217 protein-coding genes, 1 other RNA gene, 3 pseudogenes and 1 riboswitch (2 of these 222 only partly in view) are annotated in these 223668 nt (G+C 65.2%); of the genes and pseudogenes, 98 read left to right on the top strand and 123 right to left on the bottom strand.

What is annotated here, in order from left to right; genetic code table 11:
- On the top strand, positions 1-315 hold the final stretch of the coding sequence (locus tag C5L14_RS05660) for a fatty acid desaturase (RefSeq protein WP_245196827.1). Its footprint begins 528 nt before the window's first position; only the last 315 of its 843 coding nucleotides appear in the window; the start codon falls outside the window, past its left edge; its stop codon occupies positions 313-315.
- Positions 316-572: 257 nt separating this feature from the next.
- Here C5L14_RS05660 and C5L14_RS05665 read toward each other — a convergent pair whose 3' ends face one another.
- Positions 573-1154: an AprI/Inh family metalloprotease inhibitor gene (locus C5L14_RS05665; protein WP_105861059.1), complete on the bottom strand. Its 582-nt coding sequence runs from the start codon at positions 1152-1154 to the stop codon at positions 573-575.
- A 260-nt stretch (positions 1155-1414) separates the two neighbouring features.
- Between C5L14_RS05665 and C5L14_RS05670 the strand changes: the two genes are divergently transcribed.
- The gene (locus C5L14_RS05670) at positions 1415-1633 is read left to right on the top strand and encodes a hypothetical protein (protein ID WP_105861060.1); all 219 of its coding nucleotides are present in this window, start codon (positions 1415-1417) and stop codon (positions 1631-1633) included.
- A gap of 109 nt (positions 1634-1742) precedes the next feature.
- Here C5L14_RS05670 and C5L14_RS05675 read toward each other — a convergent pair whose 3' ends face one another.
- From C5L14_RS05675 to sdhC, 4 genes are all read right to left on the bottom strand, one after another.
- On the bottom strand, positions 1743-2522 hold the full coding sequence (locus tag C5L14_RS05675; RefSeq protein WP_105861061.1) for a succinate dehydrogenase iron-sulfur subunit: 780 nt from the start codon (positions 2520-2522) through the stop codon (positions 1743-1745).
- Positions 2523-2611: 89 nt separating this feature from the next.
- Positions 2612-4438: a succinate dehydrogenase flavoprotein subunit gene (sdhA, locus tag C5L14_RS05680; RefSeq protein WP_105861062.1), complete on the bottom strand. Its 1827-nt coding sequence runs from the start codon at positions 4436-4438 to the stop codon at positions 2612-2614.
- A gap of 21 nt (positions 4439-4459) precedes the next feature.
- The gene (gene sdhD / locus C5L14_RS05685) at positions 4460-4846 is read right to left on the bottom strand and encodes a succinate dehydrogenase, hydrophobic membrane anchor protein (RefSeq protein ID WP_105861063.1); all 387 of its coding nucleotides are present in this window, start codon (positions 4844-4846) and stop codon (positions 4460-4462) included.
- A gap of 9 nt (positions 4847-4855) precedes the next feature.
- On the bottom strand, positions 4856-5287 hold the full coding sequence (gene sdhC / locus C5L14_RS05690) for a succinate dehydrogenase, cytochrome b556 subunit (protein WP_105861064.1): 432 nt from the start codon (positions 5285-5287) through the stop codon (positions 4856-4858).
- A 217-nt stretch (positions 5288-5504) separates the two neighbouring features.
- On the opposite strand from sdhC, the gene C5L14_RS05695 reads away from it, so the two are divergent.
- Entirely contained in the window at positions 5505-5876 is a 372-nt protein-coding gene (locus tag C5L14_RS05695; protein ID WP_105861065.1) for a YkvA family protein, read from the top strand.
- Positions 5877-6128: 252 nt separating this feature from the next.
- On the opposite strand, the gene modC is transcribed toward C5L14_RS05695, so the two are convergent.
- Both modC and C5L14_RS05705 read right to left on the bottom strand, forming a co-directional pair.
- Positions 6129-7217 (bottom strand): molybdenum ABC transporter ATP-binding protein, encoded by a 1089-nt coding sequence (gene modC / locus C5L14_RS05700; protein ID WP_105861066.1) that lies wholly within the window; start codon positions 7215-7217, stop codon positions 6129-6131.
- On the bottom strand, positions 7214-7669 hold the full coding sequence (locus tag C5L14_RS05705; protein ID WP_281062559.1) for a thiol-disulfide oxidoreductase DCC family protein: 456 nt from the start codon (positions 7667-7669) through the stop codon (positions 7214-7216). The genes modC and C5L14_RS05705 overlap by 4 nt, the downstream gene beginning before the upstream one ends.
- 114 nt (positions 7670-7783) lie before the next feature.
- Here C5L14_RS05705 and C5L14_RS05710 point away from each other — a divergent pair, with 114 nt between their 5' ends.
- Positions 7784-8959, top strand: coding sequence for an NAD(P)/FAD-dependent oxidoreductase (locus C5L14_RS05710; RefSeq protein ID WP_105861067.1), 1176 nt, complete (start codon positions 7784-7786; stop codon positions 8957-8959).
- Positions 8960-9163: 204 nt separating this feature from the next.
- Here C5L14_RS05710 and C5L14_RS05715 read toward each other — a convergent pair whose 3' ends face one another.
- Positions 9164-9670 (bottom strand): disulfide bond formation protein B, encoded by a 507-nt coding sequence (locus tag C5L14_RS05715; RefSeq protein WP_105861068.1) that lies wholly within the window; start codon positions 9668-9670, stop codon positions 9164-9166.
- Positions 9661-10269, bottom strand: a complete 609-nt coding sequence (locus C5L14_RS05720; protein ID WP_105861069.1) for a YqaA family protein — start codon at positions 10267-10269, stop codon at positions 9661-9663. The genes C5L14_RS05715 and C5L14_RS05720 overlap by 10 nt, the downstream gene beginning before the upstream one ends.
- 429 nt (positions 10270-10698) lie before the next feature.
- Here C5L14_RS05720 and C5L14_RS05725 point away from each other — a divergent pair, with 429 nt between their 5' ends.
- The 4 genes from C5L14_RS05725 to C5L14_RS05740 all read left to right on the top strand — a co-directional run bounded on the left by C5L14_RS05725 (position 10699) and on the right by C5L14_RS05740 (position 15354).
- Positions 10699-12111, top strand: coding sequence for a murein hydrolase activator EnvC family protein (locus C5L14_RS05725; protein ID WP_105861070.1), 1413 nt, complete (start codon positions 10699-10701; stop codon positions 12109-12111).
- Positions 12108-13442 carry a S41 family peptidase gene (locus C5L14_RS05730; RefSeq protein ID WP_181161036.1) on the top strand — a complete coding sequence of 445 codons (1335 nt, stop codon included), beginning with the start codon at positions 12108-12110 and terminating at the stop codon, positions 13440-13442. The genes C5L14_RS05725 and C5L14_RS05730 overlap by 4 nt, the downstream gene beginning before the upstream one ends.
- Positions 13443-13674: 232 nt before the next feature.
- Entirely contained in the window at positions 13675-14667 is a 993-nt protein-coding gene (gene bmt, locus C5L14_RS05735; RefSeq protein ID WP_105861071.1) for a betaine--homocysteine S-methyltransferase, read from the top strand.
- Between the two features lie 192 nt (positions 14668-14859).
- The gene (locus C5L14_RS05740; RefSeq protein WP_105861072.1) at positions 14860-15354 is read left to right on the top strand and encodes a hypothetical protein; all 495 of its coding nucleotides are present in this window, start codon (positions 14860-14862) and stop codon (positions 15352-15354) included.
- Between the two features lie 52 nt (positions 15355-15406).
- On the opposite strand, the gene C5L14_RS05745 is transcribed toward C5L14_RS05740, so the two are convergent.
- From C5L14_RS05745 to argH, 5 genes are all read right to left on the bottom strand, one after another.
- The gene (locus tag C5L14_RS05745) at positions 15407-15868 is read right to left on the bottom strand and encodes a hypothetical protein (RefSeq protein ID WP_105861073.1); all 462 of its coding nucleotides are present in this window, start codon (positions 15866-15868) and stop codon (positions 15407-15409) included.
- 22 nt (positions 15869-15890) lie between these two features.
- Positions 15891-16358 (bottom strand): hypothetical protein, encoded by a 468-nt coding sequence (locus C5L14_RS05750; protein WP_146126842.1) that lies wholly within the window; start codon positions 16356-16358, stop codon positions 15891-15893.
- A 260-nt stretch (positions 16359-16618) separates the two neighbouring features.
- A complete protein-coding gene (lysA, locus tag C5L14_RS05755) occupies positions 16619-17884 on the bottom strand; it encodes a diaminopimelate decarboxylase (protein ID WP_105861075.1) in 1266 nt (421 codons plus the stop codon).
- Positions 17885-17902: 18 nt separating this feature from the next.
- The gene (lptM, locus tag C5L14_RS05760) at positions 17903-18106 is read right to left on the bottom strand and encodes an LPS translocon maturation chaperone LptM (protein WP_105861076.1); all 204 of its coding nucleotides are present in this window, start codon (positions 18104-18106) and stop codon (positions 17903-17905) included.
- A gap of 97 nt (positions 18107-18203) precedes the next feature.
- Positions 18204-19586: an argininosuccinate lyase gene (argH, locus tag C5L14_RS05765; RefSeq protein WP_105861077.1), complete on the bottom strand. Its 1383-nt coding sequence runs from the start codon at positions 19584-19586 to the stop codon at positions 18204-18206.
- A 15-nt stretch (positions 19587-19601) separates the two neighbouring features.
- Here argH and tlpA point away from each other — a divergent pair, with 15 nt between their 5' ends.
- On the top strand, positions 19602-20279 hold the full coding sequence (gene tlpA, locus C5L14_RS05770) for a thiol:disulfide interchange protein TlpA (protein ID WP_181161037.1): 678 nt from the start codon (positions 19602-19604) through the stop codon (positions 20277-20279).
- A 41-nt stretch (positions 20280-20320) separates the two neighbouring features.
- Here the strand turns inward: tlpA and rlmH are convergent, their stop codons facing one another.
- From rlmH to leuC, 4 genes are all read right to left on the bottom strand, one after another.
- Complete coding sequence (gene rlmH / locus C5L14_RS05775; protein ID WP_105861078.1) at positions 20321-20800, bottom strand: 23S rRNA (pseudouridine(1915)-N(3))-methyltransferase RlmH; 480 nt, start codon at positions 20798-20800, stop codon at positions 20321-20323.
- A gap of 5 nt (positions 20801-20805) precedes the next feature.
- Positions 20806-21210: a ribosome silencing factor gene (gene rsfS, locus C5L14_RS05780; protein ID WP_105861339.1), complete on the bottom strand. Its 405-nt coding sequence runs from the start codon at positions 21208-21210 to the stop codon at positions 20806-20808.
- A gap of 146 nt (positions 21211-21356) precedes the next feature.
- Complete coding sequence (locus C5L14_RS05785; RefSeq protein WP_105861079.1) at positions 21357-21989, bottom strand: nicotinate-nucleotide adenylyltransferase; 633 nt, start codon at positions 21987-21989, stop codon at positions 21357-21359.
- Between the two features lie 85 nt (positions 21990-22074).
- Complete coding sequence (leuC, locus tag C5L14_RS05790; RefSeq protein WP_105861080.1) at positions 22075-23496, bottom strand: 3-isopropylmalate dehydratase large subunit; 1422 nt, start codon at positions 23494-23496, stop codon at positions 22075-22077.
- A gap of 118 nt (positions 23497-23614) precedes the next feature.
- On the opposite strand from leuC, the gene C5L14_RS05795 reads away from it, so the two are divergent.
- The gene (locus C5L14_RS05795) at positions 23615-24172 is read left to right on the top strand and encodes a Uma2 family endonuclease (protein WP_181161038.1); all 558 of its coding nucleotides are present in this window, start codon (positions 23615-23617) and stop codon (positions 24170-24172) included.
- Positions 24173-24175: 3 nt separating this feature from the next.
- On the opposite strand, the gene C5L14_RS05800 is transcribed toward C5L14_RS05795, so the two are convergent.
- From C5L14_RS05800 to C5L14_RS05830, 7 genes are all read right to left on the bottom strand, one after another.
- Positions 24176-24928, bottom strand: a complete 753-nt coding sequence (locus C5L14_RS05800; protein ID WP_181161039.1) for a phosphodiester glycosidase family protein — start codon at positions 24926-24928, stop codon at positions 24176-24178.
- Positions 24929-25054: 126 nt separating this feature from the next.
- Positions 25055-25696, bottom strand: a complete 642-nt coding sequence (locus C5L14_RS05805; protein ID WP_105861082.1) for a LysE family translocator — start codon at positions 25694-25696, stop codon at positions 25055-25057.
- A gap of 99 nt (positions 25697-25795) precedes the next feature.
- The gene (locus C5L14_RS05810; RefSeq protein ID WP_146126843.1) at positions 25796-28006 is read right to left on the bottom strand and encodes a mechanosensitive ion channel family protein; all 2211 of its coding nucleotides are present in this window, start codon (positions 28004-28006) and stop codon (positions 25796-25798) included.
- Between the two features lie 215 nt (positions 28007-28221).
- The gene (locus C5L14_RS05815) at positions 28222-28950 is read right to left on the bottom strand and encodes an FkbM family methyltransferase (protein WP_181161040.1); all 729 of its coding nucleotides are present in this window, start codon (positions 28948-28950) and stop codon (positions 28222-28224) included.
- Entirely contained in the window at positions 28947-30050 is a 1104-nt protein-coding gene (locus C5L14_RS05820) for a radical SAM protein (protein ID WP_210203208.1), read from the bottom strand. The genes C5L14_RS05815 and C5L14_RS05820 overlap by 4 nt, the downstream gene beginning before the upstream one ends.
- A 174-nt stretch (positions 30051-30224) precedes the next feature.
- A complete protein-coding gene (locus C5L14_RS05825; RefSeq protein ID WP_105861085.1) occupies positions 30225-31892 on the bottom strand; it encodes an adenylate/guanylate cyclase domain-containing protein in 1668 nt (555 codons plus the stop codon).
- 357 nt (positions 31893-32249) lie between these two features.
- Entirely contained in the window at positions 32250-32702 is a 453-nt protein-coding gene (locus tag C5L14_RS05830; RefSeq protein WP_105861086.1) for a winged helix-turn-helix transcriptional regulator, read from the bottom strand.
- A gap of 70 nt (positions 32703-32772) precedes the next feature.
- Here C5L14_RS05830 and C5L14_RS05835 point away from each other — a divergent pair, with 70 nt between their 5' ends.
- Positions 32773-33726: an aromatic alcohol reductase gene (locus C5L14_RS05835; protein WP_105861087.1), complete on the top strand. Its 954-nt coding sequence runs from the start codon at positions 32773-32775 to the stop codon at positions 33724-33726.
- A gap of 245 nt (positions 33727-33971) precedes the next feature.
- Here the strand turns inward: C5L14_RS05835 and C5L14_RS05840 are convergent, their stop codons facing one another.
- Positions 33972-34349, bottom strand: coding sequence for a cyclic nucleotide-binding domain-containing protein (locus C5L14_RS05840; protein WP_146126844.1), 378 nt, complete (start codon positions 34347-34349; stop codon positions 33972-33974).
- A gap of 247 nt (positions 34350-34596) precedes the next feature.
- Positions 34597-37281 carry an ABC transporter transmembrane domain-containing protein gene (locus C5L14_RS05845; protein ID WP_105861089.1) on the bottom strand — a complete coding sequence of 895 codons (2685 nt, stop codon included), beginning with the start codon at positions 37279-37281 and terminating at the stop codon, positions 34597-34599.
- 425 nt (positions 37282-37706) lie between these two features.
- On the opposite strand from C5L14_RS05845, the gene C5L14_RS05850 reads away from it, so the two are divergent.
- The 3 genes from C5L14_RS05850 (at position 37707) to C5L14_RS05860 (ending at position 40864) form a co-directional block, all read left to right on the top strand.
- The gene (locus C5L14_RS05850; protein WP_105861090.1) at positions 37707-38915 is read left to right on the top strand and encodes a glycosyltransferase family protein; all 1209 of its coding nucleotides are present in this window, start codon (positions 37707-37709) and stop codon (positions 38913-38915) included.
- A gap of 171 nt (positions 38916-39086) precedes the next feature.
- On the top strand, positions 39087-40385 hold the full coding sequence (locus tag C5L14_RS05855; RefSeq protein WP_105861091.1) for a glycosyltransferase family 4 protein: 1299 nt from the start codon (positions 39087-39089) through the stop codon (positions 40383-40385).
- Positions 40382-40864 (top strand): class I SAM-dependent methyltransferase, encoded by a 483-nt coding sequence (locus C5L14_RS05860; RefSeq protein ID WP_105861092.1) that lies wholly within the window; start codon positions 40382-40384, stop codon positions 40862-40864. The genes C5L14_RS05855 and C5L14_RS05860 overlap by 4 nt, the downstream gene beginning before the upstream one ends.
- Positions 40865-41167: 303 nt before the next feature.
- Here C5L14_RS05860 and C5L14_RS05865 read toward each other — a convergent pair whose 3' ends face one another.
- The 19 genes and pseudogenes from C5L14_RS05865 to C5L14_RS05955 form a co-directional block, all read right to left on the bottom strand.
- Complete coding sequence (locus C5L14_RS05865) at positions 41168-41788, bottom strand: class I SAM-dependent methyltransferase (RefSeq protein WP_105861093.1); 621 nt, start codon at positions 41786-41788, stop codon at positions 41168-41170.
- A complete protein-coding gene (locus C5L14_RS05870; RefSeq protein ID WP_105861094.1) occupies positions 41758-42726 on the bottom strand; it encodes an SDR family oxidoreductase in 969 nt (322 codons plus the stop codon). The genes C5L14_RS05865 and C5L14_RS05870 overlap by 31 nt, the downstream gene beginning before the upstream one ends.
- A 5-nt stretch (positions 42727-42731) precedes the next feature.
- A complete protein-coding gene (locus C5L14_RS05875) occupies positions 42732-43592 on the bottom strand; it encodes an oxidoreductase (protein ID WP_105861095.1) in 861 nt (286 codons plus the stop codon).
- An 81-nt stretch (positions 43593-43673) separates the two neighbouring features.
- Positions 43674-44243, bottom strand: a complete 570-nt coding sequence (locus C5L14_RS05880; RefSeq protein ID WP_105861096.1) for a TetR/AcrR family transcriptional regulator — start codon at positions 44241-44243, stop codon at positions 43674-43676.
- Between the two features lie 245 nt (positions 44244-44488).
- Positions 44489-45826 (bottom strand): nucleotide sugar dehydrogenase, encoded by a 1338-nt coding sequence (locus tag C5L14_RS05885; RefSeq protein WP_428832602.1) that lies wholly within the window; start codon positions 45824-45826, stop codon positions 44489-44491.
- Positions 45827-46008: 182 nt separating this feature from the next.
- Complete coding sequence (locus C5L14_RS05890) at positions 46009-47337, bottom strand: peptidoglycan-binding domain-containing protein (RefSeq protein ID WP_105861098.1); 1329 nt, start codon at positions 47335-47337, stop codon at positions 46009-46011.
- Between the two features lie 36 nt (positions 47338-47373).
- Positions 47374-47759: pseudogene (locus tag C5L14_RS05895) on the bottom strand (hypothetical protein); the annotation flags it as partial.
- Between the two features lie 101 nt (positions 47760-47860).
- The gene (locus C5L14_RS05900) at positions 47861-48274 is read right to left on the bottom strand and encodes an MAPEG family protein (protein WP_105861099.1); all 414 of its coding nucleotides are present in this window, start codon (positions 48272-48274) and stop codon (positions 47861-47863) included.
- An 86-nt stretch (positions 48275-48360) separates the two neighbouring features.
- Complete coding sequence (locus C5L14_RS05905) at positions 48361-48846, bottom strand: SRPBCC family protein (RefSeq protein WP_105861100.1); 486 nt, start codon at positions 48844-48846, stop codon at positions 48361-48363.
- On the bottom strand, positions 48846-49160 hold the full coding sequence (locus C5L14_RS05910) for an ArsR/SmtB family transcription factor (RefSeq protein ID WP_105861101.1): 315 nt from the start codon (positions 49158-49160) through the stop codon (positions 48846-48848). The genes C5L14_RS05905 and C5L14_RS05910 overlap by 1 nt, the downstream gene beginning before the upstream one ends.
- 99 nt (positions 49161-49259) lie before the next feature.
- Complete coding sequence (locus C5L14_RS05915) at positions 49260-50426, bottom strand: ABC transporter permease (RefSeq protein ID WP_105861102.1); 1167 nt, start codon at positions 50424-50426, stop codon at positions 49260-49262.
- Between the two features lie 8 nt (positions 50427-50434).
- Complete coding sequence (locus C5L14_RS05920; protein ID WP_068291068.1) at positions 50435-51454, bottom strand: ABC transporter permease; 1020 nt, start codon at positions 51452-51454, stop codon at positions 50435-50437.
- Positions 51451-53388 (bottom strand): ABC transporter substrate-binding protein, encoded by a 1938-nt coding sequence (locus tag C5L14_RS05925; RefSeq protein WP_105861103.1) that lies wholly within the window; start codon positions 53386-53388, stop codon positions 51451-51453. The genes C5L14_RS05920 and C5L14_RS05925 overlap by 4 nt, the downstream gene beginning before the upstream one ends.
- Positions 53385-55289, bottom strand: coding sequence for an ABC transporter ATP-binding protein (locus C5L14_RS05930; protein ID WP_181161041.1), 1905 nt, complete (start codon positions 55287-55289; stop codon positions 53385-53387). Before C5L14_RS05930 ends, C5L14_RS05925 begins: the two co-directional genes overlap by 4 nt.
- A gap of 119 nt (positions 55290-55408) precedes the next feature.
- Positions 55409-57271 carry a glycosyltransferase gene (locus C5L14_RS05935; RefSeq protein ID WP_105861104.1) on the bottom strand — a complete coding sequence of 621 codons (1863 nt, stop codon included), beginning with the start codon at positions 57269-57271 and terminating at the stop codon, positions 55409-55411.
- Positions 57268-58383 (bottom strand): glycosyltransferase family 4 protein, encoded by a 1116-nt coding sequence (locus tag C5L14_RS05940; protein WP_105861105.1) that lies wholly within the window; start codon positions 58381-58383, stop codon positions 57268-57270. Before C5L14_RS05940 ends, C5L14_RS05935 begins: the two co-directional genes overlap by 4 nt.
- A gap of 133 nt (positions 58384-58516) precedes the next feature.
- Positions 58517-59101 (bottom strand): type II toxin-antitoxin system VapC family toxin, encoded by a 585-nt coding sequence (locus tag C5L14_RS05945; protein ID WP_210203209.1) that lies wholly within the window; start codon positions 59099-59101, stop codon positions 58517-58519.
- The gene (locus C5L14_RS05950; RefSeq protein WP_105861106.1) at positions 59091-59375 is read right to left on the bottom strand and encodes a hypothetical protein; all 285 of its coding nucleotides are present in this window, start codon (positions 59373-59375) and stop codon (positions 59091-59093) included. Before C5L14_RS05950 ends, C5L14_RS05945 begins: the two co-directional genes overlap by 11 nt.
- Positions 59376-59437: 62 nt before the next feature.
- On the bottom strand, positions 59438-61516 hold the full coding sequence (locus C5L14_RS05955) for a bifunctional rhamnulose-1-phosphate aldolase/short-chain dehydrogenase (RefSeq protein ID WP_245443265.1): 2079 nt from the start codon (positions 61514-61516) through the stop codon (positions 59438-59440).
- Between the two features lie 168 nt (positions 61517-61684).
- On the opposite strand from C5L14_RS05955, the gene C5L14_RS05960 reads away from it, so the two are divergent.
- Positions 61685-62467 carry a DeoR/GlpR family DNA-binding transcription regulator gene (locus C5L14_RS05960; protein WP_105861108.1) on the top strand — a complete coding sequence of 261 codons (783 nt, stop codon included), beginning with the start codon at positions 61685-61687 and terminating at the stop codon, positions 62465-62467.
- A gap of 12 nt (positions 62468-62479) precedes the next feature.
- Here C5L14_RS05960 and C5L14_RS05965 read toward each other — a convergent pair whose 3' ends face one another.
- Positions 62480-63139, bottom strand: a complete 660-nt coding sequence (locus C5L14_RS05965) for an ArsR/SmtB family transcription factor (protein WP_105861109.1) — start codon at positions 63137-63139, stop codon at positions 62480-62482.
- 93 nt (positions 63140-63232) lie between these two features.
- Between C5L14_RS05965 and C5L14_RS05970 the strand changes: the two genes are divergently transcribed.
- A complete protein-coding gene (locus C5L14_RS05970) occupies positions 63233-64432 on the top strand; it encodes an MFS transporter (RefSeq protein WP_245443267.1) in 1200 nt (399 codons plus the stop codon).
- Between the two features lie 314 nt (positions 64433-64746).
- Here the strand turns inward: C5L14_RS05970 and C5L14_RS05975 are convergent, their stop codons facing one another.
- Together C5L14_RS05975 and C5L14_RS05980 are read right to left on the bottom strand one after the other, a co-directional pair.
- Positions 64747-66084 carry an MFS transporter gene (locus C5L14_RS05975; protein ID WP_105861111.1) on the bottom strand — a complete coding sequence of 446 codons (1338 nt, stop codon included), beginning with the start codon at positions 66082-66084 and terminating at the stop codon, positions 64747-64749.
- Positions 66085-66176: 92 nt separating this feature from the next.
- Positions 66177-67097: a phytanoyl-CoA dioxygenase family protein gene (locus C5L14_RS05980; protein ID WP_105861112.1), complete on the bottom strand. Its 921-nt coding sequence runs from the start codon at positions 67095-67097 to the stop codon at positions 66177-66179.
- A gap of 237 nt (positions 67098-67334) precedes the next feature.
- Between C5L14_RS05980 and C5L14_RS05985 the strand changes: the two genes are divergently transcribed.
- The 4 genes from C5L14_RS05985 (at position 67335) to C5L14_RS06000 (ending at position 73020) form a co-directional block, all read left to right on the top strand.
- The gene (locus tag C5L14_RS05985) at positions 67335-68318 is read left to right on the top strand and encodes a LacI family DNA-binding transcriptional regulator (RefSeq protein WP_181161042.1); all 984 of its coding nucleotides are present in this window, start codon (positions 67335-67337) and stop codon (positions 68316-68318) included.
- Positions 68319-68669: 351 nt separating this feature from the next.
- Positions 68670-70286, top strand: a complete 1617-nt coding sequence (locus tag C5L14_RS05990) for an FGGY-family carbohydrate kinase (protein WP_105861114.1) — start codon at positions 68670-68672, stop codon at positions 70284-70286.
- Between the two features lie 173 nt (positions 70287-70459).
- Positions 70460-71524: a substrate-binding domain-containing protein gene (locus tag C5L14_RS05995; RefSeq protein WP_181161043.1), complete on the top strand. Its 1065-nt coding sequence runs from the start codon at positions 70460-70462 to the stop codon at positions 71522-71524.
- 125 nt (positions 71525-71649) lie between these two features.
- Positions 71650-73020 carry an FGGY-family carbohydrate kinase gene (locus tag C5L14_RS06000; protein WP_105861116.1) on the top strand — a complete coding sequence of 457 codons (1371 nt, stop codon included), beginning with the start codon at positions 71650-71652 and terminating at the stop codon, positions 73018-73020.
- A gap of 30 nt (positions 73021-73050) precedes the next feature.
- Here the strand turns inward: C5L14_RS06000 and C5L14_RS06005 are convergent, their stop codons facing one another.
- A complete protein-coding gene (locus C5L14_RS06005) occupies positions 73051-73626 on the bottom strand; it encodes a tyrosine phosphatase family protein (RefSeq protein WP_105861117.1) in 576 nt (191 codons plus the stop codon).
- 62 nt (positions 73627-73688) lie between these two features.
- The gene (locus C5L14_RS06010) at positions 73689-74318 is read right to left on the bottom strand and encodes a LysE family translocator (protein ID WP_105861118.1); all 630 of its coding nucleotides are present in this window, start codon (positions 74316-74318) and stop codon (positions 73689-73691) included.
- 312 nt (positions 74319-74630) lie between these two features.
- Between C5L14_RS06010 and rhaS the strand changes: the two genes are divergently transcribed.
- The 9 genes from rhaS to C5L14_RS06055 all read left to right on the top strand — a co-directional run bounded on the left by rhaS (position 74631) and on the right by C5L14_RS06055 (position 87892).
- Complete coding sequence (gene rhaS, locus C5L14_RS06015; RefSeq protein ID WP_428832608.1) at positions 74631-75623, top strand: rhamnose ABC transporter substrate-binding protein; 993 nt, start codon at positions 74631-74633, stop codon at positions 75621-75623.
- Between the two features lie 237 nt (positions 75624-75860).
- Complete coding sequence (locus C5L14_RS06020; protein ID WP_105861120.1) at positions 75861-77357, top strand: sugar ABC transporter ATP-binding protein; 1497 nt, start codon at positions 75861-75863, stop codon at positions 77355-77357.
- Complete coding sequence (locus C5L14_RS06025) at positions 77354-78361, top strand: ABC transporter permease (RefSeq protein ID WP_105861121.1); 1008 nt, start codon at positions 77354-77356, stop codon at positions 78359-78361. The genes C5L14_RS06020 and C5L14_RS06025 overlap by 4 nt, the downstream gene beginning before the upstream one ends.
- Positions 78361-79362 (top strand): ABC transporter permease, encoded by a 1002-nt coding sequence (locus C5L14_RS06030; protein ID WP_105861122.1) that lies wholly within the window; start codon positions 78361-78363, stop codon positions 79360-79362. Before C5L14_RS06025 ends, C5L14_RS06030 begins: the two co-directional genes overlap by 1 nt.
- Positions 79363-79444: 82 nt before the next feature.
- The gene (locus tag C5L14_RS06035; RefSeq protein WP_105861123.1) at positions 79445-79693 is read left to right on the top strand and encodes a type II toxin-antitoxin system VapB family antitoxin; all 249 of its coding nucleotides are present in this window, start codon (positions 79445-79447) and stop codon (positions 79691-79693) included.
- Entirely contained in the window at positions 79690-80076 is a 387-nt protein-coding gene (locus tag C5L14_RS06040; protein ID WP_105861124.1) for a type II toxin-antitoxin system VapC family toxin, read from the top strand. Before C5L14_RS06035 ends, C5L14_RS06040 begins: the two co-directional genes overlap by 4 nt.
- 479 nt (positions 80077-80555) lie before the next feature.
- Positions 80556-85316, top strand: a complete 4761-nt coding sequence (gltB, locus tag C5L14_RS06045) for a glutamate synthase large subunit (RefSeq protein WP_105861125.1) — start codon at positions 80556-80558, stop codon at positions 85314-85316.
- Positions 85317-85536: 220 nt separating this feature from the next.
- Complete coding sequence (locus tag C5L14_RS06050; RefSeq protein WP_105861126.1) at positions 85537-86961, top strand: glutamate synthase subunit beta; 1425 nt, start codon at positions 85537-85539, stop codon at positions 86959-86961.
- A 298-nt stretch (positions 86962-87259) separates the two neighbouring features.
- Positions 87260-87892: a LysE family translocator gene (locus C5L14_RS06055; protein WP_105861127.1), complete on the top strand. Its 633-nt coding sequence runs from the start codon at positions 87260-87262 to the stop codon at positions 87890-87892.
- Between the two features lie 17 nt (positions 87893-87909).
- On the opposite strand, the gene C5L14_RS06060 is transcribed toward C5L14_RS06055, so the two are convergent.
- Positions 87910-89049 (bottom strand): SGNH/GDSL hydrolase family protein, encoded by a 1140-nt coding sequence (locus C5L14_RS06060; RefSeq protein WP_105861128.1) that lies wholly within the window; start codon positions 89047-89049, stop codon positions 87910-87912.
- A 128-nt stretch (positions 89050-89177) separates the two neighbouring features.
- Entirely contained in the window at positions 89178-90368 is a 1191-nt protein-coding gene (locus C5L14_RS06065; RefSeq protein WP_181161045.1) for a lytic murein transglycosylase, read from the bottom strand.
- A 301-nt stretch (positions 90369-90669) separates the two neighbouring features.
- Here C5L14_RS06065 and C5L14_RS06070 point away from each other — a divergent pair, with 301 nt between their 5' ends.
- From C5L14_RS06070 to ccmB, 3 genes are all read left to right on the top strand, one after another.
- Positions 90670-91638: a KpsF/GutQ family sugar-phosphate isomerase gene (locus tag C5L14_RS06070; protein WP_105861130.1), complete on the top strand. Its 969-nt coding sequence runs from the start codon at positions 90670-90672 to the stop codon at positions 91636-91638.
- Positions 91639-91652: 14 nt separating this feature from the next.
- Entirely contained in the window at positions 91653-92255 is a 603-nt protein-coding gene (ccmA, locus tag C5L14_RS06075; RefSeq protein WP_105861344.1) for a heme ABC exporter ATP-binding protein CcmA, read from the top strand.
- Between the two features lie 97 nt (positions 92256-92352).
- Positions 92353-93021, top strand: a complete 669-nt coding sequence (gene ccmB / locus C5L14_RS06080; protein ID WP_105861131.1) for a heme exporter protein CcmB — start codon at positions 92353-92355, stop codon at positions 93019-93021.
- 42 nt (positions 93022-93063) lie between these two features.
- Here ccmB and C5L14_RS06085 read toward each other — a convergent pair whose 3' ends face one another.
- Positions 93064-93969: a LysR family transcriptional regulator gene (locus C5L14_RS06085; protein WP_105861132.1), complete on the bottom strand. Its 906-nt coding sequence runs from the start codon at positions 93967-93969 to the stop codon at positions 93064-93066.
- 123 nt (positions 93970-94092) lie between these two features.
- Between C5L14_RS06085 and C5L14_RS06090 the strand changes: the two genes are divergently transcribed.
- The 7 genes from C5L14_RS06090 to C5L14_RS06120 all read left to right on the top strand — a co-directional run bounded on the left by C5L14_RS06090 (position 94093) and on the right by C5L14_RS06120 (position 98154).
- Positions 94093-94866, top strand: a complete 774-nt coding sequence (locus C5L14_RS06090; protein WP_105861133.1) for an SDR family oxidoreductase — start codon at positions 94093-94095, stop codon at positions 94864-94866.
- A gap of 126 nt (positions 94867-94992) precedes the next feature.
- Complete coding sequence (locus tag C5L14_RS06095; RefSeq protein ID WP_105861134.1) at positions 94993-95751, top strand: heme ABC transporter permease; 759 nt, start codon at positions 94993-94995, stop codon at positions 95749-95751.
- Between the two features lies 1 nt (position 95752).
- Positions 95753-95956, top strand: coding sequence for a heme exporter protein CcmD (ccmD, locus tag C5L14_RS06100; protein WP_245443271.1), 204 nt, complete (start codon positions 95753-95755; stop codon positions 95954-95956).
- Complete coding sequence (locus C5L14_RS06105; protein WP_105861135.1) at positions 95953-96546, top strand: DsbE family thiol:disulfide interchange protein; 594 nt, start codon at positions 95953-95955, stop codon at positions 96544-96546. The genes ccmD and C5L14_RS06105 overlap by 4 nt, the downstream gene beginning before the upstream one ends.
- Before the next feature lie 20 nt (positions 96547-96566).
- On the top strand, positions 96567-97070 hold the full coding sequence (locus tag C5L14_RS06110) for an RNA pyrophosphohydrolase (protein WP_105861136.1): 504 nt from the start codon (positions 96567-96569) through the stop codon (positions 97068-97070).
- Entirely contained in the window at positions 97070-97567 is a 498-nt protein-coding gene (locus tag C5L14_RS06115; RefSeq protein ID WP_105861137.1) for an RNA pyrophosphohydrolase, read from the top strand. The genes C5L14_RS06110 and C5L14_RS06115 overlap by 1 nt, the downstream gene beginning before the upstream one ends.
- Before the next feature lie 176 nt (positions 97568-97743).
- On the top strand, positions 97744-98154 hold the full coding sequence (locus tag C5L14_RS06120; protein ID WP_181161046.1) for an acyl-CoA thioesterase: 411 nt from the start codon (positions 97744-97746) through the stop codon (positions 98152-98154).
- A gap of 107 nt (positions 98155-98261) precedes the next feature.
- Here the strand turns inward: C5L14_RS06120 and yddG are convergent, their stop codons facing one another.
- The gene (gene yddG / locus C5L14_RS06125; RefSeq protein ID WP_105861138.1) at positions 98262-99152 is read right to left on the bottom strand and encodes an aromatic amino acid exporter YddG; all 891 of its coding nucleotides are present in this window, start codon (positions 99150-99152) and stop codon (positions 98262-98264) included.
- A 349-nt stretch (positions 99153-99501) separates the two neighbouring features.
- Positions 99502-99936 (bottom strand): group III truncated hemoglobin, encoded by a 435-nt coding sequence (locus C5L14_RS06130; RefSeq protein WP_245196835.1) that lies wholly within the window; start codon positions 99934-99936, stop codon positions 99502-99504.
- A gap of 135 nt (positions 99937-100071) precedes the next feature.
- On the opposite strand from C5L14_RS06130, the gene C5L14_RS06135 reads away from it, so the two are divergent.
- The 3 genes from C5L14_RS06135 (at position 100072) to C5L14_RS06145 (ending at position 104202) form a co-directional block, all read left to right on the top strand.
- Complete coding sequence (locus tag C5L14_RS06135; protein ID WP_105861139.1) at positions 100072-101388, top strand: S41 family peptidase; 1317 nt, start codon at positions 100072-100074, stop codon at positions 101386-101388.
- 93 nt (positions 101389-101481) lie between these two features.
- Positions 101482-103299, top strand: a complete 1818-nt coding sequence (locus tag C5L14_RS06140; protein ID WP_146126846.1) for a GSCFA domain-containing protein — start codon at positions 101482-101484, stop codon at positions 103297-103299.
- 30 nt (positions 103300-103329) lie between these two features.
- A complete protein-coding gene (locus C5L14_RS06145; RefSeq protein ID WP_105861141.1) occupies positions 103330-104202 on the top strand; it encodes a phytanoyl-CoA dioxygenase family protein in 873 nt (290 codons plus the stop codon).
- Between the two features lie 12 nt (positions 104203-104214).
- On the opposite strand, the gene C5L14_RS06150 is transcribed toward C5L14_RS06145, so the two are convergent.
- A complete protein-coding gene (locus C5L14_RS06150; protein WP_105861142.1) occupies positions 104215-104565 on the bottom strand; it encodes a GFA family protein in 351 nt (116 codons plus the stop codon).
- A 207-nt stretch (positions 104566-104772) separates the two neighbouring features.
- Between C5L14_RS06150 and C5L14_RS06155 the strand changes: the two genes are divergently transcribed.
- Positions 104773-106092, top strand: coding sequence for an LLM class flavin-dependent oxidoreductase (locus C5L14_RS06155; RefSeq protein ID WP_105861143.1), 1320 nt, complete (start codon positions 104773-104775; stop codon positions 106090-106092).
- 161 nt (positions 106093-106253) lie between these two features.
- On the opposite strand, the gene C5L14_RS06160 is transcribed toward C5L14_RS06155, so the two are convergent.
- The 10 genes from C5L14_RS06160 to C5L14_RS06205 all read right to left on the bottom strand — a co-directional run bounded on the left by C5L14_RS06160 (position 106254) and on the right by C5L14_RS06205 (position 117785).
- Positions 106254-107081, bottom strand: a complete 828-nt coding sequence (locus tag C5L14_RS06160) for an aldo/keto reductase (protein WP_105861144.1) — start codon at positions 107079-107081, stop codon at positions 106254-106256.
- Between the two features lie 128 nt (positions 107082-107209).
- Positions 107210-108190, bottom strand: a complete 981-nt coding sequence (locus C5L14_RS06165) for an aldo/keto reductase (RefSeq protein WP_105861145.1) — start codon at positions 108188-108190, stop codon at positions 107210-107212.
- 276 nt (positions 108191-108466) lie between these two features.
- On the bottom strand, positions 108467-109546 hold the full coding sequence (locus C5L14_RS06170; RefSeq protein ID WP_105861146.1) for a hypothetical protein: 1080 nt from the start codon (positions 109544-109546) through the stop codon (positions 108467-108469).
- An 11-nt stretch (positions 109547-109557) separates the two neighbouring features.
- Complete coding sequence (locus C5L14_RS06175; RefSeq protein WP_105861147.1) at positions 109558-112026, bottom strand: caspase family protein; 2469 nt, start codon at positions 112024-112026, stop codon at positions 109558-109560.
- Between the two features lie 4 nt (positions 112027-112030).
- Positions 112031-113149 carry a patatin-like phospholipase family protein gene (locus C5L14_RS06180; protein ID WP_105861148.1) on the bottom strand — a complete coding sequence of 373 codons (1119 nt, stop codon included), beginning with the start codon at positions 113147-113149 and terminating at the stop codon, positions 112031-112033.
- Positions 113150-113236: 87 nt separating this feature from the next.
- Entirely contained in the window at positions 113237-114184 is a 948-nt protein-coding gene (locus tag C5L14_RS06185) for an ROK family protein (RefSeq protein WP_105861149.1), read from the bottom strand.
- A 2-nt stretch (positions 114185-114186) separates the two neighbouring features.
- Positions 114187-114891 carry a ribulose-phosphate 3-epimerase gene (locus C5L14_RS06190; RefSeq protein WP_105861150.1) on the bottom strand — a complete coding sequence of 235 codons (705 nt, stop codon included), beginning with the start codon at positions 114889-114891 and terminating at the stop codon, positions 114187-114189.
- Positions 114888-115694 (bottom strand): alpha/beta fold hydrolase, encoded by an 807-nt coding sequence (locus C5L14_RS06195; protein WP_105861151.1) that lies wholly within the window; start codon positions 115692-115694, stop codon positions 114888-114890. The genes C5L14_RS06190 and C5L14_RS06195 overlap by 4 nt, the downstream gene beginning before the upstream one ends.
- Before the next feature lie 181 nt (positions 115695-115875).
- On the bottom strand, positions 115876-116709 hold the full coding sequence (locus tag C5L14_RS06200; protein ID WP_105861152.1) for a sugar phosphate isomerase/epimerase family protein: 834 nt from the start codon (positions 116707-116709) through the stop codon (positions 115876-115878).
- Entirely contained in the window at positions 116709-117785 is a 1077-nt protein-coding gene (locus C5L14_RS06205; RefSeq protein ID WP_105861153.1) for a Gfo/Idh/MocA family protein, read from the bottom strand. The genes C5L14_RS06200 and C5L14_RS06205 overlap by 1 nt, the downstream gene beginning before the upstream one ends.
- A 360-nt stretch (positions 117786-118145) precedes the next feature.
- Here C5L14_RS06205 and C5L14_RS06210 point away from each other — a divergent pair, with 360 nt between their 5' ends.
- Positions 118146-119318, top strand: a complete 1173-nt coding sequence (locus C5L14_RS06210) for an ROK family transcriptional regulator (protein ID WP_105861154.1) — start codon at positions 118146-118148, stop codon at positions 119316-119318.
- 110 nt (positions 119319-119428) lie between these two features.
- Here C5L14_RS06210 and crcB read toward each other — a convergent pair whose 3' ends face one another.
- The 4 genes from crcB to C5L14_RS06225 all read right to left on the bottom strand — a co-directional run bounded on the left by crcB (position 119429) and on the right by C5L14_RS06225 (position 123050).
- Complete coding sequence (gene crcB, locus C5L14_RS06215) at positions 119429-119866, bottom strand: fluoride efflux transporter CrcB (protein WP_105861155.1); 438 nt, start codon at positions 119864-119866, stop codon at positions 119429-119431.
- Positions 119867-120156: 290 nt separating this feature from the next.
- Complete coding sequence (locus C5L14_RS30800; protein ID WP_281062560.1) at positions 120157-120279, bottom strand: hypothetical protein; 123 nt, start codon at positions 120277-120279, stop codon at positions 120157-120159.
- A gap of 74 nt (positions 120280-120353) precedes the next feature.
- Positions 120354-120413, bottom strand: a riboswitch (Fluoride riboswitch).
- A 29-nt stretch (positions 120414-120442) separates the two neighbouring features.
- A complete protein-coding gene (locus C5L14_RS06220) occupies positions 120443-122032 on the bottom strand; it encodes an ABC-F family ATP-binding cassette domain-containing protein (protein ID WP_105861156.1) in 1590 nt (529 codons plus the stop codon).
- Positions 122033-122126: 94 nt separating this feature from the next.
- On the bottom strand, positions 122127-123050 hold the full coding sequence (locus C5L14_RS06225) for a LysR family transcriptional regulator (RefSeq protein WP_105861157.1): 924 nt from the start codon (positions 123048-123050) through the stop codon (positions 122127-122129).
- Positions 123051-123184: 134 nt separating this feature from the next.
- Between C5L14_RS06225 and C5L14_RS06230 the strand changes: the two genes are divergently transcribed.
- Both C5L14_RS06230 and C5L14_RS06235 read left to right on the top strand, forming a co-directional pair.
- Positions 123185-123796 (top strand): glutathione S-transferase family protein, encoded by a 612-nt coding sequence (locus C5L14_RS06230; RefSeq protein ID WP_105861158.1) that lies wholly within the window; start codon positions 123185-123187, stop codon positions 123794-123796.
- 123 nt (positions 123797-123919) lie between these two features.
- The gene (locus tag C5L14_RS06235) at positions 123920-124927 is read left to right on the top strand and encodes a pyridoxamine 5'-phosphate oxidase family protein (protein ID WP_105861159.1); all 1008 of its coding nucleotides are present in this window, start codon (positions 123920-123922) and stop codon (positions 124925-124927) included.
- On the opposite strand, the gene C5L14_RS06240 is transcribed toward C5L14_RS06235, so the two are convergent.
- Complete coding sequence (locus tag C5L14_RS06240) at positions 124914-125981, bottom strand: YeiH family protein (protein ID WP_105861160.1); 1068 nt, start codon at positions 125979-125981, stop codon at positions 124914-124916. The genes C5L14_RS06235 and C5L14_RS06240 overlap by 14 nt on opposite strands.
- Positions 125982-126081: 100 nt before the next feature.
- On the opposite strand from C5L14_RS06240, the gene C5L14_RS06245 reads away from it, so the two are divergent.
- A complete protein-coding gene (locus C5L14_RS06245) occupies positions 126082-126969 on the top strand; it encodes a LysR family transcriptional regulator (protein WP_105861161.1) in 888 nt (295 codons plus the stop codon).
- A gap of 9 nt (positions 126970-126978) precedes the next feature.
- On the opposite strand, the gene C5L14_RS06250 is transcribed toward C5L14_RS06245, so the two are convergent.
- Positions 126979-127902 (bottom strand): DMT family transporter, encoded by a 924-nt coding sequence (locus C5L14_RS06250; RefSeq protein ID WP_181161047.1) that lies wholly within the window; start codon positions 127900-127902, stop codon positions 126979-126981.
- A gap of 69 nt (positions 127903-127971) precedes the next feature.
- Between C5L14_RS06250 and C5L14_RS06255 the strand changes: the two genes are divergently transcribed.
- Together C5L14_RS06255 and C5L14_RS06260 are read left to right on the top strand one after the other, a co-directional pair.
- Entirely contained in the window at positions 127972-128856 is an 885-nt protein-coding gene (locus tag C5L14_RS06255; protein ID WP_146126849.1) for a LysR family transcriptional regulator, read from the top strand.
- 106 nt (positions 128857-128962) lie between these two features.
- A complete protein-coding gene (locus C5L14_RS06260) occupies positions 128963-129388 on the top strand; it encodes a cupin domain-containing protein (protein ID WP_105861163.1) in 426 nt (141 codons plus the stop codon).
- 7 nt (positions 129389-129395) lie between these two features.
- On the opposite strand, the gene C5L14_RS06265 is transcribed toward C5L14_RS06260, so the two are convergent.
- The gene (locus C5L14_RS06265) at positions 129396-130265 is read right to left on the bottom strand and encodes a LysR family transcriptional regulator (RefSeq protein WP_105861164.1); all 870 of its coding nucleotides are present in this window, start codon (positions 130263-130265) and stop codon (positions 129396-129398) included.
- Between the two features lie 279 nt (positions 130266-130544).
- On the opposite strand from C5L14_RS06265, the gene C5L14_RS06270 reads away from it, so the two are divergent.
- From C5L14_RS06270 to C5L14_RS06305, 8 genes are all read left to right on the top strand, one after another.
- On the top strand, positions 130545-131276 hold the full coding sequence (locus C5L14_RS06270; protein WP_245196838.1) for a transglycosylase domain-containing protein: 732 nt from the start codon (positions 130545-130547) through the stop codon (positions 131274-131276).
- A gap of 257 nt (positions 131277-131533) precedes the next feature.
- Positions 131534-131719 carry a 50S ribosomal protein L32 gene (gene rpmF, locus C5L14_RS06275; protein ID WP_068294749.1) on the top strand — a complete coding sequence of 62 codons (186 nt, stop codon included), beginning with the start codon at positions 131534-131536 and terminating at the stop codon, positions 131717-131719.
- 445 nt (positions 131720-132164) lie between these two features.
- Positions 132165-132725: a F0F1 ATP synthase subunit delta gene (locus C5L14_RS06280; protein WP_105861349.1), complete on the top strand. Its 561-nt coding sequence runs from the start codon at positions 132165-132167 to the stop codon at positions 132723-132725.
- Positions 132725-134251 carry a F0F1 ATP synthase subunit alpha gene (atpA, locus tag C5L14_RS06285; protein ID WP_105861166.1) on the top strand — a complete coding sequence of 509 codons (1527 nt, stop codon included), beginning with the start codon at positions 132725-132727 and terminating at the stop codon, positions 134249-134251. Before C5L14_RS06280 ends, atpA begins: the two co-directional genes overlap by 1 nt.
- A gap of 115 nt (positions 134252-134366) precedes the next feature.
- Positions 134367-135242, top strand: coding sequence for a F0F1 ATP synthase subunit gamma (locus tag C5L14_RS06290; RefSeq protein WP_105861167.1), 876 nt, complete (start codon positions 134367-134369; stop codon positions 135240-135242).
- Between the two features lie 39 nt (positions 135243-135281).
- Complete coding sequence (locus C5L14_RS06295; protein WP_068294760.1) at positions 135282-135686, top strand: organic hydroperoxide resistance protein; 405 nt, start codon at positions 135282-135284, stop codon at positions 135684-135686.
- 37 nt (positions 135687-135723) lie between these two features.
- Positions 135724-137154, top strand: a complete 1431-nt coding sequence (gene atpD, locus C5L14_RS06300) for a F0F1 ATP synthase subunit beta (protein ID WP_105861168.1) — start codon at positions 135724-135726, stop codon at positions 137152-137154.
- Positions 137155-137364: 210 nt separating this feature from the next.
- The gene (locus tag C5L14_RS06305) at positions 137365-137766 is read left to right on the top strand and encodes a F0F1 ATP synthase subunit epsilon (RefSeq protein ID WP_105861169.1); all 402 of its coding nucleotides are present in this window, start codon (positions 137365-137367) and stop codon (positions 137764-137766) included.
- Between the two features lie 248 nt (positions 137767-138014).
- Here C5L14_RS06305 and C5L14_RS06310 read toward each other — a convergent pair whose 3' ends face one another.
- Positions 138015-138227 carry a hypothetical protein gene (locus C5L14_RS06310; protein WP_105861170.1) on the bottom strand — a complete coding sequence of 71 codons (213 nt, stop codon included), beginning with the start codon at positions 138225-138227 and terminating at the stop codon, positions 138015-138017.
- 157 nt (positions 138228-138384) lie between these two features.
- On the opposite strand from C5L14_RS06310, the gene betI reads away from it, so the two are divergent.
- From betI to betA, 3 genes are all read left to right on the top strand, one after another.
- Positions 138385-139017, top strand: coding sequence for a choline-binding transcriptional repressor BetI (gene betI, locus C5L14_RS06315; RefSeq protein WP_105861171.1), 633 nt, complete (start codon positions 138385-138387; stop codon positions 139015-139017).
- Between the two features lie 116 nt (positions 139018-139133).
- On the top strand, positions 139134-140597 hold the full coding sequence (betB, locus tag C5L14_RS06320) for a betaine-aldehyde dehydrogenase (protein ID WP_105861172.1): 1464 nt from the start codon (positions 139134-139136) through the stop codon (positions 140595-140597).
- A 136-nt stretch (positions 140598-140733) separates the two neighbouring features.
- Positions 140734-142392, top strand: coding sequence for a choline dehydrogenase (gene betA, locus C5L14_RS06325; protein ID WP_105861173.1), 1659 nt, complete (start codon positions 140734-140736; stop codon positions 142390-142392).
- Positions 142393-142613: 221 nt separating this feature from the next.
- On the opposite strand, the gene C5L14_RS06335 is transcribed toward betA, so the two are convergent.
- The 3 genes and pseudogenes from C5L14_RS06335 to C5L14_RS30895 all read right to left on the bottom strand — a co-directional run.
- On the bottom strand, positions 142614-143621 hold the full coding sequence (locus C5L14_RS06335) for a Tim44 domain-containing protein (RefSeq protein WP_105861175.1): 1008 nt from the start codon (positions 143619-143621) through the stop codon (positions 142614-142616).
- Positions 143622-143810: 189 nt separating this feature from the next.
- Positions 143811-144066, bottom strand: a pseudogene (locus C5L14_RS06340) (type II toxin-antitoxin system VapC family toxin); the annotation flags it as partial.
- 179 nt (positions 144067-144245) lie between these two features.
- Positions 144246-144314 (bottom strand): annotated as a pseudogene (locus C5L14_RS30895) (prevent-host-death protein); the annotation flags it as partial.
- A 248-nt stretch (positions 144315-144562) separates the two neighbouring features.
- Here C5L14_RS30895 and obgE point away from each other — a divergent pair.
- Positions 144563-145612 carry a GTPase ObgE gene (gene obgE, locus C5L14_RS06350; RefSeq protein ID WP_105861176.1) on the top strand — a complete coding sequence of 350 codons (1050 nt, stop codon included), beginning with the start codon at positions 144563-144565 and terminating at the stop codon, positions 145610-145612.
- A gap of 74 nt (positions 145613-145686) precedes the next feature.
- Complete coding sequence (locus C5L14_RS06355; protein ID WP_105861177.1) at positions 145687-146160, top strand: hypothetical protein; 474 nt, start codon at positions 145687-145689, stop codon at positions 146158-146160.
- Between the two features lie 221 nt (positions 146161-146381).
- Here the strand turns inward: C5L14_RS06355 and C5L14_RS06360 are convergent, their stop codons facing one another.
- Positions 146382-146843, bottom strand: a complete 462-nt coding sequence (locus tag C5L14_RS06360) for an Hsp20 family protein (RefSeq protein WP_105861178.1) — start codon at positions 146841-146843, stop codon at positions 146382-146384.
- A 209-nt stretch (positions 146844-147052) separates the two neighbouring features.
- Between C5L14_RS06360 and C5L14_RS06365 the strand changes: the two genes are divergently transcribed.
- A complete protein-coding gene (locus tag C5L14_RS06365; protein WP_105861179.1) occupies positions 147053-147310 on the top strand; it encodes a DUF1272 domain-containing protein in 258 nt (85 codons plus the stop codon).
- Positions 147311-147413: 103 nt separating this feature from the next.
- On the top strand, positions 147414-148034 hold the full coding sequence (locus tag C5L14_RS06370; RefSeq protein WP_105861180.1) for an urease accessory protein UreE: 621 nt from the start codon (positions 147414-147416) through the stop codon (positions 148032-148034).
- Positions 148035-148159: 125 nt separating this feature from the next.
- Here the strand turns inward: C5L14_RS06370 and C5L14_RS06375 are convergent, their stop codons facing one another.
- The 9 genes from C5L14_RS06375 to C5L14_RS06415 form a co-directional block, all read right to left on the bottom strand.
- On the bottom strand, positions 148160-148450 hold the full coding sequence (locus C5L14_RS06375) for a GCG_CRPN prefix-to-repeats domain-containing protein (protein ID WP_105861181.1): 291 nt from the start codon (positions 148448-148450) through the stop codon (positions 148160-148162).
- A gap of 83 nt (positions 148451-148533) precedes the next feature.
- A complete protein-coding gene (locus C5L14_RS06380) occupies positions 148534-148986 on the bottom strand; it encodes a periplasmic heavy metal sensor (RefSeq protein WP_105861182.1) in 453 nt (150 codons plus the stop codon).
- A 2-nt stretch (positions 148987-148988) separates the two neighbouring features.
- The gene (locus C5L14_RS06385) at positions 148989-149432 is read right to left on the bottom strand and encodes a hypothetical protein (protein WP_105861183.1); all 444 of its coding nucleotides are present in this window, start codon (positions 149430-149432) and stop codon (positions 148989-148991) included.
- On the bottom strand, positions 149425-149781 hold the full coding sequence (locus C5L14_RS06390) for a hypothetical protein (protein ID WP_146126851.1): 357 nt from the start codon (positions 149779-149781) through the stop codon (positions 149425-149427). Before C5L14_RS06390 ends, C5L14_RS06385 begins: the two co-directional genes overlap by 8 nt.
- Positions 149771-150316 (bottom strand): RNA polymerase sigma factor, encoded by a 546-nt coding sequence (locus tag C5L14_RS06395; protein WP_105861350.1) that lies wholly within the window; start codon positions 150314-150316, stop codon positions 149771-149773. Before C5L14_RS06395 ends, C5L14_RS06390 begins: the two co-directional genes overlap by 11 nt.
- A 44-nt stretch (positions 150317-150360) precedes the next feature.
- Positions 150361-150819, bottom strand: a complete 459-nt coding sequence (locus C5L14_RS06400) for an EF-hand domain-containing protein (protein ID WP_105861185.1) — start codon at positions 150817-150819, stop codon at positions 150361-150363.
- 259 nt (positions 150820-151078) lie between these two features.
- Positions 151079-151405 carry a hypothetical protein gene (locus tag C5L14_RS06405; protein WP_105861186.1) on the bottom strand — a complete coding sequence of 109 codons (327 nt, stop codon included), beginning with the start codon at positions 151403-151405 and terminating at the stop codon, positions 151079-151081.
- Between the two features lie 80 nt (positions 151406-151485).
- The gene (locus C5L14_RS06410; protein WP_105861187.1) at positions 151486-152232 is read right to left on the bottom strand and encodes a lysophospholipid acyltransferase family protein; all 747 of its coding nucleotides are present in this window, start codon (positions 152230-152232) and stop codon (positions 151486-151488) included.
- 227 nt (positions 152233-152459) lie between these two features.
- Positions 152460-153890, bottom strand: a complete 1431-nt coding sequence (locus tag C5L14_RS06415; RefSeq protein WP_105861188.1) for an MFS transporter — start codon at positions 153888-153890, stop codon at positions 152460-152462.
- A gap of 103 nt (positions 153891-153993) precedes the next feature.
- On the opposite strand from C5L14_RS06415, the gene C5L14_RS06420 reads away from it, so the two are divergent.
- Positions 153994-154602, top strand: a complete 609-nt coding sequence (locus tag C5L14_RS06420; RefSeq protein ID WP_105861189.1) for a TetR/AcrR family transcriptional regulator — start codon at positions 153994-153996, stop codon at positions 154600-154602.
- A 316-nt stretch (positions 154603-154918) separates the two neighbouring features.
- On the opposite strand, the gene C5L14_RS06425 is transcribed toward C5L14_RS06420, so the two are convergent.
- The 3 genes from C5L14_RS06425 to ftsE are packed head-to-tail and all read right to left on the bottom strand — an operon-like array spanning position 154919 to position 157374.
- Positions 154919-155749: a YdcF family protein gene (locus C5L14_RS06425; protein ID WP_105861190.1), complete on the bottom strand. Its 831-nt coding sequence runs from the start codon at positions 155747-155749 to the stop codon at positions 154919-154921.
- Positions 155750-155758: 9 nt separating this feature from the next.
- Positions 155759-156709, bottom strand: a complete 951-nt coding sequence (locus C5L14_RS06430; RefSeq protein ID WP_105861191.1) for a cell division protein FtsX — start codon at positions 156707-156709, stop codon at positions 155759-155761.
- A complete protein-coding gene (gene ftsE / locus C5L14_RS06435) occupies positions 156700-157374 on the bottom strand; it encodes a cell division ATP-binding protein FtsE (RefSeq protein WP_068299045.1) in 675 nt (224 codons plus the stop codon). Before ftsE ends, C5L14_RS06430 begins: the two co-directional genes overlap by 10 nt.
- 260 nt (positions 157375-157634) lie before the next feature.
- Here ftsE and hpt point away from each other — a divergent pair, with 260 nt between their 5' ends.
- The 3 genes from hpt (at position 157635) to C5L14_RS29930 (ending at position 159278) form a co-directional block, all read left to right on the top strand.
- The gene (gene hpt, locus C5L14_RS06440) at positions 157635-158165 is read left to right on the top strand and encodes a hypoxanthine phosphoribosyltransferase (protein ID WP_105861192.1); all 531 of its coding nucleotides are present in this window, start codon (positions 157635-157637) and stop codon (positions 158163-158165) included.
- A 166-nt stretch (positions 158166-158331) separates the two neighbouring features.
- Entirely contained in the window at positions 158332-158835 is a 504-nt protein-coding gene (locus C5L14_RS06445; protein WP_105861193.1) for a hypothetical protein, read from the top strand.
- A gap of 161 nt (positions 158836-158996) precedes the next feature.
- Positions 158997-159278: a hypothetical protein gene (locus C5L14_RS29930; protein ID WP_146126852.1), complete on the top strand. Its 282-nt coding sequence runs from the start codon at positions 158997-158999 to the stop codon at positions 159276-159278.
- 227 nt (positions 159279-159505) lie between these two features.
- Here the strand turns inward: C5L14_RS29930 and C5L14_RS06450 are convergent, their stop codons facing one another.
- Positions 159506-161212, bottom strand: coding sequence for a formate--tetrahydrofolate ligase (locus tag C5L14_RS06450; RefSeq protein WP_105861194.1), 1707 nt, complete (start codon positions 161210-161212; stop codon positions 159506-159508).
- A gap of 499 nt (positions 161213-161711) precedes the next feature.
- Here C5L14_RS06450 and C5L14_RS06455 point away from each other — a divergent pair, with 499 nt between their 5' ends.
- Positions 161712-163628 carry a potassium transporter Kup gene (locus tag C5L14_RS06455; protein WP_245196840.1) on the top strand — a complete coding sequence of 639 codons (1917 nt, stop codon included), beginning with the start codon at positions 161712-161714 and terminating at the stop codon, positions 163626-163628.
- A gap of 92 nt (positions 163629-163720) precedes the next feature.
- On the opposite strand, the gene C5L14_RS29935 is transcribed toward C5L14_RS06455, so the two are convergent.
- Positions 163721-163954 (bottom strand): hypothetical protein, encoded by a 234-nt coding sequence (locus C5L14_RS29935; RefSeq protein WP_146126853.1) that lies wholly within the window; start codon positions 163952-163954, stop codon positions 163721-163723.
- Positions 163955-164111: 157 nt separating this feature from the next.
- On the opposite strand from C5L14_RS29935, the gene C5L14_RS06460 reads away from it, so the two are divergent.
- The gene (locus tag C5L14_RS06460; RefSeq protein ID WP_105861196.1) at positions 164112-166028 is read left to right on the top strand and encodes a potassium transporter Kup; all 1917 of its coding nucleotides are present in this window, start codon (positions 164112-164114) and stop codon (positions 166026-166028) included.
- A 68-nt stretch (positions 166029-166096) separates the two neighbouring features.
- Here C5L14_RS06460 and sugE read toward each other — a convergent pair whose 3' ends face one another.
- From sugE to C5L14_RS30805, 3 genes are all read right to left on the bottom strand, one after another.
- On the bottom strand, positions 166097-166417 hold the full coding sequence (gene sugE, locus C5L14_RS06465; RefSeq protein WP_105861197.1) for a quaternary ammonium compound efflux SMR transporter SugE: 321 nt from the start codon (positions 166415-166417) through the stop codon (positions 166097-166099).
- A 172-nt stretch (positions 166418-166589) separates the two neighbouring features.
- Positions 166590-167594, bottom strand: coding sequence for a patatin-like phospholipase family protein (locus C5L14_RS06470; protein WP_105861198.1), 1005 nt, complete (start codon positions 167592-167594; stop codon positions 166590-166592).
- Complete coding sequence (locus tag C5L14_RS30805; protein WP_281062561.1) at positions 167591-167713, bottom strand: hypothetical protein; 123 nt, start codon at positions 167711-167713, stop codon at positions 167591-167593. Before C5L14_RS30805 ends, C5L14_RS06470 begins: the two co-directional genes overlap by 4 nt.
- A 434-nt stretch (positions 167714-168147) precedes the next feature.
- Between C5L14_RS30805 and C5L14_RS06475 the strand changes: the two genes are divergently transcribed.
- From C5L14_RS06475 to C5L14_RS06500, 6 genes are all read left to right on the top strand, one after another.
- The gene (locus C5L14_RS06475) at positions 168148-169098 is read left to right on the top strand and encodes a choline ABC transporter substrate-binding protein (RefSeq protein WP_105861199.1); all 951 of its coding nucleotides are present in this window, start codon (positions 168148-168150) and stop codon (positions 169096-169098) included.
- A gap of 234 nt (positions 169099-169332) precedes the next feature.
- Positions 169333-170163: a choline ABC transporter permease subunit gene (gene choW, locus C5L14_RS06480; RefSeq protein ID WP_342588397.1), complete on the top strand. Its 831-nt coding sequence runs from the start codon at positions 169333-169335 to the stop codon at positions 170161-170163.
- Positions 170163-171356, top strand: a complete 1194-nt coding sequence (gene choV, locus C5L14_RS06485) for a choline ABC transporter ATP-binding protein (protein WP_105861201.1) — start codon at positions 170163-170165, stop codon at positions 171354-171356. The genes choW and choV overlap by 1 nt, the downstream gene beginning before the upstream one ends.
- Positions 171357-171550: 194 nt before the next feature.
- Positions 171551-172870, top strand: a complete 1320-nt coding sequence (locus tag C5L14_RS06490; protein WP_181161048.1) for a D-alanyl-D-alanine carboxypeptidase family protein — start codon at positions 171551-171553, stop codon at positions 172868-172870.
- 278 nt (positions 172871-173148) lie between these two features.
- Positions 173149-174039, top strand: coding sequence for a DMT family transporter (locus C5L14_RS06495; RefSeq protein WP_105861203.1), 891 nt, complete (start codon positions 173149-173151; stop codon positions 174037-174039).
- Complete coding sequence (locus tag C5L14_RS06500; RefSeq protein ID WP_105861204.1) at positions 174036-175049, top strand: CobW family GTP-binding protein; 1014 nt, start codon at positions 174036-174038, stop codon at positions 175047-175049. Before C5L14_RS06495 ends, C5L14_RS06500 begins: the two co-directional genes overlap by 4 nt.
- A gap of 24 nt (positions 175050-175073) precedes the next feature.
- On the opposite strand, the gene C5L14_RS06505 is transcribed toward C5L14_RS06500, so the two are convergent.
- Positions 175074-176117, bottom strand: a complete 1044-nt coding sequence (locus C5L14_RS06505) for a LacI family DNA-binding transcriptional regulator (RefSeq protein ID WP_105861351.1) — start codon at positions 176115-176117, stop codon at positions 175074-175076.
- A 201-nt stretch (positions 176118-176318) separates the two neighbouring features.
- Between C5L14_RS06505 and C5L14_RS06510 the strand changes: the two genes are divergently transcribed.
- From C5L14_RS06510 to C5L14_RS06530, 5 genes are all read left to right on the top strand, one after another.
- Positions 176319-177338, top strand: coding sequence for an ABC transporter substrate-binding protein (locus C5L14_RS06510; protein WP_105861205.1), 1020 nt, complete (start codon positions 176319-176321; stop codon positions 177336-177338).
- A 229-nt stretch (positions 177339-177567) separates the two neighbouring features.
- The gene (locus C5L14_RS06515; protein WP_105861206.1) at positions 177568-179796 is read left to right on the top strand and encodes an ABC transporter permease; all 2229 of its coding nucleotides are present in this window, start codon (positions 177568-177570) and stop codon (positions 179794-179796) included.
- Positions 179793-180857, top strand: coding sequence for an ABC transporter ATP-binding protein (locus C5L14_RS06520; protein WP_105861207.1), 1065 nt, complete (start codon positions 179793-179795; stop codon positions 180855-180857). The genes C5L14_RS06515 and C5L14_RS06520 overlap by 4 nt, the downstream gene beginning before the upstream one ends.
- A gap of 140 nt (positions 180858-180997) precedes the next feature.
- The gene (locus tag C5L14_RS06525; protein ID WP_105861208.1) at positions 180998-181813 is read left to right on the top strand and encodes an inositol monophosphatase family protein; all 816 of its coding nucleotides are present in this window, start codon (positions 180998-181000) and stop codon (positions 181811-181813) included.
- Positions 181814-181955: 142 nt separating this feature from the next.
- On the top strand, positions 181956-182336 hold the full coding sequence (locus tag C5L14_RS06530) for a VOC family protein (RefSeq protein WP_105861209.1): 381 nt from the start codon (positions 181956-181958) through the stop codon (positions 182334-182336).
- A gap of 218 nt (positions 182337-182554) precedes the next feature.
- Here C5L14_RS06530 and C5L14_RS06535 read toward each other — a convergent pair whose 3' ends face one another.
- From C5L14_RS06535 to recR, 4 genes are all read right to left on the bottom strand, one after another.
- Entirely contained in the window at positions 182555-183607 is a 1053-nt protein-coding gene (locus C5L14_RS06535; RefSeq protein ID WP_105861210.1) for a methylenetetrahydrofolate reductase, read from the bottom strand.
- The gene (locus tag C5L14_RS06540) at positions 183604-184227 is read right to left on the bottom strand and encodes a methylenetetrahydrofolate reductase C-terminal domain-containing protein (RefSeq protein ID WP_105861211.1); all 624 of its coding nucleotides are present in this window, start codon (positions 184225-184227) and stop codon (positions 183604-183606) included. Before C5L14_RS06540 ends, C5L14_RS06535 begins: the two co-directional genes overlap by 4 nt.
- Positions 184228-184253: 26 nt before the next feature.
- Entirely contained in the window at positions 184254-184556 is a 303-nt protein-coding gene (locus C5L14_RS06545; protein ID WP_068283113.1) for a virulence factor, read from the bottom strand.
- Between the two features lie 158 nt (positions 184557-184714).
- Complete coding sequence (gene recR, locus C5L14_RS06550) at positions 184715-185317, bottom strand: recombination mediator RecR (protein ID WP_105861212.1); 603 nt, start codon at positions 185315-185317, stop codon at positions 184715-184717.
- Positions 185318-185595: 278 nt separating this feature from the next.
- Between recR and C5L14_RS06555 the strand changes: the two genes are divergently transcribed.
- Entirely contained in the window at positions 185596-186681 is a 1086-nt protein-coding gene (locus C5L14_RS06555) for an HPP family protein (RefSeq protein WP_105861213.1), read from the top strand.
- A 62-nt stretch (positions 186682-186743) separates the two neighbouring features.
- On the opposite strand, the gene C5L14_RS06560 is transcribed toward C5L14_RS06555, so the two are convergent.
- From C5L14_RS06560 to C5L14_RS06575, 4 genes are all read right to left on the bottom strand, one after another.
- Positions 186744-188546: an NAD(P)/FAD-dependent oxidoreductase gene (locus C5L14_RS06560; RefSeq protein ID WP_105861214.1), complete on the bottom strand. Its 1803-nt coding sequence runs from the start codon at positions 188544-188546 to the stop codon at positions 186744-186746.
- A 109-nt stretch (positions 188547-188655) separates the two neighbouring features.
- Positions 188656-189729: a 2,3-butanediol dehydrogenase gene (locus C5L14_RS06565; protein ID WP_105861215.1), complete on the bottom strand. Its 1074-nt coding sequence runs from the start codon at positions 189727-189729 to the stop codon at positions 188656-188658.
- Between the two features lie 162 nt (positions 189730-189891).
- Positions 189892-191787 (bottom strand): sigma-54-dependent Fis family transcriptional regulator, encoded by a 1896-nt coding sequence (locus C5L14_RS06570; RefSeq protein WP_105861216.1) that lies wholly within the window; start codon positions 191785-191787, stop codon positions 189892-189894.
- Between the two features lie 198 nt (positions 191788-191985).
- The gene (locus tag C5L14_RS06575) at positions 191986-193398 is read right to left on the bottom strand and encodes a PLP-dependent aminotransferase family protein (protein ID WP_105861217.1); all 1413 of its coding nucleotides are present in this window, start codon (positions 193396-193398) and stop codon (positions 191986-191988) included.
- 97 nt (positions 193399-193495) lie between these two features.
- Here C5L14_RS06575 and C5L14_RS06580 point away from each other — a divergent pair, with 97 nt between their 5' ends.
- The 3 genes from C5L14_RS06580 to C5L14_RS06590 are packed head-to-tail and all read left to right on the top strand — an operon-like array spanning position 193496 to position 194620.
- Positions 193496-193924 (top strand): cupin domain-containing protein, encoded by a 429-nt coding sequence (locus C5L14_RS06580; protein WP_105861352.1) that lies wholly within the window; start codon positions 193496-193498, stop codon positions 193922-193924.
- 1 nt (position 193925) lies between these two features.
- Positions 193926-194381: a carboxymuconolactone decarboxylase family protein gene (locus C5L14_RS06585; RefSeq protein WP_105861218.1), complete on the top strand. Its 456-nt coding sequence runs from the start codon at positions 193926-193928 to the stop codon at positions 194379-194381.
- Between the two features lie 35 nt (positions 194382-194416).
- Positions 194417-194620, top strand: a complete 204-nt coding sequence (locus tag C5L14_RS06590; protein ID WP_105861219.1) for a hypothetical protein — start codon at positions 194417-194419, stop codon at positions 194618-194620.
- Positions 194621-194728: 108 nt separating this feature from the next.
- Here the strand turns inward: C5L14_RS06590 and C5L14_RS06595 are convergent, their stop codons facing one another.
- From C5L14_RS06595 to ffs, 4 genes are all read right to left on the bottom strand, one after another.
- Positions 194729-195157, bottom strand: a complete 429-nt coding sequence (locus C5L14_RS06595) for a hypothetical protein (RefSeq protein ID WP_105861220.1) — start codon at positions 195155-195157, stop codon at positions 194729-194731.
- Between the two features lie 10 nt (positions 195158-195167).
- Positions 195168-195491, bottom strand: a complete 324-nt coding sequence (locus C5L14_RS06600) for a YbaB/EbfC family nucleoid-associated protein (protein WP_105861221.1) — start codon at positions 195489-195491, stop codon at positions 195168-195170.
- A 20-nt stretch (positions 195492-195511) separates the two neighbouring features.
- The gene (locus C5L14_RS06605; RefSeq protein WP_105861222.1) at positions 195512-197299 is read right to left on the bottom strand and encodes a DNA polymerase III subunit gamma/tau; all 1788 of its coding nucleotides are present in this window, start codon (positions 197297-197299) and stop codon (positions 195512-195514) included.
- Between the two features lie 54 nt (positions 197300-197353).
- Positions 197354-197451: signal recognition particle sRNA small type (ffs, locus tag C5L14_RS06610), an RNA gene on the bottom strand.
- A 469-nt stretch (positions 197452-197920) separates the two neighbouring features.
- On the opposite strand from ffs, the gene C5L14_RS06615 reads away from it, so the two are divergent.
- The 4 genes from C5L14_RS06615 to C5L14_RS06630 all read left to right on the top strand — a co-directional run bounded on the left by C5L14_RS06615 (position 197921) and on the right by C5L14_RS06630 (position 201619).
- Positions 197921-198961 (top strand): DUF4167 domain-containing protein, encoded by a 1041-nt coding sequence (locus tag C5L14_RS06615; protein WP_181161049.1) that lies wholly within the window; start codon positions 197921-197923, stop codon positions 198959-198961.
- A 294-nt stretch (positions 198962-199255) separates the two neighbouring features.
- Positions 199256-199744 (top strand): TerB family tellurite resistance protein, encoded by a 489-nt coding sequence (locus tag C5L14_RS06620; RefSeq protein ID WP_105861224.1) that lies wholly within the window; start codon positions 199256-199258, stop codon positions 199742-199744.
- Positions 199741-200529: an SDR family NAD(P)-dependent oxidoreductase gene (locus C5L14_RS06625; RefSeq protein ID WP_105861225.1), complete on the top strand. Its 789-nt coding sequence runs from the start codon at positions 199741-199743 to the stop codon at positions 200527-200529. Before C5L14_RS06620 ends, C5L14_RS06625 begins: the two co-directional genes overlap by 4 nt.
- Before the next feature lie 136 nt (positions 200530-200665).
- A complete protein-coding gene (locus C5L14_RS06630; protein WP_105861353.1) occupies positions 200666-201619 on the top strand; it encodes an acetyl-CoA carboxylase carboxyltransferase subunit alpha in 954 nt (317 codons plus the stop codon).
- A 122-nt stretch (positions 201620-201741) separates the two neighbouring features.
- Here the strand turns inward: C5L14_RS06630 and C5L14_RS06635 are convergent, their stop codons facing one another.
- From C5L14_RS06635 to C5L14_RS06650, 4 genes are all read right to left on the bottom strand, one after another.
- Entirely contained in the window at positions 201742-203049 is a 1308-nt protein-coding gene (locus C5L14_RS06635; protein WP_105861226.1) for an FtsX-like permease family protein, read from the bottom strand.
- Positions 203046-203735, bottom strand: coding sequence for an ABC transporter ATP-binding protein (locus C5L14_RS06640; RefSeq protein WP_105861227.1), 690 nt, complete (start codon positions 203733-203735; stop codon positions 203046-203048). The genes C5L14_RS06635 and C5L14_RS06640 overlap by 4 nt, the downstream gene beginning before the upstream one ends.
- A gap of 4 nt (positions 203736-203739) precedes the next feature.
- Complete coding sequence (locus C5L14_RS06645; RefSeq protein WP_105861228.1) at positions 203740-204198, bottom strand: hypothetical protein; 459 nt, start codon at positions 204196-204198, stop codon at positions 203740-203742.
- A 251-nt stretch (positions 204199-204449) separates the two neighbouring features.
- Positions 204450-206222: an alkaline phosphatase gene (locus tag C5L14_RS06650; RefSeq protein WP_105861229.1), complete on the bottom strand. Its 1773-nt coding sequence runs from the start codon at positions 206220-206222 to the stop codon at positions 204450-204452.
- A 505-nt stretch (positions 206223-206727) separates the two neighbouring features.
- Between C5L14_RS06650 and C5L14_RS06655 the strand changes: the two genes are divergently transcribed.
- Together C5L14_RS06655 and C5L14_RS06660 are read left to right on the top strand one after the other, a co-directional pair.
- The gene (locus tag C5L14_RS06655) at positions 206728-208272 is read left to right on the top strand and encodes a L,D-transpeptidase family protein (protein ID WP_105861230.1); all 1545 of its coding nucleotides are present in this window, start codon (positions 206728-206730) and stop codon (positions 208270-208272) included.
- Between the two features lie 223 nt (positions 208273-208495).
- Positions 208496-209245, top strand: a complete 750-nt coding sequence (locus C5L14_RS06660) for a methyltransferase domain-containing protein (protein WP_105861231.1) — start codon at positions 208496-208498, stop codon at positions 209243-209245.
- Between the two features lie 247 nt (positions 209246-209492).
- Here the strand turns inward: C5L14_RS06660 and metW are convergent, their stop codons facing one another.
- Together metW and metX are read right to left on the bottom strand one after the other, a co-directional pair.
- Positions 209493-210128: a methionine biosynthesis protein MetW gene (gene metW / locus C5L14_RS06665; protein WP_105861354.1), complete on the bottom strand. Its 636-nt coding sequence runs from the start codon at positions 210126-210128 to the stop codon at positions 209493-209495.
- A 29-nt stretch (positions 210129-210157) separates the two neighbouring features.
- A complete protein-coding gene (gene metX, locus C5L14_RS06670; RefSeq protein ID WP_105861232.1) occupies positions 210158-211345 on the bottom strand; it encodes a homoserine O-acetyltransferase MetX in 1188 nt (395 codons plus the stop codon).
- Positions 211346-211576: 231 nt separating this feature from the next.
- Between metX and C5L14_RS06675 the strand changes: the two genes are divergently transcribed.
- Positions 211577-212557, top strand: a complete 981-nt coding sequence (locus tag C5L14_RS06675; protein WP_105861233.1) for an SPFH domain-containing protein — start codon at positions 211577-211579, stop codon at positions 212555-212557.
- A gap of 14 nt (positions 212558-212571) precedes the next feature.
- Positions 212572-213027 carry an NfeD family protein gene (locus C5L14_RS06680; RefSeq protein WP_210203210.1) on the top strand — a complete coding sequence of 152 codons (456 nt, stop codon included), beginning with the start codon at positions 212572-212574 and terminating at the stop codon, positions 213025-213027.
- A gap of 142 nt (positions 213028-213169) precedes the next feature.
- Here C5L14_RS06680 and gluQRS read toward each other — a convergent pair whose 3' ends face one another.
- Positions 213170-214051, bottom strand: coding sequence for a tRNA glutamyl-Q(34) synthetase GluQRS (gluQRS, locus tag C5L14_RS06685; RefSeq protein WP_245443273.1), 882 nt, complete (start codon positions 214049-214051; stop codon positions 213170-213172).
- Between the two features lie 22 nt (positions 214052-214073).
- Between gluQRS and C5L14_RS06690 the strand changes: the two genes are divergently transcribed.
- The 3 genes from C5L14_RS06690 (at position 214074) to C5L14_RS06700 (ending at position 216819) form a co-directional block, all read left to right on the top strand.
- The gene (locus tag C5L14_RS06690) at positions 214074-214718 is read left to right on the top strand and encodes a DNA-3-methyladenine glycosylase family protein (RefSeq protein WP_105861235.1); all 645 of its coding nucleotides are present in this window, start codon (positions 214074-214076) and stop codon (positions 214716-214718) included.
- Positions 214719-214785: 67 nt separating this feature from the next.
- A complete protein-coding gene (locus C5L14_RS06695) occupies positions 214786-215457 on the top strand; it encodes an alpha/beta hydrolase (RefSeq protein WP_105861236.1) in 672 nt (223 codons plus the stop codon).
- Between the two features lie 234 nt (positions 215458-215691).
- Entirely contained in the window at positions 215692-216819 is a 1128-nt protein-coding gene (locus tag C5L14_RS06700; RefSeq protein ID WP_181161050.1) for an extracellular solute-binding protein, read from the top strand.
- Between the two features lie 36 nt (positions 216820-216855).
- Here C5L14_RS06700 and C5L14_RS06705 read toward each other — a convergent pair whose 3' ends face one another.
- From C5L14_RS06705 to C5L14_RS06720, 4 genes are all read right to left on the bottom strand, one after another.
- Entirely contained in the window at positions 216856-217161 is a 306-nt protein-coding gene (locus tag C5L14_RS06705) for a 4a-hydroxytetrahydrobiopterin dehydratase (RefSeq protein ID WP_105861238.1), read from the bottom strand.
- A 68-nt stretch (positions 217162-217229) separates the two neighbouring features.
- The gene (gene thpR, locus C5L14_RS06710) at positions 217230-217787 is read right to left on the bottom strand and encodes an RNA 2',3'-cyclic phosphodiesterase (protein WP_105861239.1); all 558 of its coding nucleotides are present in this window, start codon (positions 217785-217787) and stop codon (positions 217230-217232) included.
- Positions 217788-217937: 150 nt separating this feature from the next.
- Positions 217938-218984 carry an aldo/keto reductase gene (locus tag C5L14_RS06715; protein ID WP_105861240.1) on the bottom strand — a complete coding sequence of 349 codons (1047 nt, stop codon included), beginning with the start codon at positions 218982-218984 and terminating at the stop codon, positions 217938-217940.
- A 76-nt stretch (positions 218985-219060) separates the two neighbouring features.
- Positions 219061-219834, bottom strand: coding sequence for an AraC family transcriptional regulator (locus C5L14_RS06720; protein ID WP_105861241.1), 774 nt, complete (start codon positions 219832-219834; stop codon positions 219061-219063).
- Positions 219835-219923: 89 nt separating this feature from the next.
- On the opposite strand from C5L14_RS06720, the gene C5L14_RS06725 reads away from it, so the two are divergent.
- A complete protein-coding gene (locus C5L14_RS06725; RefSeq protein ID WP_105861242.1) occupies positions 219924-220856 on the top strand; it encodes a DMT family transporter in 933 nt (310 codons plus the stop codon).
- Between the two features lie 14 nt (positions 220857-220870).
- Here the strand turns inward: C5L14_RS06725 and C5L14_RS06730 are convergent, their stop codons facing one another.
- From C5L14_RS06730 to C5L14_RS06740, 3 genes are all read right to left on the bottom strand, one after another.
- Positions 220871-221155 (bottom strand): type II toxin-antitoxin system RelE/ParE family toxin, encoded by a 285-nt coding sequence (locus C5L14_RS06730; protein ID WP_105861243.1) that lies wholly within the window; start codon positions 221153-221155, stop codon positions 220871-220873.
- The gene (locus tag C5L14_RS06735) at positions 221155-221601 is read right to left on the bottom strand and encodes a hypothetical protein (protein WP_245197321.1); all 447 of its coding nucleotides are present in this window, start codon (positions 221599-221601) and stop codon (positions 221155-221157) included. The genes C5L14_RS06730 and C5L14_RS06735 overlap by 1 nt, the downstream gene beginning before the upstream one ends.
- Before the next feature lie 204 nt (positions 221602-221805).
- A complete protein-coding gene (locus C5L14_RS06740; RefSeq protein WP_105861244.1) occupies positions 221806-223107 on the bottom strand; it encodes a nicotinate phosphoribosyltransferase in 1302 nt (433 codons plus the stop codon).
- Between the two features lie 333 nt (positions 223108-223440).
- On the opposite strand from C5L14_RS06740, the gene C5L14_RS06745 reads away from it, so the two are divergent.
- Positions 223441-223668, top strand: partial view of an aspartate aminotransferase family protein gene (locus C5L14_RS06745; protein ID WP_105861245.1) — the start only. 1113 nt of this gene lie beyond the right edge of the window; the window shows 228 of its 1341 coding nt (coding positions 1-228); the start codon lies at positions 223441-223443; its stop codon lies beyond the right edge, outside the window.

Here is a 223668-nt window from a genome sequence, read left to right on the forward strand (position 1 = left end):
CTGATGCTGGTGCGCTCCTTTGCCGAGCACCGCGCCGAGAACGAGGTGGAGGAGCGTACGGCCATCGTCGAGAACGCACCGATCTTCGGGCTTCTCTTCCTCTACAACAATCTGCATGTCGTGCATCACGACAACCCGATGATGCCCTGGTACGAGATCCCGGCCTGGTACCGCGCCAATCGCGAGCGGGTGATTCGCGAAAATGGCGGTCTGGTCTATGACGGCTATTGGGACGTGGCCCGGCGCTATTTCATCACCGAGCACGACACGCTGATCCACCCCTATGGGCGGGCGCCGCTGGCGCGCGAAGGATAGATAGACGGAAACGGCGCCGGTCCTGGCTCGCAATGCCCCGCCGGAGCCGCGCGGCCCTCACCGCGGCTCTCCCCGTAAGAACGACGCGAAGAGGCACAGGCGTTGTAGTTGATGCACGGTCCGTTCATCTCGCCCAACGGGTGGGCGAGATGGAAGGCTTTCGGCACGAAGCGGCGCCGGCGTAGCGCAACCGCTCATGCACCGGCCGAACGCGCCAAGCGACCTCTCCCGTCAACGGCAATCACCGTCCAGCGGACCTATCGGGTCATCCGGATCTTGGCGCCCGACAGCGTGGCCGCGCCTTCATAGGCGCCGTCGCCCGTCGGGAACAGGCGCACGGCCGTACGGCCGCCCGGCTCGAGCAGGTCGATCTCCTGGCCGCGCTGCTGCCACGCATTGACCTTTGCGAGCGAGCCGGCCTGGCAGCCCGAGGGGGAGGCGCGGTAGACGTCGAGCAGGGCCTGGCGCGTCAGCGAGATGTTGCAGCTGCCGCGGGCGGCGTCGGAAATCTTCCAGCTTCCGGCAATGCCGCCGGTGGAAGGCGGGCGTGGCGTGGCCGGCAGGGCCGCGACCTGGTTGCCGGGCGGCGCGAGCGAGCTGGAAGGCGCAGCGGCGGTTCCGCCGGGCGTAGCCTCGCTGCCGGCAGGCGGCAGGGGCTGGGAGGTCACGTCCTCCGTCGGCGCCGCCATCAGCGGCTCCGGCGCCGGCACGGGCCGGCCGGCATCCGGCGGAGGACGGCGGGAACTGCCGAAATCGAAGGCGTCGCCAAGACGAGTCGATGACGCGCACGACGCCAGCAGCAGGGCACAGGGTAGAATTGCCAGCGCGGAAAATCTCATCGGTCCATCCGGTCCCAGTCAGAGTTGCTCGGTACTGCCAATATCAGATCGAGGCAGGCGGCGACAGCAAGAAGCGCGATGCCGCGGGCGATATCGGGCGAACGATCCCGCATACCGTAGGGTAAATCGGATTGCGAGAACGCACTCCCGTGTTGAGCTGGTTCTGTGTCGATTCTTTGATAGGCCCGATGATCTTAAGGCTTGCTTAAATCAATTCCGCCAAGGTGTGGCCTGAACGTCACACGTCCCGGAGAGAACCCATGGCTGCCCCAAGCGCCGTTGCAGTGCTGGTTGCCCTGTCGACGATGACGTCAGCAGCCGCTCCGATCGGCCGCGTCGACAGCAATCTCGAACTGCCCAAGCTCACGCTTCACGCACCCGCCACCGTTCCGGCCGCGGCCTCGCCCCGGCTCGATCGCAACGAACTCGGCAAGCAGCCGCCGGTGGAAGACGTCGATGTCACCGGCCCGGTGCGGTGAGAGCGTTCGGCGGTCGGACCGGATAAGGCCCCTTCTCCCCGTGCGAGGTCGCTAACGCCTTTGGTGGCTTAAGGCCCCGGCAGGGAGATGAGGGGTGGTGGCTCCGCCTCTAGACCTGCCTTGCCACCATCATCTTCTTGATTTCGGCGATCGCCTTGGCCGGGTTCAGGCCCTTCGGGCAGGTCTGGGCGCAGTTCATGATGGTATGGCAGCGGTAGAGCTTGAAGGGGTCCTCCAGCTCGTCCAGGCGCTCGCCGGTGCGCTCATCGCGGCTGTCGATCAGCCAGCGATAAGCCTGCAGCAGCGCGGCGGGGCCGAGATAGCGGTCGCCGTTCCACCAATAGCTCGGGCAGGAGGTGGAGCAGCAGGCGCACAGGATGCATTCGTAAAGCCCGTCCAGCTTCTCACGGTCGCCATGGCTCTGGCGCCATTCCTTCTCGGGCTTGGGCGTATCAGTCTTCAGCCAGGGCTCGATCGAGGCATGCTGGGCGTAGAAGCGCGTGAGGTCGGGCACCAGGTCCTTCACCACCGGCATATGCGGCAGCGGATAGATCTTGATCACGCCCTTGATGTCGCTCATCGCCTTGGTGCAGGCCAGCGTGTTGGCGCCGTCGATGTTCATGGCGCAGGAGCCGCAGATACCTTCGCGGCAGGAGCGGCGGAAGGTCAGCGTCGGATCGATGGTGTTCTTGATCCAGATGATGGCGTCCAGCACCATCGGGCCGCAATCGTCGAGATCGACGAAATAGGTGTCGGTGCGCGGGTTGGTCTCGCCGTCCGGATCGTAGCGGTAGATCTTGAACTCGCGCAGATTCTTCTGGTTCTCCGGCTTCGGCCAGACCTTGCCGCTGACGATGCGGGAGTTCTTGGGAAGTGTGAGCTGAACCATTTTCGGGTCTCTCATGGGCTGCGGCAAGGCGCCCGGATAAGTCGATGGATGTCAGGCTTGCGACAGCTCGCTTCAGCGAGCTGCCTTTCTCAATAAACGCGCGCCTTCGGCTCGATATACTGGACGTCGTTCGACATGGTGTAGGTGTGCACCGGCCGGTAATCGATCGTGACGGACTTCTTCTCCGTGTCGGCCCAGGCCAGCGTGTGCTTCATCCAGTTCTGGTCGTCGCGGTTGGGGAAATCCTCATGGGCGTGGGCGCCGCGGCTTTCCTTGCGGTTTTCGGCGCCATCCATGGTGACCACGGCCTGGCCGATCAGATTATCGAATTCCAGCGTCTCGATCAGGTCCGAGTTCCAGATCAGCGAGCGATCGGTGACGCGCACATCGTCGGCGCTCTGCCAGACCTTGTGGATCTTCTCCTTGCCTTCGGCGAGCGAGGCGCTGGTGCGGTAGACGGCGCAGTCGCTCTGCATCACACGCTGCATGGACAGGCGCAGCTCGGCCGTCGGGGTCGAACCCTTGGCGTAGCGCAGGCGATCGAGGCGGGAGAGGGCCCGCTCAGCCGAGTCGGCCGGCAAATCGGCATGCTTCTCCCCCGGCTTGAGCATTTCGGCGCAGCGCAGACCCGCCGCGCGGCCGAAGACCACGAGATCGATCAGCGAATTGGAGCCGAGGCGGTTGGCGCCATGCACGGACACGCACGCCGCCTCGCCCAGGGCCATCAGGCCGGGGACGATCGCGTCGGGATCGTTGCCCTTCTTGGTCAGCACCTCGCCGTGATAATTGGTGGGGATGCCGCCCATGTTGTAGTGCACCGTCGGCAGCACCGGGATCGGTTCCTTGGTGAGGTCGACGCCGGCGAAGATGCGGGCCGATTCCGAGATGCCCGGCAGGCGCTCGGCCAGGATCTTCGGGTCGAGATGGTCGAGGTGCAGGAAGATGTGGTCCTTGCGCTTGCCGACGCCGCGGCCTTCGCGGATTTCCATGGTCATGGCGCGCGAGACCATGTCGCGCGGGGCGAGGTCCTTCACCGAGGGAGCATAGCGCTCCATGAAGCGCTCGCCTTCCGAATTGGTGAGATAGCCGCCCTCGCCGCGGGCGCCCTCGGTGATCAGGCAGCCGGCGCCATAGATGCCGGTGGGATGGAACTGCACGAATTCCATGTCCTGCAGCGGCAGGCCAGCCCTGAGCACCATGGCATTGCCGTCGCCCGTGCAGGTATGGGCCGAGGTTGCGGTGAAATAGGCACGGCCATAGCCGCCGGTCGCCAGGATGGTCCGGTGGGCGCGGAAGCGATGGATGGTGCCGTCGTCCATCTTCAGCGCCACGATGCCGCGGCAGCGGCCTTCCTCGTCCATGATCAGGTCGAGGGCGAAATATTCGACGAAGAACTCGGCCTGGTGCTTGAGCGCCGCACCATAGAGCGTGTGCAGCATGGCGTGGCCGGTGCGGTCGGCGGCCGCGCAGGTGCGCTGGGCGATGCCCTTGCCGAAATCGGTGGTCATGCCGCCGAAGGGGCGCTGGTAGATGCGGCCGTCCTCGGTGCGCGAGAAGGGCACGCCCCAATGTTCGAGCTCGTAGACGGCGGCCGGCGCGTTGCGCACCAGATATTCGATGGCATCCTGGTCGCCCAGCCAGTCCGATCCCTTGACGGTGTCGTACATGTGGAAACGCCAGTCGTCGCGGCCCATATTGCCGAGCGAGGCGGCGATGCCGCCCTGGGCGGCCACCGTGTGGGAGCGGGTGGGGAAAACCTTGGTGATGCAGGCTGTGCGCAGTCCGGCCTCGGAACAGCCGACCACGGCGCGCAGGCCCGCACCGCCGGCTCCGACCACCACGACGTCATAGGTGTGGTCGGTGATGGGATAGGCGGTGCCCAGGGCGGAGGGTTGGTTAACGGTGCCTTCGGCCATAAATTATACCCCGAAACTGGGTTACATCCCGAAATTCAATTTCAGCAGAGCGTAGAGGCAGGCAGCCCCCAACAGGAGCGAGAAGAAGGTGTTGGCGAGAACGGCCAGGATCTTCAGGCTTTCCGTCTCCACATAATCCTCGATGATCACCTGCATGCCGACCCGCATGTGTACGATGCCGGCGACGATAAAGAGGAACAGCAGGATGGCGACGAGCGGCGAGGAGAGGGTGGCGATCGCCGTGGCCTGGCTGGCGCCGGCCAGGCAGATCACCGTCAGCACGAACGCGATGGTGAGCGGCACCATGGCCGCGCCGGTGAGGCGCTGCAGCCAGAAATGATGGGTCCCGGACTTGGCCGAACCGAGGCCGCGCACGCGGCCGAGAGGGGTTTTTAGGCTCTTGCTCATGTCGGGTCCTCAGTTGGCGCCGCTGAAGGCCAGCAGGCCGACGATCCAGATCAGCACGGTTGTTACCACCGACCCGATGATGTTGGCCCAGGCATAGGTGTTGCGCTCGCCCGGCCCCAGGCCGTGACCGAAGTCCCAGATGAAGTGGCGGATGCCGCCGAGCATGTGATGCATCAGCGCCCAGGTATAGCCGAACAGGATCAGGAGGCCGAGCGGGCTGCCGAGGAACCATTGTACCCAGGCGAAGGCCGAAGGGCTGGTCGCCGCGGCCAGAAGCCACCAGGCGAGCAGCAATGTGCCGACATAGAGAGCCCCGCCGGTCACGCGGTGCAGGATCGACATCGTCATGGTGATGGGCCAGCGATAGATCTGCAGATGCGGCGACAAGGGACGCGAATCAGCCAGGCCAGATTTGCCGGCGGACGCGTTTGGATCGGCCATCGGAAGGACCTCCAGTTTCGACCCGTTATAATCTTGCTGCGATGCGATATCCTGTCGGCGGGCTCAGTGCAATGGATTAGAACGCGAATCCGGAGATCCTGGCGGATTTTGGGCGCAGACCAGCCATGCAGAATGAAATATTTTAGTGACGCAAGGGCATGCAATGCTTGAAACCGCCACAGGCAGGGCCACATGCTCTCGCGTTGAGGAGGGTACCATGGTCACACAGTCCCGCATGTATGACGATGCCGGTCGCCGTTTCGAGCGGCGCAAGGAGCAGCTCAAGGCCGATTTCCTGCCCAAGCTGAAGCTGGCGCTCGCCCATGTTCCCTTCGCTTCCGATCTGCTGGCCGCCTATTACGCGGTGCTCGACCGCGACACGCCCTTCAAGGTGCGGGCGACGCTGGCGGGGGCGCTCGCCTATTTCGTGCTGCCCTTCGACGTCGTTCCCGACTTCGTCGCCGGGCTCGGCTTCACCGACGATGCCGCCATTCTCTATGCCGCCATCCGCATGGTATCCGGCGCCATCCAGCCACGCCATCACGACGCGGCCCGCCGCTGGCTCGATGAGGTGAAGGGGAAGCGCTAGAGCGTTTTGCGATTTGGCGGTCACGCCAAGAATCGCAAAGACGTGTCCAATCAAAGACTTAGAGCGCTGCCGTCTAAACGTGCTTTGCTCTGGGGCAGGCTGCACCCCTCATCCCCCTGCCGGGACCTTCTCCCGCAAGGGGAGAAGGGAATAATTTGTCGAGCGTTCGGAATCCCTCAATCGACCCAATTTCAGCACCTTCTCCCCTTGCGGGAGAAGGTCCCGGCAGGGGGATGAGGGGTCGCGGCTATTCTATCGCGCGTCGATCGAAGCCGCCTTGATCATGGCCAGCACGGTGTCGCCCTCGCCTAGGCCCAGTTCATCCACGGCGTTGCGGGTGATGAAGGCTGACAGCATGTCGCCGCCGGTCAGGGTGAGGTCGATCCGGGCGACCGGGCCGTCGTCGGTCACGATCGCCTTCACTCGCGCTCCCAGCATGGTACGGATCGAAACGCTGCCCGGGCGCTTCATGGCGAGCGACACGTCGGAGCCGCGCACCACCACGCGCACCCTGGCGCCGGGCAGGCCGGCGCGGCCGGGAATGCTGATCGGGCCGGCGGGGTGATCCAGGGTCGAGAGGCCGTAATGCTCGTCATAGCCGCGCACCCGCGCCTCCAGCAGCGAGACCGTCTCGAAGCGTTGCCTCGAGAGCGGGCCAAAGAGCGAATCCGGTGCCGGCGCCAGCACTTCCTGCGGCGTGCCGATGCGGCTGACCTTGCCGGCTTCCAGGACCACGACGCGGGCGGCGAGGCGCGCCACCTCCTCCACCGCATGCGAGACATAGAGAATCGGCACCTTCATCTCGTCGCGTACGCGTTCGATCAGCGGCAGGATTTCGAGCTTGCGCGGGGTGTCGAGGGCGGCGAGCGGCTCGTCCATCAACAGGAGGCGCGGCGAGGCCAGCAGGGCGCGGCCGATGGCGATGCGCTGCTTCTCCCCGCCAGACAGCGCGTTCGGACGGCGTCCCAGCAGTTTTTCGATGCCGAGCACGCCGACCACCGCGTCGAAGTCGAGTTTCGGGCTTGAGCTGCGGTTGAAGAAGCGGCCATACAGAAGATTCTGCCGGGCGGTCAGGTGCGGGAAAAGCTGGGCGTCCTGGAAGACGAGGCCGATCCGGCGGCGATGCGGAGCCAGGAAGATGCGCGTGGAGGCCTCGAACAGCGTCTGCCCATCCAGGCGGATGTGGCCGCTGTCGGGCCGGATCAGCCCGGCCATGGCATTGAGCAGCGTGGTCTTGCCCGAACCCGAGCGCCCGAACAAGGCGGTGATGCCACCGTCGGAGGTGAAGGCCGATTCGAGCGTGAAGCCGGCGCGCCGGACGGTGATGTCGGCCTCGATCATGCCGCGCTCGCAAGATCGGGCAGGGTGGCGATGAAGCGCGAGCGAATCTCCGGGGTCGGCATCAGGCAGCTCTCGCGCTTGCCGAACAGGCGATAGCGGTTGCGGGCGATGCAGTCATAGAGGAAGTCCCTGACAGGTCGCGGTATCGCCTTGAGCAGGATCACCCAGCGCCAGCCCGGCAGGCCCCGGCCGATGGCGATGGCGGCGTCCGCCTTGAAATAGGCCATCCCGCCGGAAACGACGGCGACGGCCTCGGGATCGTCGGGCCGGATGCCGAAGCGGCGGGCGAGCATGGCGCCCGCCTCGCTCTGAATGGCGACGAAGCGGAAACGGCCGGCGGCGTCACGGGGAATGACGAAGGCGACCATGCCCGAGCACAGGACGCAGACCCCGTCGAACAGGATTAGCCCATCGGGAAGATCGCCCGCCGGCTGTGGCCGCCATCCGCTCACGAAAATTCTCCCGCGATCTTGCGAGGGCACCCGGGGATATTGCGCATCTCGTGCCTCCGATCATAGAAAGGCTGACCCCCGGGCGCAATCGCCCCTTCTGCCAGCGAGTTTCTCGTGACCCCCTCCTTTTCAGACATCGTCATCGTCGGCGGCGCCGCCATGGGCTCGGCCGCCGCCTATTTCCTCAAGGTCCAGCTCGGCTTTGCCGGCTCTGTCACGGTGATCGAGCGCGATCCCACCTACACCCATTCCTCGACCACCTTGTCGGCCGCCTCGATCCGGCAGCAATTCTCCACGCCCGAGAACATCCGCATGAGCCTGTTCGGACTGGAGATCATGCGCGGCCTCGAGGAGCGTTTCGGGCCGGGCGCCGATATCGGATTCCACGAGGGCGGCTATCTCCTGCTGGCGAGCGAGGGCGGCAAGGCGATCCTGGAGCAGAACTGGCAAGTCCAGAAGGCCGAGGGCACGGCGATCGAACTGCTCGGCCCCGAGGCCCTCAGCCAAGAGTTTCCCTGGCTGAATGTCGAGGGCATCGCCGCCGGTGCCTATGGCCGGCGGGGCGAGGGCTGGTTCGACGCCCATTCGCTGCTCGATCTCTTCCGCAAGGCTGCCCGGGATGCCGGAGCCGTCTATGTGAAGGACGAGGTGGTGGGCATCGATCACCGGGCCGGCAAGATCGAGGCGGTCAGGCTGAAATCGGGCGGGCGCATTGCCTGCGGCGCGCTCGTCAACGCGGCGGGGCCGCAGGGCGGCGACGTTGCCGCCCTCGCCGGCCTCCACCTGCCGGTCGAGCCGCGCAAGCGTTCCGTCTTCGTGGTGCGCTGCCGCACCGAGCTGCCGCGCATGCCGCTGCTGGTCGAACCAGGCGGCATCTACATCCGGCCGGAAGGCGAGGTCTATATCTGCGGCGGCGCCGAGGACGAAAGCGGCGAGAAGCGGGCAGACGGTGATTTCGAGGTCGATTACAACCTGTTCGAGGAGGCGGTCTGGCCGGCGCTCGCGACTCATGTCCCGGCACTGGAGGAGCTCAAGCTCGTGCGCGCCTGGGCCGGGCATTACGAATACAACACGCTCGACCAGAATGCGGTGATCGGCCCCCATCCCTCCATGCCCAACTTCTTCTTTCTCAACGGCTTTTCCGGCCACGGCCTGCAGCAGGCCCCGGCTGCCGGGCGCGCCGTCGCCGAACTGATCACGACGGGCCGCTTCCAGACGCTCGACCTCTCGGTGTTCGATTATCAGCGCGTGATCGAGAACAAGCCGGTGTTCGAGCTGAATGTGATTTGAGGGCGGGGCGATGTGAAGCGCCAACGTTGCGAGCTCTGGCCTGTCTGACCCGAGAGTTGGACACGCGGACTCTTGTCATGCCCGGGCTTGACCCGGGCATCCAGAGGGGCCTCGTCACCACCGGCAGAGGCTGGATTGCCGGGTCGAGCCCGGCAATGACAAAGCTCGAGCCAATCCAAACGCGGATAAGCTCTCGCCGTGTCCTCACCTCGACCTAGCCGCGCTCAAAGCCCCCTTCAGCGTGATCAGCACCATCACGGCCATGACGATGGCGTTCCAGCCGGCCAGCGAGAGGCCGAGGATGCGCAGACTCGGATTGGTGCAGGACACCACGGTGGAGCTGTCGATCGCATCGAAGAGCCCGCCGACATCGGCCGGGTTGGCGCCGATATTGCCGGCGGCGCAATTGGCGGGGCCGAGCCAGTATTCCCACTCCGCGCCCGCCTGGTAGATGCCGAGCCCGCAGCCATAGGCGAACAGGATGGCCAGCAGCAGCAACGCCGCAGCCATGGCCTTCGCCGGCAGCCTGTCGCCGGTGAAAGCAAGAATGAAGGCGATGGGCACGCCGATATAATAGGGCCAGCGCTGCTCGAGGCAGAGCGGACAGGGAGCGTAGCCGAAGCCGTGCTGCAGCACCAGCGCGCTGACGATGACGACCAGGCCGATCAATCCCGCCGCCAACGCGGCGCGGGAGCTCAAATTCATTGGCATGTGGCAGTTCCACTCGACGGCATGAGATGTTCGACGACGAAGAACCCGCCCACCAGCACAACCACGAAGCCGATGGCCACCAGCGTCAGGTTCTTCTCGATGAAGGTTCGGATGCGCTCGCCGAGGAGATTGAGGATCCCCGCCAGGATGAAGAAGCGCGCGCCCCGCGTGAGCAGCGACAGCAGGACGAACCAGAACAGGCTGTAGCCGGCGAAGCCCGAGGTGATGGTGACGATCTTGTAGGGGATCGGCGTCAGGCCTTTGATCAGGATGATCCAGCTGCCATACTGGGCGTAGAGGCAGCGGAACTGCTCGACGCCGTGCTCATAGCCATAGGCCCTGATCAGCCAGGAGCCGACGGTGTCGTAGAGCAGCCAGCCGATCATGTAGCCGAACACGCCGCCGAGTACCGAGGTGGCGGTGCAGACGGCGGCGTAGAACCAGGCCTTCTTCGGTTTGGCGACCGCCATCGGCAACAGCATGACGTCGGGCGGAAACGGGAAGAAGGAGCTTTCGGCAAAGGAAACGATGCCGAGGGCCCAGACGGCCCGGGGACTTTCCGAAATGCGGATCATCCAGTCGTAGAAGCGGCGCAGCATGATCGTCCCTAAAGCGCATTCCAGAAAAGCCGGCAGACTTTTCGATTAAGAAAGCGCGTCAAAACAAGTAGTTTGAACAAAGTTTGATTCGAGGAAATCGCGCTTTGTTCGATGCAGCCGTCGAAGAGGCTGCACGGTTGAATGGCAGGCGCGCATGACGGCAGTGCGATTGCGGCATGTTCGCGGCGGGATGAGGCCCCTTACAGCATTTTCGGTTGAGAAAATGCGTCAAAGCGCCAAATTGGGAAAAAATCGCGATTGGCAGGAGCCGGACGGGCCTCAGCCAACGCGAATCGGGTGAGCAATTTCCGTCGGCTATGGCCGGCGTGCCCCAGAAAAGACGGGATGGCGCGCCACTATCCCTCGACAACAATGAAGAATCGTTAACGATTGAAACTTCGTTAACCATATTGGCCGCATCAATCTGGAATGACCCACGACAGCGCAAACTCGATCATCGGCCCCGTCCTTGCCGGGGCGTTGCTGGCGCTGTGCGTGGCTTGGCCGGCGGCAGGAGCCGAGACGCCGGCCGCGGGCCCGCCCGCCGTCGACGAGGCGGCTGCCAAGCGTCAGGAAACGATGCGTCAGGACCTCGCCCGCATCCAGGGCGAGATCAAGCTGTCCGACGAGACGCTGGCACGCCTGCGCAAGGAGATCCAGGCCATCGGGGCCGACAGCGAGAAGCTGCGCCAGCAACTGGTCGATACCGGCAACCAGACCCATGAGACCGAGGCCAAAGTGCTGGGGGCCGAGGCAAGACTGGCTTCGCTGGACAGCAACGAGGACAATATCCACGTCTCGCTCGACAGCAAGCGCGGCCTGCTGATCGAGGTGCTGGCCTCCCTGCAGCGCATGGGGCGCAACCCGCCGCCGGCTCTGTTGGTCAGCCCCGACGATGCGCTGGAGGCGGTGCGCACGGCGATGCTGCTGGGGGCGGTGCTGCCCGAGATGCGCCAGGAAATGCAGGCGCTGGCGGCCGATCTCAAGGAACTGGCCCGGGTGCGAGGCGAGATCACCGTCGAACGCGACACGCTCAAACAGGCCCTGATCACCCTTGCCGAGCAGCGCACCCGCACCCAGCTCCTGGTCGAGGAGCGCCAGAAGGTGCTGGCGCAGGAGCAGAATACCCTCGCCAGCGAACAGGCCCACGCCACCGCCTTGGCGCAGGAAGCGGCCAATCTGAAGGACCTGATCGCCCGCATGGAACGCGAAGTGGCGCCGGCCAAGCGGGCTGCCGATTCGGCCGATGCGGCGAACGGCCAAGCCCGGCCGTCCCTCGCCGCCTTGCAGGATCCGAGCCGCCTGACGCCCGCCATGCCCTTCGACCAGGCCAAGGGCCTGCTGCGCCTGCCGGTGACCGGCACGATGCTGCGCGGCTTCGGTGCCGACGACGGCAATGGCGGCGCAACCAAGGGCATGACCCTGGCGGCGGCGCCCGGCGCGAGCGTCACCGCGCCCTGCGACGGCTGGGTCGTCTTTGCCGGCAAGTTCCGCTCCTACGGCCAACTCTTGATCATCAATGCCGGTGGCGGGTATCATGTTGTGATGGCCGGCATGGACAAGATCAATGTGGGGCTGGGCCAGTTTGTCTTGACGGGCGAGCCTGTTGCCGCCATGGGTTCAGGTCCGTCTCTGGGATCGGATGCCGGTCCGGGATCACAGGCGGGCTTGGGCAAGACAGATTCGGGCAAGACAGATTCGGGAATGCAGGCGACGGCTGCGGCATTCGGCGGTGCTTCAAGTGCCGGCCAAGCCGCCCTATATATCGAGTTTCGGAAAGACGGTGTTTCCATAGACCCCACCCCGTGGTGGGCCAATCAAGGCGAAAAGGCACGCGGATGATTCGCAAGCTTCCCATTCTGTTCTGCGGCGTGGCCATGGGCGCGATCGCGACGATCGCGGTAACGCAGCCCCACCTGCTGCTGATGGGCGGTGCCAATGCCGCCGTCACCGACACCTACAAGCAGCTCAACCTGTTCGGCGACGTGTTCGAGCGGGTGCGTTCGGACTATGTCGAGCAGCCCGAGGACGGCAAGCTGGTCGAAGCGGCCATCAATGGTATGCTGACCTCGCTCGATCCGCATTCCAGCTACATGGATGCCAAGAGCTTCCAGGACATGCAGGTGCAGACCAAGGGCGAGTTCGGCGGTCTCGGCATCGAGGTGACCCAGGAGGACGGTGCCATCAAGGTGGTCTCGCCGATCGATGACTCGCCGGCTTCCAAGGCGGGCGTCCTCGCGGGCGACCTGATCACCGGCATCGACGGCGAAGCTACTCAGGGCATGACGCTGCAGCAGGCCGTCGACAAGATGCGCGGGCCGGTCAACACCCCGATCACCCTGAAGATCCTGCGCAACAAGGGCGAGCCGATCGACATCAAGGTGGTGCGCGACATCATCAAGGTGCAGTCGGTCAAGGCCAAGAAGATGGGCGATGACATCGGCTATATCCGCATCACCCAGTTCAACGAGCAGACCTTCGATGGCCTGAAGAAGAACATCGACAAGCTGAGCAAGGAAATCGGCCCGGACAAGCTCAAGGGCTACATCATCGACCTCAGGAACAATCCGGGCGGCCTGCTCGATCAGGCGATCCAGGTCTCTGATGCCTTCCTCGAGCGCGGCGAGATCGTGTCCACCCGCGGCCGCCAAGCCGACGACGTGCAGCGCTATTCCGCCCGCGGCGGCGACCTGACCGGCGGCAAGCCGGTGATCGTGCTGGTCAATGGCGGCTCGGCTTCGGCTTCGGAGATCGTCGCGGGCGCCCTGCAGGATCACAAGCGCGCCACCATCCTGGGAACGCGCTCCTTCGGCAAGGGCTCGGTGCAGACCATCATCCCGCTGCAGGGCAATGGCGCGCTGCGCCTGACCACGGCGCGCTACTACACCCCGTCCGGGCGCTCGATCCAGGCCAAGGGCATCGATCCGGAGATCGTGGTGCAGGAGAACGTGCCGGACGATCTCAAGGGCAAGGACCAGACCAAGGGCGAGTCCGGCCTCAAGGGGCATCTGGCCAATCCGGATGCCGACAAGACCGAAGAAGGTGGCTCCTCGGCCTATGTGCCGGCCAACGAGAAGGACGATACCCAGCTCAACAAGGCGATCGACCTGCTGCATGGCGTGCAGAAGAGCGCCTATTTCCCGCCGGATCCGAAGGCCGGCGTGCCGAACTGAGGCCGTCTCGTCCGCTCCATGCTTCTGCAACGCCGGGCTTGTCCCGGCGTTGCTGTTTTCCGGGTGGTGGACGTCTCGTCCGCACTTGGAAACACGGTACCGGCGGAACGGAAGAGCGGACGTCGCCACCTGCAACCATGTCGCCGTGACGTCCGCGCACCCGGAAATTCCCGCTTGAATCGTTTCCGCAAAGGCCTATGTGGAAACATGGTTTCTTCATGAAGGACACGCCATGCGCCTGACCGAACTTCTGGCTCAAAAGCCCGTGCTGCTCGCGGACGGGGCCACCGGGACCAATCTGTTCGAGATGGGCCTGATGTCGGGCGATCCGCCGGAGATGTGGAACCTCGACCATCCCGACCGCATCCACGCGCTGCACCAGTCTTTCGTCGATGCCGGGGCCGACATCATCCTCACCAATTCCTTCGGCGGCAATCGCCGGCGGCTGGCGCTGCACAAGCTCGACGGGCGCGTGAAGGAGCTCAATGCCGCCGCCGCGCGCAACGCCCGTGAGGTCGCCGACGGCGCGGGCCGCCCCGTCGTGGTGGCCGGGTCCGTCGGCCCGACCGGCGATCTCTTCCAGCCGCTCGGCCCGCTGACCGAGGACGAGGCCGTGGAGATCTTCGTCGAGCAGATCGAAGGGCTCAAGGAAGGCGGCGTCGATGTGATCTGGATCGAGACGATGTCGGCTGCCGAGGAAATGCGCGCCGCCGCCAAGGCAGCGGTCAAGGCCGGCATGCCCTATACGGTGACGGCGAGCTTCGACACGGCCGGCAAGACCATGATGGGCATCCCGCCTTCGGCCATGCCGGAGGTTGCCGACGGCGTCGATCCCCATCCCGTTGCGGTGGGCGCCAATTGCGGCGTCGGCGCTTCGGACCTGCTGGTCTCCGTGCTGTCGATGACCGAGGCCAATCCCGGAGCGGTCGTGATCGCCAAGGCCAATGCCGGCATTCCGCAGTTCCATGGCGACCATATCCACTATTCCGGCACGCCGGAGCTGATGGCGAACTATGCGCGCCTTGCCATCGACGCGGGTGCCCGCATCATCGGCGGCTGCTGCGGCACCTCGCCGGCCCATCTTGCCGCCATGCGCCAGGCCATCGACGGCCATGTCCGCGCCGAGCGCCCCGATACCGCCAAGGTGATCGCGGAAATCGGCCCCTTGGTCGCCCCGCCCAAGGCCGGCGGCGGCGAAGAGGCGCGGCGCCGGCGCCGGCATTGAGAGCTGACCCTTGTCACGCCCGGGCCTGACCCGGGCGACGGCATAGGGGCGCGCTGCCGGTGCGTTCCTTGCAGAACAGCTCTCCGGGCGGCGGCAGCCTAGAGAATGACCGGTGACGCGCCGAACGCCTCAAAGCGTTTGCCCCGAGGGGTTCGGCACATCGCCGGTGTTTTCATAGACAGGGAGAGGCCGATGCGCCGCCTGATCGGTTCCTGGGCCATGCTCGTCCCGCTTATGGGCCTGGCTGTTCTCACCGGCCCGGCGGCCGCGCGGGACTGGAGCGACTATGCCAATGCGCGTTTCGGCTACCGCATCTGCTACCCCGCCGATCTCATGACGGCGCAGCCCGAGGCCGACAATGGCGACGGGCGCGTCTTCTCGGCCCCTTCCGGCGCCAGCCTGCGGGTCTGGGGTTCCTACAATGCTGCGGAAGAAGACATCGATGCGATCGTCGCCGGTGTCGCCGATGACGGCAAGATCACCTATCGCAGCGCCACCAAGGATTGGGTGGTGGTCTCCGGCCGGAAGGGCGGTGAGACCTTCTATGCCAAGCTCTTGCTGGAGAAGGACGCCAAAGGCACGATCGAGACCATCCGCGCCTTCCGCCTGACCTATCCGGCCAAGGAAGCGGCAATCTATGACGCCGTAGCCGCCAGACTGGCCAAGTGCTTCGCAGTCGCCCGTTGAGCGCCGCGCAGGCGCGGATCAAAAGAGCGGCGCTGCGCTACAAAAGCACGTCCTATCGGCCACAGGCCTTGGCCAGCGCGGCGGCGCCCTTGGCGATGCCGGCCAGCTTGATCCTCTCGCTCTGGCCGCTGAAGGCGATCTTGAGGGTGCGGCCCTTGCCGAGGACGACGGTCCAATCCGGGTCGAAGGCAGTCTTGGCTTCCAAGGTGAGCCCGCTCAGCTCGTCATCGACCGCCTGCATGGGCACATCGACCTGTCCGCCGTCGGAACTGAAACTGACCACGCCGCTCCAGCCTTTGCGGATCTTGTCGGCGCCAGGCCGATAGGTGATCGAGAAGGCCTTGCCCTCGGGTTCACAAAAAAGGCCGAGCGGCTGGTCGTCTGTGTCGGGCACTTCATAGGCCAGCACTACCGATTCCGGCGACTGGCGCAGCTGCCAGCTATAGGCGTCCGCCAGGGCAGGGCCGGCTAGGGCCAGGGAGGCGAGCAGGGACAGAACGAGGCGGGCTGGCATAATGTCTCCAACGGTCGGAATGTCAGGATTTGCAAACTGATTTGAGGTCCGCGAGGCCCGACTCTATGCCGGCGAGCGGGATTTGCTGCTTGCGCCCCTTGGCGGCGATGGTGAGCTGGCTCCCGGCCGAGAGCAGGGAGATGAGTGCCGGGGTGAGCGTGGTTTCGGCCGAGAGGCCGAGATCATTGCCTGTCTGGCTGGAGCCGGCGGTCATCGGCCAGGATAGAGTCCCTGCTTCGGAAGACAGCGTCATCTTTGTCTTCTCCTTGTCCCGAAACCGCTTGGCGCTGACGTAATAGGCGATGGAGAACTGCTTGCCATGCTCGTTGCAATAGAAGCCGAGAAGCTCTTCGCCGCCGCCGGGTGTGTCATAGATCAGCGTCACCGAACCGCTTTCAGGAAATTGGCGGACCTGCCACTGTCCCTCGGCGGCCCGCGCCGGCCCGACGCACAGCAATACGCCGAGCAAGGCCGCGCTTATGCCTCTCATCTGCCCCATGCCTGCACCCCCCGCTAAAGCACCTTCCCGAAAAGCCGCTCGGCTATTCGACCAGAAAACGCATCAAAACAATGAGTTGGAGAGAAACCGCAATTCGAAGGCATCGCGTTTCATTCTAGCGCAAAGCGCGTTTAGACGGAAACGCGGCATTGCTCTAACTCTTTGATTAGACGCGTCTTTACGATTCCTGGCGATTCCGCCAAATCGCAAAACGCTTTAGCGCGGCGCCGCGAACCCGCCTGTTCCACCGGTTACAGCCAGTCCGGCACCTTGTCGAGCCCGAGCAGTTCGTCATAGCTCGGGCGGGGCCGGATCACCGCGAACTTGTCGCCGTCCACCAGCACCTCCGGGATGAGGGGGCGGGTGTTGTAGGTGCCTGACTGCACGGCGCCGTAAGCGCCCGCGGACATCACCGCCACCAGGTCGCCGCGCTCCACCACCGGGATGTCGCGGTCGAGGGCGAGATAGTCGCCGGTCTCGCAGACCGGGCCGACCACGTCGGCCGTCACCATGGCGCCGCCGAGGGGGCGTTCCTTGATCGGCCAGATCGCATGATAGGCTTCATAGAGCGTCGGGCGGATCAGGTCGTTCATGCCGGCGTCGACGATGACGAAGGTCTTGCCCTCGCCTTCCTTCACGAAGGCGACCTCGCTCACCAGGATGCCGGCATTGCCGGCAACCAGGCGCCCGGGCTCGAACACCAAAGTGGCGCCGAGATCCTTGGCATAGCGCTTGACCACCGCGGCATAGTCGTCTGGGTGGGGCGGCGGCTCGTTGTCGTCGCGATAGGGAATGCCTAGGCCGCCTCCGAAATCGATATGGTCGATGACATGGCCGTCGGCCCTGAGGTCCCTGACCAGGCCGACCAGGCGCTCGATCGAGGCGTCATAGGGTTCCAGTGCAGTGATCTGGCTGCCGATATGCATGTCGACGCCGGTGACCAGAATACCCGGCAGCTTGGCCGCGCGGTCATAGATGGCTCGGGCCTGGGCGATCGGGATGCCGAACTTGTTCTCGGACTTGCCGGTGGAGATCTTCTTGTGGGTCTTGGCATCGACGTCCGGATTGATGCGCAGCGACACCCGGGCTGTCCGGCCCTTGGCGCTGGCGCGCTGCGACAAGAGCTCCAGTTCCGGCTCGGACTCGACGTTGAAGCACAGGATGTCCTCGTCGAGCGCATAGTCGATCTCGCGCACGAGCTTGCCGACGCCCGAGAACATGATCTTGCTGGCGGGCACGCCGGCGGCGCGCGCGCGCCGCAGCTCACCTTCCGAGACCACGTCCATGCCGGCACCGAGCTTGGCGAGCAGACGCAGCACGGCGAGATTGGAATTGGCCTTCACCGCAAAGCAGACCAGCGAGGGCACGTCGGCGAAAGCGCCGGCGAACACCTTGTAGTGCCGGCGCAGCGTAGCGGCCGAATAACAGTAGAAGGGCGTGCCGACGGCGGCAGCGATCGCCGGCAGGGCGACATCTTCGGCGTGAAGCACGCCGTCGCGATAGGTAAAGTAATGCATGGTCAGGCCGGTTCGAAATCAGTTCAACAGGAAGTCCATCGGCAGCTTGCGGTCCGGTTTCACATAGCCCGGATCCTTTTTCTTGCTGTAGCCATTGCCATCGCCATCCGTGACATGCTGCTCGGGCGGTGGCTCGAGCTTGCCCTTGCGGCCGCAACCGGCGAGGCCGAGGGTCGTGACCAGCGTCAAAGCAAGCGCGATGCGGAACGCATTACCAGCCATGGGGAACTCCAGTGTTTGACGCTGTGTAGCACGAATTTCGATTTGGGAACGCGAACATCTCGGCACCATGCGGGCTTGTTGAGAGGCAGCGCTCCGACTACTTCGCCAACGCCTTCAGCCACTTCCTGGCCTGGGCCTTGACGTTGGCCGGCGCCGTCCCGCCATAGGAGGTGCGGCTGCGGACCGACTTCTCCACGCCGAGCACGGCGAACAGGCCCTGATGGATGCGCGGCTCCACCGCCTGCATTTCGGCCAGCGACAGCTTCTCCAGCGGCAGCTTGGCATCGGCGGCGATGCCGACCAGGCGGCCGGTGACGTGATGGGCCTCGCGGAAAGGCAGGTTGAGTTCGCGCACCAGCCAGTCGGCGAGGTCGGTGGCCGTGGCATAGCCCGAGCCCGCGGCAGCCTTCATGCGCTTGAGATCGGGCACCATGTCCCTGACCATGCCGGCCATCGCCGCCGTGCACAGCGACAGGGTCTGCAGCGCGTCGAAGGCCGGCTCCTTGTCCTCCTGCATGTCCTTGCCATAGGCGAGCGGCAGGCCCTTCATCATGGTGATGAGGCCGACCAGCGCCCCGACGACCCGGCCGGCCTTGCCGCGAACCAGCTCGGCCGCGTCGGGATTGCGCTTCTGCGGCATGATGGACGAGCCGGTGGTGAACTTGTCCGACAGCGCCACGAAGGCGAATTGCGGCGTTGTCCAGATCACGATCTCCTCGGCGAAGCGGGAGAGATGCATGGCGGTGATCGAGGCGGCGGCGAGCGCCTCCAGCACGAAGTCGCGATCGGAGACCGAATCGAGCGAATTGGCGGTGGGGCGGTCGAAGCCGAGTGCCTTTGCCGTGGCATGGCGGTCGATCGGGAAGGAGGTGCCGGCGAGCGCCGCAGCGCCGAGCGGGCATTCGTTGAGGCGTCTGCGCGCATCGGCGAAGCGGCCGCGGTCGCGGCCGAGCATCTCGACATAGGCGAGCAGATGATGGCCGAAAGTGACCGGCTGGGCCGATTGCAGATGGGTGAAGCCCGGCATCACCGCGCCGGAAAAGGCGAGTGCCCTTTCGGCGAGCGCTGTCATCAGGTCCTTCAGCTGGGCGTCGAGATCGTCGATGGTGTCGCGCACCCACAGCTTGAAATCGGTGGCGACCTGGTCGTTGCGCGAGCGGGCGGTATGCAGGCGCCCGGCTGCCGGCCCGGCGATGGCCGCAAGCCGCGACTCGACATTCATATGGATGTCTTCGAGCGCGCGCGAAAAAGTGAACGATCCGCTCTCGATTTCGCCGCGGACCACCTCTAGACCGTCCGCGATGGCCTTGGCATCGGCGGCGGCGACGATCCCCTGCTTCTCCAGCATGGCAAGATGCGCCAGAGAGCCGCGGATGTCCTGGGCCCACAGGCGCTTGTCAAAGTCGATCGAGGCGTTGATCTCTTCCATGATCGCGTCCGGTCCCGACTGGAACCGGCCGCCCCACATTTTGTTGCTCATCCGGATAGGCTTTCAGTGAACGAGAATAGTCGGCAGGAACATTCGCAGGCTCAGCCACCACAAGGATCGAACCGGCGCTGGCTGATCGGCGCGGCAATCCTGGCGGGAGCCGTGGTGGGTGTCGGCGCGGTATACGGGACAAAGGGCGGCTCGGGCAATCAGGAAAGCGCGTCCTGCCCTGCTTCCGCGGCGATTGCCGCCCGCGTCGACCCGCTGGCCAAGGGGGAGGTGGCGGCCCTCGCCGTTTCCAAAGTGCCGCAGCCGCTGGTGCCGATCAGCTTCCAGAAGGCGGATGGCAGCAAAACGACCCTGGCCGATTTCAAGGGCAAGACCGTGCTGCTCAATTTGTGGGCGACCTGGTGCGTGCCCTGCCGCAAAGAAATGCCGGCCCTCAACCAGCTGCAGGCCGATCTGGGTGGCAAGGATTTCGAGGTGGTGGCCGTCAATATCGACACGCAGGGCCCCGAGCGGGTCGACGCCTTCCTGAACGAGACCAAGATCGACAAGCTGCACCGTTACGCCGATCCCTCGACCGGCATCCTGCAGAGCCTGCGCAACGAAGGTCTCGGCCAGGGCCTGCCGACTTCGGTGCTGATCGACAAGCAGGGCTGCCGCATCGGCGCCATGGCGGGCCCGGCCGAATGGGCCAGCGAGGATGCCAAGGCGCTGATCAAGGCGGCCATCGGGTCGTAGGGAACCTCAAATCCTGCTTTTCTTGCGAAACGCCCTGGTCTTCACACCCGGTGGTAGGGGTGGCCGGCGATGATGGTGGCGGCGCGATAGAGCTGCTCGGCCAGAAGGATGCGCACGATCTGGTGCGGCCAGGTCATCTTGCCGAAGGACAGCGAGAGGATCGCGCGCGACCGGACCGCGTCGCCATGGCCATCGGCGCCGCCGATCAGGAAGGCCAGTGATTGGGTTCCATTATCGCGCCAGCCGGCGATTTTTGCGGCGAAGGCCTCGCTGCCGGGCGAGTTGCCGATTTCGTCCAGGGCAATGATGGCGGCCTGGCCGGCGGCAGCGAGCAGCTTGTCGGCCTCTTCAGCCTTGCGGTCCTCAGGCCGCCGGGCGCGGCTTTCGTCGATTTCCACGATGTCGAGCGGGCCGAGGGCGAGGCTGCGGCCGCTCGCATTCAGCCGCTCGGCGTAGCGGGCCACGAGATCGCGTTCCGGGCCGGCTTTGAGCCGGCCGACGGCGCAGATCATCAGGCGCATTCAGATCAGCTCGGAAGCAGTTCGTTCGGGCGGCCCGAAGACCACATCTTCTCAAGATTGTAGAAGGCGCGAACCTCGGGGCGGAACACGTGCACAATGACATCCCCGGTGTCGATCAGCACCCAGTCGCAGACCGGGACGCCTTCGATGCGGGGATTGCCGTGTCCGTTTTCCTTGAGATCCTTGGCGATGCGATCGCTGATCGCGGCGACATGCCGGGCCACCCGGCCTGTCGCGATGATCATGACGTCGGCGATTGCACTCTTGCCGCGCAGATCGATCTCCACAATCTCCTCGGCCTTCATGTCGTCGAGGCCATTGAGGATCAGGCGAACCGTAGCTTCAACGTCCGGGCGGATCGCTCGGCTCACGGGATGAAGCGGAATCACGTCCGCTTCGCGTCTCACCAACGTGGTCAGGGGCACACCCTCTTGCTCATTGATTCGCGGACCTCCGCGAATTCCACTCGCTCCACAATATTAGCAAGCCATCGCGTCGATTCAATGACGTCGATGGAATTAAGCCTGCGCCGACATGGTTAATAAGCGGTTAATTTTTACCTTATGGGCAAGCCGCGGCCGCTGGCCCGCAACGCCGTGGAGGAATTGGCGTCGAGCGGCGCGTGCAGGAAGGTCCAGGCGGGAGGGCGGCGATATTTCAGCGTCGCGGCCTGGTGCTCGGGAACGCGATAGGCGGCAAGCACGCGAGCGGCCTTGGCGAGCGGGCCCTTGGTGGTGGCGCCGGGGCGGGCCACCACGGCGATGGCCACCCGCGAGGCGATGGCCTGCCATTGCTGCCAGCGGTGGAAGCCGGCGAGATTGTCGGCCCCCATGATCCAGACGAAGGTCACGCCCGGGCAGCGGCGCTGCAGCCAGGCGATGGTGTCGTAGGTATAGCGGGTGTGGATGTCGGCCTCGATGCCGGTCACCTCGATGCGGGGGTGGCCGGCGAGCCGGCGGGCGGCCGCTACCCTGAGCTCGAGCGAGGGAAGGGCGCGGTTGTCCTTGAGGGGATTGCCCGGTGTCACCAGCCACCAGACCCGGTCCAGTCCAAGCCGCGTCAACGCCACCAGGCTGGCGTGGCGATGGCCCTCATGGGGCGGGTTGAAGCTGCCGCCGAACAGCCCGATGGTCATGCCCGGGGCAAAGGCCGGCAGGCGGCGGGCATCGGCGGGCGAGAGTTCGGGCATGGGGACTTGTTCGTGCACGGTCGCGCCGCCCCTCACCCTTACTCTCTTCCCGCAGATGAGAAAAGCGCCCGAGGGCGCTGCCCTCTTAGGCGTTGGCCGCGATCTTTTCCCATTCGCGGATATCGACGAAATGGCCGGCGATAGCGGCAGCGGCGGCCATTTGCGGCGAGACCAGATGGGTCCGTCCCTTATAGCCTTGGCGACCCTCGAAATTGCGGTTCGAGGTCGAGGCGCAGCGCTCGCCCGGCTTGAGTTTGTCGGCGTTCATGGCCAGACACATCGAGCAGCCCGGCTCGCGCCAGTCGAAGCCGGCGGCCCGGAAGATCTTGTCGAGGCCCTCGGCCTCGGCCTGCATCTTGACCAGGCCCGAACCCGGCACGATCATGGCGTTGACGTTGGCGTTCACATGATGGCCGGCGACGACCTTGGCGACGGCCCTGAGATCCTCGATACGGCCATTGGTGCAGGAGCCGATGAAGACGCGATCGAGCTTGAGGTCCTGGATCCGTTCGCCACCCTGCAGGCCCATATAGGCCAAGGCGCGCTCGATGGCGGACTTCTTGTGCTCGTTGGGCGCATCCTCGGGGCGCGGCACGAAACCGGTGATCGAAGCGACATCCTCGGGGCTGGTGCCCCAGGTGACGATCGGCGGCAGCGCGGCGGCGTCGAGCTTCACCTCGCGGTCGAAATGCGCGCCTTCCTCGGTATACAGCGTGTTCCAATAGGCCAAAGCCCGGTCCCAGGCCCCGCCCTTGGGCGCCTTGGGGCGATCCTTCAGATAGGCGTAGGTCTTCTCGTCGGGCGCGATCAGGCCGGCGCGGGCGCCGCCCTCGATCGACATGTTGCAGATGGTCATGCGGCCCTCCATCGAGAGGGCGCGGACGGCTTCGCCGGCATATTCCAGCACATGGCCGGTTCCACCCGCGGTGCCGATCTCGCCGATGATGGCCAGGATGATATCCTTGGCGGTCACGCCCTCCGGCAACACGCCGTCGACGGTGACGCGCATGTTCTTCGCTTTCTTCTGGATCAGCGTCTGCGTGGCGAGCACATGCTCGACCTCGGACGTGCCGATGCCATGGGCGAGGGCGCCGAAGGCGCCATGCGTGGAGGTGTGGCTGTCACCGCACACGATGGTCGTGCCGGGCAAGGTGAAGCCCTGCTCGGGGCCGACGATGTGGACGATACCCTGACGCTTGTCGAGTTCGGAATAGTATTCGACGCCGAAATCCTTGGCGTTCTGGGCGAGCGTCGAGACCTGCATGGCGCTTTCGGGATCGTCGATGCCCTTGGAGCGGTCGGAGGTCGGCACATTGTGGTCGACCACGGCCAGAGTGCGCTGGGGCGAATGGACCCGGCGACCCGAAACGCGCAGGCCCTCGAAAGCCTGCGGGCTCGTCACTTCATGCACCAGGTGGCGGTCGATATAGAGCAGGCTCGTCCCGTCGGCGGAAGTTTCGACGACGTGGTCGTCCCAGATCTTGTCATAGAGCGTGCGGGGAGCCATTGGCTTTTCCTAGAATGTCGATTTGACGGCTGATGTAGTCAAAAATGCCCGCCTGGAAAAGAGTGTAAAAACTAACAGCCTCGTGTGGTAGGTTGCGCTTCCCTCGATGAGGTTGCAAATGGCTGAAGTGCGGCACCAGCCGATGTCGCTGGATGAGTTCCTTGCCTGGGAAAACGAGCAGGAACTGCGCTACGAACTCGTAGACGGCCAGGCCGTGATGATGACCGGCGGCACGGTGGCGCATGATTATGTGCGTTCGAGAATCGCACTCGCTCTCGGTAACCAGTTGCAGGGTAAGCCTTGTCGCCTCGCGCTCGATGTCAAGATCGCCTGCCCAAACGGCAATGTTCGCTATCCGGATGTGGCAGTGCATTGCGGCCCCTATCGTCCGAGGGACCTGCTCGCAAGCGAACCTCGCATTGTCATCGAAGTTCTTTCGGATTCGACCAAAGCCACGGACTTCCTCATCAAGTTGCGGGACTATCAATCAGTGCCGGATATCGCCGCCTATTTGATATTCTGGCAGGACGAGGCTCGCGTGTTGGTGCATCGCCGTAACGAGCAGGCTTGGCAGCCTGGGGAGGAGCTCGTCGGCGCCGGCGCAATCGTAGGGTTGCCGGAGATCGGTGCGGAATTATCGCTGGCCGAGATCTATCGCGAGATCGTTCCCGAATAAACGCTACGGCCCTTCCGTCACACCCACCATCGGCCCCAGCGTGGTCCAGCCGCCGATGGCCGGCATGGGGGGCGCGTAGAGGGTGGAGATCGAACCGTCGAGGAAGAGAGCGTTCTGAGTGCCCAGGTGATCCCGGAACAGTTCGGCGAAATCGTGGAAACTGACCGGCTCGGCCGAAATGGCGAAGATCACGATCTTGCCATCGCGCACGCCCACGCCATTGCGGATCTTCTCCGACGGCCCGTCCGGCTGGATCTTGGGATGGATCTGGCCGTCGATCACCAGCATCGGTCCCGATTGCGTGGCGAAGCGGGCATTGATGCGGGCTTTCAGAAAACGGCTCGTTTCCATCACGCCGGCCTTGCCGTCGCCGAAATAAAATACGCCGTTCGGCTTGAGGTGAAAATTGCCGAAGCCGTTGCGCGTGTTGGCATTGTGAAGGATGCGGCCATTCTCGACATAGAGGCCGACCGGGCCGAGCGCCTTGTCATACATGCCGGCATTCATGGCGAAGATCAGCTTCTTGCCTTGGGCGCCCAGTTCCTGGGCAAGCCGGCTGGGGCTGCCGAGCGGCGTACCGTCGGCGCCGCGCCAATAGAGGGCGAGGCTGTCGTTCGACAGATCGAAGCGGCACACGATGTAGCTGCGCCCCTTCGAGGTCGTGTCCTCGCAGGCAGCCTCGGCCGCGACGGCCGATCCGATCAGGGCGGCGATAATTGCCAGGCCCAGCAGGGTCCGGCGCAGAAACGACGGCAAGCAACAACTCCCCAGAGCAAAGCGCGTCTTCAACGGAAACGATTTTACTCCAACTCTCTGATTCACTGCGATTTCGAGACTTGAACCGATTCGGTCAAATCCGAAACCGCTTCAGGCGAAGCCCCTTCAGCGGGTCTGCGTGGTCAGAATCTTGAAGGCGAAAAGCCCGAAGACACCGGCGAAGGTGAAATCGATGCCGCGCAAGACCCGCGGGCGAGCCTTCAGCCACGACACCACTTTCTCAGCCCCGAGAATCAATAGAAACGCAAACGGCAGATTGATGGCAATGAAATAGAGTCCCAGAAAGAAAAGTTTTTGGGAGGCATGCGGGTCGGCGGCGTCGACGAATTGCGGCAGGAAGGTGAGGAAGAACAGGACCACCTTGGGATTGGTGAGGTTGATGCCGAGGCCGACCATGAAAGTGGGCCAGAAACCCGCCTCCGACCTGGCCTCGTCGCGCAGGTTCAGGGCCGAGCCCGAACGGATGGCGCCATAGGCGAGCCAGAGCAGATAAAGCGCGCCGACGATCTTCAATGCGGTGAAGGCGGTGGCCGAGGCCGCCAGCACGGCCGACAGGCCGACCGCGGCGAAGAAGGTGTGGAACAGGCAGCCCGCCTGCGTGCCCAGCATGGCAGCGGTGCCGCCGCGCCGGCCGCCCGAGATGGTCTTGGCCAGCCACAGGCTCATGTCGGGGCCGGGCGTGATGAACAGGAATACGCAGGCTGCCGAATAGAGGGCGAGTGTATGGAGGTCGGGTAGAAAGGTCATCGCGACTCCGCCGGCACGTGCTGGGTCTGTGTCTGCTACACCGAGATCGGTGTTTGGGGAAGGGTTCGGCGGCAACGTCACCCCTCTGTCCCAACGGGCCTATCCGGTCGCGGCGGGAGGCAGGGTCAGGGCCGCATTGGCGGCGACGGCGGCACCGAGGCCGGCGCGCCCCTCGCCGTCGAGCGTGCGCACCGCCACGGTGCCGGTGGAGAACTCGATGCCCTGTTCGGGGAGGATGCGGACCAGGCGCTTGAGCGCCTCGCGCTGGATGAAGGTCGGCTTGTTCGGCTTGACCGTGAATTTGAAGCGGACGACGATGGCGTTGTCGGTGATGTCGAACACGCCCTGCATCTTCAGCGGGGTGAGGAATTCCTCCTTCATCTCGGGGTCCTCGAGCATCTCCTGGCCGATCTTCTTGACGGCCTTGCGCAGCTTTTCCAGATCGGTCTCGCGCGCGAAGCGCAGCGTGAATTTGATGGTCGCCCAGTCGCGGCTGTAATTGGTGACCTGACCGAGCTGGCCGTAGGGGATGGTGTGCACCGGTCCATTCTGATGGCGCAGGCGCAGCGAGCGCAGGGTGAAGCCCTCGACTGTGCCCTTGGCCTTGCCGACATCGATATATTCGCCGACCCGGAAGGCATCGTCGATGAGGAAGAAGACGCCCGACACCACGTCCTTCACCAGGGTCTGCGACCCGAAGGAGATGGCGAGACCGAAGATCGAGGCGCCGGCGATCAGCGGCGTCACGTTGACACCGAGCTGAGACAGGACGGTCAGCACGGCCAGGATGGAGATGGCGATGGCCAGTCCGATGCGGAAGACCGGCATCATGGTGGCGATGCGCGAGGCGGTGGAAACCGGTGCTTCGTCCTCGTTCTCGCCGGTACCCGGCAGGGAGGGACCGCTGCGGCCTGCGGAATAGCGGTCGGTGACGTAGCGCACCAGCTCCCAGGCGCAATAGGCGGCGAAAGCCGTCAGCCCCGCGGAGAAGAGGTTGCGCGCCACCGTGTTGAAATCATCACCCGCCATGACGCCGCTGACGTCGACGGCCCAGGTCCGGCCCAGAGCTCCGATCGCCAGGATCAGGACACCGAAGCGGGCGCAGCGCGCCAGCGCTTCGGCGCCCCTGGGGTGAATCAGATGGACGCCGTCGGACTGGTGCTGGAGCATGATGCGGATGCGGTGCACCAGGGATTCGATGACCAGCAGGGCGACCAGGATCGCCAGCGTCAGCATCAGGGCGCCGGAGATGCGCGTCTGGCCGGCCACGGCCGCATAGATGTCGGCGGTGACGAACAGCGCGAACAGCAGCATGGCGCCTAGAAGCCAGTGTTTGGCGATCGCGGTCTTGACCGGGCTGGCATGGGCGGGATTGGCGACGCCGATGAACCAGCGGCCGATCGGACCGTTCAGGCGGATGCAGACGGCCGTCATGCCCAGCATCATGATCACGGCACCGTAGAGCTGGGCGGTTCCGACGGCCAGAGGCGGGGATTGCAGCGCGCGCAGCACATCGGCCAGCACAGCGTTGAACAAGAGCAGCAGGATCGCGAAGGAGGCGCCGCGATAGATGGCCCGCGCATCGGCATCCCCGAGATCGGGCAGACGGGCCTCGGGCAGGCGGGGCTGCAGGGTGAAACGGAACACCGCCTGGAGCAGGCGCCAGATCAGCATGGTCTTGAGCATGGCGATGGAGAAGCGGGTCTGCGGCAGATCACCCATGAAGCGGGCGGCCTCGCTGGCATTGCCGACGATCCACAGCGCGATCAGGGGTGGCAGTTCCAGGGCTCCGAGACCGAGCAGGGCCCGGATGCCATGCAGCCCGTGCATCCGGGTCACCAGGCGTCGCCGCAGAGGCGCAAGCAGCCACCGGACCACCCATTCTGCCGCGAGGGCCGCAGCCAGCGCGCCGATCAGCAGCAGGAAATAGCGGCCGAGGCCCCTGCCATTGTTGAAATCGGCATCGAGCCTGGCGGCCAGCTTGCCGAATTCGGCCCACAGAGCCGGCAAGCCGGTGACGAGGCTGCCGACATGCATGAACATTTCGGTCTGCTGGGCACTCGCCATCTGCATGCCGCTGCTGTCGGGGCTGGGCGGTGCGGGTTGGGCGCCCTGGGCACCCTGCGCCTGCAGCTTTTTCATGACGGACTGGCTGATGGCTTCCACCATCGTGTCCATCTGCTGCTGGCTCATGGCGGCAGGGGGCGGGGCAGCCGCGGGCGGCGTAGGCGTTCCCTGTGCCCGGCAAGGCGAACTGGCCAGGGCGAAAACCAGGAAGAGCCAACGCAAGGCGCCAGGCAGTCTCAACACGAACGCCCCCCAAGCGTTCTGCGATTTGCCGGTTGCGGCGAGAATCGCAAGGACGCATCGAAACAAAGAGTGAGGGCAAAGGGCATTCGGTCATGAACACGCTTTGCGCCAATTGCCGCCGGGCTGGCGCGCATGGGTCTGCGTTCCTCGCCGAAGGCCAGCCAATTCACGACACAGCCAGGAGGGCCGGTCAATGGCTCTGTGTCGGCAAATCGCTATTTTCGCGTGGCCAGCACGGTTGAATTCGCCTGCCGGGATATTGGCTGTTCCTCGCAATCCAGGTTGCGCAGCGTGTAGTCGGCAAGCGCCGACCGGGCCGTCGCCGTCAGGGCTTCGATCTCCGCCGCCGAGCGGCCGGCCTTGGCGAGCAGGCGGGGGTGGAAGGCGATCAGCGCCGCTGCGGTGCGCGGGCCGAGGAGAGGGGCCAGGTGCGGCAGGAGCTGATACTCGGCCCCTTCCACGTCCATCTTGAATACGATGCGTCCGGCGTCCCCCGCCATCGCGGCGATCTCGGCCGGCAGGATGGCCTGCGCCTCCCACAACGCGACGCCGCTGTCGGCGGCCAGGATGCTGCCCATGCTGTCGCCGGGCTTCTTGGGCGAGCCCAGCCTGACACGCCCCGGGGTCGGCGACACCGCGGCATGGTGAAGGCGGATGCGTGGTGCCAGGGCCGGATTGGCGGCGACATTGGCACTGATGAGCTCGAAGGCGCGCGGATCGGGTTCGAAGGCGAGAACCTCGGCGCCGAGGGCGGCTGCCGTCAGGGTGATCGGTCCGATCCAGCCGCCGATATCGATGAACAGCGTGCCGGGACCGGCGAGGGCATGCACGCTCGCCAGCGTCTCCGGCTCCCAGGCGCCGCTCTCCGCCTTGTCCCAGAAACCGTCCTTGTCGTCGGCGACGGCAAAGCTCGCGCCGGCGACATTGCGCACCCGGGCGTTCACGCCGCTTTGCTTTGCAGTTCGGCGGCCCTCTGCCGACGCAATTTGTTGAGCTTGATCTTGAAGCCCATATTGTCGGCATTGGAGTAGGAACAGCTCTGGCAGATGTCGAACTGCTTGGTGTAGCCGTGGCGCCGGGCCTTGGCGGCCTCGTCCGACAGATAGGCTTGCTTGAAGCCGACCTTGTCGACATTGGGCAGCTTGATCATGCGGTCATAGTCGATGCAGCACAGGCCCAGGTCCCCCTCCCAGAAGACCACGGTCTGGTAGAGCGGCACGTCGCAGAGCAGGCTGATCTTCTCGTTCTGATGGCGCTGAAGATCGTGATTCTTCGGCACGAGGTGACCATATTTCGTCTGCTGGTCGTCGTCGGTATAGGAGCCGAGGCTGAAGGTCTTGAAGCGCACCTGGTCGAAGCCGATATCGTCGGCCCATTCGACCATCGCGTCGATCTGCTTTTCCGAATAGGAGGTCAGCAGGGTCTGCAGCACGGTCACCGTCTTGGTGTTGCCGAGGCGCTGCTTGATCGCGAGGAAGTTCTCGATATTGGCCTTCACCTGTTCGAATTTCGAACCGACGCGATAGGATTCCTGCGCCTCGGCGTCGAAGCCGTCGATGCACAGATTGATGCGGCCGAGCCCGGCCTGGAGCATCTTCTCGATCAGTTCGGACGAGAGCTTGGTGGCGTTGGTCGAGACGAAGGTGTCGTGCCCGCGCTCATTGGCGTAGGCGATCATCTCGGGCAGCGCCTTGTTCATGGTCGGCTCGCCGGAGAAGTTGAAATACATCGCCGGCTTTTGCTTCTCGTCGACGAAATCGTCGACGATCTGCCGGAAGATTTCCATTTTCATCAGGCCGCGCGGACGGGTCATGGCGAAGGTGACCGGGCAGACGGGACAGCGCAGATTGCACGAATTGGTGACGTCGACGACGATGATCGTCGGCAATTTCTTGAAATATCGAAGCGGAATGCGGCTGGCGGCGTAGGTGAACGCCTTGCGCGCCAAGGGCGATTTCTGGATCTGGTCCGTCACCTTGTCGCGCACGCGGTGCAGCAGTTTGGGGGCGGCGGATTTGGTTCCAATCGCAGTCAGGTCAAGCACGGTCTTCTCCTGTCGGCGCACCGGGTCAAGGCCGGTGGCTTGAGCCCGTGTGTAGCGCAGATTTGGCGGGAGTGCGACAGGCGGCGCTCAAATTCGAGTGATGGCCGACCCGGCAGAAGGCGCCGTGCCGGACGGCTCCGGAGACCCGTCTCCCATGGCGTCTGCAGTCCCGCCTCACTCCGCCGGCACGGGAGTCTCCTCCAGGGTGTAGAGCGTGATCGGCTTGTCGCGGCCGACGATGTGCAGATGCTTGCCGTTCTGGCGCCGCAGCGACATGCCCGAACGCTGCATCGCCTCTTCCGAGATCAGGCAGTCGGTGAGGTAATCCTTGGTGGCGGCCTCCAGCCGGCCGGCGATGGTGACGGTGTCGCCCAGCGCGACGAGGCGCATGCCGCGTTCGCTGTCGCCGACACGGGCGATGATGGCGGGGCCGGAATGAATGCCAATGCCCACCCTGAGGGGGATCGAGAGCGCCGCGCCGAATTCGGTATTGAGTCCTTCCACGCTCTTAAGCATGCCCCTGGCGGCCCGGATGGCATCGGCGGCGCCGCGGGAGGGCTCGTCGCCCAGGCCGAAAATCGCGATCAGCCCATCAGCCGCGAAAGCGTCGACCCGCCCGCCATGCGCCTCGGCGGCCTGGGTCATTTCCTGCACGAAGCGGTTCATCAACAACACGATGTCGTAGGGAATCTGCAGCCTCGTCATCGCGTTGAAGGCGCGGATGTCGACGAAGAGCGCCGTGATCTCGCGTTCGGCGCCCCAGCGATAGAGATCGTCGCCGCTGCGCCCGCGCATGCCCGTCGGCACGATCGGCAGCAGGATCTGCACGGAGATGTCGTGATCGGGACGAAGCTGGCAGGCGAGGCGGACATTGGCGGGCGCCGAGATTCGCTCCAGCATGGTGCGCTCGGCCTTGCTCGGGGAGGGCAGCGCGCTCGCATCCGAAGTGACGGCCACCCGGCAGGTCGAGCAGCGCCCGCGCCCCCCGCACTGGGCGGGGTGGGGGATGGCGTTGGCGCGGCTGGCTTCGAGCACGGTGGTGCCGCGCGGGATCTTGAAGGTGCCGTGGCCGACATAGCGGATGGCGACGGTTCCGGAACGCAGCCGCAGCAACACCCTGAGAATCATCACCAGCGCCACGAAGGCGATGACGGCGGCCAGGCCGAGCAGCAGCCATTGGCCGGCGACGAGCAGGGCCATGGTGTGGTCGGCCGCGATGGGCGAAGGCGTGCGTCCGGCCGCCTCGAGCTCGCGGCTGGCGGAGAAGAAGCCCGCCAGAGCGAGCGTAGGCAGCATGCCCGTCCCCAGAACCAGCAAATCGCGCCAGCGTGCATAGAAGGAGCGGCTGCGCAGCACCTGTCCGATGCCGATGCAGCCATGCGTCCAGGCACAGAGCAGCAGCAGGATCTGCTTGGCCGGCCCGCCCTGCCAGATCCGCGCGAGCACCTCGCCATAGCTTTCGCTGTAGCCGTAGAGCGAGGTGATGCGGGTGCCCATTACATGGGAGATCAGGAAATAGGGAATGGCCAGGCCGAGCGCGATCTGCACCAGCTCCTCAAGCGGCATGCGCGAAATGCGCCGGGTGGTCAGGCGCTTGAGCGCGAGTGTCGCATGGGTGAGCAGCGCTCCGTAGAGGAGCGCGGTGCCGCCATAGGATTGCCAGGCCCAGATGCGCCAGCGCTGCACGGCCTCCATGGTCGCCACGCCGAACACGCCGAGGGCGTGGTTGAGCAGATGGGTGGTCACGAAGGCGAACAGCACGACGCCGGCCCATAGCCGCAATTCGCGCTCCCGCGGCAATCGCCATTCGATTTGCCCGGGTGCGCTCTCGGTGTCGCTCATGCGGTCGAACTCGTGAAGATGGGTGCCGGGATGCGGCGTTTATCAAATCGGGAGCCCATGCGGGCTTTGCAGCAAAGCCCGTTTTAGCGAAAACACAGCTTTACTCTAGCTCTTTGTTTCGACGCGACTTCGTCCCATATTTCTGCCGGCCCTCGACGTCTGGGCAGAAGGGCAACGTCGAAAACACCAACGGGCGGATTCGGCGCATTCTGCCCTTCGACACCGACATCTCAGCGCTCTGCAAGCGTCAGCTGCAGAGCAGGCAGATCGGCTCAACGACACGCCCCGCAAGTGCCTCGACTGTCGTATCCCGCGCGAGGTCTTGGGCAGGAAGCTCGCCGCCGCGGACCCCTTGGATCAAGGCCGATCGGCCGAACAATGACCGGAAGTGTGGTTTGTATCAAATGCCTCCCTTGCCGCCCGGAAGCTGTCCGCATTTTCGACGATCCAGGTCCATAGAGGAACCATCCGGACAAGTAGCTCCAAGCCGGAGTCGGACAGCCGATACTCGACGTGAGGGGGCACCTCCTCGAAGTCATGGCGGATCACCAATCCGTCACGCTCCAATAGGCGAAGGGTGCGCGTCAGCATCCGCTGGGTAATACCGTGCATGCGCCGGCCGATCTCCGCATGACGTAGCTGGCCGTACACGCCGAGGGCGTGGATGACACCGAGCGACCAGCGATTGCCAGCATGAGCCAGCACCTCTCGCCGCAACCCGTCGTCGTCGTCCCGAAGACCGTCGCAGACCGTCTGGGAGTATCTGAGAACGTCGTCCCGGTTTAGCGATCTGCCCCCAGTATCACGCATGTGCCTTCTTTCGCGCCTGTCTATGGATTGCCAGATCAGGGCGGCAACCAATCTTGAATAGGTCAGAACTATGAACGATGTAGTCTCCGCAGTGAAGTCACGGAACATTCTCGTGCTGGGTGCCGGCGAACTTGGCATGCCGGTACTGCGCAACCTGGCGCGTCGTGCAAAGAACGTGGAGGGAGCCCGGATTAGCGTGCTGTTACGCGCCAGCGCCGTCGCGTCCGACGAGCCGACCAAGAGGCGCGATATCAGCGAGATCCGCGACCTCGGGATAGAGATCGTCGTAGGCGATCTAGTGAAGAGCTCGGTCGACGAGCTTGCGTCGGTTTTCCAGCAATATGACACCGTGATCGGATGCACCGGCTATGCCGCCGGGATCGACACGCCTATGAAACTGGCCGAGGCCGCGTTGCGGTCCGGTGTTCCACGCTATTTTCCGTGGCAGTTCGGCGTCGATTTCGAAGCGATCGGTCGTGGCGGACCGCAGGATATCTTCGACGCGCAGCTCGACGTACGCGAACTGCTGCGCTCACAGAGCAAGACTGAGTGGGTCATCATTTCGACCGGCATGTTCATGAGCTATTTATTCGAACCGGAGTTCGGCGTTGTCGATCTGAACAACAGCGCGGTTCATGCCCTTGGCAGCCTCGACACTGCCGTGACGCTGACGACGCCGGATGACATCGGGGTGTTAACCGCCGAGATTGTGTTCTTTGAACCGACCATCCGAAATGAGATCGTATTTCTGGCGGGTGATACCATTACCTACGGTGAAGTCGCAGACAAGCTGGAAGCCGCCCTTGGTCGTCCCTTCAGCAGATCGGAATGGACCGAACCTTTCCTGATGGAAGAGCTGGCACGCGCCCCCCAGAACATGATGCGCAAGTATCGTGCAGCGTTTGCCCAAGGGCGCGGAGTCGCTTGGGACAAGGCCGGGACGTTCAATCAGAGGAATGCCATCCCCGTCACCGATGTGACGGCGTGGATCGGCGCAAACCTCACCTCCTCCCGCAGCAATTAGCCGCTTAGCGAGAGGATCGGTACAGACCGGGTAGCCTCGGCCATTTTGCGAATGGCGGTTATCCGGTCTGCAAATCAACCGAAGGGATGACGAAAGCGGGGCGTAAGCCGATCGCCGGACTTCCTTGTGAGTGCGGCCTCGGACGCAGTACCCGATAGCCCGAGCCGTCTTGATTGGGCGGTATGACCAAGCCCGTTGCTCGCGCAGCGGGTCCGGGGCGCGAGCCGGCAGCTGTGCGAACGACCTCAATGCGTCAGGATGTTCGCGTCCTGCGTCGCGATCTGCATGACGCGGCGCGCCAGTTCCTTGGCGATCGACATCGAGAATTGCGGATTATCCTGCATCATGCGCAGCAGGCAGTCCTTGTTGATGCGCATCACCGAAATGTCGGTATGCGCCCGCGCCGAGGTGAAGCGGCGTGCATCGCAAAGCACCGCCACTTCGCCGATCATGGCGCCCGGCCCTTCGGTGCCGATGGAAATGAGATTCTCGCCGTTCTGGCCAAGAAGTTCGACGTCGCCCTTGAGGATGACGTAGGCGGCATCGGGAATCTCCCCGACCTTGAAGAGATAGTCGCCCTTCTCGAAGGTCAACTGCTCGCTCATGCAGGCAAGCAGCCGCATCTTGCACGGATCTATGCCCGTGAAGATCGGCGCGTTCCTAATGGTTTTGACTTCCAGATCGAGATCCAAGGTCCCTCTCCCCGCTCAACCCTGGAGCAAAGCGCGTCCAGGTGTGAACGCCCGTTTGCTCTAGCTCCTTGTTCCGACGCGTCTTTGCGATTCGAGGTGACTCCCTCATATCGCAAAACGCTTTAGCAACCCCTCGTTGAGCAATCGAGGCAAAATCCAGATGCAATCCAAGCATCATTTAGGCGCTCTGCGCAAGAGTAACAATATCGCGAGTGACGATTCTTGGTCCCTCGAATTCGATGACCCGGTCGAATCCCTCGGCCTGGGTGCTGCTCGCCAGAGTTGCAATCAGGGTGCGGCCCTGCATGGCGTTGCGCACGCCGTGCAGAAGTTCCTCGGCTTCGGAACTGGAAAAAGCCAGAAGCGCATTCTCCATCACCAGAATCTGGGGATTGGCGACCAGCGCCCTGGCGATGGCGATGCGGGCGCGCTGGGCCGGCTGCAGCTGCCAGCCATTCTTGCCGACTTCGAAATTCAGCCCGAGGGCGAAGATGTCCTTGTCGAGGCCGAGTTCCTCGACGACGCTGCGCGCCAGCGCATAGACGCGTTCCGGGGCGTTGGCGATGCCGTAGCTGATGCGTCCAAACAGGATGTTGTCGCCCACCGGCGCCGCGCGCATGTAGCGGGCGGGATCGTAGAACTCGATCTCGTCGCTGTAATGCGAGGGCAGATGGTTCCGAAAGCTGTGGCGCGCCCTGAGCACCCGTGCCGTGAAGGCCTCGGTCACCAGGCCCAGGCGATGGCGCGGCTCGATATAGGCAAGGCCCGCGCCGAGCAGCCGCGTGCGGGCCGAGGACGAGAGCGCCCGCGTGGTGCCGCGCGCATGCACGGAATCGACGATTTCCTGGAAGCGCGGCAGGTCTTCGGGGCGAATCGCCGAATAGCGCTCGAACACGGGATGTTCGGGCGGCAGGCCGGCGAAGGTCTCCACCGCCATCTCCGCCACGCGCAGGCCGAAATCGATCAGGGGCTCCAGCAGGGCTTCGGCCTCGAGGATGGAGCGCATGAAACTGTCGCGCTGCAGGCTGTCCATATGCAGTCTCTTGCCCTTTGGCACGCCGAAGAGCAGGTTTTCGCCGACCGATGCGCCGGCATTGTAGAGCTGCGGGTCGAAGGGATCGACCAGGTGGGACATGCCCTTGTTCGCCAGGCGCTCGCGGACGACCTGGCGTGCCCGCACGAAGCGCTCGAGGAAGGCGTCGCTATGGCTGTCGTCGAAGCGGCCGCGCACGCCGAAGCGGTTGATGTCCGCGAAGGCGCCGGCAGCGTCGAGCGCCCTGCGAATCGCCTCGTCGACCTCCTGAGGCCCGGCTACGCCGAGCGCCTGGTAGTCCGTCCAGTCGGCATCGGCGGAGACCAGCGGATTGCCGGAGCGCCGCGCTTCCAGGAAGGCCTTGTACTGCGCATTGTCGGACACCAGCACCGAGATGTCGCCGAGGGAGGGCGGGCGGCGCTGGGCGGCGAACAGGATGTTGTCGCGGATGGAGCCGGGCGAGAGCAGGGGATCGGGGCCGACGAAGGACAGGATCTGGCTGAGTTCGAGGTCGGAGAAGGAGGAAATCTCGGCTTCGCCGATCTTCACGCTGCCCTGGAAGGCCAGGAACTGGCGCCCGAGAATGCGGGCCAGGATGTCGCGGCCGGCTCCTGCCGGTCCGACCAGTGCGATATGGCTCGGCCGTTCCAAGGTGAGGGAGAGCCGGTCGAGCAGCGAGACGCCGCGGGCATCCTGCACGCTCACCGAGGTGAGCTGGATCGGCGTATCGGCGGGCGGAATCGCCGCGGTCTTGCCGTTGGCGGGCGGCAGCAGGCGCTCCGGTGAGAATTGCGCCGAGACCTGCTCATATTTGACCTGCACGTCCTGGCGCTGCTGGTCCCAGGTGATGAGGTCGTTGATGGGCGCCGGGAGGTCCTTGTAGGCGTTGATCACGGCGACCAGGGAACCGATGCTCACGGTACCGATCAAGGCGAAATAGCCGCCCGCGGCATAGAAGATGAAGGGCGTGAGCTGGGCCAGGAGATTGTTGAGGAACTTGACCGCGAATTTGCGGCGGAACAGGTCGGCGCGGATCCTGTAGAGGCCACCGAGCCGGTCGCCGATCTCGGCCTCGACATAGCGTGTTGCGCCGAAAGTGTGCAGGGCGGGTGCCGTCTCGATCGCCTCGCCGATTCGCCCCGCGAGCTGGCGTGACGCCAACTGGCGTTCGCGGCCAAGGCGGATCTGTTCGCGCCGCAGGATCGGGATGATGATCGCCTGGGCCAGCACCACCACGAGGGCGGCCAGGCCCAGGCTCGGGCTCTGCATCATGATGAAGAGCAGGGCGGTGCCGGCCTGCGTGACCAGGAAGATCGGCTGGATGAAGGCGTCGCCGATGAAGCCGCCGATCGGATCGACCTCGTCCTTGATCATCCCCGCCACCTCGGCCGGCTTCAGCGGCGCGATGTCCTCGGGCCGGAAGCGCATCAGGATCGAGAACAGATCGAAGCGCAGCCGCCGCAGCATGCGCTCGCCCAATATGCCCTTGCGGATGTTGATGACATATTTGAAGGCGCCGTTGATCAGCACCAGCACCAGGAACCACAGGCTGAGGGCGAACAGGAAGGGGACCCGCGTAAGCTCGATGCCCTCGTAGATGCGCCAGGTGGCGCCGCCGAGGAAATCAGGCAGGGAGAGCGACATCTCGAACAGGCGCGCCGTCTGCTTGCCGCCCTCGAAGGCGCCGCCCTGGATCGCCTGGTTGACGATGTGCTTGGGGACTTCCAGCGATATCCAATAGAAGGGCAGCGACGCAAGAATCACCAGCAGCAGAAAGATCTGCTCGCCTCGCGAATGCCGCCAGACATATCGAAAAAGGCTAGGGTCCAACGGGTGACACCTGTTTCCAGTGTCGTGCAGTTAAGAGCTTGCAGGCCGTCCGTCAACGAGGCGAGCGGCCGGATCGACAAAAGCCTGTCACGAAATCGTGCCTAGAATCAATGTCCACGCCGCGATAGAGCAGCGTGAAAATGACGTGGCTTGTCGGCATTGCGGCGCGGCTTCGGCGGCGCTAGGAAAGCCGTCATCGCCCGTTGTCGCTGTGGCACGGTATGTTTATGATGAACCCAGAGTGGTATCGGCCTCCGGCTGCTACGCTTGGTTTCGGCCGCCAGTCGGCCGCATCGATCAGAACTGAATTCGGTATTCATGCGTAGAGCATCCAGCACAGGCTCGGGGGGCTAGTCGTCATGTTGCATCAGCCCGGGCCGGGACTATCCCGACGCGCGCAACGCAGCTCCGGCGGCCCGCGCGTGATGATCTACAGCCATGATACGTTCGGCCTCGGCCATCTCAGGCGTTCGCGCGCCATTGCCAACCGCCTGGTCGAACGCCATCCGGACGCCTCGATCATCATCATCTCCGGCTCGCCGGTGATCGGCAGCTTCGAATTCGGCGATGGGGTCGATTACGTGCGCGTGCCGGGCGTGGTCAAACATGCCGACGGCAACTACACCACCCTCAGCCTCAATCTCACGCTCGACGAAGCGGTGGCGATGCGCGAGGGCATCATCCTGCAGACGGCGCGCACACTGAAGCCGGATCTGGTGATCGTCGACAAGGAGCCAACGGGTTTCCGCGGCGAGTTGCTGCCGGCGCTCGAGGAACTGCGCCGGGCCGGGGCGCGCATCGTGCTCGGTGTGCGCGACGTGATGGACGAACCCTCGGTGCTGGCGCCCGAATGGGAGCGCAAGGGCGCCGTCGACGCGCTCGTGCGCTATTACGACGACATCTGGGTTTACGGCCTGAGCGAGATCTACGAGCCGCTGGCCGGGCTCGATTTGCCCGACCATGTCCGCCGGCGCATCGTCTATACCGGCTTCCTGCGCCGCGAACTGCCGCCCCAGCCGCAATTGATCCGCTATCCCAAGCTGACCAAAGGGCCCTTCGTGCTGGTCACCACCGGAGGCGGCGGCGACGGGCATGAACTGGTCGACTGGGTGCTCTCCGCCTATGAGCGCGACCCCGGCATCCCGACGCCGGCCCTGCTGGTGTTCGGGCCTTTCGTCGCACGCGACCGGCGCGGCCCCTTTATGGAGCGCATCGCCCGGCTGCCGCATGTGGACGCCATCACCTTCGACGCCAAGATCGAGCATCTGATGGTGAAGGCACAGGGCATCGTCTCCATGGGCGGCTACAACACTTTCTGCGAGATCCTTTCGCTCGACAAACGGGCGCTGATCGTGCCGCGCACCACGCCCCGGCGCGAGCAGTCGATCCGGGCCGAGCACGCCACCCGCCTCGGGCTGGTCTCCATGCTCGACGGCAACAACCTCAATCCCGGCGCCCGCCGCGATCCGCTGGAGATGGCGCAGGCGATCCGCAACCTGCCCAACCAGCCCCTGCCGTCCAAGGCCTTCCTGCCCCATCTGCTCGACGGCCTCGATCGTATCGAGCAATTGGCTACGCCCTGGTTCGAGGCCAAGCTGGGCGCGGTTCCACTGGGGCGCGTTGCCGGGAGCTGACCTTTCTCCGGGTGCGCGGGCATCACAGCAACATGCTTGCATGTTGCGATGCCCGTTCTCTTGGATGCTCGGCTTTTGCAGGATAGGGAGAACGGGCAGGATGCCCGCGCACCCGGAAAATCCCTTCGACACGGGTTGTCCCCCGACCCAGCTTCTCTCCAACGGATCTTGATGCCTTCCACCCGATCTCCCATCGCCATCGTCGTCAAGGGCTATCCCCGCCTGTCCGAGACCTTTATCGCCCAGGAGATCCTGGCGCTGGAACAGGCGGGCTTTGCCTTCGAGATCTGGTCGCTGCGCCAGCCGACGGACGGGGCCGTGCACATGCTGAACCGGCAGATCGAGGCGCGGCCAGTCTATCTGCCCGAATATCTGCATCAGGCCCCGCTGCGGGTGCTGGCGGGGGCGCTCAGCGCCTGCAGGCGCCCCGGGCTGTTCAAGCTGATCAGACTGTTCCTGCGCGATCTCCGGCGCGATTTCAGCGCCAGCCGCGGCCGTCGCTTCGGCCAGGCCCTGGTGATGGCGCGTGAGCTCGATCCGGCCATTCGTCACATCCATGTGCATTTCCTGCATACGCCGGCCTCGGTGGCACGCTATGCCGCCTTGCTCACAGGGCGGACCTTCAGCTTCTCCGCGCACGCCAAGGACATCTGGACCACCACCGATTGGGAGAAGCGCGAAAAGATCGCCGACAGCCAATGGGGGGTCACCTGCACGCGCGGCGGGGTCGAGGCCCTGCAGCGCCTGGCGCCGGCGGATGATCCCGATCGGGTCAGCCTCGTTTACCACGGCCTCGATCTCGGCCGCTTTCCCGCGCCGCCGGCTGAACGGCCGTGGCGCGACGGCAGCACCGCCGAAGCGCCGGTCGAATTCGTCACCGTGGGGCGCGCCGTGGCCAAGAAGGGCTTCGACGATCTGCTCACGGCCCTGGCGCAGCTGCCCCCGAGCCTCTCCTGGCGCCTCACCCATATCGGCGGGGGCGAGTTGCGCAAGGCGCTGCAGGCCCACGCCGAGCGACTGGGCCTGGCCGATCGCATCGCCTGGCGGGGGGCGCTGGCCCAAGGCGAGGTGATCGAAGCGCTGCGCGCGGCCGACCTGTTCGTGCTGCCCTGCAAGGAAGGCGAAGGCGGCGACCGTGACGGGCTGCCCAATGTGATCATGGAAGCGTCGACGCAGGCCCTGCCCATCCTTTCCACGCGCTTTGCCGGCGTGCCGGAATTCGTGCGCGAAGGCGAGGAGGGGCTGCTGGTGCCGCCGAGCGATCCGGCGGCCCTTGCCGGAGGGCTGTGGACCCTGGCCACGGATCCCGCCTTGCGCCAGCGCCTGGGAGCGGGCGCCTATCGGCGGGTGCGCGAAGCCTTCTCCTTCGAGGCCGGCATTGCTGTGCTGGCCGGCAAGTTCGATGCGGTGCTGGCCGGACCACACGCGGCCGCCGAGCCGGCACCGGCGCTGGCGGGGCAGGGTTCGTGAGCCGTCTCGACAGCTTCATCCGCCGGGTCAGCGCCCAACGCGACGTGCTCGACCATGTCTGCAGCCTGATCGCCGGCTTGCCCGGCCCGGTGCTCGAACTGGGGCTCGGCAATGGGCGGACCTTCGATCATTTGCGCGAGAGGCTGCCGGGCCGCCGCATCGTCGCCTTCGACCGGGCTCTCGGGGCGCATAAGAGCTCGATCCCTCCTGAGGAAGACCTCGTGCTCGGCGAAATCCGGGAAACCGCCGCCCGCTTTGCCGGCATCGGCGCCGCGCTGGTGCATGCCGACATCGAGACCAATTATGCGGAAGTCGATGCGGAGACGATGCTCTGGCTGCCGTCGCTGGCGGCCGACCTGCTGCAGCCCGGCGGCATCGTCGCCAGCGGGCTTCCCTTGCAGCATTCCGCGCTCCGGCATCTCGACCTGCCGCCTGGCGTGCCCGCCGGGCGCTATTTTCTCTATCGGCGCTTGGCCTAGAGCAAAACGCGTTCAAGCGTGAACGCTTATTTGCTCTAACTCATTGTTCTGACGCGTCTTTGCGATTCTAGGTGACCCCGTCTAATCGCAAAACACTCCAGGACGATAGTCGATCACGTCGGGTCGAATATCGTCCGCGATTTCAAAAGGACGCTATGGCCCGTTGAGCGCGCCAGGCAAACAAACTCTTCTCGACGATCCGGTCTAAACACTTCGCCGGCGGCCTGCGGACAGCGGTGATCCCGGGCGGGACCGGCCGCCGGCCGCCGATATTTCGTCAGTCGGCTTTCTCGCAACGCGGCATCAGCCGCTCTGGCGGACCCGGCTGATCCGGTAGACCGCGGCGGGCGGCAGGTTCCAGAAAGTGCCGCCGATGCGCGCCGCCTGGAGGCCGAGGCTGGAGAGAATGGCGCGGGGGACCGGGCAGCGCGGCCCATAGGTGAACTGGTAGAAGGCGCCGTCCGGGCGCAGATAGTGGAAGGCGCCCGCCACGATGTCGGCGACCTTGTCCGGCGGCATCGACAGCAGCGGCAGGCCGCTGACCACGGCTCCGACGGGGCTGCCCTCATAGAGCCCGTGCCGGGCGAGACGGGCGGCATCCATCGACAGGATGCGGGCCCGCGGGAAGCGGCTTTCCAGCATGCGGGCAAAGTCGGCGCTGAACTCGATCAAGGTCAGGTCGCTTTCGGCGATGCCGCGCGCCAGCAGGGCCCGGGTGAAGACGCCGGTGCCGGGTCCGAGTTCCAGCACGGGACCGAGTGCCGGCGAGATCTCGCGAGTCATCACCCGGGCGAGCGCGCCGCTGGAGGGCGCCACCGCGGCCACGCGCAGCGGGTTGGTCACCCAGGCCCGGAAGAAGCGGGAGAAATCGGCACAGGACGTGCCGGGATCGGTCAAACGAAGCTCGGCTGATGGTTCGGCCATGTCACACCTGTCAGTTCTTCGGAGATGCCCCAGAGGCGGGCTGCGAGGGCGGGATCGCGGGCCTTGTCGCCGACCCTGGCGTCCCCGACCGGCCCCTTGAGTTCGAACATGGCCTGCGGCCCGTAATAGCCCGATGGCCTGGCCTCGGGCGATGTCGCTGCGAACAGGGTCGGCAATGCGCCGTCGGCGGCCGATTGAGACATCAGCGGCTGCATGAGCCGGGTCAGCCACGCCATGGGATGGGGACGGCTGCGACCGAGGCGCGGACCGCTGGTCTGCAGGCTGGTAACGGCATAGCCGGGATGGGCGGCATTGCTCGTGAGGCCCCAGCCGAAGGCACTGCTGCGCCGCTGCAGTTCGAAGGCGAAGAGGAGCATGGCGAGCTTGGACTGGGCGTAGGCCTGCCAGGGCTTGTAGCTCCCGCGCCATTGCAGGTCGTCGAAATGGATATCCGCCAGCAGCCGGTGGGCGCCGCTGCTGAGATTGACGACGCGGGAGGCTTTGCCCCGGCGCAGCAGGGACAGCAGCTGACCGGTGAGGGCGAAATGGCCGAGATAATTGGTGCCGAACTGCAGCTCGAAACCGTCGCGCGTTTCGTGACGGACGGGCGGCGTCATCACGCCCGCATTGTTGACAAGGAGATCCAGCGCCTCCTGTTCGTCGCCGAGGCGGGCCGCAAAGGCCGCGACCGCGCCAAGATCCGCCAGATCGAGATCCGCATAGCGGATAGTCGCGGCGGGGCACTGGGCGCGGATGCGTGCGAGCGCCTGCTGTCCCTTGGCCGGATTGCGCCCGGTCAACAGGACATCGGCGCCCGCCCTCGCCAGCGCCAGGGCCGTCTCATAGCCCAGACCGCCGGCCGCGCCGGTGATCAGGACACGCCGCCCCCGCTGGGGCGGCATGTCGCGAGTGGTCCAGGGTCTATCGGCACCGCTCATGATGGCTAGGCCCTCAGCAAGGCCGGGAGTTCGGCGCCGTCGAAATCGGTGGAGGCGCTGACCTCGGCCCATTCGGCCGCCGCCTTCTGCCTGGCCGCCTCCGCCTGGCGGAAGACGTGAAGGGCATCGCTGCCGAGGAGCAGGTGGGCCGGCAGCGTCTCACGGGTGGAGAGATCAACCACAAGCCGGGCGATCTTTTCGGGGTCGCCGACTTCGTTGCCGACATAGGCCTTCATGCGGTTGAGGACCGCGCCGACGCTGGGTTCGTAGTCGGGCAGGATGTCGCTGGCGGCGTCACGGGCGGTGTAGCCCCAATCCGTGCGCATGCCGCCGGGCTCGAGGGCGATGACCTTGACGCCGAAGGGCGCGACTTCCTGGGCCAGCACCTCGGTGAAGCCGCCCACCGCCCATTTGGCGGCCTGATAGGCGCTGAGGCCGGGCGTGGCGACGCGCCCGCCGACGGAGGAAATGTTGATGATGTGGCCGGACCGCTGGCTGCGCATCACCGGCAAGGCCGCCCGGATCAAATTGACCACGCCGAAGAAATTGGTCTCGACCTGGGCGCGGAAATCCTCCTCCTCGGTCTGCTCGAAAGGACTGAGATGGCCGAAGCCGGCATTGTTGACGAGCACGTCGAGGCGGCCATAGGCGGCGACGGCAACGTCGACGGCACGCCGGGCCATGGCCGGATTGGTAACGTCGAGCGCCGGATTGAGCAGGCTGTCGCCGTAACGCTGCTTGAGGTCGGCAAGGCGTTCCGGATCGCGCGCCGTCGCCACCACCTTGTTGCCGGCGGCGAGCGCCGCCTCGAGAATCGAACGTCCCAGCCCGCGGCCGGCACCCGTGATCAGCCAGATCTTAGACATGGTTCACTTCCCATTTTGGTGAATAAAGAGTGTGCGCTCACTCATCTAACGTGCAAGAGAACTCGGTTTCCCGAGGTGGCGTCAGCTTCCCAGGCCGCCCCAGAAGATCTGGAAGCCGGCCTGCTTGTAGGCATCCCGCCTTTCCGGATCGCGCGCCGTGAATTCCAGGGTCGTCTCTGCGAGCGCCTCGAAGGAGGCGCTCAGGAACGCCATGGGCTGGTCCCGGAGCGGACCCAGCGCGTGGGCCTGTTCGAAAGCGGCACTGACATCACGAAAAGCCGAGCTGCCAGCCTGCCTGGTGGCCGGGGTGATGCGCTCGGAGACGCCGAGCTGGCGCATGGCCTTGCGTTTCACCGGATATTTCGCGCCCCAGTCGATCCAGTGGCTCCAGATGTGCCAGGCGCGCTCCCTGATGCTGGCATCGGGGATGAAGCCCTGCATGATGGCTCCGCCAAGTTCGGTCTTGAGGGTTAGATAAAGCTGGTTGAGCAACTCGTCCTTGTTGGCGAAATATTTGAACAGCGTGCCCTCGGCGATCTCTGCGCCCTGGGCGATCTTCGCCGTCGGCGCGCCGATCCCCATGGCCGCCACCAACCTTGTGGCGGATTCCAGGATCGCCTGACGCTTCGCTTCGCTGAGGGGCCGTGCCACGGTTCAACTTCATTTGAGTGAGTACATGCTCATTTATAGAGATCGCCAGACGCTTCGTCAAGAACCAAGATGGGGCAATCGGATGAACGACGATTTGGTCCACCCGCACGCGGTGCCGCATGCAAGGATGTATCGCTCCCGATGCTATAGCGTTTTGCGATTAGACGGAGTCACCTAGAATCGCAAAGACGCGTCAGAACAATGAGTTAGAGCAAATTAGCGTTCACGCTTGAACGCGCTTTGCTCTAGGCCTTGACCACTTTCGCCATGTCGGCGCCCGCCTTGGCACAGGCATTGCGGGTGTCGACCACCAGCCGGGCCGCATTGGCGACGAGGGCGTAGTCGATGTCGTCATGGTCGGTGGCGATCAGTACGGCGTCGTAGCCGGCGAGCGTTTCAGGCGTGAGGGCCACGGAGCGCCGGCCCGCAAGAGCGGCATGCTCGCGCGTTTTCGGGATCACCTGGGCATGGGGATCGTGGAAGTCGGTCTCGGCGCCGCGTTCCTCGAGAATCTCGATCAGCTTGAACGAGGCGCTCTCCCTGGTGTCGTCGACATTCTTCTTGTAGGCGATGCCGATCAGCAGGATGCGGGCACCGTTGAGCCCGCGCCTGAAGCGCTTGTCGAGGGCCTCGGCCAGCCGGTCGACGACATGGCGCGGCATGGCGGCGTTGATCTGCCCGGCCAGCTCGATGAAGCGCGTGGCGATGTCGAACTCCCGCGCCTTCCAGGTCAGGTAGAAGGGGTCGATCGGAATGCAGTGCCCACCGAGCCCGGGGCCGGGATAGAAGGGCATGTAGCCGAAGGGCTTGGTCCTGGCGGCCTCGATGATCTCCCAGACGTCGAGGCCCATGGCGTCGTAGATCACCTTCAATTCGTTGACGAGGGCGATGTTCACCGAGCGGAAGATGTTCTCGGTGAGCTTGACCGCCTCCGCCGCCGCAGGGGAGGAGACCGGCACGGTGGCGCTGACGAAGGCGTCATAGAGGGTTTTTGCCAGGGCGAGCGCGTCGGCGCCGTCGCCGCCCACCACCTTGGGAATGTTCTGGGTGCCATAGACGGGATTGCCCGGATCCTCGCGCTCGGGCGAGAAGGCGAGGAAGAAGTCCCGGCCCGAGACGAGGCCGTCGGCCTCCAGCACCGGCTTCATCAGTTCCTCGGTGGTGCCGGGCCAGGTCGAGGATTCCAGGATGACGAGCTGACCGCGCCGGAGCCTGGCCGCGATCGAGGCGGTCGAGTTGGCGACATAGGACATGTCGGGCTCGCGCTGGCGCGTCAGTGGCGTCGGCACGCAGATCAGGATGGCGTCCGGCTCGTCGAGCCGGACGAAATCGGCGGTGGCCGAGAACAGGCCCATGGCGATGGCTTCGCGGATCGGCGCGTTGGAGATGTGCTTGATCAGCCCGTCGCCCTGGTTCAGCGCCGCCACCCGCCTGGTATCGATGTCGAAGCCGAGCACCTTGAAGCCCGCGCGCGCGATAGCGATGGCGAGTGGCAGGCCGACATAGCCGAGGCCGATGATGCCGATCACGGCCTGTCTGGCCTGGATGCGGGCGAGGAGGGCGGAGGCGAGCGGAGACTGCATGTCCTGCATATCCGCCAGGGCCGGGCGGAAGGCAAGCGGGCGTTGCGCCTGCGGGAGGTTCGAGCGTCACTGAGGCGGGTTCGACGGCCTCGACGAAAGCGCGGCTCGACATGGCCGATGTGCAGTGCGGATGCATCCGCGTTTCACGCCGACGCTGGCCGCCATGCCGCCGCGCAGAGGTGTTATGGCGCGAGCCGGCTGTTTTTCATGGCGCCATGATATGTGTAGTCCATGATGAGGTGATGGACGTGGCCGGTCGGAGGGGGCACCGCAATTTTGTCCGCGCCCGTTGGTGCGTTGGAGGCGTTCCCATCCCAGCGGGAGGGCGGAAAATGCACCTCGGTGAGCGTGCTCGGCAGACTCTCTTTCTGCGTATGTCTCTTGATCGTCGGGCCGCCCTTTTGGGGCGAGATGTCGGCGTGCGCGCTCCTGATATACGTGCTGTCGAGATCGATGGCCTCGAGATAGCTGCCGTGAGTCGAGATCCGGTTGTAGAAATTGGCATGGTAGGCGATGCCGGAGCTGAAACTGGTCGAGCCGATCTCCACGTGATTCATCGACAGGGGAAGAGCCGGCGCGTCCGCCGGCGGATTGATCACCTTGTCACGGACCACCGTCAGGATTTCATATAGCGTATCGAGCGGCCGGTCCGCGAAGACATCGTTGGCGGCTGTCGGATGGTTCGCGGCCGCGTTGCGCATCATCGCAATGAGCAATGGGAACTTCCGTGCCGCCCCCAATTGCGGGGCCGTTATATTGAGATATCTCTGCGCAAGATCCTTCCAGTCGCTTCCCCAGCTGTCATAATTTCGATCGTCGGCGATGATGTGGGCGACGGGCTTTCCCCCCGGCTTATCCGGATAGACCTGAACCGGTGTGGGGTGGAAGAAGACGTGAAGCTTGTGGGAAACGATGGTGCCATCGGGCACGAAGGCGACGACCCAGAAGATAGCCCCTTTCTTTTCGACCTTGAGACGTGCCGTTTTCCCACTGATCTGGGGCAGATCGATCCATCTGGTTTTGCCACTCCCGAGGAAGGATCCTGGGTCGATGGCTTTCCTGGAGGGCGCCGTTCCCGGCGTAACCGAGCCTTCGACGGTCACATAGATCGAAGGGTCGGTCATCGCGAAATTGAGTATCGGGTGCGGCGGCGGCTCGGGAGGCTCAGGCGGAAACGGAGGGGATGGCGGGACAGGGGCAGGCCCGTTTTCCCTTGCCAACATTTCGCTATCCAGGCTCGCGATGGTCATTTTGCCGACGATATTGTCGGCCTGAGTCTGATAGGCGCGATTGATGATGTTGCGCTTCTGCTTGTAGGACAGCACGGCCGCAGCCGTCGCCGGTCCATAAATCTCGTCCCGCGCCAGCGTGGCGCCGTCGAGCTCGGTCAGGGCTTGCTGGATCTTGCCGACATGGGGGCCGCGGGAGCCGGGCATGATATGCGCGGCATCAAGTTGCGCGGCTGCTTCCAGCTTGGGATCGCCGCGAAAGAGCTTGGATTGCAAGGCCATGGGATCCCGCTCTCATCGCGGCCATAATCACAAATCCTAGCGCATCCATGGCGGCGGAACAATTAGGATCACCGATTCGAAAAGTTTCTCGAGCATCGGTTGCGGGGCGGCCGCGTCCCTGAGGCCGTCGCCGAAGAAATTGAAGGCGAGCACGACCAGCATCGCCGGGATCATCGGGATCAGCAGCCAGGGATAGAGGTTGATGGCGCCCAGATTCTGGGCGGAATTGAGCAGCACGCCCCAGCTCGCCACGGGCGGGCGCAGGCACCCATCATCTCGGCGGCATGCACGAAATCCTCGTTGCGCAGCGATTTCACTTTCGAGCGCACCGCCAGCGACAGGCCCGGCCAGTCGAGCAGGCCGAGGATGTGCCGGAAACCGAGGAACATGGGATTCAGAGCTTCCTCTACCGGGGCGGCAGCCTTTCGATCCGAAAGCCTGCCGCTATCTCACTCCTTCCCGGTCTGGATGCGGCCTGAGACTGTGCGGGACCGGAGGCCAGGAATGGTCCGGCACCGGTTCCTCAGACGATGGCGGCCCATCCAATCACCACGATAAGGATCATGGTAATCGCAGCGCCTGAGACATAGAGAACGGTTCGCACGCTGCCGCCTTTTGCCGCGTTGCCGCCTCGCAGGTAGACTGCAACATGAGCCAGCCGGATCGCTACGTGGAGCCATACCAAAACGGCGAGCAAGGTCGGCCCGACGCCCACCATCATCGCCAGTACGGCCGGCACGACGAAAGGGGCAATCGCCTCGACCGAGTTCAGATGCACACGATCGATGCGGTAGAGCAGGTTCTCGTCATCCGCCGGCAGCACAGGGCCGGAGAGCGCTCCGGCCCTGCCCTTGGAATATCCTGAAGTGACGGCCAAGACGACGGAGACCAGGCAGAGCACGAGCACTCCGATGATGCTGAAGGTGTAGGCTGCCATGTGATCTCCACGGATTAGAGCCATGGTGAGCGCGGGGATGGAGCAGGCAGGCGGCCGAACGATCGCCATCCAACCGGCGGCGGATATCAGGTCTGTGCGGCCACCAATTCTGCGAAGCGACGCAGATAGAGCGGCCAACCCTGGTCGCTGGCAACGGCGTCGCGCTCACCTTCCCAACCCTGGCCATGGCGTTCGAGCTTCCGGTGCTCGAGCTCGACTCGGGTGCGGCTCGCCGTTTCGGCAATGAACTGCACCTCCCATTCGCTGGTCTTTTCCGGATCGGTCTCGATCTGCCATCGCGGGCTGATGTCCCAGCTCAACAGCACCCGATGAGGTGGCTCATAAGCCAGCACGCGTGCCCAGCGGCATTCGCTGCCGTCGATGCCACGGTCATAGATATTGCCGCCGACCCGTGGCTCAAACACGGTTTCGGCGATGTCGATGCCGAGCAGGTTATGCTCACGGGGCTTGAACCTGCCGAATTGCTCGGTGAAGACCTTGAAGGCGCGCTCGATCGGCGCCTCGACCACGATGGATTGCTTCACGGTTGAGGGTGTTACATGAGAGCTCATTACTGTTCCTCTGCCGGTTGCTCGGCGGCAATCTTGTAGGCCGCGAGGGTATCGCTCCAGAAACGGTCGAGCCAGGCGCGCATCTGGCCAAGCCCATGCGGATCGATGTGGTAGACGTTGCTCGCCCCCTTTGGCTCCGAACGCACGAGCCGCGATTCACGCAATACCTTCAGATGCTGCGAGACAGCCGACTGCGAGACGGAAACATGCCGGGTAATCTCGGCAACGGAGCGCGGATGCTCTGCGATCAACTCGAAGATCGTTCGACGGGTCTGGTCGCCCAATGCGGCCAGTTGCACGCTATCAACAGCCATGACTTATGATTAGTATAAACTGATAATAATGTCAAAACGACGCCGCGGGGCTCTCCGTCCCGCATCAGCCTTTCCGATCCTGACTGACCGTTCTCCGGCTCAATGATAGGGATCGGCCGCGTCCCTGAGGCCGTCGCCGAAGAAATTGAAGGCGAGCACGACCAGCATCACCGGGATCATCGGGATCAGCAGCCAGGGATAGAGGTTGATGGCGCCCAGATTCTGGGCGGAGTTGAGCAGCACGCCCCAGCTCACCACGGGCGGGCGCAGGCCGAGCCCGAGGAAGGACAGCGCCGTCTCGCCCAGGATCATCGCCGGGATCGATAGGGTGGCGCTGGCGATCAGATGGCTCATGAAATTGGGCAGGAGGTGGCGGCCGATGATGCGCGCGCGCGAGGCTCCCATCATCTCGGCGGCATGCACGAAATCCTCGTTGCGCAGCGATTTCACCTTCGAGCGCACTGCCAAAGCCAGGCCCGGCCAGTCGAGCAGGCCGAGGATGATGGTGATGCCGAGAAAGACGATCACCGGGCTCCAATTGGCCGGCAGGGCCGCGGACAAAGCGAGCCAAAGCGGCAGTTCGGGCAGCGAGCGCAGCACCTCGATCAGGCGCATCACCAGGGCATCGACGATGCCGCCGACATAGCCGGCGAGGCCCCCCAGCGTCAGGCCGATCGTGAAGGAGACCGCGATGCCGATCAGGCCCACGGTCAGAGAGATGCGGGCGCCGTAAATGATGCGCGAGAGCATGTCCCGGCCAAGCCGGTCCGTCCCGAGCAGGAAGGCGGTGCCGTTTTCAGGCGGGCAGACCAGGTGGAAGTTGCCCTCGAACAGGCCCCACATCTTGTAGCGCTCGCCATGGCAGAAGAAGCGCAGCGGCTGGGGTTTGGTCTTGTCGACCTGATAGATGCCGGGAAATTGCGGGCTTTCGATATCCCGGATGGCGAAGCTCACGGGATAGACGAAGGGGCCGACGAACTGCCCGTCATGGAACAGATGCACGCTCTGCGGCGGCGTATAGAGATAGTCGGCATTGCGCTGGTTCAGGGAATAGGGGGCGATGACTTCCACGAAAGGCAGCGACAGATAGATCAGCGCCAGAAAGATGCCGGCGAATAGGGCCGGCCGATTGCGCCGGAATTTCCACCAGATCAGCGTGGCCGAGGAAGCGCGATAGAACCGCTCCTCCTCGGCCGTCATCTTCTTGGCGACATAGGGGTCGAAGGGAGCGGGATTGACGTAATGGGGCGATCGCAGTTCGGTCATGGATCGTCCTATTTGCCGGTGCCGATACGAATGCGCGGATCGAGCACGGCAAGGGCGAGATCAGCGATGAACATGCCGACCACGGTGAGGAAGGCAACGAAGAGCAGGATGAAGCCGGCCAGATACTGGTCCTGGATGCGCAGGGCCTGCACCAGGATGGGGCCGATCGTCGGCAGGCTCAGCACGATGGAGACGATGGCCGAGCCCGAGACGATGCTGGGCAGGAGATTGCCGATATCGGCCACGAAGGGATTGAGCGCGATGCGGAACGGGTACTTCAGCAGAGCCCGGCCGGGCGGCAGCCCCTTGGCCTTGGCGGTGACCGTATATTGCTTGGCGAGCTCGTCGAGCAGGTTGGCGCGCAGCCGCCTTATCATGCCGGCAGTGCCGGCGAGGCCGATCACCACCACCGGCACGATCATATGGCTGAGGAAGGAGCCAAGCTTGCCGAACGACCAGGGCGCATCGGTATAATCGGGGCCGAACATGCCGCCGATCGAGATGCCGAACCAGCGGTTGAGATAGAACAGCAGCGCGAGGGCGAGCAGGAAACTGGGCGTCGCCAGGCCGATATAACCCAGGAACGTCACCAGATGGGCACCGACGGAATTGCGGCGGGTGGCCGAATAGATGGCGATCGGGATGGCCACCAGGTGGATGAAGACGATCACCGCCAGGTTGAGCAGGACGGTCAGCAGCAGGGCGTCACCCACCACCGCCTTCACCGGCTGCTCATATTCGAACGACCACCCCCAATGGCCCTGCAGCAGGCCGTTGAAGCCGTTGGGCCCGGGCAGCACGCCGAGCCAGGTCGCGTATTGGTGCAGCAATGGCTTGTCGAGGCCGTATTGCACCCGCATCGCCTCCGCTTTGGCGATGCTGGCAGTCTCGCCCTGGGCCCTCAGTTCGTTGATCTTGTTGGTGAGGAAGTCGCCCGGCGGCAGCTTGATCACGATGAAGATCAGGAGCGAGATCAGCAGCAGCGTCACCACCATGGTGGCGAAGCGGCGCAGCACGTAACGCATCATGGCGTATTCCCCGTCACGACGATGTTGTCGTAGTAGAATTCGTCGACGCGGTAGACACCGATCAGCGCGGTCGGTTCCCAGGAAAAGACCGCCTTCTTGGGGATGTTGCGGATGGCCTTGTTGACGATGATGGGCTTGAGTGCGCCCTGCACGGTGCCGATGCTGAACTGCTGGTCGGCATGGAGGGCGAGCATTTCGCGCCAGACGGCTGCCTGGGCGTTGAGCGTGGTGGCATTCATCCACTGCTCCCACAGGGACATCAATTCGATCGCCTCGGGCATATCGGGTTTTTCACCCGCCATGCCGCCGGTTTCGGCATATTGGCCCCATTTGGGCCAGGAGTAATTGTCCTGGCGCAGGGGCGCCAGGCCGTTGGGTGGCATCAACGCGGTCGGAATGGCATTCTCCAGGCCTTCGCTCGCCACCATCAGGGTCATGCCCGAGAAGGAGCGCTTGGCAAGGTCGTTGCTGTCCTCGGCCTTCACCACCACCTTGAGGCCGACATCCTGCCAGAACTCGCTGGTGATCTCGAGCGCGTCGGCGATGTCGCGGGCATTGCCTGCCACCTCGACGATCAGTTCCGCTTCCCGACCGTCGGGCAGCAGGCGGAAGCCGGCCGCGTTACGCTTGTTGAGGCCGGCTTCGTCCAGCAGCTTCTTGGCGAGCGCCGGGTCATAGGTCGCCCAGCGCTTGCGGTCGTCTTCGCTGTAGAGCGCGCTTTCCGGCATCACGGTGTTGTTGCCCTCGATGCCGAGCCGGAACCACAAGGAATTGTTGAGCGTGTGCCGGTCGATGGCCATGGACAGGGCCCGGCGGAAGCGCACGTCCCTGAGCACCGCCCGCCAGACTGCGTCGTTGCAGGTGAGGTTGGGGTAGAGGGCGAAGGCGGAGCCGCGTGCGATCGGCCAGGCCAGCGTGCGATAGGCGTGGCTGGCTTCGCCTTCCTTGAGCGTGGGAATGTCGCTGGTGCTCAACCCCCAGGCCAGCAGGTCCACCTCTCCTGCATTGGCCTTGGCGGCGAACAGACCGGCGGACGAGATCGAGACCACGATGCGGTCGATATAGGGAAGCTGCCGCCCGCGCGGGTCGACCCGGTGGAAATAGGGGTTGCGCTCGAACACATATTGCTGGGCCGGCGGCTTGGTCACCACATGCCAGGGGTCGAGCGTCGGCATATCGGGGTTCGAGTTCGTGTAGGGATCGTCGAGCTTGTTGTAGAGCGCGGCCCAGGAGGTCATCTGCCGGTCTGCGGTCATCTGGGCGAGCTTGTTTGCATCCCCGTACTTCTTGTGGAACTGCTTGAGATAGTGAGCCGGCGAATAGATCCAGTTCGGCGCAGGCGCTGCCAGCGAGGGCAGGAAGGCCGGATTGGGCTTGGACCAACTGTAGCGGATATGGGTGGCGTCGAGTATCTCGACCTTCGGCTTCTCGCCGTCGACCAGCATGAAGGCAGGTGGGCCTGCGGGATTGATCTTGGGGTTGAGGGCGACATCCTCCCAGTAGAAGCGGAAATCCTCGGTGGTGAAGGGGGCACCGTCCGACCAGCGATGGCCCTCGCGCAAGGTGAAGGTGAAGACCTTGTCGTCCTGGCTGTCGACGGCCTGCAGGATGTCCGGCTCGAGGTTGAGATGCTCGTCATAGCCGAGGAGGCGGGTATAGCCGATGACGTTGATGTAGCGCAGGTCCCGGGCCTTGGCGGCCAGGGTGCGGATTTCGCCGCCATAGTCGCCGAGGCTGCGGTTGCGGGCGAGCATGTCGGCCACCAGCGGCACCTTCGGCATGCGGTCGAGCAGCGGCGGCAGGGCGCCGCTGGCGATCTTGGCCACCAGGGAGGGCGGCTCGGCGGGCGCCGGCGGCGGATCCGCGACGGCCGGGCCGGCCAGGAGGAAGGCGAGGCCCAGTGCGGCCGCAAGTCGCTTCAGGACGGTGTTCACGCCGCTTCTCCCCTGCGCTGGTCGGCCGCCGTGGCGCCGAGGCGGACGAAATGGCGGGGCTCGACCTCCACCATGACAGGCGGCGGTGCATTCGGTGCGATGGTGAAGGGAGCGGGCCAGTGCTCGGGCTGGGAGGCGCCGCCGGTCTTCAGCTTGGCGAAGTCGAGCGGGCTGGCGAGGTCGACGTCCGGAATGGCCTGCAGCAGGGCCTTGGTATAGGGGTGCTGGGGCGAACGGAACAGCACCTCGCGCGGGGCCTGCTCCACGATATGGCCGCGGCACATCACGGCGATATCGCGGGCCATGTATTCGACCACGGCCAGGTTGTGGGACACGAAAAGGTAGGAGACGCCGAGTGCCGCCTGCAAATCCTTGAGCAGGTTGAGGATCTGGGCCTGGACCGAGACGTCGAGAGCCGAGGTCGGCTCGTCACACAGGATCACCTTGGGTTCCAGCGCCAGGGCACGGGCTAGGCCGATGCGCTGGCGCTGGCCGCCCGAGAAGGAATGCGGATAGCGGCGCATATATTGCGGCTCCAGCCCGACCAGTTCGAGCAGGGACTTGACCCGTTCATGGCGTTCGTCGGAGGTGCCGATGCCGTGGATCCGCAGGGGTTCCGACAGGATGTCGAACACCGTCATGCGCGGGTTGAGACTGGAGAAGGGATCTTGGAACACGAACTGGACGGAGCGGCGGTAGGCCTTGAGCGCTTCGCCTTCCAGCGTGAACACGTCGCGCGGGCCATCGCCGTCATCGAAGCGAACCTCGCCGCTATCCGGGGCGCTGCCGGGGGCGCGCATGATCATGCGCGACAGGGTGGTCTTGCCCGAGCCGGATTCGCCGACGAGGCCCAGCGTGGTGCCGCGTTCGAGCGAGAGCGAGACGTTGGTCAGCGCCTGGATCGTCTCGCTGCGGCCCGACCACATGCCCGATCGCATCGTGAACGTCTTGGAGACGTTCTCGACCTGAAGCACCGGGCCGCCGCCTGCCGGCGCCGGGGCAGGCGCCGCCGCTCCGCGGGGCGGAACGGCGATTTCCCGCAGGGGCTTCAGTCTTTCGCCCGGCTTCATATTGAAATGGGGCACGGCCCGCATCAAAGCCTTGAGGTAGTCATGCTGCGGGTTCTGGAAGATGGCGTCGCGGCCGCCGAGTTCCATCACCTCGCCGCGATACATCACCACCACCTCGTCCGCCATGTTGGCGACCACGCCGAGATCGTGGGTGATGAAGATCACCGCCATGCTCTGGTTCACGGCGCTCTTGGCGTCCTGGATTTCCTTGATGAGGGCGAGGATCTGCGCCTGCGTGGTGACGTCGAGCGCCGTGGTCGGCTCGTCCGCGACCAGCAAGGCGGGCCGGCAGATCAGGGCCATGGCGATCATGGCGCGCTGGCGCATGCCGCCCGACAGCTCGAAGGGATAGGTGGTGAGCATGCGCTTGGGATTGCGGAAATGGATCTTGGTGAAGAGATCGAGCGCCCGTTCATTCGCCTCGCGCCGGGAACAGCTCGTATGCACCATCAGCGCTTCGGTAACCTGGTCCCCGATGGTGTGCACCGGCGACAGCGAGGTCATCGGCTCCTGGAAGATCATGGCGATGCGCGCACCCCGGATGGCGCGCATTTCAGGCCCGTTCGGACTGAGCTTGACGAGATCCGTCGTCGTGCCGGTGGCAGGGTCTCTGAACAGACAACTGCCGCCCGTGATCCGCGCAGTCTTGGACAGCAGGCCCATGATGGCCTGGGCCGTCACCGACTTGCCGGATCCGGACTCACCAACCACCGCCAGCGTCTGCCCTTCGAAGACGTCGAAAGACACGTTCTTCACCGCGTGAACCAGACCGGTGTCGCCCTGGAAGTCTACGCTGAGATCGCGCACGCTCAGCAACGGCTGGTTGATCATTCCCGCTCCGCAGTCTCTCCGATGCCCGTTTTCCGGTGCTTGTCGGTTGCCAGACTATTCCCACGCGCAATCGCGCGCCACTGCTATCTGGCGTGTGTATCGTTTTTCGATCCAGTGCTTCATGCAAATAACGCGCATGCTGGCATGAAGCGTATATTCGCGTGCTTCTTGAGCCTTTCGAACAATCTATCCAGGAAACTCCAAATCCAGGCGTCGTGTACGAGGTGATGCGTCAGTATGCCCAAGGGTTCGTCATGTTCAAGGGCGCGGATGCATTGTGACAATACCAAAACAGGATCGAGGAGGCCGCCACCTTGTTTCCAGGCGATCGGATCGACGTGAATATTGACGGCGGTAAGATCATGCAGGCGGGCGGCGAGCCGCGGGCCGGCGACGGACAGGCCGCAAAAGCCGAGGGCGGCGAGGCCGCCGATCAGTGCCGGATCGATGCGGTTCCAGGGCGGCACGAGGACGGGCAGGCAGCGCTCCCCGAAGCGGGAGCGTAATGTCGAGAGGCCCCGGCCGAGTTCCGCCAGCATTTCGGCGACGGCACGGTGGCCGAGTTCCTGCTTCTTGGCGCCGGGCGGGGCATGATTGGCATGGGCATAGCCATGCACCAGCACATCGACATGCCGTTCTTCGGCGATCGCCCCGGCGAGGCTGGGTGAGGCGGCGGCCGGAATGACGGCCAGCGACAGCGGCAGGGCGTGCCGATGCGCCAGGGCGAGCAGGCGGTCGAGCGCCGGCGTGGCGGCGACGGCGTCGTCGTCGCGCCACCACAGGCGAATTTCGCGGCGGGCAGCGAGGGCCTCGTCGAGCCGCGTCCAGGCCTGGGTCAGCTCTTCGGCACGCTGCGCCGCCGCCTCCACCGCCCGCACGCTGGCGGCAATGCCGTCGAGGGCAAGGACCGGCGCCTCGCCGGGCGTGCGCGCCAGGGCGGCCTTGACGGCTGCCGCGAGGGCGGGACCGGAGAGATCGGCCTCGCCGACGATGCCGGCGAGGCCGAGAGCATGGAAACACTCGGCGCGCAGGCGCTGTTCGGCCTCCTTGCCCTGCTCGAACGGCACCACCACCGCCGGTACGCCCGCGCGGGCGAGGTCGATCATGGTGTTGTAGCCCGCCTGGCTCACCGAAGCGGCCGCCCCTGCCAGCAGGGCTGGAAAGTCCGGCCTGGCGCGCTCGACGATGACCCGTGGCCCGGCATTGGCCGCCAGTGCCTCGAAATCGGCCTCGGTGACGCCGTGCCCGACCAGCAGGCGCCAGCGCGCGGGCGTGTCGGCAAGCGCCGCGGCTTCGATGGAGGCGCGGTAGAGCGGCAGGCTGGCGGCACTGCCGCCGCCCGAGACCAGGATTTCGCCGGAGGGGACGCCTTTTACGGGTTCGGCCGTGTCGGCGATGTAGCCGGTATAGGTCAGGATGCGCTCCAGCCCCGGGCTGGTGGGCCAGGAAGCCGATAGCGGCGTGACCACGGCATCGCCATGCACCAGCACGCCGTCATAGAAGCGGACGAGGACGGCCTCCGTCTCCTCCACCCGGCTCGGCTTGGCCGGCGGGTTGAGGATGTCGCGGATGGAGGAGAGGATGGCCACCGGTCTGGGCCGATCGCGCGCCGCCTCGAGCAGGGCTCGGAATTCGGCGGCGAGCTGGCGCCGGCCGAAGGGGTAGGTTTCGGTCACGACCACGTCGGGGTCGGCAGAGGCGAGTGCCGCCAGGATCGCCTCGATGCGGGCTTGCCGGACATCATCGCCGATTTCCTTGCCATCCGCGCCGAGCAGGGTGCGGAAATCGACGCCGACGCAATGGACGGGCGGCAATTGCACGAAGGTTGCCCCCTCGACCCGGATCAGGGGAGCAGGCCGGCCGCCGCTGACCAGGGTGACACGATGGCCGGCGGCGACCAGCCCGCGCGCCAGGGCGGCCGCACGGGCGAGATGGCCGACGCCGAGCAGATGAGTAACGAGGATGAGGACCGAGCGGCTCATGCGGCGGGCTTTCCCGGTTGGACAAGCGGCAGCAAGAGCTCGCGCAGGCGGCCGGAGGCGGAGGCGAGCGAGCGCTCCTGCCGGGCAAAGGCGAGGGACTGGCCGGAGAAAAGCTGCCGCAGCGCGGTGTCGCGCATCAGCCTGGCCAAAGCGGCGCTGAAATCGGCGATGTCGCCGGGCTTGGTCAGCAGACCGGTGTGGCCATCGCGAACCACCGAGCCGACGCCGCCGAAAGCGCCGGCGACCGCGGGGCAGCCCTGCAGGGCCGCCTCCAGGAAGACCATGCCGAAGGCTTCGTTGACGGCTGGCCAGGCCAGCAGATCGGCCTGGGCGTAAAGCAAGGCCAGCCTGGCGCGGTCGTCGATGCGGCTATGCAGGGCGACCCGCTCGCCGAAGGGGGCGAACAGCGCCTCGACCTGGGGCCGGGCAGGGCCGTCGCCGACGATGTCGAGATGCCAGGGATGATCGCCGCCGAGCCCGGCAAGGGCTGCCGCCAGGATTTCATAGGACGCCAGCTTGTCGCGCTCGCGCATCATGGCGACGCTGAGAAGGCGGCAGAAGCCGGGCGCGGGCCGGCTGCGCTCCAGCAACGGCCAGCCCGCCGCATCGATGAAGGGGGGCAGGTCGACCAGCGCCTGTCCATCGGGCCTTGCCGCTTCCAGCATGGCGCGGTCATTCGGGTTGAGGATGAGGATGAGGGTGGCTGCGTCGAGCGCGGCCTCCGCCTGGGCATGGCCCCTTGACCAGGCTCCCTGGGCCCGCTTGGGAGCCCGTGATCCCTCCGCGATCACATAGGGGATGCCGAGGGCGCGGGCGATCGCCGGACCGACGAGGTCGGGCGCCTTGTAATAGACGTGGTAGGTGAACCACAGGGCGGGCCGTTCCTGCGGGTGCTCGCGATAGAGGGCAAGCAGGCGGCTCGCTTCCGCCTGTGCCGGCTCCGAAAAATCCCGCCCCCCGGCGGAATCCGCCGTCCTCAGCGTCGAAGCGACATCGGCCTCGAAGCCGGCGCCCTGCAACGCGGCGAGGAAGAGGCGCGCCGTTTCCCGATCGCCCGAGGGTGTCGGGTGGTCAGGGGGCTTGAGCGGGGCGTAAAAGGCGATCCGGGCCATGGGAAGCGGTGAACTGCTTGAGCGCTGCGGGAGGCCGTTCCCGCAGACGGGACAGACCCCTCCGCTTAGCCCGCGAACGTTGGCTACACAATCCCTGCCTTCTCCCATGGGCTAACGCCGGGATTGTTGTTTATCAACGCTTTGGCGTGGTCGCAGTCTTCTCGTAGAAGAGCACCCGGTCGGCTGGCAGGAGCTGATCGAAATAATCGAAATCCCGAATGTTGCTGGTGAGCACAGTCCAGCCATTCTCCATAACCTGCAGATAGAGGCCGGCATCATCGAGGAGAGATTGGTTCACGCGATGGTCTACGTCAGACAGACGGGCCACCAGGCCGGCCAGCATGCCCGCTTCACCGCTTGCTGTATGCGAAGGGGACGAGAGCCGGTGGCCCGGAATATCTTCGATCGTGTGCCGTATTTCGCGCAGAACGTTCTTGGTCGCTGGGTGCTTCGGGTCGAGGCGGTCGAACAGATGCGTCAATTCGGCCAGACAGATCGTGGAGTGATTGATGATTCGCGCGGAAAGCAGATCGTCGACGCTCGCCGGTGTATGCCCTTGCAGTATGTCGATATAGACGCAGCTGTTGATCAGTAATTCGGTGCCGGCCGAAATCGGTGTCATGACGAATGGCAGGTCGGCAGGAGGCCGTTGCCGGATTGTATCGGCGATACGTTGCGGTTTGACGCGTCGAAGCGCGCGCGCCAGTTCAAAATTCAAGATCGATGTCTTTCTCGATCCGACCCTTGCGGCGGACGAGCTTGGTCCCGAAATCATCCTCGAGTGCGACCTTGGCCAAAGCGTATTCCAACAGTTCAGTGTCGGATGCGATCCCCGATTTCTCCTTGGCCGCCGCCACCAGGTTACGCTGCACGCGCCCGCCGATCCGGCCATTTTCGCCGCCAAGCAACCCAAGCCGGCGCGCCGTATCGATCACCGTCTGCCTCCTCGGGTTCTGGGAAGGTGTCGGGCTTTGATGGGGCAATTTCAGCATTGGGGCTCCTCGTTGGACAAAATGGCAATTCTGTCCAACGCATTCAATTGCAGTCTGGCATCTTAGCGCGTGAAGCTCACCACATTGCCGGCATCGACATTGAGGAAGTTGCCGGTGGACTTGGCCGAGAGGTCCGAGGCGAAGAAGTAGACGGCCTCGGCGATGTCCTCGGGATAGACCGAACGCTGCAGCAGGGAACGCTTGCGGTAGAACTCCTCCAGGTCGTCCTCGCCGATCTTGTTGGAGGCGGCGCGCTGCTGGCGCCATTCGCCCTGCCAGATCTTGGAGCCGCGCAGCACGGCGTCGGGATTGACGACGTTGACGCGGATGCCGTGCGGGGCCCCTTCCAGGGCCATGCAGCGGGCGAGATGGATCTCCGCCGCCTTGGCGGTGCAGTAGGCCGAGGCGCCGGCTGAGGCGGAGACGCCGTTCTTGGAGGCGATGAACACCAGGGAACCGCCATTGCCTTCGGTCTTCATCAGGCGATAGCCCTCGCGCGCCACCAGGAAATAGCCGGTGGCGAGGATGGAGATGTTGCGGTTCCACAGTTCCAGTGAAGTGTCCTCGACCGCAGCCGCCGAGGAAATGCCGGCATTGTTGACCACGATGTCGATGCCGCCATAGCTGCGCGCCGTTTCCTCGAAGGCGGCGATCACGCTGGCCTCGTCGGTGACGTCCATCGCGATGCCACGCACCCTGTCCTTGCCGAACAGCTTGCCGAAATCGGCGACGGCCGCGTCGAGCGAGGCCTGGTCGATATCAGCCAGCACGGCATTGGCGCCCTCCTGCATCAGGCGGGCGGCGATCGCCCGGCCGATACCGCCGGCGCCGCCGGTAACCAGGGCGGTGCGGCCAGCGAGGCCCTTGGGCTTGGGCATGCGCTGGAGCTTGGCTTCCTCGAGCAGCCAATATTCGATGTTGAAGGCTTCCTGTTCGGGCAGGCCGACATAGGTGTCGACGCCGCTGGCGCCGCGCATCACATTGATGGCGTTGACGTAGAATTCGGCAGCGATGCGGGCCGTCGCCTTGTCGGCGGCGAAGGAGAGCATGCCCACACCCGGCACCAGATAGATCACGGCATTGGGGTCGCGCATGGCCGGGGAGTCAGGATGCTTGCAACGTTCGTAATAGGCGGCGTAGTCGGCGCGATAGGCCTCGATCAGCGTATCGAGCGAGGCGATGGTGGCCTCGATATCGCCGGCGAAGGGGATCACCAGCGGGCGGATCTTGGTGCGCAGGAAATGGTCGGGGCAGGAGGTGCCGAGCGGCGCGAGCTTGGCGAGCGCGTTCGAATTGACGAATTCCAGCACTTCCGGCGCGTCGGTGAAATGGCCCGACTTGGCCTGGGCCTTGCCGATGCGGCCGCGGATGGCCGGCATCAGGCGGGTGGCGATGGCGGCGCGCTCGGGGCCGGGCAGGGAGGTGACCTTTTCGCCCTCGAAGGCCGGCTTGCTGGCCTTGGATTCCAGCCAGTCCGCGGCCTTCTGGATGATGCGCAAAGTGAGCTGGTAGCAGGCCTTGGCATCGTCATGCCAGGTGAACAGGCCATGGCCGCCGAGCACCACGCCGGTGAGATGGGGGTTCTCCGTGGCCAGCCTGGAGAGCTTCAGGCCGAGGTCGAAGCCTGGGCGCTGCCAGGGCAGGAATCCGATCTCGCCGCCGAAGATGTCCTTTGTCAGCTTCTCGGCGTTCTGCGAGGCGGCAATGGCGATCACGGCGTCGGGATGGACGTGATCGACATGGATCTTCGGCACGAAGGCGTGCAGCGGCGTGTCGATGGAGGCCGCCCGAGGATTGAGGTCGAAGGTGCAGTGCGGCAGATAGCCGACCATCTCGTCCTCGTGCGCGAGGCCGCGATAGAGCCTCTTCAGCGCTTCGAGCTTGTCGAGATAGAGCGTCGAGAAGCCGTCGAGCTTCATCGAACCGATGTCGCCGCCCGAGCCCTTGACCCAGAGCACGGTGACCTCCTGACGCGTCAGCGGATCGGCCGCCTTGACCTTGGCGGAAGTGTTGCCGCCGCCGAAATTGGTGATGCGCAGGTCCGAGCCCAGCAGGTTGGAGCGATAGAGCAGCTTGCCCGGCTCGTCGAGGGAGGCGGCGACCGCGTCGTCCCAGAGATCTGTGAGTCGTGCTGAGGCCATGGCGTGCGTTTCCTGTGTCATTGTTTCCAGACCTTATGAACGCTCTCGCTCATGGTCAATCAATATCGCTCACCACATGCGCATAATTTGTCGTGCAGTGCAGCAAAATGCGCGTTTTGTTGACATGAATGAGCGAATGGGCAAGGCTGTGAGCGAATTGGAGGGGGCATGCACGAACAGGAACGCTGGCAGGCCATCGTCAGGCTTGTACAGGAACGCTCGGTGATCTCGGCGCGCGAGCTTGCGGCCGTCACCAGGGCCTCGCCGGCAACCATCCGCCGCGACCTCACCCATCTTGCCGCACAGGGCATGGTCCGGCGCATGCATGGCGGCGTCCGGGCGCTGGCCTCGCCGGAAGGAAGCACGCTCGAGGCGCGGCGCTTCGGGGTCAGCCAGGCCCTCAATGCCGGGCGCAAGAGAGCGGTCGCCGAGCGGGCGGCGGCGCTGTGCCGCGATGGCGAATCCATCATCATCAACGGCGGATCGACCACCTTCCACATGGTCGAGTTCCTGCGGACCTCGCGCCTGCAGATCCTGACCAATTCCTTCCCGATCGCCGCGGCGCTGATGCAGGACAGCGACAATCGCATCATCCTGCCGGGCGGCGAAATCTATCGCGACCAGAGCCTGATCCTCTCGCCCTTCGACCAGGACTCGATCCAGCACTACACGGCCTCGAAAATGTTCATGAGCGCGGCCTCGATCGGACCGCTCGGCCTGATCGAGAGCGATCCGCTGATCGCGCGGGCGGAAGCCAAGCTGCTCACGCGCGCGGCCGATCTCATCGTCCTGGCGGACTCCTCGAAGTTCGAGCCGCGCGGCTCGATGGCGGTGGCGCCGCTATCGCGTATCCGCCGGCTGATCACCGATGACGGCATTCCACCCGCCGCGCGCGACATGCTGGCGGAGGCCGGCGTCGAGGTCGAGATCGTTGTCGTGGATGAGGGCTGAAGGCGGCGACGGTCAGGCGGTCACATCGACCTGCAATCCGGCTGCCTTCCATTCCGGAAAGCCGTCTTCGAGGCGCCGGATCCGATATCCCTTGGTGCGAAGCAGGGCGACGGCCTCGAAGGACAGGACGCAATAGGGCCCACGACAATAGGCCACGATTTCCTGGTTCGGCGGCAGTTCGGAAAGACGCCGTTCTAGCTCGTCGAAGGGCAGGTTGAGGGCACCCGGCAGATGGCCGAGCGCGAATTCGTCCTCCGGCCGCACGTCGAGAAGGGTTATGCTGCCGTCTTCGAGGCGGTCGAGCAGTTCCTCGCGCGAAACCGGTTCGAGCCGGTCGAGCCGATCGAAATAGTCGGTGACGATCTCGCGCACCTCGGACTGGCTGTGCTCGGCATAGCAGCGCAGGGCCGACAGCAGTTCGAGGATCGGGCCGTCGCCGAGCCGGTAGAGAACCCGGTTGCCGACGCGCCGGGACTGGACGAAGCCTCCCCGGCGCAGGTGCTGGAGATGCTGGGATGCATTGGCGAGGGACAGGCCCGTGAGCTGCGCCAATCGTTCGACCGAGCGTTCGCCCTGGGAGGCATGCTCAAGCAATTCCAGCCGATGCGCATGCCCGAGCACCCGTGCCAGATCTGCAAACTGCTCGAAAAGACGATTCTTTGCACTTGCCATTGACAGAATTCTAACATCAGACAAGAATTCAAGCAATTAGTTGAATAGTTGATTTGTAGCCCGTTCCGATTGCCGATCGAGAGGAACTCGCCCGTGTCGTCCGGCCTCCCCATGCATCGGCAGGTTCTCCTGCTTGCCGCGGCCCAAGCATTGTTTCAGACCGCCTCCGTCCTCGTGATGACGGTCGGAGGCCTTGCCGGCGCGCAGATCGCCACCCGCCCGGAATGGGCGACCATGCCGATTGCGGCCATGTTCCTCGGGACGGCGCTGACGACCTTTCCAGCATCGATGTGGATGACGCGGGTCGGACGGCGGGCCGGCTTTACCGCCGGAGCGCTCCTCGGCGCGGCGGGGGGCCTGGCGGCGGCGGCCGGCCTCTGGCTCGGCATGCTCCCGCTGTTGTCGCTGGGCACTTTCCTCGTTGGCGTCTACCAGGCTTTCGCGCAATTCTACCGTTTCGCGGCCGGCGAGATCGCGGACGAGGCCTTCCGGCCGCGCGCGATCTCGCTGGTGCTCGCCGGCGGCATCGTCGCCGCGCTCGGCGGCCCCACGCTCGGCCGTCTCGGTGCGCCTTTGCTGGAACCGCATTATGTCGGTTCCTTCCTGCTGCTGACGCTGGTCTCCATGGCCGGTGCCGGCGTGCTTCTCGGCCTGCATATCCCCGCTGCGACGGTGGAGGCCGGCAAGACGGCCGCCGGCCGGCCGTGGCGGACCATCGTTTCGCAGCCGGCCTATCTCGTCGCCCTGTTCGGCGCGGCGACCGGCTACGGCATCATGATCCTGGCGATGACGGCGACGCCGCTTGCGATGGTTCATCACCACCATGATCTTTCCGTCGCCGCGATGGTTATTCAGCTTCACGTCCTCGGCATGTTCCTGCCATCCTTCTTCACGGGTTCGCTGATCGCGCGTTTCGGTGTGCTGCGTATCATGCTGGCCGGCGTCGTCCTGCTCGCCGGCCATGTCCTGATGACGTTGAGCGGTGTCTCGTTCGGCTCCTTTGCCTCGGCGCTCGTGCTGCTCGGCATGGGCTGGAACTTTCTCTATATCGGCGGCACGACCCTGCTGACCGCCACCTATACGGTGGCGGAGAAGGGGCGTGCACAGGCAACGAACGACATGACCATCTTCGTCGTGGGGCTCGTCTGTTCCTTCAGCGCCGGAGGCCTGCTGCAGGCTTTCGGCTGGCAGACGCTCAACCTGCTGCTGCTGCCCTGGATGGCGATCGCCGGGCTGGCCATTTTGTGGCTGGGTTGGCGCCGGCGGCGTCTCGAGCCAGCCGCCGCCCCCTGAGATGCGGGCCGAGCGTGGTGGAAAACCCTAGCCGAACCCGGCATTCGATGGGCCTGCCCGGTGAAATTCTTATCAGCCCCGCCCACCAATCGAGGTTGCCAAGCCGGGGGCCCTTTACGCGGAAGGCTCAGGGCAGCAGAATGCCGCGGCATCGGAAAGAAAAGGGGCATGACGGCAATGGCGACCTCAACCGCATGGCCAAGCACCACGTGCAGACGAGGCCTCCTCCGGCGCCCGATCACAACGAGGCCGGCAATGCCGAGTTCGCGCTTGCGAACCCGGACCTTTGTCATTCTTCTCGTTCCTATTCCTCGCTACGCTACTTGCGCCCGCGCCCGCAGAGTTGTGGCGTCGCTCTCGAGTTGGTCGACTGCGATATCGTCGCGATAGGTTTCCGGACCCATCCATACGGCATAGGCCGTGCAGAGGCCGAGGAAGATAGAATAGAGCGCTACCGGCCACGATGAGCCTGAAGCCCACGACACCATCAAGGTCGCCAATGCGGGTGCTGGGCCGCCGGCGAGAAGCGACCCGAGCTCGCGCGCGAAAGCGAAACCCGAGAAGCGGCGCGCCGGCCCGAAAAGTTCGGAGAAATATGCAGCCTGTACGCCGAACATCATACCGACCGCTATCTGCGCCAGCCAGAACGCGGCGATCGAAGCCAGGAACGATTTCGACTCGAGAAGCCAGAAAAACGGGAACGCGATGAGACATCCAAACAACGCGCCGGCGATGTAGACCGGCCGTCGGCCGATGCGATCCGACAGCGCGGCGAAGCCGATCACGCAAGCTATCTGTACGACATAGCTGGTCATCAGCACGAACAATGATTGATCCTTGGGGAACTCGAGCGTGTTCACCGCGTAGCTAAGCCCGAATACCGGGAATAAATAGCCAAAGCCGTTCTCGGCAAGACGCGCGCCGAGAACGACGAAGAAGTTGCGCGGTTGCTTGGTCAGGGACTCGACGATCGGATTTTTCGATTTCTTTTCCGGCTCGGCGGCAATCGTCTCGAACACCGGTGTTTCATCGATACGGTAGCGCACGAACAAACCGAACGCGATGATGACGATGCTGGCCAGGAATGGCAGGCGCCAGCCCCAGTCCATGAATTGCTCTTGCGGCAGTTGCGAGACGAGCCAGAACGCGCTCGATGCCAACATCATTCCGAGGCCGACTCCGGCGGGCGCAAATGAGCACCAAAAGCCGCGCTTGCCGACCGGCGCATACTCGGCGAGCAGGATGACGGCGCCCGTATATTCGGCGCCTGCACCGAAACCCTGCATCAGACGCATGGTGACGAGCAGGATTGGCGCCCAGATGCCGATCTGTTCGTAAGTCGGCAGCAGGCCGATGAGAACTGTGCCGATGCCGACCATCATCAAGGTGATCAGCAGCACCGGTTTTCGGCCGATGCGATCGCCGAGATAGCCGAAGAACAGGCCGCCGAAAGGGCGAGCGATGAAGCCGACGCCGAACGTTGCGAGGGCTATCAGCGTGCCCTTGCCGCCGAAATCGGCAAAAAACAGCTTGCCGAACACCAGTCCGGCGGCCGTCGCATAGATGAAGAAGTCGTACCATTCGAGCGCAGAGCCGACGCAAGACGCGACAATGACCTTGCGCGGATGCATTTCCATCGCAGCTTTTGGCATAGAGGATCCTCCCCGGAGGCATTTGTTTTGTATCGAATGACCGGCGCCTCGTTGGACGCCGGCTGCGCTTTGCGCACTCGCAAGCGGCGCGGCTAGGCCGCGCGCCCGGCCTTCTGATCGGCCTTGGCGAAGGCGCTGACCGCGCCCGCGCTCTTTTGTGTCTTGAAGATCGAGGTCGCATCAGGCGCCGGCGGCAACGGCAGGAGCACCGGCACGTCTTTCAGGCGCGGGCGCATCGTCTGCTCACCGAAGATGATCCGGCTTTGTACAGTGTCATAGACCTGGCGCTGATTCATGTTGAGGAAGGCGCCGGCGCCGCCCGCAAGTGGCCAGGCATCTGCTGCGCACATCTCATAGAAACAAATGAGACGCGCCCGGTTCGACACGTTCGGCGCTGACCCGTGCAATGTGCGGCAATGATGTACTGTCATCGAACCGGCCTTGCCGGTCAGCGTGACGATCTTGTCCTTCTCGAACAGCGGATCACTTGGATCGATCGCGCCGGCGAATACACCGTTGACGAAGTGACTGAGCACCGGGCCCTTGTGTGTGCCTGGTATGACGAGCAGCGGACCGCTTTCCTCCTCGACGTCCTCAAGCATGAGGCCGATCGCGAGCACGTCATCATTGGTGTGCGGATAGAACGCCCAGTCCTGGTGCCATTCGACGGCGGCTCCGCCGCCTGGTGCCTTCGTATTGAGCTTCGAGGTCTGCAAGCGCACGGCTGGGCCGAGAAGGGCTTCCAGCACCGAGCGGAATTTGCTGGATTTCAACACGTCCCAGAACGCCGGCATCTGAATGTGCGGCATCTTGATGCGCGTCAACTTCGGATTGTCTTTCGAGTGTCCTTCGTCGAGGTCGAACACCTCGTCGCTTACGGATACGGCCCGCGATTGATCGATCTTTTCGTAGGTCAACCGTCGCAGTTCTTCGAGCTCCTGACCCGTGACGACATCCTCGACAAGGATGTAGCCGTCGTCGTGATAAGCCTGGATCTGGGCTTCGCTGAGCATTTTTCCTCCTTCAGGCGCGGCGTTTCTTCGTGAACGGGCCAGCATCTGTTTGCGTAAACATGATTGCGCAAACATGTTTGCGATAACATCACCTCGAGTCAAGCGCATTGAGTTGTGCGGAAAAAAATAATACGAGGCGAAGGCGGTCTTTTGCGCGACGATGCGCAGAGCCGGATGGAACGAAAAAAGCGCATGGCAGCCCCCAAATCACAGCCTAAAACGGACCGCAGGCTCCGTATGGACGATGTGGCGGAACGCGCCGGCGTTTCGCAGATGACCGTGTCGCGCGCGCTGCGCACGCCGGAGCTTGTTGCCGTTGCAACGCGGGCCCGCATCGAAGCGGCCATGGCCGAACTGGACTATGTGCCGGACCTGCTGGCCGGCAGTCTTGCTGCACGGCGGAGCGGATTGATCGCCGCGGTGGTCTCGACGTTCGAGAACGCGATCTTCTCACAGACCATTGCCGGGCTCACGCGTTGCGTCGAAGCGGCTGGTTTTTCCATTCTGCTGGGCTCGTCGGACTATTCGGCGACCGACGAGGAGCGTTTGCTGCGTGCGATTCTCGGCCGCCGCCCGGATGGAGTCGTGCTGACCGGCACGCTGCATACGCCCCGCGCACGCCGCCTGCTGAGCATGGCCGGCGTGCCTGTCGTCGAGACCTGGGAACTGCCGGCCGAGCCGGTCGACATGGCCGTCGGCTTCGACAATCCGGCTGCGGGTCGCGCGATGACGATGGCTCTGCATGGCTATGGTTATCGACGCATCGGCTTCATCGGTCCGGGTGACGAGAAGGATCAGCGCGGCCTGCAGCGGCGCGAGGGCTATCGCACGGCGCTGGCGGCTCTGGGCATGGCACCGCGCGAAGTTGCCGTAGCCGCAGTGGTCGCCGGCATGGAAAGCGGCCCGGCACTGCTTGATGAGCTGCTGGCCCGTTTTCCCGATACCGATGCGGTGTTTTGCTCGCTCGATGCCATCGCTGCGGGTGTGCTGCTGGCCGCGCAGCGGCGCGGCATCGCGACACCGCAAGAGCTCGCCGTTGCCGGCTTTGGTGATTTTGCGATCGCCCAGCCTAGCGGCCTCGACCTTACCACTGTGCGCATCGCCGGGCGTGATATTGGAACGCGCGCCGGTGAATTGGTGCTGGCGCGCATACGCAACGAGACGGTTCCGGTGCGGATCGTCGATATCGGTTTTGAAGTGGTACGCCGCAGTTCGGCGTAGAGCCGGCTGCTAAATGCCTGCGGTATGGCCGGGACGCTCTTGGCTGATTCAAAGGCAATCGCCAGCAGCGAGCCATTCGGGACTATGCATTCGCCTGTTTGGTCGTATGCCTGGATCTGAGCCGGCGCCGCCCCCGAATGCGGTGGGGCGTAGTCGCGGCGTGTGAGAAGTTCGGACGGACATGTCTGCATAGCGTTCCGCACCGAAGGCCATTGTGCCGGTGAAATTCCTATCAGCTCTGCCCGCCAATCGAGGTTGCCAAGCTGGGGCACCCCTTTAAGCTAAGGTCTCAGAGCAGCGGAAAGCTGTAGAATATCCGGGAGCGAACCGCGACATGGATGGTCAATAGCGATGGGCGATCAATATTTCATCGGGGTCGACGTGGGTACGGGCTCGGCGCGGGCCGGCGTCTTCGATAGCAAGGGCAAGCTGCTCGGCTCGGCCAAGCAGGCGATCACGATCTGGCACGAGCCGGGCGACATCGTCGAACAATCCTCCGAGAACATCTGGCAGGCGGTCTGCACGGCCGTGAAGGGAGCGCTGGCAGAGGCTGCGGTCGAGCCGGGCGCCATCGCCGGCGTCGGTTTCGATGCGACCTGCTCGCTGGTGGTGGTCGGCAAGCAGGGCGAGCCGCTTTCGGTTGGTCCGTCTGACGATCCCAATCGCAACGTCATCGTGTGGATGGATCATCGCTCGCTCGACCAGACCCGGCGCATCAATGAGACGGGCGAGGAGGTGCTGCGCTATGTCGGCGGCGTGATCTCGCCGGAGATGGAGACGCCCAAGCTGCTCTGGCTGAGGGAGCACAAGCCCGAGATCTTCGCGGCGGCCGGCTATTTCTTCGACCTGCCCGACTATCTGAGCTGGCGCGCCACAGGCTCGCTGTCGCGCTCGGTCTGCACCGTCACCTGCAAATGGACCTATCTCGCGCATGAGAAGCGCTGGGACGCCGGCTATTTCCACAAGGTCGGCCTCGGCGCGCTTGCCGACGAAGGCTTCGCCCGCATCGGCGACACCATCGTGGATGTCGGCACGCCGCTGGGCTCGGGCCTGACGGAGGCGGCCGCCGCCGATCTTGGGCTGGCGGCCGGCATCCCCGTCGGGGCTTCGCTGATCGATGCCCATGCCGGCGGCATCGGCACCGTCGGCGCGGCTGGCAAGGACGGCGAGGGGGCCGACGTGACGGCGCGCCTCGCCTATGTCTTCGGCACCTCGGCCTGCACCATGGCGAGCACGCGCGAGGCCGCTTTCGTGCCAGGCGTGTGGGGTCCCTATTTCTCGGCGATGGTGCCCGGCCTCTGGCTGAACGAGGGCGGGCAATCGGCGGCCGGCGCGGCGCTCGACCATCTCCTCACCCTGCATCCGGCCTATGCCCAGGCCGTGGAACGGGCCGAGACCGCGGGGCGCCCCCTGCTGGCCTGGTTAGAGGCGCAGGCCAATCTCGCCGGCGATGCCACTTTGGCACGCAGCATCCATGTCGTGCCCGAGTTCCTTGGCAATCGCGCGCCCCATGCCGATCCCGATGCCCGGGCCGTGATTGCGGGCCTGGACCTGGAGGACGATCTCGACAGCCTGGTCAGGCTCTATGTCGCCGGTCTGTGCGGCCTGGCCTATGGCGCGCGGCAGATCGTCGAGGCGATGGCGGCCAAGGGCATCGTGCTCCAGCAGATCATCATCTCGGGCGGTGCAGCCCAGAGCCCGCTGGTGCGCCAGATCATCGCCGACGCCACGGGCATCGAGGTGGCGGTCGCGGAGACGCCGGAACCCGTCCTGCTCGGCGCGGCCATGCTCGGCGCCGTGGCCGGCAAGGCCTACCCCGCGCTGGCCGAGGCGATGAGCGGCATGTCCGCGCTCGGCGCCACCTACGCGCCCGGCCAAGGCGAGATCCGCGCCTTCCACGAGAAGAAGTTCAAGGTCTATGAAGTGCTGCAGGCGGCCGGGCGGCAAGCCCGCGAACTGATGGCCTGAGAAGGTCCCGGGGCTGCTCTAACCGACCTCGCGGTAACGCCGTGATTGCAAAGATCATGGCATGTGATGAGATGGGCGCGGCCGTGATTCGGCCGCTCTCGCTGCCGGTCCGGCCGTTCGATCGGGCCTGCGGCGTTCTTGCTTTTCTCGTACCACCCCCGGACGGAGTTCCCATGACCGATACCTTCAGCCGCCGCCAGATCGTCACGCTGCTGGGGGGCCTGGGGTTGGCCGGCATGTCGTCATCGGCCCTTTCGGCGCCCAATCCCAAACCCAAGCCCAAGGCCGATCCGACGCCCGTGCTGCCGGTGACCGAAGGCAGATTGCGGGTCGGGGTGATCGTGCCGGTCAAGGACGATCCCTTCTACAAGGCGTGCGCCGACGGGGCCCAGGAAGCGGCGACGCAGATCGGCAATCTCGACATGGCCGTTGCTGCGCCGGAAAAGCGCCAGGTGCGCGAACAGGCCCTGTTCCTCAACGGTTTCGTGAAGCAGAAGGTCGATGCCATCCTGATCAGCCCCGTCGATGCCGGCCTCCTGGCGCCGCTGTGCAAGCGCGCCATGATCCGGGGCATCAAGGTGGTCTCTTTCGAGCAGGCCCTTCCGGCCAATTCGCGCTCGGCCCATGTCGATCCTGTCGGTAACAAGGGCAAGGCGGAGAGCTTCCTGGCGATGCTGGCCGACGACGTCAAGGATGGCGGCGACATCGCCATCCTGGCCGGTGGGCGCAGCGGCGCGGACGGGCAGGGGCTGGTTTCGGAGACCATGCAGCAATGGCTCAAACCAGGCTATGGCAAGCTCAAGCTCGCCGACACGCTCTATGACAACGACAACGAGAAGGCCGGCTATGCCAGCGCGGATTTCGTGCTGAGGCAGCACCCCAATCTCAAGGGATTGCTGGTCTTCAACCCGGCGGCCCTGGTGGGCGCGGCGCAATGCGTTTCCGACAGAGGCCTCGCCGGCAAGGTCTTCGTAACCGGTTTCGGCCGGCCGGCCGCGCTGAAGGCCGCCATGTCGGCCAAGGCGGTGGAAGGCTTCGCCGCCTCCAATCCGGTGGATATCGGCTATGCCGCCATGCAGATTGCCGCGGCGCTGGCCAGAAACACCATGACCACCGGCACGGGCAGCCTGGTCACCGCCGGCCGCCTCGGCCAGATCGCCCTCGGCGAGAACGGCGTCCTCACCCTGCGTCCTTTCATCGTCGACGCCAGGAATTTCGACAAATATGCCGATCTCTAGAGCAAGCGCGATTCCTTCGAATCGCGCTTTGCTCTAACTCTTTGTTTTGGCGCATTTTCTTAATCGAGAAGTCTGCCGGCTTCTTTGGAAAATGCTTTGGTGAGACGTAATCCTGTGAGCCGACCATGTCCGTCACCGCCGTGCTCGATGTCGGCAAGACCAATGTGAAGCTGGTCCTGTTCGACGGCGCTGCCAGCCTCTGGCAGGCTTCGATGCCGAACCGGACACTGGCCGGCCCGCCCTATCCGCATGCCGATGTCGAGGCGATCTGGCGCTTCCTGATGGAAGGGCTGCGCAAGGCCGGCGCCGAGCATGCCATCGCCGACATCGCCGTCACCACCCATGGCGCCGCCATGGCCCTGATCGGCGATGACGATCTGGCCCTGCCGGTGATGGACTACGAGTTCGAGGGAGTCGGCGAGATCGAGGCCGAGTACGCCCCGTTCCGCCCGCCCTTTGCCGAGACGTTGTCGCCGCCCATGTCGGCGGGACTCAATTCCGGCAAGCAGATCTTCTACCAGCAGTTGCGCCACCCCGAGGAATTCGCCCGCGTCAGGCACATCGTGCCCTATCCGCAATATTTCACCTGGCGCCTCACCGGTATCGCCCGCAACGAGATCACGGGCATCGGCGGCCATTCCGATTTGTGGGCTGTCCGTGAAAAGCGCCTGTCCTCCCTGGTGACCCGGCGTGGTTGGGAGACGCTGTTCCCGCCGCCGATCGCGGCTCACGCCGTGCTGGGCCCGCTGCGGCCCGAGATCCGGGCTGAGACCGGCCTGCCCGACACCGTCAGGGTGCGCGCCGGCATCCATGATTCCAACGGCTCCATCCTGCCTCATCTGATCGCCTTCGAGCCGCCCTTCACGCTGGTTTCCTCCGGCACCTGGGCGGTGATCATGGCGCTCGGCGCCGATCCCGGCCGTCTCGACGCGGCCAGGGACATGCAGGCCTATGCCGATGTCGAGGCCCGGCCGGTGCCGGCGGCCAAATTCATGGGCGGCCGGGAATTTGCGGTGATTCTCGATGGTGCCCCTGCCTCCTGCTCGCTTGCCGACGCTGCGGCCGTGATGGCGGCCGGCGTGTTGGCACTGCCGAGTTTCGTGCCCAATGGCGGGCCTTTTCCGGGATATCCCGGCGCGATCCGCGGCGGGCTGCCATCCGGGGAGGGCATGCGGGCGGCCCTGGCCAGCCTCTATTGCGTGCTTCTGACCGATTATCTCCTCGAGGCGCTTGGCGCCGGCAGCGGACCTTTGCTGATCGAGGGCAGCTTTGCCGCCAACCCGGTCTATTGCAGCCTGCTCGCGGCATTGCGCCCGGGGCAGGCGGTCCTGCCCAGCCTCGACAGCTCCGGTACCGCCTATGGCACGTCGCTTCTCGCGACCTGGCCCGAAATGCCGGCGCGCGAGCCGGCAAGGCCGGCAACGCCCTATGCCGATGCCGAGGCCCTGCTTCGCTACAAAGCCGCCTGGCGCCAGGCGCTGCCGCTGATCGCTTGACAAGGGAGCACGCGGCGCTTCGGGCGAGTGTCAGGCCGCCATCTCGACTTCGCGCGCCCGGCCGAGCCGCACCATCCAGTCGGCCATGTCGGGGCGGTGCTGCTTCTGAAAGGCATAGTGCCGGCGAAGGGCCTGTGTCAGGCGCCCGCCCCGGCCGAGAAGTTCGTCGGCAAAGCCGATCAGCACGGAATTGGGCCAGGCCTGCGGGCGGATCGAACGCAGGCGGGCAAAGATCTCGTCCTCGGACAGGCTCGAATCGGCACGCGCCATCAGCGTCGCCATCGCGGCCGTCGAGCGCGAAACGCCCATATGGCAATGCACCAGCAGGCGTTCCGGCACGAGGATGGCGCCCGCTTCGTCGCGGGCGAAGCGCAGGATTTCGGCCATGTGCTCGCGGGCCGGCATGATCTTGCCGACCATGGGATCGATGATGTCGTCGAACTGCAGGATGGTGCGCTGGTGCACGCCATAGGCTCGGAAGGCACTCAGCTCAGGCCAGTTCGGATCGACGATCGAGAGCACGTGGCTGACGCCGGAGCCGCTGAACTGATCGAGCTCGTCGATGCCGCAGACGGTCCAGGCCGCGAAGGAAGGAAGGGAGGTCATAAGTCCTGGTCGCAATGTCATGGTGCAAAGGCTCCTGCCTCTCAGCCGGCTAGCCGGACTGATCACGATAGGAGGGCCTTGACCGTCGTAGCGAGGAGAAGCGCCGCCATCAAGACATTCAGACAGCGCGATATTTTCGGATTTCGCAACAGGCGGGCAAGCGAGACGCCGATCGTCAGCCAGAGGAGGTGGATGGCGACGATCATCAGCCCCAGCAGCACAACCTTGATGCCGGCGTCGAGAGTGGGATTCTCGCGCAGGATGTTCGTGCTGGCGAAGACGGCCGCGAGCGCGAGATAGGCCTTTGGATTGGCGATCGCCAGCAGAAAGCCGCCCGTGAAAGCGGGCGCCGCAGCTGTCCGTTGTGCCTGCGCGGCAAGGGGCGGCGCCGTGGCGATCCTGTAGGCGAGATAGGCGATATAGGCGCCGGAGGCGACGAGGAGTGCAGGAGCGCCATACGGGATGGAGAGCAGGACGGAGACGACGCCGAAGGCGACGGCGACCAGCACTGCGCCGGTACCGGAAATCAGGCCGCAGACATAGAGCAGCGATCTCCTGAAACCGTAGGCGGCACCGGTGGCGGTTGCGCTGATGGTCGAGGGGCCGGGGCTGCCCATCACGACCAGGGCTGTCAGGACCACCGTCATGATCGAGGGCCAGATATCGGTGCCAGATATGATTTGTGCGGGCATTGCGGGCTTTTCCTGCAGGTGATGCGGTTGCCATGCTATCCGCCGGTCCCCGGCGGGATCTTGAAGGTTTGTGCGCGTGAGGCGACGCCTTGGCCGCCCGGCGGGCCCGGTCCGTCCCAGCGTTAAAATTAATCAGACAAATTGCTGCCGACTCTTGCATTCGCCGGCGAGGCGGGCATGAATGGCGCCTCTGCGTGGGAGAGTCGGTGGCCAGTCCGGCCGTCAAACCGCCTGCGGGCAGACAGACCGGCAAGAGCCGGCTGGCAATGTGGAGGGAACGACATGTTCGACGATCAGTCTCGTCGCAGCGCCTTGAAGATCCTGGGCGGTTCGCTGCTGGCAGGCGCCCTGCCGCTCGGCGCGGTCACGCCGGCTTTCGCCGCCAACAAGCGCATCGCACTGGTGGTCAAGAATCTCGGCAATTCCTATTTCGATGCCTGCCGCGACGGCGCCCAGCAGGCGGCCAAGGAACTCGGCGGCATCGAGATCATCTATACCGCTCCCACCAAAGCGACTGCCGAGGACCAGATCGCGGTGATCGACGCGCTGATCGCCCAGAAGGTCGACGGCATCATCGTCTCCGCCAATGACGCCAACGCCCTGGTGCCCGTCGGCAAGAAGGCGGCCCAGCGCGGCATCAAGGTGATCTCCTTCGACAGCGCCATCGCCAAGGGCGGGCGCATCATGCATCTCAACGCCTCCTCCACCGAGATGATCGGCGCCAAGCAGGTGCAGATGATCTCCAAGACCCTCAAGGGCGAGGGCGAGGTCGCCATCCTCTCCGCCGCCTCCACCATGACGAACCAGAACAGCTGGATCGCCGCGATGAAGAGGGAATGGGAGAAGCCCGAATATGCCAAGCTGAAGCTGGTCGATACCGTCTATGGCGACGACCAGGACGACAAGTCCTATCGCGAGATGCAGGGCCTGGTGAAGACGCATCCCAACCTCAAGGGCGTGATCTCGCCCACCACCATCGGCATCCGCGCCGGTGCCAAGGCGATCATCGACGGCGGCCTCGCCGGCAAGGTCTTCATCACCGGCCTCGGCCTGCCTTCGGAAATGAAGGACGCCGTGCTGAAGGGCGCCTGCGATAGCTTCGCGATCTGGAATCCGGTCGATTACGGCTATTCGGCCACGCAGATCCTGGCCGGCATCATCGGTGGCGAGAGCGGCAAGCCCGGCTCCACCGTGAAGATGGGGCGCATGGGCGAGACCAAGATCGGCGAGGACGGCGAGGCGGTGATGGGCGAGCCCTTCACCTTCGACAAGTCGAACGTCGAGAAATACGCCAAGATCTTCTGAAGATCGGACCCGGGTGAATGGCGCGCGCCCAGCCCGTCTCCCCTTGCGGGTATCGTCCACTCCACTGGAGTGGACTGGGTGCTCCAAAGGGCGGATGAGGGGAGAGATGCAATCTTGCAGAGTCCGCTCTGACACCCCTCATCCGTCATTGCGTTCGCAATGCCACCTTCTCCCGCAAGGGGAGAAGGCCTGTCGCGCCTCATTCGGGATGGCAGCGTTTCCTTGCCGGACTGTTTCATGACCTCCACTCCCCTGCTTTCCCTTTCCGGCGTCTCCAAGCGTTTTCCCGGCGTGAGGGCGCTGCATGACGTCAAGCTCGCCCTCCATCCCGGGGAGGTCACGGCGCTGCTCGGGGAGAACGGTGCCGGCAAGTCCACCATCGTGAAGATCCTCACCGGCATCTACACGCCGGACGAGGGCGAACTACGGGTGGGCGGGCAGGCGGTGCATTTTTCGAGCCCGCGTGACGCCTGGGCGGCCGGCATCACCGCCATCCACCAGGAAACCATCATGTTCGACGAGCTCTCGGTCGCCGAGAACGTCTTCATGGGCCATATGCCGAAGGGGGCCGGCGGGCTGGTGGACTGGAGCAGCGTGCATGCCCGCACGCGCGACCTGCTGAAGCGGCTCGATGCCGACATCGATCCGGGCGAGCCGCTGAAGGCCCTGAGCGTGGCCCAGAAACATCTGGTCGAGATCGCCCGCGCGCTATCCCATGAGGCGCGCATCGTCATCATGGACGAGCCGACGGCGGCGCTCTCGGCCCGCGAGATCGACGATCTCTTCCGCATCATCGACCAGCTCAAGGCCGAGGGACGGGCTATCCTGTTCATCAGCCACAAATTCGAGGAGATCTTCCGCGTCGCCGACCGCTGGCTCTGCCTGCGCGACGGCGAATATGTCGGCGATGGCGCGATCAGCGAGGCGACCCCGGCGCAACTCGTCCGCCTGATGGTCGGCCGTTCGATCGACCAGGTCTTTCCCAAACGCGAGGTGCCGATCGGCGAGGTGGCGCTCGAGGTGAGGGACCTCGCCAATGACAGCGAGTTCGCCGAGATCTCCTTCACGCTGCGTCAGGGCGAGATCCTCGGCCTTTACGGGCTGGTCGGCGCCGGCCGGTCCGAAGCGATGCAGGCGGTGTTCGGGCTTTCCCGGCTCGACAAGGGCGAGATCCTCGTGCGCGGCAAGGCGCTTGCGATCAGAAGCCCCGCCGATGCCATCGCCGCCGGCATCGCCTATGTGCCGGAGGACCGTCAGATCCAGGGCGCGGTGCTGCCCTTCGGCGTGCGCGAGAACACCACATTGGCGAGCCTGATGCGCCATGCCCGCCTCGGCTTCCTCAGCCTGCGCTCGGAGATCGCCGATACGCGCCGGCTCGGTACAAGGCTGGCGGTGAAGGCCGCCTCCTGGGACCAGAAACTGCAGGAACTCTCCGGCGGCAACCAGCAGAAGGTGGTGATCGCCAAATGGCTCGCCACCAATCCCAAGGTCATCATCCTGGACGAGCCGACCAAGGGTATCGACGTCGGCTCCAAGGCCGCCGTGCACGATTTCATGGTGGATCTGGCCGCCGAGGGCCTTGCCGTGGTGCTGATCTCCTCCGAGCTGCCGGAAGTGATGGGCATGTCCGACCGCATCCTGGTGATGCATGAGGGGCGCATCGTGAAGGAATTCGCGCGCGCCGAAATGGACGCCGCCGCCATCGTCACGGCAGCCACGGGAGGGCATGCATGAAAACCTTGTGGCGCCGCTATGCCCGCGAGATCATCCTTGCTCTCATCGTGGCCGGCATGGTCCTCGCCATCGGCATGAGGGCGCCGGTCTTCCTGAGCGCCGACAGCCTGATGGGCGTGCTCAAGGATACCGCCATCCTCGCCATGCTGGCCTTGGCGCAGATGACGGTGATCCTCATTCGCGGCATCGATCTGTCGGTGGCGGCCAATCTCGCGCTCAGCGGCATGGTCGCCGCGCTCTTTTCGATTGCAGCGCCCGATCTGCCGATCGGCCTGGTCATCCTCGTCGCCATCGCCGTCGGCACCTTCTTCGGTTTCCTCAACGGCGTGTTCATCGCCTTGGTCGGCATTCCCTCCATCGTGGTGACGCTCGGCACGCTCGCCATCTATCGCGGCCTCGTCTTCATCGTCTCGGGCGGCAAGTGGATCAGCTCCGACAAGATGACCCCGGCCTTCCTGAACTTTCCGCATGCCACCTTTCTCGGGCTGTCGAGCCTGGTCTGGTTTGCCATCGCGGTGGCGGTGGCGATGGCTCTCTTCCTCGGGCGCACCACCATCGGCCGCGGGCTCTACGCGGTGGGCGGCAACCCGGTGGCGGCGCGCTATTGCGGCATCGATCTCGCCCGCCAGCAATTGCTGGTCTTCACGCTCTCGGGCGCGGTGTCCGGGCTGTGCGGCTATCTATGGGTGGCGCGTTTCGGCATTGCCTATACGGAAATCGCGCTCGGCTATGAGCTCAGCGTGATCGCGGCCTGCGTGATCGGCGGCGTCTCGATCGGCGGCGGCATCGGCTCGGTCAGCGGCGCCTTGCTCGGGGCGCTGTTCCTGGGCGTGGTGGTCAACGCCCTGCCGGTGATCAATGTCTCGCCTTTCTGGCAGATGGCGATCTCCGGCGCAGTGATCCTGGCAGCCGTGGTGGTCAATGCCCGGGCCGAGCGCAAGGGCGGCAAGCTGATCCTGCCCGAGGCGCGCCGGCGCGCCGCCGCCAGAGAAGGGGCCCGGTGATGACGGACACTGCCCGCTATCAGGTGCTCGACCGCGCACCCCGCGCACTGGCGGATCGCCTGCTGCGCTGGGAGACCATTCTCTGCCTGCTGCTGGCGGCGGTGATCGTGGTCAACGCGCTGGGCTCGCCCTATTTCCTCGATCTCTACAATCTCTCCGACATGACCCAGAACTTCTCGGAGAAGGCGATCATCGCCCTCGGCATGGCGCTCCTGATCCTGACCCGGGAGATCGACCTGTCCGTGGCCGCCATCGTGGCGCTGGCTTCGCTCGCCATCGGCTATGGGGCGCAGGCTGGCTACGGGCCGGGCGTGCTGATCGCCATCGGCCTTGGCGTCGGCATCATCTGCGGCGCTTTCAACGGCTGGCTGGTCACCGGCTTCGGCCTGCCTTCGATCGTGGTCACCATCGGCACGATGTCGCTTTATCGCGGCATTGCCCAGGTCGTGCTGGGGGACCAGGCGATCACCACCTATCCGGAGGAATACACCAATCTCGCCCAGCTCTACATCATCCAGGAACCGCCGCTCTATCTCGCCTTCATCCTCTTCCTGGCCCTGGCCGTGCTGTTCACCGTCGTGGTGCATTACACCGTGTGGGGGCGCATGCTCTATGCCATCGGCAACAATCCGGTGGCGGCACGCTTCTCGGGCATCCCGGTCAATCGCATCCGCTTCCTCATCTTCGTGCTGACGGGCCTGCTCGCCGGGCTGGCCTCGGCTTTGCTCACCGCCCGCATCGGCTCGACCCGGCCCAATATCGCGCTGGGCTGGGAGCTCGAAGTGGTGACCATGGTGGTGCTCGGCGGCATCTCGATCGCCGGCGGCTCGGGCACCATGCCGGGCGTGGTGATCGCCGTCTTCGTGCTCGGCCTCACCACCTTCGGCCTGACGCTGATCAATGTTCCCGGCATCGTCATCGCCGTCATTCTCGGCGTCCTGCTGGTGGCGGCGATCGCCCTGCCCATCATCGTGCGGCGAATCCTCGGGCTGCGGGTCTAGCGCCGGGCTTTCGAAGCCGTGTCGGTTGACAGGTGAGGTAGAAAGGTAGAAATTTAGGAATCTTTCTAGAACGGGGGTTGTGATGAGCCTCAACATCAAGGACCCCGAGGCCTATCGGCTGGCGCAGGCCATTTCCCGTGCCACGGGCGAGAACATGACGCGCGTGGTCATCGAGGCCCTGCGCGACAGCCTTGCCAGGATCGAACAGCGCAAGGCCAAGGCAAGCGTCGCCGAGTTGCTGGCCATCGCCGATCGGGCCGCCCTGCATGTGCGGCAACCCTATGCCGATCATGCCGACCTGCTCTACGACGAAAAAGGCCTGCCGAAATGATCCTCGACACCTCGGCCGTCGTCGCCATTCTCTATCGCGAACCGGAAGCGGCGGCCTATGTCCGGCTCATTCACGACGCAGATATCTGCCGCATTAGCGTGGCGAGTTACGTCGAATTGTCGATGATCATCGAAAACCAGCTCGGCTCCGAAGGAATGCGGCAGGCGGAGGCTTTTTTTCGTCGCGCCGGCATCGTCGTCGAACCGGTTACGATCGACCAAGGGGAACTGGCCCGCCAGGCCTTTCTCGACTTCGGCAGGGGTCGTCACAAGGCCGGCCTGAATTTCGGGGACTGCTTTTCCTACGCCTTGGCCAAGGCCATGGGCGAGCCGCTCCTGTTCAAGGGCGATGATTTCAGCCAGACGGATATCGGCATCGCCTGACGGGGCGGTTTGATGTCCTGCCCCGCACGAAACAGTTTCGCATCGCTTGACAAGATCTCGCCATAATGGCGTTTTTTCAGAACTCTCTGTCTTGCTTCGATGTGATCACATTTCGTTTCTTGCTGCCGCGCTGGGGTTGCGCGCAAGAAAAAGTCGCGCTGACGCTTTTATATGCTTGTCCCCAGCTTGGAATTATGCCATGTCAGCCATCCATATTAGGACAGCCATGCTGTCCCATTATGGATGCTGCCGCCTCCCGCGGCAGCCCGCGGACCAGCCGAAGATGGCCCACAGGCCCGGCTTGGCCGTATGGCAAGAACGCCACATTCGCGTTTCAGCGCGAAGCGGTGCACAATTGAGTGACAGCTTTCACAATCCGGCGGCATAGTCGCGGCCCGACCCTTGCATGGGCAGGCGATGAGCGGGCGGGTGTGTGGGTTGACGGCAAACAGGTGATTGAGGCGAAGAGGAAACAGGCGATGAGCGCGATCTTCCAACACGGACAGCAGACGGTTTCGGCAGCGGCGATAGACGCTGCGACGAAAACGAATGCCACCGTGACGAAAGATCCCAAAGCGACGCGTGCGCCCGTCCTGCGCGACCCCGACCTGCCGCAGGCCCAGGGCCTCTATGATCCGGCCAATGAGAAGGATGCCTGCGGCGTCGGCTTCATCGCCGACATGAAGAACCGCAAGAGCCACAAGATCATCAGCCAGGCGCTGCAGATCCTGCACAATCTCGACCATCGCGGCGCTGTCGGCGCCGATCCGAAGGCGGGTGACGGCTGCGGCATGCTGGTGCAGATCCCGCACGATTTCTTCGCCGCCGAATGCGCCAATCTCGGCTTCGAACTGCCGGCGCCCGGCGATTACGCCGTCGGCTTCTTCTTCCTGCCGCGCAACGAGGAAGGCCGCGTGCATGCCATGCGCGTGGTGGAGAAAGTCGTGGCCGAGGAAGGCGAGGTGTTCCTTGGCTGGCGCGCCGTGCCCGTGGACAATTCGGGCCTGGGCGAAAGCGTGCTGCCGACCGAGCCGATCCACATGCAGGCCTTCATCGGCCGCTCGCCCGCCACGCCCGACCAGGACGAGTTCGAGCGCCGTCTCTTCATCATCCGCAAGGTGATCTCCAACGTCATCTACAACGATGTCGAGCGCCGGCCGGTGACGGCGGGTTTCTATCCCGTCTCCGTCTCGAGCCGCACCATCACCTACAAGGGCATGCTGCTCGCCACCCAGCTCGGCGACTATTTCAAGGACCTCACCGACGAGCGCTTCCAGAGCGCCATCGCCCTGGTGCATCAGCGCTTCTCGACCAACACCTTCCCGAGCTGGACGCTGGCCCACCCCTATCGCATGGTCGCGCATAATGGCGAAATCAACACGCTGCGCGGCAATGTGAACTGGATGGCGGCGCGCCAGGCCTCGGTCGACTCCGAGCTGTTCGGCAACGACATCTCCAAGCTGTGGCCGATCTCCTATGAGGGCCAGTCCGACACGGCCTGCTTCGACAACGCGCTCGAATTCCTGGTGCAGGGCGGCTATTCGCTCGCCCATGCCATGATGATGCTGATCCCCGAGGCCTGGGCAGGCAATCCGCTGATGTCCGAGGACCGGCGCGCCTTCTACGAATATCACGCCGCGCTGATGGAGCCCTGGGATGGGCCGGCTGCCGTGGTCTTCACCGATGGCCGCCAGATCGGGGCCACGCTCGACCGCAACGGCCTCAGGCCCGCCCGCTATCTCGTCACCAAGGACGGGCTCGTCGTGCTCGCCTCCGAATTCGGCGTGCTGCCGATCCCCGAGGCCGACATCGTCGAGAAGTGGCGCCTGCAGCCCGGCAAGATGCTGCTGATCGACCTGGAGGAAGGCCGCATCGTCTCCGACGACGAGATGAAGACCTCGCTCGCCACCGCCAATCCCTATCGCGACTGGCTCAAGCGCACCCAGATCGTGCTGGAGGACCTGCGCCCGGTCGAGGCGCGCGCCTCGCGCACCGACGTGTCGCTGCTCGATCGCCAGCAGGTCTTCGGCTACACCCAGGAAGACATCAAGCTCCTGCTGCCGCCGATGGCGACCACCGGCCAGGAGGCCGTGGGCTCGATGGGCACGGATACGCCGATCTCGGCGCTCTCCGACAAGTCCAAGCTGCTCTACACCTATTTCAAGCAGAACTTCGCCCAGGTCACCAACCCGCCGATCGATCCGATCCGCGAGGAACTGGTGATGAGCCTGGTGTCCTTCATCGGCCCGCGTCCGAACATCCTCGACCTCGAAGGCACGTCCCGCAAGAAGCGCCTGGAAGTGCGCCAGCCCATCCTCACCAACGAGGATCTGGAGAAGATCCGCTGCATCGGCCATGTCGAGGAGCGTTTCGACACCAAGACGCTCGACATGACCTATCCGGCCATCCAGGGCGCCGAGGGCATGCGCGGTTCGCTCGAGCGGCTCTGCGAGCGCGCCGAGGCGGCGGTGCATGGCGGCTACAACATCATCATCCTGTCGGACCGCCAGACCGGCCCGGACCGCATTCCGATCCCGGCCCTGCTGGCGACGGCGGCGGTGCATCATCATCTCATCCGCAAGGGGCTGCGCACCGCGGCTGGCCTGGTGGTGGAGACCGGCGAAGCCCGCGAGATCCACCATTTCTGCTGCCTCGCCGGCTATGGCGCCGAGGCGATCAACCCCTATCTCGCCTTCGAGACGCTGGCCACGCTGCACGCCCAGCTCGAATTCCCCGAGGAAGTCGACGAGTACGAGGTGGTCAAGCGCTACATCAAGTCGATCGGCAAGGGCATCCTGAAGGTGATGTCCAAGATGGGCATCTCGACCTACCAGTCCTATTGCGGCGCGCAGATCTTCGACGCGATCGGCCTCAGCTCGGCCTTCGTCGACGAATTCTTCTTCGGCACCGCCACGATGATCGAGGGGGTCGGCCTCGATGAGGTCGCCGCCGAGGCCGTGGCGCGCCACAGGGATGCCTTCTCGGACGCGCCGATCTATCGCAATGCGCTCGATGTCGGCGGTGAATATGCCTACCGCATCCGCGGCGAGGACCATGTCTGGACGCCGGACAGCGTGGCCACGCTGCAGCATGCCGTGCGCGCCAATGCCCAGGACCGGTACCGCGATTTCGCCACTGCCGTGAATCAGCAGAACGGTCAGCTTCAGACCATCCGCGGCCTGTTCCGCATCAAGACGGCAAGCGAACGCGGCATGGCCCCGGTGCCGCTGGCGGAGGTCGAACCCGCCAGCGAACTGGTGAAGCGCTTCGCCACCGGCGCGATGTCCTTCGGCTCGATCTCCCGCGAGGCCCATGAGTCGCTCGCCATCGCCATGAACGCCATCGGCGGAAAGTCCAACACCGGCGAGGGCGGCGAGGAGGCCGAGCGCTTCAAGACCCTGCCGGACGGGCGCTCCAAGCGCTCGGCCATCAAGCAGGTCGCCTCCGGCCGCTTCGGCGTCACCGCCGAATATCTGGTCAATGCCGACATGATGCAGATCAAGGTCGCGCAGGGTGCCAAGCCCGGCGAAGGCGGGCAGCTGCCGGGCCACAAGGTCGATGCCGTCATCGCCAAGGTGCGCCACTCGACCCCCGGCGTCGGCCTGATCTCACCGCCGCCGCATCACGACATCTATTCGATCGAGGACCTGGCGCAGCTGATCTTCGATCTGAAGAACGTCAATCCGGCGGCGGATGTCTCGGTCAAGCTGGTCTCGGAAGTCGGCGTCGGCACCGTTGCCGCTGGCGTCGCCAAGGCGCGCGCCGACCACATCACCATCTCCGGCTTCGAAGGCGGCACCGGCGCTTCGCCGCTGACCTCGATCAAGCATGCCGGCAGCCCCTGGGAGACGGGCCTGGCCGAGACCCAGCAGACGCTGGTGCTCAACCGCCTGCGCTCGCGCGTCAGGCTGCAGGTCGATGGCGGTCTGCGCACGGGCCGCGACGTCGTCATCGGCGCGCTGCTCGGGGCCGACGAATTCGGCTTCTCCACCGCACCGCTGATCGCGGCCGGCTGCATCATGATGCGCAAATGCCACCTCAACACCTGCCCGGTGGGCGTGGCGACGCAGGATCCCGTGCTGCGCAAGCGCTTCAAGGGCACGCCCGAGCACATCATCAACTATTTCTTCTTCGTGGCCGAGGAAGTGCGCGAATTGATGGCCGAGCTCGGCTTCCGCAAGCTCGACGATCTGATCGGCCGCTCCGACCTGCTCGACAAGCAGGACGCGATCGACCACTGGAAGGCCAAGGGGCTCGACTTCACCAAGCTCTTCCACAAGGTGGACGTGCCGGCCAATGTCGGCATCCGCCACGAGGAGAAGCAGAAGCACCCGATCGACAGCGTGCTCGACCGCAGCTTCATCGCCGAGGCGGCGCCGGCGCTCGATTACGGCCGCGAGGTCACCATCGAGGGCAAGATCACCAATGTCGACCGCACGGCCGGCGCCATGCTCTCGGGCGAGGTCGCCTCGCGCTACGGCTATGAAGGCCTGCCCGACGGCACCATCAAGGTGAACCTGACCGGCACGGCCGGCCAGAGCTTCGGTTCCTTCCTGGCGGCCGGCATCGACTTGACACTGGTGGGCCAGGCCAACGATTATGTCGGCAAAGGCCTGTCCGGCGGCCGCATCATCATCAAGCCGAGCGAAGAGACGCAGGCCGTGCCGGAGAAGTCGATCATCGTCGGCAATACCGTGCTCTACGGCGCCATCGCGGGCGAGTGCTATTTTCGTGGCGTGGCGGGCGAGCGTTTCGCGGTGCGCAATTCGGGCGCTGCAGCGGTGGTGGAAGGCACCGGCGACCATGGCTGCGAATACATGACCGGCGGCGTGGTGGTCGTGCTCGGCCAGACGGGCCGTAACTTCGCGGCCGGCATGTCCGGCGGCGTCGCCTATGTCTATGACGAGGACCAGAGCTTCGCCAAACGCTGCAACCTCTCCATGGTCGACCTCGAGCCGGTGGAAGAGGAAGAGGATTTGATGGAGCGCCTGCACCATCATGGCGGCGACCTCGAGTTCAAGGGCCGCATCGACGTATCCGGCGACATGGGCCGCTACGACGAGGAACGCCTGCGCAAGATGATCGAGAACCACCTGCATTACACGGGCTCGACGCTTGCCAAGACCATGCTGGACGATTGGGCCACCTATCGCACCCGCTTCGTCAAGGTGATGCCGGTCGAATATCGCCGCGCCCTGCGCGAGATGGAAAAAGCCCGCACCATGATGGCGGCGGAGTGAGAAAGGGGCGGGGCGCACACTAAGGTTTGCGCCGCCCCTCACCCTTACCCTCTCTCCGCAAGAGCGGGGCGAGGGGTTGGCAAGCGTCGTGCGAGACGATGAACGGGCGGAATGAGACGCCACGCTGAAGTCCCCTCGCCCCGCTCTTGCGGGGAGAGGTAAGGTGAGGGGCAGCGCGACGTTCTCGGCAGGGCTCGATAAAAACATTTTGGGAACTGATATGGGCAAGGCAACAGGATTTCTCGAGATCGATCGGCAGGACCAGAAGTATCTTCCGGCCGCCGACCGCATCCGCCACTACCGCGAATTCACCCTTCCGCTCGACGACAAGGATGTCGGCAAGCAGGCGGCGCGCTGCATGGATTGCGGCGTGCCCTATTGCCACGGCCCGACGGGCTGCCCGGTGAACAACCAGATCCCGGACTGGAACGACCTCGTCTATCACGACGACTGGGAGGAGGCGGCGCGCAACCTGCACACCACCAACAACTTCCCCGAATTCACCGGCCGCATCTGCCCGGCGCCTTGTGAGGAGGCCTGCACGCTCAACCTCGAGGACATGCCGGTCACCATCAAGACCATCGAGCAGTCGATCGCCGACAAGGCCTGGGCCATGGGCTGGATCCAGCCCGAGATCGCCAAGGTGAAGACCGGCAAGAAGGTTGCCGTCGTCGGCTCCGGCCCTGCCGGCCTGGCGGCCGCGCAGCAGCTCGCCCGGGCCGGCCATGACGTGCATGTCTATGAACGCGAGCCCGCCGCCGGCGGCCTGTTGCGCTACGGCATTCCCGACTTCAAGATGGAAAAGCACCACATCGATCGGCGCGTGCGCCAGATGGAGGCCGAGGGCGTCACCTTCCACTATGGCGTCAATATCGGCGTGACCATGAGCTTCGCCGATCTCAAATCCGGCCATGACGCCGTGCTGATGGCAGGCGGCGCCGAGACCCCGCGCGATCCGGCCTTACCGGGCGCCGAGCTCGAGGGCGTGCATTTCGCCATGCCCTATCTGGTGCAGAGCAATCGCCGCGTCGGCGGCGAGGACATTTCCAGGGAAGAACCGCTCCTGACCACCGGCAAGCATGTCGTGGTGATCGGCGGCGGCGACACAGCCTCGGACTGCGTCGGTACCTCCTTCCGCCAGGGCGCCATCTCGGTGACGCAGCTCGACATCCGGCCGCGTCCGCCCGAGAAGGAGGACAAGCTGGCGATCTGGCCCTACTGGCCGACCAAGATGCGCACCTCCTCCTCGCAGGCCGAAGGCGCCGAGCGCGAGTTCCAGGCGGTCACGCTCGGTATCGTCGGCAAGAACGGCCGGGTCACCGGCGTGAAGATCGCCCGCGCCGATGAAAAGCGCCGGCCGATCGAGGGCACGGAGACCGTGCTCAGGGCCGATGCGGTGTTCATCGCCCTCGGCTTCACCGGCCCGGTCAAGGCGGGCATGATCGACCAGTCGGGCGTCGAGCTCGACAAGCGTGGCAATGTCGCGGCTACCGACCGGGATTATCGCACCTCGATGGACAAGGTCTATGCCGCCGGCGACATGCGCCGCGGCCAGTCGCTGGTGGTCTGGGCCATCCGCGAGGGCCGCCAGGCTGCGCGTGCCATCGACGAGGCGCTGATGGGCGCGACGACGCTGCCGCGCTGAGCTGGAGAGGCCGACGACCACTGCTATCAAGGTGTTCGAAGCCATGTTCTGTCGCAGATCGATCCGCGACAGAACATCGTCAAATCCGTCCTCGATGTCCCCGTTTTTCCCGGGAGAGGTACGGTGAGGGGCAGCACAACCCTGCATAATTCGACAAAGTTCAGGCGCCGTGCAAACACGCGCCCTGCTCTCCCATCACCTATTTTGACGTCTTCATTCAAAGTGATGATGAGTGCCGGCGGATGCTTGTAGGGGCGGGAGCAAGGCACGTAGAAAGGGAAAGTCCGAGGTTCCCGCCATGCTCTCCCTCACCACCATTCTCGCCTTCACCGCCATCGCCGTCGGCATGGTGCTGACGCCCGGCCCCAACATGGCCTATCTCGTCTCGCGCTCGATCTGCCAGGGGCGTATCGCCGGGCTGATTTCGCTTGTGGGTGTCGTCACCGGCTTCGTGATCTACATGCTGCTGGCCGCATTCGGCATCACGGCCCTGCTGTTCGCTGTGCCCTACGCCTATGACGCCCTGCGCATTGCCGGCGCGGCCTATCTTGCCTGGATGGCCTGGCAGGCGCTGAAGCCGGGCGGCCGTTCACCCTTCGAGGTTCGTGCGCTCAAGCCGGATTCGGTACGGCGGCTCTACGGCATGGGCCTGTTCACCAGCCTGCTCAATCCCAAGGTCGCGGCCCTCTATCTTTCGCTGCTGCCGCAATTCGTCGATCATTCCGGATTCGTGCTCGGCCAGACCCTGCAGCTCGGCGCCATCCAGATCCTGGTCAGCGCCTTCTTCAATGCCTGCTTCGTCATGATGGCGGGCACGATTTCGGCCTTTCTCGCTGGCCGGCCGCTGTGGACGTCGGTGCAACGCTGGCTGATGGGCACGGTGCTGATGGGCCTCGCGGCTCGCATGGCGCTCGACACCGCGCGGCGGTGAGGGGCAATGCGCTCTCTTCAGGGCATGGCCTGGGCGGGCCAGCGGAAGTCGTCGGCGCGGCCTTCGCGCGGAGGCAGGCTTTCACCCTGTCCCAGCACCTTGGCGACGCTGGGGTCGGCGCCGCCCGGTTTGGGAGTGCCGCCGCCGAGCAACTGGCCGCCGGGCGCGGTTTCATAGGCGTCGAGCGGCAGGACCGGGCCATATTCAGGTTTTTCGGCCGGTGAATCACCGGAAGTTTCGGATGTGGGTTCGGCGACCGGTGCGGTCGCGACCATCGGTGCCGGCGGCGCCTCGCCGAGCAGGCGTCTCAGGTCGCTCTCGAGGAAATGCGCTGCCAGCTTGGCGCCTTCATCGGAGAAATGCACGCCGTCGGCCTTACGCAGGCGCGCCGGCTGGCCATCCAGCCCGGTGCCGCTGGCGGCATAGGATCCGTCCGAATTGACGAAGCCGTCCCAGATGTCGACATAGATGCCGCCCGCTGCGGTGACTTGGCTGCGATAGAGGCTGTTGAAGCGCACCATGGCGGCGCTCAGCGCGTCGCTGCGCATCGGCGGTAGGCCAACCCAGAAGATCTTGACGCCGCGGGCTTTCAGGGGCGCGATCAGCGCATCGATGCGTTTGCGATAGGCGGCCTCCCATTCGTCCGATTCCGGGTCGAGACGGGTGCCGTTCTCCCGGATGGTCTGGCGGTCGTTGGAACCGATCAGGATCACCACGGCATCGATCTGGGCGTTGGCGGCGAGGAGGTCGGCGACGCCCTTGTTCCAGTCGTAGAAATCGTTGCGCACCAGGCCGCTATCGGCCTTGGCATTGCGGACGATGGCGATATCGGGCCGGTCATCCAGGACATCCGTCAGCCCGGCGGCGAGCTGGTCCGCCATGGAATCGCCGATGACATGCACGAAGGAGGAAGGCGGCACGGCCGGTGCCGGCGCGACCTTGGCCGGCTTGGGCATGGCAAAGGGCGAGGCGCGGACCTTGGTGCGGCGGGCTGGGGCCGGCCGAGCATTCTGCTGGCGCACCCTGTTCTGCATTTCCTGATATTGGCGCAGGGCTTCGCCGGGCGTGTCTCCGCCGTCGCGGGCCATGACGTGGCGCTGCGACAGCACGATGGCCGCCAGCACGAACAGAGCGATCAGGAGGAGGCGCTGCTTCAAGGCCGGTCTCCGGTTTCGCGTGGGGGCGGGTCTTCAGAGCCGCCTCTTGTCGCCCACCCGGAGGGCGCCGCGACATCAGGCTGGTCCGGCGACCAGCCCCCCCGCACGGGTGCCCACCCTAACACGCATCAGGGCGTGGCGCTCAATTTCTGCAACACGGCCGGGGTTGGATAGCCGTCTGCCACCAGCCCCGCCTTGGCCTGCCAGGTGCGCAAGGCCGCCCTCGCCGCCGGCCCGATCTTGCCGTCGATCGTCTCGATGGGATAGCCGAGCGCCTTCAGCTTTTTCTGCATCGCCGTGATCTGCGCGCGATTGAGCGTGGTCTCCTGGGCCGGCCAGCGGCCTTGCAGCGAGGCGATGCCGCGGATGCGGTCGGCGAGCAGGCCGACCGACAGCGTGTAGGAATCGGAGATGTTGTAGGTCTTGATCGCCCAATAGTTCTGGAAGGTCAGAAAGGCCGGTCCCTTGGCTCCGGCCGGCAGGAACAGCCAGGCCTTGCCGTCCTCCGGCAGCGGCTTGCCGTCGACCCTGGCGACGCCGAGCTTGGCCCAGGCGGCGACGGGGCCGCCGTCATGGGCATTGATGGCGGTGAAATCGAACCTGGCCGGCAGCTTCACCTCATAGCCCCAGCGCTTGCCGGCATCCCAGTCGTGCAGCTTGAGGTAGTTGGCGATCGAGCCGATCACGTCGGGTTCCTCGTTCCAGATGTCGCGCTTGCCGTCGCCATCCATGTCGACCGCATATTTCAGGAAGCTGGAGGGCATGAACTGCACCTGGCCCAAGGCGCCTGCCCAGGAACCGGTCATGCCGCGCGGCGTGATGTCGTGCTCCTGCAGGATCCTGAGTGCGTCGATCAATTCGTCGCGGAAGAGCTCGGGGCGCTTGGCCGTGCAGCAGGCCAGCGTGGTGAGCGAGCGGATGGTGTCGGAATTGCCCGGCGAGGCGCCGTAATTGCTCTCCAGCGACCAGATGGCGAGAATGACATAGCGATCAACACCGTAGCGTTCCTCGGCCTTGTCGAGCCATGATTTCCAGCGCTGCGCCATCGCCTTGCCCTGGGCGATGCGGTCGGCGCTCAGGCGGCTCTCGACATAGGCGCGGATGGTCTGGTTGAATTCGGGCTGGGTGCCCGCCAGCGAAACGACCTTGGGGTCGACGCCGAGACCGGCAAAGGCGGCATCGAAGGTCTCGCGGGAAATGCCGGCCTTCTCGGCCCGCGGCCATAGCGCGGTGACGAAGTTCAGATAGCTGTCGGCGTGGGCCGGGGAGGCCAGGGCGAGAGAGGCGAGAAGGCCTCCGAGACAGGCGAGGCGTGCCAACCTCGTACCCTCACCCCGATGGGGAGGGGCGAGGCGAAGCCTCGGGTGAATTGACGCTCCGCTTTGTAGAGGTGCCACATGGAGCTTTCTTTCCCTTGCCAGGAAAGCCGCTCCGCCCCCGCCCTTCGGGCTGCCCCTCCTCATCGGAGGGAAGGTAAAGTATCGCGCCATGCTTGCAACGAGGCTTGAAGGCTTGGCTGGCATGGGCGCGTTCCCGAATCCTGATTCTCTTTACCGATTCTGTGATAAACACCGCCGCGAGACAAATCATGACGAGGCAGGTTTGAAGCAAGGTGATGCCATGGTGAAGGCGGCGCAGCAATCGGCCCTGCGCACCATCGCGACTGAAAGGGCCGGTCTCGAAGCGCTGGCAGAGGCGATCGAAGGCGATCTCGGCCCCGTGTTCAGCGCCTGCATCGAACGCTTTTCCCGCCTCAAGGGCCGCGTCATCGTCACCGGCATGGGCAAGTCGGGCCATATCGGCAAGAAGATCGCCGCGACCTTCGCCTCGACCGGCACGCCGGCCTTCTTCGTGCATCCGAGCGAGGCCAGCCATGGCGATCTCGGCATGATCACCGCCGACGACGCCGTCATCGCCCTGTCCTGGTCGGGGGAGACGCGCGAACTCGGCGATATCATCGACTATGCCACCCGCTTCAACGTGCCCCTGGTCGCAGTGACCTCGGTGGCGAACTCCACCCTGGCCAAGGCGGCGGACCTGCCCCTGGTCCTGCCCCAGGCCAAGGAAGCCTGTCCCAACGGCCAGGCGCCGACCACCTCGTCCATGATGATCCTGGCGCTGGGCGATGCCCTGGCCATGGCCATGCTCGAATCGCGTGGTTTCACCGCCGCCGATTTTCGTGTCTTCCATCCCGGCGGCAAGCTCGGCGCCTCGCTCAAATTCGTGCGGGACGTCATGCGCACCGGCGATGCGGTGCCGCTGGTCACCGAGGGCACGCTGATGTCGGAAGCCATTCTGGTGATGTCGAGGAAGGGCGTCGGCAGCGTCGGTGTCCTCGATGCGTCGGGCATGCTGATCGGCATCGCCACGGACGGCGATCTGAGGCGCCATATGAGCGACGACCTGATGACGCGGCGGGTCGACGACATCATGACGCGCACGCCCAAGGTCATCCGTCCCGACGCCCTGGTCAGCGAAGCCATGGAGGTGATGGACACGAGGCGTATCGCCGTGCTGTTCGCCGTGGAAGGCGGTCGGCCCATGGGGGTCGTCCACATGCTCGACCTGTTGAATATCGGCGTCGTGTGAGCAATGCCCCGCCCCTGTGCCTGACGGTCGAGAACCTCGCCTGCGAGCGGGGCGGACGGCTCGTGTTCGAAGCCGTCGGCTTTTCCGCCGGTGCCGGTGACCTCGTGGCGGTGACGGGCCGTAACGGCGCCGGCAAATCCAGCCTGCTCAGGGTGATCGCCGGTCTGGTGCCGCGCCGGGAAGGGGCGATCCGCCTGGATGGCGGCGACGCCGAAAAGAGGCCTGCCGAGCACATGCATTATTGCGGCCACGCCGATGCCTTGAAACCCTCCCTCAGCGTGCGCGAGAATCTGAGCTTCTGGCGTGCCTATTACGGCGATGCCGACCGGTCGATCGAGGATGCGCTCGATCTCTTCGCCATCGAGCACCTCATCGACCTGCCGGCGGCCTATCTGTCGGCCGGCCAGAAGCGACGGCTCAGCCTATGCCGGCTGCTGGTGTCCCGGCGCCCGGTCTGGCTGCTGGACGAGCCGACATCGGCGCTCGATACCGCCACCCAGGCCCGTCTTGCCGAACTGATGGGCGAGCATCTCGCCGGCGGCGGGCTGATCCTGGCCGCCACCCATGGCGACCTCGGCCTGGCACCGAGCCTGGCCCTCACCATCGGTGCGCCATGAGCATCGTCCGAAAAGGGGGCTCCGGTTTTCGGAGGAAGCGATCCGACAACAAAAACTTGAAGCATCGGACTCGATTCCGAAATCTGGTGCGGTGCTCATGAGCGCGCTCGCAGCCCTGTTCATGCGCGAGCTGCGGCTGGCCATCCGGGCGGGCGGTGGCGCGCCGGTCGGCGTCATCTTCTTCCTGGCGGTGGTGACGGTGATTCCCTTCGGCGTCGGCCCGGACCTCAATCTGCTCGCGCGCATCGGCCCGGCCGTACTCTGGCTCGGCGCCCTTCTGGCGACGCTGCTCGGCCTCGACCGCCTGTTCCAGGCCGATCTGGACGACGGCTCGCTCGACCTCATCCACCTTGGCGGCACGCCCCTGGAGCTGGCGGTGGCGGTGAAGGCGCTGGCGCATTGGGTGACCACCGGCCTGCCGCTTGTGATCGCCACGCCGCTGCTCGGTCTGTTCGTCAACCTGCCCGGCAAGGGGCTTGGGGCCGTGACGCTGACGCTGCTGGCGGGCACGCCAGCGCTGACTTTCCTCGGCGCCATCGGCGCGGCGCTGACCGTGGCGCTCCGGCGCGGCGGCATGCTGATCTCCATCCTGATCCTGCCGCTCACCATCCCCGTGCTGATCTTCGGCGTGGCTGCTGCAACAGCCGCGATCACCGGCCCGATGCCCTTCCTGCCGCCCTTCCTGCTACTCTGCGCCATGACGCTGTTTTCCATCGTGCTCGGCACGGTGGCGGCGGCCTGGGCCCTGCGCTTCGGACTGGAGTGAGGTGATCTTCACCCTCCCCCTACAGGGGACGGTGAGGGAGTCCTACCGTATCAGCACCTCGCGCTTGAGCAGGGTTTCGAGCCAGTCCGCGAAGAGCTGCACCCGGCGCGAGAAATGCCGGCGATGCGGGAAGAGCAGCGTCATCGGCATGGGGGCGGCGCGATAATCCGGCATGACTTCGACGAGCTCGCCCGCCGCAATATGGCTCTTTACGTCATAGGCCGGGATCTGGATCAGGCCGAAACCTGCCAGGCAGCAGGCGATATAGGCCTCCGCGCCGTTGACGACCACCCGGCTGCGCACCGGACGCGTCTGAACCCCGGCCTGGCCCACCCATTCCCACGGCTCGACCCGGCCCGTGCTGGGGGAGGCGTAGTTGACGGCCAGATGCCCGTCGAGCTCCTGGGGACTGCGAGGCACGCCGTAACGCGCGAGATAGGCGGGGCTTGCCACGTTGATCAGGGGCAGCTCGCCGATGGCGCGGGCGATCAGCCCCGAATCGCTGAGCGGGCCGACGCGCAGGACGCAGTCGAGGCTGTCCTCGACCAGGTCGGCGGTCCGGTCCGTCACGCCGAGATCGACGTCGATCTCGGGATAGAGGTCGAGAAATTCGGCCAGGGCCGGTGCCACGATCAGCCGGCCGATACGTCCGGGCAGATCGACCCGCAGGCGCCCGGCCGGCCCCGCCGCGGCCTGGCGGAACAGGCTCTCGGTCTCCTCGAAATCACTGAGCAGGCGCAGGCAGCGCTCATAGAGGGCGAGGCCATCCTGGGTGGGGGCGACCTTGCGGGTGGTCCGGTGCAGCAGGCGCGCGCCCATGCGCGTTTCAAGTTCTTTGATGGCTGCAGAAACCGAGGGCCGCGGCATTCCCAGCATGTTGGCGGCACGCGTGAAGCTCGAACTGTCGACGACGCGGACGAAGATACGGAAGAGATCGATGCGGTCCACGGACTAATACCAGATTTGTAAAAGATTCTAACATGTCATGTTCGAATGGGCAGCTTTATATCGAAATCTAAGACGATAAGCTGACTTTCGGTAAAGGCTCACTCATCAATAGGGAGGCCCAGCATGGCCGATCACAGCATCAAGGGAAAAGTGGCGCTGATTGCGGGAGGCGCCAAGAATCTGGGTGGGCTCCTGGCCCGTGATCTGGCGGCGCAGGGCGCCAAGGCGGTCGCCATCCACTACAACAGCGCCGCCACCAAGGCTGCAGCCGACGAAACCGTTGCCGCCATCACTGCGGCCGGTGCCAAGGGCGTCGCCTTTCAGGGCGACCTGACCTCTGCCGGCGCTGTCGAGAAGCTGTTCGCCGATACGGTCGCGGCCGTCGGCCGGCCCGATATCGCCATCAACACCGTCGGCAAGGTGCTCAAGAAGCCTTTCGTCGAGATCACCGAGGCCGAATATGACGAGATGAGCGCGGTCAACTCGAAATCTGCCTTCTTCTTCCTCAAGGAGGCCGGCAGAAACGTCAATGACAATGGCAAGATCTGCACGCTCGTCACCTCGCTGCTCGGCGCCTACACGCCCTTCTATGCCGCCTATGCCGGCACCAAGGCGCCGGTGGAGCATTTCACCCGCGCAGCCTCCAAGGAGTTCGGCGAGCGCGGCATTTCGGTGACCGCCATCGGCCCCGGCCCAATGGATACGCCGTTCTTCTACCCGGCCGAGGGCGCCGATGCCGTCGCCTATCACAAGAGCGCGGCGGCCCTGTCGAAATTTTCCAAGACCGGCCTCACCGACATCGAGGACATCGTGCCCTATATCCGCTTCCTGGTCTCCGACGGCTGGTGGATGACCGGGCAGACCATTCTGGTGAACGGCGGCTACACCACCAAATAGGCATGAGTTTTCCCGGCGCCCGGAGGGATTTCCTCGCTCCATGGGGAAATCCTTCGCGCGCGGCTCTCGGATATTTGTGTTCCCTTCGTCATTGTTTCGCCGCGCGCGCGCAGGTAAAACAGAGGCATGTGGAAATACGCCAATCCCACCCTGTTCATGGGCCTTGCCGGCCGCCTCCTGCCCTGGCTGGCGGGAGCGACGGTGCTGCTGTTCGCCGCCGGTCTCTACGGTGCTGCCGTCGCGCCGGACGACTACCAGCAGGGCGCTACCGTGAAGATCATGTATATCCACGTGCCCTGCGCCTGGCTCGCCATGGCCGGCTGGGGCGCGATGTCGCTGTCGGCGCTGGGCGTGCTGGTCTGGCGCCATCCCCTGGCCGAGGTGGCGATGAAGGCGGCGATGCCGATCGGGGCGGCCTTCACCCTGCTGTGCCTGGTCACCGGCTCGCTCTGGGGCCAGCCGATGTGGGGCACCTGGTGGGTCTGGGATGCGCGCCTGACCTCGGTGCTGGTGCTGTTCCTGATGTATCTGGCACTTGCCGCGCTGTGGCACGCCATCGAGGATCCCGGCAAGGCCGCGCGGATCTCGGCCGTGCTGGTGCTGGTCGGGGCCGTCAACATTCCCATCATCAAGTTTTCGGTCGATTGGTGGAACACCCTGCATCAGGGCGCCTCGGTGTTCCGCATCGGCGGCTCCACCATCTATTCGTGGATGATGCTGTGGCCGCTGCTCGACATGGCGCTGGCCTTCACCCTGCTGTTCGTCACGCTGCATGTGATGGCGATGCGCAACGAGATCCTGCGCCGGCGCATCCGCACCATGCGCCTGATGGCGGCGGCCGGCGTCACGCCGGCCATGACCGCCTCGCTGCCGGCGGAGGCTTGAGATGGTGGTGTTCGGCATGGATCTCGGGCCGCATTGGGCCTTCATCGTCTGGGCCTATGGCCTGGCGGCGGCGGTGATCGCGACGCTGGTCGCCTGGGTGGTGCTGGATCACAAGGCCCAGCTCAAGACCCTGGCCGAGCTGGAAGCGCAGGGCCTGCGCCGCCGTTCGCGCCGGAATACCAATCGAGACGGGCAGACACCATGACCGACAGCCCTGTCTTGCCGCCGGCACCGCGCCGCCGAGCGCTGGTGTTCCTGCCCTTGATCGTCTTCGCGGCGCTTGCCGGCTTGTTCTTCTACCAACTCCGCGCCGGCGGCGACCCCTCGGCGCTGCCCTCCACCCTGATCGGCAAGCCGGCGCCGCAGATGAGCCTGCCGCCGCTCGCCGAACTCGTGCGGGACGGCAAGCCGCTTCCGGGTCTGGCCACCGGGGATCTCAAATCGGGCGGCGTCAGCGTGGTCAACATCTTTGCCTCCTGGTGCGGCCCCTGCCGGGACGAGCATCCGGTGCTGATGAAGCTCGCCGGCCTCGGCAAGGGACGCCTGGTCGCAATCAACTACAAGGACGACCCCGACAACGCCCGCCGCTATCTCGGCACCTTCGGCAATCCCTATGCGGCCGTGGGCGTCGACGTCAACGGCCGTTCCGCCATCGACTGGGGTGTCTATGGCGTGCCGGAGACCTTCGTGGTCAATGGCAGGGGTGAGATCGTCGACAAGATCGTCGGCCCCCTGAGCGAGGACAGCCTGAAGACCAGGCTGCTGCCGGCGATCGAGGCTGCCTCCAAATCCTGATCTCGATATTTGGGCCCGCAATGACCGACCGTTCCAAGCTTCCCTACCGCCCCTGCGCCGGCGCGGCGTTGTTCAATGCGCAAGGCAGGGTCTTCGTCGGGCGGCGCAAGCCGCGTACGGGCGGCGAACCGGGCAGCTTCGAATGGCAGATGCCGCAGGGCGGCATCGACGAGGGCGAGGATCCGCGCGAGGCCGCGATCCGCGAACTCTATGAAGAGACCAATGTTCGCTCGATCACCTTCCTAGCCGAAGCGCCGGACTGGTACTCCTACGACCTGCCGCCCGAGGCGGTCGGCGGTGGTTGGACGGCGCGATATCGTGGCCAGACCCAGAAATGGTTCGCCTTCCGCTTCACCGGTCCGGACAGCGAGATCGACGTGCTGCGGCCGGCCGGCGGCAAGCACAAGGCCGAGTTCGGGGACTGGCGCTGGGAGGACCTTGCCGCGTTGCCGGGCCTGATCGTCCCGTTCAAGCGCGGCGTCTATGCCGAAGTGGTGGCGGCCTTCCGCCATCTGGTGGCGTAATGGCCGAGATCAAACCCTATCGCCCCAATGTCGGCGTCGCCCTGTTCAATGCGGACGGGCTGGTGCTGGTGGGCCGGGCCGAAACCTCCGGACCGGAGCTGATCGTGCCGGGCTTCGAATGGCAATGCCCGCAAGGCGGCATCGACGAGGGCGAGGACATCGTCGCGGCGGCCAAGCGCGAGCTCTGGGAGGAGACCAATGTCCGCAGCGTCTCCGTGCTGGCGGTGACGGAGGAGTGGTGGCCCTACGACTTTCCGCCCTATGACGGGCCGCCGCACAAATTGTCGCCCTTTCGCGGCCAGAAGCAGCGCTGGGCCGCCTTGCGCTTCGAGGGCGATGACGGCGAGATCGATGTCGTGAATTTGCCGACCGGCGAGCCGCAGGAATTCTTCGGCTGGCGCTGGGAAAGGCTGGCCCGGTTGCCGGACCTGGTGACGCCGCACAAGCGCTCGGTTTATCGGCTGATGGCGCAGGCCTTTGCCAGGTTTGGGACCTGACCGCGCAGGCGGAACTTTCGCGCGGCCACCCTGTTCAGCGTAGATCCAATGGATGGATTGGCGTCATGCCATGCTTGTGCCAAGCTGTACTGCTTCAATGGCTGGGCTGAATTGGGGGGCTGCATTTCGGAAGTGGCGTCCCCATATGCCGATTTTGGCGCGGAGGCGCGGAAGCGATGTTTCGGAACGTCATGCCCTATGATTATACCGTCGGTATCGATCGCTCGGATATCGACTTCATGGGCCATGTCAACAATGCCAGCTACCTGAAATGGGTGCAGGCGGCGATTATCAGTCACTGGGAACGCCTGGCGCCCGCCGAGGCGCTGAAGAAGCATGCCTGGGTGGCGCTACGCCACGAGATTACCTATCGCAAGCCGGCCTTCCTCGATGACGACGTGATCGCCACCGTCATTCTGGAGAAGGTGCATGGCGCGAAGGCCTTCTACGGCATCATCATCAAGCGCGGCGAGGAAGTGCTGGCAGAAGTGAAGTCGAGCTGGTGTTGCCTGGATGTGGCCACCAAGCGGCCCAAGCGGCTTTCGAGTGCCATCATCGAGCGTTTCCTCGGACGGCCGGCGAGCTAGAGCGTTTTGCGATTAGACGGAGTCATCTCGAATCGCAAAGACGCGTCGAACCAAAGAGCGAGAGCAAAACAGCGTTTCCGTCTAAACGCGCTTTGCTCTAGAGAACCTCAGGCCTCCACCGCCGGTTTGCGTGGGGGAAAAAGCTGATCGCGCGAGGCGATGAGCGCACCGCCGACGATGAGCAGCACGGCGAGCGCCAGAGCCAGGCTCGGCGAAGCGATGCCGACGGCGACCAGGATCAGTGTCGAAAGCACCGGGGTGGCATAGGAGGCGACGCCGAGCAGGCGGATGTCGCCATGCTTGACCCCGCGATCCCACGCATAGAACGCCAGGCCCACCGGTCCCAGGCCAAGGCCGACGATGGCGAGCCATTCCTTGGCATCGGGCCACACCGTGGTTTCGAACAGGCCATGACAGATCAGGGCCAGGACGCAGGTCACCCCGCAAAACCCGACCACCGCATCCGTCGGCACCGCTTTGAAGCGGCGCGACAGCACCGAATAGCCCGACCAGATGAAGGCGCAGGCAAGCGCCAGGGCGTAGCCGGGCGCATTGGCCATCTCAAAGCCCGACACGCCCTTGGCGAGGGCGAGCGCGAGCACGCCGGCAAAGCCGAGCAGGGCGCCCGCGACGTGATACCAGCGCAGCCTCTCGCCGGGCAGCATGGCGGAGAACAGCACGATCAGGAGCGGCCAGAGATAGGCGATCAGGCTGGCTTCCGCCGGCGGCGCCCGCTTGAGCGCCTCGAAATAGACGGCGTGATAGCCGAACAGGCCGCCGACGCCGAGCGCCCAGACCGGCCAGGGCTGGCGCAGCGCTGCGGTGGCCCCGGGCCGGAACAGCCAGGAGGTCGCGCCCATCAGCGTCGCCACCGCAAAGGTCAGCCCGAGCAGTTCGAAGGATGGGATGCGATAAGTGAGCGCTGTGGTCAGCGCCAGGACGGACCAGAGCAGGATGGCGATCAGGCCGATCAGGGTGGCGAGCAATTTGGCAGGCATGGACGGTTCTTTCGGTTGCGCCTGCTATGCCGCAAAATCGGCATGGGCGCCATCCGGGATTTTTGGTCTGGGTCACGGACCCTGCCATGTTCGCCCGGCCGCTTTTTCCGGGCCCGCCAGGGATGGCCGTAGTGACGCGACCATCCGCAGGGAGCGGTAAAGAAAAAGCGCCCCTACGTCGGCTAATGCGGTTCACTTAAGCAGGAACCGCTCCGAATTTGTCATAGCCGGGCTTGACCCGGCTACCCAGAAGCCGCACGGACGAACCGTCGGGGAGCTGGATTGCCGGGCCAAGCCCGGCAATGACAAAGATCGAGCACCCCGAAACGCTTAGGTGAACTGCATTGCCCTACGCCGGCAGCTTTCTCGCCTGATGCCGCGGCGACCGGATCTCGCCGTGCTGGGTGCCGATCGACATCTCGAAACTGTCGGCGATGCGGCGGGCGCGGTCGATGAAGAGCAGGGCGGCATTGCGCGGCAGCACGTCGAGAGCCGTGCGCTCGAACAGATCGAGCCAGCGCTCGAAATGGCGACCCTCCAGGGGCAGCATCAGATGGGGCCGGAGCGGGCGGCCGTCATAGCGGCCGCTGCGCAGAATGACCGATGACCAGAAGGCGCAGAGCTTGGCGAGGTGGTCGTCCCAGTCGGCGACCTTGGCATTGAAGATCGGCCCGATGAGATCATCCTGACGCACGCGGCCATAGAAGGTGTGAACCAGGCGCTCGATCATCGCCTCGCTGACCTCGGTGCCATTGGGCTCGCTCATATTGATGCTGGCTGCCATGCCCGTCTCTATGGCGGAAAAATCAGGCCGGCACCAATGCATTGGTGTCGCAGCAGCTATTTTTCGACGCTGGTACTGACATTCGGATGGCGCGTCACCATGTAAGTTGAAATCATTGGAAGAGTGGAGGCCGCCATGCGCATGCGTCCACTTGCGATAGCTGTTCTTCTTCTTGGTTTGATTGCAGTTCCGGTCAGGGCTCAACAGCAGCCGGACCCTGAAAATCCGGACAATGATACGCGTGAGCAACTTTACGAGCTTGGCCGCTTCATTGCGATCTATCAGCGCGTGCTCGCCACCTATGTCGAGAAGCCTGCGCCGGATGTGCTGATCCAGGGTGCGATCGGCGGCATGATGTCGAAGCTCGACCCCCATTCGCGCTATGTCGGTCCCAAGGCCATGTCCGACATCCAGCGGGAGCTTGCCGGCAAGCGGGTCGGGCTTGGCCTCGAGGTCGAGGTGCAGGGCGGGCTGGTGAAGGTGGAGCATGTCCTCGAGGCCACTCCCGCCGCCACGGCAGGCCTGAAGGCGGGAGACATCATCCTCAAGCTGGACGGCAACGCCGTACGGGGAGTGAGCCCGGCAGCGATGCTGAAGCGCATGGAAGGGCCGGTGGGCAGTTCCGCCACCCTGATCATCAGGCGGCGCGGCAATGCCGTGCCGCTGTCCTATACGCTGATGCGCGAGATCATCCGGACCGAAAGCGTTCGCTTCGAGGTGATGGGCGAGGATATCGGCTATATCCGCATCGCAGAATTCAACGACCAGACGCCCGACAGCCTCAAGCGGATCGCCCAGCGCCTGCCGACGGCCTTCCGGCCCGGTACCCTGAGGGGCCTCATTCTCGATTTGCGCAACAATCCCGGCGGCTTGCTCGACCCGGCAATCATGGTTTCGGCGGCGTTCATCGGCAAGGGGGTGCTGCTGTCGATCAGGGGGCGCGAGCCCGACCAGTCCAAGGTCTATATCGCCCATGGCGAGGACATCACTGGCGGCGCGCCACTGGTGGTGCTGATCAATGGCGGCACCGCTTCGGCGGCGGAGATCGTCGCCGGCGCCTTGCAGGACTTCAAGCGCGCCACCATCCTGGGCACGCGCTCCTTCGGCAAGGGCTCGATCCAGACGGTCACCCGTTTGCCCGACGAAAGCGCCTTGGTGCTGACCACGGCGCGCTACTATACCCCGCTCGGACGCTCGATCCAGGCGCAGGGCATCGAGCCCGACATCGCCGTGCGGCAGCGGGATCCGACCGGGGCGGGCCTCGGCCATGCCACGCCCGGCGAAGCGGGCCTGACCGGTCATCTCAAGGGTACGGGCGCCAAGGACGAGAGCGGCTCCTCCTTCTATGTGCCGCCGAACCCCGCCGACGACATCCAGCTTCGCATCGCCCTCGATATGCTGCGCAGCACGGAACGCGAGCGCAGCGAATTATGGCGGCCTCCCGGGAACTGAGCGGGGCCGGCTCTGACGGAACGATGGGCCGCCCGGCCTCGGGGGGTGGGCGTTTTGCAGCCATTGGCTGCATTTCTGAAGCGATAGGCGCCGGTGGCGTGCAGGGTCGGATCCGAGGGGCCGGGTGAAAGCAGACACAAAATCGTCACAAAGCTGTCTCTTGACGCCGAACAACATTCCATGGACTCATGGAAGTTGTCGAGTCAGGAGAGAATAATCCAGTTCAACGAAATCATCAGAGGTCCCGTGCCGCTATACAAATCGTCTGCTGTAGATGCAATCAAGCTTCGCAAGGCAAATGAATACAGTTTCTGGGGTTCGAGGAACGCTGCTAATCGGGTGGAGCCGATTGCCAGTCCGCATTTTGATTTTGAATTAGATCTGGAGCCGGGTGACAAGATCTTCACCGTCGGGTCCTGCTTTGCACGCAATGTGGAGGGCCGACTTGCAACCGCAGGTTATCGCCTGCCGATGCGGGATTTGATGGAGGATCGCAGTTTCGCGGGCGTGCATCCGCGCGCACTCAACAATTTCAGTACACCGTCCATCTGGAACGAACTGGGCTGGGCTACCGGGGAATTGCAGTTCGATGCCGACCAGGCCATCGTCGAATATGCCTCCGGCAAATGGCTCGATCTGCACGTCACCCATAACGTACAGCCCGCCCCCCGGGATACGGTGCTGCGCCGGCGTTCGGCCATCACCAAGGCCTATGGCAGCTTCAAGGACTGCAAGCTGATCATCATCACGCTGGGCCTGGTCGAGGTCTGGTACGACAATGTGGCAGGCACCTATCTCAACAGCCTGCCGCCGCCGCCGCTGGTGCGTCGCCACCCCGAGCGTTTCGAACTCCATGTGCTCTCGCATGACGAGACGCTGGACTATTGCGACCGGGCCATCGGCCTGCTGCGCAAATATGGGCGGAAAGATGCGGTCATCCTAATGAGCGTGTCGCCAGTGGCGCTCGGGATCACGCACCGGCCTCAGGATGTGATGGTCGCAAATTGCTACAGCAAATCCGTCCTGCGCACGGTCACCGAGGAGATGGTCTCGCGCTATGACAATGTGCACTACTTTCCCAGTTATGAATCCGTTGTCCAGAGCGACCGGCAAATCGCCTGGATGAACGATTTTACGCATGTCACCGAAACGCTGATCGCCCATAATGTCGATCGCCTGGTCAGTCATTTCGAGGGAAGAGGCTCGGGCGGCGACAGCCTGGAGAGCGTTCATGCCAGTATCGACGCCGGAGGAGCATCGGCCGCGCATTTGCATGCCGTCGAAGCGCGCAAGGGCGATCCGACCTCGGCGGCGCGTTTCTTCGCCGAATTCGGCGCGTGGTCGGAAAAATCGCCGACCTTCGCGACTGAACATATCGAATGGCTGGTCGAGCAGAAGCAGGCCGCCAAGGCTCTGGACGTCGCATCGCTGACGGATGCCCGGTCAGAGCGGATCAAGATGGCGAAGGCGCGTGCCCTGTTGATGCTCAAGCGCAACCGGGAGGCGCTGGATATCCTCTACGATCCGAAGCTGGAGGAGGCGCGATCGAGCCGCTACTGGTCACTTCGGGTCGAGGCGGAAGGGAACAACGGCGATATCGCTGCGCTGGAGACCACGCTCGGCGGCTGGTCTCGCTCCCTGCCCAAGCAGGCCTCGCAGGCACGGATCCATGTGGCGCGGGCCTTGTTGGCGCAATCATCGGTCGGCCGCGCGCTGGAACTGCTCGAGCTTGCGCTGGTCGACAATCCCAAATCGGCGCTCGGCCATATTCTCTGCGCCGAGGCGCATCTGCTGCGTGGCGACCTTGCTGCCGCGAGGCAGAGCTTCGCGCAGGCGGAGCCGGCAACGCCGAGCGAAAACCGCCGCTATAACAAACTGAAGGACAGGATCGGCGAATTGGTTGGAGCGTAGTTGATTTCAAACAGGAGCTTGGGGGCGCCTATGCTAAGCGAAGTTCAGAAGAGCTCATTCGTCGACAAGGGCTATTGCACTGTCCAGATCGATTTGGATGCCAAATGGACGAACTGGGCGATCGACCTGACGTGGAGCCAGATCGACAGCCATTTTGACCGAGACGATCCCAAGACCTGGGTCGGCGAGATCGAGGACGATTGCCGCTCCGCCACGCTCGCCAAACGCCGCGGCCGGCTGAAGTTCAAGGACAATGTGTTCCGGCATCCGGAACTGATCCGGATGATGTATGGCAACGGTCCGGTGATGTCGGCCGTGCGCAGCGTGATCGGCGAACGCTGCGTCGGCCGCCATGCGACGCGCGGCCTTTATCCAATCTTTCCGACCCCGCAATCGAGCGACACGATCAAAGGCGGCATGGATGCGCATCCCTTCCAGGTGAACGCCGTGCTCTATCTCGACGACGTCGCCGAAGACGGCGGCGCCTTCAGCGTCTGGGAAGGGAGCCATTACATCATGGCGAAGGCGTTTGCCGGCCGCGCTTCCTATAAATTGCTCGACAATGTCGAAGCGCTGCGCCTGGAAGCGGAGGCCCGTTGCCGTCACGTGATGCTGCCTGGGCCTCGCGGCACCCTGGTGCTGTGGCACCATCGGCTGCTGCACACGCCCACGACGAACAGGACCGACAAGATCCGTTATGCCTTGCTGGCGGATTACTACCGTGACGACTGGCTCGATCAGGTCGACGAACCCCATACCGATAACTTTTGGGAAGGGTGGCCGCTGTCAGCCACGCCGTCGTCAGGGCATGCCTACGAGCCGGAAGCGCCCGGCCTGACCGCTTCACCGGCAAAAAGGACGCGTCGAAACAAGGAGTTGGAGCAGGCAAGCGTTTCCATCTGAACGCGTTTTGCTCTAAGTGCTCGCGCCATCGTATTTGTGAATCTCGAGCGCATCGAGATCGATGGCCGGCACGCAGCGCAGATTGATCGCCACCATGGCGGCCCCGTCGGGCCGGGTCGCCTTGGCAAAGGCCTGGGTGCCGCAGATCTCGCAGAACTGGTGTTCGATACGGTGCTTGTTGAACTGATAGGTCTTCAGCTTGGCCGGATCGGCGGAGATGGTGACCGCTTCGGCCGGCAGGAACGCCAGGAGCGAGCCCTTGCGGCGGCAATAGGAGCAATTGCAGCTCACCGCGCTGGTCGGCGCATCGGCTTCGGCCGTAAAGGAAACCGCGCCGCAATGACAACTGCCTTCGAAGCTCATCTCCCGTCCTCCCGGAATGGTTGTGTGCAAGGCGCCAAGCATAGTCCGGCGCGAGGGATTCGGGGATCCTGTTCCGGCATCCGGAAGAGAACTTCCTTTTGTTTGCACCGGGCCTTGGCAGACGTAAATACCATACACATTCTATGATCTGAGTGATGTGCTCGACCGGGCTTTCCAACCCGGCCTGCCCTTTCCTGGGAGATCTTCATGGCCCGCCAATTGCGGCTCGGCGCCTTCATGCGCCCGGCGAGCATTCATACCGGAGCGTGGCGCTATCCCGGCGCCTGGCCCGACGCCAATTTCAACTACGCCCATCTGAAACATCTGGCCCAGCGGCTCGAAAGCGCCCGCTTCGATGCCTTCTTCATGGCCGATCATCTCGCCGTGCTCAACATGCCGGTGGAGGCGCTCAAGCGCAGCCATACCGTGACCTCGTTCGAACCTTTCACCCTGCTGTCGGCGCTGTCGGCCGTCACCGAGCATATCGGCCTGGTCGCCACCGCCTCCACCACCTTCGATGCCCCCTACCATGTCGCCCGGCGCTTTGCCTCGCTCGATCATCTCAGCGGCGGCCGGGCGGGCTGGAACATCGTCACCACCTCCAATCCCGATGCTGCCCTGAATTTCGGCCTCGACGACCATGTCGGGCATGACGAGCGCTACCGCCGGGCGCGGGAATTCTACGATGTGGTCACCGGTCTGTGGGACAGCTGGGCCGACGACGCCTTCATTCGCGACGTCGAGAGCGGTCTTTATTTCGATCCGGACAAGCTGCATGTGCTTGCCCACAAGGGCGAGCATCTCTCCGTGCGCGGACCGCTGAACATCGCCCGGCCGGTACAGGGCTGGCCGGTGATCGTGCAGGCCGGTTCCTCGGAGCCGGGCCGCCAGCTCGCGGCCGAGACGGCGGAGGCGGTGTTCACCGCGCCGCCCAACCTGGCCGAAGGGCGCCGCTTCTATGCCGACGTCAAGGGCAGGATGGCGCGGCTCGGCCGCGACAGGGATCATATGAAGATCCTGCCGGCCGCCTTCGTGGTGGTCGGCGACAGCGTGGAGGAAGCCAGGGCCAAGCGCGCCAGGCTCGACAGCCTCGTGCATTACGACAGCGCCGTTGCCTCGCTCTCCATTGCCCTTGGCCACGATGTCTCAGGCTTCGATCCCGACGGCAGGCTGCCGCCTATTCCCGAGACCAATGCCAGCAAGAGCGGCCGCGAACGGGTGCTGCAACTGGCCGAAAGCGAGGGGCTCACGGTGCGCCAGCTCGCCCAGCGCCTCGGCGGTTATGCGGGCCTGGCTTTCGTGGGCACGCCCGCCAGCATCGCCGATGAAATGGCGGAATGGCTGGAAAGCGAGGGCTCGGACGGCTTCAACGTGATGTTCCCCTATCTGCCCGGTGGCCTCGACGACTTCGTCGACAAGGTCGTGCCGGTGCTGCAGGAGCGCGGCCTGTTCCGGCGCGAGTATGAAGGGCGGACCCTGCGCGAGAATCTCGGCCTGCCGCGGCCGGAAAACCGGTTCTTCAAATAGGAGAAAATTTCCTGCCGAGTTGAGGCGGTTGGAGTGTCAGCCTCCGGCTGACATCTTGGAAACGCAGCTCTCGCTGGCAAGCGGAATGTCAGCCAGGAGGCTGACACTCCGCATATCCTGCGCTCTTTCATGCAAACGCAACTGTCGCCCTAAGTTCGACCTCACACCATTGCGAAGCTGTCGGGATCCGGGCCGATCTTGCCCTTGGCATCGTCGAGCTTCTCGATGGCGGCGATGTCCTCCGGCGCCAGCTTGAAATCGAAGACCTGGAAGTTCTCGACGATGCGGGCCGGTGTCACCGATTTGGGAATGACGACATTGCCGATGTCGAGATGCCAGCGAAGGATCACCTGGGCGGCGCTCTTGCCATACTTCTTGGCAATGGCCGTCAGAGCGGGATCGCTGAGCAGCGTGCCCTGGCCGAGCGGGCTCCAGGCTTCCGTGGCGATGCCTTCCTTGGCGTGATAGGCGCGCAGGGCCTTCTGCTGGAAACGCGGATGCAGCTCGATCTGGTTGATCGCGGGAATCACGCCGGTCTCGGCCTTCAGGCGCTCGAGATGGGCAATCTGAAAGTTGGAGACGCCGATGGAGGCGACGCGGCCTTCCTCGCGCAGCTTGATGAGGGCCTTCCAGCTCTCGACATAGAGATCGCGCGAGGGCACCGGCCAGTGGATGAGATAGAGGTCGACCGTCTCCAGGCGCAGCTTCTTCAGGCTCGTATCGAAAGCGCGCAGGGCCTGATCGTAACCCTGGTCGCCATTCCACAGCTTGGTGGTGAGGAAAATATCCTTGACGGGAACGCTGGAGGCGGCGAGCGCATCGCCCACGCCTTCTTCGTTGCCGTAGATGGCGGCGGTGTCGATCGAGCGGTAGCCCGCCTCGATCGCCGCGGTAACCGCCTCCTTCGCGCCGTCATTCGGTACCTGCCAGACGCCGAAGCCGAGCTGCGGAATGTCCTTGCCGTCATTGAAACGGATGGTCGGGCTCATGGGAAACTTTCCTGAAATCGTTGGAAGAACGGGATGCCGGAAAAGCGATGATTCGATCGCTGAACATGCAGTCGCTGGGGCTGCATGGCTCATCTATGGTCTGGTCGGCCAAGCGCAACCCGTCGATCTCACTGAAAACCGGCGATCCCATGCGGGACATAGGAGGCTTCGAGGGTGGCGATCTCCTCGCCCGTCAGTTTCAGGTCTAGCGCCGCGATGGCGTCGGTCAGATGATGTGGCTTGGAGGCTCCGACGATCGGTGCGGTCACGCCGCCCTTTTGCGCCACCCAGGCGAGAGCCACCTGCGCCCGCGGCACGCCGCGCGCCTTGGCGATGGCGGCCACCGCCTCGATGACCTTGCGGTCGGCCTCCTGCGTGGCGTCGTAGAGCGCCGTGCCGACATTGTCGCTTTGCTGGCGCTCGCTGCTCTCGTTCCAGTCGCGCGTCAGCCGGCCGCGCGCGAGCGGACTCCAGGGCAGCACGGCGATGCCCTGGTCGCGGCATAGCGGCAGCATCTCGCGCTCCTCTTCCCGATAGAGCAGGTTGAGGTGGTTCTGCATGCTGACGAATTCGGTCCAGCCATGCAGGCGGGAGGTGTAGAGCGCCTTGGTGAACTGCCAGGCATGCATGGAGGAAGCGCCGATATAGCGGGCCTTGCCGGCCTTCACGACGTCATGCAGAGCTTCCAGCGTTTCCTCGATCGGGGTCGACTCATCCCAGCGGTGGATCTGGTAGAGGTCGACATAGTCGGTGCCGAGGCGCCGGAGGCTGTTGTCGATCTCCGCCAGGATGGCGCGGCGCGACAGGCCGGCGCCGTTGGGGCCGGGACGCTGGCGGAAAAAGACCTTGGTCGCCAGCACGATCTCCTCGCGCCGCGAAAACTCCTTGATGGCCCGGCCGACGATCTCCTCGGAGGTTCCGTCGGAATAGGAATTGGCGGTATCGAGGAAATTGATGCCCGCCTCGATGGCCTGGCGGATCAAAGGGCGGCTCTGCTCCTCGGGCAGGGTCCAGACATGATTGCCGCGGTCGGGCACGCCATAAGTCATGCAGCCAAGGCACAGGCGTGACACTTCGAGGCCCGTCGAGCCGAGCTTGACGTAATCCATGGATGAAACTCCTTACTGAAAGAATGGTTCGGGCGCGTCGTCACCAAAGGACCACGCCAACCGACTAATCCCGCTACTTGATGGGTTCGGTCGATTGTGAATCGGACGAGTGCCGAAGTCCAGCTTCAAGGCGGGGCAGAGTGGCATCCCGGCGTTCACGGAACTGCGAGATATCCGACCGTCCGACGCCGATGACTCAGGCACCATGACAATTGCGGTGATGCCTGGCTCGCAGGGACGCAAATCCAAGGTCTCGCGCCAAATCCGACTGCGGTGCTACAGCTCGAACTCGATGCCTTCCTTCCCCGCTTCGGGAAAGAGGCAATCATAGTGCCAGCGTGTCCTCAAATTCTCGTCGTCCCATTGCTCCGTGCTGGGCTGGCGGAAGTTGAAGATCAGCGTCTTCCGGCGCCCGGGATCGTGCTTGAGGATGCGGGCGATGGTTTCGGCATCCGGGTGACCGTGATGGCTGCCGTCGGTCGAGAAGGCAAAACGGGTGCAGTCGATCAGGCTGAGCACGGCCGGCGAAGTATTGGCCTTGCTGCCGTGATGGGACACCTTCAGGCAGTCGAGCCTCAAGGGATTCTCTGCGCTATGGCCGAGCCGTTCGAGCGCGGCCTCGATGACATCGGCATGGGAATCCGCCGCCATCAGCACGCGTTTCTGGTCGAACTCCGCGATGAAGGCGATGCTGCTGCCGTTGGGCCTGGTGCCGTCGCCGCTGAACTGGCGCGCGGCCAGGGCCTCGACATTGAGGCTGCCGAGAATCTCGCGTCCTTCCGTCTCGGCCAGCTCCACCGGCTCCTTGTCCTCCTTGCGCAGATGAGCCTCGGCGAGCGCCCTCTCCCAGGTGGGCAGCAGCCTGGTGAGTTCCTGGTCCGTCGGGGAAAGCAGAGTGAGTTTCAGGCCGCCGGCGAACGTCAAGGGTGCCGCTGCCTCCGGGCTGCCGGTGGAGACGATGCGGGAGGCGAACTGGCTGTTCCACGGCCAGCCGCTGGCCTTGATGCCCGCCGTCACCTTCTCGGCCTGGTCGACGCCGAGCGTCTCGGCGTCGCGAAGCCGCTCCCTGGCATCGACGAGCTGGGAATAAGCGTTGAACCAGACATTGCGAGCCGTGAAGGGAAGCGCCGGTTCCGCGAAGAGCGGCACGGCGCCTTCGATGTGATCGGCGTCGATATGGCTGATGGCGAAGAGCTCGAAGGTGCCGATCGTCTGCAGCAGCGGCTTCAGCGCCCGGTAATTCTTGGTGCGGCCGAGATCGATGAGGGCGCGGTGGAGGGCGTCTTCCTCACCCCAGCTCAGCATGAGCGCATCGCCCTCGGAGGCCGGATGCATGGCGAGCCTGAAGACCGGCATGGCGTTCTCCTTCAATCGTCGAGGCGGATCACGGTGAAGGCCTGAGCTGAATCGACGCGGTTGGCGAAGGCGCGGGCGGCGCGGCGCGGGGCTTCGAGCGCCTTTTCGTCCGGCAGACTTTCGAGCCCGCGGGCCAGCCAGTCCGCCGACAGCGAATAGAGCGGGGCGCCGCGTGAAAACCCTGCCATGAGATGGGTCTTGGCCTGCTCGAACTGTTCGGCGTTGCGCGCCCGCATCAGGAGGCGGCGGCCGAGAATGATCGGCCCGTCGGGAATGAACGGAAACCAGTCGGCAAGATTGAAGAGCCAGGGGTCCCAGCGCCGTTCGAGGTCGGGCGAGGCGGCCGAGACGGCGATCAGCGCGGCGGCAAGCGCCGCGATCGGATCGGCGAGCTTGTCCTGCATCGCATCGATCACGGATTGCTGGAGCCCGCCGGCCAGGAGCGCGCTGCCGGCGTCGGCATCGCGGGCCGCCAGAAAGCCGATCAGGCCGTTCCAGACGGGATTTTCGGCGATGACGGTGGCTGTGCTTTTCTCGCGTGGCGCCAGCCTGTCGACGAGCACATAGGGGCTCCACCGGCCGGCGATGCTCGGCACCACAGCGAGATCGCGGCGCCGGCCGGTCTCGATCGCTACGAAGACCGGGCGGTCTTGGGCTCCCCTTTCGAACGGCGCGAAGCGGCGCGCCGCGGTATCGGCCAGGCCGAGCCGTACCAACCGCCCATCATCGTTCTCCATCGTTGCGGCGAGGCGCGGATCGGCAAGAGCATGCAGGCCGAGCGCATAATCGGCATGGCCGGCGATGGTGGCGACCACCGGCGTGACCGGGCGAGGGGCGGGCGCGGGAAAGCCGGTCTGCCAATCGGGCGCAGCCGGACGGCCGATATCCGCCGGCAGCCCGTGCCACAGGCTTTCCAGGCCCGGCGCCGGGGCGGGGGGCGGCGGCGCGGCGGGGGGAGAGGGAAGCGGGACGGCACCGGTTGCCGTGGCCGTTCCCAGCCATTCATGCGGCGAGGCCGGCATGGCGAAGCGCACTTCCAGCACGTCGTCCCTGGCCACCGTGACGTTCTGGACCTCGACCCGGCCGTCGGGCGTGCGCAGAGTGACGATATGCTCGCCGGGCCGGACATCCACCGGCGTGGCCCCGCCGATGGCGACGACGAGCCGTTTGGGATTCTTCTTCGGTTCGTCCGCCCGGATGATCTCGGCCACCGCACCGGCGGCGATCGTCACGGGTCCCGACAGGCTGACCAGAAGCTGCGCGGCCGGGCCGACGCCGCGCCCGGGATCGAGCCTGTCCACCACCACCGTGGTCGGCGCGGCATTGCGCCTGACCTCGAGAAAGACGGCGGGCGCCCGCGCCTTGCCTTTGGCCACGCCGATATCCGCGCCGAAACGGCGGACGGAGACGCTGAGGGCGGTATTTTCCGGATAGTTCAGGCGCCGGAACGGCGAGCCGTCGCCAGCGCCCTCGAAGGCTGTCTCTCCCCCCGGTGTGGCGGCGACGGTGAAGTTGCTCTCGGGCCAGTTCTCGGGCTGGTCCAGCGAGATGTAGACCGGGATCTCCTGCCGCTCGCCCGCATAGGTGATCTCGAAGGTTCCGGCATTGCGTCCGCCCGGCGTCTGCGGCTTTTCATCGGGCTGACGGTGCAGTTCGAGCAGCCTGTTGACCTTGTCGACCAACTGGCCCGGTCTTACCGGCCAGCCTTCGTCGGCCGGATCGGCTGCAACCCCGTCGAGGGCGCTCAGCAGCGCGTCGGCAAACAGGGTGGTGGTGTTGACGCGCCCTCCCGCGACTTCCCCGAGCGCGGTGGCGGCGATCACCCATTGCTTGCTGGGTTCGTCATGGCCCCTGTTTTCGCGGGTCAGGGCAATCAGCTTGCTGCCGAACGGCTCGTTCCAGGGCAAGGAAAGCTCCGTCGCAGAGCGGCAGCAATCGAACAGCAGAAGCTGGGAGACGGCCTTGGCGTTTTCCAGCGCGGAGATGAACTGCTCGACTTCGGACATGCCGGCCGTGGCATCGAGATCGTCCATGGCATAGTCCTCGAGGAGGAAGGCCGTGCGGGAGAGCCGGCTCTCGCCATGGCTTGCGACGTAGAGAATGGCAAGATTGTCCTGGTGCGTGTTGATGCGCCTCACCCAGGCGCGCACCGCTTCGCGCGCCGCGGCGAAGCTGGCGCGCGGCACCGGTCCGCCGGCATAGGTCGCGCGAGGGTCCTCGCCTGCCGCCGGTTCGGAGAGCAGGATGGCGAGGCTGCCGAGCGGGCAGGCCTCGTTGCGAAAGCCGGGCGCCTCCCCGACGAACCAGTCCGCCAGCGCCCGTGCCGAGAAGGTGGTCGAGGTCAGGGGCTTCCTGAAGCGCGGCGACTGGTAGGCGCCGACGCCGATGATCAGCACATGGGTCGCGGGACCGGCCGCCAGCGCGTCGTCGCGATAGACCAGGCCGAGCTTCCTGTCGGGATCGTCAGCGGCGAGTTTCATGGTCCTAGACCGGGAAGCCGGGCAGGGGATAGGCCGTCGGTGCCGGCTCGGCCGGCGTGACAAAGCTGCGTAGGGCGACATCCATCATCAGCCAGCCCCAATTGATGAGCCGGCTCTGCTCTTCCTCGCCGAAGGGGTTGAGGCGGGTGCGCATCCCGGCCAGCCGCGCGACCATGGCGGGATCGGGTTTCAGCATCTGCGGCGCCGGATATTTCGAGGCGACGCCGTCGATGCCGCTGAAGGCGATCACCTGGCCGGCCGCCCTGGCTTCGGCGAAGAGCAGGCGCTTGCGCAGGCCGCGGGCCTGGTCGGTGGCGATGTCGAGGGCGCGCAGGGCCTGCTGGGGCCAGAAGGCTTGGGCGGATTCCTCCGTGCCGAAGGGGGCGCCGGCATCGCTGACGATCACCGTGGCGAAATCGTCCACCGTCTCCAGGCCGAGATTGTCATAGGCGCCGCCATCGGTAAGGGAAAGCTTGCGGTTGTAGTCGGGATCGCCGAAATGGCTCGTGCCGGTGGCGTTCACCCAGCGCGCGGGATCAACCTGGATCTCCACCGGCGAAAGCACCGGTGGAAAGGCGCTCGAAGCGGCGACGGCCACCGCCAGCCGGATGTCGGGCTCGGGAATGATGCCGATGGCATAGTCGGCCAGCCTGACCTTTTGCAGGCGCACGAGCCGGCCGGTCTGCAGATTGGTGGCGTTGAAGATGAACTGCGGGCTGTCCGGCAGATCCTGCAGGCTGATGCCCTCGAACAGATCGTCATAGCTATCGGCGAGGACATCGCCGATGTTCTTGCCGGGCAGGATCGTCCCGAGGCCCACGGCCTTGGTGTCGATCGAGCGGGTGCAGAAGTTGCGCAGCGGTGCGATCACTCTGGCATCGAGATCGGTTGCAATGCCGTTCTCAAAGGTCAGCTGTTTCCAGGCGGCTGCCAGCATGCCCGAGGCGATCGATCCGCCCGACACGCTGGAGATTCGGCTGAGCCTGGCGAGCTGGCCGAGCTGGTTGAGCCGGATCAGGGCGCCGCAATGATAGAGCGTGGCGCGAAAGCCGCCGCCCGACAGGGCCAGCGCCGGCATCCTGCGATCCGCCGTGCGGTCTTCGACTCCACTGTCCTGTGCCATCGCCCATCCCCCCTCAGGATCTGCAGGCGAAGTGTTCGACCAGAGCCGTGAGTCGGGCGTTATTCCGCTGCCGGGGCAGCTCCGGGATCAGCGGGCCCGCTCGTCGAACAGAACCAGGGCCGCGGCGCCGACGAGGCCGGCATTGTCGCCGAGGGCGGCTTTCGCGACCGGCACGTCGCGGAAAGAGGGCAGGGCGGTGGTACGGATGACCCGGTGGATCGTCTCGTCCATCAGATCGAAGCCATGCGCGACGCCGCCGCCCATCACCAGTTTTTCCGGGCTGAAGAGATGGATGAGGCTGACGAAGCCCTCGCCGAGCAGGGTAGCCTCCTCGTCGAGAAGCGCGAGGGCGGTCGCATCGCCCTGGCGTGCGGCTTCGACGACATCCCCGGCGGTCGGCGCCGCCAGGCGCGCGAGACTGCTGCCGGGATGAGCAAGTGCAGCCTGGCGCGCGCGCCGGTCCAGCGCCGTGCCGGCCGCGAAGGCCTCGAAGCAGCCGACGGCGCCGCAGCTGCAGCGCGGCCCGTCCTGGGCCAGGCGGAAATGGCCGACATGGGCGGTCATGCCGCGCCGGCCATGCAGGAGGCGGCCATCGCTGACCACGCCGCCGCCGATGCCGGTGGAGACCGTGACATAGAGGAGATGATCGAGCCCGCGGCCGGCGCCGAAGCGCCATTCGCCATAACAGGCGGCGATGGCGTCGCCTTCCACCACCACGGGCCGGCCGAGGGCGGCGGAGAGCTCGGCGCGCAGGGGAAAGTCTTCCCAGCCCGGCAGGGTCGGGACATGGATGAAGGTGCCGGTGTCGCTGTCGAGCGGCCCGGGGGCGCAGACGCCGATGCCGGAGAGCGAGCCGAGGCTCGCGTCGTCGGTCACGTCCTCGATGAGACTGCGGAATTGCGCCATCACGGCCGCCGGGCCGCCGGCTACATCCGTGCGGGTGGCGGCGCGCTTGAGCACGGCGCCGGTATCGTCAACGAGGGCGGCGCGCACCTGCGTGCCGCCAAGGTCGATACCGATGGCGCGCCGAACCATGGTCAGGGCTCCCGCTGCAGACCATGAACCCAGGCGATGCGGGCGGCCAGATCCGGCGCGCCGAAGGCCAGCGACCCCATCACGATGGTCTCGGCGCCGGCAAGCCGCAGATTGGGCACGGTGTGCTCGCGATTGCCGCCGTCGGAGGCGAGGATGATGCGGTGCCCGGATTTGCCGGCGATCAGCTTGCGGGCCTCGCGCAGGCGCGACAGGGCCGAATCGTCGAGGCCGACGCCCTTGATGCCGATCAGGGTGCCGAGCAGGGTCAGCATATCCAGGCGGTCGAGGAAGGGCTCCGCCGCCGCGACCGGCGTATGGAGCTGCAGCACCATGCCGGTGGCAAGGCCGTGTTCGCGGATGCGGGCCAGCGCCGCGTCGGCATTGCCGTTCTCGGCATGGATGCTGATCAGATCGGCTCCCGCCTCGGCGAACTGGTCGATCTGGTCGAGGAGAATGTCGTCCGTCGTCATCAGATGGACGTGAATGGGCTTGGCGGTCACCTTGCGAACGGCCGCCGTCAGGTCCGGAAAATAAAGCAGGGCCGGCGAGAAATGGCCGTCCGCGACATCGACATGGAAGATATCGACATGGGGCTCGACCTGGGCGATGTCGTCGGCGAGGCGGCCGAGATCGGCGGACCAGAGCGAGAATTCGGCGAGGAGGCGGTCGGCGGGCAGGGCCTGGAGCCAACCGGGGGCGGGTTTCATGCTGAAATCTCCGAGAGGAACTGCGCCAGGGCGGCGCGGAAATCCTGGACGTAGCGCGGCTTGTCCAGTGCCTTGGGGGTGATGCGGGCGAGACGGGCGCCGGGGATGAGTGCGGCGAGCGTCTCGGCATGGGCGAGCGGATGGATGGCGTCGACCTGCGTGCCGACGACGAGCGTCGGTACCCCGAGGGCCGCGATATCGGCGCGGGAGACGCCGGGGCCATCGGCCGAAATGCGGGCGAGCAGGGCCGCGGTGACGGCCTTGGGTTCTCGCGTGAAGAAGCCGCGCAGCGAGGCGAGGTTGTCCGGGGCGTTGGCGGCAAGATCGCGCGCCGTATCGGAGGCCTCGAACAGGGCCCGCGCCTCCTCCGCGTCGTGACGGGCGAGCAGCGTGCCGACAAAGGCATTGGGTTCCATGTTGGCCGGAGCAGCCTCGGCGACCCAGGCCGGGCGGGCCAGCACCAGCGCTCGCACCAGGTCCGGCCTGGCAACGGCGAGGCGCAGGGCGATCGCCGCGCCCATCGAAATGCCGCCGAAGACGACCGGGCCGAGCGCCAGGCTGTCGAGCCAAGCCGCCAAGTCGTCGGTGAAGGTTGCGATCGAGAGAAGCCCGGTGTCGCCGGCGTCCGAGCCGCCATGGCCGCGGCATTCGAGCGTGAGGCAGCGCGCCGGCAGCTCGAAGGGAAAGATTTCGGCCGGCTGGGCAGCATCCCCGCACAGGCCATGCTGGAGGACCACGGGCATGCCGCTGCCGCGGTCATGCACGGCCAGTTTGAGGTTGTCACGCTGGAAGTGCGTATTCATCGGATCAAGCGCCCAGCGATGCGGTCAGCCTTCTCCCCTTGCGGGAGAAGGTGCCCCGAAGGGGGCGGATGAGGGGTCTCGCTACGCGGGTCGAATGTGGTGCAACACCCCTCATCCCCCTGCCGGGACCTTCTCCCGCAAGGGGAGAAGGGAGTGGTTCTGCGGGGTTCGGCGCCCCTCATCACGCAATCACCTCCGCCAGCTTTCGGCCGAGAAATGCCGCCACCTCCTCCGCCTCATCAGCAGCCAGGCCGTGGGTGACCAGGGGACCGTCGAAGCCGATGCGGGCCAGCCCGGCGAGATAGTGGTCGTAGTCGAGCACGCCCCTGCCGGCGGTGGTGAAGCCGCCGGCGGCGTCCCTGTCCTTGGCATGGGCCATGACGATGCGGTCGGCCAGGAGATCGATGGCCTCGGAGACCAGGCGATGCTGCTCGGCGCGCGAAGCCACCTCGAAGAGATTGGCCGGGTCGAGGATGATCTTCAGCCGGGGGCTCGCCATTTCGTCGATGATCGCGCGGGCCTTGGCGGCCGAATCGATGACATTGGCCAGTTCCGGCTCGATGCCGAGATCGACATCGTGCTGCTCGGCGATATCGAGCGCCATTTCCAGACTGGTGGCGAGATCGCGCCAGGCCTCCGGCGTGGCGTTGTCCGGATGGCCGCGCCACTGGTCGTCAGGGTCGCGTGTGCCGGTGCACAAGGTGAGCAGGCGGGTGCCCATGCCGCGGGTTGCGCCGGCGATGACCGCCAGGCCGTCATGGCCGCGCCAGCGCTGGGCCGGATCGGGGTGGATCATGTTGTAGGTAGCGGAGACAGCTGCAACGTCAAGATTCTGGTCGAGAGCTGCGGCATGGACCGCCTCGGCCACGCCAGCCGGAATGGCCTGCGGCATGGAAGGCAGACCCGAACAGGCCATGTTGTATTGCACGCTGCCATAACCCGCCGCGCGGGCCGCCGCCATCACCGCTCCCGGTGTGTCGCCCGGGAAGGTCTTGGCAAAGATGCCGAGCCGCATCACAACTTTCCCTTGACGTCGGCGAGCCGCACGGCACGGCCTTCGCGGACGGATTGGGCGATGGCGATCATAGCCCTGACGGAGGCGACGCCGTCCTCGATGCCGGCGCCGCGCATCGGCGCGCCCTTGAGGATGACGTCGGCGAAGCCCTCCAGCTGCCGGCGGTAGAAATGGCCATCCGCGCCGAGGACACGGGTGGTGGCGCCGTCCTTCTCGCGGAAGATATCGACGTCGCTGCTCTTGTAGTACCAGGGGTTATAGGTCTTGCCGAGCACGCTGCCATGCTCGCCATAGATCTGGAAACCCTCGTGCCAATCCATGCGTACGGCCACCGTGAGGTCGAGATGGCCGAGCGTGCCATTGGCGAAGGCGATGTCGACGAACCAGCAGCGCGCACCGAAGCGCTCGGAAAAGCGCGCCTCGACCTCGACGATCTCGCCGCCGAAATAGCGGGCGGTATCGACGAGATGGCTGCCATGGGCGAGCATGTAATAACGCTGCAGATCGGCCTTGGGGTCGGCGGCCGGCTTGCGCGCCTGCCGGCTGGTGACGATCAGGGGCTGGACGGCATCGGTCATCGGATAGCGATGGGTCGAATCGCAATACCAGGCCTTGAGGGCGAGCATCTCGCCCATTTCCGTGTCGATGAAGGCCTTGGCCGCTTCCAGGCCCGCATCGAAGCGCTTCATATGGCCGACCTGCAGCACCTTGCCGCTGGCCGCCACGGCGGCGCGCAGCGTCTCCACTTCCTCGACGCCGATGCCGGCAGGCTTTTCGCTGAGCACATGCTTGCCCGCTTCCAGCGCAGCGATCGAGGCCGGTACGTGGAAGGCGTCCGAGGTGGCCACGATGACCGCGTCGAGCTGTGGATCGGCCAGCATGGTGGTATAGTCCGAAAAGGTCTTCTCGGGTTTGTGGGTCCAGGCCATGCGCTCCAGGAGGTCGGGCGCGACGTCGCAAATGGCATAGAGGTCGGCATTGCGGGCCTTGGTGCAGCTTTCGAAATGGGCGGCCTGAGCGATGGGGCCGCAGCCCAGCACGCCGACCTTGAGGCGGTGATCTTCCTTCTTCGGCATGGCTGCGTTCCTGTGGATTTCGATAATTTATTTATTATCTAAACAAATAGGAAGCGCAAGGCCTATGCTGCTATGACAGCCTTGCCTGGCCAGAGGCGTCCCGTTTTGTCCACTATATCGGAGGACAGGTCGCTCGAAATCCCGGTCGGGCAGGCATGACAAGGGCGGTGCTTCTGCTATTAGCAGAAAGTGCCTCAAGGTAAGCAAGCGTTCAGTCCTGAACGCGCCTTGCCCGGGGCAGGGCATGTTTGGGCGAAAACCTACTTCTGCTCTAACTGTCCGCATCGATGCGTCTTTGTGTTTCCAGGTGATTCGGCCGAATCGCAAAGCCATTCTAGAGATTCGGGCGGAGGCGACATCATGGCTGACCAGACCTTCGCGCGTTATGTGAACGAGCGGCGCATTCTCACCCAGTTGCGCCTGCAGGGCGCGATGCCCCGGGCCGAACTCGCCCGGCGTCTCGGCCTGACCCCGGCCACCATCACCAATCTGGTCGAGAACCTCACCGCCAGTTCGTTCCTGGTCGAGCAGCGCATCTCCCGAGAAGACAGCCCGCGCCGCGATGTCGGACGGCCTGGTGTGGACATTGCCCTCAATCCGAGCGGCGGCTACTTTCTCGGCGCCGAGATAGGCGTCGGCGTGGTGCGCTTCGCCTTGATCGACCTGGCGCTCGGAGTGGTCGACAGCCGCACCGCGCGCCTGGCCCATCCCGTCGGTCCCGAAGCGGCAGTGAGCGCCATCGCCACCTTTGCCCGCGGCCTGCCGCAACCTCTGCGCTCGATCGGCATCACCGTGCCCGGCCTGGTACGCTCCGACGGCTATGTCGTGCATCTGCCCATGCTGGGCTGGAAGGATCTCAATCTGAAGGCCTTGGCGGAGCAGGCGCTCAGTGCGCCTGTTTTCGTCGAGAACAACGCCCATGCCGCCGCGTTCGGCGAGGTTTATACCCAGCCCGGCCTGCAGGCCGATGCCATCGTCTATCTCAAGCTCGGGGCCGGGTGCGGCGGTGCCGCCATCGTCAATGGGCGCCTCGTCCGCGGAGCCGAAGGGACCGGCAACGAGTTCGGCCATGTCCGCATCCGCGAAACGGGGCCGCGCTGTTCCTGCGGGCAGGAGGGCTGCCTGGAGAATTTCGTCAACATCGCCGCGCTCGAGCGCTCCTACCGACCCGGCCAGGGCTTCGGCGTCGACAGTCTTTCCGCCCTGCCGGCCATGGTGGCCGCCGCTGCCCAGGCCGGCGATCGCAACGCCGGCACCGCCATGGACGAGCTGGCAGGCCATCTCATCCTCGGGCTGACATCGCTGACGAACATCTTCAATCCCAGCACGATCGTGCTCGGGGGCGCCATGCGTCCGGTGCTGGCCGCTCGCCTCGACAGGCTGTCTCAGGCGGTCGGCGCCGGCATTGTGCCCGGGATGACGAGGCCGCAGATCCGCCTTTCGACCCTGGGCGAGATGGAATGCGCCATCGGCGCCGCCACCATTGCCCATCACCAGGATTTCGACGTCTCCAACATCGAAATCGGCAGTTGATGCCCTTAGCGTTTTGCGATTTGACGGCATCATCAAGAATCGCAAAGACGCGTACAACCAAACAATGAGAGCAAAGCGCGCTCTGTCATGAACGCGCTTTGCTCGAGAGATCAGGACGCTTCCTCGTCCACCTGTATCTGCGCCGCCTGCTGCGTGCCGTTGATGGTCGCCGCGCCATAGAAGCCCAGTGCGGACGCCGCGACGCACAGCACCACGGACACGCCGACATTGATCAGCGCCCGCAGGGGCATGTTCATGTGCAGGAGCTCGAAGGTCTGCAGGCTGAAGGAGGAGAAGGTGGTGAAGCCGCCGCAGATGCCGACCATGAAGAACAGCCGCCAGAGATCCGGCATAGGGGCGCGGCCATTGGCAATGGTCAGCGTGCCGAAGAAGGTGATGGCGAAGGAGCCGGCGATGTTGATGAGGACGGTCGCCCAGGGCAGGCTTTGGCTGTAGGGCGCCAGCCACATCCCGATCCAATAGCGCCCCACGGAGCCGATGGCGCCGCCGAGGGCGATCATGATGGTGTTGGCGAGCACGGGTGACATGGATGCTCCGAAAATTCGGTGAGAGAGATGAAGGTTTCGGCCGGCAATAGGCTGGTCCGACGAGGATAGCCGGGGCTTAGGCCCAATGCGGATCATCCAGCAAGGAAACACTGCGATTTGTCATAGCCGGACTTGGCCCGGCTATCCAGAAACCCGCGACTTAACCGGGCTCTGGGCTGGAGTGCCGGGTCAAGCCCGGCGATGACAAAGGTCGTGCAAACTCGAAGGCACCCGAGGGAACGGCATTAGGTTTAGGCCACCGCCAATCTGAAATCCCGGCAATGCCTGATTCATGGCGGAATCAGCCCCAGGCGCCAGGCGATGGCAAGCCCGATCAGGCCGAGAAAGGCCAGGACGAGCCAGATCCGGAGAAGCAGGAAGGGTATCGGCCGTCTTGGTCGCGAAGGGCGCATGGCATACCTCCAGGGAGATCGCTGCGGCACTTCGACGAAAGCGGGAGCTGGGACGAACTCCTACCGGCGCGAAGCACCTGGTAGGAGTCATCAGCCTTGCGGCGGTTTGGGGGGACTCCATCCCCTATCGATGCCCCACAATACGGCCCGGGTCCTGGCGGGGTCAAGCCGTTGGCGGCAACTCCAGCCTGTGCGAGATGCCGATTGCATCAAGGAAGCTCTCGTCGTGGCTGACCACCAGCAGGGCGCCGTCATAGGCACGCAAGCCTGCTTCCACCGCCTCGATCGCATCGATGTCGAGATGGTTTGTCGGCTCGTCCAGGATCAGAAAGGACGGCGGCCTTTCTCCGCCCAGGACGCAGGCGAGGCCGGCCCGCAGCATCTGCCCGCCGCTGAGGCTGCCGGCCTTCTGGAGAGCCGCATCCGCGCGGAACATGAAACGGGCCAGGGCGGAACGGCAGGCGTTCTCGTCCGACTGCGGGTCGAGGCGCTTGAAATTGTCGCGGATCGTCTCGCAGGGGTCGAGCAGGCTTACTTCCTGGTCGAGCAGAGCGGCGCCGGGAAGAACCCACACACTGCCCGCCTGCGGCTGAAGCCTGCCGGTGATCAGGCCGAGCAATGTCGTCTTGCCGCTGCCGTTGCGGCCTGTGACGGCGACGCGCTGCGGTCCGGCGAGCGTGAAGGACAGGCCGTCCAGAACGGGCCGAAGCGGCTCGTAACCGAAACGCAGTGCATCGAGGCGCAGGACCACCTTGTCGGCGGGCAGGCCTGTGGGCGCGAGGCGCACCGACAAGGGCTGCAGGATCTCGAGCCGTTCGCGTGCCTTGGCGAGAGCCTCGCTCGCTTGTGACTGTTGCCGCTCGGCCAGGCGGGCGCCCGCGCCTCCGCTCTTTTCGCTGCGCTCCTTCTTGGCGTCGAGAAGCAGCAGGGGGGCATCACCCTTGGCCCGCGCCTTGCGCCCGGTACTGTCCTTGCGCGCCTTGCGCTCGGCTGCGATCTGCGCCTTACGCTCGGTTTCGTCGCGCCGCTTCTCGGCCTCGGTCAAGTCGCGGCGGGCGGCCGCCAGGTCCAGGGCCTTGCGCGCCCGGTATTGGCTCCAATTGCCGCCATAGACACTGGCGCCGAGCGAGGTCAGCTCGACGATGGCGTCCATGGCCTCGAGCAACTCGCGGTCGTGGCTGACCACCACTGCCCCGCCGCGCCAGCCGGCGAGGAGTTCGATGACGGCCCGCCGTCCCTCGCGGTCGAGATTGTTGGTGGGTTCGTCCAGCAGCAGGAAGTCTGGCTCGGCGAAGACCAGCGCCGCCAGGCCGGCCCGGGTGCGTTGCCCGCCCGACAATGTCGTCAGCGCCGTGCCGGGCTCGATCGGCAGGCCGACCCGGGCCAAGGCCGCGGCGAGCCGGGTTTCCAGTGTCCAGTCGGCCGCGGAGAGCTCTTCGGTGCTGGCGTGGCCGGCTTCCGCCCGGGCAAGCAGGGCCAGCGCATCCGTCACGCCGAAGAGATCGGCGACGGTCTCGTCCGGCCCGACCTGCACGGCCTGACGCAGGCGCCCCAGGCTGCCATGAACGATGACCCGGCCGGACCGGGGCTGCAGGTCCCCTGATATCAGCTTGAGCAAGGTCGTCTTGCCGACGCCATTGCGGCCGACAAGGCCGGACCGTTCAGGGCCGAAGCTCAGGTCGAGCCCGGAGAACAGCGCATGGCCGTCAGGCGTGGACCAGGAGAGATGGGAGAGCGTGATCGAAGCAGGCATGAGGATGGATGATCCCTGACACAAGGCAATGCGGCGTTGCGGTCAGGTTCAGATCCATTGCTTCTCACTCACTGGGGTGGTCGACATCTCCTATCTAGGAGAGTGGGCGAGCTCGCGCAAGGTCCCCGAAGATCGGGTTCGCCCGCAGGCGCTCCACGGCGAAATCGACGAAGGAGCGCACCTTGGCGGAGGGAGCCCGGCCGCCGGCATGCACGATATGGATCGGCATCGGCTCTTCCTCGAACTCGGTCAGCACCGCCCGAAGCGTGCCTTCCCGCAGGGCGGAGTCGACCTGATAGGCGAAGACGCGCACCAGTCCCCAGCCTGAGATGGCAGCCGAGATCCCCGATTCGTTGAGATTGCACATCAGCCGCGGCTGGATGCCGACATGGATCTTCTGGTCGCGGCCGAAGCGCCATTCCAGCCGCGGCCAGGCGCCGATCCTGGCGATGACGCTGTGGCCGGCCAGATCGGCCGGGCTGCGCGGCTCGCCATGCTCGGCGAGATAGGCGGGCGAGGCGCAGATCACCCGCCGCATGCTGCCGACCCGGATCGCCGTCAGCTCCGAATCCGGCAGATGGCTGATGCGGATCGCGACATCCATGCCTTCTTCCACCAGATTGGTGATGCGGTCGAGGAACAGCGTCTGCGCGCTCACCATTGGATGCTCGCCGAGATAGTCCATGACCACGGGCAGGATATGGAGCTGGCCGAACATCACGGGCGCGGTGACGATCAGCGTGCCGGTCGGCGTGGTGTAGGAACCGGCTGCGGCGGCCTCGGCGTCGGCAAGATCGGCCAGGATGCGCTGGCAGTCATGCAGGTAGCGCTCCCCGGTTTCGGTGAGCTTGAGTGAGCGGGTGGTGCGCACCAGAAGCCGCGCCCCGATGGCATCTTCGAGAAAGGCGACGGCGCGGGTGACCGCAGGCGGGCTCATGAACAGACGGCGGGCGGCCTCGGCGAAACCGCCGCTCTCGGCCACCTTCACGAAGACCCGCATGGCCTGCCAGCGATCCATGATGCCCCAGGTTTCGTGAGTTCCAATTATTCCGTTATCTGGAACGATGTCTTCCAATCAATCAATATTCTCTATTCCCACTGAAATGATCAAGATCCTCCCCATCGCGCCGGTGTCCGGCAAGGAGGTCGTCCATGAAGCTCTATCATTATCCCCTGTCGGGCCATTCCCATCGGGCTCACCTGTTTCTGTCGCTGGTGGGCGTGCCGCATGAACTGGTCGATGTCGACCTGAAGGCCGGCGAGCACAAGACGCCGGATTTCCTCAAGCTCAACACGCTGGGCCAGGTGCCGGTTCTCGACGATGGCGGCGTGATCGTGCCCGATTCGCTTGCCATCATCGTCTATGTCGCCCGCAAGCTCGGCCTGGAGGACTGGCTGCCGACCGAACCAGCTGCGGGGGCCGCGGTGCAGCGCTGGTTTTCGGTGGCGGCGGGCCAGCTCCGCATGGGCCCCGCCGCTGCCCGGCTGATCACGGTTTTCGGCGCCAAATACGATGTCGAGCAGACCTTGGCGGCCGCGCACGCCATCCTGAAGCTGATCGATCAGGAACTGGTCGGACACGACTGGATCGTTCTCGATCGCCCGACAGCTGCCGATGTGGCGCTCTACAGCTACATTGCTTCGGCGCCGGAAGGGAATGTCGATCTGACGCCTTATGCGGAGATCGGGGCATGGCTGCGGCGGGTCGAGGCCCTGCCAGGCTTTGTGCCGTTCCAGAAGACCGCAATCGGGCTGGCAGCCTGAGGCTTTCGTGGGCCCGCGAGCATCCCGCTGGCCCTTCTTCCCTCCGAGCATGGCGTCCGGGAGCCGGCGGTGCCGGCGCATCTCGCTCGACCACGTTCCATTGTTTCGGGAAAGGCAAATGTCATGGACGGCAAAGTGCCGGTTGCCACGGATTCGCCGTGGCATGAGGGCGAACTCGCCCTGCAGCGCCGGGCGGGAGCCGCCGAGCGCATGGATGTGGTCGGGCGGCGGGTGCTGCGCGACCATCTGATCGAGCAGCACCGCGACTTCTATCCGCTGCTTCCCTTCATCGTCGTCGGTGCAGCCGATCATGCCGGCGAGATGTGGGCGACGATCCTGGCCGGCCGGCCAGGATTCCTCCATTCTCCCGAGCCCCGCACGCTGCATGTCGCGGCTGGGGCGGATCCCGCCGACCCCTTGGCCTCCGGCCTGGAGGACGGCGCCGCGATCGGCCTGCTCGGCATCGAACTGCATACGAGGCGGCGCAACCGGCTCAATGGCACGGTACGGCGCACGGGGCCCGATGCCTTCGATGTCGAGGTTGGCGAGAGCTTCGGCAATTGCCCGCGCTATATCCGCCTGCGCGACTTCGGCTTCGCACGCGATCCGGCCGCAGCTTCCACGCTGCCGGTCCGGCGCTTCGATCGCATCGAAGGTCCCGCGGCGGCGCTGATCGCCGGCGCCGAGACGCTGTTCATCGCTTCTTCGGTGACACGTGCGGACGGCCGCCGCCAGGTCGACGTCTCTCATCGCGGCGGCAGGCCGGGCTTCGTGGCGCTGCAGGACGATGGCAGCCTGCTGATGCCAGATTTTGCCGGCAATCTCTTCTTCAACACGCTGGGCAATATCCTGGCCGATCCGCGCTGCGGCTTCACCTTCGTCGATTTCGAGACGGGAGACCTGCTCCAGCTCTCGGGGGACGGCGAGGTGATCCTGGAGGGGCCGGAGATCGCCGCCTTCGAGGGCGCCGAGCAATTGCTGCGGTTTCGGCCGAAGCAGATTCTATTGAGGCCGGGCGCCCTGCCGCTGCGCTGGCACTCGCCCGCGGACGGTGCCTCGCCCCATTCCCTGGCGACGGGGAATTGGGAGGAGGCGCGTGCCTTGCTGGAAACGGGCTTCAGGCAACCTTGAGCAGGACGATCAGCGCGTAGCTGACCACGCCGAGGGCGAGCAAAGACAGAATCACCGTCGAGGTCACCCGCGGCCCGGCCTTGGCGACGGCCCGGATGTCGACGGTGAGGCCGAGCGCGGCCATCGAGATGATCGTGAGCGTATTGGCTGCCGAGGCGATCGGCTGGAGCGAGGCCTGGGGCAGGAGGCCGAAGGAGCGCAGCGCCATCATCACCAGGAAGCCGATGATGAACCAGGGCACGATCTGGCTGAGGCGGGGACGTGCCTGGGCGGGGGCGCCTGCCGCCGAGGCATCCGCCTTACGCCGGATATCGCTGAGCAGGGCCAGGACCACGATGACCGGGCCGAGCATCAGCACGCGGGCGAGCTTAACGAGGGTGCCGATCTGCACGCTCAGGGCGGCGACGGGCGCGGTGGCGGCCAGAACCTGCGGCACGGCATAGACGGTCAGCCCGGCGAAGACGCCATATTGCCCCGCCGTGAGGCCGAGCGCGGGTACCAGCAGCGGCAGGCCGATCACCGCGACCACGCCGAGCACGGCGGTGAAGGCGATCGAGGCGGCGACGTCCTTGCCATTGGCGCCGATCACCGGCGCCGTGGCGGCGATGGCCGAGTTGCCGCAGATCGAATTGCCGCAGGCGACCAGCAGGGCCATGTTGTGCGGCAGGCCGAAGGCCCGGCCGATGCCGAAGCTCAGCATGATCGACACCATCACCACGCCGGCGATGCCCGCCATCAGGCCGAACCCGGCATCGGCGATGGCGGCAGCGCTGACGGAGGCGCCGAGCAGGACGACCGCCACCTCGAGCAGGGTCTTGGCGCCGAAGGTGATACCGCGGTCGAAGCGGGGTGCCGGCTGGGCAAAGGTGCGGATCAGGGCGCCGATCAGGATGGCGAGAACGAGGGCCTCCAGCCAGGCCTTGCCGAACAAGCTGGTCTCGATGAGCTCGGCTGCCATGGCGAGGGCGGTGACGATGATGCACAGGCCCGCGCCGGGAAGAATCCCGCGAATTCCCGTCCTATCGCCCAACCAGCTGCTGACCTTGCTGCTCATGATCCACCTGCAATTTACAGGTTTCTTCTGCCTTATTGGCCCTGTTCAATCCATTTCAAAATAGTGTAGAAATCATTGGATCTAATCGAATGATTTTGCCATGACTTTGGAGCAGCTCAGAATTTTCGTGGCGGTGGCCGAGCGGGAACACCTGACGCAGGCCGCGGCCACGCTTCATTTGACGCCGTCGGCCGTCAGCTCGGCCATCCGCGTGCTGGAGGATCGCTATGGCGCGGCTTTGTTCCATCGTGTCGGCCGCCGCATCGAGATGACGCCGGGCGGGCGGGAATTCCTGCCCACGGCGCGGGCGACGCTCGCTTCGGCCAAAGCGGCGGAACTGGCTCTGTCCGAACTCGGCAGCGGGGCGCGGGGCTCCCTTGTGGTCCATGCCAGCCAGACCATTGCGAGCTATTGGGTGGCGCCCTTCCTGGCGCGCTATCACGACGTCCATCCGCATGTCGATCTCAGGCTGGAGATCGGCAACACCCAGAGCGTCACCCAGGCCGTGCTGGAGGGAGAGGCCGAGATCGGCTTCATCGAGGGCGCCGTCGACGAGCCGGCCCTGTCGGTGCAGACGGTGGCGCATGACCGGCTGATCGTGGTGGTGGCGCCGGGCCATCCCTGGGCCGACGGGCGCACGGTGCGGCCCTATGACATCGCCACCGCGCGCTGGATCATGCGCGAGGAAGGGTCCGGCACACGTTCGGTCTTCGAGGAGGCGTTGCGGGGGCGGGACGTCGATCCCAGCGCCCTCGAAATCGCTCTGGTGCTGCCGTCCAACGAGGCGGTGCGTTCGGCCGTGCGCTCGGGGCCCTTCGCGACCGTAATGTCGGAACTGGTGGCGGCGCCCGATTTGCAGGCGGGCCGGCTGGTGCGAATCGCCTTCGACATGCCGCCCCGCGCCTTCCGCATGCTGCGCCACCGCGAGCGCTACCGCACCAAGGCCTCGCAGATGCTGGAGATGGTGATCACCCAGACTGGCGGGTGAGGCCGTCTCTCAGCCGCCGCTGGTCGCGGGGAGCCGGGTCAGCCAATAGCCGCCGGCCAGGATCATGAGGCAGCCGAGCCCGGCCTTGAGATCGGGAACCTCGCCGAAGGCGAGGAGGCCGAGCAGGGCGGCGAACACGATCCAGCTGTAGCCGATCGGCCCGGCCACCGCGATGTCGGCGAGGCGGTAGCCCCTGATGTTGCAATATTGGGCGAGGATCGCCACGGGGCCGAGCATCAGGCAGGCCAGGATCGGGCCCGGGCCGACGCTCTTCCAGCTCAGCCAGGCCGGCACCAGCATCAGGAGGAAGCTGAACAGGTTGACATGGGCCAGCATGGAAAGTGGCGTGTCGCCCCTGGTCAGCCGTTTCACATAGATGATCTCGAAGGCCATCAGCACGGCGCCGAGCAGGGCCATCGCGGCGGGAATGGTGACGTCGCCGAAGGGCGTGGCGGCCGAATGCTGGCCGATCACCACCGCGAGCGCCCCGAGGCCGCAGGTGAGGCCGGCGAGCCAATGGCGCCAACCGACGGCCTCGCCGAGCATGACCACGGCAAGGGCCACCACGAAGATGCCTTCGAGCAGCCCAACGGCGCTGGCGGCGGCAACCGGCATATGGGCGGCGGCGTAGATGGCCGACAGGCCGCCGAAACAGCCGAAGCAGGCGCGCAGGAAATGCTGGCCCGGCCGCGGGCTGCGCAGGGCATCGAGCGATTGCCCGCCGGCTTTCGTCACGACGAGGAGGGTGACGAAGCCGCTGGCATAGCGCAGCAGGAGGATCTGCGGAATCGCTAGCAGGGGGCCGGCAAAACGGCCCGAGGCGAAGATCAGGGTGAACAGGGCGGTGCCGACCAGGAGCCAGAGGGCGCCCCTGGCATTGGCGCCCATGCCGGGCGCCCCGGCCAGCGGCGTTGATTTTGCTGCAATCGTCATGCTTGATGAGGTCACAGATTTCATCCCTGCAAACAAACGCGTTCTTTGATTGCTGCATGAGGAAAATCGATGCAGACGCCTCGTCGTCTTCCGTCCCTCAACGCCGTGCGCGTCTTCGAGGCAGCGGCTCGCCTCGGCAGCCTGAAGGCGGCGGGCGAGGAATTGGGCGTGACGGCCAGCGCCGTCAGCCACCAGGTGCGCCATCTGGAGGAAGGGCTGGGCGTGCGCCTGTTCGCCCGTTCCAACAATGCCATCGAGCTCACGGCGGAGGGGGCGCGTTTCGCGGCGGCGACCGCGCCTGCCCTCGACATCATCGCGGCGGCGGCCTCCGCGCTGCAGCGCGATGCCAACGAGGTCCTGGTGCGCGCCTCGGTATCGCTGGCCCTGCGCTGGCTGATTCCGCGCCTCGGCGGCTTTCGCCAGGCCCACCCTTCCATCCGTGTCCGCCTGGAAACACCGGTCTCGGCGATCGCCGACCATGACGATATCGATCTCGTCATCGGCTATTCCCGGGCGGAAAATCCTGTCCAGGGAGGAGCGGTGCTGTTCGACGATGTCTGCGTCGTGGTGGCCGCCCCCGATGTGGCCGCCCGCTATCGCGATGCCGGCGCCACGGAACTGGCCGCTTCGGGAGCCCTGATCTCGGCGACGCAGGACGACTGGGACTGGCGCCGCTGGGCCGAGGTCAATGGCGTCGACTGGCGCGAGGTGCGCATGGCCAACCGCTTCGAGATCGATGATGCGGCCTGGGAAGCGGCGAGCGCGGGCCTCGGCATGACTTTGGCCTCCCCGCGCCTGATCGAGCGCGAGCTGCGCAACGGCCTGCTGGCAATCGTCGGCCCGCAGGACGGGCTGCTGCTCGGCAATTACTGGGTGCGTGCCCGCCCGCCCATTCGACGGGGCGCCGAACTCTTCCTGGCCTGGCTGCTGGAGACCGCGGCCGAGGCCACCTGAAAGTCTGCCCGGAACGCCCGCTCTTGCCGGGGAGGCGATTGGGGCGCAAGCTGGATATGGCCGCCGTCAGGCTCCGCCTCGGAGCCGGCAGCCGGGGGACTGCGCCATGCCGGAAATCATCAGCATCAAGGGCCTGGAACTTCGCTTCCTGCACAGCAAGGCTGACACGCAGGGCAGCCTCGATATGTTCGAGATGACCGTTCAGCCGCATGCCCGCATGCCGGTCGCGCATTATCATGAGAGCTGGGACGAAGCGGTCTACGGTCTCGAAGGCGAGATGACCTTCCGAATCGGAGATGGCGAGGTCCGGCTGAGGGTGGGAGAGAGCCTCTTCATCCCGCGCGGCATTGTCCATGCCTTCCGCAATGATGGGCAGGCGCCGGCGACTTGCCTCGTCGTGCTGACGCCCGGCGTGCTCGGCATCGACTATTTCCGCGAAGTGGCGGCATTGCTGGCTTCAGACGCCCCCGACCTCGCCGAGATGGGCGCGATCATGCGGCGATACGGGCTGGTGCCCGCTCCCCTGAACTGAAGCGCGCCTACTTCCCGATCGGCAGCAGCTCCAGAAAGGCCTTGCCGGCCGGGCTGAGCCCCTGCTTGCGGACGGAAGCGTGCAGGTCGCGGCGCAGCGGCGGCGTCAGCCGGCGGACCGCCAGGCCGCTGGTGTCGTCCGGCAAGGTGAGGTCGGGCATCACGGTGAGGCCGATGCCCTCGCGCACCATACCGAAGATGGTGGCGTTGTCGCGTACCAGGAACAGGACGTTCGGCTTGCTGCGGGCCGCGGCCAGCGCATCGTCGACCTGGCGGTTGCCGCCTCCACCGGGGAAGATGGCGCGCTCGCCGTCGATCGCCTCCAGGCCGATCGAAGCATTCTTGGCGAGGGGGTGGCCCGCCGGCAGGATCAGCACGAAATCGTCATTGGCGACGATGCTGTTGTCGAGTTCGGGATGCGGCTCGCCGCTGATGCCGATATCGACGGCATCGGCGAGCACCCAGTCGTTGACCTCCTCGTCGGTGCCCAGATGCAGGGTGATGCCGGCCTGGGGATAGAGTGCCCGGAACGGCTTGAGCCAGCCCGGCAGCAGCTTGGCTGCCGCGCTTTGCACCGAGCCGATGCGCAATGTCGTCCCCGCCAGCTTGTCGCTCGCCCTGGTGACGGCGGCCAGGCGCTGGGCTCCCGCCAGCAGGGCCTGAGCCTCCACCAGGGCGGCTTCGCCGAGATCGGTGAGCTTCACGCCCACGCGTGTGCGGATCAGCAGCTTGGCGCCGAGGGCGTCCTCCAGCCCGGCAATCGCTTGGCTCACGGCCGATTGGGTAAGATGGATGTGCTGAGCGGCAGCGGTGAAGCCGCCGGTCTCGGCGGCGGCGACGAAACAGCGCAACTGGGTGAAGGTGATATTCGGATGCATGATCGGTGGAGCCTGGCGAAGCAGTGACCCTAATATGAAGGTGAGCGCTTCGCTTTCCCAGCACGCAGCCTCGGATCGCTCTTTCCAGACGCAGATATTAACTCTTTCCTACGAGCCGGATGCGCCGGCAGACTCTTTAGGTTAAGAAAGAGCGAGATCAGAGCATTTTGCGATTTTGCGGATGCGGCAGGAATCGCAAGGACGCGTCGGAGCAGAATGCTTAGGCAAGGCGGGTTTCCGCCAAGAGCGCGCCTTGTTTTAGGAGATCGAGCAGGGGTGATGGCTGACGCGGCAGCGCCCGAAGACAGGCCGGAACTTGGGGTTGCAATGCCCGCCAGGAGAAGCTCGCGCACGCTATGGCGGCGCCTCGTCATGGTCGCGATCGGCCTCGCCGCCCTGCCCGTGGTGCTCACCCTCGTCTATACGGTGGTGCCGCCGATATCGCTGCCCATGCTGGGGCGCTATCTCACGGGGCAGTCCGTGGACCGGCGCTGGACGCCGATCGAGAACATCGCGCCGGTGGCCCGCTTCTCGGTGATGGCCTCCGAGGATGGCCAGTTCTGCCGCCATTGGGGCGTCGATTTCGGTGCGATCGCCGATGTCCTGGAGCGAGGCGGCGAGAAGGGGCCGTCGCGCGGCGCCTCCACCATCGCCATGCAGACCGTGAAGAACCTCTATCTGTGGCCGCTGCCGACCTTCGCCCGCAAGCCGCTCGAGGTGCCGCTCGCGGTGTGGACGGACCTGGTCTGGTCGAAGAAGCGCGTGCTGGAGGTCTATCTCAACGTGGCCGAATGGGGCGACGGCATCTACGGCATCGAAGCCGCGTCCCAGCATTATTTCAAGAAGCCGGCCTCCAGGCTGAATGCCCGCGAGGCGGCCCAGCTCGCCGTGGTGCTGCCCAACCCGATCCGCCGCAGCGCCGGCTCGCCGACCCGGCGCCTGCGCAACCTGGCCGGTCTGATCGTCAACCGCGCCCGCAACTCGAGCGGCTATTTCGACTGCGTGAGATAAGGTATCGAGATTCGGGGGAGGCGGAATGCCTGGGACCGCGCATGTCTCGTCCGCTCTTCCTTCCGGCATGCCCTATGCTTCCAAGAGGCGGACGAGACGAGCGCGGTCCCAGGCGTGGCGTTTCCCGCGCGAAAGAATCTCGCTCCAGCCCCTTTCTTCCTGAGTTCTCTTCCTGTATAGGCTGCGCCTTCAATCGATTTTGTCATCGGCCTGTCGTGACTGTCACGGCATCCGCACGCCACGAAGAAGATACCCCAATGGCTGTTCCGAAGCGAAAAACCTCCCGCATGAAGCGCGGCTTCCGCCGTTCCGCTGATGCCCTCAAGGCCCCGACCTATGTCGAGGACAAGGATTCGGGCGAACTGCGCCGTCCGCACCATGTCGATCTGAAGACCGGCATGTATCGCGGCCGCCAGATCCTGACCCAGAAGTCCGACGCCTGAGAGCCGGCGCGGTCTCCGCGCGGCATCTCGTCCGGGCCGGCTGATTGCCGGCCCTTTTGTTTGTCTTGAGTACGGATGCCGGGGCGGGGTCCGGAACTTTTCGTGCACTGAAACACGGGACGCATCGCGCGAGCGTGCGGCCGAATCCTACCTTTCATCCGGTATGGTGCAAGGCGCCCTTGCTGCTCTCATTCGAGAACGGTGACAAACGGGGCGGGTTCTGCCGGTGGATCGAGGTTTTTTCGCCGCGTTTTCGGTGTTTCCCTCATGTTGCGTCGGCCAAGCCTGTGTGTTAGGTGAGCGCTCGTGTTGCGGGGGCGGGACCTTGTCCTTCCTGCGACCGTGAGGAAATTCAACATATCCGCCAAGGGGTTGGGCGGTCGGGTGCGGGGAATCCCGGCTGGACTGCTGTTCTCCCGAAGTGGTTTCAGCAGAGAGACACGTGGTGGCAGGGGAAGAACCGATCGTATCCGGCATGGCAAGCCGCTATGCCAATGCCTTGTTCGAGCTCGCCAGTGAGCAGAACGCCATCGATTCCGTTGCTGCCGATCTCGGCCGTTTCAATGGCCTCGTCGAGGAAAGCGCCGATCTCAAGCGCCTCGTCCGCAGCCCGGTGTTTTCCTCCGAAGAGCAGACCAAAGCCGTAACGGCCGTGCTCGAGCGCGCCGGCATCGGTGGTATTGCCGCCAATTTCATCAAGCTTGCCGCCCATAACCGCCGCCTGTTCGCGGTTGGAGACATGATCGCAGCCTTCACCGCGCTGGTCGCGAAGGCGCGCGGGCAGGCGAGCGCCGAAGTCACGGCGGCCCAGCCGCTTTCCGACGACAATCTCAATGTCCTCAAGGACTCGCTCAAGAGCGCGACCGGCAAGGACGTCTCCCTCAACGTCAAGGTCGACCCGAGCCTGATCGGCGGTCTGATCGTCAAGATCGGCAGCCGTATGATCGACGCCTCGCTCAAGACCAAACTCCAATCGATCAAGATCGCCATGAAAGAGGTCGGCTGATGGACATCCGCGCCGCAGAAATTTCCGCCATTCTGAAGGACCAGATCAAGAATTTCGGCCAGGAAGCCGAAGTTTCCGAAGTCGGTCAGGTTCTCTCCGTCGGTGACGGCATTGCCCGCGTCTATGGCCTCGACAACGTCCAGGCCGGTGAGATGGTCGAGTTCCCCGGCGGCGTGCGCGGCATGGCGCTGAACCTGGAAACCGACAATGTCGGTATCGTGCTGTTCGGTTCCGACCGCGACATCAAGGAAGGCGACACCGTCAAGCGCACCCGCGCCATCGTGGACGTGCCCGTCGGCAAGGGGCTGCTCGGCCGCGTCGTCGACGCCCTCGGCAATCCGATCGACGGCAAGGGTCCGATCCAGTCCGACACCCGCGCCCGCGTCGACGTCAAGGCGCCCGGCATCATCCCGCGCAAGTCGGTGAACGAGCCGATGGCGACCGGCCTGAAGGCCATCGACGCCCTGATCCCGATCGGCCGCGGCCAGCGCGAGCTGATCATCGGCGACCGCCAGACCGGCAAGACCGCCGTGGCGCTCGACACCATCCTCAACCAGAAGCCGCTCAACCAGGGCGACGACGAGACCAAGAAGCTCTACTGCGTCTACGTCGCCGTCGGCCAGAAGCGCTCCACCGTCGCCCAGTTCGTCAAGGTGCTGGAAGAGAACGGTGCGCTCGACTACTCGATCGTCGTCGCCGCGACCGCCTCCGACCCGGCCCCGATGCAGTTCCTGGCTCCGTTCGCCGGCTGCGCCATGGGCGAATATTTCCGCGACAACGGCATGCATGCCGTGATCATCTATGACGACCTTTCCAAGCAGGCCGTCGCCTATCGCCAGATGTCGCTGCTGCTGCGCCGTCCGCCGGGCCGCGAAGCCTATCCGGGCGACGTGTTCTATCTCCACTCCCGCCTGCTCGAGCGCGCCGCCAAGATGGGCAAGGACGCCGGCCTCGGCTCCCTGACCGCGCTGCCGGTCATTGAAACCCAGGCCAACGACGTGTCGGCCTACATTCCGACCAATGTGATCTCGATCACCGACGGCCAGATCTTCCTGGAGACCGACCTGTTCTACCAGGGCATCCGCCCTGCCGTGAACGTGGGTCTGTCGGTGTCGCGCGTCGGCTCCTCGGCGCAGACCAAGGCGATGAAGAAGGTTGCCGGCAAGATCAAGGGCGAGCTCGCCCAGTATCGCGAAATGGCTGCCTTCGCCCAGTTCGGCTCCGACCTCGACGCCACCACCCAGCGCCTGCTCGCCCGCGGCGCCCGCCTGACCGAGCTTCTGAAGCAGGGCCAGTTCTCGCCCCTGAAGATGGAAGAGCAGGTCGTGGTGATCTATGCCGGCGTGAACGGCTATCTCGACAAGATCGACGTCAGCAAGGTGAAGCCCTTCGAAACGGGTCTGCTCGCCAAGCTGCGCGCCGAGGGCTCGATCCTCGAGGCGATCCGTTCCTCCGGCGATCTCAGCGACGACGTTGCCGCCAAGCTCAAGGACCAGGTCGAGGCGTTCGCCAAGACCTTCGCCTGATCCGCAGGAGTATCGTTCGATCACTTCGGATCGAATGATACTCAGAATTTTTAGGGGATAGACGCCTTTTTCGAGTCTCGGAAAAGGCTTCGGCTCTCGATAGGAAGGCGAAGCGATGGCATCGCTTAAGGACCTCAGAAACCGTATTGCCTCGGTGAAGGCGACGCAGAAGATTACCAAGGCCATGCAGATGGTCGCGGCCGCCAAGTTGCGCCGCGCCCAGTCGGCGGCCGAGGCTGCGCGTCCCTATGCCGAGCGCATCGACGCCGTGCTGGCCAACCTCGCCGGCTCGATCGCCGATCCGCGCCAGGCTCCGCCGCTGCTGGCGGGGAACGGCAAGGACCAGACCCATCTTCTGGTGGTCTGCACGGGCGAACGTGGCCTGTGCGGTGCCTTCAACACCGCGATCGCCCGTCTCGCCCGCGAGCAGGCGACGGCCCTGCTCGGCCAGGGCAAGACGGTGAAGATCCTCTGCGTCGGCCGCAAGGGCTATGACGTGCTCAAGCGTCAGTTCGAGAAGCATATCATCGAGCTGGTCGACTTCCGCTCGGTCCGTCAGCTCGGCTTCGAGCATGCCGACCAGGTCGGTGCCAAGATCCGCAAGCTCTATGCCGAAGGCGCCTTCGACGTCTGCACGCTGTACTATTCGACCTTCAAGTCGGTGATCTCGCAGATCCCGACCGCCAAGCGCCTGATCCCGGCCGAAGTGCCGGCCGTGCAGGAAGACACGCAGAAGATCGCCTATGACTACGAGCCGGACGAAGGCGCCATCCTCGCCGACCTCCTGCCGCGCAACATCTCGGTGCAGGTGCTGCGTGCGCTGCTCGAGAACAACGCCTCCTTCTACGGAGCGCAGATGAGCGCCATGGACAACGCGACCCGCAATGCCGGCGAGATGATCAAGAAGCAGACGATCACCTACAACCGCACGCGCCAGGCGATGATCACCAAGGAACTGATCGAAATCATCTCGGGTGCGGAAGCGCTCTGAGGCGGCAGCGATCGGTAAACGGGAACAAGGAGATTCGTGATGTCTTATACGACTTCTGCGTCGACCAAGGGTGGCCGTGAAGGCCGCGCGATTCTCGACAATGGCGGGCTGGCGCTCGCCATGGCGTTCCCCAAGGAGCTGGGCGGCAACGGCGAAGGCCACAATCCCGAGCAGCTCTTCGCACTGGGCTATTCGGCCTGCTACGGCCAGGCGATCGTGGCGCTCGGCCGCAAGCATGGCATCGACGGCAACACCGCCAAGATCACCTGCCAGGTCACCCTCAGCAAGGACGATGTCAGCTTCGCCCTCGCAGTGGAACTGAAGGTGCATGTTCCCGGCGCCGATCCCGCCGCCGTGAAGGCGCTGGTCGAAGATGCCCACCAGATCTGCCCCTATTCCCGGGCGACCCGCAACAACGTACCTGTCACGTTGACCGTCGTCTGATCCGTTTCAAGTATAGAAGAGACTTTTGGAGAACCCCATGGCCAACAAGACCGGACGCGTTGTGCAGGTCATCGGCGCCGTCGTCGACGTCCAGTTCGACGACCATCTGCCCGAGATTCTGAACGCGCTTGAGACCACCAATAACGGCCAGCGCCTCGTGCTGGAAGTCGCCCAGCATCTGGGCGAATCCACCGTGCGCTGCATCGCCATGGACGTGTCCGAGGGTCTGGTCCGCGGCCAGGAAGTCACCGACACCGGCACCCCGATCGCCGTGCCGGTCGGCAATGCCACGCTCGGCCGCATCATGAACGTGATCGGCGAGCCGATCGACGAAGCCGGCCCGGTCAATGGCGACGGCCTGCGTCCGATCCACGCCGCAGCGCCCACCTTCGCCGAGCAGTCGACCGAAGCCCAGATCCTGGTCACCGGCATCAAGGTCGTCGACCTCCTCGCGCCCTATGCCAAGGGCGGCAAGATCGGCCTGTTCGGCGGCGCCGGCGTCGGCAAGACCGTGCTCATTCAGGAACTGATCAACAACATCGCCAAGACCCATGGCGGCTTCTCGGTGTTCGCCGGCGTCGGCGAGCGTACCCGCGAAGGCAACGACCTCTATCACGAGTTCATCGAAGCCGGCGTGAACGACGATCCGCACAACCCCAAGGGCATCCAGTCCAAGTGCGCCCTGGTGTTCGGCCAGATGAACGAGCCGCCGGGCGCCCGCGCCCGCGTCGCTCTGACCGGCCTCACCGTCGCCGAGAACTTCCGCGACCAGGGCCAGGACGTGCTGTTCTTCGTCGACAACATCTTCCGCTTCACCCAGGCTGGTTCGGAAGTGTCGGCGCTCCTCGGTCGTATTCCTTCGGCCGTGGGCTATCAGCCGACGCTCGCCACCGACATGGGCGCGCTGCAGGAACGCATCACCACCACGACCAAGGGCTCGATCACCTCGGTGCAGGCCATCTACGTGCCGGCCGACGACTTGACCGACCCGGCGCCCGCCACTTCCTTCGCCCATTTGGACGCCACGACCGTGTTGTCGCGTTCGATCGCCGAAAAGGGCATCTATCCGGCGGTGGACCCGCTCGACTCGACCTCGCGCATGCTCACCCCGGCCGTGGTCGGCGAAGAGCATTACGCGGTGGCCCGTTCCGTGCAGCAGATCCTGCAGCGCTACAAGGCTCTCCAGGACATCATCGCCATTCTCGGCATGGACGAACTGTCCGAAGAGGACAAGCTGACCGTGGCCCGCGCCCGCAAGATCGAGCGTTTCCTGTCGCAGCCCTTCGACGTCGCCAAGGTGTTCACCGGTTCGGACGGCGTGCAGGTTCCGATCGAAGACACCGTCAAGGGCTTCAAGGGCATCGTGGAAGGCCAGTATGACTATCTGCCGGAAGCCGCCTTCTACATGGTCGGCACCATCGAGCAGGCTGTCGAGAAGGGCAAGCGCCTCGCCGCCGAGGCTGCGTAATCCTTCCTACCCTCCCCCTCGATGGGGAGGGTAGGCCCGAAGGGCCGGGGTGGGGTGGAAACACCATTCCGGTTTGGGGCCCATGAGACCTGCGAGGGTTTGATCTCCGGTCACCCCACCCCGAGGCTTCGCCTCGACCCCAGACCATTCATGAGGAATGGTCGACCCCATCGAGGGGAGGGTAAAGTTTAAAGCTCAAGGACCGCATCGATGGCCAGCTTCCAATTCGAACTCGTCACGCCTGAGAAGCTGCTGTTCTCCGGCCCTGTCGAATCCGTCGTCGTGCCGGGCAGCGAAGGTGACTTCGAGGTGCTGTCCCAGCACGCGCCGGTGATGTCGACCATCCGGCCCGGCGTGATCGTGGTCAAGGAAACCGCCTCGGGTTCGCCCAAACGCCTGTTCGTGCGTGGCGGTTTTGCCGACGTCAACCCCCAGGGCCTCACCATTCTGGCCGAGCAGGCCGTGGCGGTGGAGGAACTGACCGCCGAGAGGCTTCAGAGCGAAATCCAGGCGGCCGAGGCCGAGGTCAGCGCCGCTGATGGCGACGCCGCCAAGGCCAGCGCCGATCTCAAGCTCGGCCAGCTCAAGGAATTGCAGAAGAACCTGCACTGAGAGGCGCCAACAGCGCTCTTGCAACAACATCCATGTCTCGCGGCGGCAGAAGCGATTCTGCCGCCGTTTTCGTTGAAACAGCGGCCTGCTTTGGTGTTGCCGCTCCTCTGGCTGGCATCCTGCCGGTCATACTAACGGTCTCGATGCTTGACCGACCAAGCATGACATCTGAGCCAAACATCGCGACTGTCGGTATAGGGCCTGCCTGCATGCCGGTCCGAAGACCGGCACACCGATCACGGCGTGATCTACGCGTTCAGCTGGATCGTAGCCAGCAAGGCCTTGGCGACCTCGGTCGTGACGCGGCGCTTATAGCGTTCATGCACCATCTGGCCGTTATGGAAGACCTTGTGCTCGACATAGACCATATGGCCGTCCCAGCGCAGAATATTGTCGGTCTCCGTCGTCTCGATGACATTGAGTCCCGGTACGAGCTGCCCCTCGGTGGTCTTGTCGCGCATCCGGCCATTCCTCCTTGATTCTCGTTACGGGCTGCCGGTCAGCATGCCCGACTTCGTGGGACGATGAAAAGGGGGAAGCGCGCGCCGCCACGGTGATTCCTGCTTCGGCATGCGATCCGCTCTTGACTGATTGAACGTTCAAAATATTGTAGAGGCCATGTCCGCCCAACCTCTCTCTTTGCCCGATCGCCCGACCAGGCTGCGCCGTGTCGATGCCGGTGACGTGCGCCGTCGGCAATTGATCGAGGCGACCATCGTGGCCATTGCGGAAGTGGGCTTCAACGCCACCACCATCGCGGAGATCGCGCGGCGGGCGGAGGTGTCCACCGGATTGGTATCCTTCTATTTCGGCGACAAGGACGGCCTGCTGGAGGCGACCTTGCGCCATCTCGCCCGCCAATTGTCACGCGCGGCGGCGGCTCGCATGCGCGATGCCGCCACGCCGCGGGCCCGTGTGCAGGCGGTGATCGACACCATGCTCGGGCGCAGTCAGTTCGAACGACGCATCGGAACGGTCTGGCTCGCCTTCTGGGGGCAGGTGCCGCATTCGCCGCGCTTTGCCCGGGTGCAGCGGGCCTATCACCGCCGCATCGCCAGCAATCTGGCCCATGCGCTGCGGCCGATCCTGATGCCGGAACCGGCCCGGGCACTTGCCGAGACCATCGCCTCGATGATCGATGGATTGTGGCTGCGGGCAACGCTGGCCAACGATCCTGACGGGCGCATGCCGCGTGCCGTCGCGACCGGCTTTGTCGACAGCCAGTTCATGCTGCTCGGCCTCGGCCGCTGAATTGTACCAAGCGGGGCGGTTGCCGCCTCGCGGGAAGAACGTGTCTGAACACAATAGGAGCGCGCTGCCGATCTCCCCGGGGAGCGGACGGCGGCTTAGCCCGAGGAGGCAGAGAAATGCGCTACGGCGTTGTGAAGAACCATATCGGCGGCGCCTTCGTCGACGCCACCTCGGGCGAGACCTTCGCCTCGGTCGATCCGGCCACCGGCGAGACCATCGCCGAGGTCGAGCAGGCGGGCGATGCCGATATCGAACGGGCGATCGAGGCCGCCAAGGCCGGTTTCAAGGTGTGGTCGCGCATGACGGGCGCCGAGCGCGGCCGCATCCTCAAGCGTACGGCCGACATCCTGCGCGAGAAGAACGCGGCGCTGGCCGAGATCGAGACCCGCGATACCGGCAAGCCGATCCAGGAAACCGTCGCCGTCGACGTGCTGTCGGGCGCGGACTGCCTGGAATATTTCGCTGGCATCGCCGCCACCCTCACCGGCGAGCATGTCGATCTCGGCCCGTCGGCCTTCGGCTACACCCGCCGCGAGCCGCTCGGCGTCGTGGCCGGCATCGGGGCCTGGAACTATCCGATCCAGATCGCCTGCTGGAAGTCGGCCCCGGCGCTCGCCTGCGGCAATGCCATGATCTTCAAACCCTCCGAGGTGACGCCCCTGACGGCGCCCTATCTCGCCGAGGCCTTCAAGGAAGCCGGCCTGCCGGATGGCGTGTTCAACGTGGTCCAGGGCGATGCCCGCGTCGGCAAGGCGCTGGTTGCCCATCCCGCCATCAAGAAGATCTCGCTGACGGGCGAGGCCGGCACCGGCCGCATCATCATGGCCAACGCCGCCAAGACGCTGAAGCACGTTACGCTGGAACTCGGCGGCAAGTCGCCCCTGATCGTGTTCGAGGACGCCAAGCTCGACAATGCCGTTTCCGGCGCGCTGCTGGGCAATTTCTATTCGGCCGGTGAGGTCTGCTCGAACGGCACGCGCGTCTTCGTGCACAAATCGGTGAAGGACGCCTTTCTCGCCAAGCTCAAGGCGCGGGTCGAGAAGATGGTGATCGGCGATCCCCTCGATCCCAACACCCATGTCGGCTCGCTCGTCAGCCAGGAGCACCTGGAAAAGGTGATGTCCTATGTCGAGAAGGGCAAGGCCGAAGGGGCCAGGCTGCTCACCGGCGGCCAGCGCGTCACCACCGGCGCGCTCGCCAAGGGCGCCTTCGTCGCTCCCACCATCTTCGACGGCTGCCAGGACGACATGGCCATCGTGCGCGAGGAGATCTTCGGCCCGGTGATGACGGTGTTGAGCTTCGAGGACGAGGACGAGGTGGTCGCGAGAGCCAACGACACCGAATATGGACTGGCGGCGGGCGTGTTCACCAACGATCTCTCCCGCGGCCATCGCGTCATCGCCAATCTGGAAGCCGGCACCTGCTGGATCAACCAGTACAACGTCACGCCGATCGAGCTGCCTTTCGGCGGGGTGAAGCTCTCCGGCCTCGGGCGCGAGAATTCGCGCGCGGCGGTGGAGCACTACACCCAGATCAAGAGCGTCTATGTCGCCCTCGGCGATATCGACGCGCCGTATTGAGTCTGGGAGCGCGGACGTCATAGCGACATGCAGACATGTCGCGATGTCCGCTCTTGGAAACGTCACCTGTGAGAAAAGGAAGAGCAGACATCGCGACATGCATGTCGCTGTGACGTCTGCACTCCCAGGAAAAGCTATGACCGAGACATTCGACTATGTGATCGTGGGCGCCGGCTCGGCAGGCTGCGTGATGGCTAACCGTCTCACCGAGGACGGCACGCATCGCGTCAAGCTGCTGGAGTTCGGCGGCAGTGACGGCTCGGTGTTCATCCAGATGCCGAGCGCCCTCTCCATTCCGATGAATTCGCCGCGCTATGACTGGCGCTATCATGCCGAGCCGGAACCGGCGCTGGGGGGACGCAGCCTGCATACGCCGCGCGGCAAGGTGCTGGGCGGCTCCTCCTCGATCAACGGCATGGTCTATATCCGCGGCAACGCGCTGGATTACGACGCCTGGCAGGAAGCGGGGGCGCGCGGCTGGAACTATGCGGGCGTGCTGCCCTATTTCCGCCGGGCGGAAGGGCGGGAGGAGGGCGGCGACGAATATCGCGGCGCCGATGGTCCGCTCAAGACCTCCTATGGCAAACTCGCCAACCCGCTCTACCAGGCCTTCATCGATGCTGCGGTCCAAGCCGGCTATCCCGCTACCGATGACGTGAACGGCTATCAGCAGGAAGGCTTCGGCCGGATGGACATGACGGTCTACAAAGGCCGGCGCTGGTCCACGGCCAATGCCTATCTCAAGCCGGCGATGAAACGGGCCAATCTCTCGGTGGAGACGCATGCGCTGGCGAGCCGCATCCTGTTCGAGGGGAAGAAGGCGATCGGCGTCGAATATTGGCAGGGCTCCGCCCTCAAGCGCGTGATGGCGCGGCGCGAGGTGATCCTGGCGGCCGGGCCGATCAACGATCCCCAGCTACTGAAGGTCTCGGGGGTCGGGCCCCAGGCCGAACTCAAGAGCTTCGGCATCGAGGTCGTGCATGATCTGCCCGGCGTCGGCGAGAACCTGCAGGACCATCTTGAATTCTACTTCCAGATGGCGAGCACGCAGCCGATTACCCTCTATTCCGTGACCAATCCGATCGCGAAGGGCATGGTCGGTGTGCAATGGCTGTTGCGCAAGGACGGGCTCGGCGCCACCAACCATTTCGAGAGCTGCGGCTTCATCCGCTCACGCGCCGGTATCCCCTATCCGGACATCCAGTATCACTTCCTGCCGATGGCGGTGAGCTACAACGGCAGTTCGCTCGCCTCCGAGCATGGTTTCCAGGCCCATGTCGGCCCGATGCGCTCCAAGAGCCGCGGCCATATCCGTCTGAAATCGCGCGACGTGCGCGAAGCGCCGCTGATCCGCTTCAACTATATGAGCCATCCCGACGACTGGACGGAGATGCGGGCCTGCGTGAGGCTGACCCGCGAGATCTTCCAGCAGAAGGCCTTCGAGCCCTATCGCGGCCGCGAAATCTCGCCAGGGGCTGACGTCACCTCGGACGAGGCGATCGACGCCTTCATCGCCCAGCATGTCGAGAGCGCCTTCCATCCGTCCGGCACCTGCAAGATGGGTGATCCTGCCGATCCGATGACGGTGGTGGATTTCGAGACCCGGGTGGTGGGCCTGGAGAATCTGCGCATCGCCGATTCCTCGATCATCCCTCTGATCACCAACGGCAACCTCAACGCGCCCTCGATCATGATCGGCGAGAAGGCATCCGACCACATCCTCGGCAAGCCGCTGCTGCCGCCGTCCAACGCGCCCGTCTATCAGGCAAAGGATTGGCAGACGAAGCAGCGATAGAAGGTACGTGCTGCGGCGCATGCAATACCAAGCCACCGTAACCCTCATCCCCTTCCCCGAGGCCTTTGGCCCCGCCGGGGATGACAGCGCGCATCGCATAGACCATTCAGCCATGAGGCGCGACGCCGCAAAAAGGAGGCGGGTCTTTGGATCCGCCAACCTCGTTAAGGACATTACCGTTCGGGCCGGCCTGAAGGCCAGCCCGACGCTTTCTTAAACGGTCAGGCTTCCTGGATCGCCGAGAGCTTCCAGTCTTCGCCCCGGCGGCGAACGAAGGTCCAGATCTCCGTCGTTTCGCTCGGTTCGTCCTTGCCTTCGACAATCGCGCCCGTGGTGCGATCCCTGAGGACGTCGATCGACTGGTAGCGGAAGGCGGCGCTGGCATAGTCCTCATCGCCCTCGCGCCAGGCTTCGGCAATGTCGGCCTGGAGCAGGCGCGTATCGCGCACATCGTTGCGAACGCCGCGCTTGGCGTTGTCGGCGAGTTCCTCGGAGAAGTAGGACACGATTTCGGGCGTCGTCAGACGGCGCAGAGCGGCATGATCTTCCTTGGCGAAGGCATCCTGAACCTCGGTCAGCCGGCGCTCGAAGGTATCGAGGTCGGCCTGGGTGGTCTCCAGGGCCTCACCGCGCGCAGGGCTGGCCGCGGCCTGGGACGACATGCCGAAGAAACCGGTGCGGCCGTTCGAGGTCGGCTGCGCGTCCCGATTCAGACCCTGGTCGCCAAAGCCCTGATTGCCAAAGTCGAAGCCGCGCGACATTTGCGGCCCGCCTGCCGTCGCCGTCGCGGGCGTGCGGCGCGAACGCCACCAGGAGATCGCGAAGAAGGCGATCACCGCAATCAGGGCCGCCTGCAGCAGGAAGCCGAGCATGCCGGCGAGGCCGCCGAAGCCATAACCCAGCAGCGCGCCGATCAGGCCGCCGACCAAGAGGCCGCGCATCAGGCCGCCGGCGCCGCCGAACAGGCCGGGCCGCTGCTGCGCGGCGCCTTGCGCCAGCGGCGAAGCGGGCTGGGTCGCGCTCGGCCCCGGATTGGGGGTCATCGAACGCTGAACCGGAGCGGCCTGGTCCGGTGCGGTGCGGGTGGCCGGCACGGAATCATAGGTGCGCGCGCCACGGCTGCCGATGCTGCCGCCGCGGCGGGCTTCGGACAGATCCACCGCCGCCAGCGTAAAGGCCAGGGACAGGGCGGTGACCAGGGAAAAGAGACGAGTCTTGCTGAAGCGCATGATCGGCAACCTACCTTCTGTTGCCCGCTTCGATGTCATGCAGCGGGCCCTTTTTCAGCGGTCCGACATCACGTGCGCATCAAGCGCGACGTCAGAGGGGCCCGGCCCGCAGGTGGAATGTGGGGACATGGCCACGGGGTTGCAAGTGTATTTCCTGTAATGATCGCCCCGGCGCGGCGGGCTTCCTGATCAGGCCAAGTCCCAGGGATTGATCACCAAACACCGATATCGTCGAAATCGTCCACATTGCGGGTCACCACGGCAAGACCGTGAACGAGAACGGTCGCGGCGATCTGGCCGTCTATGTCGCCGCGTGGACGCAAGGCGGCAATCCGACCCCATCGATGGCGATCCGGTCCGTTACCGCAAGAATCCGATCGCCATGGTCGTGGCGTTGCTTGCTCAGTCAGCTGGTGAGATGGCCGGCCGTTCGTGGGTCCGATTGCAGGCCCTCGAGGCGTAATACGGTTCACTTAAGCAGGAACCGCTCCGAATTTGTCATAGCCGGGCTTGACCCGGCTACCCAGAAGCCGCACGGACGAACCGTCGGGGAGCTGGATTGCCGGGTCAAGCCCGGCAATGACAAAGGTCGAGCACCCCGAAACGCTTCAGTGAACTGCATTGGCCCACGAGGCGGGCTTTTTGCACGACCTTGGAGAATTGGTTCTTGGCGTCGTGCAGCTGCCATTCCACGGGGGTGTCTCCTGATGGCTAGACTGTCTAGCTATGTAGAGGGGTTCAAGTGCGATCAAGACCATGGCGAGAAGCTTATCTATGAATTTTCTCGCTTTTCTCCGACAGAACCACTATGTCAGCGCCATCATCTAGATAGCATCGATTGTATGAGCGTGGGCCTTCCGGCTCGCGTGCCGGGAGAATTGGTTGGGAGATCTCGTTTGGGAACTGGCTCCGCCGTCTTCCAACTGGGATAAGCCAAGGCCATGAAGTTTCTCGATCAAGCCAAGATCTATGTCAAAGCCGGCGATGGCGGCGCGGGGGCGGTGTCCTTCCGGCGCGAAAAGTTCATCGAGTTCGGCGGGCCCGACGGCGGCGACGGCGGCAAGGGCGGTTCGGTCGTGGCCGAATGCGTCGACCATCTCAACACGCTGATCGACTACCGCTATCAGCAGCATTTCAAGGCGCGCGTGGGCATGCATGGCATGGGCCGCAACCGCACCGGCGCCAATTCGCCCGATGTGGTGCTGAAGGTGCCGGTAGGCACCCAGATCTATGAAGAGGACGGCGAGACCATGATCGCCGACTTCACCGAGGTCGGCCAGCGCGCTCTGATCTGCAAGGGCGGCAATGGCGGCTTCGGCAATGCCTATTTCAAGACTTCGACCAACCAGGCGCCGCGCCGCGCCAATCCCGGCCTGCCGGGCGAGGAGAAGACGATCTGGCTGCGCCTCAAGCTGATCGCCGATGCCGGCCTGGTCGGCCTGCCCAATGCCGGCAAGTCGACCTTCCTGGCCACGGTGACGGCCGCCAAGCCCAAGATCGCCGACTATCCCTTCACCACGCTCTATCCGGGCCTCGGGGTCGTCAGGGTGGATGGGCGCGAATTCGTGCTCGCCGACATTCCCGGCCTGATCGAGGGCGCGCATGAGGGGCACGGCCTCGGCGACCGCTTCCTCGGCCATGTCGAGCGCTGCCGCGTGCTGCTGCATCTCGTCGACGGCACCTGCGAGCATGCCGGCAAGGCCTACAAGGTCATCCGCAACGAACTGGCTGCCTATAGCGAGGACCTCGCCGCCAAGCCGGAGATCGTGGCGCTCTCGAAAACGGATTCGCTTTCGCCCGAATTGCTGAAGGAACAGGTGGCACGGCTGAAGCGGGCGGCGAAGAAGACGCCGATCGTCCTGTCGTCCATCTCCGGTTCGGGCGTGCAGGAGGCGCTGCGCCAGCTGTTCGAGGTGATCGGCGCAGCCAAGGCGGCCGATGCCATCATCGAAAAGCCGGTTTTGGAAAAGAACAATACCTGGCAACCCTGAAGCAGATCGCTGTGAACTCGGCGGCCCCGATCGGGGTTGAGATGGCGGGGGCGTTTTGCTCCAGGAGTGATGGAATGGCCTTGCACAAGACGAGTTCGGCATTGCCGCATCTGCTGGCCGGCGCAGCCCTGATGCTCATGGCCATGCCCGCTCTTGCCGATACGCTGACGCCGAAGGCCGCAATCCGGGTGATGACGCAGGCAGGCTATTCCGGCATCGGCGGCGTGACCCATGACCTCAATTTCTACTATGCAGCCGCCGTCGACGCCAAGCGCCGGCGCGTGCGCGTGACCGTCGACGACCAGAGCGGCAAGATCGTCGCCGTGGTGCCGCTCCGCGGCAGCGGCGCGGCCTTGCCCGCGCCGACCTCGCCGCGGCCCATGGGCCGCCTGCAGGAGGTCGAGATCAAGCCGGTGCCCCGCATCGTCCCGCTCTACCGGCCGCCCCCGGCGCTGCGGACGCCCGGACGCTATGCCTACCCGCTCAATTCGAGGGGACAACTGACGCCGGGCTGGTGCCGCTACCGCCAGATCGCGCCGGGGTGCTGAGGAATAAAAACCGCAGCTATGTTTGACCCGTGCGTCATTGCGAGCGTAGCGAAGCAATCCAAGAGCCATGGCCACCACGTTTTCCGGCACTGGATTGTTTCGCTACGCTCGCAATGACGGTGCTCGATCGGTCGAACATCGATGCCGTTGGCAGAAGCCCCCAACGCAAAAGGCGCCCCGGTTTCCCGGAGCGCCCTGACTTTCCGTCCTGTCCTGTTGGCTTAGGCGGCCTTGGCTTCAACCTGCCGGGGGGCCGAACCATTGATCGGGATCAGCCGGGGTTTCTTGGCCTCCGGGATCTCTCTGACAAGGTCGACATGGAGCAGGCCGTTCTCAAGGCTGGCGCCCGTCACCTGGACATAATCGGCGAGCTGGAAGCGGCGCTCGAAAGCGCGGGCGGCGATACCCTGATGCAGGATCTCACCCTTATTGCCTTCCTTGCTCTCGGACTTCTCGCCGCGAATCGTGAGGGAGTTTTCCTTCACTTCGATGGCAATGTCGCTCTCGGCGAAGCCGGCGACGGCGACCGAGATGCGATAGGCGTTATCCGAGGTGCGCTCGATATTGTAGGGCGGGTAGGTGGTGGCCGAAGCATCGATGCCGGCAACCTGATCGAGCGCCGAGAACAGGCGATCGAAACCAACGGTGGAACGGTAAAGGGGCGAAAAATCAAACTGACGCATGGCTATCCTCCTTTGAAGCGACAAGCCGTTAAGACGCTCCGCCATCTGGCCGGAGCTGACATGTGCATCCCATCCGGGCCTGCACAAATCATGATTTGGTAAGGGTTCCGACGGTTTCAAGGGGGACTTGGCCGATTTTTGATCGGGCTTGTCTCGATCGCCCGATCGCGCAAGATGACGTGTCTCCGTGCCGTCCTCCGAGGTGAACCATGCTGAAACTGCGCCCCAATTGCGAATGCTGCGACAGGGACCTGCCCCCCGATGCGCGCGAGGCGATGATCTGCACCTTCGAGTGCACTTTCTGCGCCGGTTGCGCGGCTGATGTCTTTGCCGGCACCTGCCCCAATTGCGGCGGCGACCTCGTCCGCCGGCCGATCCGCCCCGCTGCCCTGCTGGTCAAATATCCTGCCTCGACCGAGCGTGTGTTGCGCGACGGCGAGTGTCTGGCGAAGCGCGCCGCGGCCTAGCGCCGGGGCTGTCGTCCTTCGCCGGCGGGGCGGCGATTTCGCGCCTGCATATCGGCGCGAAGCAGTCTATATGAGGCAGCGAACATTCCTGCAGGAAACATCCATGCTTCACGCCCATTCCTTCGTGCCGGCCCGCGAGGTCGAACCCAAGTCCATTGCCGACAGCGTCGTGCTGACCTTCGAGGATCGCTGTCAGCGACAGGGTATGGTGCATACGGTGGGCGGCCTCGACATCGTGGTCGAACTCGCCGAGGCACCGGCGCTCGCCCATGGCGATGCCTATCGGCTGGAGGACGGCCGGCTGATCGAGATCGTGGCCGAGGCCGAGCCGCTGCTGGAGATCAAGGGCCGCGACCCCCTGCACCTGATGCGCCTGGCTTGGCATCTCGGCGACCGCCATCGCGAAACCGAGATCGGCCCCAAATGGCTGCGCATCCGCCGGGATGCCGCGATCGCCGAGGTCCTGAAGGAGCTCGGCGCCAGGGTCGTGGCGATCGAGGGCCCGTTCCAGCCGGAGGGGGGCGACCACAGCCACGATGCGCATGGGCATGATCATGGCCATCATCACGGGCATGGCCATAAGCACGGCCATCGCCATGAGCACGATCATGGCCATGACCACGCCCATCATCACCACGATCATGGCCCTGGCGCGGCGTGCGGCTGCGGGCACGACCATGAGCACGGGCACCAGGGCAAGGATGGCCACCACGGCCACGACTGAGCGGCGGAGGGGGCCGGAGCCACAGCGGGCGCGGTTTCCGACCAAAGGGATGCGACGAGCGGGCCTGCCGCACCGGATCCGATGCCGGATCCGGTGCTTTGGGCGATCAGCCTGTCGCTACCGACTTACCAGCGATGCCAGGGGTGCCTGTAATAGGGGCGATGCCATCCTCCACCCCAGCCGTAATAGTAGACCGGGCGGCTCCAGCCATAGCTGTAGACCGGATATTCGGGCACGCAGCGCCCCCAGATGTTGGGGCGCCAGCCAGGGCCGCAGCCCCAAGCCACCTGCTGAACCAACGGCGCGGAAGCCGGGGCGGGAGAGGCCAGCGGCATGGCCGAGGCACCTGTCGTCGTGGCGGCGAGGCCGGGCAGGCCGAGCGAGGCGATGGCGGCGATTTGAATGATACGCTTCATGATGGAACTCCACCGGATACTGCTTGTGGAAGGCCGGCGTGGCCTCCTGCAAGCTTGAACGCGGGCCGCAGGAAAATCCGTCGCTATTGAACTGATTTCTTCGGCGGGGGCGGTGCGTGGATATAGCGGCTCAGTCCCTCGGCCAGGATGGCTCGATCGGCCGGCGAACTGGTCGCTGCGAATTCAACGATGCGCTGTTCGAGCGCTGCCCGCATGGCGGAATCGGCGACGCGGGCGCGTTCCAGGGCCGCGAGCAGGGCCGGGGCATCCAGTGTCGGCTGCCGCAGCAGAGCGGCGGCGTCGCGCCGGGCCTGCTGTCCGTCGAGGATGGTCTGGCGGGCTTGATGGCGCGCCTCGCGCAGGGTCTTGTAGAAGGCATCGCGTTCCGGGGCCGGAAGCTGGTTGCCGAGGGCCTGCAGCGAGGCCCTCGGCGCGGATCTGCGCGCTTCGAACCAGACGACGCCGCCAGCGATCGCCCCGGCCAGGAAGATGTTGAGGGCGATCGAAATGATGAGGGGGAGGCGCGAGCCGACCATGATCACGAACCTTCCTCGCTGATCTCCGTATCGGGGCCGGCATCTCCGAAAGCCGTGACCGTCGCGCCCAGGCCGAGATGCTCCGTCCTCCCCGGCGTGTCGAGCAGGGTGATTGCGAGGGTCCCGGCCAGCGCCCCGGCAAGGCCGGCCCCCGCCAGACCGAGCCCAAGCCACCAGCGGCGCACCCGCCGGCGGGGAGCGAGGCTGGCGGTTCCGGCCGCCACGACCCGTGCATGAAGATCGGCAGTCGGAGGCGGCACCGCATAGCGATCCAGCATGGTGTCGAGCCGGGCGGCGGCCGCCAGGATGGCTTCACCCTCGGAGGTGGACGCAAAAGCCAGGGCCGCTGCCCGCTCGGCCTCCGGCCAACGCTGCAGGCGGCTGCCATGGCGATCGGCAAGAGCGGCAAAACGCTCGGCATCCATCGGTGCGGGCCTGTCAGGCATGGGAGCCACTCCCTGACAGCAGGGCTTCGAGCTTGTCCGACCGGGATCGGCGGACAGGCGCCGCCAGGCGCTGCGGGAGGCCGGCGGCTGCCCGGCCCTGGAGAACGGACGCGGCCGCATCGCCGCGTCCTGCCGGCTGGAGGCGGATGCAGCCATGTCCCTCTATGCTGCGCAGCGCCAGGTCGAGGCGGCCGGCCCGCGCAAGAATGAGCCGGCCCTGGGGTGTGAGCGCGAAGGCGCGGCCGGCGCTGCGCTCGGGCGCGGGCCAGGCCTCCATTGCCGCGCCATAGGCGGCGGCGAGGGCGGCAGAACGCTCTGCACTCATCGCGAAGGGAGCTTCAGTCATCATCGGCCTTCCTGATCAGGAGAGACTGCAGAGAACGTCGTCCGCGTGCGAGCAGGCTCTCCAGCGCCTCGACGCTGACTTCCATGGCCGCGGCGGCCTCGATATTGGACATCGCCTGATAGTAGGTCAGGACGATGGCTTCCCGCTGCCGCGGTGCGATGGCCTGCAAGGCCCGCTCGACATGATCGCTCGTCTCCTCGGCCCGGCTTGCGGCCGGATGGTCCGGGGGAGCGGCCAGCTCGGGCAGATCGAGGCCCGTCCATTCCCTGCGGCGGCGCAGGCGGTCATAGCAGAGATTGAGCGCGACGCGATGGATCCAGGTGTCGAACCGGGCCGTCCCGGGCCGCCAGCGCCCGGCATTGCGCCAGATCCGCAGGAAGGTCTCCTGCGCGACGTCCTCGGCTTCCGCGGCATCGCCCAGCATGCGGCGCGCCAGGGCGAGCAGGCGGGGCAGTTTGCGCGAGACCAGGGCCTGCATGGCTGCGTCGTCGCCCGAACCGATCCGGCGCACCAATTCCTCGTCTGGATCGGACACCATGGCCTGGCGCACTCCCGGGACTCATCGAGGGCCATGGTCCTGCATCATTGCGCCGGTTTGACAGCCGATTTGTGGCCCGGCCGTTCGTCGCGGGCGAGCGCGCCGTCCTTGTTGGCATCGAGCCGGGCGAAACGCTTGGCGAAGAAGGCATCGAGTTCACCCTTGTCGAGGAAGCCGTCCTTGTTGGTGTCGAGGCGGGCGAAGGTCTTGGCCGAATCCGTCTTGGCGTTCCGCTTCGCCTGAAAGGCACTCCACTCCGCAAGGCTGATCTTGCCGTCGCCATCGGTGTCCGCTTTCATCAGGGCCTTCTCGCGGCGGGCCTGGAACTCGGCGAGGCTGAGCCCGGCCTTGGCGGGGGCCGCGGACGGGGCGGGAGTTTGGGGGGTGGTGGGCTGGGGTTCGGATGTCTGGGATGGCTCTGCCGGTGCGGTTTGCGCCGTCTGCGCCATCGCGGCTGCGGCCGGCAGGGCCAGCATCAAGGCAAGGATCGAACGACCGATCATGGGCATCTCCTGGGACAGATCGCGCGGGCAATATGCGCGAAGAACGCCATTTGAACGGCAGAGCCAGGAAAATCCGTCGGCGGACGGCAAAGAAGTTTTGCGATCTGACGGAAGCAGGCGGAATCGCGCAGGGGAGCTCAATAGGAGGCCGCGAAGAGGCTGACTTATGGACGAGAATCCTTGGGAGGGCGGATGTCCGCGCTTTCAGGCACAGGCAGGAGACACGGTTTTCGCGACCGGTATACGAGCAGAAGCGTGCTCAATGCCGGCCGTCGAGATCGCGAATGGCAGCGGCCCGTGCCGCCGGATCCCCCGCCAGGAGATGCACGTGCACCTCGCAGGCGCCGGCTCTCGCCGCTGCCGCGAGCGTGGCAGCAAGATCGTCGCCGCCTTGGCCGGCTTCGCCGATCCACACACAGGTGCCGCTTGCATCGACCGCGATCAGGACGGCGTCGACATAATCGGGGCATTGGCCGATCGGATAGACCGAAACCAGATAGGAACGGCCTGAAATGCCGACCCAGCGACGGAAGCGCGACGCCGCTGCGGGCGCATCGCGACCGAGAGCGGCCAGCGTCGTACACACGCGGTGATCGGGGGACGACGAACGAGAACGAATCGCGATCTGTGTCATAGAACAAATCTAGAACGCGCTGCGCCGCCACGTCAAGCGATTCGGGTTTGTTCCGCTCCCAGGGGGCCGCGAGCCTCGGCGAGCAGCCGGTCCGACGCCGATTCGATATCGCTCACCAGGCGCTCGAAGAAGGCCGTCTTGTCCTGGCCGGCCGGAATGGCCGGCAGAATTTCCATCACCAGCCTGCCGGGCTGGCGGATGAACCGGCGCCGTGGCCAGAAATGGCCGGAATTGAGCGCAACAGGGACGCAGGGGACGTCGAACTCGCTATAGAGATAGACCACGCCATATTTGTAGGCCGGCTCGGCGCCGGGCGCCCGGCGTGTTCCCTCGGGGAAGATCACGATTTGCCGGCCCCGGGCGAGTTCGCGCTCGCCATCGGCCTTCATCTGCTTCATCGCTCTGGAGCGTGCGCCGCGGTTCACGGCGATCATCTGCGCCTTGGCGGCGAGCCAGCCGAAGACGGGCAGCCACATCAATTCGCGCTTGAGCACATAGCAGGGGTCCTCGCAGACGAGGAACATGGCGAAGATGTCCCAGGTAGACTGGTGCTTGGCGGCGACCAGAACCGGCCCGGGCGGCAGGTTTTCCCGCCCGCGAATCTCGCAGGTGATGCCGGCGATATGGCGCATGAGGACAATGTTCACCCGCGCCCAGTTCTTCACGATCCAGAGCAGAGCAGGGCGCGGCATCAGCAATGTCGGCAGCGCCAGGATCATCCACAGGACGATATTGACATAGAAGGCCAGGTTGAACAGGAGCGAGCGCAGGACGAGCATGGACCGGATCATTCGAGGAGGCTTGAGCGGCTATAGCAGAATAAGCGGCGCCTGCCTCCCTCTTCATTGCGGGTCGGATGAGCGGTGGCGTCGCACTGCATGATGGGCCTCGATCGCGCTTGCGTCGGATGGAAAGGTGCAGGTTTTCATCCTCCTCCAGGGGAAGCGAAAAGACCTCGGCTATACATGTCGCCGGCGAGATCCTTCAAATTGAACAAGATGGGCGATTAGGGCTGCCGCTTTTTGATGGGCAGCGCCAGCGTCACGACCAGACTGACGAGGATGCCGGCGGCCGCCAGCCAGAAGGCGAACTGCGTGCCTTCGGCCACGGCGCTGCGGAGCGCCTCGCCTTGCTGCCCGCCCGTATGCCGGTTGGCGACGGCTGTCAGGACGGCGAGGCCGATGGCGTTGCCGACGCTGAGCGTCGTCGAGGCCATCCCCGAGGCGACGCCCTGTTCGTCGTGGTGTACGCCGGATGCGGCAGCGATCCACATGCCGGTCCAGACGATGCCCTGGCCGATGCCCGATACGATCAGGCCTGTCACGATGGCGATATAGCGACTGTCCGCATTCGAGCCGGGGACCAGCAGCGCGGTACCGATCATGCCGACCACCATGCCGACGATCAGCGTCGTGCGGGTCGAGAGCTGCGTCGCCAGCCGCTCGCCGACCTGCGTGCCGACGGCAATGGCGATGGAGGGCACCAGGAACGCCCAGCCGGTCTGAAGTGCCGTCAACCCCTGCACGTTCTGGAACAGAATGGTCAGGAAGTAAGGCAGGACGCCGAACGTTCCCATGTAGAGGAAGGTGATCGTCATGCCGGCCACGAGGCTGCGGTTGGTGAACAATCGCAGCGGCATGAGCGGATCGCGGCTGCGGGCCTCGACCACCGCGAAGGCAATGAGGAAGGTTGCCGAAAGCGCCAGCGCGCAGACCACGCTTGCCGCGCTCCAGCCGATTTCTGGCCCCTCCACCAGCCCGAACACGAGTGCCGTCGTGCCAAGGGTGACGGTCAATGCGCCCGGCAGATCGAAGCTGCGTTTGTCATGCCGCTTCGGGTCGGGCGGGATCACGAAGAAGGCTGCGATGACAGCGATGCCGGCCAGCACGACATTGACGTAGAAGACGGCAGGCCAGCCCCAGGCGGCGGTCAGGAAGCCGCCCGCCAGCGCACCGATGCTCAACCCGCTGGCGCCGGCGCCGCCCCAAACGGCCAGCGCGCGATTGCGCTCGGGTCCTTCCGCGAACAGGCGGTTGATGAGCGAGAGCGTGGCCGGAAACAGAAGGGCTGCCCCGATGCCCTGCACGGCGCGGGCCGCGACGATGACGATGGGGGACGCGGCCAGACCGCCCGCAAGCGAGGACAGTGCATAAAGCCAGAGCGCCAAGACAAACATGCGCCGTTGGCCGATCAGGTCCGCCGCCCTTCCGCCGAACAGCAGGAAGCCGCCGCAGAACACCATGTAGGCGCTGACCACCCATTGCAGGGTTTGGCCAGAAAAGCCCAGGCCCGCGCCGATTTCCGGCAAGGCCACGAAGACGATGTTGATGTCCAGCGAATAGATGAGCTGGGCGAAGGCGAGCAGCGCGAGCGCCAGGCTCCTTCGCGCGCCAATGCCTGATGCCGTGGCTGTGCCGGCATGATCCGACGCGGTCATGTCAAACTCCGTCGTTCCATTGTTTGTCGATCAATAAAGAATAGAACCTTGCATGGCACGGTCAAGCGAATTATTTATCGATCACTCAAGAATGGAGATTGCGATGGCGGGGCGTCCGCGCGAATTCGATCGGGATGCGGCATTGGCCAAAGCGCGCGACGCGTTCTGGTCGCGCGGCTATGAAGGGGTGTCGATGGCCGATCTGGTGGAAACGCTGGGAATCGCTTCGGCCCGCATCTATGCGGCGTTCGGATCGAAGGAGATGCTGTTCCGCGAAGCGGTCGGGCTCTATGACCAAGGCGACGGTGGCTTCGCCACGCGGGCGCTCGCGGAGGAGCCAACAGCTGCCGGCGCGATTGAACGGAGCCTGCGCGAAGCGGTCGAGATCTACACGCGCAAGGGACGGCCGCATGGCTGCATGGTCGTGTCGGCCGCGACCAACTGCGCGGCTGAGAACGAGGGGATACGGGAGTTCTTGGCCGACTATCGCCGGCGCCGCACCGCTTCCCTCGTCAAACGTCTGGAACGCGCCGTGACGGAGGGGGAATTGCCGGCGGATACGGATACACAGGCCCTTGGAGATTACTACGCGACTGTTCTACACGGTCTCTCGGTGCAGGCCCGCGATGGCGTGGCGAAAGACCGTCTCGAGGCCACGGTGCCGATAGCAATGCTCGGCCTGGCCAGACCCAAGACGACTGTGGTGCCGTGAAACTTCCGATTAAAGCGTTTTTCAGAAAAGTTGATAGACTTCTCGATTAAGAAACCGCGTCAACATCGCGGCCGCTCGTATGACTCAATATCGCAAACCGAGTGGAGAAAAGCTCAATTTGTCATGCTCAGGCTTGCCCGGGCATCCACATACCGCCACTTGTCGAGATTTGCGGCGTTGGATTGCCGGGACAAAGCCCGGCAATGACAAAAGTCGAGTTTTACAGATTTTTCAGTCAGGCTCTAAAGCTGCATTTCTGCGGCTGGGTTTTGTAACATCGAGAGTGCCTGGTTCGCTCTCATCCGCCGCACCTGCCTCACTCGGCCCGTGCCTGCACCCTTTCCGCCGTGGCCCGTTCCATCCGGAGCTGGAAGGTGGCGCCCGCATATTTCACATATTCCGAGAGCAGGAGGCGGATACTGGCCGGGTCCGTCCACCAGGAATCGAGCTTGAGATTCTGCGAGATCACGGGATAGGCGATCAGCGTGGTATCCGGCAGCACCCGCCGCAGTTCCAGCAGCGAGCGCGGCATGTGGTAGTTCGAGGTCACCACGATGATCGACTTGAACTGCTTGTCCCGCACCCAGCGCGCCGTTTCCAGGGCGTTGCCGAGGGTATTGAGGGCGTTGCGGTCGATGTCCACGCAGCAATCGAGCACCTCGACGCCGCCGGCGGTGTGTCCGGCCAGCGCCTGCTGGCTGGTCGCCTTGTTGACGCCGGTGATGAGAAGGCGCCTGGCGCGGCCCTGGTTGAGCAGGTCGAACGCTTCGCTGATGCGGTCCGCACCGCCGGTGAGGGCGATGATGCCGTCGGCCCTCACGGCGGGGCTGGGCGCCTGGTTCTGCAGGCTGGCGACGAAATAGGCGAAATCCGTCACCACGGCCGCGGTGAAGAACAGGAGGCAGGCGCCGGTGATTTCCATGATCCAGCGCAGCCAGCGGCGCGGCCGCCTGGGCGGGTGCTCCGCCTGGGCGGGGGAAGCCATGCCATCGATCGCCGAGGCCTGCCGCATCGGACGTGCCCGTACCAGCCTGTCAAATCTGGCCAATCTATCGTGCCAGAAATTCTTGCGGATGGTTTGGGCGAAAATGGGGTCGGCGGGTCGGGTGTGAAGCGGAATGGGCGCGGAGCCCTGCCAGACGCTCATGGATGACCCCTAAATGTGTCCCCGCAGCACGCGGTGAACCGTCATGCGCGATGTGACGCCGGTGATGATGGCAATGAGCACGACTGCCGCGGCGATGGCGGCATAGCCGCGCCAGTCCATGTTGAAGGAGCCGAACAGGGCTTCCATCTGGTCTCCCGCCGCGGTGGCGGTGAAACGGGAGGCGAGCATATGGGCGAAGAGGAAGGTCAGCGCCGCCGCACCGCCCCCGATGAGCCCGCCCTTGAGGCCGAGCCAGAGGAAATGGCGCTGGAATTCGTTGGCGATGAAGCTGTCATGGGCGCCGACGAAATGCAGCACCTCGACCACGTCCTTGTTGCCGGCCATGGCGCCGCGGGTGGCGAACACCACCGACAGCGCCGTTGCGACGACCATCAATACGAGGATGGCCAGGCCCGCCAGCACCATCGCCCGTGCCATCGCCGCCAGGCGTGCGATCCAGAAGCGGTGATCGTCGAGGCTGGCGCCGGCCACCGTCTCGGCCAGCGTCTTCTTCAGCGTGGCGAAGTCCGGCAGGCTGCCGGGCGTGATCTTCACCACGATGAGGCGCGGGATCGGCAGGTCGCCCATGTCGAGGCCCTCGCCGAGCCAGGGCACCAGCATGCGCTCGGTTTCCTCGCGCGAATAGACCTGCACGTCGCTGATCCCGTCGGTGGCGCGGGCGGCGACGACGGCCTTGCCGATCTCGGCCTCGATGTCGCGTCCCTCGACCGGGCGCACCTGGATGGTGACCTCGCGGGCGATCTGCGAGCCCCAGTCGGCGGCGGCGCCCGCGATCAGCAATACGCCGCCGGCCGTGAGGGCGACGAGGAAGGTCATGATCGCCACCACCGCCATCAGCGAGCGCCCGGCGATCGAGCCCGACGGCACGATCGGGGCGGCGGGGCGGATCAGCGTCTCGGCGCGCCGGCCGGCCGGCTGCGCTCTGTCGTTCACGACCATGACGCGGGCTCCTGGACCGTGACGTGGCCATCCTCGAGGCGCAGGCGGCGGGCGGGGAAGAGCTCCATCAGGCTTTCGTCATGGGTGGCGATCACCACCGAAGTGCCGGAGCGGTTGAGCTCGATGAACAGGCGCAGCAGGCGGCGGGCCAGAGCGGGATCGACATTGCCCGTCGGCTCGTCCGCCAGCAGCAATTCGGGGCGCACGATCAAGGCCCGCGCGATGGCGGCCCGCTGCTTCTCGCCGCCGGACAGCACGGGCGGCAGCACATGCATGCGCTCGCCGAGCCCGACCCAGTGCAGCAATTCGACCACTTCGGCCCGGTAGCGTGCCTCGTCCTGGCCCTGCACGCGCAGGGGCAGGGCGATGTTCTCATAGGTGGTGAGGTGATCGAGCAGGCGGAAATCCTGAAAGACGATGCCGATGCGCCGCCGTGTCTCGGCGAGGGCGTGCTTGGAAAGGGTCGACACTTCCTGGTCGAAGGTGTGGATGAGGCCGCGGGTCGGCTTGAGCGTGAGGAAGAGCAGGCGCAGCAGCGTGGTCTTGCCCGCGCCGGAAGGACCGGTGAGGAACTGAAAGGAATTGGCGGGCAGGTCGAAACTGACGTCGCGCAGCACTTCCGGGCCCATCCCGTAGCGCAATCCCACATTCTCGAACCGAACCAAGACAGAATCTCCCCAAGAAGCGGTCCCGACCACGGCCCAACCGCCTCGGCTGCACTGTGCCGGGAGGGCGTTAACGAGGTATTAACGTTAACGAAATCACAACGAATTTAACCTTCGGAAGATCCTTCTTCCCGTAGCCGTGGAGCAGGAGCTGCCCGGGTTGCGATCCGGCGCCTGTGGGCGGCCGGCGGGCGGGACTCCAACGCCATTGTCGCCGATGCCCTCCTGCGGCTATGGTGCCGGCAGAAATGAGGAGTTCGATGGCCACGTCGCGTAATATCAAAGTCCTGTTCGACGCCGAGACGATCGCCAAGCGCAATGCGTCGCTGGTGCAGGAGATCAAGGCCCGCAATCTCGAGAATCTGCTCGTGGTCGCGGTGCTGAAAGGTTCCTTCGTGTTCGCGGCCGACCTCCTGCGAGCCATGCATCAGGCGGGCATGGCACCCGAAGTGGAGTTCGTGCATCTGTCGAGCTATCGCGAGTCGACCGTCTCGTCCGGCACGGTGAACATCCTGCACGATGTCGAGAGCGACGTGCGCGGGCGCAACATCCTGCTGGTCGACGATATTCTGGAATCCGGGCGCACCTTGGCCTTCGCCAAGGATTTGCTCGCGGCGCGCGGCGCCAAGCAGGTGCTGAGCTGCGTGCTGCTCGACAAGCCGGGCAAGAGCGCCGTCAACATCAAGGCCGATTTCATCGGCTTCGAATGCCCCGACGTGTTCGTGGTCGGCTACGGCATGGACGTCGCCCATTCCTATCGGCAGCTGCCTTTCGTCGGTGTGGTCGAATAGAAAGCGCCTTGATCCTGCCGCGTCGCACGGGCAGGAGCGTTTTGCGTTGGCGGCATCGCCAGGAATCGCAAAGACGCGTCGAACCAAAGAGGCAGCGCAAAGCAGCGTTGCCGTCTAAACGCGCTTTGCTCTAGAAGCCGGCGGGATGGCAGGCCTCGGAGGAGATATGGCTGGTATACTGGGCGCTCACAGCGCCCGTTTCCTGTTTCGTGACGACAAGGGCAGCATCGACAGGCAGACCTGGTGGCGCGCCATGGCGGTGCTGGCCTTGATCCTTGGGGTGCTGGTGGCGGTGGTCTTCGGGCTCAATCACGTCCTGCCACGCAATCCCGCGGCGGCCGAGGCGCTGGTCGATGAAGTCGCCCGGGAACATACCCGGCTGATGACGGCGCCCTATTATCTGTCTCTGTTTGCGATCGACGTCATCTATCTGGTGATGGTGCTGGTCTCGGTCTGCATCTATTTCGTAGGCGCCAAGCGCTACAACGATCTGGGCCGGCCGGCGCAGCTGGCGCTCATCCTGCCCGCCGCCATCTATTTCCAGATCTTCTCTCCGATCCTCAGCGACCAGATATTGCCGGTCTATGGGCGCTGGATCGTCACCCTCGCCATGCTGGCCGTGCTCGTGTGGCAGGTGTATGAGCTTGGCGTCAGGAAGGGCCGGCTCTAACCTGTCCCCGGGCCGGTCTTCAGTCCAGCCATCTCTTGGCGGCTTAATGAGATTTGGAGGCTAGGTAACGTTACGTTAAGTTGATTGCTTGACCCGACCTGTTCACCTTGCATTCAGATCATACTGCTAGACATCGAGTATTGAAAACGAGGGAGGGAGCTATGAAACTATCCCTGAAGCTGTTTGTTGCAGCTGGCCTGGCCGCCGGAAGCATGATGGTTGCACCGCAGATTGCCTCGGCAATGCCGATGGCACCATCGGCGCAATCACAGGCCGACAACGGGCTCGTCCAGCAGATTCGCCGTTTGTGCCCCTATGGGATGCACCGCTCCCCCTATGGATGCGTGCCCGATCGCGGTTATCGGCGTGGGTGGCGCGGTGATGGCGGCTGGCGCTATCGCGAACGTCCCCGCCGGTATTATCGCGATTATCGTGAGTACTGAGGTGGGAACCACGCTGTGCCCGACGATCCGGGCACAGTCGGAAGCTTGAGCGTATGGATAGGTCCTGGCGCCTGCCTGGGCCAAAAACAAAACCCCACGGTTCACTGAACCGTGGGGTTTTTGCATGACTGACAGGGCGGCGGCACGGGAAGGCCCCGCGGCGTCCGGCGCTTTCATCTTCATTGCCCTGCCGGTCGCGCCAGGCGACCGGCAGGGCAGGCGATGGCTCAGAACAGGCCTTCGATCTGGCCCTTGGGATCGAGGCGGATGAATTCCGCCGAGGGCACGCGGGGCAGGCCCGGCATGGTCATGATCTCGCCGCAGACCACCACCAGGAAGCCGGCGCCGGCCGACAGCCGCACTTCGCGAATCGGCACGACATGGTCGACCGGCGCGCCGCGATGGTTCGGATCGGTCGAGAAGGAGTACTGGGTCTTGGCCACGCAGATCGGCAGATGACCGAAACCGGCGGCCTCGATGTCCCTGAACTGGTCGCGGACCTTCTGGTCGGCGATGATATCGGCGGCGCGATAGATCTCCTTGGCGATCAGCTTCATCTTGTCCCAGAGCGGCATCTCGTCCGGGTAGAGCGTGCGGAAGCCGCGGCCGTCGAGCGGATGCGGGGCCTCGGCCAGCGCGACCACGCGGCGGGCGAGTTCCTCGGTGCCCTTCGAACCCTCGGCCCAATGGCTGCACACCACCGCGTCGACCCCGAACTGCTCCTTGCAGACCTGGGCGATGAGCTCGTGCTCGGCCGGCGTGTCGGCAATGAAATGGTTGATGCCGACGATGGCCGAGACGCCGAACTTGCGCACGTTCTCGACATGGCGGCCGAGATTGGCCAGGCCCTTGCGCAGGGCTTCGAGGTTCTCCTTGCCGAGCTGATCCTTCGGCACGCCCCCATGCATCTTGAGGGCGCGCACCGTGGCGACGATCACCACGGCGGCCGGGGTGAGGCCGGCCTTGCGGCACTTGATGTCGAAGAACTTCTCGGCGCCGAGATCAGCGCCGAAGCCGGCTTCCGTCACCACATAATCGGCGAGCTTCAGGCCGGCCTTGGTGGCGGCGACCGAGTTGCAGCCATGGGCGATGTTGGCGAAGGGGCCGCCATGCACGAAGGCGGGGTTGCCTTCCAGCGTCTGCACCAGATTGGGCTTCAGGGCATCCTTGAGCAGCACCGTCATGGCGCTGGAGGCCTTGATGTCGGCGGCGGTAATCGCCTTCTTGTCACGGGTGTAGCCGATGATCATCTTGCCAAGCCGTTCCTCGAGGTCGGCGAGGTCCTTGGCAAGGCAGAACACGGCCATGACTTCGGAGGCGACGGTGATGTCGAAGCCGTCTTCGCGCGGGAATCCGTTGGAGACGCCGCCGAGCGAAGAGTTGATGGCGCGCAGCGAGCGGTCGTTCATGTCGAGCACGCGGCGCCAGGTGACCCGGCGGGTGTCGATGCCGAGCGCATTGCCCCAGTAGATGTGGTTGTCGATCATCGCCGACAACAGATTATGTGCCGAGGTGATGGCATGGAAGTCGCCGGTGAAATGCAGGTTGATCTGCTCCATCGGCACGATCTGGGCATAACCGCCGCCGGCCGCGCCGCCCTTGACGCCGAAGCAGGGGCCGAGCGAGGGCTCGCGCAGGCAGATCATCGTTTTCTTGCCGATGGCGGCGAGGCCGTCGCCGAGTCCAACGGTGGTGGTGGTCTTGCCTTCGCCGGCCGGGGTCGGGTTGATGGCGGTGACCAGGATCAGCTTGCCGTCGGGGCGATCCTGCAGGCCGGGAATCTTGTCGAGATCGATCTTGGCGATATGTTTGCCATAGGGCTCGAAGGCCTCGTCGGGAATGCCGGCTTTTTCGGCAATCGCGTCGATGCGCTGCATCTTGGCTTGACGCGCGATTTCGATGTCGCTCAGTGGCTTTTTCGGATCTTGGGCCATGTGGTTCCCTCTGGGGCGGTTGTTCTGCTCAGTTGAGACATATTTTCACGGAAATGAAAATAACTTTCTTAGCAGTAGATGCGTGGAATGCGGCGATTACGGAAAAATTAAGAGAGAAACTGTTCCGAATACGACGCAGCGTCGCGTGAAAGATAGATAGCCGATTGCAATCGAGTCGGCTTGTCCGAAACCGTCACAGGGTGTGTCGCCTTTGCGATGATGCACACGTCTTGAATGTGGGCTATGCATGTTTCGGGGGCCGATTGGCTGGGGAGTTGTTGGTCAAAAAGGGTGCTGGCCTCTATGCCCATCCGGCAGAAGAGTGTAAGAGGCCCCACCCCGAGGGCAGGAAACCCTGGGTTCGACCGGCGTGCCGTCACTTGCCGTTCGGTCACCGATGCGACCGGCGGCGCCTCGAGCCGCATTTTGGAGAGCGAAGATCGCTGCTTGCGATCGACCCATCGAAACAATCCCAACAGGTCAGAACGGAGTTGCCCGCATGGGGCTCGCGAACGCCGTCGAGAATGGCGAAGACACCACGGAACACAAGCATAGCGGCGGGTTCGCGGCGTTGACGCTCGGCTCCATCGGCGTCGTCTATGGCGATATCGGCACCAGCCCGCTCTATGCCTTCCGCGAGGCCGCCCATGCCGCCACCGAAGGCGGCAAGAACGTTACTCCCACCGCCGTGCTCGGTGTGATCTCCCTGATTTTGTGGGCCTTGATCATCATCGTCACGCTCAAATATGTGCTGCTGCTGCTCCGAGCCGACAACAAGGGCGAGGGCGGCACCCTGACCCTGATGGCGCTGGCCCAGCGGGCGCTGGGGCGCACCGGGGCACCCATCGTGCTGCTCGGCATCGTCGGTGCCTCGATGTTCTACGGCGACGCCATGATCACCCCGGCTGTCTCCGTGCTGTCGGCCGTGGAAGGCCTCAAGCTGGTGGCGCCCGGCTTCGACGTCTTCGTCGTGCCGCTGACGCTGGTGATCATCATCGCGCTCTTTCTGGTGCAGAGTCATGGCACCGCGCGGGTCGGTGCCTTTTTCGGCCCCATCATGGCGATCTGGTTCACGCTCGTCGGCGTGATCGGCTTCGTCAATTTCCTGCAGCATCCCGGCATCATCGCCGCGATCAATCCCTGGTATGCCGCCGAATTCCTGCTCACCCATGGCCATATCGGCTTTGTCACGCTGGGTGCTGTGTTCCTGGCCGTCACCGGCGGCGAAGCGCTCTATGCCGATCTCGGCCACTTCGGCCGCAAGCCTATCCAGACCGCCTGGCTCGGCCTGGTGCTGCCGGCCCTGACCCTCAACTATCTCGGCCAGGGCGCCCTGGTGCTCAACGATTTCAGTGCCCTGGAGAATCCGTTCTATCGCCTGGTGCCCGCCTCGCCGCTGTTCCTGGTGCCGATGGTGATCATGGCTACCAGCGCCACCATCATCGCCAGCCAGGCGGTGATTACCGGCACCTTCTCGCTGACGCGCCAGGCCGTTCAGCTCGGCCTGGTGCCGCGCATGCGCATTTCCCACACCTCGGAGCACCAGTCCGGCCAGATCTTCATCGCCCAGGTCAATGGCATGCTGCTCGCCGGCGTGGTGCTGTTGGTGCTGGTGTTCGAGAGTTCCTCGCGCCTGGCCTCGGCCTATGGCATCGCCGTGACCACCACGATGGTGGTGGATGCCATCCTTGCCTTCGTGGTGATCTGGCGGGTCTGGCTGTGGAAGCCCTGGGCCGCGGCGGCGATCATCGTGCCCTTCCTCATCATCGATTCGATCTTCCTCGGTGCCAACCTGCTCAAGCTGTTCGATGGCGCCTGGCTGCCGATCCTGATCGCCCTTGGCCTGATCACGCTGATGGTCACCTGGCGGCGCGGCACCCGGCTGGTGCTGGAGAAGTCCCGGCGCACCGAAGTGCCGCTGATGACCATCGTCAAGAGCCTGGAAAAGGGCTCGGTCGCCCGCGTGCCGGGCACGGCGATCTTCCTGACCAGCGATCCCGACTACGCCCCCACCGCCATGCTGCACAGCCTCAAGCACTACAAGGCGCTGCATGAGAAGGTGGCGATCCTCACCATCGAAACCACGGACGATCCGATCGTGCCGGGCGGCGGCCGGGTCTCGATCGAGGAGATCTCCGCCTCCTTCACCAAGATGAAGGTGCAGTTCGGCTATATGGAGAGCCCGAACGTGCCCAAGGCCTTGGCGCTGTGCCGCAAGGCCGGCTGGTCCTTCGACATCATGTCGACCTCCTTCTTCCTGTCGCGCCGGCACCTGCGCGGCGGGGCGCAGCCGACCATGTGGCGCTGGCAGCGCCGCCTCTACATGATCCTCGCCCGCAATGCCGACGATGCCAGCGACTATTTCTCCATTCCCTCCAACCGGGTGGTGGAGATCGGCACGCAGGTCCTGATCTGATCGAGGATGCGCAAACTGGTGTGCCGATCGCCAGATCGGCATGTTGGGAACAGCCCGTCTTCAGGAGAGGGTGCTGATCTGAAGAGCCGTCCTCAATAGTCATAAACGGAGCCGAGAAAGCTGAGTTTTGTCATGCCCGGGCTGGCGCCGGCCATTGAGATTGCGCTGCTCGTCGACATTGCAGCCCTGGATTGCCGGGAGGAAGGCCGGGAATGACAAAAGTCGAGTTTTGCCAACTTCTCGATCAGGCGCTGAAGATCCGCGCGCCGGTCTCGCGTCCAGGCCCGCTTCGCCGGCGGCGCATGTTGTCTGGACTTGCGATCCACCGTCCCAGATCCTGCCCCCCTTTGCCGTGAAATCGGAAAGGTGTAAGAGAGCGGGCTTGCTGCGCTGCACAAACAGAGGACGGGCTTGCCTGGCGACCGCAGCCGCGCTTTTCATCTTCGCCTTGCCCGACTCCTACATCATCCAACGGAGGCCCGTATGGGGCTTACGCATAGCGCCGACACCGGCGAGGAAATCAGCGGCCATGGCGGTGGCTTCTGGGCGCTGACGCTCGGCTCCATCGGCGTCGTCTACGGCGATATCGGAACCAGCCCGCTCTATGCCTTCCGCGAGGCGCTGCATGCGGCGACCGAGGGCGGCAGGCTGATGAGCCAGGAAGCGGTGCTCGGCGTGATCTCGCTGATCCTGTGGGCGCTCATCGTCATCGTGACGCTGAAATATGTGCTGCTGCTGCTCCGGGCCGACAATAAGGGCGAAGGCGGCACCCTGACTTTGATGGCCCTGGCCCAGCGTGCCCTCGGGCGTTCCGGCACGACCCTCCTGGTGCTCGGCACCATCGGGGCGGCCATGTTCTATGGCGACGCCATCCTCACGCCCGCCGTGTCGGTGCTTTCGGCGGTGGAGGGCATGAAACTGGTGACGCCGGCCTTCGATCCCTTCGTCGTGCCGATCACTGTGGCGATCATCGTGGCGCTCTTCGCCGTCCAGAGCCACGGCACGGCCCGGGTCGGCGCCTTCTTCGGGCCGGTCATGGCGCTGTGGTTCGTGGTGATGGGCCTGTCGGGCCTGTGGCACATCAAGGATGCACCCGTGGTTCTCGCGGCCTTCAATCCCTGGCACGCGGTCGAGTTCATGCTCAGCCATGGCCATATCGGCTTCGTGGCGCTCGGCGCTGTTTTCCTGGCGGTCACCGGGGCGGAGGCGCTCTATGCCGATCTCGGCCATTTCGGTCGCAAGCCGATCCAGATGGCCTGGATGACGCTGGTGCTGCCTTCGCTGGCGCTGAACTATCTCGGCCAGGGCGCGCTGGTGCTGAACAATCCTGCGCCCGAGATCCTCGACAACCCCTTCTACATGCTGGTGCCGCAGAACCCGCTCTTTCTGGTGCCGATGGTGGTCTTGGCGACGATCGCCACCATCATCGCCAGCCAGGCGGTGATCACCGGCGCCTATTCCTTGACGCGCCAGGCCATCCAGCTCGGCCTCCTGCCGCGCATGAAGGTGGCCCATACGTCCGAGCACCAGTCAGGGCAGATCTATATCGCCCAGGTCAACGGCATTCTGCTGGTCGGCGTGCTCATCCTGGTGCTGGCCTTCGAGAGCTCCTCGCGCCTGGCTTCGGCCTATGGCATCGCCGTGACCACCACCATGGTGGTGACGGCGATGATGGCCTTCCTGGTGATCTGGAAGGTCTGGCGCTGGTCGGCTTTGGCAGCGGGGCTCGTCATTGTGCCGTTCCTGCTGATCGATCTCGTCTTTCTCTCGGCCAACCTGCTCAAGGTGCATGATGGCGGCTGGGTGCCGCTGATGATTGCGGCGGCCCTGATGATCCTGATGATCACCTGGCGGCGCGGCACGCGCCTGGTGCTGGAGAAGACGCGGCGCACCGAGGTGCCGCTGATGACCATCGTCAAGAGCCTGGAAAAGGGCTCGGTCGCCCGCGTGCCGGGCACGGCGATCTTCCTCACCAGCGATCCCGACTACACCCCCACCGCGCTGCTGCACAGCCTCAAGCACTACAAGGCCCTGCATGAGAAGGTGGCGATCCTCACCATCCAGACCGTGGAAGAGCCGGTGGTCGCGGGAGGCGGGCGCATCACGCTCGAAGAGGTCTCTGCCTCCTTCACCAAGATGCGGGTGCAGTTCGGCTATATGGAAAGCCCGAACGTGCCCAAGGCGCTGGCGCTCAGCCGCCGGGCCGGCTGGTCCTTCGACATCATGGACACCTCTTTCTTCCTGTCGCGGCGCCACCTGCGTGGCGGGGCGCAGCCGACCATGTGGCGCTGGCAGCGCCGGCTCTACATGATCCTCGCGCGCAATGCCGACGACGCCAGCGACTATTTCTCCATCCCCTCCAACCGGGTGGTGGAGATCGGCACGCAGGTGTTGATCTGAGGGAAACGGAGCGCGGGGCATCGCGACATGCTCGCATGTCGCCGGGAAGTCCGCGCTCCGGGAAGACGTCAGGCCGGTGTCGACAGCTTCATCATGGCCAGCCCGGAAATGATCAGGGCGGCGGCGACGATGCGCATGGCGTTGGCCTGTTCGCCGAGCACCAGCACACCGACGATGAAGGCTCCGACAGCGCCGATCCCGGTCCAGATCGTATAGGCGGTGCCGAGCGGGAGGCTGCGCATCGAGATCGAGAGCAGGCCGAAGCTGATGGCCATGGTGACGAAGGTGATCACGGTCGGCACCAGCTTCGAAAAGCCTTCCGACTGCTTCATGTAGAAGGCCCACACCACTTCGAAGATGCCGGCGATAACAAGATAGATCCAGGCCATCAGGCCCTCCTCTCAAAAGGGCCGGGCCGTCCCGGACATCAAACCCATCATGGGGGGAGGGCGTGGCCTCCTCGATCGCGGCATGAAAGCCGCGAACGGAGGGCATTGTGCCGGACTCCGTCCCGAAATCAAGGGCTGGCCCGGCATTGCGACGCTCCCTGGACGTGTCCTCTCACCGCAGCATGGCTTCGATGTCGAGCGTGGCCGTCGTGCCGATCGCGTCGAAGTGCCGGGCGAGGAAGATCTTCGCCGCCCTGCGGCCCTGGTCGCGCAGGAAGGTGAGGAACTCCCATTCGGTGTTGAGCTTGGAGGTGGCGTCCAGCCCTTCCTTCTGGCCCAGCGCGATGCGATGCAGGCGGATGTCGCCGAAACGGTCGGCGCCCCGGGCGCGGCGCTGCATCATGGCGAGAGCCCGCAATTCGCCGAGGAGGGAGGCGTTGAAGGTGATCTCGTTGAGGCGGTTGGCGATGCCGCCGGCCGTCTGCGGCACCTCCCGCACCAGCACCGGGTTGATCTGCACCAGAATGGTGTCGTCGGGCGTGCGGTCGTCGAGCAGCGGGAACAAGGCCGGGTTGCCGAGATAGCCGCCGTCCCAATAGGCCTGCCCCCCGATCTCGACGGCCTGGAAGATCTGGGGCAGGCAGGCCGAAGCCATCACCACGTCAGCGTTCAGTTCGGCATTCTCGAAGATGCGGATATGGCCGCTGCGCACATTGGTGGCGGAGACGAACAGCCTGATCGCCTCGCTCGCCCTGAGCTTGTCGAAACAGATCAGCTCGGCGATGAAATCGCGCAGCGGATTGAGATTGAGCGGATTGGTGTCATAGGGGCTGAACAGCCGGCTCCAGTTCTCGAACAGGGCCATGCCGGGCGAGTCTCCCAGCGACCAGCCGGCCATGAAGCGCTCCAGAAGCGGGCGGCGCAGCGGCGACAGCCGGCCCTTGCGGCTGATCTCGCGCCAGAAGGTCTCGAGCTGCCGGCGGGCGCCAGGTGCCCCGCCCTCGAGATAACCCTCGGCGAAGACCACGGCATTCATGGCGCCGGCGCTGGTGCCGGTGATCGCCTTGACGTCGAGGCGGCCGTCCTCCAGCAGCGCGTCGAGCACGCCCCAGGTGAAGGCGCCATGAGCACCGCCGCCCTGAAGCGCCAAACTGACGGGTTTGGGCGCGGTGCTCATGCGGCGATCCGACCGCCATCTGTCGACGGATGGGCGTGTGCGCGTGCCGGGGCGCGAACGATGCTGAACTCGCCCCCCGGCGCCGAACCGGTGATGACGGCCGCCTTGGCCTTGAGCATGCTGGGATCCTCTGGAAAAGCCTTAGGTGATTTGCTCAGTCTTGCGCAGGAAAAAACATAAATCACTTGAATATTGCATCGCGTTGCAGATCGGAAAATTGACGCTGGTGTGACATAGAGCGTCGCCTGCACGCATCCAGTCTCGGCTGGATCCGGGTTTAATTGATTATATGTTCAATCAATAGAGTGCCCATGCGACAACGCCTTGAGAACGGTGCAAGCCGATCTGGGCGCGACTGGGCCGCTTTGTGCCGTCGGCGTCATCCAGCGCCGTAAATTCACGGGACAAGCACTGTCTTTCGTGCTGAATTGCCATAGGGGAAAGGGCTCCGTGGCAAGAGTTCGGTCCCATCTGGGGCCGAGAGGGGTTAACAAAGACAAGACGAACTGGGCTGCCCCAGATTCGGCCTTCGGTGTTTTCCGGGAGAAATGAAATGACGGGTATTGGTAGAATGATTGCAGGCGCCGTCCTGGCCATCGGCCTCGGCACGGGCGCCGCATTGGCAGGCGATGCGGAAGCCTGCAAGACGGTCAAGTTCTCCGATGTGGGCTGGACCGACATCACCGCGACGACGGCGATCGCATCCCGCATTCTGGAAGGCCTCGGCTACACGCCCAAGACCACCGTGCTCACCGTGCCCGTCACCTACGCTTCGATGAAGAGCAAGGACATCGACGTGTTCCTCGGCAATTGGCAGCCGAGCATGGAGAACGACCGCAAGGCCTATATCGCCGACAAATCGGTGGTCGAAGTCGCCGCCAATCTGCCCGAAGGGGCAAAATATACGCTGGCCGTGCCGCAGGCGACCTATGACAAGGGCCTGAAGGATTTCGGTGACATCGCCAAGTTCAAGGATTCGCTCCAGGGCAAGATCTACGGCATCGAGCCCGGCAATGACGGCAACCGCCTGGTGCAGAGCCTGATCGACGGCAACAAGAATGGCCTGAAGGACTTCCAGCTCGTCGAATCCTCCGAGCAGGGCATGCTTGCTCAGGTGCAGGGCGCCATCGCTCGCGGCGAGGACATCGTCTTCCTGGGCTGGGCGCCCCATCCGATGAACGTCAATTTCAAGCTCCAGTACCTGACGGGCGGTGACGACACCTTCGGCCCGAATTTCGGTGCCGCCAAGGTCTACACCAACGAGCGTGCGGGCTGGAGCGAGGAATGCCCCAATGCGGGCAAGTTCATCGCGAACCTGAAATTCAATGTCGATCTCGAGAACCAGGTCATGCAGATGATCACCGGTGACGGGATGGAAGGCCCGGCGGCAGCCGAAAAATATCTCAAGGCCAATCCGGCCGTGCTCGATGCCTGGCTTGCCGGCGTCACCACCTTCGATGGCCAGCCCGGCCTCGATGCCGTGAAGAAGAGCCTCGGCCTCTGAGATCGGCCGCTCCTTAAAACGCGACGTGAGGGCCGGCAGGCATGGCCTGCCGGCATTGGAGTGCGGTTTTGCCAAATCGCAACATCAGGCCGGCGCAAGATCGGTGCTCGAAAATTACAATTAACCGGGGGTCGGCAATGATGACGCTTGCGGGCGGCACCGATCCGTCGCGGCCCCGGCCGTGGCGGGCCGGATCGCCTGCGGCATAGCGCGGGGGAAGTAATGTTCGATTGGGTGACGGATACGAAGCTGCCATTCGGCAAGGTCATGCAGCTCGTCATCGAGTTCCTGCAGAAATACTGCACGACGTGGCTGTTCGATCCGCTTCGCATCGGAATCGAAAAGACGGTCGGCGGCACGTCCTGGCTGCTGACCTATCCCCCGCCCATCGTCATCATCGTTCTCGTCGTCGCCTTCGGCTGGTGGCGGCACCGCTCCTGGGGCCTGTGCCTCTTCATCTTTCTCGGCTGCCTGTTCATCTGGAACCAGGGCTATTGGTCCAACACCATGAAGACCGTCTCTCTGGTGTTCTGGTCGGCGGCCGTGGCCATGGCGATCGGCATTCCGCTCGGCGTGATGGCGGCGCACCGGCCCAAGCTCTATGCCGTGCTCCATCCCATCCTCGACATGATGCAGACCCTGCCCACCCTGGTCTACCTCATCCCCATGGTGGCCCTGTTCCGTCTCGGCGCGGCCCCCGGCCTGATCGCGACCCTGATCTTCGCCCTGCCGGCACCCGTGCGCCTCACCTATCTCGGCATCAACTCCACCCCGACGGCGCTCAAGGAAGCGGGTGAATCCTTCGGCTCCACCAAGAGCCAGCTCCTGTGGAAGGTGGAATTGCCGCACGCCATGCCCACCATCATGGCCGGCGTCACCCAATGCATCATGCTCAGCCTGTCGATGGTGGTGATCGCCGGCATGGTCGGCGCCGAGGGCCTCGGCGTCGACGTGGTGCGCGCCATGGGCCAGTTCAACATTCCGCGCGGCTTCGAAGCGGGCGCCTGCATCGTGATCCTGGCGATCGTGCTCGATCGTCTGTGCCGTACGAAGGGAGCACACTGATGAGCATCGCCGTCGATTTCAAGAATGTCGACATCATCTTCGGCTCCCGCCAGGCCGAGGCCATCAAGCTGCTCGACGCCGGTTCGACCCGGGCCGAGATCCTGGAGAAGACCGGCTCGGTGCTGGGCTGCGCCAATGGCAACCTCACCGTGCAGGAAGGCGAGATCAGCGTGCTGATGGGCCTGTCCGGCTCCGGTAAATCGACCCTGATGCGCGCCGTCAACGGCCTCAACAAGGTCACGCGCGGCCAGGTCCTGGTGAAGGCCGGCGAAAAGATGGTCGATGTGGTCAGCTGCAACGAGCAGACCCTGCGCCATGTCCGCCAGCACTCCGTCGCCATGGTGTTCCAGCAGTTCGGCCTGCTGCCCTGGCGCACCGTGGCCGAGAACGTCGGCTTCGGCCTGGAACTGGCCGGCGTGCCCGAAGCCGAGCGCAAGGCCAAGGTCGACAAGCAATTGGAGCTGGTCCACCTCAAGCAATGGGAGAAGAAATTCGCCCATGAGCTGTCGGGCGGCATGCAGCAGCGCGTTGGCCTCGCCCGCGCCTTCGCCACCGAGGCGCCGATCCTCTTGATGGACGAGCCCTTCTCGGCGCTCGACCCCCTGATCCGCACCAAGCTACAGGACGAGTTGCTGCAGTTGCAGAAGGAACTGAAGAAGACCATCATCTTCGTCAGCCACGATCTCGAGGAAGCTCTCAAGATCGGCAACACCATCACCATTCTGGAGAGCGGCCGCATCGTGCAGTCGGGCCGGCCGGAGGATATCGTGTTGCGCCCGGCCAACGATTACGTGCAGGAATTCATCGCCAATGTGAACCCGCTCAGCGTGCTTACCGCCTGGCATGTGATGCGCGATGCCCGCGATCTCGAAAGGGAAGGCGACGGCTGGATCTGGCTCGATGGCCGCAAGACCACCCGTTTCAAGGTCGGTGCCGACGGTCAGGTGCAGGCGGCCGAGCGCGACGGCATCCGCGGCGCATGGGTGCATTGTTCCGAATGCGAAAAGCCGGTGCAGGAGGATGAGCGCCCCTGCTATTGGGCCAGCCCCGGCACGTCCCTCAAGACGGTGATGCTGGCCATGCACAAGGCCGATACCGCGCCGGTCGCGCTGTTCGATGAGCAGAACCGTTTCGTCGGCGCGATCGAAGTCAAGGACGTGCTGCAGGCCGTGTTGAGGCGCCAGGACGCCTGATATCCAGGACGTCTGCCATTCCCGGGAGCGCGGATTTCCGATCCGCTCTTCCTTTTCCGTCCGCATTGATCCGTTAAGGCTTTGCCGCGATACTGGCCGTTCTGCCAATGCATGCGTGTCAAGTCACCAGGTGGTCATTAAAATGCCCCCCTTCCGGTGAATGTGTGCCGCCGCTGAAGCCGAAAGAGGAACGGATGGGTATTTCGAATCGGGCAATCACCGCCACGCTCGTGGCGGGCTTGGCCTTTGGATCCGCCGCCGGCGTTGCGCGCGCCAGCAATCCCACCATCGTCGTCGATGCGGCCAGCGGCAGGGTGCTGCAGCAGCAGGATGCGACCCGGCCCTGGTATCCGGCCTCTCTCACCAAGCTGATGACGGCCTATACCGTGTTCAAGGCCATCCAGGCGGGACGCGTCGATCTGGGCACGCCGATCGTGATTTCACCGCTCGCCGCCAGGCAGGCGCCCTCCAAGATGGGCTATCCTGTCGGCACGATGGTCACGATCGACGACGCCCTCAAAATGCTGGTGGTGCATTCGGCCAATGATATCGCCGTGGCCCTGGCCGAGGGGGTATCGGGTTCGGTGGATGCCTTCGCCGCCGAGATGAACGCCAATTCGCGGGCGCTGGGCATGGCCCAGAGCCAGTGGGTCAATCCCAACGGACTGCCTGATCCGCGCCAGATCACCTCGGCGCGCGACATGGCGGTGATGGCCGACGCCATCATCACGCAATTCCCGCAATATGCCTCGCTGTTCCAGATCCAGACCATCCAGTCGGGCAGCCGGATCATGCGCACCCACAATGCCCTGGTCTATCGCTACCCCGGCGCCGACGGCATGAAGACGGGCTTCATCTGCGCGGCCGGCTTCAACGTGGTGGCGACGGCCACCCGCAACGGCCGCAAGCTGATCACGGTGATCATGGGCGCGCCGACGCCGAAGGACCGTACCAACCAGGCTGTTGCGCTGTTCGAGGCCAACTACACCAATAGCGGTGGCGGCTTCTTCAGCAAGGCGCCGCTCGCCACCCAGCTTCCGGCCTCGGCCTATCCTGGCCCGACCGATATCCGCGACATCGCTTGTTCGCGCAAGAAGGGAGGTTCGGGTGCGGCGGAAAGTGCCGACACCGCCGAGGTGCTCCCCGGCAGCCCGGCCGCGCCCGCCCCGGAGCCCAGCCCGCTGCTGGCAAGCTGGGTGACGGCGCCGCCCATTGCGGTCGGCCCCTATCTCGGGCCGCGGCGCCCGATCTACAGCCTGCCCAACACGCCGATTCTCGCCGATCTGCCGCCCAAGCCGGCGAAGGGGCCGGCGAGCAAGCTCGCCGCCAAGAGGGGCGTGACGGCCACCGGCTATGCCGATCCGGGCAAGCCCCTGGCGGTGCCCGATCAGCTCACCGACCCCAAGCTCAACAAAGGGCGCAAGAACCTGAAGAAGGCCGCCGACAGCAAGGCGAAGACGCCTCCCAAAACTCCTGCCAAGCCGCCCAAGCGCAAGGTGCACCACGAGGGATAGGGCCGAGGCTCCCAAGCTCCAACGTTACGAAGGCGGGCGCCGCGTTGGAGGGTCGATCTCCGGATCGACTGGCTCGGAGACGCTATTCTTGCGGAGAAAGATGTCGATCTGAAGATCGACACTCCATTGGATCGATCCCGCCCTTGATTTCGGGCAGGTCCGCCTCGTGGCGTTTTGCGATTGGGCGGTAGAGCAAATAAGCGTTCACGCTTGAACGCGCTTTGCTCTAGAGGTTGACCCGGCCTCGCATTGGCGGGGTCCCTGCCGGACCGCCCGCAATGTCGAACAATGCCATCCTGACCGGCCTGAGCCTCGGGCTCCTCGCGGCGCTCTGCTATGGCGCCAACGTGCCCTATGCCAAGCTTGCCGCCGAGGCCGGCGCGAGCGGGCCGACAGTGGTGTTCTACCGGGCCTTTCTGCTCGTGGCGCTGCTCGGCGGCCTGGGCCTTGCCCAAGGCGGCACGCTGGCCGTCGCCCGGCCCTGGCGCCTGCCGGTGTTAGGCCTGGGCATCGCCACCAGCTTCGTCGGCCTGTGCTACATTTCCTCGGTTGCCTTCATCCCGGTGGGGATCGCCACCATCCTCTATTATATCTACCCGCTGCTGATTTTGGTGGCCAGCCCGCTGGTGGATGGTGAAAGGCTGACTCCGGCGCGGCTCGCCATCTTTGCGCTCGCTTTCGTCGGTCTCGTCATCGCGCTGGGCGCCGATTTCGGCGCGCTGGATTGGCGGGGCCTGGCATTGGCTCTAATGGCGGCGTCCGCCGCCGCGCTTCAGTTCTTCTGCGCCGCGCGGGCAACCCGCGGCGTCCATCCCGCGATCGCCGGGTTCTGGACGCAGCTGATCCTGATTCCGGTCGCGCTCGCGGCCTGCCTCGCCACCGGCAGGCTCGCCTCGCCGGCCGTGCTGCTCGCAGCGGCGGTGCCGGTCGGCCTGCATATCGGCCTGTTCGTCCTGGCCTTTGTGTGCCATTTGACGGCAGCCCGGCTGACGCCCCCGGCAGCGCTGGGTTTGGTGTTCTGCGCCGAGCCCGTCGCTTCGATCCTGCTGGCGACACAGGTGCTCGACGAGCATCTGACGCCCCGGCAGGTCAGCGGCGGCACGCTGGTGCTCATCGCCGTGGTGGCGTCGGTGCTGATGGAAAGTCGCAGAAAGGCCGTATCGGCATGATCTCGCCCCGCATTCCCGCTTTCGTGCTCACGGGCTTTCTCGGAGCCGGCAAGACGACGCTGCTCAATCGCCTCCTGAAGGATCCCGCCTTGGCCGACACGGCCGTGGTGATCAACGAATATGGCGAGGCCGGGCTCGACCATCTGCTGGTCGAAAAATCGGGTGACGGCGTGGTCCTGCTGTCCTCAGGCTGTCTGTGCTGCAGCCTGCGCGGCGATCTCTTGGATACGCTGGCCGATCTCGCGGCGCGCCGGGCATCGGGCGACCTGCCACCCTTTGCCCGCGTGGTGATCGAGACCACGGGGCTCGCCTATCCCACGCCCGTGCTGCAGACCCTGATGGCGCCGCAACTGGCGGGTGCGGGCTATGTTCTCGCCGGGGTCATCGCAGTCGCCGATGCCCTGCGAGGCGAGGCGCTGCTCGACCAGCATGCCGAGGCCATCGCCCAGCTTGCGGTGGCTGACCGCATCCTGGTCAGCAAGACCGATCTCGCCGGCGACAGCGCGGCCTTCATGGCAAGGCTGCGGGCCCTCAACCCGCGCGCTGCCATCGGCCCCATGCCGGATGCCGGCGCTGCAGCATTGCTCGAGGAGCCTGACTTTCCGAGCGCGGGGGCTGCCGTCGCGGCGCGGCCCTTCTTTTCGGCCCATGACGCTGCGATCGCTTCCTTCACGCTGGAAACGGACAAGGTCCTGACGCCCGGGCGCTTCGTCACCTTTATCGACGAGTTGCGCGAGCGTTTCGGCGAAGGCCTGCTGCGCTTCAAGGCACTGGTGAGGCTCGCCGACGAGCCCGGACGTCCGGTGGTCCTGCATGGGGTCCAACATTGGTTCGCACCGCCGGAACGCCTCGATGCCTGGCCGGGCCCCGACCGGCGCACCCGTATCGTGATGATCGGCCGTGATCTCGACCGGCGGGCTATCGAGGACCTGTTCGCGGCCTTCTGCGACGAGCCGCGCCTGGACGCTCCCGATCGCGCGGCCCTGACCGACAATCCCCTGGCGTTCTGAACACGGGAGGAGAGGCCATATACGTCAACCGTCCTGTTGCGACAGGTCGGGCGCCCGCACGGTGCCGCGCCAGATCAGCGGCGCGTCGAGGCAGGTCCGCGTGCCGATCCGATCGCCGGAGCGGCCGCCGGCGCTGCCGTCCCGCACCAGTACGGCGACCTTGTCGGCGATACGGTCGATGGGCTGGGCGAAGGTGGTGAGGTCATAGGCCCGCCAGCCGGCCTGCTCGATATCGTCGAAGCCGATGACGCACAGATCTTCCGGCACGCGCAGGCCGAACTCCTTGCGGGCGGCGTCGACGAAGCCGCAAGCCATCAGGTCGTTGATGCAGAAGGCGGCGTCGGGCGTGACCTGCCGGGTGAACAAGGCGCGCGCCGCTTCGGCGCCCGTTTCGTAGGTGGTGCGGCCCTGGCGCCAATGGATCGGCTCGAAGCCGGCCTGGCGGGCTGCTTGGAGAAAGGCCTGCTCGCGTTCGGCGAGGCTGGGCGTGCCGGCCTGCGAGGTGACGCAGGCGAGCCGCCGGCACCCGGCCCGCTCGAAGGCCAGCACGGCCTGCCGGGCGGCGTCCCGGTTGGCGACCGTGATGGTGTGGGCCTCGTCGAAATCCTGGTCGCGATTGATCAGGATCAGCTCCTGGCCATGGTCGAGGCAGGTGCGGGCGATGGCCCGGTCTGGCGTGCCCGAGAGCACCACCGTGGCATCGGCCCGGTAGTTGAGGGTCTGGCGCACCGCGCCGGCCACGGCTTCGGGCGAGCCGGAGGAATTGATCACCATGGCGACCTTGCCCGCCTGCTGCAGCCGCCCGATCAGGTTCCGGGCCAGGCGTGACTGGAAAGGCGTGTCGACGTCGGAGACGATCAAGCAGACGATGCCGCTTTGCTGGCGCATCAGGCCGCGGGCGAGATGGTTGACGTGGTAGCCCAGATTCTGGGCCGCCTCCATCACGCGTTTGCGCGTCTCTTCGGAAACGCTGGCCCCTGGCGTGAAGGCGCGGGACACGGCGGAACGGGAAACGCCGGCCAGTCTGGCGACTTCCTCGGCGCTGACGAAGGAGCGGGCTGGTTTCATGACGGGAGCCGGTCGAACATTGACCGGAGGTTGCACGCCCTTGCAGTCATGCGCAAGGGCCATGATTGGTTTCGCGCAATTTGGGTGGATTGCGCGGTAAATTCTCGTGCAAAAAACAGGATTGACAGGATGATCATGCTGGTGCAGCTTTTGCACGCGCGTGCAAAATAAGCAGAACAGCACGCCGCCTGGAGGAAATTCATGAAGAAGATACTCGCTGCCGCCGCGATCATCGCTGCCATGCTCCCGGCCGCCGCCCAGGCGGAGGGCTCCCTCAACCTGATCTGTGCCGCGGATGTCGCCGTCTGTGAGTTGCTGAAGAACCGGTTCGAAAAGGATAGCGGTATCGGCGTCAACATGGTCCGCCTGTCCTCGGGCGAGACCTATGCCAAGATCCGGGCCGAGGCCGCCAATCCCAAGACCGACATCTGGTGGGCCGGCACCGGCGACCCGCATCTGCAGGCCGCCCAGGAAGGGCTCACCCTCGAATATAAGTCCCCACTGCTCGATCAGCTCCAGGATTGGGCCAAGCGCCAGGCCGAGCAGTCGGGCTACCGCACCGTTGGCGTCTATGCCGGGGCGCTCGGCTGGGGCTACAATGCCGACCTCCTCGCCCAGAAGAAGCTGAAGGCGCCGGGCTGCTGGGCCGATCTGGCCGATCCATCCTTCAAGGGCGAGATCCAGATGGCCAACCCCAATTCCTCGGGCACGGCCTATACGGCGCTGGCCTCGCTGGTGCAGATCATGGGCGAGGACAAGGCCTTCGAGTACCTGGCCAAGCTCAATGCCAATGTCTCGCAATACACCAAGTCGGGCTCGGCCCCGGTGAAGGCGGCGGCGCGCGGGGAGACCACCGTCGGCATCGTCTTCATGCATGATGCGGTGACGATGACGGCCGAAGGCTTCCCGGTCAAAGCGGTGGCGCCCTGCGAGGGCACCGGCTACGAGATCGGCTCGATGAGCATCGTCAAGGGCGCGCGCAACCTCGACAACGCCAAGAAATTCTACGATTGGGCCCTCAAGCCGGAGATCCAGTCGCTGATGAAGGATGCCAAATCCTTCCAGATCCCCTCCAACAAGAACGCCGAGCTGCCGCCCCAGGCTCCTCGCTTCGAGGACATCAAGCTGATCGACTACGATTTCAAGAAATTCGGCGAACCCGCGACCCGCAAGGCGCTGCTGGAGCGCTGGGACCGCGAGATCGGCGCCAACGCAAACTGAACTGATCCGTTCTTCGCAATCGCGGGCGTCTCGCCTATCGCACCGTCATTGCGGGGTTGGCATGGGATTGGAGTGTCGATCTCCAGATCGACATTCTTGGAAGTGCGGAAGGAAGAAGTCGATCTGAAGATCGACACTCCATGCTTCCGACGTTTCGCCGGGCCAGGTCAACGCTGATGGGCTGGATGCCTGCGCTATCCCAAACCACCTCCTTTCCGAAAGGCCCGCCATGAACAGGCGCAACCGCCGCCTCGACTGGGTGCTCGCCCTGGCCGTTCTCGGCCTGGCGATCCTGCCCTGGTACAGACTTGAGGCTGGATTCTTCTCGACCGGATGGCTGACGGACTATCCGGCCGGCGCGAAGGCTGGGCCGGGACTGGTTCAGCTCGCCTTGCACGGGCGCTGGTGGCTGGCTCTGCCTTTGCTGGCGCTGGTGCCAGCCGCGCTGGCCCGATTCACGGCTCAGCCGGCGCTGCGAGCCCGGCTGCTCGTCGCCTCGGGTCTCGCCGGCGCGACCATCATGGTGGTCCAGGGCTTCGCCATCGCCTATTCGGGCTGGCGCTGGCCGGTGCTCGAGGCCTGGTTCGGGGTGCTCGGAACGGGGCAGGAAGCTTTCGGCGCCGGTGCGGCCACGCTGCTGACGGCCTTCCTGCTGCTGTTCAGTTTCGGCCTCGCCGAGCGCGGCGTTCTCAGGGGGGATGCCTTCGTGGTGTCGGCGATCACCATCCTGATCGCCCTGGTCGCCACCTTCGTGTTCTATCCGGTGGGCACCGTGCTGGTCGGCGCCTTCCAGGGCGTCGATGGCAGCTTCGATGCCGCGGGCTTCCTCAACACCCTGACCGACCCGTCGATCTGGACCCTGCGCTGCCTCACCGGCGGCGGGCGCTGCGGCGTCGCCTGGTCCACCCTGATGCTGGCCATCGCCACCGGCGCGGGTTCGACGCTGCTGGGCCTCGCCTTCGCTTTGGTGGCGACACGGACCCGCTTTCCCTTCAAGCGGGCGCTGCGGCTGCTCACCATCCTGCCGATCATCACGCCGCCCTTCGTGGTCGGCCTCGCCCTGATCCTGCTGTTCGGGCGTTCGGGCGTGGTCACCCAGGGGCTTGCCTACCTCTTCGACATTCCGCCCGGCCGCTGGCTCTACGGCCTCACCGGCATCTGGATCGCGCAGGTGCTCTCCTTCACCCCGATCGCCTTCCTGGTGCTGATCGGCGTGGTGCAGGGCGTCAGCCCGGCCATGGAGGAGGCGGCCCAGACCCTCAGGGCCGACCGCTGGCGCACCTTCGTCACGGTGTCGCTGCCGCTGATGCGGCCGGGCCTCGCCAATGCCTTCCTGGTCGGCTTCATCGAGAGCCTGGCCGATTTCGGCAACCCCATGGTGCTGGGCGGCAGCCACGGCGTGCTCTCCACCGAGATCTTCTTCGCCGTGGTGGGTGCCCAGACCGATCCGGCTCGGGCAGCCGTGCTCGCCCTCATCCTGCTCTCCTTCACCCTCACCGCCTTCGTCGCCCAGCGGCTCTGGCTCGGCGGCAGGAATTTCACCACCGTTACCGGCAAGGGCGATTCGGGCCAGCATGCCGGGCTCAGCCGTGGGGTCGCGGCACTTTCCATCGGCGTGGTCTCCGTGTGGTCGGCCTTCACGCTGGTGGTCTATGCCATGATCCTGTTCGGCGGTTTCGTGAAGACCTGGGGGCTCGACCATAGCCTCACGCTCGAGCATTACAGCCGCGCCTTTGCGGTGACCTTCAGCCAGGGCTCGATACTGTGGAGCGGCGTCGCCTGGGGCTCGTTCTGGACGACGATGGAGATCGCCCTGATCTCGGCTCCGCTGACGGCGGTGGTCGGTCTCCTCACCGCCTATCTGATCGTGCGGCAGAATTTCGCCGGGCGCTCTGTCTTCGAATTCGCCCTGATGATGAGCTTCGCCATTCCCGGAACTATCATCGGCGTTTCCTATGTCTTCGCCTTCAACCTGCCGCCGGTGGAGATGACGGGCACGGCGCTGATCCTGATCATCTGCTTCGTCTTCCGCAACATGCCGGTGGGCGTGCGGGGCGGCGTGGCGGCGATGAGCCAGATCGACCGAAGCCTCGACGAGGCTTCGCTGACGCTGGGCGCGAACTCCTTCACTACGGCGCGGCGCGTGATCCTGCCGCTGCTCCGCCCGGCGATCGTCGCCGCCCTGGTCTACAGCTTCGTGCGCTCCATCACCTCGATCAGCGCCGTGATCTTCCTGGTGAGCGCCCAGTACAACATGGCGACCGCCTATATCGTCGGTCTGGTCGAGAACGGCAGTTACGGTGTCGCCATCGCCTATTCCAGCGTGCTGATCGTGGTGATGATCGCCGTGATCGGCGGCTTCCAGGCCCTGGTCGGCGAGCGCCGGCTGCGCCGCGAGGACCGCGTCGCCGGTGTGCCGGCCAGATCCACACCCAGACCTCAGGAGAAGGCGGCATGAGTATCGATATCAGGCCTGGCTCGGTCACCTTTCAGAATGTGCGCAAGAACTTCGGAGCGGTGACGGCCATTGCCGATCTGTCGCTCACGATCGAACCAGGCACGCTCGTGACCCTGCTCGGCCCTTCCGGCTGCGGCAAGACGACGACCTTGCGCATGATCGCCGGGCTCGAACATCCCAGTGCCGGCCGCATCAGCATCGGCGGCAAGGACGTCACCGCCCTGCCGGCCAATGAGCGCGACGTCTCGATGGTCTTTCAGTCCTATGCCCTGTTCCCGCATATGAGCGTGGCCGATAATGTCGCGTACGGCCTGATATCATCCGGCCTGCGCAAGGCCGAAGCGCGCGAGAAGGCGGCCGACGGCCTGGCCTTGGTGGGGCTGGCCGGCTATGGCGAGCGCCTGCCGAGCGAATTGTCGGGTGGCCAGCAGCAGCGCGTCGCCGTGGCGCGCGCCCTCGTGGTCGAGCCGCAGGTGCTGCTGCTCGACGAACCGCTCTCCAATCTCGATGCCCGGCTGCGCCGGCGGGTGCGCACCGAGATCCGCGAGCTCCAGCAGCGCCTGGGCTTTACCGCCGTCTACGTCACCCATGACCAGGAAGAGGCGCTGGCCGTCTCGGACACGGTCATCGTCATGCATCAGGGCCGGATCGCCCAGGCCGGTACGCCGCGCGAGCTCTATGAGGCGCCGGCCTCCGCCTTCATCGCCGATTTCATCGGCGAAGCCAATGTGGTGCCTTGCGAGGTGACGCGCGTGGCCGATGGCCGGGCCGAGATCCGGGTCGGCGAGGGCGGGCATGCGCTGGCCGCGCGGGGGCTGGCCGTCGGCCCCGCCAAGCTCGCCATCCGTCCCAATGCCATGACCCTGCGCGAGGCCGCCGGGGCCATGCTGTCGGGCCGGGTGCTGCACGCGGCCTATCTCGGCGACCATGTCGAATACGAAATCGAGACCAAGGCCGGCCCGATCTTCCTCATCGATTCCGGCACCGACCGCATGCTCGCGCCGGGGACAGCCATCGGCGTCGACCTGCATGACCGCGGCCTCGCCTTGGTGCCGGAATGAGGATGGTCCGTGGAAGCCTGTCATCGAGCGTCGCGAAGCAATCCAGCCGGCCACGGGCTCATCCTCCGGATTGCTTTGCGACGCTCGCAATGACGGCTGGCCATAGCCTTCATATATTTCAGGTCCTTCAGGAATTGCCCATGACATCGCCTGCCGCCGCCGACATCGCCGCCCGCCTCGATCTTGCCCGGGACATCTCCCGGGAGGCCGGCCTCCTGGCGCTGTCCTTCTTCAACGACCGCGATACGCTCGCCGTCGAAACCAAGGCCAATGCGCAGGACGTGGTCTCGGCCGCCGACAAGGCCAGCGAGCGGCTGCTGCGCGAGCGCATCCGCGCCGTTTTTCCGGACGACAGCCTGCTCGGCGAAGAATATGGCCTCAGCGAAGGCAGCTCCGGTTATTGCTGGGTGATGGATCCGGTCGACGGCACCAGCCCCTTCGTGTTCGGCCTGCCGTCCTGGTGCGTCTCGGTGGCGGTCACGCACGGCACCGACACGGTCGTCGGAGTGATCTATGCGCCGGTGCGCGACGAACTCTATGCGGCGGCCCTCGGCCAGGGGGCGACGCTCAACGGCACCAGCCTGCGGCTTTCGGACCAAAGAAGCCTGGTCGACGGCGTGCTCGGGGTGGGCGCCAATCACCGCGTGGCGCCGGAGACCATCACCGGCTTCCTCAACGCCCTCCTGCATGAGGGCGGCATGTTCATCCGCAACGGCTCGGGTGCGCTGATGCTGGCCTATGTCGCGGCGGGGCGGCTGGTCGGCTATTACGAGCCGCACATGAACGCCTGGGACTGCCTGGCGGGCCTGTGCCTCATCAGCGAGGCGGGCGGCCGGACGGAGAATTTCCTCACCCATGGCGATCTCGCCCGCGGTGGTCGGGTGATCGGTTCGGCCCCGGGGGCCTGGGATGGCTTGATGGAACTGGTGGATCAGGCCGGGACTGTCGCAGCGTGACGGCGCGCCCGAGGAGGCGGGCTTAGTCCGCTTCTCGGATCCATCACCTTCGCCGACGGGCCGAGCCGGAGGCCTTCGCTCCTGACAAAAACTGGCAGGGTAGAGCGCTAGTCTTTCCTCGTCGCAACCGAGGACCAAGAGAATGCCCGCCTCCTTCAAATCCAGCTATGCCCTGCTGATGGTCGACAGCCCGCTGCGCAGCACCGCCTTCTATCGCGACCTGCTCGGCCTCGAGCCCATCGAGAAGCAGGCCACCTTCGCCCTGTTCGCCCTCGAGACCGGTCTGATGCTCGGCCTCTGGTCGAAGCATACGGCCGAGCCCGCGCCGGGTGCGCCAGCCGGCGGCGTCGAGATCGGCTTCAAGGTCGCGAATGCCGCCGCCGTCGATGCTGCCTATGGCCAATGGCTCGAAACGCGCGATGTGCGCGTCGCCCAGAAGCCCATCGATCTCGATTTCGGCCGCACCTTCGTGGTGCTCGATCCCGACGGCCACAGGCTGCGCGTGTTCTCGACGCCGGAATAGGGCCACCGAAGACAGGCCCGACGCCCATATGTGTCTAACTTAGCGAGGATTGTCGCGCGTCTGGTGGGTCGATCTCCCGATCGACCATCTGAGAAACGCTGTGCTCGCCGACGGGACGAATGCCGATCCCGCTCCATCATTTGATGGAACTGCGAAGACCGGCACACCGCGTTTCCCGCGCATTCTCGCTAAGTCAGCGAATAGGGTGGCCTTCGTCTCTACGGCGTCGCCACGATCTCCTCATGCGGGATCGGGCTCGGGGCCATGTCGCGGCGCCAGGGCGTGCGGCCGGCGAGCACGCCGGATTCATGCACGATCTCGGCGACATATTCCTCCTGGCGGTAGGCCATCACATGCACCCCGGCGACACCCCTGATCTCGCGGACCTGCTGGATGATGTCGATGCACAAGCGCTTGCCTTCCTCCTTCTGATCCTGCGCGCCTTCCAGGCGCTTGATCACGTCGTCGGGCACGTGCACGCCGGGCACGTTGGAGCGCATCCATTTGGCCGTGCGGGCGGAGGCAAGCGGGCCGACACCGACCATGATGAAGCACTTCTCGTGCAGACCCATGTCGCGGATGCGCGCCATGAAACGTTCGAGCAGGGGAATGTCGAAGCAATATTGGGTCTGGATGAACTGCGCGCCGGCCTGGATCTTCTTGGCCAGGTTGATCGGCCGGAAATCATAGGGCGGCACGAAGGGATTGGCCGCCGCGCCCAGGAACATGGCGGGCGGCGTGGTGATCTTGCGGCCCGACAGGAAGCGCTGCTCGTCGCGCATGGTACGGATGGTGGACAGCAGGGCAGTCGAATCAAGGTCGAAGACCGGCTTGGCCTCGGGATGGTCGCCGCTCTGCACGCCGTCGCCGGACAGGCAGAGCACGTTGCACACGCCGAGCGCCGCCGCACCGAGGACATTGCCCTGGATGGCGATGCGGTTGTAGTCGCGGCAGGAAATCTGGAACACCGGCGAATAGCCGACACGGGTCAACAGGGCGCAGATCGCTACCGAGGACATGTGGCAGTTGGCGCCGGAGCCGTCGGTGGCGTTGATGGCATCGACCCAGCCCTCGAACGGCTTCACTCGTTCGAGCACGTCGTCGGGATTGGCCGAATCGGGTGGGTTGAGCTCGGCCGTGACGGCGAATTCGCCGCGGCGCAGCACGCGCTCGAGACGTCCGCGCGAGGTATGGCCCGGCAGTTCGGGCAGGGGCGCCGCCGGATGAGGGCCGAAATCGTCGGGATGGGGCAGCCTGGTGTCGATCGTCATGGCTTGCCTCCGCTCGCCGCGGCCGCAGTGGACTTGGCTGCCGCAGCGGATTTCTCGGCTGCAGCCTTGGCCTTGGCGGCGGCCGCCGCTGCCGCCTTCTCCGCCGCGATCCTGGCATTGTAGCCGGATTTTTCGCGGGCAACGGAGAGCCAGGAGGACTGCCCCTTCAGCCGGTGATCGACCGGTGCCTGCGGCACCTCGATGGCGCTGCCGCCGGCCATGTTGCGCGAGCCCTCATAGGCCTTGACCCAGACGCAGGGCATGTCGGCATAGACCTCGCAATTGCCATTGGCCCTGACGCCGCCGCAGGGACCGTTGCGCAGGCCCTTGGGGCAATTCATCGGGCAGGACATGCCGGTGGAAGAGAGAGCGCATTGGCCGCACATCTTGCAGTCGAACAGGCTCGACTTGACCAGCTTCTCCACCTTGGCCACCGGCTTTTCCAGCCTGTCCCAGCCGATCGCCGTGAACAAGGGCGAGAGCTTGACCAGCGTCCACTCGACGCCGTGATAGATCCGTTCCATCGCGGCGGAATGGCGGATGGCCCAGAAGCGCAAGGCGAATTTCTTCGCGTCGCGCGGTGGCTTTCCGGTGGCTTCGAAGGCAGCGGGCGTGCGCATGTCTCAGGGAACTCGCGTTGGGGCGATCAGCGGTTTTCTCTGCCGCCATTCTTGGCAAGAGCCGCCAGCCGTTCCTTGTCGTATTCCGCCTCGATCTTGGCCGCCGCCGCCGAAACTTCCGCTTCGAGGTCGTCGCCGCACTCGATCGGGGGGCTGCGGTGGAACTCGGCGAGATAATCGTCCGTGCCGGCGGCACCGCCGCGCATCGCCGCCATGTCGACGGCCTCGCCGAAGCGCGAGCTCAGTTCGCGCTTGGCGCTGGTGCGGCCCTGCTTGGCCACCACCATGGTGGGAATGTCGCGCCAATAGGTGACGATGAGCTGGGGCATTGGGGATTCCTATATGGATGTCATCCCGTGCGCATTGCTGCGCGGAGTGCCGCGATGCAGACACGGGACCGGGTGAAGAATGGACCGCCTTTCTCGTCCTGCGGTCCCGGATCTGCGACGCATCACTGCGTGCTGCATCGCGTCCGGGATGACAGGCCTCAAAACGGCGTCCGGCTGCGGATCGCGGCAGCCAGGGTGCCCTCGTCGAGATAGTCAAGCTCGCCTCCGACCGGCACGCCATGCGCCAGTTTCGTCACCTTGACGCCCGTGGGGGCCAGAAGGTCGGTGACGTAATGGGCGGTGGTCTGGCCGTCGACCGTGGCATTGAGGGCGAGAATCACCTCGGAGACGCCGCCCTCGGCGACGCGTGCGACCAACCTGTCGATGGTGAGATCTTCGGGGCCGACGCCATCGAGCGGCGAGAGCGTGCCGCCGAGCACATGGTAGCGGGCATTGACGACGCCGGCCCGTTCCAGGGCCCAGAGATCGGCGACATCCTCGACGACCACCAGGAGCGTGTTCTCGCGCCGGGGATCGCTGCACAAGGTGCAGGGGTCGCAGGTGTCGATATTGCCGCAGTTCGAGCAGACCACCACGCGCTCGCAGGCGATCTGCAGGGCCGAGGACAGCGGCACCATCAACTGCTCGCGCTTCTTGATCAGCGTCAGCGCCGCCCGGCGGGCCGAACGCGGCCCGAGCCCGGGCAGGCGCGCGAGCAGCTGGATCAGGCGTTCGATTTCGGGGCCGGTGACGGATGCCATGATGTCCAGATAGGTGATTTGTGGACGAGGTGCGAGGGGAGAGTGGAAGTGTCGGCAGGTTTTGTGCGTGGATCCCGGGAGCGCGGAGGTCCTCGTCCGCTTCTTCTCACCCTGAAGGCGCAATGTTTCCCGGAGGCGGACAAGGATGTCCGCGCTCCCGGGAAACACTGCGTCCTTTCGTACCTTGAATGCCTGCTGCCTAAGCTTTAAGCACCTATCGCTTCGCGATATATCGCGCCCAGGGCGGACCACGCCCATCCTATCTGCCGGGTCAAGCTATGGCGTTTCTTCCCTTCAAGCTGTTCGTGCCGATCCTGGCCGGCGCCACCCTGCGCGACCGGCTGTTCGCCAGCCTGGGCGCCATCGCGGGCATCGGCTTGACCGGCCTGGTCTGCACGCTCGTCTTCGGCCGCGATCCGCATCTGCCCTTCATCGTCGCTCCCGTCGGCGCTTCGGCCGTGCTGCTCTTTGCCGTGCCGGCCAGTCCGCTGGCCCAGCCTTGGTCGATCATCGGCGGCAATACGCTTTCGGCGCTGTGCGGCATCGCGGTCACCCGGTTCGTGCATGAGCCGATGCTGGCCATCGGCTTGGCGGTCGGCCTCGCCATAGCTGTGATGTCGCTGACGCGTTGCCTCCATCCGCCGGGCGGGGCCGCCGCCCTGACGGCGGTGATCGGCGGACCGGCGGTGGCCGCCGCCGGCTTCGGCTTTGCCCTGGTGCCGGTCTGCCTCAACTCGACATTGCTGGTGACGCTGGGCTGGCTGTTCCACCGCTTTTCCCGCCATCCCTATCCGCATGTGCCGGCCTCCGCCCCGGCCAGCACGCACGGTACCGCCGATCCCGCGCCTTCCCTGAGGGTGGGCTTTCGCGACGAGGATATCGAGGGGGCGCTGAGCGATCTCGGCGAGACCTTCGACATCGATCGCCAGGACCTCGACCGCCTGCTGCGGCGGGTCGAGCAGCGGGCGTTGTCGCGCTCCCATGCCGATCTCACCTGTGCCGACATCATGTCGCGCGACATCGTCACCGTCGAGCCCGAAGCCAGCGCCGAAACGGCCATCAGGCTCCTGCTGGAGCATAATGTCCGCACCCTGCCGGTGATCGACTTCCACGACCGCGTGGTGGGCACGGTGGGCCTGCGCGACCTCGCCGGGCCGGTAAAGCAGGTCGGCGAGGTGATGACGCTGCCCACCCTTTCCACGCCGGAAGCGCCGGCCCTCGGGCTGGTGCCCGCCCTCACCGACGGCACCGCCCATGCCGTCGTCGTCGTGGACGACGACAAGCGCATTGCCGGGCTCGTCACCCAGACCGACCTGCTCGCCGCTCTGTCGAGCCTGTCGGCACGGGAAGGATGGGGGCGCTGATTGCGGGCGGCGCGACATCAGCACAGTCGCCTCACCGCCTCACGGCGTGGCCGGCATCCAGCTCAGGACAGATGGTGCCGTTCCTGAATCTTGTAGACCGGTGTCGGGATCGCCTCCTTGCGGGCCTTGAGCTGCAGGGACAAATAGAGTGAATAATGGCGCGACTGGTGCAGGTTGCCGCCATGGAACCATAGGGCCTCCTGCTGCGTGGGCTTCCACATGTTGCGCTGCTCGCCTTCCCACGGCCCGGGGTCCTTGGTGGTATCAGAGCCGAGGCCCCAGCACTTGCCGACCTTGTCGGCCACTTCCTTGGAGATCAGATCGGCGGCCCAGCCATTCATCGAGCCATAGCCGGTGGCATAGACGATGAGATCGGCGGGTAGTTCCCGGCCGTCCTCCAGCACCACGCCGCCCTCGCTCAATTCGCGGATGCCGACACCGCTGACCAGCTTGACCCGGCCATCCGCCACCAGGTCGCAGGCGCCGACGTCGATGTAATAGCCCGAGCCGCGGCGCAGATATTTCATGAACAGGCCGGAATCGTCATCGCCGAAATCGAGCATGAAGCCGGCCTTTTCGAGCCTCTTGTAGAACTCGGCGTCCTTCTCGCGGATCTTGTTGTACACGGGCACCTGGAACTCGTGCAGGATGCGATAGGGCAGCGAGGCGAAGATCAGATCGGCCTTGCGGGTGGTCATGCCTGCGGCCACCGCGCGCTCCGAATAGAGGTCGCCGAGCCCGATCTCCATCAGCGAGTCCGATTTCACGATATGTGTGGAGGAACGCTGCAGCATGGTGACGTCGGCGCCGCCTTCCCACAAGGCCGCGCAGATGTCGTGGGCCGAGTTGTTGGAGCCGACCACCACCACCCTCTTGCCGCGATAGGCATCCGGGCCGGGATGAGTGGAGGAATGCTGCTGCTCGCCCTTGAAGATGTCCTGGCCCTTGATTTTCGGCACGTTGGCCTTGCCCGACATGCCGGTGGCGAGCACCAGCTGCTTGGGCTTCAAGGTGATCTCGCGGCCGTCCCGCTCGACGATCACGGTCCATTCCTTGGTCGTTTCGTCGAAGCTCGCGGATTTGCAGGTGGTGGAGCTCCAATAGTTCAGCTCCATTACCTTGGTATACATCTCCAGCCAGTCGCCGATCTTGTCCTTCGGTGCGAAAACCGGCCAATTCTCGGGGAAGGGGATGTAGGGCAGGTGGTCGTACCAGACCGGATCGTGCAGGCAGAGCGACTTGTAGCGCTTGCGCCAGCTGTCGCCCGGGCGCTCGTTCTTCTCGATGATGATGGTCGGTACGCCGAGCTGCCGCAGCCGGGCGCCGAGGGCGATGCCGCCCTGGCCGCCGCCGATGATGACGACATAGGGCTGCTCGGTGAAGCCCAGTTCCGAAGCCTCGGCTTCGCGCTTCTCCTTCCAGGTCTTGCGGGCGGGATCGCTGCCGTGCTCGGCGCCCATCGGACGGCGGAACCCCTTGGGCTCCTCATGGCCCTTCAGCTCGCTCATGGTGGTGAGAAGCGTCCAGATCAGGCCGTTCTTCAGGCGGATATGGCCATAGCCGCGTGCCACCTCCGTTTCGAACTCGAACCAGCCCTCGGTCACGCCATTGCCGTCGCTGGCAGCTTCGTCGGTATCCTGGCGGAAATGCCCGGGCTTGATGGCGGCGAGCTGCGACTTCAGCATTTCGCCGATGGCATCGCGCCCTTCCAGGGTGCGGATGTTCCAGGTGAAGGTCACCAGGTCTCGCCAATAGCAATCTTCCTGGAACAGGTTGACTGCGGCATCGATATCGCCGCTTGCGAGCGCCTTTTCGAGCTTGGCCAGAACCGCGTCCACCCTGGCCTGCGGACTTTGATCGAGCATGGTATTTCCTCCGGTTTATTGTGTTTGGTCGTGATTGTTACGTCGGGCAGAGAAGGAACGCTTGGTTGGTGTAACTCCTTGTTTCCGAGCCGGCCGCTCCGATCCGGCGTTATCCAGCCAGGTCGATCAGGATCTTGAGCTGTTCGCCGGCCGGGTCGAGCAGGGCGTCGAAGCCGTCTGTGACGGCCGCGTCGAGCGTGATCTTGCGGGTCACGACCTTCTTCGCCGGCAGCAGGCCGGAACTGATCAGGCGGATGACGCGCGGCCAGTAATGGGTGGGATAGGCCCAGGAGCCGCGAATATCGACATCCTTGAAGGTGACCTGGAACCAGTCGAGCGGATTCTCATGCGGATGCAGGCCGGTCTGGACCACCACGCCCTGCTTGCGCACGGCGTCGAGGCAGGCCTTGAGGGCATGTTCGTTGCCCACGCATTCGATCGCCACGTCGCAGCCGACCTTGCCTTCGCTGAGTCCGCGCACCACGTCGCCGGGATTGTCACGCTTGGGATTGATGGTGACGAGATCGGGCAGGGCCGCCTTGGCGAAGGCGAGGCGCTTGTCGTTGATGTCGGAGACGAAGAGCTGGGCGGCACCGGCGGCCCGCGCCGCCAGCAAGGTGAGCAGGCCGATCGGGCCGGCGCCGGTGACCAGCACGCTCGAGCCGGCGGTGACGCCTCCGCGGTCGCAGGCATAGACGGCCACCGCGCTGGGCTCGACCAGGGCCGCTTCCTCGTCGCTCAGCGCGTCGGGGATCTTCTGCACATTGTAGTCGTTGAGCAGGGCGTAGTCGGCCATGCCGCCGGAGATCCAGCTCAGCCCGGCCAAAGCGAGCAGGGGGCTCAGATGGAAGAGGCCGCGATCGGCGAAATAATCGCCCGAGCGCGGCATGATCAGCGGCTGCACCGAGACCCGGTCGCCCGGCTTCACCGCCTCGACCCCTGCGCCGACTGCCTCGACGACGCCGCCGAATTCATGGCCGAGCACCTGCGGACCGCTCGCCCCGCTGAAGGGATGCGGCTCGACCGGGATGAAGATGGGGCCATAGGCATATTCGTGCAGATCCGTGCCGCAGATGCCGACGAAACGATTGCGGATCAGAACCTGTCCGGGCGCCGGTTGTCCTGGCTTGGGCAGTTCTTCGAGCCGCAAATCCTTGGCGGCATGAAATCGCAGGGCCTTCATCCTTGTCTTCCTCCCCTGTTGCAGGTTGTTGGGCAGGAAGAGCAATCGCCGTGCCAACTGTCGGAAGCCGCGGCCTGGCGCGGTTTCCGGCTGCTTGGATACCCATCACCGTTGCACGGCGTGCAACGAATGCCACAGCTGTGGCAGGGCTGCTGCAACAGGTCAGTTGCGGTGGTTCAGGCCATGGCGTTTGATCTGGCGATGCACCGTGGACCGGTCGACGCCCAGGCTGCGTGCCGCCTGTGACACATTCCAATTGCAGCTGGCGAGCACGGCCTCGAGAGCGCCCCTTTGCGTATGCGGCTCCTCGCTCCTCTGCGGAAGCGCCCGCCGCAACAAGGCTTCGGGCAGGTCGCTCACTTCGATGACGCCATTGTGGCACAGCACCGCGGCCACCGAGACCACATTGTCGAGTTCGCGGATATTGCCGGGCCAGTGATAGGCCTTGAGCGCGAGCAGGGCCGCCGGCGCAACCGCCAGCGCCTCGCCGTTCATGCGGTGCTTGGCAAGGATCTTGTCGAGCAGCCAGACGAAATCGGATCGTTCGCGCAAGGCGGGCAGCACGAGCGTCGCGGCATTGAGCCGGTAGAGCAGGTCCTCGCGAAAGCCGCCATCCCTGGCGAGCGCCTCGAGCGGCCGGTTGGAGGCCGACACCACCCTGATGTCCAGCGGCTTGGCGCGCGAAGCGCCCACCGGCGTCAGCTCCCGCTCCGACAACACCCGCAGGAACCGGCTCTGGAGCGCCAACGGCATGTCGCCGATCTCATCGAGGAAGAGCGTGCCGCCATTGGCCTCCTCGATCAGCCCGATGCGCCCCCGCGGGGCCGCACCGGTGAAGGCACCCGGCAGATGGCCGAACAATTCGCTTTCGATCAGCGGCTCGGGGATCGCCGCGCAGTTCACCGCCACGAACTTGCCGGTCCGGCCGCTCGCCTCGTGGATGGCGCGGGCCAGATACTCCTTGCCCGTACCGGTTTCGCCCTGGATGAGGATCGAGACAGGCCGGGGCGCGAGCTTGGCGACCTTGGCCTGCAAGGCGGCAAGCTGGCCGTCGCCGCCGCTCAGATTGCGCAGCGAGGTGGGAATGTCGTGGCGTGCCCCTGCCGGCGAGCGCACGGCAATATTGGGCTCGATGGCATGGGCGAACAGGGCGTTGCCGTCGCGCGCGAAGACGAGGCGATCCTGCGGGCGATGCTGGCGCGTCAGATCGGGCAGGTCGTCAATGTCCATGTCGAAGAAGCGTGACAAGGGCTGGCCGATCAGGGCTTGCGGGTCGCGCCAGTCGAGATTGCCCGAGCGCGCCAGCACCTTGGCGCCGCCATTGGTCATGCCGATGATGCGGCCGGAACCGTCGATGGCGATGCCGGCTTCCGGGTCGACATCGAGAAATTCCGGGGAGCGTGAGAAGCGCAGCACCCATTCGCGGCTCGATTGCGCCATCAGATTGGCGAGCTCGATGCGCCGCACCGTGGCCGAGACGAGATGCAGGGCCAGGTTCTGGCTGGCCTTCTTGATCGGCGAGGAAAGCAGGGAGATGTCGAGCACCGCCGAGAGCCCGCCCTGAATATCGTAGATCGGAGCGGCGGTGCAGGAGAGCGGCGTGTGGGTATTGTCGAAATGGTCGGTCTGATGAATGGTCAGGGCCTCGCCGGCTTCGATGCAGGCGCCGACGGCGCAGGTGCCGGCCCGCGATTCCGACCATTCGGAGCCCAGATAGAGGCCGGCCTTGCGCAGATTGTTGTCGAACAGCGGGTCTCCGTAGAAATCCACAGTCACGCCGGCCCTGTCCGAGAGCAGCAGCACGTAGTTCTGCCCCGCCACCTGGCGGAACAGGCTTTCGAGGCCCGAGCGGGCGATCGTAATCAGTTCTTCCGATTGCTGGCGATGCTCGCGCAATTGGGTATCCGGCACGATGTAGGCCTCGCAGGCCTGGGCCGGATCCAATCGATGCTTGTTGATGCAGCGCAGCCAGCTTTGCACCACCGTGGCGTCGCGCATGGTCGCTGCGCCCAGGCCGACGCTTTCGATCTCGCGGATATGATCGACATGCGAAGCCATGAGAAGGTGCGGCCAGCCTCCCTTGGAAATGGGTTTCTTGATCCATCCGGATCAGAAACCATGTCGTCTTGCTTGGATCTTGCGTGGAACGCACCAGCTCGATCGAATTCCTCCCCGCGGCTTCGCTACTTCGCAGGCCGCAGGCTGCGCAGTGTGCACTAGTGCCGGCGAATGTAAACCGTCTTGGCGGCCTCGCGTTCAGCCATGGGCTGCGACCAGCGCCAGCAGCCGGTCGCAATCGGCTGCAAGGCTGTCGATATCGACATTGGTGACGCCCAGAAGCAGGCCGGCCCGGCGCGTGGCCTTGTACCAGGGCGAGAGCGCAACGGGAGCGAGCCCGAAAGGCAGGGCCTGCCGGGAAACGGCGACATCGTCCGTGGCGTCGGGCAGTTCGAGCAGCACGGCGAGGCCGCCATTGGCATGCACCGTCAGGCCAGGGCCGATGCGCTCGGCAAGGCAGGCGGCGAGGGCGTCGCGCCGGGTGGCGTAGAGGCGTTTCATCCGCCGCAGATGGCGGAGGTAATGGCCCTCCGCCAGGAAGCTCGCCACGGCTCGCTGGATCGAAGCCGCCGGCGCCGGCGCGAGGGCGGCGGCCACGTCGCCGAAGCGGGCCGCCAGTTGCGGCGGCACGACCAGGAAACCCAGGCGCAGCGCCGGTGTGATGGTCTTGCTGAAGGTTCCGGCATGCAGAACCCGGCCCTGCCGGTCGAGCGAAGCGAGGGCGGGCGCTGCCCTCCCCCTCAGTTGCAGCTCGCTGAGATAATCGTCCTCGACGATCCAGGCCTGCCGCGCCTGCGCCCAATCGAGCAGGGCAAGGCGCCTTTCGAGCGACAGGGTGAGGCCCAGCGGCGATTGCTGGCCGGGCGTGACCACCGCAAAGGCGGCATCCGGCGCGAGGCGGATGCCGGCAGCGACGTCGATGCCGTCCCGGTCGACCGGAACCGGCGTGACCGCGACCCGGGCCTGCTCCAGGGCGAGGCGTGTCAGGATGAAGGCGGGATCTTCGAGCCAGGCCTTGCGGCCGCCGAGCCCGAGGGCGCGCAGGATGAGACCGAGGCCGCCGGCATAGCCCGATGTCACCAGGATCTGGGCCGGCTCGCACTGGATGCCGCGCGCCAGCGCGAGATAAGCTGCGATTTCGCGCCGAAGCTCGATATGGCCGCGCGGGTCGGGATAGCTCACCGGCGCCGCGGCGGCGGCGCGGGCGCTGCGCGCCATGATGCGCGACCATAGCGAAAAGGGAAAGGCGTCCTGCGCTGGCACCCCCATCTGGAAGGTGGCGGGCGGGCGCTCGAAATCGGGAAAGAGTGCCGGCAGGGGCGTGGCTTCCGGCAGCCGGCCCGCGGCCTGCGGGCGGCTTGCCTTGTGGATCACGCGCGTGCCGGCCGCTCCCATGCCGGCGATCAGCTGCTCGTCGGCGAGCTTTTCATAGGCCACACGCACCGTGCCGCGGGCGACGCCGAGCTGGGCTGCGAGATCACGCCAGGACGGCAGGCGGACGCCGTTTCCCAGCCGGCCGTCGAGGATGGCGGCGGCGATGCTGCGATGGATCTGCACGGCCAGCGGAATCTGGGCGGCGCGATCGATGCTGATCTTGAAGGGCTCGTTCATGCGATCGAATGGTACAATATTTCATGCAATTCTTGGTGCTTTTTTGTGAGCCGAAAGAGAGCGATGTTCCGGCTATCGCAAGACAGGAACCAAGATGATGATCTCCAAAGCCTTTCTGCTCGGCACGGGCATTGCCCTCGCGGCCGTCCCCGCTCTCGCCCATTCGCCGCAATCGAGATCCGGCGGGGCCAGCGCCGCGCCGGTGTTCGAGCAGGCGCTGCCCAACGTGCCCGGCAAGACCATGACCAGCGTCCTCGTGCGCTATGCGCCCGGCGGCAAGTCGCCCGCGCATACCCATTCCAAGACGGCCTTCGTCTTTGCCTATGTGTTGTCCGGCTCGATCCGCAGCCAGGTCAATGGCGGGCCGGTCAAGGTCTATCGCGCCGGCGAGAGCTGGTTCGAGGAGCCGGGAGCCCACCATCAGGTCAGCGAGAATGCCAGCAAGACCAGGCCCGCCTCGCTGCTCGCCGTCTTCGTCGCCGATTCCGGCGACCGCAACCTCACCGTCTACGAACAGGAGAAGTGAAATGGCCCCGCGCCTCGATTACAACGCTGCCGCTCCGGCCGGCATGAAGGCCCTCGGCGGCGTCTATGGCTATGTCAGCCAGAGCCTGCCCCGCATGCTGGTCAACCTGGTCTATCTCAGGATCTCATTGATCAATGGCTGCGCCTATTGCATCGACATGCATTCGCGCGACCTGACCAAGGACGGCCTGCCCCAGGAAAAGCTGGTGCTGGTGCCGGTCTGGCACGAGGCCGGTGCCCTGTTCAGCGAACAGGAAAAGGCGGCATTGCGCTGGGCGGAGACGGTGACGAGCGTTGCCGAGACCGCCGTGCCCGAAGCCGAGTTCGAAGCCGTGCGGGCGGTGTTTTCCGAGAAGGAAGTCGCCGACCTCACCATCGCGATCGGCCTGATGAACGCCTATAACCGCCTAGCCATCAGCTTCCGCAACACGTCGGCTGCGGTGAAGGCGCTGGGGTAGCTGCCATGCTTTACGGCAAACGCAGGAATGCCGCCATGAATGATCCTATGCCTCTTGGACGGGATAAAGCTGGTGGCGCCATTGCCCAGGAAAAAGAGGAACGAGCGATGCGGCTCGTCAGACTCAGAGAAATGGTAAACGCGTCCATAGAAGAGGGTGGCGTTCTGTCCGATGAAGAAATCATTCGGGTTCTGGATGCTGCCGCTGCTGAGTTGACCGCCGAGGGCAGAGCGCGGTGATGGTCTGCCCGCTGGCTCCCGTCGGCTCGTGTTGGCCAGTTCGTTGGCCAATGCGGGCCAGCTATCCTGGCAAGGAGACCAGCCAATGCGTGTCGGCATGGCCAACTGCTATTGGTTGATGGCTTTCTCGACCGCTCCGACGATTTTCTCGATGGAAACCGTCCAAATCCCTGCCTTGTCGCCATCGAAAGCGGTTTTCCATTCGCGATATCCCTCCTGAAACGAGGGATCGGATTTGCCGGTGCCAATGAGTTTGAGCACGCTGCCATCCAATGAAGCTTGGGACAGCGGCAGATGCTGCAGCGTATCTGAAATTCCGCCGGCGATCTTGGGGTTCTTGACCTTCACGCCCTTGATGGTGACGTGATAGATCTTTCCCAGAGTGCGGGCGTCCTCGATCTTATCGATGATCACACGCGAGTTTTCTTCGCCCGCCCGCGTGCGATAGGACCAGATCTGGCCGACGGCATAATTGGCGGCCTGCGCCATTGTCGTCATGGCGATCCCCAGCAAAACTGCCAGCAAGGCCCGCCACATCGATATGATCTCAGAACGGCAGCTTCATGCCGGGTGGGATGGGAAGGCCGGCCGTGATCGAGCCCATCTTTTCCTGGGTCAGGCGGTCAGCCCGGCCACGCGCATCGTTATGGGCGGCGAGGACGAGATCCTCGACGATTTCCTTTTCCTCGGCCTTGAGCAGCGATGCGTCGATGTCGACGGCCTTCATCTCGCCCTTGGCGGTGAGGCGCACCTTGACGAGACCGCCGCCGGCCACGCCCTCGACCTCGGTCTGTTCCAGTTCGGCCTGCAGGGACTGCATCTTGGCCTGCATGGCCTGAACCTGCTTCATCATGCCCATCACGTCTTTCATGGGAACTCCTGTTCCTGTGTTCAGATGTCGTCGGCCGAGTAGGACGCGGCCTCCTCGGCATCGTCGGGATCGCCGCCATCGTCGGGCGCCGGCGCCAGGGATTGCGTCTCCACCGGGGCATTGTCCCGGATGTCGACGATCTCCGCGCCGGGAAAGCGCTCCATCACGGCACGGACGAAGGGATCGGCCCTGATCCCCGAGAGCACGGCGGCCTGCCGCGCTTCGGCGAGCTCGCGCAGGGTCGCCTCGCCCTTTTCCGAGGACAGCACCACCAGCCAGCGCTTATTGGTCCAGTCCGATAATTTGCGCGAGAGATCGTTGACCAGGCCCTGTGGCGAGCCGGGCTCGAGGGCGATGTCGAGGCGGCCATCGGCGAAGGCCACCAGCCGCACGAACCGCTCCAGCGCCAGCTTGAGCGGCAGGTCGCGCTTTTCCATGGCAAGGGCGACGATCTCGGCGAAGCTGGCGAGCGCGCGGCTGGGCTGCCCGGCCGAGGCCGGCTCGGGCGAGAGCGCCCGCTGCGGTTGCGGCTGGAACTGCGCCTGGGTGGCGGCCGTGATCAGCTGGGCCCGCGGGGCGGCCGGCGGGGATGCCGGCGGCGGTGCCGCAGGCCCGCGCGAGGGCAGGGCGCCACCACTCTCGGTGAACTGGCGGATGAGGTCGTCGGGCGAAGGCAGGTCGGCCGCATAGCACAGACGCGCCAGCACCATGTCGGCGGCAGCGAGCGGCTTGGCGGCGGTCTGCGTCTCGGGAATGCCCTTGAGGAGCATCTGCCACTGGCGCGTCAGCGCCTTGATCGAGAGCTTGCCGGCGAGCTCGGAGCCGCGCACCTTCTCCACTTCGGTTGCCGAAGGATCATTGGCAGCGGCCGGCGAAATCTTCACGCGCGTGACGAAATGGGTGAATTCGGCGAGCTCCGACAGCACCACCGCCGGATCGGCGCCCTGGTCGTACTGGGCGCGCAGTTCGTCGAGCGCCGAAGCGGCATCGCCGCGCATCACCGCCTCGAACAGGTCGATCACGCGCGAACGGTCGGCGAGGCCCAGCATGGCGCGCACGCTCTCGGCGTCGATCGTGCCGCCACCATGGGCGATGGCCTGGTCGAGCAGGGACAGCGAGTCGCGCACCGAGCCCTCGGCGGCCCTCGCGATCATCGCCAGCGCCTCCGCGTCGATCGAAACGCTTTCCTTCTCGCAGATCGCGCCGAGATGGCGCGCGAGCAGGCCGCTGTCAACACGCCTGAGGTCGAAGCGCTGGCAGCGCGACAGGATGGTGATCGGGACCTTGCGGATTTCGGTGGTGGCAAAAATGAATTTTACATGCGGCGGCGGCTCTTCCAGCGTCTTCAGCAACGCGTTGAAGGCCTGCGTGGTCACCATATGGACTTCGTCCATGATGAGGACCTTGAAGCGCGCCGAGACCGGGGCGTAGCGCACGCCGTCGGTGATCTCGCGAATGTTCTCGATGCCGTTATGGGACGCGGCGTCGAGCTCCATCACGTCGATGTGGCGGCTGTCGATGATGGCCTGACAGTGGCGGCCGAGACCCGGCATGTTGATGGTCGGCCTGCCGCCGCCTTCCGGCGGCTCGTAGTTGAGGCCGCGTGCCAGGATGCGCGCCGTCGTGGTCTTGCCGACGCCCCGGACGCCGGTGAGCATGTAGGCCTGGTGGATGCGCCCGGTCTCGAAGGCGTTGGAGAGGGTACGCACCATCGCGTCCTGGCCGATCAGGTCGTCGAAGGTCTGGGGACGGTATTTGCGGGCGAGGACGCGGTAGGGCTGGCTGTCGGTCGGCGTCGCGTCTTCCATCAATTCCCCCGAATCCCTGGAAGGGGTCCCTCGCGATCCGCTGCCACTGCATGAGGTAGGAGGTTGGACGAAGACCCGCAGCGGTCTCGTTGGGGCTGCTTCCTTCCGGACCTGACCCGGTTGGCGAGTGTTGCGTCCACCGCCAACCTCCCGCCGCGTATATGGGCCATCGCGGCGCGAATGACAAGCCGAGGTGCCAAAAAACCTCACAGGCCGCAAAATCTCGATTGGGCAGCATATTTTCTGTAAAAAGCGCCCAAGCTCTTTAAAAAGGGCTTGGACTTTGCCGCGCGAGCGACTATCTAGAGATACACAAATCGTTCGGGGCTGGCGTCGATAGTACGAGCCGGCTCGAGTGCAGATGCACTTTTAGTCGAACATCGAGCGAAGCGCTCGTTCGCCCTAACGATGGAAATGCCTATTCCGGTACCAAGAGCCAAGGTGGCGATCTGCCGGAGTGTGCTGCTGCGCCCGACGCAGGCGGAACCATGGTTTTCCTGACCCATGCATTGACTGCTGCGATGCAATGGCCATGACGAAGGTTCGCCGTCGCTTCGCGAGATTGCGCAGGTTTATAGCGGAGAATGAGATCAATCTATGAGGCAGGGACAGCAAAAGCGTATGCGTGGCCGTTCACGCGGCGGCAAGGGTCCGAACCCGCTGAGCCGGAGCTATGAGTCGAATGGCCCGGACGTGAAGGTTCGTGGAACCGCCGCCCATATTGCTGAAAAATACGTTCAGCTGGCGCGCGATGCCCAATCCTCCGGCGACCCGATCCTGGCCGAGTCCTATCTGCAGCATGCAGAGCATTATTTCCGCATCATCGCGGCGGCACAGCCCCAGTTTCCCAGCGACCAGACCTTCGGCCATGGTGCCGAGGACGAGGAAGACGGCGACGATGCCGATTTCGAGGGCCCGATCCCCTCGATGCCGCAGGGTTTCGGTACGCCGGCGAATCAGTTCGGCGGCGCGCAGGGCTTCGACGAGCAGCCGCGCCTGGTGCAGCCGGGACGTGACCGCAATTTCGGGGAGCGCGGCGAAGGCGGCCAGCCTTACCGCGAGCGCGAGCACCGTTTCCGCGACCGCAATGACCGTTTCAACGGCGAGCGCGGCCCGCGTGAGGAGCGCCAGCCGCGCGAGGACAGGCAGCCCCGCGAGGAGCGGCCTTATCGCGAGGAGCGCCAGCGCGACCGTCAGTTCGACGGACAGCCCAATGGCCAGGCGGCCGAGGGCGAGGGTGGTGGCGAGCCGCGCTTCAATCAGCGCCATGGCCGGCGCGACCGCCGCTTCGATCGTGGCGATCGTCCCTTCCGTGACCGCGCCAATGCCGGCGACGGGCCGCTTTTCAGCGAACGGGGGCAGGGCGAGCGCGGCGCGTTCCAGCCGGCACCGGTGGTGCCGGTCGACCAGCCCCAGCCGGATCTGCATGACGACCATGCCCTTTCCACCTTGCCCTCCTTCATCACCGGCACGCCGGCGGTGGCCCCCGCCGCCCCGGCACCTGCCGCAACGCTAGAAGCGGCTCCTGCAGCTGCTCCCGCAGCGGTGGAAGCCGAGGCTGAGGCTGCCGTCGCTCCGCGTCCGCGCAAGCGCCGTGTCTCGAAGAAGGCTGCCGCCGCAAGTGAAACGGCTGAAGCGAGCGCGGAAACCGCGAGCGAATAGGCGCCAAACCAATCGGTTTTACCTGAGCAGCCGGCGATCCCACGGGATCGCCGGCTTTTTTATTGTCGACGGGTTGAACTTGCGCAGGGCCCCCGCATATTGAACTCAGGTTCTATTTATCGCCTTCTGGGTCAGCCGGGCGGCCATAATCGGAGCCAGCGCAGGACAGGGTCTTTGCCGTTTGACGGAATCACCGCAAGCCGCAAAGAACGTCGAACTGAAGAGTTGGTGCAAGGCACGTTCAGCCGTGAACGCGCGTTCTGCACGGGTATGGTTCCGAGGCGGGATGTTGCCATGTTGGCTCGCTTGCAAAAGCTGATACGCGGTTTTGCACCGGGCGGACCGGCCAGGCCGCGTTACGTCTTCGACGAGACCGACCATCGCGTCGCGGCCGCCGGGTTGCTCGTCTATGCCATGAATGTGGACGGGGTCGAGAGTCCGGCCGAGAAGGCGCGGGTAGCCGCATTGCTGCAGGAACGCTTTTCGCTCGATGAGGACGAGACCCGCGCTTTGCTGGCAGCGGCGGGCGAGCGCAATCGCGATGCCCTCGATTTCAATGATTTCACCGGCGTGGTGAAGCGCGCCTACAACATTGAAGGGCGCCAGCGCATCGTCGAGATGATGTGGGAGATCGTGTTCGCCGACGGTATGCTGCACGAGTTCGAGGATAATCTCGTCTGGCGCGTTGCCGAGGCCCTCGATGTTCCGGTGCCGGCGCGCACCACGATCCGCAGCAAGGCGGCTGCCCAGAACGACGTGCTCCTGCCGGAAGCCAGCGAGTGAGCCGTCCGGTCGCCTTGGTCACGGGCGCATCCAGCGGCATCGGCGAGGCATTGGCCCATGCCCTGGCCGAGCAGGGCGAGGACCTGATGCTGATCGCCCGGACGCAGGGCGAATTGCTGCGCGTCCAGGGCGAGATCGCGGCGGCGACGGGGCGTTTCGTTGCGGTCGCCGCGCTGGATCTCGAGCGGGCCGATGCTGCCGAGGCCGTCAGGACCGCGTTGCGCGAGCAGGACCTCAGCGTCCGGCACCTGGTCAACAATGCCGGCTTCGGCCTGGCCGGCGACATGGCGGACCTGTCGGTATCCGGCCAGATCGGCATGGTCGACCTCAATTGCCGGGCTTTGCTGGCGCTGACGCTCGCCTTCCTGCCCGAGATCCGCGAGAACGAAGGCGGCGTGCTGAACGTCGCCTCGGTCGCCGGTTTCACGCCGGGGCCGGGGCTTGCCGTCTACTATGCCAGCAAGGCCTTCGTGCTGTCGCTGACGCGGGCGCTGGCTTTCGAGGAGCGGGAGAGCGGTATCCGCGTCTGCGCCCTCTGCCCCGGCCCGGTGCCCACCCGCTTCGGCGCCCGGGCGGGTTTCGGCAGGTCCGGCGTTATCGCCATGACGCGCCCGCTTTCGGCCAAGGATGTTGCCCATATCGGACTGGCCGGTTATTTCGGGCGTCGTACCGTGGTGGTGCCGGGCATGATCCCGAGGCTGATGGTTGCCATCCTGTCGGTCCTGCCGACCCGGATGGTGTTGCCCGTCCTCGCCCGCGCCCAGCGGCAGCGACGGCAGAAATAGTGCCTTTCGCCGGACTGCTCCGTTCGTCATGAAGCGGTGAACGGTCTGTGCGAAGGGGAGATATGCGAAACCCTTCCTTGACTTCCCTGGCGTGAGACGCCAGTTTCCGGCTCCTTTCGTCGTCATTTGGGCACCCATGCGCAGCTATCTCGATTTTGAAAAACCCGTGGCCGAGCTCGAGGCCAAAGTCGAGGAACTGCGCGCGATGGCGGAGTCGGGTGACGCAGTGGCGATCGGGGATGAGATCCAGCGGCTGGAGGCCAAGGCGAACCAGGCGCTGCGCGATCTCTATGCCCAGCTCACGCCCTGGCAGAAGACCCTGGTGGCTCGCCACCCGGAGCGTCCGCACGCCAATGACTATATCGCCGCCCTGATCGAGGATTTCACGCCGCTTGCCGGCGACCGCAAGTTCGGCGACGACGAGGCGATCATCGGCGGCTTCGGCCGCTTCCGCGGCGAGGCCGTCTGCATCCTCGGCCATGAAAAGGGCTCCGACACCGAAAGCCGCATCCGGCATAATTTCGGCATGGCGCGGCCCGAAGGCTATCGCAAGGCCGTGCGTCTGATGGAAATGGCCGATCGTTTCGAATTGCCGGTGATTTCCTTCGTCGACACGGCCGGCGCCTATCCGGGCATCGATGCCGAGGAGCGTGGCCAGGCCGAGGCGATTGCCCGCTCGACCGATGCCTGTCTGGGGCTGGGCTCGCCCAACGTTGCCGTTGTCATCGGCGAAGGCGGTTCCGGCGGTGCCATCGCGGTGGCGGCGGCGAGCCGGGTCCTGATGCTGGAGCATTCCATCTATTCGGTGATCTCGCCGGAAGGCGCGGCCTCCATCCTCTGGCGCGAGGCCAGCAAGGCGCAGGATGCCGCCAACAACATGAAGATCACGGCGCAGGATCTCCTGAAGTTCGGCGTGATCGACGCCATCATTCCCGAGCCGACAGGCGGTGCGCATCGCACGCCCGAGAAGGCGATCGAGACCACCGGTGACTTCATTCAGAATTCGCTGCGCGAACTCTTCAATCAGTCCCGCGAAGCTCTGATCCGGGCGCGCCAGGACAAATATCTGATGATCGGCCGCAGCCTGTAGAGGGGGGCTGCTATTCACGCGTCATTGCGAGCGTAGCGAAGCAATCCTGGGTCGCGAATATCGGCTGTAACTCCTGGATTGCTCCGTTACGTTCGCAATGACATGGTCAAGGCGTCTGCGCCTCACCCCCTCAGCGCTGCCGCCGGCGATTGCCGATAGGCCAGCAAGGCAGGGGCGAGGCCGAGAAGGGCGGCGAAACCGGCCAGCAGGGCGGCGAGGCCGAGATCGGCCCGCGTGAACGCCACCGGCAGGACCATGCCGCTCCAGCTCGTCACCCAGCCCGATAGGGTGAGGGCGCCGAGATAGCCGAGCGCGAAGCCGGCTGCGATGCCGAGTGCGAGCAGGACGAAAAGCTCGGACCAGACGATGGCAAGAACGGTCAGGCGCGGCGTGCCGAGGGCGCGCAGCGCGCCGATCTGGCGCCGGCGTTGGCCGACATGGATCACCGTCACGAAGATCAGGGCCGCCGCCACCAGCAATTGCGCGCCGGCTGCCACCGCCACCAGCACGGTGCGGGCGTCGCCGAGCGTGGCGTAGAGCCGGGTCAGCACTTCGGCCGGGAAGACGGCGAGCGTGCCCTCGCCGCGATAGGCCTGGCGCAGCTTGTAGGCGTCCGCGATCGTGCGGGGCTTGATCAGCAGGGCCGGCACGCCGGCGGCGGTAGTGGCAAAGCTCTCGTCGAGCGGAGCGGCCGCGTCGATCGCGCCTTCATGCTCATGCTCCTCATGCCCGGCTTCGCCATGGTCGGCTTCTCCATGGTAGGCTTCTCCGGGCTTGGAGCCCTCATGTTCGTGATGGGCATCGTGATCGGCGGTTTCCTCGGCATGGCCGAGCCCGTGCAGATGCCAGACGGCCTGGATCGGCACCAATACGGCCTTGTCCCAGGCCGTATGGCTCGGCTTGAGGCGTCCCACCACGGTATAGGCGAGTTCGGTATGGGCATGGCCCCCTTCCTCGGCCATGCCGTGCGAGGGCTTGATGCGGGTGCCGAGTGGAATGCCGGCGGCAGCGCCGACCACCGCCTCGCCCTCGGCGGCGAAAGCGCGGCCTTCGGCAAGACCATCCGACAACGCCTTCAGAAGGGCCGTGGTGGTTCCGACGATCGGCCGGCCCTGGTAGGAATCGCCAAAGCCGATCGGGGCGACCCAGGCCACGCGCGGATCGGCGGCGAGTTTGCGCAGCGTCTCCGCCGGCATCAGGGGCAAAGGCGAGGGCTGCAGGAAGACAGAGGAGAGCACCAGCTGGGCCTCGCTGCCGGCGGCACCGATGACCAGATCGAACCTGTCTGCGGCACGGGCGCTGCCGAGGCGCATCGCCCGTTCCTGCAGCACCACGCCGACGCCGAGTGCGGTCGCCAGCGCCACCAGCAGCACCACGGCCAGCGCGCCCGCCCAGACGCGGCGCAGGTCGGCGAGGATGAAGCGGATCATGCGGCCTGCGCCCTTATTTGCTCGTCCGATGCGACGCGGCCGGCGGCGAGCGTCAGCCGCCTTGCCAGCCGGCTCGTGAGTGCGGTGTCGTGCGAGACGACGATGAGCGTGCTGCCTTCCGTGCCGGCAAGCTCGATGAGGAGGTCGCCCACGAGGGCGCCGCTCTCGGCGTCGAGGCTGGCGGTCGGTTCGTCCGCCACCAGCACGGCCGGCCGGCGCAGCAGCGCCCGGGCGAGGGCGACGCGCTGCATCTCGCCGCGGGACATGCCGTCGATCGCCTGATCCGGCCGGGACAAGCCCACCCGCTGGAGCAGGGCGTGGCCGCGCTCGATCGCGCTCTTGCCGGCGCGCCCCGACAGGCGCAGCGGCAGCAGCACGTTCTCCAGGGCCGACAGGCCGGGGAAGAGATGGAAATCCTGCATGACCAGGCCGATATTCTGCCCGCGCCAGCGGTCCCTGGCGCCCTCCGGCAGCTTGGCGATGTCGGTGTCGCCCCAGCATACCCTGCCTTGCGCGACGCGCTCGAGGCCGGTGACGACGTTGACGAAGGTGCTCTTGCCCGAGCCCGACGGGCCGGTCACGGCGAGCTGGCTGCCTGCGGCCAGAGCCAGCCGCTCGATGCGCAGCACCGGTGCGGCGAGGCCGGGAAAGGAGATGGTGATATTTTCGAGCTTGAGCGCCAGCACGGGATCAGACCACCCAGTAGCGGGCATCCCGCAGGCGCAGCCGGCTGAGAAAGCCGGTTTCCGGATCGGTCCAGGACCCCACTTCCAGGCGTCCCGACACCTCGATCCTGGTGCCGGGCTGCACGAAGGTCTGCTTCTCGTCGAGATAGATCACCACGATATTGTCCGGCCAGTCCGCGTCGGAGGAGCAGAAGGGGCAGATCGACATCGGGATTTCGGTGAGCACGAAGAAGGTGGCCTCCGCCTTGAGCGGCGGCGCCATGAAGCCGCTCATCACCACGTCCTTGCCGTCGAGCTCCTTGACCTTGGCCGAGAATTCCAGGCCGAGCACGCTGATCTTGCCGTAGAGTTCGGGAAAGCCGAGCGCTGCAGGGGCCGCCAGGGCCGGTCGAGCCAGGAGGAGAGGCGACAGCCCGAGCAGAGTCACGACATGGCGGCGGGACAGGAAAGGGATGGTCGTCATGGTGAGCTCTTACGCGGGCCGAGGTCGGCGCTCTCGAGAAACATCGCCATCGGGCGGCTAGCCGCCCGAGGGTTGCCGTCCGATCATTAGGCGTTGTCGGCAACAACTGAAACGCTGCCATTGTCATGCCCGGGCTTGACCCGGGCATCCAACCGCCTCGTCTTCAGTGCCGGGAGGAGGGCTGGATTGCCGGGTGAAGCCCGGCAATGACAAAGGTTGAGCCAATTCGCTCGTTTATTTCGGGCAAAGCCTTACTGCATCTGGGCCTTCTGGGGGCCGGAGGCGCCGAGCGCGAAGGCGTCAGCAAGAACGCGATAGACGTCGCTTTCTTCCAGATAGCCCTTGAAGCCTTCGGCGCCCGGGCCCGTCGCCTGCAGCACGACGTCGTCGACGGCGTGGGCGGTGCTGTCGTTGTTGCGCGGGATGTTGCCCTGGACGAAGACGGCGCCAGGCACGTCCTTATAGGCGGGATTGGCGACATATTCCTTCTTCTCGTTCTGGATGGCCGGCTCATAGGGGCCGTCCAGCTTCGGGCTGAAGGTCTCGTAGTGATCGGGGTAGTTTCCGTAGACGATGGCCAGGCGCTTGCTGGGATCGATCTTGTCGGGATAGCCGTCGCCGTCCTTGTCCTCGTAATTGGTGAAGCCGGCTTCGGCATAGATGCCGACCTTCTCGCGCATGTCGGTGCCGGGCTTGCTGTCGTCGACGGTGCCGATGATCGACATGGAATGGGTATGGTCGCCGGTGGCGACGATCAGCGTGTCGGGATGGGTCCTGGCGAATTCGCGCGCCACGCCGATTGCCTTGTCGAATTCGATGGTGTCATAGAGCGAGCGCTCGCCATCCTGCGCATGCGACATCTTGTCGACCGTGGCGGCTTCCACCATCAGGAAGAAGCCTTCCGGATTCTTGGACAGCTGGTCGAGGGCCGTCTTGGTCATGTCGACCAGGCCGGGCTGGTTGGGGAACTTCTCCACCGTGCCTTTCTTGAGCAGGTTGCGGTCGAGCGCCACGTCCATGTTACCGGTGTGGAAGAGGCCGAGGATCTTGCCGGTATTGGTGCCGGAAGCCGCGGCGAGGCTGTCCTTGTCGGTGGCGACAGTGTAGCCGGCATCCTTGAAGAGCTGGATATAGTCTTTGTCGTCCTTGCGCTTGGAGCCGGTGGTCGATTTCGGCAGGAAATAGGCCGAGCCGCCGCCCAGGATGATTTCGGGCTTCACGTCGTAGAACATGCCGACGATTTCTGCCTTGTCGGCCCGCTTGCGGGTGTGGGCGACCACTGCGGCGGGGGTGGCGTCCTCGATCTCGGCGGTGGATATCACGCCGATCGACTTCTTGGACGTGCGGCGCAGCGCCTCCGCGATAGTCTCGACACGCGGATCATCCAGGGTGGCGGGCGTGCGGTCGGCGTAGACACCGAGAGCGTTCACCGCCGTCTTGTGCCCGGTCATATAGGCCGACATGGTGTTGGCGCTGTCCGTGGCGATGGCGTCCGTGGCCGAAGTGCCGATGAAGGCCATGTGGTCGAGGTCGTCCATGTTGAGACGGCCATTGGCCTTGCCCTCGGTCATGCCCTTGGACATGATGCGCGCGCCGGTGCGATTGGCGACCGTCAGGCCGTCGCCGAGCAGAAAGATGATGTTCTTGGCCTTGGGCGTGGCGGGCGTGCCGAAGACGTCCCAGGTCACGCTGCGGCTCTGTCCGCCGGCCGAGACTTCGACCTTGTAGGTGCCGGGTACGCCGAGGGTGAGGCCGCGCAGCAGCACCGCCGAGCCGAGATCCTTGTCGTCCTTGCCCTTTTCGGAGGCGATGAACTCGACGTCCTTGCCGAACACACCCTTGTAGTCCTGCCCGTTGACGGTGACGCGCACATCCTCCGGCTTCACCGTGCCGGCGAACTCGGCCTTGAAGTCGAAGGGCGAGCCGGCCAGGATGGTGGCGCGGTCGAGAGGATAGATGCCCGCGGCCTGGCTGGGACCGATCAGCATGGTGGTGACCGCAAGAGCGGCGAGGAGCGTGCGCATGGCAATCCTTTCGCGATGCGAAGCCGACTTTGTCACTGGAGCCTCCCGCGGTTTGGCGAAGGTGCCGCACTTGCAAAGACGCGCCGAAACAAAGAGCTGGAAGACAGCGCGTTCCCCCTGAACGCGCTTTGCGCTAGGGATAGCCAGCGCGTGCGACAGGTCCATGACAGCGAGCAGGCTCAGGATCAGCCCGCTTCATACGCAGTATAGGGGCGGCTCGTTCGCCCGGGGGAGCGGCGAAGACTCCATCCTGCAATCCATTGTCCTGTGCGGTCCGAGGTCTCGTCGCGGCGATGCTTGTCGAGTGGTGAGGAAATCTATAGGGTCGCCAGCCAGTTTCGGGTGAAAGGCCCCTATCGGCAGGGCGTGGAATCAGGCATTGTGCCGTTAAGAGTTCGTTCACGCTGTTGCGTAACCACGATTGGCCCACGACTTGCGGCGAGTGGTCGTTGACTGTAAATGTCCCTTAGTCTGTATTACTGACTTTGCACGGGTTCACTGGTTCATGACCGCTCACTTCAAGTTGATGCGCAAGATTGCAATGGCCGTGCCGGTTCTTTTGCTGGCGGCGGCCTGTTCCAATCAGAATGGCGCAAGTGTTCGCTCGACTAGCCCGGTGCCGCAGGCGCTGATTGCCGAAATGCAGGCCAAGGGCATGGCGCGTTCCGCGCCGATCCTGGTGCGCATCTACAAGAAGGAGTCCGAACTCGAAATCTGGAAGCAGACATCGAGTGGACGTTATGCCCTGCTCAAGAGCTATCCGGTCTGCCGCTGGTCGGGCCAGCTCGGTCCGAAGAAGAGCGAGGGCGATCGGCAGGTGCCCGAGGGCTTCTATGCCGTGAGCATGAGCAGCCTCAATCCGAATTCGCAATATTACCTGTCCTTCGACATCGGCTATCCCAACAATTTCGATCGTCAGCTCGGCCGCGCCGGCGGCAACATCATGGTGCACGGCTCCTGCTCTTCGCGCGGCTGCTTTGCCATGACCGACAAGCAGGTGGCCGAGATCTATGCCGTGGCGCGCGAGGCGCTGCAGGGCGGCCAGGCTTCGTTCCAGGTGCAGTCGCTGCCCTTCCGCATGACGCCCGAGAACATGGCCCGCAATCGCCGCAATCCGAATATCGGCTTCTGGCAGAATCTCAAGGAAGGCACCGACAATTTCGAGGTCACCAAGCAGACGGTGAAGGTCGATGTCTGCAAGGGCCGCTATGTCTTCAACGGCAATGGCGGGACCCAGTGCGGTATCGCTCCGGCGAACCAAAGCGTGGCTGCCGCCGTCTACGAGAAGCGGCGCAACGACGATGCCAAGATCACCGCGCTGATCGCCTCCGGTACCAAGGCCGTCAACTATATCTATCAGGACGGCGGTTCCAATCCGGTGTTCGCAGCGCGTGCCGTCGATCAGTCGGCGGTGCCCGGCAAGGATCGGCCCTTCAGCTATTCGCGCGTCGACGTGACCGAAGTGGCGCTCAATGACGCGGGTGCCCCGGCGACGGAAGCGGATGCGAATGCGGCCCATCGCGTCACCTATGCCGCAGCCGAAAGCCTGCTCTATTCGGAAGCCGCAGTGGCCCGCAAGCCGATCAAGGGCGCGGCGGATCCCAAGGCTGTCGCCAAGCGCCAGGAGGCCGTCTATGCCCGCCTGATGGGCAGCAAGTTGCCGGCTCCGATACCGCAGACGCCGGTGGCGGTGGCCGCTGCACCGGTTGCTTCCAGTGCGCCGGCCAGCCAGCTGGTGGCTTCGGCCGCGCCGGAAGGCCAGCCCTTCTATGCGCGCTGGCTTGGCTTTGCGCCGACCGAGCAGCCGGCCGCCCCGGTTACGGCGATCAAGGTCGATCCGATCCAGACCGGCACGGTGCCCGATGCCAAGCCCAAACCGGGCAAGGCAAAGACGCTGACGCCGGGCAAGCCGATGATGGCCGCGGCGGCACTGCCGGCCGCGCAGATGGCCGAACTGCCGCCGGCGATCACCAATCCGCCGACCGAGCAGCCCTTCTACAAGCGCTGGCTGGGCCTGGGCGGCGAGCAGGGCGCTACGGCGACCAACTGACGCCGATTTTCTTGATCGATTGATCCGTGAGCCCTTTCCCGGCATGGGAGAGGGCTCACGCATTCTATTGCGCTTGCCGGCCGAACGGTTTCAACTGTCAGCGTGCCCGCGATCGGTAGGGCACGGAGACGCTCGGTCCTGGCGGGAGTTGGCAAGGCACGGGGCGGCGTCATTCCGGTTTGCAGGGTCGACCTGCAGCTGTCGTAAGTGGGTGTTGGTTGCAATGTCGCTCGATGTCGTCGATCTCCGCGACTTCTACTCGACCAATCTTGGCATCGTGGCCGGCCGCCTGATCGCCACCAAGATCCGGGCGCGCTGGAGCGACCTGCGTGGACAGCGCGTCGCCGGCATCGGCTTTGCCGCCCCCTATCTCACCATGTTCCGGGACGAGGCCGAACGCGTCGTCTCTTTCAATCCGGCGACGCAGGGTGTGCTGGAATGGCCTGAAAACGGCCCGCTTGCCGCAGCGCTGGTCGAGGAGACCGAATTGCCGCTGGCGGACGGCTGCCTCGACCGCGTGCTGGCCATCCATCTGCTCGAGGAGGCGGATTCCGCCCTCGATACGCTGCGCGAGATCTGGCGGGTGCTTGCCCCGGGCGGTACGGTGATGCTGGTGGCGCCCAACCGGCGCGGGGTCTGGGCGCGTTCGGATGCCACGCCTTTCGGCAATGGCCGGCCCTTCTCGCGCCCGCAATTGACCCGGCTGCTGCGCGATGCGCTGTTCTCGCCGGTGAACTGGACGGAGGCGCTCTATCTGCCGCCGATGTTCCATGGCTGGGCATTGCGTTCCGCGCCGGCCTATGAGCGTTTTGCCGGGCGCTTTGCCTCCCCCTTCGCCGGCGTGCACATCGTGGAGGCCTCCAAGCAGGTGTTCCGCCCGATCACCGTGCGCGCCAAGCGCGCCGTGTCGCCGAAATTCACGCCTGTGCTGCTGCCGAGCCCGGCCGCCGGGCGGGTTGCCGGCGGGGCGTGAGCCTGCCGCTTACTTGAGTCTTCGTCCAGGTTGCGCTGCCCCTCACCGCACCTCTCCCCGTAAGAACGGGGCGAGGGGACATCGGCGGTGCGTTCATATTGACAGCAAACCATCTCGCCCAACCGTCGGGCGAGATGAGAGGTCCGAGGATCGATTGCAACGCTTGCGCCTCCTCGCCCCGTTCTTAAGGGGAGAGGTGCGGTGAGGGGCGGCGCGACGAGGCCTATGGCGTTAGCGAAGCCAACACTCAGCGCCGCCGCAGCAGGAATACCGCCTGTTCGCCGAACAGGTTCCAGAACCACCACGGTGCCCTGACCTGGACCGGCTGGCCGGAGAGCGTCAGCGCCTCGGCGCGTTCGATCACCGCATCGAGGCCGCGCGCCATCTCGACGAAATCCCGGATCGAGCAGAAATGGATGTTGGGCGTGTCGTACCAGGCATAGGGCAGGTTGTCGGTCACCGGCATGCGCCCGCGAAACATGATCTGGCCGCGAATGCGCCAATGCCCGAAATTCGGGAAGGAGACGATGGCACGCCGGCCGATGCGCAGCATGTCCTCGACCACTTGGCGCGGATTGCGGGTGGCCTGCAGGGTCTGCGACAGGATCACATAGTCGAAGCTGTCGTCGGGATAGTCGGAGAGGTCGGAATCGGCGTCGCCCTGGATCACGGCGAGGCCACGCCCGACGGCGGCGTTGACGCCGAGCTGGCTGATCTCGATGCCGCGGCCATCGACGCCGCGCGTCGCCTCCAGCAGGGACAGCAATTCGCCATCGCCGCAGCCGACATCGAGCACGCGGGCGCCAGGGATCACCATGTCGCGGATCTGCAGGAAATCGAGGCGGCTGCCCGGCGCCGCCGTGGCGCTGCGCTGGGCCGTCATCGTCCTGGTGTCGCGGGGGCGGAACCTGCTCATGCCACGCCTCGCTCGCGGGCGGCGGCCCCCACGAAGCCGCGCACCATCTCGAACAGCTCGGGTATGTCGAGCAGGAAGGCATCGTGGCCCTTGTCGGTCTCGATCTCGACGAAGGAGACACGGGCGCCGGCGGCGTTGAGCGCATGCATGATCTGGCGCGAGGCGCTGGTGGGGAAAAGCCAGTCCGAGGTGAAGGATGCCACGCAAAAGCGCGTATGCGTGCCCTTGAAGGCGGTGGCGAGGGAGCCGCCATACTCGGCGGCGAGATCGAAATAGTCCATCGCGCGGGTGACATAGAGATAGGAATTGGCGTCGAAGCGTTCCACGAAGCTCAGGCCCTGATAGCGCAGATAGCTTTCGATCTGAAAATCGGCATCGAAGGTGAAGGTGCGCGCGGCGCGATCCTGCAGGTTGCGGCCGAATTTGCGCTGCAGCGCGTCCTCGGAAAGATAGGTGATGTGGGCCGCCATGCGGGCGACGCTCAGGCCCTTGGCGGGCCTGGTGCCGGCCTCGATATAGCGGCCGCCGCGCCAGTCCGGATCGGCCATGATCGCCTGCCGACCGACCTCGTTGAAGGCGATGTTCTGGGCCGTATGCCGGGCGGCGCTGGCAATGCACAGCGCCGAAAAGACCCGTTCGGGGTAGGAGGCGGCCCATTGCAGCACCAGCATGCCGCCCATCGAGCCGCCGAGCACGGCAAACAGGCTCTCGATGCCGAGATGGTCGAGCAGCATGGCCTGCGCCCGCACCATGTCGGCGATGGTCACCACCGGAAAATCGAGGCCATAGGGCCGGCCGGTCGCCGGATTGGTCGAGGCCGGGCCGGAGGAGCCCATGCAACTGCCGATCACATTGGGGCAGATCACGAAGAAGCGCTCGGTGTCGATCGGCTTGCCCGGCCCCACCAGCGTGTCCCACCAGCCCGCGCGTCCGGTCACGGGGTGGATGCTGGCGACATGCTGGTCGCCGGTGAGTGCGTGGCAGACCAGCACCGCATTGGATCGCGCCGCATTCAGCGTGCCCGCCGTGGTGTAGGCGATGCGCAGCGGGGCAAAATCGACTCCGCTGTCGAGGTGGAGCGGCCGTTCCGGGCCGAAATCCACGATCAGGCTGTCATCGGGCTGGTCTGCCTGTTTGCGGGCCAGTTCCGGGAAGCTCGCCCGTAGCTGCTCACCTTCCGACATGCGTCTGCTTTTCCCACGTCACCCAAGGCCCGTCCGGCAATTCGTTCGATTTGCCGAACGTTTCGTTCGATACATCCTAATATCACGCACCCAAGCAAGCGCAATGGCGTTGCTGGCGGCGGCCGTCGTGCGTTTTCGCATCTTCCGGTTGTACGAATTCGCAAGAGCGCTTTGCAGCCTTCGCGGTCACCGCTAGACATGGTGAGATCTCGCCCGATCCTGGAAACCGCCATGCCCGATATTCCGCTCACCGCAACGACAGCCGTGCTTGTCTTGGCCATTGTCCTGCTGTTCTTCCTGATGAAGATGGTGAAGACCGTGCCGCAAGGTTACAATTACACGGTCGAGCGTTTTCGCCGCTACGCCTATACCATTCAGCCTGGCCTCAACATCGTACCGCCGATTTTTCATCGCATCGGCGTGCGCATGAACATGATGGAGCAGGTATTGGATGTTCCGACCCAGGAAATCATCACCCGCGACAACGCCTCGGTGGCGGTCGACGGCGTCGCCTTCTTCCAGGTGATCGATGCTGCCAGGGCGGCCTATGAAGTCGCCAATCTCAACAGCGCCATCCTCAACCTGCTGATGACCAATATCCGTACGGTGATGGGCTCGATGGATCTCGACCAACTGCTCTCCCATCGGGACGAGATCAACAACAGGCTCCTGACCGTGGTCGATGCGGCAGCGACCAGCTGGGGCATCAAGGTCACCCGCATCGAGATCAAGGATATCGTGCCGCCGGCGGACCTGATCGCTTCGATGGGACGCCAGATGAAGGCCGAGCGCGAGAAGCGGGCGGTCATTCTCGAGGCCGAGGGCCAGCAGCGCGCGGAGATCCTGCGGGCCGATGGCCGCAAGCAGGCCCAGGTGCTGGAAGCCGAAGGGCGCAAGGAAGCCGCCTTCCGTGATGCGGAGGCGCGCGAGCGCGCGGCCCAGGCCGAAGCGGCGGCGACGCAGGTCGTCTCCGAAGCCCTGTCGCATGGGAATGTCGCCGCGCTGAACTACTTCATCGCCGACAAATATGTGAAGGCCATGCAGGCGATGGCGACGGCACCGAACCAGAAGGTGATGGTGCTGCCAATGGAGGCGACGGCCTTGATCGGCTCGCTCGCGGGTATCGGCGAGATCGCCAAGGCGACCTTCGGGGATGCAGCCTCGCCGGCCAAGCGCGCCGGCTCCGGCGTGCCGCGGACCGGCCAGGATTGAGACTGGAGCTGCCCATGACCGAACTTGCGTCCATCAATGTCTGGGGATGGTTCGTGCTGGCCGCCGTGTTGATCGGCCTGGAGGTGTTTCTGCCCGGTGCCTTCATGATCTGGCTCGGCCTCGCCGCCGCGGCTATCGGTGTCGTCAGCCTCTTCCTGCCATTGAGCTGGCCGCTGGCCCTGCTGCTGTTCGCAGCTCTCGGCGTGGTCTTCGCCTGGATCGGCCGGCATTTCGCCCACAGGGCCGATGCGTCCGACAAGGAGCAGCCCTTCCTCAACCGCCGGGCCGATGCGCTCGTCGGCCAGAGTTTCACCCTGGCCGACCCCATCGTGAACGGCGAGGGGCGGATCCGGGTCGGCGACACGGTGTGGCAGGTCAGGGGTCCCGACGCAGGCGCTGGTGCGCGTATCAGGGTGGTGCGTGTCGAGGGGGGATGGCTGGCGGTGGAGGAAGTGGTAAAGCAGGCGTGAGGATAGAAACTGGCTAGGCTTGGTTCCGCCCCTCACCCTTACCCTCTCCCCGTAAAAACGGGGCGAGGGTAAGGGTGAGGGGCGGCATAAGGCGCTCCAAAATCAACGCCCGTCGATCACGCGCTGCGCCTAGCCCGCGCCCTCAGCCCATCAGCGCCATCTGCTTGATGTCCGCCGGCGTGGCGCCGTCCGCGCGTAGGGCCCGCAGGCTGGTGGAACGGGCGGATTTCGACAGTTTCTCGCCGTCGGGGCCGAGCAGCAGGTCGTGATGATGGTAGATCGGCTCGGGCAGGCCGAGCAGGGCCTGCAGCAGGCGGTGCAGGCCGGTGGCATGGTAGAGATCCCGGCCTCGCACGACATGGGTAATGCCCTGCAGGGCATCGTCGACCACCACGGCCAGATGATAGCTCGCCGGAAACTCCTTGCGCGCCAGCACGACATCGCCCCAGCGTTCCGGCCCGGCGGGAATTGGCTGGGCGCTCTGGTCTCGAGGGGCTCGCTGTTCCCGCCAGAATAGGGACAGTCCCAGCGCCGCAGCCTTTGCCAAGGCCGCCGTCATGTCGAGCCGGAGGGCGAAGGGCTCGGCTGGATCCCTCCTGGCAGGATCGTCCATGGCGGCGAGCGCGGCGCGGGGATAGAGCGGTGTTCCGTCTGGATCGCGCGGATGGCCGGGCTGGCGGACGGCTGCGGCAATCTCCGCCCGCGAGGCATAGGAGCGGTAGAGCAGCCCCATGGTGGCGAGACGGTCGAGGGCCTGGCGATAATCGTCGAAATGCTCGGATTGGCGCCGCGGCGATGGTTCGAAGGGGAGACCCAGCCAGGCGAGATCTTCCAGCAGGGCAGCGACGAATTCCGGGCGGCAGCGCGTGGTGTCGATGTCCTCGATGCGCAGCAGCAGGCGCCCGCCGCTCGCCTTCGCCCAGCGCTCGTTCTCGAAGGCCGAGAGGGCATGGCCGAGATGGAGATGGCCGGTCGGGCTGGGTGCGAAGCGCAGGACCGGGCGGTTGCTCGATTGATTTGTCACGCCTGCGATGTAACACAGAGGCATGACCGTGATCATCCGTTCGCGTGCCGAAATCCTCGCCGGCGTCGAGGCCTTGCGCGCGCTCGACCCGAGGCTGGCCGCCATCCATGACCTGTGTGGCGAGCCGCCCTTGCGCCGCAGGGAAGGGGGCCTGGAGGGGCTCGCCTGGATCATCGTATCCCAGCAGGTCTCCGTCGCCAGTGCCCGGGCGATCTGGGCGCGCACCAAGGCTGTGTTCGATCCCTTCACGGCGCGGAGGCTGGTCAGTGCTCCCGAGGCGGATTTTCGCGCCGGCGGCCTCTCCATGCCGAAGATCCGCACCCTCAGGGCACTCGGCCAGGCGATGCTGGAGGGGCTCGATCTCGACGCCCTTGCCACGCTGAGCGCCGATGAGGCCCGCCTCGAACTGACCAAGGTCAAAGGCATCGGTCCCTGGACGGCCGACATCTATCTGATGTTCTGCCTCGGCCATGGCGATGCCTTCGCTACGGGCGATCTTGCCCTGCAGGAAGCCGCACGCATGCTGCTCGAGCTCGAAGAGCGCCCGGATGCGGCGGCGCTTGCCGATATCGCCGAAGCCTGGCGTCCTTGGCGCAGTGTTGCTGCCCGCCTGCTCTTTGCCTATTACGCCAAGATAAAGAACCGGGCGGGCGTCGCGTTGGAGTAGACGATGCGACGTATTTTCGTCACGCAAGGGTGTTCAGTGAATCCAAGAGTTGCTTGAGGAGACCAGGATGACGAAGCTCGACGGACCCCGCCTGCCCGCCCGATCGGGCAAAGCCCGCCAGCTCGTCGTGTTCCTGCATGGCTATGGCGCGGACGGCAACGACCTGATCGATATCGGCCGAGCCTGGCAGGAACTCCTGCCCGACACCGCCTTTGTTTCGCCCCACGCGCCCGAGCCCTGCGCCGGAGGTCCCTTCGGGCGCCAATGGTTTCCTTTGACCTTCCAGATTCCCAATGAGCGCTGGCATGGCGTCGAGACGGCCCGTCCCGTGCTCGATGCCTTCCTGGACGAGGAACTGAAGCGCGAAGGGCTGGACGACGCCGCTCTCGCCCTGGTCGGTTTCAGCCAGGGTACCATGATGGCCCTGCATGTCGGGCTTCGCCGGCCCAAGGCGATGGGGGCGATCGTCGGCTATTCCGGCGTGCTCGTCTGCCCGGACGGACAGTTGCCGACGGTGATGGCGCCGGAGATCACGGCGAGGCCGCCGGTCCTGCTGATGCATGGCGACCAGGACCAGGTCATTCCTCCCTTTGCGCTCCAGTTCTCCCAGGAAGGGCTCAAGGCCCTCTCCGTGCCGGTCGAGGCCCATATGAGCCGCGGGCTCGGCCACGGCATCGACAATCAGGGCCTGCGGCTCGGCGGCACTTTCCTGGCCCAGGCGCTGGCGCGCGCGGAGTAGGTGAGGCGGATGGCCGCAGACAAGCGTGACAGCGGAGAATTATGTTCCTTCTCCCCTTGCGGGAGAAGGTGCCGGCAGGCGGATGAGGGGTGAGCCGGAGGCCAATCCTGTAGATCATGAATGGAGCCCACTGGTGGTAAGCATGCTGCTTTTCCCCTCATCCCCCTGCCGGGACCTTCTCCCGCAAGGGGAGAAGGCATCTACATGGGCCTGGCTTCGCGTTTCCGAGGCCCGATGAGCACGGCAAGCCGGCATCACCCGCGCCTCACCCGCCGCGCTTTCCTGCGCGGAGCGGCGGCACTCGGCGTGGGAACGGTGGCTTCGCCCGCCATCGTCAGCCAGTCCTTCTCCTCCTCCGGGGAACTGAACTATCTGGGCTGGTCGGGCTATGATTTCAGCGCCCTGTTCCGCAGCTTCACCGAAAAGACCGGCATCACCGTCAATTTCGTCGAGCAGCCCGATCAGGAGGCGATGCTGGCGCAGGCGCGCATCGCCTCCCAAGGCGTGGGTGCCGACATCGTCGAGCCGTCGATCGATCGACTGCCGGAATGGCTGCAGGCGGACCTGCTGCAGCCCTGGGATGATGGCAATGTCGGTCTCGATCTCTATGACAAGGCCTTCCTGACCGGCTCGGCCATGCATGAGGGCCGGCGTTATTTCCTGCCGGTGGTCTGGGGCGCCGAGGCGTTGGCCTATGCGCGCCAGACTGCACCGCAGGCCTATGGCACGGCCTCGCTCGCCATGCTTTTCGACGACAAATACCGCGGCAAGGTCACCCTGCGGCCGTCGACGGGTTTGGCGGCGATGGGCCGGGTGCTGGAGGCCGAGGGCAAACTGCCGAGGCCCTGGCTCGACGGCTATAAGGACGAGGCGACCATGCGCCGGCTCTGGGACCTGGCCTTGGCCGAGGCGGTCAGGCGCAAAGCCATGATCGGCCAGTTCTGGAGCAGCGAGAATGAGGCGCTGACGGCCTTCCGCAGCAAGGTCTGTACGCTGGGACTGACCTGGGACACCACGGCTCTGGCGCTGGCCGGCGACGATGTCGGCTTCGTCGCCCCCAAGGAGGGCGCCTTCGGCTGGCTGCAGGGCTACGGCCTGCTCAAGACTGCCCGCAATGCCGAACAGGCGCATGAATGGGCCCGCTTCATCGTGACGCCGGAGGCCTCGGCTGCCTATGCCACGGCTTTTTCCGCCAATCCGGTGGCGCGGGGGGCCGTCGACCGGCTCGACGCCAAGCTGCGAGATTTTCTCCGGGCTGCCTATCCTGACGATGCCCTGTCGAAGATCTGGTGGTTGCCGGCGCAGCCACCCTGGTTCGTCGCCCTGCGCGGTGAATACGCTCAGAAATGGCAGGCCGCATAAGCCGTATTATCAGAACCGGCCTTGTGGAGGGCGGTACTACACCCCTACCGTCGCGGCGATCTTGTCCATGCTCCTGGCGAGTTTGAGGTCGAGTTCGGTGAGCCCGTCGACGTCGTGGGTGGAGAGGGTGACGTCGACGGTCTTGTAGACATTCGACCATTCGGGATGGTGGTTGAGCTTTTCGGCGGTGAGGGCGGCCCGTGCCATGAAGCCGAAGGCCTCGCTGAAATTGCGGAAGACGAAGACGCGGCGGATCGCATCCCGGCCCGGCGTCGGTGCCCATTTGGAAAGCTCCGCCAAGCCAGAGCGGCGTTCGTCCTCGTTCAGTTTCGCCTGGGGCATGTCGGCCTCCTTCGATGCAATTGAGCCGTGGCGGTGACGATGCCGCTTTGTAGGCAGCAGGGACGACGTCAGCGCATTGCAGGCTCTTCCCGCCGCTGCAGCTCATAGGCCTCTTCGACGATATAGGGACCGCCGCCCACCGAATCGCGCGAGGAGTAGAGCACGAAGCGTTCGGCGGTGAAGCTGAGACGCCCGCCGCCGCGCAGGGCGAGCCAGTCGGCGGTAAGGCGAGCCGTCGCCTCGCTGCGCAGCCGCGCCAGCGTGATATGCGGCGTATATTGCCGGTTCTCGATCGGCACGCCGAGCCGGCGGAGCAGGCGCTCCTGCACGGCCTGCAATTCCATCAGGGCCGGGTTGGGCAGCACCCTGGCATGGACGGATTTCGGCCTGCTGCCACCGAAGGCGTCCAGCCCGTCGACGACGATGTCGACGATGGGGCGGCGAACGCCGTCGAGGGCTTCGGCGACATCACGCGCCAGCCCATCGTCGATGTCGCCGATGAAGGACAGGGTGATGTGATAGTTCTCGACGTCGATCCAGCGGGCACCGGGCAAGCCACCGCGGAGCGTCGACAACTTCATGCCGATGATTGGGGGGACTTCCAGAGCGGTAAACAGACGCGGCATGGCATGAACGCCGTATGGTTATCGTCGGATGGCCAATCCTAGAGAGTTTTGCCGCCGAGGGGAAAGCGCAAAGCGTCGCGGCCTCCCGGCGGCTTGTTTTTTTCTGCGGAAAACGGCCAGGCCAGCGCCGGCTGCCGATCCGCTGCGTCTTCACGGCGCCGGGTTCATGTGCAGCTGGTGAATGGCGTCGATCCGCTCCTCCAGATCGGCCGGAATGGCGACGTCGATCGAGGCGATGGCGGTTTTGAGCTGCGCCATGGTGGTAGCCCCGATGATGGTGGCGGTCGTGAAGGGCCTGGTGTTGGCGAAGGCCAGCGCCATTTGTGCCGGATCGAGGCCCCGTTCGCGGGCGAGGTCGAGATAGGCGTTGAATGCGATGTCGGCGCCGGGCTTCTCGTAACGCTGCAGCCGGTTGAACAGGGCCTTGCGCGACCCGGCCGGCAGGGCGCCGTCGCGGTATTTGCCGGTGAGATAGCCCTGCGCCAGGGCGGAATAGGCCAGCAGGCCGAGCTGCTCGCGCATGGCGACCTCGGCCAGGGCGGTTTCGAAGGTGCGGTTGACCAGCGAATAGGCGTTCTGGATCGACTGCATGCGCGCCAGGCCGCGCGTCTCGCTTTCGGTGAGGAAGCGCATCGCACCCCAGGCGCTTTCGTTGGAGAGCCCGAGCCAGCGGACCTTGCCGGCCTTCACGAAGCCGTCGAGGATATCGAGCTGTTCGCCGATCGAGGTGGTCTCGTCGGCCGGACTGACGCGGAAGGCGGTGGGATTGGAGCCCCAGGGCATCGAGCGCTCGGGCCAGTGGAGCTGGTAGAGGTCGATATAGTCGGTCTGAAGGCGCTTCAGGCTCTTGTCGAGCGCCTCGGTCATCTGGGCGCGATTGAGCCGGGTCGGTTCCCCGGCGTCCCGCAGCCAGACCGAGGTGCCGGCGCCGGCGACCTTGCTGGCGAGAATCACCTTGTCGCGGCTGCCGCGCGCCTTGAACCAGTTGCCGATGATGCGCTCGGTCGAACCCGCGGTCTCCGCGCGCGGCGGCACGGCATACATTTCGGCGGTGTCGAAGAAATTGACGCCCTGCTCGAGGGCATAATCCATCTGGGCGAAGCCATCGGCCTCGCTGTTCTGCTCGCCCCAGGTCATGGTGCCCAGGCAAATCACGGAGACGTCCTGGCCGGTGCGGCCGAGCTTATGAAATTTCATGAAAGCAATCCGGAAAAGGGGGAATGCCTGTTTGAAGCAAGGAAGGCGGGCTTGGCAAGTCCCCGGGAAGACACGCTCAGCGATAGAACTCACTCGGCGGCAGGCCGAAATGCCGCCGAAACATCGCGGTGAAGGCGCTTTGGCTGGCATAGCCGCTGTCATAGGCGACATCGATGATTCGGGCGCCGGCGGCGAGGCGCTCCAGGGCAAAGAGCAGGCAGGCCTGCTGGCGCCATTGGCCGAAGGTGAGCCCCGTCTGGCTGGCGAAAAGCCGGTGAACCGTCTTGGGCGTGATGCCGAGCCGCCGGGCCCAGTCCTGCGCCGTCTCCTCGTTTTCCGGGTGGGCTATCAGGTGCCGGCAGATGGCGCGCAGGCGAAGATCTGTCGGCATCGGCAGATGAAGCGGCAGGACGTCGAGAAGCTTGAGTTCGTCGAGCAGCAGCTGCATCAGCCTTTCGTCGCGGCCGCCGGGGGGATAATCGGGCGGAATGGCGACGGCCGCCACGATCAGTTCGCGCAGCAGCGGGGAGACGGCGATCACGCAATTGCCGGTGGGCAGGGTGGCGGACGCCGTGGGGTCGATGAAGACGGTGCGGATCTTCACGTCGCCGCACATGCGCACTTCGTGCTCCAGCCCGCCCGCCAGCCAAACCGCCCGGTTGGGCGGGACCACCCAGCTGCCGGCCTGGGAACGCACGATCATCACGCCTTGGATGGCATAGAGCAGCTGCGCACGCGGATGGGCATGCCAGCCGGTATCGGAGCCGTCGGGATAGTCGATCTCCATCGCCACGACGGCACGTCCGGTGTCGTGGAAAGCGAGGTGGCGGGTGGTGCGGTCGTCGCTCATGTCTCAAACGCAATAGTCAATGTTAGATTAGCGTGAGACGGACGTGATGGAAACAGGCAGGGTCCGCCCCTCAACGTCACGGGTGTGCAATGCCTTCCAAACCCTTCTCCTCCAAACCCCTAGCCTTGCTCTATCCCTTCCTTGCCATCGTCCTGTGGGCCGGCAACGTCATCGTCTCCAGGCTGTCGGCCCATGCGATCGGGCCGCAGGCCATCACCTTCTATCGCCTGGTGCTTGCCATCGGCCTGATGAGCCTCTTCGTCGGCCTGCCGGCCTGGCGCAACCGGGCCGTGCTGTGGCGCCATCTCGGCGAGTTCGCCGTGCTCGGCTTCCTGGCCATGTGCCTGTTCCAGAGCCTGTCCTATCTCGCCGCCGGCTCGACCACCGCGACCAACATGGCGGTGTTCACCGCGCTGTCGCCCCTGCTGACGGTGGCCTTGAGCGCCGCGATGCTGGGCGAGCGGCCGACCTTCGGCATGGTCGGCGGCGGCATCCTCTCGATCGTCGGCATCGTCTATCTCGTCAGTGCCGGCGATCTCGGCAGCCTCGTCCGGGACGGCGTGCATCCGGGCGATGCCCTGATGCTGCTGGCGGGCCTGGTCTATGCGCTCTATTCGGTGCTGCTGAAGCGCTGGAACCTGCCGGTGTCGGGCTGGCAGTCGACCTATATGCAGGCGCTGTGCTCGCTGGCGGTGATGTTCCCGGCCTTGCTGGCGACGCCGGCGCCGCTCAGGGCTCTCAACCCGGAAACCCTGCCGCTGATCGCCTATGCCGGCTGCGCCGCCTCGGTGGTGCTGCCGGTCCTGTGGATCCGCGGCGTCGAACAGCTCGGCCCCAGCCGCTGCGCCATCTTCCTCAACCTGCTGCCGGTGTTCACAGCGCTCGCCGCCATCGTCATGCTGGGCGAGCCGATCCGCTCCCACCACGTCATCGGCGGCGGGCTGGTGCTGACCGGGGTGATCGCGGCGCAACTGCTGAAGCGGCCGTTGGGGCGGCGGGCTGTCGCCGCGGAGGAGGGGTAGCCGCCCTGGAATCGCTACGATTTGAGCGGCCATTGCTGCCGCGTGTGAAGCACGCGGAGCAGGTCGACATAGTCGCCCCGCAAGCGATAGAGGATCAGGTAGCTTGTACCGCTGACCGTCAGCTCGCGCGTCCCGGCGACGCGCCCGGGCCGCCCCTGCTTCGGCAGGGCGGCGAGACTCTCGGCGCGTTCGCGAAGGCGAGAGACGAGCTTGGCGGCGTCATGTTCGCTATGCGGTTTGTGCCAGGCGTGGATATGTTCGATGTCTGAAAGAGCTGGCGTCGTCCATCGTACCTGCATCAGCTACCCAGCATGCGGGCAAAGCGCCTGGCGACTTCGTCTTCCGGTACGAAGTCGCTGCGATCCGCAGCTTCGATGCCTTCCTGCGCCATGGCGCGGAACCAGGCGTCATAGGCCGCCGCCTCATGCTGCTTGCGCAGGCGTTCGGCGCTGTCGGGGCGCTTGCGTTCGATGGCGTCGGGCTGATGATCGGTACTGTCGACCTCGAAACGCGACAGGCCGAGCTCTTCGCTGACATAGGAAGCGGCCGTGTTGAGATTGCGCCATAACCGTGCCTTGCGCGCGCGCTGTGCCGCCACGGCGCGCTCGGTATCGCCATAGCGCACGAGCACGGCCCAGCCGCCAGGTTGGCCGAGGATAGTCGCGCCGCGCAAGGCCCGTGCTTCCACCAGGCCACGGATCGTTCGGCCGTCGACAATCTCGGGGGCGTTGCGAATTTGCGGCATAGAGTGCCAGTTCATTCAATAATATTACGCAACTTTATCTAATAATCCCTCATCTGTCGAGCAGCGGTGGAGCCCGGCAGCCAAGACCGCCGAGCGGCTTTCAATAAGACTGAACGTCTTGAAGGCGAGATCCCCGCCCACGCCGTGTTCGGCGCGAACGTGCTGAGTCGAAGGCCAGAAGAGCAAGGCAGCCGACCGATTTTCTCATACGCTCACCGCCTGCACCCCGCGCCCTTCCTCGCCGAACACCTTCAGGTAGCGATCGATCGCCTCCTTGCCGCCGGTGGCCTTGGCGAGGTTGTCCGAAAGCTTCACCGCCGGCTTGCCGTTGACCGAGGTGATCTTGCACACCAGCGAGATCGGATCGAGCAGCGGGATCGGATGCGAGCCGCAGCCGCGGAAGTCGTTGGTGAGATTGGTGCCCCAGCCATAGGAGGGGCGCATGCGGCCGTTGAAATTCCGATGGGCGGTCTCGATCGAATCGATGTCGAGGCCGTCGGAGAAGATGATCAGCTTCTTGGCGGGATCGCGGCCTCGCGCCTTGTACCAGGCGATGATCTCTTCGCCGGCCTGCTGGATCGGCTTGGAATCGGGGCGCATGCCGGTCCAGTCGGCCACCCAGTCCGGGGCGCGCGCCAGGAAGGCGGCGGTGCCGAAGGTGTCGGGCAGCACGATCAGCAGATTGCCGTCATAGAAGTCGCGCCACATCTCCAGCACCTTGTAGGGCGACTCGCGCAGGCAACCGTCCTCCTCGCACAGCGCCGCATAGACCATGGGCAGCTCATGGGCATTGGTGCCGATCGATTCCAGATCGTTGTTCATGGCGAGCAGCACGTTGGAGGTGCCGACGAAGGCGTTGCCCAACCCCTCCTTCATCGCCTCCACGCACCAGCTCTGCCATAGGAAGGAATGGCGCCGCCTGGTGCCGAAATCGGAAATCCTCAGGCCGTCCAGCTTCTTCAATCGCTCGATCTTATCCCACAGCTTGGCCTTGGCGCGGGCATAGAGGATGTCGAGCTCGAAGCGGCCCATGGAGCGGGTGGCGGCCCGCGATTTCAGCTCGTTGATGATGGCGAGGGCCGGCACCTCCCACATGGTGGCCTGGCTCCAGGGCGCGTCGAATTCGAGCACATAGTCGCCGTTCTCGATGCGCAGATCATACTCCGGCAGGCTGAAATCGGCGAGCCAGTCGAGGAATTCGGGCCGGAAGATCTGCTGCTTGCCATAGAAGGTATTGCCGCGCAGCCAGATCAGCTCGCGCTTGCCGAAGCGCAGCGTTCGGGCATGGTCGAGCTGGTCGCGCAGTTCCTTCTCGTCGATCACCGCGGCGAGATTGATCGACTTGGTGCGGTTGATCACGGTGAAGGTGGTGCGCACATTCTCATGCCGGGCATGGATGGGCTGCAGCATCAGGAGCTTGTAGAAGTCCGTGTCCAGGAGGCTGCGGACGATCGGATCGAGCTTCCAGGTCCGATCATACACCCTCTTGGCAATATCGATATTCATGTACGCGCCCCAAAGCCGCCAAAGCCGGCGAAAGAGCGGACCATGCGTGGATTGCGGGGTAAGATCAAGATGCTGGGAGCGCGGACATTTTATCCTCCCCTGGAGTGGGAGGGGCGAGGCAGAGCCTCGGGGTGGGGTGATTTCTTTATAAAAATGAAAGTCGCTATCATCACGGTCTGCATATTCTCACCCCACCCCGGCCCTGCGGACCGACCCTCCCCCTCCAGGGGAGGGTAAAGATGTCACGCTTGACGCCCGGCGATCCGACCTCCCATAAATCCTGCCAAACAATGCGCCGGAGCTCGGTGCTCGATACCGGGAATGGAGACGGCAATGGCGGGCGACGTCGCGGAATCGACCTCGGTAGCGGCGGCGGGCTTGCCGAAGATCGCCTGGGGCAAGGGCCTCGTGCTCACCGATGTCGACGGCAAGCACTATCTCGACGGTTCGGGCGGCCCCGCTGTCTATTGTCTCGGCCATGGCAATGAGGAGGTCAACCAGGCGATCAAGGACCAGCTCGACCGCATCGCCCATGGCTATCGCTACAATTTCACCTCCGAC

The sequence above is a fragment of the Labrys okinawensis genome, assembly GCF_002982075.1.
Taxonomy (GTDB): Bacteria; Pseudomonadota; Alphaproteobacteria; order Rhizobiales; family Labraceae; genus Labrys; species Labrys okinawensis_A.

Excerpts from the sequence above, each read along its gene's own strand:
- C5L14_RS05665 (WP_105861059.1), bottom strand. The coding sequence starts at position 1,154 with ATGAGATTTTCCGCGCTGGCAATTCTACCCTGTGCCCTGCTGCTGGCG.
- C5L14_RS05670 (WP_105861060.1), top strand. The coding sequence starts at position 1,415 with ATGGCTGCCCCAAGCGCCGTTGCAGTGCTGGTTGCCCTGTCGACGATG.
- C5L14_RS05675 (WP_105861061.1), bottom strand. The coding sequence starts at position 2,522 with ATGGTTCAGCTCACACTTCCCAAGAACTCCCGCATCGTCAGCGGCAAG.
- sdhA (WP_105861062.1), bottom strand. The coding sequence starts at position 4,438 with ATGGCCGAAGGCACCGTTAACCAACCCTCCGCCCTGGGCACCGCCTAT.
- sdhD (WP_105861063.1), bottom strand. The coding sequence starts at position 4,846 with ATGAGCAAGAGCCTAAAAACCCCTCTCGGCCGCGTGCGCGGCCTCGGT.
- sdhC (WP_105861064.1), bottom strand. The coding sequence starts at position 5,287 with ATGGCCGATCCAAACGCGTCCGCCGGCAAATCTGGCCTGGCTGATTCG.
- C5L14_RS05695 (WP_105861065.1), top strand. The coding sequence starts at position 5,505 with ATGGTCACACAGTCCCGCATGTATGACGATGCCGGTCGCCGTTTCGAG.
- modC (WP_105861066.1), bottom strand. The coding sequence starts at position 7,217 with ATGATCGAGGCCGACATCACCGTCCGGCGCGCCGGCTTCACGCTCGAA.
- C5L14_RS05715 (WP_105861068.1), bottom strand. The coding sequence starts at position 9,670 with ATGCCAATGAATTTGAGCTCCCGCGCCGCGTTGGCGGCGGGATTGATC.
- C5L14_RS05720 (WP_105861069.1), bottom strand. The coding sequence starts at position 10,269 with ATGCTGCGCCGCTTCTACGACTGGATGATCCGCATTTCGGAAAGTCCC.
- C5L14_RS05725 (WP_105861070.1), top strand. The coding sequence starts at position 10,699 with ATGACCCACGACAGCGCAAACTCGATCATCGGCCCCGTCCTTGCCGGG.
- C5L14_RS05730 (WP_181161036.1), top strand. The coding sequence starts at position 12,108 with ATGATTCGCAAGCTTCCCATTCTGTTCTGCGGCGTGGCCATGGGCGCG.
- bmt (WP_105861071.1), top strand. The coding sequence starts at position 13,675 with ATGCGCCTGACCGAACTTCTGGCTCAAAAGCCCGTGCTGCTCGCGGAC.
- C5L14_RS05740 (WP_105861072.1), top strand. The coding sequence starts at position 14,860 with ATGCGCCGCCTGATCGGTTCCTGGGCCATGCTCGTCCCGCTTATGGGC.
- C5L14_RS05745 (WP_105861073.1), bottom strand. The coding sequence starts at position 15,868 with ATGCCAGCCCGCCTCGTTCTGTCCCTGCTCGCCTCCCTGGCCCTAGCC.
- C5L14_RS05750 (WP_146126842.1), bottom strand. The coding sequence starts at position 16,358 with ATGAGAGGCATAAGCGCGGCCTTGCTCGGCGTATTGCTGTGCGTCGGG.
- lysA (WP_105861075.1), bottom strand. The coding sequence starts at position 17,884 with ATGCATTACTTTACCTATCGCGACGGCGTGCTTCACGCCGAAGATGTC.
- lptM (WP_105861076.1), bottom strand. The coding sequence starts at position 18,106 with ATGGCTGGTAATGCGTTCCGCATCGCGCTTGCTTTGACGCTGGTCACG.
- argH (WP_105861077.1), bottom strand. The coding sequence starts at position 19,586 with ATGAGCAACAAAATGTGGGGCGGCCGGTTCCAGTCGGGACCGGACGCG.
- rlmH (WP_105861078.1), bottom strand. The coding sequence starts at position 20,800 with ATGCGCCTGATGATCTGCGCCGTCGGCCGGCTCAAAGCCGGCCCGGAA.
- C5L14_RS05785 (WP_105861079.1), bottom strand. The coding sequence starts at position 21,989 with ATGCCCGAACTCTCGCCCGCCGATGCCCGCCGCCTGCCGGCCTTTGCC.
- leuC (WP_105861080.1), bottom strand. The coding sequence starts at position 23,496 with ATGGCTCCCCGCACGCTCTATGACAAGATCTGGGACGACCACGTCGTC.
- C5L14_RS05795 (WP_181161038.1), top strand. The coding sequence starts at position 23,615 with ATGGCTGAAGTGCGGCACCAGCCGATGTCGCTGGATGAGTTCCTTGCC.
- C5L14_RS05805 (WP_105861082.1), bottom strand. The coding sequence starts at position 25,696 with ATGACCTTTCTACCCGACCTCCATACACTCGCCCTCTATTCGGCAGCC.
- C5L14_RS05825 (WP_105861085.1), bottom strand. The coding sequence starts at position 31,892 with ATGAGCGACACCGAGAGCGCACCCGGGCAAATCGAATGGCGATTGCCG.
- C5L14_RS05830 (WP_105861086.1), bottom strand. The coding sequence starts at position 32,702 with ATGCGTGATACTGGGGGCAGATCGCTAAACCGGGACGACGTTCTCAGA.
- C5L14_RS05835 (WP_105861087.1), top strand. The coding sequence starts at position 32,773 with ATGAACGATGTAGTCTCCGCAGTGAAGTCACGGAACATTCTCGTGCTG.
- C5L14_RS05840 (WP_146126844.1), bottom strand. The coding sequence starts at position 34,349 with ATGCGGCTGCTTGCCTGCATGAGCGAGCAGTTGACCTTCGAGAAGGGC.
- C5L14_RS05850 (WP_105861090.1), top strand. The coding sequence starts at position 37,707 with ATGATCTACAGCCATGATACGTTCGGCCTCGGCCATCTCAGGCGTTCG.
- C5L14_RS05855 (WP_105861091.1), top strand. The coding sequence starts at position 39,087 with ATGCCTTCCACCCGATCTCCCATCGCCATCGTCGTCAAGGGCTATCCC.
- C5L14_RS05865 (WP_105861093.1), bottom strand. The coding sequence starts at position 41,788 with ATGGCCGAACCATCAGCCGAGCTTCGTTTGACCGATCCCGGCACGTCC.
- C5L14_RS05870 (WP_105861094.1), bottom strand. The coding sequence starts at position 42,726 with ATGAGCGGTGCCGATAGACCCTGGACCACTCGCGACATGCCGCCCCAG.
- C5L14_RS05875 (WP_105861095.1), bottom strand. The coding sequence starts at position 43,592 with ATGTCTAAGATCTGGCTGATCACGGGTGCCGGCCGCGGGCTGGGACGT.
- C5L14_RS05885 (WP_428832602.1), bottom strand. The coding sequence starts at position 45,826 with ATGCAGTCTCCGCTCGCCTCCGCCCTCCTCGCCCGCATCCAGGCCAGA.
- C5L14_RS05890 (WP_105861098.1), bottom strand. The coding sequence starts at position 47,337 with ATGGCCTTGCAATCCAAGCTCTTTCGCGGCGATCCCAAGCTGGAAGCA.
- C5L14_RS05900 (WP_105861099.1), bottom strand. The coding sequence starts at position 48,274 with ATGGCAGCCTACACCTTCAGCATCATCGGAGTGCTCGTGCTCTGCCTG.
- C5L14_RS05905 (WP_105861100.1), bottom strand. The coding sequence starts at position 48,846 with ATGAGCTCTCATGTAACACCCTCAACCGTGAAGCAATCCATCGTGGTC.
- C5L14_RS05910 (WP_105861101.1), bottom strand. The coding sequence starts at position 49,160 with ATGGCTGTTGATAGCGTGCAACTGGCCGCATTGGGCGACCAGACCCGT.
- C5L14_RS05915 (WP_105861102.1), bottom strand. The coding sequence starts at position 50,426 with ATGACCGAACTGCGATCGCCCCATTACGTCAATCCCGCTCCCTTCGAC.
- C5L14_RS05920 (WP_068291068.1), bottom strand. The coding sequence starts at position 51,454 with ATGATGCGTTACGTGCTGCGCCGCTTCGCCACCATGGTGGTGACGCTG.
- C5L14_RS05930 (WP_181161041.1), bottom strand. The coding sequence starts at position 55,289 with ATGATCAACCAGCCGTTGCTGAGCGTGCGCGATCTCAGCGTAGACTTC.
- C5L14_RS05935 (WP_105861104.1), bottom strand. The coding sequence starts at position 57,271 with ATGAGCCGCTCGGTCCTCATCCTCGTTACTCATCTGCTCGGCGTCGGC.
- C5L14_RS05940 (WP_105861105.1), bottom strand. The coding sequence starts at position 58,383 with ATGGCCCGGATCGCCTTTTACGCCCCGCTCAAGCCCCCTGACCACCCG.
- C5L14_RS05950 (WP_105861106.1), bottom strand. The coding sequence starts at position 59,375 with ATGCTGAAATTGCCCCATCAAAGCCCGACACCTTCCCAGAACCCGAGG.
- C5L14_RS05955 (WP_245443265.1), bottom strand. The coding sequence starts at position 61,516 with ATGGCCTCAGCACGACTCACAGATCTCTGGGACGACGCGGTCGCCGCC.
- C5L14_RS05960 (WP_105861108.1), top strand. The coding sequence starts at position 61,685 with ATGCACGAACAGGAACGCTGGCAGGCCATCGTCAGGCTTGTACAGGAA.
- C5L14_RS05965 (WP_105861109.1), bottom strand. The coding sequence starts at position 63,139 with ATGGCAAGTGCAAAGAATCGTCTTTTCGAGCAGTTTGCAGATCTGGCA.
- C5L14_RS05975 (WP_105861111.1), bottom strand. The coding sequence starts at position 66,084 with ATGCCAAAAGCTGCGATGGAAATGCATCCGCGCAAGGTCATTGTCGCG.
- C5L14_RS05980 (WP_105861112.1), bottom strand. The coding sequence starts at position 67,097 with ATGCTCAGCGAAGCCCAGATCCAGGCTTATCACGACGACGGCTACATC.
- C5L14_RS05985 (WP_181161042.1), top strand. The coding sequence starts at position 67,335 with ATGGACGATGTGGCGGAACGCGCCGGCGTTTCGCAGATGACCGTGTCG.
- C5L14_RS05990 (WP_105861114.1), top strand. The coding sequence starts at position 68,670 with ATGGGCGATCAATATTTCATCGGGGTCGACGTGGGTACGGGCTCGGCG.
- C5L14_RS05995 (WP_181161043.1), top strand. The coding sequence starts at position 70,460 with ATGACCGATACCTTCAGCCGCCGCCAGATCGTCACGCTGCTGGGGGGC.
- C5L14_RS06000 (WP_105861116.1), top strand. The coding sequence starts at position 71,650 with ATGTCCGTCACCGCCGTGCTCGATGTCGGCAAGACCAATGTGAAGCTG.
- C5L14_RS06005 (WP_105861117.1), bottom strand. The coding sequence starts at position 73,626 with ATGACCTCCCTTCCTTCCTTCGCGGCCTGGACCGTCTGCGGCATCGAC.
- C5L14_RS06010 (WP_105861118.1), bottom strand. The coding sequence starts at position 74,318 with ATGCCCGCACAAATCATATCTGGCACCGATATCTGGCCCTCGATCATG.
- C5L14_RS06020 (WP_105861120.1), top strand. The coding sequence starts at position 75,861 with ATGACCTCCACTCCCCTGCTTTCCCTTTCCGGCGTCTCCAAGCGTTTT.
- C5L14_RS06025 (WP_105861121.1), top strand. The coding sequence starts at position 77,354 with ATGAAAACCTTGTGGCGCCGCTATGCCCGCGAGATCATCCTTGCTCTC.
- C5L14_RS06030 (WP_105861122.1), top strand. The coding sequence starts at position 78,361 with ATGACGGACACTGCCCGCTATCAGGTGCTCGACCGCGCACCCCGCGCA.
- C5L14_RS06035 (WP_105861123.1), top strand. The coding sequence starts at position 79,445 with ATGAGCCTCAACATCAAGGACCCCGAGGCCTATCGGCTGGCGCAGGCC.
- C5L14_RS06040 (WP_105861124.1), top strand. The coding sequence starts at position 79,690 with ATGATCCTCGACACCTCGGCCGTCGTCGCCATTCTCTATCGCGAACCG.
- gltB (WP_105861125.1), top strand. The coding sequence starts at position 80,556 with ATGAGCGCGATCTTCCAACACGGACAGCAGACGGTTTCGGCAGCGGCG.
- C5L14_RS06050 (WP_105861126.1), top strand. The coding sequence starts at position 85,537 with ATGGGCAAGGCAACAGGATTTCTCGAGATCGATCGGCAGGACCAGAAG.
- C5L14_RS06055 (WP_105861127.1), top strand. The coding sequence starts at position 87,260 with ATGCTCTCCCTCACCACCATTCTCGCCTTCACCGCCATCGCCGTCGGC.
- C5L14_RS06070 (WP_105861130.1), top strand. The coding sequence starts at position 90,670 with ATGGTGAAGGCGGCGCAGCAATCGGCCCTGCGCACCATCGCGACTGAA.
- ccmB (WP_105861131.1), top strand. The coding sequence starts at position 92,353 with ATGAGCGCGCTCGCAGCCCTGTTCATGCGCGAGCTGCGGCTGGCCATC.
- C5L14_RS06090 (WP_105861133.1), top strand. The coding sequence starts at position 94,093 with ATGGCCGATCACAGCATCAAGGGAAAAGTGGCGCTGATTGCGGGAGGC.
- C5L14_RS06095 (WP_105861134.1), top strand. The coding sequence starts at position 94,993 with ATGTGGAAATACGCCAATCCCACCCTGTTCATGGGCCTTGCCGGCCGC.
- ccmD (WP_245443271.1), top strand. The coding sequence starts at position 95,753 with ATGGTGGTGTTCGGCATGGATCTCGGGCCGCATTGGGCCTTCATCGTC.
- C5L14_RS06105 (WP_105861135.1), top strand. The coding sequence starts at position 95,953 with ATGACCGACAGCCCTGTCTTGCCGCCGGCACCGCGCCGCCGAGCGCTG.
- C5L14_RS06110 (WP_105861136.1), top strand. The coding sequence starts at position 96,567 with ATGACCGACCGTTCCAAGCTTCCCTACCGCCCCTGCGCCGGCGCGGCG.
- C5L14_RS06115 (WP_105861137.1), top strand. The coding sequence starts at position 97,070 with ATGGCCGAGATCAAACCCTATCGCCCCAATGTCGGCGTCGCCCTGTTC.
- C5L14_RS06120 (WP_181161046.1), top strand. The coding sequence starts at position 97,744 with ATGTTTCGGAACGTCATGCCCTATGATTATACCGTCGGTATCGATCGC.
- yddG (WP_105861138.1), bottom strand. The coding sequence starts at position 99,152 with ATGCCTGCCAAATTGCTCGCCACCCTGATCGGCCTGATCGCCATCCTG.
- C5L14_RS06130 (WP_245196835.1), bottom strand. The coding sequence starts at position 99,936 with ATGGCAGCCAGCATCAATATGAGCGAGCCCAATGGCACCGAGGTCAGC.
- C5L14_RS06135 (WP_105861139.1), top strand. The coding sequence starts at position 100,072 with ATGCGCATGCGTCCACTTGCGATAGCTGTTCTTCTTCTTGGTTTGATT.
- C5L14_RS06145 (WP_105861141.1), top strand. The coding sequence starts at position 103,330 with ATGCTAAGCGAAGTTCAGAAGAGCTCATTCGTCGACAAGGGCTATTGC.
- C5L14_RS06150 (WP_105861142.1), bottom strand. The coding sequence starts at position 104,565 with ATGAGCTTCGAAGGCAGTTGTCATTGCGGCGCGGTTTCCTTTACGGCC.
- C5L14_RS06155 (WP_105861143.1), top strand. The coding sequence starts at position 104,773 with ATGGCCCGCCAATTGCGGCTCGGCGCCTTCATGCGCCCGGCGAGCATT.
- C5L14_RS06160 (WP_105861144.1), bottom strand. The coding sequence starts at position 107,081 with ATGAGCCCGACCATCCGTTTCAATGACGGCAAGGACATTCCGCAGCTC.
- C5L14_RS06165 (WP_105861145.1), bottom strand. The coding sequence starts at position 108,190 with ATGGATTACGTCAAGCTCGGCTCGACGGGCCTCGAAGTGTCACGCCTG.
- C5L14_RS06170 (WP_105861146.1), bottom strand. The coding sequence starts at position 109,546 with ATGCCGGTCTTCAGGCTCGCCATGCATCCGGCCTCCGAGGGCGATGCG.
- C5L14_RS06175 (WP_105861147.1), bottom strand. The coding sequence starts at position 112,026 with ATGAAACTCGCCGCTGACGATCCCGACAGGAAGCTCGGCCTGGTCTAT.
- C5L14_RS06180 (WP_105861148.1), bottom strand. The coding sequence starts at position 113,149 with ATGGCACAGGACAGTGGAGTCGAAGACCGCACGGCGGATCGCAGGATG.
- C5L14_RS06185 (WP_105861149.1), bottom strand. The coding sequence starts at position 114,184 with ATGGTTCGGCGCGCCATCGGTATCGACCTTGGCGGCACGCAGGTGCGC.
- C5L14_RS06190 (WP_105861150.1), bottom strand. The coding sequence starts at position 114,891 with ATGAAACCCGCCCCCGGTTGGCTCCAGGCCCTGCCCGCCGACCGCCTC.
- C5L14_RS06195 (WP_105861151.1), bottom strand. The coding sequence starts at position 115,694 with ATGAATACGCACTTCCAGCGTGACAACCTCAAACTGGCCGTGCATGAC.
- C5L14_RS06200 (WP_105861152.1), bottom strand. The coding sequence starts at position 116,709 with ATGCGGCTCGGCATCTTTGCCAAGACCTTCCCGGGCGACACACCGGGA.
- C5L14_RS06205 (WP_105861153.1), bottom strand. The coding sequence starts at position 117,785 with ATGCCGAAGAAGGAAGATCACCGCCTCAAGGTCGGCGTGCTGGGCTGC.
- C5L14_RS06210 (WP_105861154.1), top strand. The coding sequence starts at position 118,146 with ATGGCTGACCAGACCTTCGCGCGTTATGTGAACGAGCGGCGCATTCTC.
- crcB (WP_105861155.1), bottom strand. The coding sequence starts at position 119,866 with ATGTCACCCGTGCTCGCCAACACCATCATGATCGCCCTCGGCGGCGCC.
- C5L14_RS30800 (WP_281062560.1), bottom strand. The coding sequence starts at position 120,279 with ATGCGCCCTTCGCGACCAAGACGGCCGATACCCTTCCTGCTTCTCCGG.
- C5L14_RS06220 (WP_105861156.1), bottom strand. The coding sequence starts at position 122,032 with ATGCCTGCTTCGATCACGCTCTCCCATCTCTCCTGGTCCACGCCTGAC.
- C5L14_RS06225 (WP_105861157.1), bottom strand. The coding sequence starts at position 123,050 with ATGGATCGCTGGCAGGCCATGCGGGTCTTCGTGAAGGTGGCCGAGAGC.
- C5L14_RS06230 (WP_105861158.1), top strand. The coding sequence starts at position 123,185 with ATGAAGCTCTATCATTATCCCCTGTCGGGCCATTCCCATCGGGCTCAC.
- C5L14_RS06235 (WP_105861159.1), top strand. The coding sequence starts at position 123,920 with ATGGACGGCAAAGTGCCGGTTGCCACGGATTCGCCGTGGCATGAGGGC.
- C5L14_RS06240 (WP_105861160.1), bottom strand. The coding sequence starts at position 125,981 with ATGAGCAGCAAGGTCAGCAGCTGGTTGGGCGATAGGACGGGAATTCGC.
- C5L14_RS06245 (WP_105861161.1), top strand. The coding sequence starts at position 126,082 with ATGACTTTGGAGCAGCTCAGAATTTTCGTGGCGGTGGCCGAGCGGGAA.
- C5L14_RS06250 (WP_181161047.1), bottom strand. The coding sequence starts at position 127,902 with ATGACGATTGCAGCAAAATCAACGCCGCTGGCCGGGGCGCCCGGCATG.
- C5L14_RS06255 (WP_146126849.1), top strand. The coding sequence starts at position 127,972 with ATGCAGACGCCTCGTCGTCTTCCGTCCCTCAACGCCGTGCGCGTCTTC.
- C5L14_RS06260 (WP_105861163.1), top strand. The coding sequence starts at position 128,963 with ATGCCGGAAATCATCAGCATCAAGGGCCTGGAACTTCGCTTCCTGCAC.
- C5L14_RS06265 (WP_105861164.1), bottom strand. The coding sequence starts at position 130,265 with ATGCATCCGAATATCACCTTCACCCAGTTGCGCTGTTTCGTCGCCGCC.
- C5L14_RS06270 (WP_245196838.1), top strand. The coding sequence starts at position 130,545 with ATGGCTGACGCGGCAGCGCCCGAAGACAGGCCGGAACTTGGGGTTGCA.
- rpmF (WP_068294749.1), top strand. The coding sequence starts at position 131,534 with ATGGCTGTTCCGAAGCGAAAAACCTCCCGCATGAAGCGCGGCTTCCGC.
- atpA (WP_105861166.1), top strand. The coding sequence starts at position 132,725 with ATGGACATCCGCGCCGCAGAAATTTCCGCCATTCTGAAGGACCAGATC.
- C5L14_RS06290 (WP_105861167.1), top strand. The coding sequence starts at position 134,367 with ATGGCATCGCTTAAGGACCTCAGAAACCGTATTGCCTCGGTGAAGGCG.
- C5L14_RS06295 (WP_068294760.1), top strand. The coding sequence starts at position 135,282 with ATGTCTTATACGACTTCTGCGTCGACCAAGGGTGGCCGTGAAGGCCGC.
- atpD (WP_105861168.1), top strand. The coding sequence starts at position 135,724 with ATGGCCAACAAGACCGGACGCGTTGTGCAGGTCATCGGCGCCGTCGTC.
- C5L14_RS06305 (WP_105861169.1), top strand. The coding sequence starts at position 137,365 with ATGGCCAGCTTCCAATTCGAACTCGTCACGCCTGAGAAGCTGCTGTTC.
- C5L14_RS06310 (WP_105861170.1), bottom strand. The coding sequence starts at position 138,227 with ATGCGCGACAAGACCACCGAGGGGCAGCTCGTACCGGGACTCAATGTC.
- betI (WP_105861171.1), top strand. The coding sequence starts at position 138,385 with ATGTCCGCCCAACCTCTCTCTTTGCCCGATCGCCCGACCAGGCTGCGC.
- betB (WP_105861172.1), top strand. The coding sequence starts at position 139,134 with ATGCGCTACGGCGTTGTGAAGAACCATATCGGCGGCGCCTTCGTCGAC.
- betA (WP_105861173.1), top strand. The coding sequence starts at position 140,734 with ATGACCGAGACATTCGACTATGTGATCGTGGGCGCCGGCTCGGCAGGC.
- C5L14_RS06335 (WP_105861175.1), bottom strand. The coding sequence starts at position 143,621 with ATGCGCTTCAGCAAGACTCGTCTCTTTTCCCTGGTCACCGCCCTGTCC.
- obgE (WP_105861176.1), top strand. The coding sequence starts at position 144,563 with ATGAAGTTTCTCGATCAAGCCAAGATCTATGTCAAAGCCGGCGATGGC.
- C5L14_RS06355 (WP_105861177.1), top strand. The coding sequence starts at position 145,687 with ATGGCCTTGCACAAGACGAGTTCGGCATTGCCGCATCTGCTGGCCGGC.
- C5L14_RS06360 (WP_105861178.1), bottom strand. The coding sequence starts at position 146,843 with ATGCGTCAGTTTGATTTTTCGCCCCTTTACCGTTCCACCGTTGGTTTC.
- C5L14_RS06365 (WP_105861179.1), top strand. The coding sequence starts at position 147,053 with ATGCTGAAACTGCGCCCCAATTGCGAATGCTGCGACAGGGACCTGCCC.
- C5L14_RS06370 (WP_105861180.1), top strand. The coding sequence starts at position 147,414 with ATGCTTCACGCCCATTCCTTCGTGCCGGCCCGCGAGGTCGAACCCAAG.
- C5L14_RS06375 (WP_105861181.1), bottom strand. The coding sequence starts at position 148,450 with ATGAAGCGTATCATTCAAATCGCCGCCATCGCCTCGCTCGGCCTGCCC.
- C5L14_RS06380 (WP_105861182.1), bottom strand. The coding sequence starts at position 148,986 with ATGGTCGGCTCGCGCCTCCCCCTCATCATTTCGATCGCCCTCAACATC.
- C5L14_RS06385 (WP_105861183.1), bottom strand. The coding sequence starts at position 149,432 with ATGCCTGACAGGCCCGCACCGATGGATGCCGAGCGTTTTGCCGCTCTT.
- C5L14_RS06390 (WP_146126851.1), bottom strand. The coding sequence starts at position 149,781 with ATGATGACTGAAGCTCCCTTCGCGATGAGTGCAGAGCGTTCTGCCGCC.
- C5L14_RS06395 (WP_105861350.1), bottom strand. The coding sequence starts at position 150,316 with ATGGTGTCCGATCCAGACGAGGAATTGGTGCGCCGGATCGGTTCGGGC.
- C5L14_RS06400 (WP_105861185.1), bottom strand. The coding sequence starts at position 150,819 with ATGATCGGTCGTTCGATCCTTGCCTTGATGCTGGCCCTGCCGGCCGCA.
- C5L14_RS06410 (WP_105861187.1), bottom strand. The coding sequence starts at position 152,232 with ATGCTCGTCCTGCGCTCGCTCCTGTTCAACCTGGCCTTCTATGTCAAT.
- C5L14_RS06415 (WP_105861188.1), bottom strand. The coding sequence starts at position 153,890 with ATGACCGCGTCGGATCATGCCGGCACAGCCACGGCATCAGGCATTGGC.
- C5L14_RS06420 (WP_105861189.1), top strand. The coding sequence starts at position 153,994 with ATGGCGGGGCGTCCGCGCGAATTCGATCGGGATGCGGCATTGGCCAAA.
- C5L14_RS06425 (WP_105861190.1), bottom strand. The coding sequence starts at position 155,749 with ATGAGCGTCTGGCAGGGCTCCGCGCCCATTCCGCTTCACACCCGACCC.
- C5L14_RS06430 (WP_105861191.1), bottom strand. The coding sequence starts at position 156,709 with ATGGTCGTGAACGACAGAGCGCAGCCGGCCGGCCGGCGCGCCGAGACG.
- hpt (WP_105861192.1), top strand. The coding sequence starts at position 157,635 with ATGGCCACGTCGCGTAATATCAAAGTCCTGTTCGACGCCGAGACGATC.
- C5L14_RS06445 (WP_105861193.1), top strand. The coding sequence starts at position 158,332 with ATGGCTGGTATACTGGGCGCTCACAGCGCCCGTTTCCTGTTTCGTGAC.
- C5L14_RS29930 (WP_146126852.1), top strand. The coding sequence starts at position 158,997 with ATGAAACTATCCCTGAAGCTGTTTGTTGCAGCTGGCCTGGCCGCCGGA.
- C5L14_RS06450 (WP_105861194.1), bottom strand. The coding sequence starts at position 161,212 with ATGGCCCAAGATCCGAAAAAGCCACTGAGCGACATCGAAATCGCGCGT.
- C5L14_RS06455 (WP_245196840.1), top strand. The coding sequence starts at position 161,712 with ATGGGGCTCGCGAACGCCGTCGAGAATGGCGAAGACACCACGGAACAC.
- C5L14_RS06460 (WP_105861196.1), top strand. The coding sequence starts at position 164,112 with ATGGGGCTTACGCATAGCGCCGACACCGGCGAGGAAATCAGCGGCCAT.
- sugE (WP_105861197.1), bottom strand. The coding sequence starts at position 166,417 with ATGGCCTGGATCTATCTTGTTATCGCCGGCATCTTCGAAGTGGTGTGG.
- C5L14_RS06470 (WP_105861198.1), bottom strand. The coding sequence starts at position 167,594 with ATGAGCACCGCGCCCAAACCCGTCAGTTTGGCGCTTCAGGGCGGCGGT.
- C5L14_RS30805 (WP_281062561.1), bottom strand. The coding sequence starts at position 167,713 with ATGCTCAAGGCCAAGGCGGCCGTCATCACCGGTTCGGCGCCGGGGGGC.
- C5L14_RS06475 (WP_105861199.1), top strand. The coding sequence starts at position 168,148 with ATGACGGGTATTGGTAGAATGATTGCAGGCGCCGTCCTGGCCATCGGC.
- choV (WP_105861201.1), top strand. The coding sequence starts at position 170,163 with ATGAGCATCGCCGTCGATTTCAAGAATGTCGACATCATCTTCGGCTCC.
- C5L14_RS06490 (WP_181161048.1), top strand. The coding sequence starts at position 171,551 with ATGGGTATTTCGAATCGGGCAATCACCGCCACGCTCGTGGCGGGCTTG.
- C5L14_RS06495 (WP_105861203.1), top strand. The coding sequence starts at position 173,149 with ATGTCGAACAATGCCATCCTGACCGGCCTGAGCCTCGGGCTCCTCGCG.
- C5L14_RS06500 (WP_105861204.1), top strand. The coding sequence starts at position 174,036 with ATGATCTCGCCCCGCATTCCCGCTTTCGTGCTCACGGGCTTTCTCGGA.
- C5L14_RS06505 (WP_105861351.1), bottom strand. The coding sequence starts at position 176,117 with ATGAAACCAGCCCGCTCCTTCGTCAGCGCCGAGGAAGTCGCCAGACTG.
- C5L14_RS06510 (WP_105861205.1), top strand. The coding sequence starts at position 176,319 with ATGAAGAAGATACTCGCTGCCGCCGCGATCATCGCTGCCATGCTCCCG.
- C5L14_RS06515 (WP_105861206.1), top strand. The coding sequence starts at position 177,568 with ATGAACAGGCGCAACCGCCGCCTCGACTGGGTGCTCGCCCTGGCCGTT.
- C5L14_RS06520 (WP_105861207.1), top strand. The coding sequence starts at position 179,793 with ATGAGTATCGATATCAGGCCTGGCTCGGTCACCTTTCAGAATGTGCGC.
- C5L14_RS06525 (WP_105861208.1), top strand. The coding sequence starts at position 180,998 with ATGACATCGCCTGCCGCCGCCGACATCGCCGCCCGCCTCGATCTTGCC.
- C5L14_RS06530 (WP_105861209.1), top strand. The coding sequence starts at position 181,956 with ATGCCCGCCTCCTTCAAATCCAGCTATGCCCTGCTGATGGTCGACAGC.
- C5L14_RS06535 (WP_105861210.1), bottom strand. The coding sequence starts at position 183,607 with ATGACGATCGACACCAGGCTGCCCCATCCCGACGATTTCGGCCCTCAT.
- C5L14_RS06540 (WP_105861211.1), bottom strand. The coding sequence starts at position 184,227 with ATGCGCACGCCCGCTGCCTTCGAAGCCACCGGAAAGCCACCGCGCGAC.
- C5L14_RS06545 (WP_068283113.1), bottom strand. The coding sequence starts at position 184,556 with ATGCCCCAGCTCATCGTCACCTATTGGCGCGACATTCCCACCATGGTG.
- recR (WP_105861212.1), bottom strand. The coding sequence starts at position 185,317 with ATGGCATCCGTCACCGGCCCCGAAATCGAACGCCTGATCCAGCTGCTC.
- C5L14_RS06555 (WP_105861213.1), top strand. The coding sequence starts at position 185,596 with ATGGCGTTTCTTCCCTTCAAGCTGTTCGTGCCGATCCTGGCCGGCGCC.
- C5L14_RS06560 (WP_105861214.1), bottom strand. The coding sequence starts at position 188,546 with ATGCTCGATCAAAGTCCGCAGGCCAGGGTGGACGCGGTTCTGGCCAAG.
- C5L14_RS06565 (WP_105861215.1), bottom strand. The coding sequence starts at position 189,729 with ATGAAGGCCCTGCGATTTCATGCCGCCAAGGATTTGCGGCTCGAAGAA.
- C5L14_RS06570 (WP_105861216.1), bottom strand. The coding sequence starts at position 191,787 with ATGGCTTCGCATGTCGATCATATCCGCGAGATCGAAAGCGTCGGCCTG.
- C5L14_RS06575 (WP_105861217.1), bottom strand. The coding sequence starts at position 193,398 with ATGAACGAGCCCTTCAAGATCAGCATCGATCGCGCCGCCCAGATTCCG.
- C5L14_RS06580 (WP_105861352.1), top strand. The coding sequence starts at position 193,496 with ATGATCTCCAAAGCCTTTCTGCTCGGCACGGGCATTGCCCTCGCGGCC.
- C5L14_RS06585 (WP_105861218.1), top strand. The coding sequence starts at position 193,926 with ATGGCCCCGCGCCTCGATTACAACGCTGCCGCTCCGGCCGGCATGAAG.
- C5L14_RS06590 (WP_105861219.1), top strand. The coding sequence starts at position 194,417 with ATGAATGATCCTATGCCTCTTGGACGGGATAAAGCTGGTGGCGCCATT.
- C5L14_RS06595 (WP_105861220.1), bottom strand. The coding sequence starts at position 195,157 with ATGTGGCGGGCCTTGCTGGCAGTTTTGCTGGGGATCGCCATGACGACA.
- C5L14_RS06600 (WP_105861221.1), bottom strand. The coding sequence starts at position 195,491 with ATGAAAGACGTGATGGGCATGATGAAGCAGGTTCAGGCCATGCAGGCC.
- C5L14_RS06605 (WP_105861222.1), bottom strand. The coding sequence starts at position 197,299 with ATGGAAGACGCGACGCCGACCGACAGCCAGCCCTACCGCGTCCTCGCC.
- C5L14_RS06615 (WP_181161049.1), top strand. The coding sequence starts at position 197,921 with ATGCGTGGCCGTTCACGCGGCGGCAAGGGTCCGAACCCGCTGAGCCGG.
- C5L14_RS06620 (WP_105861224.1), top strand. The coding sequence starts at position 199,256 with ATGTTGGCTCGCTTGCAAAAGCTGATACGCGGTTTTGCACCGGGCGGA.
- C5L14_RS06630 (WP_105861353.1), top strand. The coding sequence starts at position 200,666 with ATGCGCAGCTATCTCGATTTTGAAAAACCCGTGGCCGAGCTCGAGGCC.
- C5L14_RS06635 (WP_105861226.1), bottom strand. The coding sequence starts at position 203,049 with ATGATCCGCTTCATCCTCGCCGACCTGCGCCGCGTCTGGGCGGGCGCG.
- C5L14_RS06645 (WP_105861228.1), bottom strand. The coding sequence starts at position 204,198 with ATGACGACCATCCCTTTCCTGTCCCGCCGCCATGTCGTGACTCTGCTC.
- C5L14_RS06650 (WP_105861229.1), bottom strand. The coding sequence starts at position 206,222 with ATGCGCACGCTCCTCGCCGCTCTTGCGGTCACCACCATGCTGATCGGT.
- C5L14_RS06655 (WP_105861230.1), top strand. The coding sequence starts at position 206,728 with ATGACCGCTCACTTCAAGTTGATGCGCAAGATTGCAATGGCCGTGCCG.
- C5L14_RS06660 (WP_105861231.1), top strand. The coding sequence starts at position 208,496 with ATGTCGCTCGATGTCGTCGATCTCCGCGACTTCTACTCGACCAATCTT.
- metW (WP_105861354.1), bottom strand. The coding sequence starts at position 210,128 with ATGACGGCCCAGCGCAGCGCCACGGCGGCGCCGGGCAGCCGCCTCGAT.
- metX (WP_105861232.1), bottom strand. The coding sequence starts at position 211,345 with ATGTCGGAAGGTGAGCAGCTACGGGCGAGCTTCCCGGAACTGGCCCGC.
- C5L14_RS06675 (WP_105861233.1), top strand. The coding sequence starts at position 211,577 with ATGCCCGATATTCCGCTCACCGCAACGACAGCCGTGCTTGTCTTGGCC.
- C5L14_RS06680 (WP_210203210.1), top strand. The coding sequence starts at position 212,572 with ATGACCGAACTTGCGTCCATCAATGTCTGGGGATGGTTCGTGCTGGCC.
- C5L14_RS06690 (WP_105861235.1), top strand. The coding sequence starts at position 214,074 with ATGACCGTGATCATCCGTTCGCGTGCCGAAATCCTCGCCGGCGTCGAG.
- C5L14_RS06695 (WP_105861236.1), top strand. The coding sequence starts at position 214,786 with ATGACGAAGCTCGACGGACCCCGCCTGCCCGCCCGATCGGGCAAAGCC.
- C5L14_RS06700 (WP_181161050.1), top strand. The coding sequence starts at position 215,692 with ATGAGCACGGCAAGCCGGCATCACCCGCGCCTCACCCGCCGCGCTTTC.
- C5L14_RS06705 (WP_105861238.1), bottom strand. The coding sequence starts at position 217,161 with ATGCCCCAGGCGAAACTGAACGAGGACGAACGCCGCTCTGGCTTGGCG.
- thpR (WP_105861239.1), bottom strand. The coding sequence starts at position 217,787 with ATGCCGCGTCTGTTTACCGCTCTGGAAGTCCCCCCAATCATCGGCATG.
- C5L14_RS06715 (WP_105861240.1), bottom strand. The coding sequence starts at position 218,984 with ATGAAATTTCATAAGCTCGGCCGCACCGGCCAGGACGTCTCCGTGATT.
- C5L14_RS06720 (WP_105861241.1), bottom strand. The coding sequence starts at position 219,834 with ATGAGCGACGACCGCACCACCCGCCACCTCGCTTTCCACGACACCGGA.
- C5L14_RS06725 (WP_105861242.1), top strand. The coding sequence starts at position 219,924 with ATGCCTTCCAAACCCTTCTCCTCCAAACCCCTAGCCTTGCTCTATCCC.
- C5L14_RS06730 (WP_105861243.1), bottom strand. The coding sequence starts at position 221,155 with ATGCAGGTACGATGGACGACGCCAGCTCTTTCAGACATCGAACATATC.
- C5L14_RS06735 (WP_245197321.1), bottom strand. The coding sequence starts at position 221,601 with ATGCCGCAAATTCGCAACGCCCCCGAGATTGTCGACGGCCGAACGATC.
- C5L14_RS06740 (WP_105861244.1), bottom strand. The coding sequence starts at position 223,107 with ATGAATATCGATATTGCCAAGAGGGTGTATGATCGGACCTGGAAGCTC.